The following is a 230686-nucleotide window of genomic DNA, read 5'->3' on the forward strand; positions in this document are numbered from 1 at the left end:
GCATGCGGCGCCACCCCATTCTCGGGATCCGCAAGATGCACAGCGGTGTTGACTGGTCTGCTCCGCGCGGAACACCAATTCTGGCGGCAGGCAATGGTACGATCACCCATGCCGGCTGGAAACGCGGTTATGGCAAGTTCACCACCATCCAGCATGCCAACGGATATGAAACCGCCTACGCTCACCAGACGGCTTTCGCAAAAGGGATCCGCCCCGGAACGCGCGTCCGGCAGGGTCAGGTTATTGGCTATGTGGGGTCAACCGGCCTCTCAACCGGACCTCATCTGCATTATGAAGTGCGAGTCAATGGCCGACGGGTAAACCCGATGCGCATCCGGCTACCACGGGGTCGTGTACTCGACGGGACCATGCTGACGGATTTCGAGCAGCAGCAGAAAAGCATTGATGAGCTGCTTTACGAGGATAGTTCCGGCAAACGAACACTGGCAGCGAACTGAAGAAACGCAAACGGGGCATGGAAATCCATGCCCCGTTTTTGATTCACCATCATATGGGTCAGGCTGCGATCACATCACCCGCCTGCGTCTCAAAGAACAGGTGATCTCCCTTGGCTGTCACAATCAGAGACTGGCCATCTGAAATATCACCAGACAACAGTTTTTCAGCCAACAGGTCCTGTACATAACGCTGGATAGCCCGTTTCAGCGGGCGCGCGCCGAAAGCCGGGTCATACCCCTTGTCTGCCAGCCAGCTTGTGGCCGATCCGTCAAGCTCCAGTTCAATCTGCCTGTCTTTCAACAAAGCCTGCAGCCGCCTGATCTGGATTTCGACAATCCGCCCCATCTGCTCTCGCTTGAGCTTGTGAAACAGCAGGGTCTCATCCACACGATTGAGAAATTCGGGGCGGAAATGCCCTTTCACCGCATCCATCACCGGCTCGCGGACCGTATCCACGTCAGCACCATCGGCCAGAGACGTCATGAATTCGGCACCAATATTGGATGTCATGATCAGAAGCGTATTGCGGAAATCAACGGTCCGACCCTGACCGTCTGTCAGGCGTCCATCATCAAGAACCTGCAACAGTACATTGAACACATCAGAATGCGCTTTTTCGATCTCGTCAAACAGGACAACCTGATAGGGACGACGGCGCACAGCTTCCGTCAGCGCACCGCCTTCCTCATACCCCACATAGCCGGGAGGCGCACCAATCAGACGAGAGACAGAATGCTTCTCCATATATTCTGACATATCCAGCCGAACCATGGCCGTTTCATCATCAAACAGGAAATCCGCCAGAGCCTTGGTGAGCTCGGTTTTCCCAACGCCTGTCGGTCCAAGGAACATGAAAGACCCGATCGGCCTGTTTGGATCCTGCAGTCCGGCCCGGGATCGGCGCACGGCCTTAGACACAGCCTGGACAGCATCCGACTGACCAACAACACGCCGGGAAAGGCCATCTTCCATGGACAGGAGCTTCTCACGCTCCCCGGACAGCATCTTGTCAACCGGCACACCGGTCCAGCGGGAAACGATATGCGCGATATGGTCCGGGTTGACGGTTTCATCCAGCATGGATCGACCGGTCTCTTCCCCGTCTTTTTCAGCGTCTGCCTCAGCCAGTTTCTGTTCGAGGTCAGGAACAATTCCGTAGGCAAGCTCACCGGCACGCGCCAGATCGCCCTGCCGCTGTGCCCGCTCCAACTCACTTCTGGCCTGATCCAATTGCTCTTTCAGATCCTGCGTATCTGAGAGTTTGGACTTTTCCGCCTGCCAGCGCTGAGCAATCGACTGGGACTGGTCTTCAAGATCAGCAAGCTCTTTCTCAAGGCGTTCGAGCCTGTCTTTCGATCCCTGATCAGTTTCAGCCTTCAGGGCTTCGCGCTCAATCTTCAACTGAATAATCCGGCGGTCCAGCTCATCAAGCTCCTCCGGCTTGGAATCGACCTGCATGCGCAGACGGGACGATGCCTCATCCACCAGATCGATCGCCTTGTCCGGCAGAAAACGGTCGGTAATATACCGATTGGACAAGGTTGCCGCTGCAACAAGGGCAGAATCAGCAATACGAACACCGTGATGCAGCTCGTATTTCTCTTTGATGCCACGAAGAATGGAGATCGTGTCCTCCACGTTGGGCTCACTGACAAAAACAGGCTGGAACCGCCGAGCAAGCGCTGCATCTTTCTCAACATGCTGGCGATACTCATCCAGCGTGGTCGCTCCAACACAATGGAGTTCACCACGAGCCAGGGCAGGTTTCAGCAGATTGGAAGCATCCATGGCCCCGTCTGCCTTCCCGGCTCCAACCAGTGTATGCATCTCATCAATAAACAGGATGATCGAACCATCCGCTGATTGAACTTCCGACAGAACAGCCTTCAGACGTTCCTCAAACTCTCCCCGATATTTCGCACCGGCAATCAGCGCGCCCATATCGAGAACCATCAGGGCTTTGTCGCGCAGTGATTCAGGGACGTCACCATTGAGGATCCGCAGGGCTAACCCTTCGGCAATTGCTGTCTTGCCAACCCCGGGCTCGCCAATCAGAACAGGATTGTTCTTTGTACGCCTGCTGAGCACTTGAATTGTTCTACGGATTTCCTCATCGCGACCAATAACCGGGTCCAGTTTGCCGTCGCGTGCATCCTGTGTCAGATCGCGCGCATATTTCTTCAGCGCATCATAGCCATTTTCGGCTGACGCCGTATCTGCAGTGCGGCCCTTGCGCAGTTCATTGATCTGGCGGTTCAGCGCATCGGCTGTCACGCCGCCATGTTTAAGCGCCTTCCCGGCTTCTGTGCCTGTCTCAAGACATAAAGCCAGCAGAAGCCGCTCAACGGTCACAAAGGAATCGCCCGCCTTGGTCGCAATTGATTGCGCCTTCTCAAACACCCGGGCCAACGGTGCTGCAAGATAGATCTGACCATTACCGCCCTCCACCTTGGGCAGTTTTGACAGGGCCTGGTCATTGGCCTTGATAATATCCGCAACCCGACCGCCTGATGCGTCGATCAATCCGGCGCAAAGGCCTTCGGAATCATCCAGCAGAACCTTGAGCACATGCTCAGGCGTGAATTGCTGATGTCCCTGGGCAAGGGCACTATTCTGCGCAGACTGAATGAACCCGCGCGAACGTTCAGTAAATTTTTCAAAAGACATCTGGTTACCCTCTTTAGCCCGCTGACCTCGCCCATAATGGCACGCGATCAACGACTCGAACCAATTTCAAGCACAGCTCCCAGACAGGCAAGCTGCATCATTAATATAGGGCCGACCAACCGTCACAAAAAGATGCAGCCGCACAAAATCAGAAGGGGCCAGGCCAAACAAAAAAGCCCGATCGCATGATCGGGCTTTCTCAAATCCGGATGAACCTTTCAGGGTTCTATTCTTCAGCAGGCGTCGCCTCAGCTTTCGGCGTACGCCGACGCGGCGCACGGCGCGGAGCCGGGGCAGCGCCCTCTTCATCACCTGCAGATGCTGTAACAGGCTTTCTCGGAGCACGAGGCTTGGAAACACGACGACGCGGTGCAGGCTTGTCTGCATCCCCATCGTCAGAAGCCTGCATCATCGACATGGCGGCCAGGCCATTTTCGCCTGCGTCTTCGCCCCTGTCTGCAGCGGGAGTATCAGAAGCAGCCTTCTCGCCATGTCCGGATCCGTTCACCTGCTCCGCAGCAACGCCGGTTTCCGCCAGAACTTCATCAGATCCCGGAACAGCAACATCGCGAGGCTGGCTCTGCTCAGCTTCGCGCGTCTGCTGAGCCTGTGACTGGGCAGCAGCGACAATACGAGAATAATGCTCAGCATGCTGAAGATAGTTTTCAGCGATTACGCGATCACCGGCCGCCTGAGCATCCCGGGAAAGAGCAAGATACTTGTCAGCAATATGAAGTGCAGTTCCTCTGATTTTCACATCAGGGCCATTGCTCTCATATGTACGGCTTAGTGGATTCGGGCCCTTACGATTACGGCCACGCATTCTTTTGTTAGACTGTCCTTGCCTCATCACGCCATTCTCTATTCAGCGTCTTGCCAGGTGATCCAGGATCACGGCAGGTGCTGTCGGCTACGTGTTACAGGGAGTTTACACTGAAGAGTGCTCGGCCTCACCCAATCCGTTTGCAATCGAACCATGCAGAAGCACCAGCTCGAAAGCCATCCACGCCAATCATGACACAGAAACTAAATCAACGGGTCCCAGACCCATCTCCCGGTTGCCTTGAAGGAAAGCCCGATGCGACAAGCAATCAGTCAAGCGCCTTTCGGTGAACGGACCCTAGCTGTTTCATCAGGATTTTCCAAGCCTTTTTTATAAAACAATCGGGACAAAACCGTCTTTTTATACCTCAAACCATATGACGCGATCCTGTTGCTCCAAATCACGCACCAGATGAGGTTCCCTACCGGAGGTTTCTCGCACAATTTCAGCCACCGCCCTGCCCTGGTCGTATCCGATTTCGAAAAACCCGGCGCGCAATCCCGAAGGCTTGTTATGGGCAACCATCAGCATCATCGTTTCATAGGCAATCAGGCCTGACAGGCCACCATCAAGAGCTCGCATCGGATCATGACACCGGACCTCCTCAGACAGGGTTTTAATAACCGGGGTGGCGATATAGGGAGGATTCGAGACCAGCAGGTCACAGGCGCCAATCACGTCCAGATATGATCCACAGACTGGGAAAAAGCGTGCACCGACACCAAGATTTTCAGCATTGCTGCGCGCGACCCTTAACGCATCAAGACTGATATCAAGAGCGACACATGTTGCATTCGGAAGTTCATGCAGAAGGGCAATAGCGATACAACCGGTTCCGGTTCCGACATCCACAAGGCGCAGAGCCTGGCTCCGCCCACCATTGTGATCAATCCAGTTCAGGACGGTTTCAACCAGAACCTCTGTATCCGGTCGCGGCTCAAGCGTCTCCGGCCCCAGCCTGAAGGAAAGACCCCAGAAGTCCCGGCGCCCCAGGATGCGGCCGACCGGCTCCTGCGCAACCCGGCGAACAAGCCACTCATTCAGTAGGGCGCATTCCTCACCGGACAGGGCAAGATGTCCGCTTGTAATCAGACCCGCACTCTCCGTCTGGAAGGCTGCAAGGCAGAGGTGGCGGGCATCCAGCGCTGGATTGTCCAGCCCTGCGGCCCTGAGATGATCGCGAAACAGCCTGACAGCCTGCTCTCGCGTTACATCTGGTGTAAAGACCTCATTCGGAATGACCGTCATGCATCCTCATTGTTCTCGGACAGCAGCAACTGCGTCTGATGATCGAGAATGAGCGCATCTACGAATTCCTCAAGACCTTCACCTTCGAGAACCTTGTCGAGCTTGTAGAGGGTCAGGTTGATGCGATGGTCAGACACCCGGCCCTGGGGAAAGTTATAAGTCCGGATCCGTTCCGAACGATCTCCTGAACCCACCTGGTCACGACGGTCTGCGGCGCGTTCTTCCTGCGCCCGGCGGCGCTCTTCATCAAACAGACGCGACCGAAGAACCTTCATCGCCTGAGCCCGGTTCTGATGCTGCGATTTCTCTGCTGAAATCACAACAATCCCTGTCGGGATATGGGTAATCCGAACAGCGGAATCAGTCGTGTTCACATGCTGACCGCCAGCCCCGGAAGCCCGCATCGTATCAATCCGGATATCCTGATCGAGAATCTCGATATCAATATCTTCCGCCTCCGGCAAAACCGCGACCGTTGCAGCAGATGTGTGAATGCGGCCACCGGATTCTGTTTCCGGCACCCGCTGCACACGATGCACTCCGGATTCAAATTTCAGCCGGGCAAAAACCCCGGCACCAGCAACAGAGGCGATAATCTCCTTGTAACCGCCCACATCACCCTCACTCACCGACATGACCTGGACACGCCAGCCGTGGAGTTCGGCATACCGCTGATACATGCGGAAGAGATCTCCGGCGAAAAGAGCCGCTTCGTCACCACCGGTACCAGCGCGGATTTCCAGAATGGCACTCTTCGTGTCAGCCGCGTCCTTGGGCAACAGCAGAACCTGCACCTCGCCCTCAAGCGCCTCAAGTCGCTCTTCAAGGTCCGGTTTTTCAAGTTCAGCCAGCTCCACCATCTCCGCATCACCGGATTGCAGCAGATCGTCAATGCCTTCCAGTTCCGTCCGGATGGACTTGAGTTCCAGAACCTTCTGCGCCACCGGCTCAAGATCCGCATATTCTCTCGAGAGCTTCACATAGACATCAGCCTCCGGCCCGGATGCCATCTCGGACTGGATAGCCTCAAAACGGGCAAGCAGGCTGTCAAGTTTGGATTCGGAGAGCTGAACCATTCAGAATGTCCATTTCAAAAGCAGGATAGAGACGACGAGATACGAGTCTGGCTAAATCGGAATACGATGAGCCTTTGCATAGGCTGCGAGCTCCGTCCGAACATCCGACAGATCATCGGAAACACCGATAAGTGGAGAAATCGTCTTCTTCAGATCTTCCAGATCCACAGCGCGCACCATGGATTTGATAGGACCGATAGACGCTGGCGTCATCGACAGCTTGGTATAGCCGATAGCCAGAAGCGCCAGCGCATCCAGAGGTCGCCCGGCAATCTCGCCACAGAGCGTAACCGGCACATTATACTCGTCCGCTTTCCTGGCAATCTGCCTCAACAGCCGCAGAAACGGAACACTCAGCGTATCATAACGATTGGCAACCCGCGTATTGCCCCGGTCAACGGCCATGAAGAACTGCATCAGATCATTCGACCCGATGGAGATGAAATCAACACGCTGCAGCAGCTCGTCAATCTGGAACACCAGAGACGGGACTTCCACCATGGCACCAAGCTTCAGGCTTTTCGGCACAACATGACCAAATTTGGTGAGATGCCTGATCTCGGCTTCCACCAGCTCCCGGGCCTGGTCGAACTCTTCAACCTCGGTCAGCATCGGGAACATCAAACGCAGGTCCCGGCGCGCGGCAGCATGCAAAAGCGCCCGGACCTGGGTTCTGAGCAGGCTCGGACGATCAAGGCTGATCCGGATAGCCCGCCAGCCCATGGCCGGGTTTTCTTCAGGAGACGTTCTGAGGAAAGGCAGAACCTTGTCCCCTCCCACGTCAATGGACCGGAAGGTCACCGGACGCGACCCCGCCGCATCCAGAACCTGAGCATAGAAATTTCTCTGTTCCGTCATCCGGGGAAAACGGGATGCCACCATGAACTGGAGTTCGGTCCGGAACAGACCGATACCAACCGCACCGGACGCTTCAACATTGGGGAGATCGACCAGCAGACCCGCATTCATCAGGAGATCAACAATCGCTCCGTCAAGTGTCTGTGCGGGCTGGCTGATAAGCTGCTGATATTCTTCCTGCCGCTTGGCACGGAACCGGACTTTCTCGGCATAGGCGGCTTCCACATCCGCAGCAGGGCGCAGATGCACGGTTCCTGCATCACCATCGACGATGATCGCATCACCATCTTCAACCAGAGCCGTCGCATTCTCTGCCTGGCCGACCGTTGGAATGCCAAGGGACCGCGCGACAATAGCCACATGGCTGGTCGGCGCACCTTCCTCAAGGATGAGGCCACGCACGGAACCATGCTGATAATCAAGAAGCTCAGCCGCACCCATATTACGTGCAACGATCACCGCATCCCGATGCATGTTACCAGCAGAATGCCCATGCGGACGGCCCACCAGCTCACGCAGGAGGCGGTTGGCAAGATCATCAAGATCATGAAGCCGCTCGCGAAGGTAGGGATCCATCGAACGCATCATGCGCGCGCGCGTATCATTCTGCACGCGTTCCACGGCCGCTTCCGCCGTCAGGCCTGCATCAAGCGCTTCCCTGATTCGCCGCACCCAGCCGCGGTCATGAGCAAACATCCGATAAGCTTCGAGAATGGCCCGGTGTTCCCCGGACCCGGCAATCTTGCTGTCATCCAGAAGGCGGTCCACAGACAGACGCAGATTATTGATCGCTTCATCAAGACGCGTGCGCTCATGCTCACTGTCTTCTGCAATAAGGTCGGTTACAACAACCCTCGGGTCGTGCAGAACCACATGCCCCAACCCGATACCTTCCGCAAAAGATGCCCCCTCAAGGGCAACGGGCCGCAGCAGGTCAAGATCAACACCGGTCTTGCCTATCTCTTCAAGCTCGCCAGCAGCGATCATCTCGGCAAGGACCATGGCTGTGGTCTGAAGGGCTTCGACCTCTTCCTCGTTATAGGATCTCTGGGTCTTATTCTGGACAACCAGAACCCCAAGGGTCCGTCCTGCCCTGAGAATAGGCACCCCAAGGAAAGAGTGGAACTGATCCTCACCGGTCTCCGGCCGGTAGGCAAAGGCCGGGTGCGACTGGGCTTCAGACAGGTTCAATGGATGCGCGTCAGCTGCAATCGTCCCGACCAGACCTTCACCGACGCACAGATTGGTCAGGTGAACAGCTTCGCGCTTCAGGCCTTCGGTCGCATAAAGTTCAAGCAGATTGTCGGAGCGCAGAACATAGATCGAGCAGACCTCGGTCACCATGTTGGATGCAATCAGCACAACAATCTTGTCGAGCCTGTCCTGCGGGCTGATCGGCTCAGCCATCACCTCCCGCAAACGGCGCAACAAAACGCGCGGTCCAATTAGACTTGCCCGCATCCAACACTTCTCCGTTGGCAACCACCATTCAAGCGGCTGCCAGGTTCAACGGCTTTGCCTGAGCAACCCCTGTCAGGCAGCCTGATCCAGACCGTAGATCGAATGCAGGGTCCGAACTGCAAGCTCAGTATAGGCTGAGTCGATCAATACGCTGATTTTGATTTCAGATGTGGTAATGGCCCGGATATTGATGCCCTTCTCAGCCAGCGCCTGGAAGCACTGGGAAGCAACACCCGCATGGCTGCGCATACCGATACCGATTACGGATACCTTCACCACATCGGTTGATCCCTGCAGAGCATCAAATTCGATTTCCGAACGTGAGCTCTCGATCACATCACGCGCGCGCTCATAGTCGCTCGTTGGCACGGTGAACGAAATATCGGCCTTCGATCCATCTTCCGAAATATTCTGGACGATCATGTCCACATTGATATTGGCATCGGACAAGGGCGCAAAAACGGCAGCGGCAATGCCCGGCTTGTCCGCGACATTGCGCAGCGACAGCTCAGCTTCGTCCTTGGAATAGGCGATGCCCGTTACAACCTGCTTTTCCACGATTTCATCCTCATCACAAATTAGAGTGCCCGGAGGGTTGCCATATTCATCAAGCTGGCTGTCTTCGGGATCACTGAAGCTCGAGCGAACAAAGGTTCGCACATTATGGACCATGGCCAGTTCAACCGAGCGCACCTGCAGAACCTTGGCACCAAGAGATGCCATTTCCAGCATTTCTTCAAAAGACACCCGGTCCAGCCTGCGCGCCATGGGAACGATGCGCGGGTCCGTGGTGTAGACGCCGTCCACATCTGTATAGATATCACAACGGTCAGCATTGATGGCAGACGCAATGGCAACAGCACTGGTATCAGAACCGCCGCGGCCAAGCGTGGCTATTCTATTATCAGGGGCAACGCCCTGGAACCCGGCAATCACTGCGACCTGACCACCGCTGATCCGCTCAATCAGAAGAGAGCCATCAATATCAGCAATACGGGCCGCCCCATGGGCTTCATTGGTCTTGAGCGGAATCTGCCACCCCTGCCAGGACCGGGCATTAACACCCATGGACTGCAGAACAATGGCAAGAAGGCCTGACGTCACCTGCTCCCCGGAGGATACGACAGCATCATATTCCCGGGCATCATGCAGTGGAGATGCTTCCTTGCACCAGCCAACCAGTTCATTGGTCTTGCCTGCCATGGCTGAGACAACAACAGCCACCTCGTTGTCCAGATCCACCTCACGTTTGACATGACGGGCCACATTCCGAATTCGATCCAAGTCCGCAACGGAAGTTCCGCCGAATTTCATGACCAAACGCGTCATCAGCTAAGCACTCATATTCTGAAGAAATAGGGTTCCGGATTCTCAATGTCTCGTGCGCAGAGCACCAGACGCGGCGTATTCATACAGCCCATGACCCAATGTCGCAAGTCAGTGTTTGATCCGTCTTTTGGCTTGACATTTAACCACTGACCGACGACCTCACTGATAAAGGCTCAATTGACGAGCAGACTTATGGTTTCCTGCAGGATTCGGAGATTACCACATGGCAGACGATCAGAACCCGCGCACCACGGTGGATGATGCCGAGGTAGAACGCTTTTCTGCAATGGCCGACCAGTGGTGGGATCCGACGGGAAAATTCCGTCCCCTGCACAAGTTCAACCCCGTTCGTCTTGGATATCTCAAGGAAACCGTCTGCCGGCATTTCAACCGTGACATCAACGACCCCGAGGCTTTCAAAGGTCTCAGACTGCTGGATATCGGCTGTGGAGGCGGTCTTCTCTCTGAACCCATGGCCCGGCTTGGTGCGAATGTGATTGGTGCAGATGCCTCAGAGACCAATATCCGCATCGCTCAACTCCACGCCGAGCGCAGTGAGCTGTCCATTGACTACAGAGCGACCACGGCAGAGGCTCTGGCTGATGCAGGCGAACAGTTCGACGTGGTTCTCAATATGGAAGTTGTCGAGCATGTGGCGGACGTCAAGCTGTTCATGACGGCAACAGCACGCATGGTCAAACCCGGCGGACTGATGTTTGTCGCGACCATCAACCGCACCTTGAAGGCCTATGCGCTGGCCATTGTGGGTGCGGAATACGTGCTGCAATGGCTGCCCAAAGGAACGCATCAGTACGAAAAGCTGGTCAAACCGTCAGAACTTGAAATCGCACTGGCGCCAACGGGCCTTGAAGTGATTGATCAGACAGGCGTCAGTTTCAATCCACTCACCGATCAGTGGATCAGAACATCCGACATGAATGTGAATTACATGATTGTCACGCACCGGCCCGAGTAACAAAGTCCGAGTAGCGCGGTCGGAATTGGCAGAACTGGTCAGTTTCTGTCTTCGGGAAGCTCCGGCAAGGGCATGAAATCGACACCTTCGTCGATCAGCTCTCTTGCTTCATCCGTTGTGGCCTCACCATAGATGCCGCGGTGCTCCACCTCTCCGTAGTGGATACGACGCGCTTCTTCTGCGAATTTGTCACCCACATAGTCAGCGCTCTCAGTCACTTTGTTGCGCAGCTCTTTCAGAGCCTCCACCATCTGCCGCTGTTGCTCTTCCTGCGCCACCATGGCGGTGACCGTCTTCTTGCGGCTGGTGGAAACAGCAGGGGCCATCAGGGTTTTTGTAACCGTACCGGACCCGCATGTGGGGCAGGACAGAACACCCAGGTCAGCCTGGCGCTCAAAGTCGTCAGCCGATCGGAACCAGCCCTCAAACTCATGCTTCATATCACATTGAAGACTGTATTTGATCATGATGCCGCCTCGGCATCGTCCGCAAGCCCGGCCATCTGGATAGAGAAATGCCGGTCATGAGAGAGAGCCGGTATCCGACTGCGGGCCTTTTCAGTCAACTGAGGATCAATCTCAGCCGTGATAAAACCAGGTCCATCTTCCGCCTCGGCCAGGATTGCGCCCCATGGATCGATAATCATCGAATGTCCATAGGTCCGCCTTCCGTCATCATGCGCTCCGCTCTGCGCAGCAGAAAAGACAAAACACCCGGTTTCAATTGCCCTGGCCCGGAGCAGTACATGCCAGTGCGCCCGACCGGTCTGTTCAGTAAAAGCGGCTGGAATCGCGACGAAATCGGACCCTGCCTTTGCGTAAGTCCGGTAAAGATGGGGAAAGCGCACATCATAACAGATAGAGAACCCGAGCCGCCCCCAGGGCAGGTCGGCCAGAACCGCATCCTGTCCGGCCTGATAGGACGCCGATTCCCGATAACTTTCTCCACCGGCCAGATCCACGTCAAACATATGCAGCTTGTCATAACTAGCCTGCAGACGGCCATCTGTACCGAACAGATAAGCCCGGTTGGCAAGATGGCCATCATCAAGGCGCACAGCAACGGACCCCACATGGAGGGCAATCTTCAGATCCCGCGCCAGACCGGAAAAAGTGGCAAGAACCTCGTGATCGGTTTCAGCGGTTACTTCATCTTGCATGGATGCACGATCAAGCTCCATGATCGTCGTCATTTCCGGCGTCAGCACATAATGAGCACCCTGCCCGGCCGCGGCTCTGACAAGAGCTTCAGCTTCCTTCAGATTATCGCTGACTTTCCGGCCTGAGCACATTTGCACACAGGCCGCTCGAAATGACGTCATGGGTATCCCGTTCTGAGGATCTGCATTCAACAATCACCGAACACAGAAACAAATCAATTTCATTCCTGCAGGTTGTTATCCGGTGATGAGTTTAGCCCGAGTTCAGGCCGCAAGCAATTTATCCAGCTTGCCGTCCCACTCAAGGTCAAACAACTCATCACAGCCACCAACGTGCTTGTCGCCGATAAAAATCTGCGGGAATGTTTTCTTGCCATTTGCCTTCTTGACCATTTCCGCCTTCAGAGCCGGAGAGTATGTGGCGTCGTGCTCCTTGTATTTGGCACCCTTCTTTTCCAGAAGTTTCTTCGCACGAGAGCAATAGCCGCAAAACTGGCGGGTATAGATTGTTACTTGCGCCATCTATGGTCTTCCTTTGTCTGTGTCAGAATAAACGGTCCAGAACGGGTTCCAGAACTCTGACAGAAAATATTTCCGGCCTTATATGGGAGATCCCCCCGGCGCTGCAACCCTTGCAAAGGTCACAACATCGACAGAACGGCATCCTCCCCGCAGAAGCGCACGTGTACAGGCATCCACCGTCGCTCCGGTTGTCAGGACATCATCGACCAGCAGAACCGACTTGCCAAAGAAACTGGCACGACCGTTATCGGTCACACGAAAGGCACCCTGAACATTACGCTTGCGATCCCGGGCAACCAGTCCCACTTGCCGGATTGTCGGCTTGATTCGTTCAAAGCCGTCAAAATCCACAGCAATTCCCGAGAGGCACCCAAGAGTTCTGGCAAGCTCCGCAGACTGATTGTAACGTCGCTGCCAAAGGCGTCTTCTATGCAATGGCACAGGCACAATAAGATCCGCATGCGCCAGAAGGTCTCCAGCAGCACGCAGAAGCATAGGACCGAGAAAATGGCTCAGTTCCGGCTGGTCCAGATATTTGAAACGGTGAATGACACGCTGGACACGCTCATCATAAAGAACCGCAGCCCGCGCCCGGCCGAAGGGCGGCGGGTTAGCAATAGCCTCCGCAGACAGAGCACCAGAACCGATATCATAGGCAAAGGGTATTCCAAGGCGTTCGCAATAGGGCCGCTCAATCCAGTTCAACCGGGACCAGCACTGCATGCAGAACCCGTCTCCGGATGCAACGAGTATACGGCAAGACGGACAGAATGACGGCAAAAGCCAGTTCAGCGCAGCTCGTCCAATCCCGGAAACAGTTGCTCGTTCAATCGGATTGCGCAACATAGATCACTCGTACCGTTTTCATATGTTGATCTTGCACCATGACAAGCAGACTCTTCAACCGACAGCAGCAATTTGCCATTCAGGCTCGCGCTCTGAGATATCATGGCAACAAGGCAACCTTTCTGTATGAAGCTGCTGTTGATGATATTCTCGACCGCCTCAGTGTCATCTCCCGTGACTTCGCGCAAACCGTGGCTCTGACAGACCCGACAGGCTATTTGTCAACCGGTCTCCGCGCGCTCCCGAACATTGGCCAGATCACAAGAACAGCATGGTCCCAGGATCAGGACCCGGACCTGGTCACAGATGAGGAAGTCCTGCCCTTTTCCCGGGAAACACTCAATCTGATTGTGAGCCCGATTGCACTGCAATGGGCCAATGACCTGCCGGGAATACTGATTCAGGCGAGGCGGGCACTGAAGCCAGACGGCCTGTTGATTGGTTCAATGCTGGGCGGCGAGACGCTTTACGAGCTGAGAGATGTGCTGACAACTGCAGAACTCGAGTTGAGAGATGGTGCAGCACTGCGCGTCATCCCGTCACTGGATATCCAGACAATGGGCGGTCTCCTGCAGCGGACCGGTTTCAGCCTTCCTGTCATTGATCAGGACGCAATCACAGTTCGCTACAGCACATTTATCGATCTGATTCGGGATATCCGAGCCATGGGCGGCACATCGGCTTTCGCTGACAAAAGAACCCCGGCCCTCAATCGATCAATCCTGCACCGGGCTGAAGCGCTCTATCAGGAAAAATATTCCGATTCCGACGGGCGTATCCGCGCCACATTCCAGATCATCTCATTTTCCGGCTGGGCACCGCATGAGAGCCAACAGCGCCCTCTTGAACCAGGCGGCGCAAAGCAGCGTCTGGAAGACGCTGTCCGAGCTTTTGACAAGGACAAATAGACCTTGCCTGGCAACCATAGGAAAGAATGGAAATGGGCAAAAAGATCAGAATCGCGAAAAAATAAGAGTCTTTGAAATAAGAGTCTTTATTGACCCGACGCACCTGACGCAGAAATCAGATTACCCAGACGTCCGAAAATATCATCAATTGGCGTATCATCCAGCGCAGCAAGACCAAGAATCGAAATCATAGCCAGAATCAGGCCATATTCTACGGCCGTGGCTCCTCGATCATCTTTCAGGAATTTGCGCAACATTGATATCAGATCCCCTGCAGTTGCCGCTATTATCTCCCCGATCCGTTGATGAAGAATGAAGAAGCAGCTCCACAGCTAAACTAATTTCTAAAGACCAGGCTCTGCTAAAGCGGCCAGAAAAAGAGAATGGACGGCACCGCGACGGCAATCACAATCAGCTCAAGCGGCAGGCCCATCCGCCAGTAATCGCCAAAAGCATATCCGCCGGGCCCCATGATCAGAGTATTGTTCTTGTGTCCGATCGGCGTCAGAAAAGCGCAGGATGCCGATATGGCAACTCCCATAAGAAAAGCGTCCGGATTAACCTGTAGCGTCTGGGCAATCTCGATAGCAATCGGGGCCGCAATCACGGTTGTCGCGGTATTGTTCAGAACATCCGACAGGGTCATGGTTACAACCATCAGGAGAGCCAGAACCACGGGCGCCGTATAACCATCTGTCAGCGTAATGATACCCGAAGCGATAAGCCCTGTCCCTCCGGCCTGTTCCAGAGCGGAACCAAGGGGAATCATCGACCCCAGCAGAACCACGACTGGCCATTCAATCTGATCATAGACCTCACGGAGCGGCACGATATTCAAAAGAACATAGAGTACCGCCGCACAGGCCAGAGCCACAGGCAGATAAACCAGCCCGAAGCTGGCCAGAGCAATGGCTGCGGCAAAAATCAGGGCAGCGGGAAGCGCCTTGCTTCTTTGCGTGACACTCAGTCCGCGCTCAGCCAACGGCAGACATCCAAGCCATTGCGTTACATCAGACAACCGTTCTGATGGTCCAAGAAGCAGAAGGACATCGCCCGCCTCAATCGGAAGCTTTCTCACACGGTTCCGGAATTTCCTGCCCTGCCGAGAAACGCCCAGAAGCGTCACACCCTGCCTGTAGAGCAAGCCAAGGGACAGGGCGCTCCGTCCGTCAATCCGTGCATCCCGTGGCACCACAACCTCGATAAGAGACATGCCGCCAGCAGCGGCTTTCGCATGATATTCTTCGCCCGCATATTCCAGCGTGAGCAATCCGCGCAGGCGATCAATCGCATCAGGCCTTGCCTCAACAACCAGAATGTCACCCGCAGCAATCTCCTCAAGTCGCGCCCTTCCGGGCTTGCGCTTTCCATTCCTGACCAACCCGATCAGCGCAGCGTCAGCCTCTTCAGCGGTGTCATCAAGATCTGCTATACGCTGGCCAACCGCACCGGATCCTTCCGGCACCAGAAGTTCAGCGATATAATTTTCGATCTCGAAGCCCGCTTTTTCTCCGTCACCGCCATTGCCGGCGCGTGGAATCAGACGCCAGCCCACAAGCGCGATAAAGGCAATCCCAACCACCGCACAGATCAGGCCAACCGGTGCAAAGTCGAACATGGCGAACGGTTGCCCCAAAGCCTGTTCCCGGAATGCTGCAATGATGATATTCGGCGGCGTGCCAATCAGCGTGAAAAGCCCGCCGAGAATAGTCGCAAATGCCAGCGGCATCAAAGTGAGGCCAACGGCCCTGCCAGCACGTTTGGACGCCTGTATCTCAACCGGCATCAGAAGCGCCAGAGCCGCCACATTGTTCATAAAGCCGGACAACAGACCGCCAAGACCACCAATCAGGCTTATATGACCAGGCAGACCACGAGCCGGGTCAATCAGATGGCGTGTCAGGACGTCGATGGCACCGGAATTAATCAACCCGCGGGACACAATCAGCACTAGGGCAACAATGACCGTTGCCGGATGGCCAAAGCCGCTAAAGGCGTCTTCCTTCGGAACGAGCCCAAGCAGAAGCGCTATCAGCAGCGCGCAGAATGCCACCAGATCGTACCGGAAGCGCCCCCATAAAAGGAAAACAAAAACCAGCCCGAACAGGGAAAAAAGCGCAATCTGATCAAATGACATGAAAAACCCGATCTCAAGCCCCATCAAAGAGACCCATTATCGGGCTGTCACAATCGGATAGCAATGGAGATTGGGGGTATGGTCCCGGTCAGCAGAAAATTGCCAGCCTTACTGAGCAACAATCGCTGTCTGAGATGCCGTCTCGGTATTGGCTGCGTTAGCCAGAACAAGGCCAGCTGCGCCATAAAGAGCGATACCAAATACAAACGCAATAATCTTTACTGAAAGACTCATCTGTCCCACGTCCCCTAGAAACTCAATTTTGCCATATTGATCATATGGTCTTGGTGTCGTTCACATGCCCTTCAGAATCTGGTGAGTCTGAAGTTGGGCATTCTTTCGCACGTGCATGTTGAAAACGGAACCCCTTCCCAGCGATTTCATCACAGAAATCCCCACAACCATGCCCGGCCAAGGTTAATGTTTTATGTCTGTTGCGATGCAGCAACAGTATTTTTGTACCAAAAAGTCAAAAAGCCCAGCCTGAGCTGGGCTTCAAGAGATCATAGCGATCAGTATTTGCCGTGGCAATGTTTGAACTTTTTGCCGGATCCACAAGGACAAGGCTCATTCCGTCCAACCTTGCCCCAGGCTTCCGGATTCTCTTCATCAGAGAGCGCGGCAAGCTCAACGTCATTTTCACCGGTCAGCGGATTGATATGTTCCGCGTGCATTTCAATCTCATCCGGCTGATCAAAGCTCGGGGCCTGCTGAAGTTCAAATTGCAGCAACTGCCCTGTCACCATGATACGCAGATTGCTCAGCATAGCCTCAAACAGGCCAAAGCTCTCGGTCTTGTATTCCTGAAGCGGGTCACGCTGGCCATAACCGCGCAGCCCGATCACAGCACGAAGCTGATCAAGAGTTGACAGATGCTCACGCCAGAGGTGGTCAAGCGTCTGCAACAGAACAGCCTTTTCCACCTGCTGCATGACGTCCGGACCAAAACGCTCGGACCGGGCGGTGGCCAGCTCGTTTGTCGTCCGCGTAATCCGCTCGCGGATTTCATCATCCGCAATGCCTTCTTCCTTGGCCCATTCATCAATCGGCAGATCAAGGCCGAGAACTTCCTGAACCTGTGCCTTCAGACCTTCCGTATCCCACTGCTCTGCATAGGCTTTCTCGGGGATATGCTTCTGCACCATATCCTCGATCACTTCCTCACGCATGTCAGCAATAGTCTCAGCGGTATTCTCGTCGCTCATCAGCTCAAGGCGCTGCTCGAAAATGACCTTACGCTGGTCATTCATCACATCGTCAAACTTGAGAACATTCTTACGAATGTCGAAGTTGCGCGCCTCAACCTTTTTCTGGGCACGCTCAAGCGCCTTGTTGACCCAGGGGTGAACAATCGCCTCACCCTCTTTCAGGCCGAGTTTCTGCAGCACGCCATCCATCCGGTCTGAGCCGAAGATACGCATCAGGTCATCCTGAAGCGACAGGAAAAACTTGGAACGCCCAGGGTCACCCTGACGACCGGAACGGCCACGCAACTGGTTGTCGATCCTGCGGCTCTCATGACGCTCGGTCGCCATCACATAGAGACCACCAGCGGCCAGAGCCTGTTCTTTCAGCGTAGCAATCTCATCGCGGATAGCCTGTTCTTTTGCATCCCGCTCAGAACCTTCTTCCATCTCGCCCAGCTCATGGGCAATCCGCATGTCCGCATTGCCGCCAAGCTGAATGTCCGTTCCGCGGCCCGCCATATTGGTGGCAATGGTGATTGCACCGGGCACACCGGCCTGCGACACGATAAAGGCTTCCTGCTCGTGATAGCGGGCATTCAGGACCTGAACATCCTTGACGCCTTCCTTGCGCAGCGCTTCCGCCAGAAACTCGGACTTCTCGATGGATGCCGTACCCACGAGAACCGGCTGCCCGCGCTCGCGGCAATCTTTCAGCAGCTCAATGATAGCGTTGTATTTCTCATCAACGGTCCTGTAGACCTCATCATCCTCATCAACACGCTGAACATCCACATTCGTCGGGATATCAATAACATCAAGGCCATAGATATCGAGGAATTCATCCGCTTCGGTCATGGCCGTACCGGTCATCCCGGCCAGCTTATCATACATGCGGAAATAATTCTGGAACGTGATGGACGCCAGTGTCTGGTTTTCCGGCTGGATGGTCACGCTTTCCTTGGCTTCAAGCGCCTGGTGCTGGCCTTCCGCGTAACGGCGTCCGGGCATCATGCGGCCGGTAAACTCGTCAATGATGACAACTTCATCATTGCGGACGATATAGTCGCGGTCCCGCTCAAACAGCTTGTGGGCCCGCAAGGCCATGTTCAGATGATGAACAACGGAAACGTTCTCCACATCATAAAGGGACTCGCCTTTCAGAAGGCCCGTTTCCATCAGCATGGTTTCGAGCTTTTCCGTACCGGCCTCGGTAAAGGATGCAGATTTCTGCTTTTCATCAAGCTCGTAGTCATCCTCTTCAAGACGCGGGATAACAGCATCAATCAGAGTATAAAGATCAGAGCGGTCTTCGATCGGGCCGGAGATAATCAGCGGCGTTCTGGCCTCATCGACGAGAATCGAGTCCACCTCATCGACAATGGCAAAGTAGTGCCCGCGCTGAACCATCTCCTCCTTGTCCATCTTCATGTTGTCACGAAGATAGTCAAAGCCGAACTCGTTGTTGGTGCCGTAGGTGATGTCAGCGGCATAAGCCTCTGCGCGCTCTTCCTCTTCCAGACCATGGACAATGATACCGGTCGTCAGACCGAGAAAACCGTAGATCTGCCCCATCCACTCCGCGTCACGACGGGCCAGATAGTCGTTGACCGTCACCACATGAACGCCTTTGCCGGTCAATGCATTCAGATAGGTCGGCAGAGTGGCAACCAGCGTCTTGCCCTCACCAGTCCGCATTTCCGCAATAGACCGATCATTCAGCACCATGCCGCCAATCATCTGCACATCATAGTGACGCTGACCCAGCACACGTTTTGCGGCCTCACGAACCGTCGCGAAGGCCGGCACCAGAAGGCTGTCCAATGTTGCCCCGTCGGCAAGCTGTTTCCTGAACTCATCCGTGCGAGCACGCAATTGCTCGTCAGATAGTTTTTCCAGTTCCGCTTCCAGCGCATTGATCTGGGCGATACGAGGGGAATACGACTTGACGCGGCGGTCATTCGCTGAGCCAAAAATCTTGCGCGCAAGCGCACCGAGGCCGATCATCAAGAAGTCCTTTCTGAGCCAGCAGCAGCCGATTGGCGCGCGGCATTCTGATCGTCAAAATAAGTCGCACGGATCAATATGATCCGCGGGCCCCGTTTTCGCGGTTTCTGCATCCTATTTCAACAAAAAACCGTGACACGATGGACGGAAGGCCGAACGAGAGATAAGAGTGGTCCGGAGTGTTGTCAACTGACCGGATCGATCCGCAATCAGGGCCCGTTTCCCGTGGTTTTGAACTTTCGGTCCTGAACAAGGAAGCCGTCTTATGATCTCTTCTCTTCGCCCGGTGGCTTTTGCAGCCGCGACTCTTCTGACTTCAACCCTTGCCATCGGCTCAATGACCGGGCTCGCATCGGCAGAAGACAGCAAGATTGTCGCCAAGGTAAACGGGCAGGTGATCACCGAGTCTGATATCGAATTCGCATCCATCGATTTCCAGGAGCAACTGGCCCGTGTCCCGGAAGCCAACCGGAGACAGACCATTATTGACCTCCTCGTTGACACATTTGTGTTTGCGGAAGCTGCAGAAGGCCAGAATCTCGACAAGAACGAGACATTCGAAAAACGGATGGCCTTTCTCCGTCGCCGTGCCCTGCGCAATGCCTATTTCTCCGAAGTGGTCGAAAAAGCTGTAACGGACGCGGATATCAAGGCCCGCTATGATCAGGAAATCGGTCAGATCACACCAGAGCAGGAAACCCGCGCCCGGCATATTCTGGTCAAGACGGAAGACGAAGCCAAAGCCATCATCAAGGAACTTGATGGCGGCGCTGATTTCGCAGAACTCGCAAAGACCAAATCAACCGGCCCCAGCGGCCCGGGTGGTGGTGATCTCGGCTATTTTGCCCATGGCCGCATGGTGAAACCCTTTGCCGACGCCGCATTCTCCATGGACATCGGCAGCCACAGCAAAGAACCGGTTCAGACACAGTTCGGCTGGCACGTCATCAAGGTGGAAGATCGTCGTTCCCAGGAACTGCCGAGCTTTGAGGCCGTCAAGGATCAGGTGCGCGATATCGTGATTGCCGACAAGCTTCAGTCTGTCCTGAAAGACCTGAAGGACAAGGCGAAGATCGAAATCATCAAGCCTGCTGAGTAAGATAAGTTTTTGGGGGTTATCATGGACGCAGTTTCACCATTTGCGCCCGCAGACTATCCGGATTTTCCGAGTGTTGAGGGCGTCCGCTTTGCAACTGAGGCTGCCGGAATCAAATATCAGGGCCGGACGGATGTCCTGCTCACCCTGTTTGATCCGGGTACGGAGGTGGCCGGCGTTTTCACAACATCCCGCTGCCCGTCAGCACCGGTTGAATGGTGCCGGGCGCATCTCGCTGGTGGCAAGGCCCGTGCTCTGGTGGTCAATTCCGGCAATGCCAATGCCTTTACCGGCATGAAAGGCCGAAACACCGTCAAGGCCACAGCCGATTTTGCGGCAGAAGCCGTCGGATGCGCGCCTGAAGAGGTTTTCCTGGCTTCAACCGGCGTCATCGGCGAGCCCATGGATCCCGCACCCTTTGGGCAGGTTCTCAAAGGCATGACCCAAGCTGCTTCAGATAATCGGCTGCTGGACGCGGCACGGGCCATCATGACCACGGACACGTTTCCGAAAGCCGCCAGTCGCACCGTCGGGATAGGCGGCGTGCCGGTGACCATCACCGGCATTGCCAAAGGTGCCGGGATGATCGCACCGGATATGGCGACCATGCTGTCCTTCATCTTCACCGATGCACCTGTTTCGGCAAAAGCCCTCCAGGCCATGCTGTCGAAAGGAGTCAAGGACACCTTCAACGCCATCACCGTCGACAGCGACACCTCCACCAGCGACACGGTCATGCTGTTCGCCACCGGCAAAGCAGCCGACAGGGGTGCACCACGCATTGAGGAAGCCGGAGATCGCAAGCTCTCCGGTTTCAAGAAAGCCCTGAATGATCTTCTCCGGGAGCTGTCCCATTCTGTGGTCAAGGACGGCGAAGGCCTGCGGAAATTCGTCGAGGTCCAGGTCACAGGCGCAACATCCAAAGCGTCAGCCCGCAAGATCGGCAAGTCAATTGCTGATTCGCCTCTGGTCAAAACCGCTGTTGCAGGAGAAGACGCCAACTGGGGTCGGGTGGTGATGGCCGTCGGCAAGGCCGGGGAATCTGCGGACCGGGACAAGTTGGCCATCTGGTTTGGCGATATCCGGGTAGCCGTTGGTGGGGAACGGGATCCGGATTATTCCGAGGATGCCGCCTCGGCCTATATGCAGAACGCGGAAATCGTCATCCGGGTTGACCTGGGACTGGGACGCGGCAGGGATACGGTCTGGACCTGTGATCTGACCAAGGAATATGTGGCCATCAACGGAGATTATCGGAGCTGATGACCCATGATCTGGCATTGGTCAGGAGATTGGAAGACGCCAATCTCTCGGCCTGGCCATCAGAAACCGTACTCAAGGACGGGGATTGGGTCATCCGCCTGACCCCCGGCCATCCATCACGCCGCATCAACTCCTTCTACGCGCTCAATCCCGAAGATGATGCGAATATCGAAGACCGATTCGCCAATGCGCGCGCTATTTTCCAGCGGAAGACCATTCCGGCTTTCTATCGGTCGACCCCGCTGACATCACCTGAAATCATCTCATTCCTGAACCGGACGGGATGGCGATGCCTTGATGTGACCCATGTGCTCACAACGACCCTCGAGCAGCCTGTTCATCCAGAGAGGAACACGTGTGAGTTTGAGGTCAGCTCTCATCTGACAGACCCTTGGCTGTCCAGCTATGTGAATTGTTCCGGCCTCACCGAAAGTGCACGGCCTGCTCTCGAACGCATTCTTCAACGTGTGCACCATCCGGTTCGGTTTATCCGGATTCTGGAAGACGGGTCCTGCATTGGGACAGCCGCCATAATCCTTGATAATGAATGGGCCGGACTGTTCGAGATTGCGGTCCATCCATCAGCGAGAGGCAAAGGGGTCGGCAAGCAGATCATTGCCGCCTCCCTGGTGGAAGCCAAAGCCGCCGGGAGCAGTAAGGCGTGGCTCCAGGTCGTTGAAGACAATCATCCGGCCTATGCCATCTACAAGGCGTTTGGCTTTCGCTATCAATATGATTATGCCTATTGGCAACCGGCGGATTCCGTCAAAGACGAAGCGTAGAAATCACATGAAGAAAATGGTTCTGGTATCAGCCTGCGCGCTGATCGATACAGATGGACGGATCCTGATCGCTCAGCGTCCGGAAGGTAAATCTCTGGCCGGACTATGGGAATTTCCAGGCGGTAAAGTTGAAGCCGGAGAAACACCGGAAGAGACACTGATTCGCGAGCTGGAAGAGGAATTGGGGGTCAGCACCCATGAATCATGTCTGGCGCCGCTCAGCTTTGCCAGCCATACCTATGACGACTTTCATCTGCTGATGCCACTCTATGTCTGCCGGAAATGGAACGGTGTTCCACAGCCTCTAGAAGGGCAGGCCATCAAATGGGTTCGCCCGGGTGTCCTGCGTGACTACCCTATGCCGCCAGCGGACGACCCGCTCATCGCACCACTGATAGACCTGCTCGGACCCTAATCCGTAAACCAGGAGAAGCTGGGCAACAGGCCGCCTGCCTCACCATCCGCTTTGCGCTTTGGATTGGGCGCAGGCTTGGGCGGTTCAGATGACTTGACGGCCGTACTGGTGTCAGCGTCTGCCGACCCGGGCACATCAACGGCATCAGGTCCTTTGGCACCCAGCAGCGCCGCCAGTTTCTTTTCCCGCTCTTTCCAGCGCTTGTCACGCTCTGCCGCGTCAGCGATGGACTGAACCGCCAGTTCAAACGCGCGATCATCCGCAGCGGTTTTCTGCTCCACGGCAAAAGCCAGCCGTTCCGGCACAGAATAGGCCGGGCATTTGCCGCTGGCCGAGAAATTATTGCCGCCGTCAGCTTCCGCATTGAAGATATAACGGCGATCGCAGACATCCACTTTCGGAACCTGCTTCGTCAGCTCGAAATGATCATGCCCGCGCTTAAGCATCCGCCAGAAATCAAGATGCTCATTATCCGCGTAGCGCGCCAGGTTTTCCGGAGTCATGCGGAACGGATAGGCCTGGATCTGAAAGCCTTTTTGCCCGCCCTTGAAAGCTTCACGCGCCAGCGCATAGATCTCACCTATCTGCTCATCCGTCATGGCATAGCACCCACGCGATGAACAGGCACCATGAACCATCAGATGACTTCCTGTCCGCCCGTGTGACCGGTCAAACTTGTTGGGGAAGCCCATATTGAAGGACAGGTAATAGCTTGAGTTGGGATTCATCTGGGCCGGGGTGACGGTGTAAAACCCTTCCGGAGCCTGACGATCACCTTCCTTGAATTTCGGCCCGACCTTGCCGGACCATTTGCAGATGTCATAGGTCTTCATCAGACCATATGTGCCGTCATCCTTTTCTTTCCAGACCTCAAGCTGGCTTTCTTCCTTGAAAATGCGCAGCAGAATAGGATCTTCCGGGGCCATGCCTCGGGATTTCATGTCGGCAAGGGTTGCATAGGGAATAGGCTCAAGATGCTTGGCATCAAGCAACTCGTCCGTGTTACAGGCCGCAAGAGCGGAAAGCCCAACCACTACGAAGCCGGTCTTCAGAATCTGTCGAAGGCGCATCCGTTACCCCATACTCGTGCAACCACGGCCAAAACACACCGTAATTGTTGAGACTACATGGTACCTGTTGACATCTCGTTACGGCAAGGAAAACCCTGCCGATAACACATTTGTCAATCAGCTGCCGCGCACCTTATGAACGGATTGGTACGAAAAGAAGGCCAGTCGTTTATCCGAGCGAGCGCCCGATTTCGAGGAACTTCCGACGACGGTGAGCCCGGATCTCGTCACCAGAGAGGCCCTCAAAGCGCTGGAACCCATCGGCAATCGCATCGCCTGCGCTCTGCAGTACAGCGCCCGCGTCACGATGCGCACCACCCATCGGTTCAGGAACGATACCGTCAATGACACCAAGCTGCTGAAGATCCTGCGCCGTGATCTTCATATTGGTCGCCGCGTCCTGTGCCCGGGTTGAATCCCGCCACAGGATTGAAGCTGCACCTTCCGGTGAGATCACGCTGTAGATGGAATGCTCCAGCATCAGCACATGGTTGGCTGTAGCGATCGCAATCGCACCACCGGATCCGCCTTCACCAATCACCAGGGTGACATTGGGCACTTTGAGAGACAGACAGGCATCCGTTGAACGGGCAATGGCTTCAGCCTGACCGCGCTCCTCAGCACCAATCCCCGGATAGGCTCCGGCCGTATCAACCAGCGACAACACAGGAACACCGAACCTGTTGGCCAGCTCCATGATACGGACAGCCTTGCGGTAGCCTTCAGGGCGGGCCATGCCGAAATTGTGCCGCAGCCGGGCTTCTGTATCAGAACCCTTTTCCTGACCAAGGATGGCCACGGACTGTCCGCGGAACCGCCCGAACCCGGCAACAACAGCCTCATCATCGGAAAACTTCCGGTCACCGGCCAGCGGCGTGAAATCCGTAATCAGCGATTTGACATAGTCCATGCAGTGCGGGCGCGCCGGATGACGGGCAACCTGCGTCTTCTGCCATGGTGTCAGCTTGGAATAGATATCCTGCAGCGCCTGCTCAGCCTTGGCTTCCAGTCGCTGAATATCTTCTTCAATCTTGACCGAGTCACCCTCGGTCGCCAGCGCCCTCAGCTCCTGTACCTTGCCTTCAAGATCAGCAACCGGTTTTTCAAACTCAAGAAATGTCCGCATGAAAGTATCGCGCCCGACGTGTCACACTGGGAGGAATTTGCGCCTGTCTGGCAAGCGAGTATGGCCCAAACAAGGCAAACTCACTGACCGCAGCCCCCCGCTTCATTGCGGCGCACACTGGCCGCAATGACCGCCTATGTCAAGACAAGCTTACAGGCATCGTAAATTTCCGGAAGGCCAGACAGGACCTCTTATGCCAGCGGGTGATGATCTTCAACCAGCCGCCGCAGACGCTCTTCAAGAATATGCGTATAAATCTGCGTGGTTGAAATGTCCGCATGACCCAGCATCTGCTGAACAGATCTCAGATCCGCACCATTTTCGAGCAAATGACTGGCAAAAGCATGCCGCAGCACATGCGGAGAGACCTTGTCCCGCGCCAGACCAATCTGGACTGCAAGAGTTTTCAGGTCTCGGGCAAAGGCCTGTCGCGTGAAATGGCCACTTTCTCCAAAGCTTGGAAACAGCCACGGGCTGTCCGTGTAGGATTCATTGGCTTCTCTCAGGCTGACATAGTCTGACATGGCATCCTTGGCGCGGCTGTTGAGCGGGACCAGCCGTTCACGCCCGCCTTTGCCGCGCACCATCAGGAATCTGTCCTTCTGACGGGTCGCTGCAACCGGCAGACTGACCAGTTCGGAAACACGCAAGCCCGTCGCATAGAGAACTTCAAGCAATGTATAAAGGCGCATGGCCCGCAAACGCCTGACGGGTGCCGGATCATCGGTCAGTGCTGCAAACCGGGCTGCTTCAAGCAACCGGTCCACTTCTGCATGGCTGAGGGTCTTGGGCAGGGAACGCCCCTGTTTCGGACCAGACGCATTCACTGTGGGATCATCCAGCCTGAGCCCTTCCGCGTAGAGAAATTTGTGGAACTGGCGCACAGACGACAGCTTCCTTGCTGTTGAGCTCGCAGCATAACCCCGACTGTCCAGATCCCCCAGATAGGCGCTGACATCAGCCTTGTCGCACCGAAGAACGGAGGAGCGGCGCCCGGCCAGAAAGCCGTAATAATCTTCGAGGTCACGGCTATAGGACTGCAGCGTGTTGTCCGCCGCACCACGCTCCGCGCTCAAAAATTCCAGGAAGGATTCCAGATGATGATCCGAACCAGCCACAAAAGCCCCCCTACTTCGGAAGCTTCTTTGCCGGAATGCGGATGGTCATCTCCCGCGGATTTGGCTCGACAAAGTTCGCAAGCCAGAACATAGCCCCATAACCAAGACCACCCAGAACGCCGCAAATGACAAGAAATCTAATCAGGGAAGGCATTGTTTTCCGATTTCTATTGGTTTCGCCTCTGCCGCTTAGTCAATCAGTTGCGGCTGCCTCTTGCAAGTCTCTCCTTGACAGTTCATAGCTCTATCGGCTCAAAGCCTGTATATGTCTCTTTTCCGACCCGCCGGAGCCGCTGGTGACCGAGTTTGAATCTTTGAAATCCATCCCTGTTCCTGATGATCTTCTGGATCTGCTGGGCCATCGCCCTATCGTTCTGATCGGTATGATGGGTGCGGGCAAAACCACCATCGGACGACGATTGGCCGCTCTCCTGGACATTCCGTTCGTTGATGCAGATGCCGAAATCGAAAAGGCCGCCAACCAGACAATTCCAGAGATCTTCGAACAGTATGGCGAAGATCACTTCCGGGACGGAGAGAAACGGGTCATTGCCCGCCTGCTTGAAGGTGGGCAGCAGGTATTGGCGACCGGCGGTGGCGCTTTCATGAATGATGAGACCCGCGCAGCTATTCAGGCCGGTTCTCTCTCCGTCTGGCTCCGCGCCGATTTCGACATCCTGATGGAACGGGTCAGACGGCGGTCCAACAGACCACTGCTGCAGACAGCCGATCCTGAAGGCACATTGCGCGCGCTCATTGACGCACGATATCCGACATATTCGGAAGCGCATCTGACTGTTGAATCCAGGAACGCCCCGCATGAAGCCATCGTTGCTGATCTGGTCAAGGCACTGGCCGACCATCTCGGGTCGCAAAACGTCGCTGACAGGCACTCCGAACAATAACCAATCTGGACCCAAAGAATGACCGAAGAAACCGGGATGCACCTTGAAACCGTTCGAGTGGAACTCGGAGACCGTTCCTATGACATCATTGTCGGCCCGACCAGCCTCAAGAGCATTGGTACCCGCATCCGGGATCTGTTTGGCGATGTACGGACGGCCATTATCACAGACAGGAATGTTGCAGACCTGCATCTCGGAACTGTGGAGCAGGCCCTAACTGACGCTGGCATCGGTCACACAGCAATCATCATGGAGCCGGGGGAGCCGACAAAACGCTATGACGGGATGATGGCTGCCTGTGATGCCATTCTCGATTCAAAGCTTGAGCGCGGTGATCTGATCATTGCTCTTGGTGGCGGCGTCATTGGTGACCTGGCCGGATTTGCAGCCGGTATCGTCCGGCGCGGCATGCGGTTTATCCAGGTTCCCACAAGCCTGCTGGCTCAGGTCGATTCATCCGTTGGCGGCAAGACCGGTATCAACACACGGCATGGCAAGAATCTCATCGGGCTGTTTCATCAGCCAGGCCTTGTCATTGCGGATACGGCAATCCTCGATACCCTGTCCGAACGGGAATTCCGTGCCGGATATGCGGAAGTGGCCAAATACGGCCTGATCAATGACGAGGCTTTCTTCAGCTGGCTTGAAAACAACTGGCAGGCTGTCTTCAAGGGCGGCCAGGAACGGGTTCATGCAGTGGCGACATCCTGTCGGGCCAAGGCAGCTGTGGTTGCCGCTGATGAACGGGAATCCGGTCAACGTGCCCTGCTTAATCTGGGCCATACATTCGGCCACGCACTTGAAGGCATGGCAGCCTATGACCCGGTCAGGCTGGTCCATGGTGAAGGCGTTGCCATCGGCATGGTTCTCGCCCATGAATTTTCGGCCCGGCAAGGTCTCTGCTCACCAGAGGATGCAGCGCGCGCCCGCCATCACCTTGATGCGGTCGGCCTTCCGACTACTCTGCAACAGATCCCGGGACAATTGCCTCCCGCTGAGACCCTGATGAACTTTATCGCCCAGGACAAGAAGGTCTCACGTGGCTCCCTCACCTTCATCCTGACCCGTGGCATTGGGCAGTCCTTTGTGGAGAAAGATGTGGCGCCTGATCTTGTAAAAGACTTTCTCGAAGATAAATTGAGTGCATGACCACGATGCTCTGGCTGACCATTCTCGCAATTCTGGTGCTTTTGGCCCTGTCCGGCTTCTTTTCCGGATCTGAGACAGCGCTGACCGCCGCGTCCCGCGCCCGGATGCATCAGCTTGAAAAAAGTGGTGATCAGAAAGCCTCTATCGTCTCCCGGCTGATTCAGGTGCGGGAACGCCTGATTGGCGCGCTGCTTCTCGGCAATAATCTGGTCAACATTCTGGCCTCGGCCCTGGCCACAAGCCTGTTTATCCAGCTCTTTGGTGAAGCGGGTGTGGTTTATGCCACTCTGGTCATGACCGCACTGGTTCTGATTTTTGCGGAAGTTCTGCCCAAGACCTGGGCCATTAGTGCACCGGATGAGTTTGCCCGCGCTGTAGCCCCCTTTGTCCGCGTCGTCGTTGCCGTGTTTGCACCGATTACGGCAGGCGTCACCCTGCTTGTGAACCTGCTGCTGAAACTGTTCGGCATTGATACCAGTCGGTCCGGCCTGACCCCGCATGAAGAGCTGCGCGGTGCTGTTGATCTTCACCACAAGGAAGGCAGCCTGGTCAAAGCTGACAGGGATCGTCTCGGCGGTCTGCTGGACCTGCACGAACTGGAAGTATCCGACGTGATGGTCCATCGCACCAAGATGATGGCACTCAATCTTGATGACGGGAATGAGGAACTGGTTCGCGAGGTTATCGCCAGCCCCTTTACCCGCCTGCCACTCTGGCAGGACAATCAGGACAATATTGTCGGCATCCTGCATGCAAAAGATCTTCTTCGGGCTCTGGACGCCCATGAAGGAGATGCTGACAGCCTCGATCTGAAGACAATCACAACAGAGCCGTGGTTTGTGCCGGACACAACGCCCCTGCAAAGCCAGCTCAATGCCTTTCTGAAGCGGAAGTCACATTTCGCGCTGGTCGTTGATGAATATGGCGAGGTGCAGGGTCTCGTCACGCTCGAGGATATTCTGGAAGAGATTGTCGGCGAGATCGCAGACGAGCACGACGTCGATGTGAAGGGTGTCCAGATCCTCACCGATGGTTCGATCAATGTGGATGGTTCGGTTCCGATTCGCGATCTCAACCGCGCCATGGACTGGGACCTGCCGGATGAGGAAGCCACCACCATTGCCGGACTGGTTATCCACGATGCCCGCATGATCCCGGATGAAGGCCAGGCCTTCAACTTTCACGGTTTCCGTTTTCTCGTGGTCCGGAAGGATCGCAACCGAATCATTCAGCTGCGCATCCTGCCGCTTGTTCAGGCCTGAACCGAAAACAGGAGCACCATCAGGGCGCTGATGTCTGAATGGCCAGGGCATGAACCCTGTCATTGAGTTCCGCCTCAAGAACCGCATTAACCTGACGATGACAGGCAATACGTGTCTCGCCGCGGAATTTTTCCGATACGATTCTCACACGAAAATGAGTCTCACCACCTTCACGCCATCCGCCATGTCCTTTATGACGGTCAGATTCGTCGATCACGTCCAGTTCGACCGGCGCAAAAGCGTCTGTCAGTTTTTTGATAATGCTGTCCTTGACGCTCATCGGCTTCGATGGTCCTCTATTTGTTTGTTTGCAGATGGATGTATCATTGACTTGGGTTATGGACCAAATCCAGCACGTTGTTGAGAGGCAATGAAACTGAATTCACGATATTTCGACAGCATTCGGGTCAAGCCGAAGGCCGAGGAAAAGAAGGAGCCGGAGGGCCAGCCCTGCGAATGGGAAGGGTGTACCCGGACCGGATCTCATCGCGCGCCCAAAGGACGTGACAAGGAAGGTGAATTCTTCCATTTCTGCATTGATCATGTGCGGGAATACAACAAATCTTATAATTATTTCAATGGCCTGTCGGATGATGACATCCACAGCTACCAGAAGAACAACGCGACCGGACAACGCCCTACCTGGTCCATGTCAGCCAATTCATCTGCCCAGCGCACAAGCGCCCATCACCGCTTTAGGCAGGCTGGCTGGCAGGGTAAGGTCAATGATCCGTTCAACCTGTTTCGCGAGAGCCACAAGGAAACCAAGCCTGAACCCCGTCAGCGCAAGCTGAAGCGTATGGAAGAGAAGGCTTTCACCACCCTTGATATCCCCCATTCAGCCGGGGAAAAGGAGATCAAGGCGAAGTACAAATTACTGGTCAAGCAGCACCATCCGGATGCCAATGGCGGCGACCGGAGTTCAGAAGATCGATTGAGAGAAATTATCCAGGCATATAACTATTTAAAAAAAGCCGGTTTCTGCTAAACCATCGTATAACAGGTTCGATTTCCAGCCTATCATAACAGGCTGGCCCCAATGGAGGTTTCATGAGCGATGCAATTGAGCAGGCAACCGGCCTGCCTGATACAACGGTGTCTGTCCGGGACATATTCGGCATCGACAGCGATCTGGTCGTTCCCGCCTATTCGGAAGCATCCGAGCACGTGCCGGATCTGGACCCGGATTATCTGTTTGACCGCCAGACAACCCTGGCCATTCTGGCTGGTTTCGCCCGTAATCGCCGTGTGATGGTGACCGGCTATCACGGGACCGGGAAATCCACCCATATCGAGCAGGTTGCGGCACGGCTGAACTGGCCCTGTGTCCGGATCAATCTCGACAGCCATATCAGCCGTATCGATCTCATCGGCAAGGATGCGATCGTCCTGAGAGATGGTGCCCAGATCACCGAGTTCCGGGATGGCATTCTGCCCTGGGCCCTGCAGAACAACGTCGCCTTGGTGTTCGACGAATATGATGCTGGCCGTCCGGATGTGATGTTCGTCATTCAGCGTGTTCTGGAAGTTTCCGGCAAACTGACACTGCTCGATCAGAACAGGGTTATCCGGCCTCATCCGGCCTTCCGCCTGTTCGCGACAACCAACACCATTGGCCTTGGCGATACATCCGGCCTCTATCATGGCACTCAGCAGATCAACCAGGGCCAGATGGACCGCTGGTCAATTGTCACCACCCTGAACTATCTGCCCCATGACAATGAGGTCGATATCGTTCTGTCAAAGATCAAGTCTTTCCAGAACGACAATGGCAAGGATACGGTTTCCAAGATGGTTCGCGTCGCCGACATGACCCGCAGCGCGTTCATGAATGGCGATCTGTCTACCGTGATGAGCCCGAGAACTGTGCTCACATGGGCAGAGAATGCAGAAATCTTCGGCGATATAGGTTTTGCCTTCCGGGTCACCTTCCTCAACAAGTGTGATGAGCTGGAGCGCGCGCTCGTGGCTGAATTCTATCAGCGCTGCTTCGGGCAGGAGCTGCCTGAATCATCTGCCAATATCGCGATGAGCTGATCATGTCGGCGGGCGACAAGGACACACGGAACCGCGCACCGGATACTGATCCGTTCAAGCGCGCGGTTGCCAACACGCTGCGGACGATTGCCGGGGACCCGACAATCGAGGTGGCCTATGGCACCGACAGGCCGATCGTGTCCGGCAATCGCATTCGCCTACCGGAACCACCCCGGACACCAGAGGGACAGGATATCGCGGCCACCCGTGGTTATGGCGATGCTGTTGCCCTGAAACTCGCATGCCACGACCAGGCCATTCACAAACGGTATCTGCCTGAAGGCAGAAACGCGCAGGCGCTGTTCAATGCAGTGGAACAGGCCCGCGTCGAGGCGATTGGCTGCGAAGCCATGCAGGGCATCGCGGGCAATATCTCGGCGATGCTGGACCACAAATATTCAAAGCCGCAATATCAGGAAGTGCGGGACAAGTCGGATGCTCCGATGGCCGATGCCGTCGCCCTGATGGTCCGTGAGCATATTGCAGGCATTGCGCCACCCCCTGGAGCCAAGAAGATCCTCGACATCTGGGGTCAGTGGATCAGTGAACGCGCCGGCGACAATTTCGCCTCCCTTAAAGACGCACTGGATGATCAGGGCGAGTTTGCCCATGCGATCCGCGATCTCATAACAGCGCTCGAGATGGGGGATGAACTCGGGGACGAACCGGAAGAAGACGAAGAGTCCGAAGAGGACAGCGACGAGAATACCGGCGACGACAACCAGACCCAGGACGAGCAGCAGCAGGATGATGGTGACGGGCAGAGCGACCCGGAAACCAGCGAACAGAGTGACGAATCCCAGTCCGGCGATGGCGAAGCCGAGGAAACCCAGACTGATGTTGTCATGGATGATGACAACGACCAGCAGGCACAGGAACCGGGTGAAACCTGGCTTCCGAATTTCCCCGACAGCAACGAGCCTCCGGTGGATTACCGGATCTTCACGTCCCGCTTTGATGAGATGATCAAGGCCGAAGAGTTGTGCGATCCGGCAGAGCTTGAACGCCTCAGAAATTATCTCGACAAGCAACTGCAGAGCCTGCAGGGCGTTGTCTCCCGCCTGGCTAATCGCCTGCAGCGGCGCCTGATGGCCCAGCAGAACCGTTCATGGCAGTTTGATCTGGATGAAGGCCTGCTGGACACCGCCCGCCTCACCCGCGTGGTCACCGATCCAATGCAGCCTCTGTCTTTCAAGCTTGAGAATGACATCGAGTTCAAGGATACGGTCGTCACGCTTCTCTTGGACAATTCAGGCTCCATGCGCGGTCGCCCGATCACCGTTGCGGCCACCTGTGCGGATATTCTGGGCCGGACGCTCGAACGCTGTGGCGTCAAGGTGGAGATTCTCGGCTTCACTACACGCGCCTGGAAAGGCGGCCAGTCTCGTGAAGCCTGGCTGCAGGCCAACAAACCGGCTAATGCCGGGCGTCTGAATGACCTCAGACACATCATCTACAAGTCAGCTGACGCACCGTGGCGACGGTCCCGCCGCAATCTCGGCCTGATGATGCGGGAAGGCCTTCTGAAAGAGAATATCGACGGTGAAGCTCTGGATTGGGCTCATAAGCGACTTCTGGGGCGTCCGGAACAACGCAAGATCCTGATGATGATTTCCGACGGGGCTCCGGTGGATGACTCAACCCTATCGGTGAACCCGGGTTCCTATCTGGAAAAGCACCTCCGTTACGTGATCGAGGAGATCGAAACCCGGTCTCCGGTCGAGCTTCTCGCCATCGGCATCGGTCATGATGTGACCCGATACTACCGTCGCGCGGTCACCATCGTCGACGCAGAAGAACTGGCAGGCGCCATGACTGAACAGCTCGCCTCCCTGTTCGATGAGGAAGGCGCGCGCGGCAAACGCAAACGTGCGGTTCGGCGGGCGGGGTAGCCGGATGCCGGGGCCACATCTCAGTCAATGGGTAACGGTCCTAAAACAGGCGGCTTTTGGCCTGACAGCAATGCTCGCAGCCTCAGTCAGTGTACCGTCTGCCCATGCGGATGGCGCTTTCCCCATCAAAACCTCGACCATTGACCGATTCAGAATTGGGCGAAGCCAGTCTGTATTCGGTCCACTAACCTTTCTGGGTGGTCTGGAGCTGTCGTCCCGGACAAAATCCTTTGGCGGTCTATCAGGCATCCGAACCCTGGACAATGGCACGACTTTCCTGACAGTGAGCGATACCGGTCGCTGGTTCGAAATGGAACTGAGCCATCAGGATTTCAAACCGGTCAGCGCAACACTCAAGCGGTCTGGTGTACTGCTCGATCGCTCAGGACGCCCACCACGCAGAAAATGGCAATCCGATGCAGAAGCCCTGGAGGTGATCGGAAAGGACCGGGCCCTGGTGAGTTATGAGGGCCGCAGCCGGATATGGTCATATAGCCTCAAGGGTGGAGCAATCGAAGGCCGTCCGACGCAGATAGCTTTGCCGAAAGCCATATCCTCAGTCCGTGGCAATAAGGGACTTGAAGCACTTGCAGTTTTTGAAGGTCGCCAGGAGAAGGTTGTGGCCCTGTTCGAGCGGCAGCTTGACCAGGCCGGTCACCATACGGGCTGGCTCCGCGACAATGGCAGGTGGCACAGGATCTCCATTCCGCGGAAGGTTGCCTTTGACATCACCGATGCGGCATTCCTCGACACTGGCGGACTGTTGATTCTGGAGCGGTCATTTTCCTACAGCGATGGCGTTCGCATGCATATACGGCACTTTCCGCCGCACAGAATAAAGCCCGGCTTCTTCGGGTCCGGGCAGTCCCTAATCGAAGCGGATCTTTCCGACCAGATCGATAATATGGAAGGCTTGTCAGTTCATACAGGACGAGACGGGCAAATCGTCCTGACGCTGATTTCAGACGATAATTTCAACCTGCTCCAGCGCACTATCCTGCTTCAGTTCGCACTGGATACAGCCCAGCTTCACAGCGGCATCCCTACCCCTGAAAAACGCCCGGCAACTGATCCGTAAATTATCCGGGAATGAAACAGGCACAAAAAAAATCGGCGGGAAAACCCGCCGATCCAAACTGTGCTTTCGATATGTCGAAAACTTAAGCCTGAGCTTCTGTAAGCTTCTTCTTGACCTGACGCTTGACCGTCAGGGCACGGGAAGAGAGCTCACCGTCTCTTGCTTTCATCAGGAACTTGTCCAAACCACCGCGATGTTCAACGCTACGAAGAGCGTGAGCACTGACGCGCAGCTTGATGCTTGATCCCAGCGCATCGCTCAGAAGCGTAACATTGCAGAGATTCGGCAAAAACCGCCGACGCGTCTTGTTGTTCGCGTGGCTGACATTATTACCGGACTGGACGGCCTTGCCCGTCAGTTCACAGCGTCTAGCCATAGCAAAATCCTCTCTAGCTGCCGAAACCCATGTTTCGACCTTGTCCTACACCAATAAAGGCGGAAAGTCGCTTTCCTATAGAGAGTGCAAACCAAGACGTCAAGCGCAGAAACGGCCCGCAAGCCAAACTATCTGTGCCTTCTCCCCTCCATAGCATTTTTTTACCCATATCGGCGAATAATGTTACCCGCCATTAACCGGATTTTATGGTTAACGATGTTTTTCTGTCTGAGTTTTCATCAATTGACCGAATTGCCTTTTGAATAAGAAAAGCACTGTGGGAGTTGCGTCTATGAGTTCGCAGTCAGTCGTAAAGCCTGTTTCATGGCTACTGGTGTCAACTGGCCTGTTGCTTGCCGGAATTGGCTCTGCCTCCGCGGAAAGCGAGAAGAAAAACGTCCTCTCGGCCAAGTTCCAGATCACAATTGCCGGTTTCCAGATCGGTAAGGCGCAGATGACTGCAGACTATAGTGACACGACCTATCGCATCGACGCGCAGGGCAAAACCACAGGCCTGTCCCGGATTGTTTCAAAGGGTCGCGCCCGCATTATTTCAAATGGCCTTTTTGATCGGGATCTGCCTGTCCCGGCCGCCTATGCGCTCAACAGCAAAGATTCAAAGCAGAATATTGTCCAGATGGCTCTGACCAAGGGCAATGTTGCAAAACTTGCTGTCCAGCCGCCACTCAAGAAGATGAAGGACCGTGTTCCGGTCAAACCGGCTCACCGACACAATGTCGTGGATCCGCTGAGCGCGCTGCTGTTTCCGGCAAAGACTGCAAGCCGCCTGGAACCCCGGGAATGCGAACGCCTGCTCCCCATTTTCGATGGGCGCTTGCGGTACAACATCCGCCTTTCCTATAAGCGCAGCGCTGAAGTGGATACCGGGGATGACAGCTCATACAAGGGCAAGGCTCTGGTCTGTCAGGTCCGCTTCGAGCCGATCGCAGGACATCGATCAAACAAGCAGCATGTGGAACGGCTGAAGGCGAATACAGGTATAGAAGTCTGGCTCGCACCACTGGGTGATACCGCAATGCTCGGCGGCTATAAGGTGGTTATCGCCACCAAATATGGCGAACTGGCGGTTTCCCCGACAAGCTATCGCGTCGGGGCTGACACGTTGCAGACCGCCTTAAATGACTAGGTTCAATCGACATTCAGTCTTCCCAAGTTGGGTACAGATGTGATTCATAGGTTTCCAGATTCGATGAACTGGAGATGCTTTGATGCCCAAGCGCTATGAATTGACGGTTTCGCAATGGCGTAAGATTGAAGGGGTTTTGCCGGGCAAGCCTGGAGATCCAGGACGTAGCGGCAGAGATAACCAGCTGTTCGTAAACGGTGTTTTGTGGGTTCTACGATCCGGGGCGCACTGGCATGATCTTCCTGAACGCTACGGCAAATGGAAGACAGTGCATAAACGCTTCACTCGCTGGGCCGAGGCGGGCGTGTGGGAACGGGTGTTCGAGCATCTGATCAAGGACCCTGATAACAGCTACGTCTCGCTCGACAGCAGCCTTGTGCGCGCGCATCAACAGGCGGCGACAGGCAAGGGCTCAAAAGGGGGGACCAGGCTTTGGGGCATTCCCGAGGTGGTCTGACGACAAAGATCCACCTCGCGACGGATGCTCTTGGCCGTCCTCTGCGTATCATCCTGACGCCAGGCCAGCGTGGAGATGCACCGATTGCACCTGATCTTCTGGACGGCCTGACACCGAAGCGTGTGCTGGCGGACAAAGCCTATGATTCCAATGCGATCCGTGCTTTGATCCGCGCAATGCGGGCTGAGCCGGTGATCCCGTCTAACCCGACACGAAAACATCGCATCCCCTACGACTTCGAAGCTTATAAAGTCCGTAATACGGTGGAGCGATGCTTCAACAAGCTCAAGCACTTCCGACGTATCGCAACACGCTTCGACCGAAGGGCCATATACTTCCTCAGTTTCGTCCAAATCGCAGCTGCAATACTATGGATGAGATGAATGTCGATTCAGCCTAGGGGCGGCCCAAGGCCGCCTTTACAGGTCTGAGCACTTGAACATCCGATCTTCATCCCGTTGATTGACGGAGATGTCCCAGCTCACCGCATAAGATCGAAGAGTACGCCGCCGCAATCTGGCTGGTCAAACCAACTCCTTGATCGTGACAGTAGGTCACAATACACCGTCTGGGGTTGAATACCTTCCTGAAATTGGCAGAAAGACACTTTCTGCCAATCCCATATCGCGTGAAAGCATCTGATCCACTCCGTCAGTCATTTTTGCGGCTGAGCTCGATTAATCTTGCCTATATTCTCGAAAGCACAGGATATCGAAGGCAGTTCTCTTCCAGAAAGTGTCCCGGAATAGAACACCTTCGTTACTCAGTTGAAAACCCCCATACTCATAGAGCCTGGCTAACTACTAGCGCCTCTCAATATGTTGATTATTTTTCTCCAGAGACACCAGATGCAGAGAGAACAAAAAAAGAACGAGGCAATGTCAGTGATTCGGACATGCTCTGTTCCTGCTCTGAACGCTTGGTAAACTCCTAGATTGCTGATTTAATTATATTATTAGCACTTATTTTACATTTTATACGCGGGAAGGCGCAACGCACGCGAAGAGTGTCTATAAAAGAAAAATCAACCGGAAAACAACATATCGTCGCAACAGGCTCCGACACATCCAGATATAGCCGTGAACAAAACTCGAAACTTCAAAAGTTATCGATTCGGACTAGATTCGTTCTTTTTTTGTACCAAATACTCAAAAAAGAGCACCAAAACACGGCCAGAAGAGGCAGAAAGCAAAGGACAAACGCGCCTGATCCGTGCTAGGAGCACGTGGTCAAATTCGTCAAGATATCCAGCAATGACTTCTCCCCCTCACATCACCATTAATCAAACAGCACCCGTCAAGGCTGTTCTGGGACCGACCAATACGGGAAAAACCCATTTTGCCATTGAACGCATGCTGGCTAACCGGACCGGGATGATCGGCTTGCCACTGCGCCTTCTGGCACGGGAAGTATACGCGCGGGTCACAGACAGGGTCGGGCTTGCCGCTGTCGCTCTGATAACGGGTGAGGAACGGATTATCCCGAAGTCTCCCCGCTACTGGATCTCCACCGTGGAGGCCATGCCCAAGGATATCATCACAGATTTTGTTGCCATTGATGAAATTCAGCTGGCCGGTGATTTCGAACGTGGACACATCTTCACCGATCGCATGCTGACGGTGAGAGGGCAGTACGAAACCCTCCTGCTCGGCTCAGACACTATGCGGCCGCTGATCCAACATCTGCTTCCTAATGCGGAAATCATCACCCGTCCCCGCATGTCTGTCCTCTCCTATGCAGCCTCAAAGAAGATCAGCCGCCTGCCGCGACGGTCTGCTATCGTCGCCTTCTCTGCCAATGATGTTTATGCCATTGCAGAACTCGTCAGACGTCAGAGAGGCGGTGCAGCGGTTGTGATGGGCTCTCTCAGCCCCCGCACCCGCAACGCCCAGGTGGAGCTGTTCCAGTCCGGCGATGTTGATTTCCTTGTTGCGACCGATGCCATCGGCATGGGCCTTAATCTAGATGTCCATCACGTCGCTTTTGCCTCTGATTACAAGTTTGACGGATTTCAGTACCGGCCGCTTTCGGCAGCGGAACTTGGACAGATAGCAGGGCGCGCCGGACGCCATACACGCGACGGCTCCTTTGGCGTCACCGGCAGAACGGCTCCGTTTGACGACGGCCTGGTTGAGCGGCTCGAAACACACGAATTCGAGCCGTTGAAGGTGCTGCAATGGAGAAACAACCGGCTCGATTTCAGCTCAATTGATGCTCTCAGACTGAGCCTTGAGACACCACCCGACAGAACCGGACTGACCAAGGCGCCACCTGCTGACGACATCAGAGCCCTCGAATATGCCCTTCGGTTACCGGAAATTGCTGAAAAAGCGACGGAAAGGGACCGGATTTCACTTCTCTGGGACTTGTGTCAGATCCCCGATTATCGGAAGATCGCGCCAGCCAGCCACGCAGAGCTGCTTGCGACCCTGTTCGAGTTTCTCGAAAATGGTCGTCGCATTCCATCTGGATGGTTTGCCAGCCAGACAGCCTATGCGGACCGGCTGGATGGTGATATCGACACCCTCGCGAACAGGATCGCCCACATAAGAACTTGGACATTTGTCTCGAATCGAAAAGATTGGCTTGACGATCCGGCCTATTGGCGAGAAGAAACACGGGCAATTGAAGACAGATTATCAGACGCGCTGCATGAAAAGCTGACACAGCGCTTTGTTGATCGACGAACCAGCGTATTGATGAAACGCCTGAGAGAGAATGTAATGCTTGAAGCCGAGATCACGGCCGGTGGTGAAATTGTTGTGGAAGGCCAGCACGTCGGACACATTACCGGATTCCGGTTCACCCCTGACGCAACAGCCGATGGCCCTGAAGCCAAGGCACTCCGCGCAGCCGCCAACAAGGTGTTGTCCGCTGAAGTCGAGAGACGTGCCGTGCGTCTGGCCGATGCAGCAAATCAGTCTTTCATTCTGTCCAGCGACGGATCCCTCCGCTGGCAGGGCGAAGTTATTGCCAAACTGTCCTCAGGTGATGATGCTCTGAGCCCGCGCTTTGTACTGCTGGCGGATGAGCATTTGTCCGGGCCATCTCAGGAAAAGGTCCAGCAGCGCATTGATCTCTGGCTCGCCAATCATGTGGAAACTCTGCTGAAGCCCCTTATCGACCTGAAGAATGCGGAAGGTCTTGAAGGCATTGCCCGGGGCATTGCATTCCAGCTGGTCGAAGGCCTTGGCATTCTTGAACGCTCAAAAGTGGCTGAGGAAATCCGTCAGCTTGATCAGGATGCCCGTGGATCCCTGCGCAAGTATGGCGTCCGCTTTGGTGCCTATCACATCTACATCCCGGCATTGCTGAAGCCGGCACCGGCAAATCTCCTGACCATTTTCTGGGCTCTCAGCCAGGACTGCCTGGATGCCAAGGGCGTGGTTGAAGTGCCGCAACTGTCCATCGCCGGACGAACCTCTGTTGAAGCAGACCCGGAGATCTCACAGCAGATTTATCTGACATCCGGCTTCAAGGTTTATGGCCAGCGGGCTGTGCGCATCGATATTCTGGAACGGCTGGCCGATCTCATCCGCCCGATCCTTGCATGGCGGCCGGGAACAGACAGCGAAATGCCGGAAGGTGCCCTTGAGACCGGTCGCGGCTTTACAGTCACTGTAGCGATGACCTCCCTTCTCGGCTGCGCCGGAGAAGACTTCTCATCCATTCTCAAGTCTCTCGGCTACCGGGTGGAGCGCCGTCTGATTGAACCATCAGAAGAAGCCGCCGAGACCTCAGCTGAGACGATCTCAGATACAGCTGCCGCCGAAGAGGCCCCTAAGCAGGAAGATAGCGCTCAGGCCGCAACTCATGAAGATGCGCCTGCCGCAGAAGCTGTCGAGGACGAGCCGAAATATCTCGAAATCTGGCGCCCTCAGCGTCAGGACCGGCAGCCACGCCACAGCAACAAGCAGCGGGCGGACAACAACCGGAATCGCAAAGGTGCTGCCAAACAGGGCAAGCCATCCCAGCAGTCTTCAAACAAGAAGCAGGGTGGATCCCGTTCGGATAAAGGCCGCGCCGACAAGCCGCTGGATCCGAATTCTCCATTTGCGGCATTGGCGGCTCTCAAGGATACAATGTCCAAGCACGGCTAACCGGATGACATCAGACCGGCAGCGTATCGATAAATGGCTCTGGTACGCCAGGGTGGTGAAAAGCCGCACCCTGGCACAAAAGCTGGCCGCTGCCGGTCATGTCCGGATCAACAAGGAGAAAACCTCCGCCCCAAGCCAGGCTGTGAAGCCTGGTGATGTGCTGACGATTACACTGCCGCGACGTATTCTGATCTACCGTATCCTCGACCTTGGAACACGGCGCGGACCGGCAGTGGAAGCCCAGACGCTCTATGAGGATCTGTCACCTCCCCCGGAGCCGAAGAGCGAACCGAAGCCAGAGAGCGGCCCGCGACGGGAGCCCGGCTCAGGCCGACCGACAAAACGTGAGCGACGCAAACTGGATCAGCTTAAGGGCGGTTGAAAATCGCACAGGCGCTTTCACAAGTCCGGGAACACGTGATCAACGCTTGCATCGACTTTGTAAAACCGCTAGAGCCTTTCCGGGTTTATCAGAATGCCGGTCGACCAGCTCACTCGCATGGCCCGTGCATTGTATACGGAATGATTGAAACGGGCTCCCCGTTCAACAGGAGGCATGGATGACATACGTCGTCATCGATAATTGCATTCGTTGCAAATATACAGACTGCGTGGATGTTTGCCCTGTAGACTGCTTCTACGAAGGTGAAAACATGCTCGTCATCCATCCGGACGAGTGCATTGACTGCGGCGTGTGCGAGCCGGAATGCCCGGCGGAAGCCATCAAACCGGATACCGAACCGGACCTGGACAAATGGCTGACCATCAACGCGGAATATGCGGAGAAGTGGCCAAACCTGACGGCCCGTCGCGACCCGATGCCTGAAGCCGAGAAACATGACGGCGAGGCAGGCAAGCTGGAGAAATACTTCTCCGAGAAGCCTGGTGAAGGCGACTGATTTCGCATATCGGCACCTTGGTACCGTCATTAACGAAAATGTAAGATTTTTCGGAATCCTGATGTTATTGCATAGCAGCAATGCGTCGTTGGGGTTCCGAAAAGTGTTATTTTATGATAGGATACGTGTTCAGTCGGCAATATCTGTCAATGTCGAACTCCCTCCGGGAGTTTTTTTATGTCCGCCAGCCTGAGTACAGAGACTGTATTACACGGGCGTGACATTCGACGCAAAATCCTGACATCGGCTGAAAGACACGACGGGAATACGGCAGGAAGTCCCTTATTTCTGCTGAGCGTTTATCTCGTCCAACAAAAGGGACGCGGGCGGTGACATCAACCTGACTGTCCGTCCAGATGCGCGGGAGTTATAAAGCGTATGGCAATTACGAAGAAATCATCTCAGCGGCAGGGATTCAAAACGGGCGAGTACATTGTGTACCCCGCGCATGGCGTGGGTCAGATTACGGAAATAGAAGAGCAGGAAATCGCTGGAATGGCGCTTGAGCTGTTCGTCATCTATTTCGACAAGGACAAGATGACACTGCGGGTTCCGACAGCGAAAATTGAGTCCGTCGGAATGCGGAAGCTGTCAGACGCAGCTGTTGTCAAGAAAGCACTGGAAACGGTTCGTGGGCGCGCGCGTGTCAAGCGCACCATGTGGAGCCGCCGTGCTCAGGAATATGAAGCCAAGATCAATTCCGGTGATCTGATTTCTATTTCTGAAGTGGTTCGCGACCTGTACCGTTCCGACAGCCAGCCGGAGCAGTCCTACAGCGAACGCCAGCTCTATGAAGCAGCGATTGATCGCATGGCACGCGAACTGGCAGCCGTGAACAAGGTTTCCGAAACTGAAGCCATTCAGCTTGTGGAGAAAAACCTTCAGTCCAACGCCAGCCGCAGACCTAAGGCCAGCGACGAGAATCAGGAAGAGGAAGCAGCTGCTTAGAGCGCGCTTCTGAAAAGTTGACAGACTTTTCAGATAAGAGCTTGCGGATAGTTACTGCTTCGCTTTCACTTAGAGCGTGTTGCGCCAAAGTGGGAACCGGTTTGGCGACAAACAACTCACGTCATCAAAAACATAGAGCATGCGCATGAATCTCGTTCATCGCAAAATGCTCTAAGACAAAGCCCGGCTTTCTGCCGGGCTTTTTCATATCCGGACGGCAAACCAGTTCCTTATTCGGAGACAATCTTGACCAGTTGACCGGGCTTAACCGGGTTACTGGCGCTGATGCCGTTCAGAATACGGAAGAGACGCGCGGGCTGAGCAACACCACGCATGCGACGGACAAGCGGTCGCACATTCCCGTTCCGCGGAACCTCAACCACCCGGATACGCAGAGGCTTCAGCGAGGCGGCCTCTTCCAGCGACAGGCGTCTGAAGCTCTGAACAACACTGTCCGCCGCGTTGAAAAAGCCTGCATCCGGTGTCTTGGTCGCAAAGAGGAACCGGTATGTGGCAGTCCCGATACGGATCAGAGCGATCCGGAATGCCCACTTGCCACGACGCGCATCTGCAGTAGCAACAGGCAGGCCCTCGACCTTCCGGGTTCTGATACTGGAGCGGTCCAGACCCTTGATCCAGCCTGACTGGATATAATCAGCCAATGTCTGCCTGATCGGCACATCCACACCGTCAAACCGGATGGCAGTGCCCTGCTCTGTGGTCGCAAAAACCGCACGCGGCGTGTTCTCAATCCGGCTGCCTGCGGGCAGGTCAAAACGGATCCTCAGATCCGCATGAAAGAATGTGCTGCCGCGCACATAGCCTTCCTCGGAATCATCCCCGAACAGAACGCCATCGAGAGACTTCAGGAACCGGTCATCATCACTACGGCGGGCTGCTTCAGGTCCGGAAAATGAGCGGGCGAAATTGATGGTCTCCCGAATCCGGTTTGGTGTCGACGGATGGGTCATCAGAAAGTCATCGCCATCATCCGAACGAACAGACCCTGCCCGAAAGGACGAATACCGATCCAGCGACATCAGGAAACGCGAGGCTCCGTACGGGTCAAGCCCGGCACGCGCAAGGGTTCTGATTCCGGCCTTGTCGGCTGCCAGTTCCTGTGCCTGGCTGAACCGGGCAATCTCGTTTTTGCTATTCTTGAGAATGCGCTCGCGGGTCTTGCTGTCAATCGAGACTGTTGAGAGAATTTTACTGGCCAGAAGCGTGTTTCGAACCTTGTCTTCCCGCGCGATACCATGTCGCTCTGTCACATGTGCCATTTCATGCGCGATAACGGCTCCGATCTCGGAGAGGTCATTGGAAAGAGCAAGCAGGCCACGCGTCACATAGACATAACCACCCGGCAGGGCAAAGGCATTGACGACCGGTGAATTCAGCAGGGTGATCTGATAATTCTGGGCCGGATTATCAGAGGCAGCAACCAGACGGCCTATCAGGGCCCCAAGGCTGCGCTCTACCTGGGCATTCTCATAAATTCCGCCATAGGCCGCAACAATCTTGGGGTGTTCCTGTCGCCCGATCCGGGCATCACGGCTCTGCGTCCTGTCACCCAGCGTAACCGGTCCAAAGCCACCGCTAAGCGTCTGGCATCCAGACAGAAGCGCAACAGCCAGCAGGGACAGCATGAGGCCACGCCAAAGCCGCGCAGATACGAATGCGAACTGTACAAGGCTCATTCGTCAGCGATCCTCACCCAGAAACCGAAGTTGTGCCGGGTGGGTAACATGAATAACCGTACCGTTCCAGCGACGAACCCATCCCGTAACCTTAATATAGTCACCTTCTCCGAGAAGCGAAATCTCAGCCCGTTTCAAAAATTCGGCATAGGCTCCCGGTTCAACCGTCACCGAGAAATCACGCGACCAGTCCCGGCTCGAGTTGATATATACCCTGTTGCTGCGGATGTGGGCCGAATTCACTTTCACGATAAAACTGTCAAAACGCTCGGTTTTAAGGACCTTGCGCGCATTTCGCGTGGTAATCACCATAAGCCCTGTCCGGTTATTATCTGACAAACGCGCCAGAACCTCAGCACAGGCCGAACCGGAATCAGGCATGACAAGATACGCTCCCATACGCACCAGAAGAGCCTGTAACCAGTCAGAAGAGTCCGGCAAGAATATGTCCTGTTCCTGGCGACCCGTCAGGGCAATATGGGCAATCAGGCGGCCATATCGATCCTTACCAAAGGTACGAAAGCGGATAGCTTGCCCAGGTTTCAGCAGCCCCTCAAGGCGCATATCCGCATTAACGCCCGGGCGCGGCACAACATCAGCCAGGCTCAGCACACGCCCGTCAGACAGGGTCAGCAGCCCGGCACCATCAACCGATTCCACAATCCCGTCCCCAAACGGTTCCAACCATGGCCCGCAGCGCTCAGAAGCATTGACCGAGCCTGCCGTCAAAAGTCCTATAACCAGGACAAAGCAACAACGACAAAACACAGCAGACACACACACCACCCCGACTGACAATCAATCCGAATTGCATTGAAGTAGCAGAAGAGGTGTTAACACAACTGACAATGACAAAAAAATCTGAACGCTTCCTGCTGCATCAGCTGATATTCTATGCTATGCGACGCACAGTCGGCCCCGTAGCTCAGCAGGATAGAGCAACTGCCTCCTAAGCAGTAGGTCACACGTTCGAATCGTGTCGGGGTCGCCACTCAGCCCACAACATTCCACAGTGTCGTCCCCAGCAGATTCAGAGCCAGTATGGTCAGGAGAGCCTTGAAAACTCTTTGGAAAAGCTCCGGGCTCAGGCCTTTCAGAATATGCGTACCCAGACGCGTGCCGAGATAACCGGAACCGATCATCAGAACAATCAGACCCAGCCAGTCGGCGAAGGCAAAGCCAAGAAAACCGAAGACCAGAATCTTGATCAGGTGCTGGATGCTCATGCAGGCAGCATGGTTGGCGACAATTTCAAAGCGTTCTGAGAACCGTGACGACAGGCTGGCCGCAACAAAGGGCCCCGTCACTCCTACAAACATGGTGAGGATGGTCGACAGAGCCGCCATCATGGAGACAGACAGGGTCGAATCCGCATCCATCCGAAGTTTTGGCCCCCAGGTCACTAAAAGGATGAATATCCCGACGAGTCCCTTCAGGAGAGTTGCTGGCAGCTCCACTGCAATCTGCCCCCCGATGAGGCCACCCACAACACTTCCAACAAGAAACCAGACAATGGTGGCCCGGTGAAGAAAGGCCCGCTGGATGATCATCCGGGACAGATTGGACCCAAGCTGGACAACACCATGCACCGGTATCAGGGCCGGACCAGGCATAGTGCTGGCCATCACGGCCAGAAGCACCATCCCGCCACCGATGCCAAGAGCCGCCGTCAATGCTGAGGTCATAAAGCTGACACCGATCAGCAGCAGGCTGAGCCAGAGGCCAAGATCATCAGGCAGAACAGTGAACAGAAATGCTGCCGGTTCCATCAGGATGATACAGGCATCGCAGTCTCAGCCAGGCGCGCCCAATAGGAAGAGCCAAACGGGATCGCTTCATCATTGAAATCATATTCCGGATGGTGAAGCCCTTCACTGTCGCCATTGCCCACAAAGATGAACGCTCCCGGGCGCGCTTCCAGCATATAGGAGAAATCCTCCGCTCCCATCACCGGATCAATGTCAGTGGAGACATTCGGCACACCTGCAACAGAACGGGCAACAGAGGCTGCAAAATCAGTCTGTTTGTCATGGTTGCGGGTCACTGGATAACCCTTCTCGTAGATCAGTTTCGGCTTTGCTCCATGCGCTGCACAGATACCATCGATCACAGTCCTGATCCGTTGTTCGAGGTCAATGCGGACCTCAGGTGTCAGGGACCGAACAGACCCCACCAGCTCAACCGTATGAGGGATAACATTGTCTGCATCCCCACCATGGAACTGGGTAATGGAGATAACGGCTGAATCGAGCGGGTCAGTTGTCCGGCTGACAATGGTTTGCAGGGCTGTTACGACCTGACTGCCAACCACAATCGGGTCAAGACAATCCTGCGGTCGTGCCGCATGACCACCCACACCTTCAATCGTGAGGTAGAATGTATCGACCGCCGCCATAATCGGCCCCGGCCGCAGAACAAACTCCCCAACCGGAAGGCCGGGCATATTGTGCATGCCATAGACTTCCTGAATACCGAAGCGGTCCATCATGCCATCATCCACCATGGCCTTGCCGCCAGCACCACCCTCTTCCGCCGGCTGGAAAATCACCACGGCGGTTCCGTCAAAATTGCGCGTCTCAGCCAGATAACGCGCCGCACCAAGCAGCATGGCCGTATGCCCGTCATGGCCACAGGCATGCATCTTGCCCGGGACTGTTGACTTGTAGGGATGGTCAATAACCTCTTCTATCGGCAGGGCATCCATATCCGCCCGCATGCCAACAACACGGCCTGATTCCGAAGAGCGCCCGCGGATCACACCGACAACACCCGTTCGGCCAACCCCGGTCACCACCTCATCAACACCGAATGACTGGAGCAGGCTCGCCACTTTCCCGGCTGTCCGATGCACATCGAACTGCAATTCCGGATTGGCATGAATATCATGGCGCCAGGCTTTGATATCGGCATGAAAATCGGCAAGGCGGTTGATAACAGGCATAGCTGAACTCCAACGGTGCCTCCGCCCTATGGACGAGGCTATTGCAATCTATGCGCACAAGCTAGGGTCAGACAGTCCGCTTCTCAAGACAAATCTCACAATATCCAGTCACCGGTCACCAGGCACTCGTTACCATTTCAACAACGTGATGCCATTCCCTTTGCGTTCACCCGCCGACTTCTCTAATACTGCAGAAGATCTTTGGTTAAGAGGGCGTCTGCCGTCCAAAAGGCATGTGAGGCAACAGAAATGACAGGTCGGTCTGTGCGGTCCATCTGGCTTGGCGCAACTCTGGCGCTTGCAGCACTGGTTACCCAGTCCGTTTCGGCTCTGGCTGGCCCCTATGTTGTGGTGAACACCAGAACCGGCGCGGTGATTGATTCATCTGACGCGAACAAGCCCTGGTTTCCCGCCTCTCTGACCAAGCTGATGACCGCTTACGTCACATTTGAGGCGATCAAGTCAGGCAAGCTGACCCTCAATTCCCCGGTCCGCGTCTCAAAACGCGCGCTGGCAGAACCTCCCAGCAAGATGGGCTTCAAGGTCGGCACCGTGATGACGGTCGACAATGCACTGAAAATGGTCATCGTCAAATCTGCCAATGACATTGCGGTGGCTCTCGGAGAAACCGTCTCAGGCAGCCATGACGCCTTTGTCCGGGACATGAACCGCGCCGCAAAGGCTCTGGGGATGACCCGCACCCGGTTTGCCAACCCGAACGGCCTGCCGGACCAGCGCATGCGCACAACCGCCCGGGACATGGCGCTTCTGGGTGTTGCTATCCGTCGCAACTACCCGAACCACGCACATTACTTTCGCATTCCAGCCATCCGGGCCGGAAAGCGCGTTCTCAGGTCACACAACAAGCTTCTTGAGCATTTCCGCGGCACCAATGGCATGAAGACCGGCTTCATTTGCGCATCAGGTTTTAACATTGTTGCAAGCGCAAGACGCGGCAACACGGAACTGATGGCCGTAGTGCTCGGCTCTCTTACGGCAAAAGACCGGGCCGAGATGACAGCCAACCTGCTCTATCATGGATTCAAGGGGCGCGGTCTCGATAACAAGCGAACAGCAACCTCGTCGCTGGCGCGTCTCAGCCCGGGTTTTAGTGCAGGCCCGGCACCTGTGAACATGCGGCAGGAAGTCTGCAACAGAAAACGCAAACCCAAGCCGAGCGCAAAGAAACAGGGTAATGGGGATTCTGTCGCCGGAACCACTCTGGTTGCCACCCAGGTCAGCTATCTGGGCCCAAGGGTCCGCATCATGAAGCCGGTAAGGGTTCGTACCGGCCTGCCCGCCGGACAGACAACAACCCGCAAGGCACCACGCCGCGTGCCTGTGCCACTGCCAAGACCTCATGGTGCAATCCCGGCCGCGGCCAAATCACCGGCACCCCAGGCGAGCAGTCAGACAAGCAGTCAGGCAAGCGGACAGGTCACGCCGCGCGTCCCTCTTCCCAAACGACGCCCGGCTGCAGGATAATCAGCGACCAAATCAGCGCTTGTACAGCCTCAATGGATGACACAGGACCATGACGCGTATCGTTCCAATCAGTATTCTGACCGGTTTTCTCGGCGCGGGAAAAACCAGCCTGCTGAACCGCCTTCTGGCTGACCCGGCCCTGTCTGACGCCGCCGTCATCATCAATGAGTTTGGCGATGTGGGTCTGGACCACCTGCTTGTGGAAGCAACAACAGACGGCATCATTGAACTGTCGTCAGGCTGCCTGTGCTGTACCGTGCGCGGCGATTTGATTGACACGCTTGAGAATTTTCTCGACAGGCTGTCCACAGGCCAGCTCAAGAGCCTGAGCCGGATTGTCATTGAGACAACAGGTCTGGCAGATCCCGTACCTGTCCTGCAGGCGGTTCTGGCCCATCCCCTGTTTCAGGGACGTTACCGCGTCGATCAGGTCATCACACTTGTGGATGCCATTAACGGCGAACAGACCCTGGCCCAGCACGAGGAAGCCAGGAGGCAGGCTTCCGTTGCCGATACACTTGTTCTGACAAAGACTGACCTGCCGGATGCTATTGAAAAAGTGGGAAAACTGTTCTCGAACCTGAAAGCACTCAACCCGTCAGCCCGCATTCTGGACAATCAGAAAGACCAGCCGGATGCATCCGTTCTGTTTTCGGGCGATCCGTTTGACCCAGACACCAAGGCACCGAATGTCAGGCAATGGCTCAACACTGACGGCTTCCATGAGCACGATCACAGCCATCATGATCATGGTCATGATCATGATCATGGGCACTCTCACCACCACCATCATCACGACACCAATCGACACGGGGACAGCATTCGCTCTTTCGCAATTGAGAAAGATGTCACAATGTCCGGCGCAGCCCTGGAGATGGCTGTTAATCTGCTGGCCTCGGCCCATGGCCCCAAACTGCTGCGGATGAAGGGCATCGTGCCTGTTTCAGACCATCCGGATAAGCCTGTCGTCCTGCATGGGGTCCAGAACGTCTTCCACCCGCCGCGCATTCTGGATAAATGGCCCGACGATGACCGGCGGCTAAAGCTTGTCTTCATTGTTGACGGGCTTGACGAGGCTTTTGTCCGGGAATTGTTTGACGCGTTCAGCGATACTGTTCAGATAGACAGACCAGATGCCCAGGCTCTGACAGACAACCCTCTTGCGGTGCCCGGGAAGACCTTCTGAACCGGGCCGCAGGTTCAGCCTTTGGCCAGGCGATAGTCTGTTACCGTGTCATCCACACAAATCTGACCCAGAAAATCATGCCCGGCTTCATTACAGAAATGCGGGATGTCGATGGCCGCCATCGGGTCTGTTGCGAGCACTGACAGCACCTGGCCGGCCTCAATTTCTTTCAAGGCTTTCCGTGCTTTAAGCACAGGCAGGGGACACTGGACACCACGCGTATCCAGGACCCTGGCAACTGGTCTTTCCGCAAAGTCATCTGTCTCTTTGCTCATAAGGCTCTTACTTTCGGTAAACTCACTGCTCTGTTGGCGCTGACTTGCCTAAGTGCTACTCTTTCACCAAGTAACAAAGGTCAGGCCCTTGAACAAGGTCGACCAGAAGATGGATCGGGGAGGATCTATGGGTTTGCTTGCACGATTGAAGAGCGAATATGCTTATCTCAGTGGCGCTATTCGGACACTCCGGCGGGTTACACCGATAGCGAAGGCAAGAAACCGGACACTTCCTGATGTGATGGATGAACTGGCGGAACGGTTTGGAGATCGCACGGCCCTTATCTCCGATCTGGAGACGTTCAGCTTCAAAGACTACAATGGCCGCGCCAACCAATATGCCAGATGGGCCCGCATCAACGGTATCGAGAAAGGCGATGTTGTCGCCCTGATGATGCCAAACAGGCCGGAATATCTGGCCTGCTGGCTCGGTATTGCCCGGGTTGGCGGCGTCATTGCGCTGTTGAACACCAATCTGACAGACCGGTCTCTTGCCCACTGCATCAATGTGGTGAGCCCGAAGCATGTGATTGTTGATGACCGCCTGGGAGATCAGTTCCTGACATCGGAAGACTATCTGAATGCCGGGCCCACAATCTGGTTCCATGGCGCGGATCGCCCGCACCGCATGCGGATCGACAAGGATCTTGATCTGCTGCCAACAGATAATATTCCGCGCAACGAACGACCGCAGCTCACCATCAATGACAAGTGCCTCTATATCTATACAAGTGGCACGACCGGCCTGCCCAAAGCCGCCAACATCAATCATTACCGGGTTCAGTCGATCATGGCGGGCTTCTCGGCAGCAACCGCCGCGTCCGAGACAGATCGGATTTATGTCTGTCTGCCCCTTTATCATTCTGCAGGCGGCGTGCTTGCGGTGGGAACCGCACTGACTGTCGGTGGCTCGGTGGTGATCGCGGAGAAATTCTCCGCCAGCACATTCTGGGATGATGTGGTCGATAACCAGTGCACCATGTTCCAGTATATTGGCGAGCTGTGTCGTTATCTGCTCAACAGCCCACCGCATCCGAAGGAAACCGCACACAATCTCAGGATCATCAGCGGCAACGGATTACGGCCTGACATCTGGGACAGCTTCCTCACCCGTTTCAAAATCCCCAAACTGCTTGAATGGTATGCGGCAACGGAAGGCAACGCAGTTCTGTTCAACTTCGATGGCAAACCCGGAGCGATTGGCCGGGTACCAAAATGGATGGAACGCCGCTTTGTCATCAAACCCGTCCGATTTGACTATGACGAACAACAGCCTATGCGCGGCGCAGACGGCTATTGCATTGAGGTGGATCCGAACGAACCCGGAGAATTGATCGCCCAGATCCTGAATGATCCGTCCAAGCCAAGCCAGCGTTTTGAGGGTTATTCCAATCAGGAAGAAAGCGAACGCAAAGTTCTCACCGATGTGTTTGAAAAAGGTGACCGCTGGTTCAGAACAGGCGACCTCGTCAGACGCGACGCACTTGGCTATTACTATTTTGTCGACCGGATCGGCGATACGTTCCGCTGGAAGGGCGAAAACGTCGCCACCTCGGAAGTCAGTGAGGTCATGGCAATCGTACCCGGTGTTCAGGAAGCCAACATCTATGGTGTTGCCGTTCCGGGCCATGACGGCAAGGCAGGCATGGCCGCGCTCGTGGCAGATGATGACCTGTCTCTGGCTGATTTGAAAATCGCGGTAGACGCAGCACTCCCCGCCTATGCACGGCCACTCTTCCTCAGGTTCCTGGAGCAGATGGATATGACCGGCACATTCAAGGTGCGAAAGGTCGACCTCGCCAAGGATGGCTTTGATCCGTCCACAGTTTCAGATCGCATGTTCGTAGCCCATCCGGAGACAGGGCAGTATGAGCCTCTGGACAGCGAAACCTATCAGGCGATCCTGTCAGGGCAAATCCGCGTCTGAACCGGGAACAGAATGAGGACAGGACATGTCTCCTTTTGATGTGATCGAGTTCTGGTGGGGTCTGGGAGAAGATGGCTGGTTCCGCAAGGATGAGCAACTCGATCAGGAGATGCGGGACCGTTTCTCCGACCTGCACCATCAGGCATTAAACGGGTCATACAGAGAGTGGGAGAGCGGGTTCGCCGGTCGGCTGGCCCTGGTCCTGCTTCTCGACCAGTTTTCCCGAAACATGTTCAGAGGCACTTCCGATGCCTATTCAGGCGACCAGGATGCGCTCCGCATTGCGAGGCTGGCTCTGGAAGCAGAGGACGACCGCGCACTTCCCATGCCCCATCGGCGATCCTACTATATGCCGTTCATGCATTCCGAAGATCTGGAAGATCACACCGTCTGTATTGACTGCCATGAACGCCTGGGTGATGCCAATGGCCTGAAATGGGCCAAACACCATGCGGATATTGTGCGCACATTTGGCCGGTTCCCGCATCGCAATGCCATACTGGGACGCACATCAAGTCCAGACGAGGAAGCTTTCATCAAAAAAGGCGGCTTTGCCGGATAGCAGAGCCGCCTCTTTTACAATCTTGAAATGCCCTTACGCGGCTTTCACCCCTTCAAGGAAGCGTGCAACAGTCTGCCTGAGGCTGGTGGCCTGCCCTGCAACCGCCTGGGAAGCACTCAGAACCTGCCCCGCAGACTGACTGGTCTCCGCAACAGACGTGGTCACACCCGCCATGTTCTGCGCAACATCCTGCGTGCCCGCTGCGGCCTGCTGAACGTTCTGGCTGATCTCTGCCGTCGCAGCACCCTGCTGCTCAACAGCAACCGCAATCGAGTTGGTGTACTCGTTCACATCCGTCATTGTCTTGGCAATCGCTTCAATCGCCTCAACCGCTTCCTTGGTGGAGCCCTGGATGCCGGAAATCTGCGAAGAAATCTCTTCTGTCGCCTTGGAGGTCTGGTTCGCCAGTTCCTTTACCTCGGAGGCAACCACCGCAAAGCCCTTGCCCATTTCACCGGCGCGGGCCGCCTCAATGGTGGCGTTCAGCGCCAGTAGGTTGGTCTGTTCGGCAATGTCCTGAATAAGGTTGACCACTTCACCGATTTTCTGGGCGGCCGTATCAAGGCTGGCCACTTTCTGGTTGGTCGCGCCTGCAGCTTCAGCTGCCTCACCGACAATCCGCTTGGTCTGGCCGACCTGACGGCCAATCTCTTCGATGGACGCTGCCAGTTCTTCCGCAGCCGATGCTACAGTCTGCACATTGGTTGAGGCTTCTTCAGAAGCAGCCGCTGCCGATGTGGCCTGACCGGACGTGTCATCTGCAATACTGGTGAGGGTCTGGGCGGTCTCTTCCATAGAACGGGAATGATCATCCACCTCACCCAGCATGGTCCCGACCTCACTGTCGAACGTCTGCACCAGCTCATAAATCATCGACTGACGCTTATCGCGGGCCACATGACTCAACCGCCGCTCTTCGGCCAGCTTCTCATTTTCGAGCGCATTGTCCCGGAAGACAGCAACGGCCTTGGTCATATCACCGATCTCGTCCCCTCGCTTCATACCAACAAGGGCAACATCCGTCTTACCATCTGCCAACGAGGCCATGTCGGAGACAAGCGCACTGATCGGACCAGTGATCGAGCGGGACACAGCCAGACCGATCAAACCGACAACAATCAGCAACACGCCACCGGCAATCAGCATGCCGTTACGGATGGAGTTGATCGACTGGTCGAGCTCTGCTGTTTCCTGAGCAGCGGCAATAATCCATGTCTGCCCCTGATAGGCCAGAGGAATTGCGAAAGTCATCAAGGCTGCATTCCGGTAGGACGTGATCTCAGTCGGAGCCCATTCCCCTTTGAGGGCTGCAGTGATAGCCGGGCTGTCAATGCGGGTTACCAGCATATCAGGACCATCAGTCTTATCCGTCTCGTTCAGCATGAGACCATCCTGGCGGAGAATAAAATACTCACCGGTTTCGCCAACACCAGCACGGTTCTGCAGAACCTTGTCGGCAATATTGGGCAGCTGATAGGACAGAACCCCGATCGTTTTACCTGAATTGTCAACAATGGGGGTCGACAGGAAACTCGCAGGCGCATCACCGCTCGGGCCGTAGGGCCGGAAGTCAAAGAAGGAGATCTCCCCGGCACCGGTCTTCAGTGCAGCCCGAAAGGCATTACCAAGATCAGTGTCTTTCCAGCGACCCGTCTGCAGATTGGTTGCGTAGTCACTTTCCTTGAACACGGAATAGATGAGGTTGCCTTCCGTATCGAACAGGAAAACATCATAATATCCCCGCTCCTGCAGCAGACTGCGGAACCAGGGGTGATATTTCTTGTGCACACCATCATAGAACTGGCCCGTATTGGCGCTGTCGAGTTTTTCTTTCTCGCCAACACCATATTTGCTGTTCTTGATATACGCGTCCGTCAGGAAGGTTGTCGGGTCTCCCGGCAAGGCTTTCCAGGAAGACGTAAACGCTCCAACCGCGGTTTTTACCATGGGGTTGGCAGCCACAAGCTTCAGGTCGGTCTCGATATTGGTGAGGGAATTCACAATCTCGGCCCGCCGCGATTCAAGCAGGGCCTTGACCGAATCAGCCTCAATTTTATGGACATTCTGTCGCGCGGTCATGTAACTTGCAACACCAACGGCAAGAACACAGAGCAGCGCGCTTCCAACGACAAGCAGCGGCAGCTTTCTGGAAAGCCGGAAAGAATGAAGTCCGATGGACATGTTACAAGGCCCCTTCTTGTATCATTTGTGTATTACATACATAGATACCGACAAAGGGCAGACTAAATAGTTAACTGGTTAAGCAATACGATCTACTAATGCTTTAGAGAAAAAATAATAGTAAAAAATACCTATAAGCAGATTTCACCCAAAAATGGAGCGATAAAATACAACGCAATCAATGACAGGAAATAGAGAAATGCCGTAGAAATTTAAATCTCAAAATGGATTACACCACAGATAAAGTACTGGAGCTGCAGGCATAAATAATGAATTTTAAAAAGCAAGAAAACCAGCAATCATCAACCATGATCTTGCATCGGAAGAATGCTTTTTCCTCGCCAGAATTTTTAGCCGCCTTACTTTATGGTGCACCATCGCTCACTATTGGCCTCAGAGAGATTTTCGAACAAAATCCTGACGGGCAGGCCATGCTGCGTGCCCATATAAGGGCGATACTCCCTGCACCTCTTCGAATCCATAGCCTTTTGTTCCATCCTTTTCTGCCATATACCAACCCCGTTTCGAACCACGACAGCGAGATAGACACCTGGTTTTCGCTTATTGATCTGGCCTCGGATACAGGCAGCCTGCTTCTTCCATCCATATCCATCACGCACAGTCTTGTTCCGCGCCTGCGAGAGAGTCTACGCAAGGATGGTGGGGCACTGGAGACAATCCGCCTCTGGGAACGGGCGGCTCTTGATGCAACCGGAGATCCGGATACGTATCTGCAGCAGTCACTGGGGAAAAAAAAGCTGAAGGAGCTGCGCCGCCAGCGCCGTCGGCTGGAGGATGAAGCGCCGGTACAGTTCATTCGACACAGGGACCCCAAGGATGTGCCAGAGGCCGTTGAGCGTTTCCTGACGCTCGAAGCGGACGGCTGGAAAGGAAAAGCCAGAAGTGCCCTTCTGTCCAATCCCGGATCCACGGCAATGGCACGATCTCTGGCAACAGAATTGCCCAAACGACAGGCTGTTCTGGTGGATGAACTTGTCTGGGGTGAGCGCACCATAGCCAGCATGATCAGCCTGAAGAAGAGCTCATCTGTCTGGACCTGGAAAATCGCCTATGACGAGGAGCTGTCACGGTCGTCCCCGGGGGTTCTGTTGATGATAGAAGCCACACGGGCCTTTATGAATGATCCCGATATCACTTATGTGGATTCCTGCGCGGTGCCGGATCATCCGATGATCAATCATATCTGGCAGGAACGACAACCGATGGCCGACCTGCTGGTTGCGACCAGACCATCAGCCCGTCTCAAGACCAGGGCAATTGCGTTTGCTCTCCGGACGGCTCATCGGCTGAAAGCACGAATCAATCGCGTAAAAGACGGCGGATGATCTTTCCTGTCGTTGTCATTGGCAGGTTTTGCAGAAAAACAATCTCTCTCGGATATTCATAGGCTGCCAGGCGTCGTTTGACGTGCTCCTGTATATCCTCAACAAGCGCCGTGCTTTCTTCAACGCCAGGCTTCAGAACGATGCAGGCCTTGACGATTTCCGTTCGCACAGGGTCCGGTTTGCCAACGACCGCCGCAAGTGCCACTGCCGGATGCGCAATCAGGCAATCCTCGACTTCACCCGGGCCGATTCTATATCCGGCAGAGGTGATGACATCATCATCACGGCCGACGAAGTGGATATAGCCATCCTCATCCTCAAAACCCTGATCACCTGTCTGCATCCAGTCATCAACGAACTTGTCTTCTGTCGCATCAGGCCTGTTCCAGTATTCAAGGAACATCACAGGATCAGGACGGGCAACGGCGATCTGCCCCACCTCACCAGGCGAGCATCGCTGACCATCATCATCGATAATCGCCACCTGATGACCCGGGACAGCCTTGCCAATCGCCCCTGACCGGCTGATCCCAAGCCCTGCCATTGACCCCAGAACAAGGTTGCACTCCGTCTGCCCATAAGCCTCATTAATCCGCAATCCGAGACCATTTTCAGACCAGTCATAGGTTTCCCGCCCGAGAGACTCCCCCGCTGACATCACACTGCGCAGACGAAGATCAAAATCGGCCCGCGGGTCAGGTATTGTCTTCAGGAGCTTCAGAGCGGTTGGCGGGATAAAGGCATTGCGCACGTTCTGTCTGGCCATCAGATCAAGAGCCGCCTCAGGGTCGAACTTCTCAAACTTGCGAGCCAGGACCGGCACACCAAAATAAAGCGACGGCAGAAGGGCATTCAGCAATCCCCCGGCCCAGGCCCAGTCAGCCGGTGTCCAGAACAAATCACCGTCATGGGGGAAGAATTCATGCGCCATCTGAACACCGGGAAGATGGCCCCACAAAACACGGTGACCATGCAAAGCCCCTTTGGCAAGGCCAGTGGTACCGGACGTGTAGATCATCAGCGCCGGGCTGTCCGGCCCTGTGGCAACAGCTGTGAAATCATCCCGAGCCCTGGCACAGGCATCCTCGAAGGACACCGCTTCATCGTCCTGATCTCCCGTGAGCAGAACACAATCCAGATCAGGCAGCTCTGACCGGATCTCAGACAGTTTCTCAAGCCCTTCCCGATTGGTAATTACAAAGCGGGTACCAGAGTTCTGCAAGCGGTATGACAGAGCGTCCGGCCCAAACAGCAGCGCCAGGGGTACGGCCACACCGCCAGCCTTGTAGATGGCAATATGAGATGTGATGGTCTCAACACTCTGGGGCAGGATAATCGCAGCCCGGTCTCCCGGCCGAAGGCCCAAACCTGTCAGCACATTGGCCAATCGGTTGGAGAGCCTCTTCAAGGTACCAAAAGATGTGGTCGATGTGACGTTCGCATCATCACAGGAGATAATTGCCGGTCGATCCGGCTCTACATTCGCCCAGATATCGCAGACGGCCACCCCCATATTGCAACGCTCAGGGATCAACCATGAGAACCCTGACACCAGAGAGTCATACGAAGACGCGCGGTCAAGCATTGGTCACCGCCCATCAGCATCCGGGCCTGTGGCGTCAGGCATATCACGCTGAGCTCTTTGCGGGCGCTTCGCGATTGAGGCTGCAGACTTGTCCGACTTTTTCCCGTCCGCAGGGTCAGCCTCTCCCTTGATCAGGGCTGCCAGCCGATCCACATCACGCAAGTGAATGTCACGCTGCGGGAATGGCATTTCGATGCCCTCTTCCCGGAACCGGTGCATGATATCAAAGCGCAGATCACTGCTCACCACCATCACATAGCCGATATCTTCCAGGAAACACCGCAATTCGAAATCGAGAGAACTGACTCCGAACCCGATGAAATAGACCTGCGGCTCGGGGTAAGACAGGACCATGTCATGGGCTCTGGCACACTCAAACAGAATCTCGCGAACCTGATCCGGATCCGAGTCATAACTGACACCAACAGGCACGGTAATCCGGCCCATCGTATTGCCATGAACATAATTGGTAACCGTGCCTGAAATCAGATCAGAATTCGGCACAATCATCGACGCGCGGTCAAAGGTCTCAATCTCGGTTGCCCGAACGTTGATCCGCTTCACCGTCCCATGGGTGCCACCGACAACGATCCAGTCGCCCACCTTGATCGGACGCTCGGCCAGCAGAATAAGCCCGGACACGAAATTGTTGACGATACTCTGCAGACCGAAACCGATACCAACGGACAGGGCACCGGCAACAAGCGCGATATTGGAAAGATCAAGCCCCGCATGGGAAAAACCCACCATGACCGCGACAATGACACCGATATAGCCAAGCCCGGTCGTAATGGAATGCTGCAGTCCCACATCCATACGCGTTTTCGGCAGGAACCGGTTCTGTAGCCAGCGCTGAATGCTCTTGGTTGCTACGAGAACAACAAGGAACAAGGCCACCGCTGTTGCAATAAGAGCAGGAGACAGGCGGATATTGCCGACCTCAAAGCCGCTGAGAACAGAGGTGAGAGACGCAAAGATCTCGTCTGATTCAAACCCCCAGGGAGCCGCCACCAGCATAAAGGCCAGCAACAGCAGAAGAAGCTTTGTAAAGCCACTCAGAACAACGGCGAGAAGCGCGGCGCGACTTTCCGACAGTCCTATGGTCCGGGTCAGAATCCGCCCGACCGGGGCATCAGACTGGAAACCGGTGCTGAACAGCTCTTCAGCCGCGCTGAGAAGCAGAACCAGAATGGACAGAATGATGCCGATACCAAAGATCTGTGTTGCAATGAACGAACCAAGCGGCACGTAACCGATAATCGTTGCTGCAATTGCGATAACAGACGCCATCCAGCCCAGCGGCAGCATCCAGCGCCACAAGACCGGCCCTCTGGTTTCACCGCCTGCATCCTTACCCTGAACCGCATCCTGCCTGCGCAGGTTGGCGATCATGGTCCGCGCCAGAAGGAAGGCAAGCGTAGGCATCAGAACCCCGTGCAGGGCAGACAGGGCGATCGTGAAGCGGAGCGGCAGGATCAGAACATCCCGCACTTCGGAAAGAACGATGAAAACACCCTGAACAATTGCCATCGAGACGATGAGCCAGAACGCCTTGTGCGCATTCAGGCTGTCAATATCGACCAGCCGCCAGGCTGGCCGCAATGGAGCCAGAAAGGCACGCGCCAGTCCTTGGGTCATCGTAATCAGGACAATGGCCCCGGTCAGTGACTTCATCAGCCGTTCGATATGCCGTGGCATCAACTCCATGGAATTGAGTGTGAAAATGATCAGCCCGAGGCCAATCACAGGCACAATGGTGTTGATGAAGACTGTTCCGGCAGCTGCCATCCGCTTCTCGAACAGACTCCCGGGTTCCGCCCGGCTGCTTCTGCTGGCAAGCCGTACCAGAAAACGTCTGCCGAATGACGCGATAAGCAGTCCGGCAACAAGCACCAGGCCAATCAGCTGCGGCGCTGATTTCTGGGCATTCTCGATCAGCGTGACCAGCCAGCCGGCCAGTGTATTGAACAGGCTGCCGATGGCATCCGGTGTCCGTTCAAGAACAAACCACCAAAGCTCGGGGTTGAGAGCACTTGTCTCACGGGTAAACAGGGCACGGGTGAACAGGTCCGTCCGCTTCTCGCTGACAATTGCCAGAAGCTGCTCGGTCCGCACTTCAATCACACTGGCCTGCTTACTGACCCCGTCAAAAACAGCCAGCTGTTCCTGCAGATCCTTGCGCTGGGCAATCACCGCATCCGATTCAGCCTGTTCCACGCCTTCATTATCAGATGGCTTCTCAGGTTCCAGCTCGGCAATTCGCGCGCGCAATTGCTCCTGCTGCGGAATCTGGGCTTCGCGAAGCGCCTTGGCATCAGAAGCAATCTTGAGAATCTGCTTCCGGGCAAGCTCAAGACCCGTGTCCCCAAGGTCCTCTGATGTGAGAGACATCTCGAACCGATCAAGCCGCCCCTGCCAGGCTTCCAGCGAAGAGAGATGCTCATCCGAGAACCCCGACAGACTGGTCAGAACCATACTTGCAAGGCCAATCAGAAGAGCCAGCAAACCGGCACGGTAGGAACGAACTGTCATGGTCAAAAGCGATCCCCAGACCTGGCGGGCACAAACATGGAAACCCCGATGCAAAACACCGCCCGGCACAATATTGAACTATCCTGTTTCATACAGAAAAGGCAGCGTGTTGAACACCCTGCCCTATGTTTGCTGTATGGAAAACCCGTCAAGAGGCCAAGCCGGGATCGAAACTCATTGTTCAAGTCCGTTTTCAAGCGACTGGCCGTAATAAAGACTGACCGTGTGCCTGGCTTCCGCAAAGAACAACCAGCGCTCCACGAATGTGCCTGCAAGATAGCTGAGAACCGCAAGTGTCAGGATCAAGGCAGCCGCAATCCCGCTCACTGCATAACTTGCCACCAGAAGAACCGCAGGCGCACCAAGACCGAGGATCCAGGTAATCCGCCGCAGGGCAAGCGCATGCTTTCTGGCAACAACATAACCCATTTCCCGATTGAGGTAGTTGTCCGTCATATGCGGTTTGTCGAGAAGACGGACAGGGCCGAAGCGGCCAAGCCCCGTTGCCGTTTCAATACTGGCCGGAGCCCGGTCCGTATCTGCCCGGCGCCACCAGAACCCTTTGATCACCCAGGTGAAAACGAGGATTGCCAGTGCAAGCCCGGCATCTCCCTTAACGGAATGCCCGGAAAAGGACCCTATCGCCACAGCACCCAGATACCCGCCCGTTAAGGAAAACAGCGCATAGGTTACACAGGTCAGAGGCGTTGCCCAGTGATGGACCGTCTTCAGCTGGGCATAGATCATCGACGTGCAATAGACAGTCGTAATAGACAGGAGCGACGCCACAACAGCGAGAATATGCCAGTTCTCTCCGAGAATAATCGCACCAAATGCCGCAAGCCCCATTGGAATGAAGCCGATAACGGCGGCAACACCTTCACGCGATAGCCAGCTTGACCGCCATTGCGAAAAGGCCAGAACAGCACGCTCCGGATGTCCCAGATGCAGGGTGGACGACAGAAGCCCGCCACCGATTGTCGCAAGAGCAATCACATAGCCGATTTTCCCGGCAAGAGTTGTCGGATCAATGAGGGCAAAGCCATACATGACAATCAGGCCGTAGCCGAACCCGGTCAGTGTGGTGAAGAAAATGACGGAATAAGCGGGATGCATGGTCTTACTTCATCGCCTCCAGCGCCTTGTCGATCCATTTCAGGAAACCGCCCAGCTGGGCATCCGGTTCCGCCTCATTGCCTTTAGAGGTTTCGCCCTCTCCACAGCCCGCATTGCGGACCCGAGGTGGCAGATATTTGTTGACCGGACGGGTGCCCATTTCAGGCATCAGGTCCATTCCACCACGTTCCTGGACCATGCGGCTCACATCAGACGTCGGGTCCCCCAGATCACCAAAGTGACGGGCATTCGCCGGGCAGGTCCGGACACAGGCTGGAGTCCGGTCTTCCTCCGGCAGATTTTCGTTATAAATCCGGTCAACACACAGCGTGCATTTCTTCATGACATTTTCTGCCGGATCCATCTCGCGTGCGCCATAAGGACAACTCCAGGCGCAGAGACCGCAGCCAATGCAACGGTCTTCATTGACCAGAACAATTCCATCTTCCGCTCGCTTGTAGGACGCCCCGGTCGGGCAAACCGGTACACAGGGCGCATCCTCACAATGCAGACAGGATTTTGGAAAATGGACAACCCGAGCATTCTGACCGGTCCCCGCCTCATAGGTATGAACCCGGTTCAAGAATGAGCCTGAGACATCCTTGCCATAGGCATTCTCATCAGCAAGCGAGGAGCCATAGCCACCTGTATTCCACTCCTTGCAGTTGATCACACAGGCGTGGCAGCCGACACAGACGTCCAGGTCAATCACGAGGCCCAGTTTTTTATCGGTTCTGTCTGGAAGCGATGTCATGACGCCCCCCCGCTTTTGCCATTCGACCATTGCTGTCCATATCGGACAGTTTCCGGCGCTGCAGGAATACCCGCCGGTGTCTGCTGCCCGCCAGCATGAGGCTGGCTCAGCTCATCCGGCGGCGGATCTGTTTTCTCAATCCGGACACGCAGGTCAAACCAGGCAGCCTGCCCCGTTATCGGATCTGAATTCGACCAGCGCAGACCGTCACCACGGGGCGGCAAAAGCTCATGGATCAGATGATTCAGTAGAAATCCGCGTGTGGCCTCAGGTGCATCCGGCGAGAGCGCCCAGGCACCGGAGCGCTTGCCAATGGCATTCCAGGTCCAGATTGTGGAACTGTTCAGCGCCTCCATACGGGCAATGGGAACCGTGATCTCACCGTGATGGGATGTCACCTTGGCCCAGTCGCCTGTCTCAAGCCCGTGCTCATCACATAAGGCTGCCGGCACATAAAGCGGGTTTGATGTGTGGATCTGCCTGAGCCAGGCATTCTGCGATCCCCAGGAATGATACATGGCCATGGGCCGCTGGGTAAGCGCATGGATGGGGAATGCGTCCTCATCAACCAGCGCTTCCTCAAATGGCTGATACCAGCATGGCAGCGGATTAAACGCCTGGTGAACCCTGTCTTTCAGATAATCCGGCGGCACCCGGTCGCCGTGCCCTTCGGCAGCCAGTCTGAATTTCTGCGCCACCTCCAGATAGAGATTGAACTGGTATGGCATGGGGTCATCATAGAAGCCCATCTCAACCGCCCAGTTCTGATACTCCATATTGAACGGCTTGAAATACTGCGCGTCTTCAGGAATGTGGTTGATCCAGAACCCGCCATTCTCGATATAGGCCTTGAGCTGGTCAGGATTGACAGCGCCACGCCCGGCCTTGTCGCCATCCTTGCCTCTGAAACCTGCGAGAGGTCCGACACCCGGCTTTCGCTCGTGATTGACCATGTAGTCAGCATAATCCTGATATTTCGCTGACCCATCCTCATGAACAAAGCCCGGAAGGCCGAGGCGATTGGCAAGCTGAACCAGAACAGTCTGGAAACCGCGCACATCACGATCCGGCTCAACAACCGGCCAGCGGATGGAGTCAGCTGCAGCATCCGGTTCGCAGATTGGCCGGTCCAGCAGCGAAATACAGTCATGACGCTCCAGATAGGTGGTGTCCGGAAGGACAAGATCCGCATAAGCCACCATCTCGGATGAATAAGCGTCCGAATAGATCAGCTTGGGGATCACATAGTCACCCGTCTCCGGGTCCTTGGCCTCCAGCATCTCCATCACACCACGGGAGTTCATCGACGAGTTCCACGACATGTTGGCCATGTACATGAACAGGACATCAATGCCATAGGGCTCACGCGCATAGGCGTTGGAAATCACCATATGCATCAGCCCGTGAACGGAAAGCGGGTTTTCCCAGCTGAACGCCTTGTCAATCCGTTGTGGTGAGCCATCCTCATTGACCGCCAGGTCTTCCGGGCCACGCGGGTACCCCAGATGTGGCCCAGCCAGCGGAGAACTGCAGTGGAATTCCGCATGCGGCCTGGGATGTGCTTCCCAGGGCTTGGGATAAGGCGGTTTAAAGCGGAATCCGCCCGGGCATTCCACAGATCCGAGAATGATCTGCAGCACATGCAGCGCGCGGCAGGTCTGGAAGCCATTTGAATGGGCTGAAATCCCGCGCATGGCATGGAAGGAGACAGGACGGCCAATCATCTGCTCATGCCGTTCGCCCTTCCAGTCGGTCCACGGCACATCAAGGCGGATTTCTTCCTGAAAGGCCGTATGCGCAAGCTCAGAGGCAAGACGGCGGATCTGATCAGCATCCAGACCGGTCTGTGCTGCTACGCGATCAGGCGCATAGTCAGGGGAGAGGAATTCAGCCGCCATCAGCTCGAAAGCGGGAACCGCTCTTCGGCCATCCGGCAAGACAAATGATCCGTGCAAGGCCGGTCTGGTCCCAGCATCACTGGCCGCCTTCAACATGCCCGAAACCGCGTCATGAATCAGTGGCTTGCCCGCATCGTCCCGGGCAATAAGGCCATGGTCCGCCTCACCCTCTGCCTGAATGACAAGATGCGCGGCATTGGTATAGCGAATGAGATAGTCGAGATCGATCTGCCTCGTGCGGAAAAGCTCATGAACAAGAGACAGGATAAACAGGCCGTCAGTCCCCGGTCTGATGCCAACCCATTCATCGGCAATGGCCGAATAGCCTGTTCTGATCGGATTGACCGAGACAATCTTGGCACCGTTCTGTTTGAGCTTGGACAGACCTATCTTGATCGGATTGGAATCATGATCCTCTGCTACACCGAAGACCATGAAATAACGGGTTCTGTCCCAGTCCGGCTGACCGAACTCCCAGAATGCTCCACCCATCGTGTAGATGCCGGCAGCGGCCATATTGACGGAACAGAAGCCGCCATGGGCGGCAAAATTCGGTGTTCCAAACTGCTGTGCCCAGAACCCGGTAAAGGACTGACTCTGATCTCGCCCGGTAAAGAAGGCCAGCTTGCACGGGTCTTTCTCCCGTACCGGCTTCAGCCAGGACACCGCCAGATCAAGCGCTTCCTCCCATTCAATCTCCTTGAATTCACCCTTGCCGCGCTCGCCCGTCCGCAGAAGTGGCTTCCGCAGACGTGCCGGAGAATAATGCTGCATGATCCCGGCTGAGCCTTTGGCACACAGAACACCCTTGTTCACAGGATGATCCCGGTTGCCCTCAATATACCGAACCTTGCCATCACGGAGATGCACATTGATGCCGCATCGACAGGCACACATATAACATGTGGTCTTGCGAATCTCGTCTGAAACCTTCGGGGAGCGCTCCACGCGAGGTTCTACGGATGATGATGTCATTGGTTTTTATTTCCCGACACGGCGCTGTCATTAGAATTATTTTTGTCATTCTGCCCATCAGACAGAATACTTGCAAGCGCTATTGAAGCCAGCCTTGCAGCCGGGGGATCTGCCCGGCTGGTCAACAGAACCGGCACCTTGCCGCCAAGGATGACACCGGCAGCACATGCGCCCTTGCAGTAGACCAGCGCCTTGAACAGCGTATTGCCGGAAACGATGTCCGGCACGACCACCGCATCAGCCTGACCGGCGACCGGATCATCTCCCAATCCCTTTATCCGCGCCGCCTCATGCGACAGGATAAGGTCCAGCGCCAACGGCCCCCGCACATCCATGTCGGGCACGGCATCTCGCGCCCATTCTTCCAGCTCCCGGCCTTCCAGGCTCGATGGCATGGACGCAATAGGGGTTTCTGTTGCTGACAGAACCGCAATCCGTGGCCGTTCGGCCCCAAGACGCTTCGACAATCCTCCCACAAGACGGATCGCATCCTTGCGTGTTTCAAGATCCGGGCTGACATTCATCGCGGCATCGGTGATCAGCAGAGGCTTGCCACCATCCGGCATGGTCATATGAAACACATGGATCAGACGATTACCGCTTCGCAGCCCTGTCTCACGCGCCAACAGGGCTTTCATGTACACATCACTGTGCAACTGCCCTTTGAGCACAGCCCCGACGTGATCTGACCTGATCAACTGACCAGCAGCGACAGCCGCAGCTGCCTCTCCTCTGGTCTCAATCAGCTCGTAGGGCGAGATGTCCCAGTCAAGTGCATCCGCTTCCCGGCGGATATCATCCTTTTCACCGATCAGAACAGGCACCATCAGCCCCGCCTCAACCGCTTCTTTGGCCGCGATCATCGGCAAGGGTGCTCCGGCACGCACAACAGCAATATGAACAGGAGGCCTTTGTCTCGCCAGGGCCAGAAGCTCAGGCGGGCAAGCAGCAGAATCAGAAGACAGAAACGGACTGGTGTCAGTCATGAGCTTTCCTCCCCACGGCAATCCGCACCGAGGAAACCTCAAGGGTCTGCTGCTCTCGTCCTGTCATTGATATACTCCCGGCAGCATTCGACCCTCTGTCTTATGCGTGCCAGCATCAAATCAAGGCTTTGACCCACCCCGTAGGACCAGATTTTCAGATTTCATTGGGCCACTGGGCCGCAAGAGAGCCACATCAGCCGGTTCGGCTGTGAATAAGCTCCGCAAGCTTCTTGATACCCGGCTCTATCATGGTCTGATCAATCGATGAGAAACCAAGCAGAAAACAGTTCTTCGGCTTGTTGGGGCCACTGAAATAAATCCCGCCAGGCGCGATAACAATACCATGGTTCAGGGCTTCCTGAGCCAGCTCGTCCGCATCAAGCCCTTCCGGCCCCTCCACCCAATAACTGGACCCGCCAAAGCTTGGTCGTTGCGACCATTCCGGCAGATGTCTGGACAACGCTTCGCCCATTTCCTGCCAGCGCCCGCGATAAACCCTGTGCAATCGCCGGACGAAGGCGTCGTAATAGCCCAGTGACAGGAAAAAGGCCGTCGAACGCTGGTTGTTGTTCGGCGGGTGCCGCATCATCAGCCGTCGCAAGGCGCGTGCTTCCTTGATAAAGGCCTTGGATCCCACGATAAACCCAAGACGCAGACCCGGAAAAAGGCTCTTGGAAAAACTGCCCACATAGATAACCCGACCATCCTGATCCAGCGATTTCAAGGCCGGGCATGGCGAACCCATATAATTTGTCTCGAATTCATAATCGTCTTCGACAATCAGAAAGTCATGCTGCCTGGCCGCTTTCAGCAGCTCAAGACGGCGCTCATGCGGCATGGTCACCGTTGTTGGAGACTGATGACTGGGCGTGACAAAACAGACATCACTCCCCGACAGCCTGTCATCAACCGGCAGGCCAAAATCATCCACGCCAAGAAACCGGATATTGTCTGTCCTCAGACGCACAATATTACGCACATCCGGATAGCTCGGGTCCTCGAGAGCCACATTGGTTTTCGAACTGATCAGCAGGCTGGATGTCAGATAGAGTGCATGCTGGGCACCGAGCGTAACCAGAATTTCGTCCTCATCAGCCAGAATGCCACGCCGCGGCAGAATACGCTGCCTGATCTGTTCGATCAGCATGCTGTCATCCGCATCCAGCGTATCCATTGTCCAGGCCTCAAGCCAGCGCTTGCCCAGGACACGGTAGACACATTCCCGCCAGTCCGTGATCGGAAACAGCTTGTGGTCCACCTGGCCATAGATGAATGGATAGGGGTATTCAGTCCAGTTATCCGGCTTCAGAATGTTGCGCTGATGCGATGGGGTAACCCGGAAGCGACCAGTCCAGTCAACTGGATCGGATTCGAACGCCTGATCAACCGGCAGGGGCTTCAGATTGCCTTCCAGCACCTGCTCACTGACAAAATATCCGCTACGCTCATGGGTAACGAGATATCCGTCATCAATCAGATACTGATAGGCAAGCATGACCGTGTTCCGCGACACCCCGAGCATTTCGGACAGCTTTCGCGAGGACGGCACGCGTTCATTGGGCTTCAGGTGGCCATTGAGGATGGCCGAAACCAGAAACTCCCGGATCTGGGATTGAAGTCCCTTCTTGGAGTCAGGATCGAGTGAGAAGATAAAGTCACGCATGAACTGGTCGGATGCTTTCAGAGAAACTGGCCCTACGACCTAACAGGCCAAAGCTAGCATCATCCAGCCAAGGGCTCAACAACATCAATCGGTCTGATCGATGCAATCATGATATGCTGCCTTTAACAGCAGAGCGGAAGGAGGAACCGGTCTCGCTGTTGCCTTTGTGTTTCGGATCAACTCCTGAAAGACAATTGAGAATTCTGAGGGGGCACATAACACCATTTGAAACACAACACTGCCGATGAAGATAAGAAAAATCAGTATCTTCATCAGTTGCATCCTTCCAAAACCGGTTTTGTTTGCTAGACTTCACGGGATCACCAACAAAATAAATAAAGGGAGAACACACATGCCGATCAAATCAAAGCTTATGAGTGCTATTGCGGGTGCTGCCATGCTGGCAGGTGCTGGCAATGCTTTTGCTGCGGATGAAATCACCGTTGCCTACTTCCTGGAGTGGCCGATGCCCTTCCAGTACGGCAAGGTCAAAGGCATTTATGAGAAGGAACTGGGCGTCAAAATCAACTGGGTATCCTTCGACACCGGCACAGCTATGTCTGCTGCAATGGCATCCGGCGATGTGCAGATCTCCGTAAGCCAAGGCGTGCCGCCATTCGTGGTCGCGGCATCTGCCGGTCAGGATCTTCAGATTGTCGATGTGGCTGTGAGCTATTCCGAGAACGATAACTGTGTTGTCGCATCATCGCTGGAAATCGACAAGGACAGCGCCAAGGAACTGAACGGCAAGAAGGTTGGTGTACCAATCGGCACCGCAGCGCATTATGGCTTCCTGTCCCAGATGTCCCATTTTGGCGTCGATGTAGGCTCCATGGAAATCGTTGACATGGCTCCGGCTGACGGCGCTGCAGCCTTCGCACAGGGCAACCTGGACATGGTATGCGGCTGGGGCGGCGCCTTGCGTCGCATGAAAGAGCACGGCAACATTCTTCTGACAGGTGCCGAGAAGGAAGAGCTGGGTATTCTCGTCTTTGACGTCACCAGCGTTCCGGCTGACTTTGCCGCGGAAGAAGGTGAGCTTCTTGCCAAGTTCCTGAAAGTTACGGCAGAAATGAATGCCAAGTGGAATTCGGGCAATTATGAAGCTGAAATGCTGCCGGTTATCGCCAAGGATGCCGGTATGGAAGTGGATGCCGCCAAGGCAACCATTGCAACCTTTGCCTTCCCATCTGTTGAAGAACAGCTGTCAGCAAAATGGCTCGGCGGTGGTGCACAGAGCTTCATGGGCGGTGTCGCCAATGTCTTCGTCAAGGCTGGCAGCATCGAAGCCGCCCGCGACAGCTATGACTCTGCCGTCAACTCAGGCCCTCTGGCTTCTGCTAACGGACAGTAAGTCAATCCCCTTCATGAAAAGGCAGCCCGGAATCCATCGGGCTGCCAATCTGACCAGTTGGGGAGAACTGCACTATGTCAGGTCTGAAGATTAATAATATTTCCATGCGGTTTGACCTGCCGAATGGAACATCTGTCCAGGCACTGAAAGATGTGTCTCTTGAGCTCGGAACGGGCGAGCTCATGTCGGTTCTTGGTCCATCCGGCTGCGGAAAAACCACACTTCTAAACATTCTGGCAGGCTTTCTGTCACCGACCGAAGGCGAGGTCGAGCTAAACGGACATCTGGTCAAAGGGCCGGATGCCGAGCGTGGCATGGTTTTCCAGAAAGGCGCGCTTTTTGAGTGGATGAGCGTCCGGGAAAATGTCGATTTCGGCCCCCGTATGAAAGGTATGCCCAAGGCCCAGCGTGACGAAATCTCCGATCATCTTCTGGAAGTGGTCGGCCTTCAGGATTTCAAGGAAAAGGCAGTCTATGAACTGTCAGGCGGTATGCAGCAGCGCGTCGCCCTGGCCCGTTGTCTGGCCAATGAGCCCGATGTCATCCTGATGGATGAGCCACTGGGTGCTCTTGATGCCCTGACACGTGAGAAGATGCAGGGTCTGGTGCTCAAGCTGTGGAAAGAAACCGGCAAGACGGTCATCCTGATCACACACTCCGTGGAGGAAGCTCTGCTTCTGGGAGAACGGCTGCTGGTCATGGCACCGCGACCGGGCCGCATTCATAAGGAATATCGCCTTCCCTTTGCCGAGCGCGGCGTCAATGCCGATTTGCGCGACGTGAAGAAGTCTGAAGGATTTGCAGAAACACGCGATGAGATCCTGTCCATGATCTGGGAAATGGAAGAGGAAATCATGGGACGCGTCGAGGGGGCCGCATGATTGTTCTGTTATTCTACTGCGCCCTTTTTATTGGCGCCTTTGCCATCGTTCATCTGATCCGGTCACGACTGCAATCCCATACCGGCTTCACAGATCTGAAGACCGTCACTTTTGGTGATGAAAGTGCTGTTTCTCCTGATCGGGCTGCATCCATTATTTCAATTTTGGTCATTTTCCTGATCTGGGGTGCGTTTACAGGCTCCAAGCTGGTGCCCATCCACATGCCTGGCCCGTTTGAAGGCTCGACCACCTTCACCTATACCGCCAAGAAAGCGGACGGGGGTACGGACGAGGCTACAGTTACCGTGCTCGTCCATGGCGTTGACAGCAAGGCAAAAGCCCCGGATGTGGACGCCGGTGACGGCTTTGCCAAGAATGACAGCGCCAAGGTGGCAGTCTGGCGCAGTGTTCTGATCAAGGCGGTTCGCAATGACGAGAACTACAGGGAAGATGACGTCAAGGTAACCGCCATTGATGGCCAGACCATTGCGCCCGGCCAGTCAGTCAGCGTTGCTGACGGCACCGTATCCATGACGCGGAAAGGGTCTCTGAACTTCGCACCCGACAAAGGCTGGCAGATGGAAGATATCTGGCTGCCTGCACCTGAAAATGTGGTGACCCGGTTCTTCGAGATCGCCAGTACGGGTTATCAGAACTTTACCCTCTGGGAACATCTGGGCTGGTCTCTCATCCGTGTCATCGTCGGCTTTGTGGCTGGTGCTGTTGTTGGCATTCCACTTGGATATGCCATGGGGCTGTCCGGCTGGTTCCGTGGGTGGTTTGATCCGATTGTGGAATTCATGCGCCCGGTACCACCATTGGCTCTCATTCCGCTGGTAATCATCTGGTTCGGCATCTGGGAAACAGGCAAGATCGTTCTCCTGTTCCTTGCAGCCTTGTGGATCATGACCATTGCGGCCCGCGCCGGTGTGTCAGGTGTCAACATTTCGAAGATCCACGCCGCCTATTCACTCGGCGCTTCCAAGTGGCAGATCATGCGCCATGTGATTGTGCCGAACTCCCTGCCGGAAATCTTCACCGGCGCACGGGTTGCCATGGGCGTCTGCTGGGGAACGGTCGTGGCCGCGGAACTCGTGGCCGCCCAGAAGGGAGCCGGAATGATGATCATCGCTGCTTCCAAGTTCCAGCTGACCGACATCGTCATCATGGGTATCGTACTGATCGGCGTCATCGGCTACGGCATCGATATTCTGATGCGGATGGCAGAAAACTGGCTGGTACCCTGGAAAGGTCAATCCTGATTGCGAGACATCATCAGCACAAGACAGAAAGGCCGGACACGCTCCGGCCTTTTCTATTCGCCGCATAAGAGCGGATAATATCATGGCGCGCGCAAGGGCATCCGCTTGCCGAGCCTGGCCAGTTCCATCAGAGACCTCAATAAAGCAAATATCGTGAGGGAAGAGATGGTGCCCCTGGCCCGACTCGAACGGGCACTCCGGTTAAGGAAACGGATTTTGAATCCGTCGCGTCTACCAGTTCCGCCACAGGGGCACGGAAGAAAGTGGGGCGATCATAGCGATGGCGGCGCTCCGGTCAACCAGTTTGAAAGGTCTGTTGAGAAAAACTGCATTTGCCCTCATAAGAGGATTTCAGATCAGCAACAGGACATCAAACATGCTCAGGCGACTCTATGACTGGACCATGGCTCTCGCGTCTGGAAAGCAGGCCCCCTGGGCACTTGGCGGGGTCTCTTTTGCGGAGAGTTCCGTCTTCCCGATTCCGCCCGACATCCTTCTGATTCCCATGGTTCTGGCAGAAAGGCGAAAGGCCGTTCAGTTTGCCGCACTCTGCACAATTACATCAGTTCTTGGCGGGATATTCGGCTATATCATCGGTGCCTTTCTCTATGAACAGGTTGCGGCTCCGATCCTCGGTTTTTACGGCTATCAGGACAAGTTCGCAGACTTCGCAGACTGGTTTGCAGAATGGGGCCCATGGATTGTTTTCACCGCTGGCATTACGCCCTTTCCCTATAAGGTGATCACCATTGCAAGCGGTGCCGTCGGGCTGGCCATGCCGGTGTTCATTCTGGCCAGTGTCTTGTCGCGCGGCATACGATTTTTCGCGGTCGCAGGCCTGCTTTATGTGTTCGGCCCGCCGATAAAGGATTTCATCGAAAAACGGCTTGGCCTCGTTTTTACCATTTTCGTAATTTGTCTTGTCGGCGGTTTCCTGGCGATCAAGCTGCTCTGACACCAAGGAACGGAATCCCCGGGGGATAGAAGATGATGAGATCACCATCACTGATGGATCACAAATGGCTGGGCCTCATATTCCTGCTGGGTGGCAGTGCCTCTATTGCCTCCGCCTGGGGCTTTGAACTGATAGGCGGTTACATCCCCTGCAAACTGTGCCTTGAGCAGCGTGAATCCTACTATCTCGCCCTGCCCATCGTTCTGATAGCCATGCTTGGTTTGTTCAAGCAGTGGCCGCAAGCCTGTCTGCGCCTGCTGTTTGGCATTGCGGGTCTTGCCATGCTGTTCGGCGCGCTGACCGGTGCCTACCAGGCAGGTGCTGAATGGGGATTCTGGCTTGGACCGAACGACTGCGGGGCTGGAACATCAGAAACCCTCGATGTGACCCAGCTCTTCAGTCAGCTGCAGACCTCGAAACTGGTTTCCTGCACGGAAGCAAGCTGGCGCATGTTCGGCCTGTCATTTGCCGGCTGGAACGCGGTGATTTCAGGTGGACTTGCCTTGCTTGCCCTCTTTGCGGCCCTGCGTCCGGTCAAGTCATAACACTCCAGAGTTCTAGTTCCAGAGCAGGTTGCGCTAAACCGGGGTCACGCGACACGCTTTATGGGTCTGAACTCTAAGGCTGCAGTTCCACATCCCAGTAGAGATAATCCAGCCAGCTGTCATGGAGATAGTTGGGGGGGAAAGAACGGCCATTTCTATGCAGATCATGAACCGTCGGCATGTAAGGCCATTGCCGCGGCACCATGCCAATCACATGCGGATCCTTGTTGCCCTTGCGCAGATTGCACGGCGAGCAGGCCGCAACAACATTGTCCCAGGTGGTCTGCCCGCCCTTGGAGCGCGGAATGACATGATCAAAGGTCAAATCATGTGGTGAACCGCAATACTGGCACTCAAACCGATCGCGCAGAAAAACATTGAAGCGTGTAAAGGCCGGGTGCAGCGATGGTTTCACATAGGATTTCAGGCAAACGACGCTTGGCAGCTTCATCTCGAAAGACGGGCTGTGTGCCACAACATCATATTCAGAGAGAATGGAGACCCGGTCCAGAAAGACGGCCTTGATGGCATCCTGCCACGACCATAAAGACAGAGGGTAATAACTCAACGGACGGAAGTCTGCGTTCAGCACAAGAGCCGGATGGGCATCAAGCGAGACGTGTACAGTCAATTCACGCTCCTTTACGCTTTGATTCGGAGGAATCCCGGAAAGCGCCCTTATATTTTACAAGGAACGTGACAGATCTGTGAAGTCTTTTTAAAGCTTTAGCGGTTTTTGCAGCCTCCTCTCACGGCTCAATATTGCCGTGGTAACCTCCTGTTAACGAAGTGTATTCTGATTTTTATCAGCAGTCTTTACCTCATCTTTCTGAGAAAGAGACGCTTTGTCGCGGCCGTCCAGAAGTGACATGCTCCGTTCCATGGCACCACCGATACCGGGGGCCGTATCACGGAAGAAATCAAGCCCCACACCGCGGTCAACAGCCGCAAGGCCAAACATATAGGTACTGAGGTCGATACCCTGCAGATTGACCACACGCTTGGACGGGTCAAGCGCTCCACAACGCCACAATACTTTCAGCCCCCGATGGTCATAAAGGCACTCATCGCGCCGATACATCTCCATCAGTTCAGAGACAATCTGTGACCCTTCCGGACGGTTTGGCACATATCGCTGCTCAATCGGAAGGAACCCACCCATAATGGATGGTGAAAATGTGTGGTTGGGATTATCGCCAAGACTGTTCGCGGCATAGCGCTCACCCGTGGGCTCGCCCGTCTCGTGATTCCACATCAGTTCGGCACCGGCACCCAGACCCCACCAGCGATCCGCATATTTGCCGCCACCGCGCCAGCGGAACCAGTCACGATCAGCCTCCATGGCTTCGGCAAGTTCCTTACCATAGGTCGGATTGGTAAGCAGATCACGACACATGTAGTAACCAAACTGCAGCGTGAAGTGAGAAACGAAGTTATTCCCGCCTGTGGCCAGAACCGTTTTACCGCTGAAGAACAGCTGCGGCAGATTCCGGACATCCGTCAGATACTTGTCCCAGAATCTGTGCGCCACATCAGGAGCGCGGCTCATTCCCTCAACGGACCGCCCGATACAGGGCAACAGCACATATTCATCGTAAAGGAGAGACCAGAACCGGTCTTCCAGCTTCTCATTCCGTCCATAGAAGACCTGATTGATGCTGGGGCGGAATGTCTCGCGAATGGCTGTGTTCCAGCGGACGGAAAAAACCAGTTTCCAGGCAAGGTCGACCACTTCCGGCATATCGGTCTGACCGGTATCCATTGCTTTTCCGGCAAAATGATTGCCGACCATGGCCGCACCGGCTGCCAGCAATGCCGTATCAATGGTGGAATAGGTATACTTGCTGACGAATTCAGCAGCCCCCGTATCCCCGTTGATAAAATGATGATACCAGCCGCTCTTTGAACGCTCTGTATAAAACCCGGCTGTGGGATCATCATTGAGAAGATTGCGCAGGGTAAATGCAGCCTTCTTCTCCGCGTCCGCAACCGTCCCGAGCTTATCGCCAATAGCCAGTGAAATCAGGCCGATACCTGTCGCAGCAATAGAGGATATCCGCCGCTCCTGATGCTCTGCATCAATGCGCAGAAGATCAAGATACTGCCCGGTTTCCGGAACCCTGAAATGCTCATCATAGAGCTTCAGCGTTGTTTCCAGCTGCTCTCGGACAAACCGTCGCTGATCCTCTGTGAGGTGAACCCCTTCCGGGATCCTGTCAAGTGATCTTGATATATCACCGGCTTCTTCCTCGGCCCAAACCGGTGAAGACAGAACAATACTGACTATTAAAAGTCCTGACCGGACCAACCGCGCCAACGGCATGAACTCAACCTTCTCCCAGGAACGTCCCACAGATGGGGTATCAACACCGTGATTTCAATTGAACAAAGCTCAAAACATCTGACAGAGCGGTGACATTATCACCATTCAGCCCGCAAGAACCCGACGCAGGAACCGCTCTCCCAGGGCGATACCATCATCATCAATATCATGCCCTGTCCCGCGCGCGATATGCCATTCACATTGAAGGCCTGCCGCCTGCAATGCATTGGATGTCTCAAACATGGCACCAAGAGGCACCACATCATCCTGGTCGCCATGCACAAGGGAAACCGGAATAGCGGTGTCAACGGCCTCAGGCAGCTTGCCCGCTCCGGCCAGGCGGCCTGAATACCCCAGAATTCCAGCCGGAGAGGCTGCCCGTCTCAAACCGTTATGCAGCGCCATCATGGTGCCCTGGCTGAAACCCACAAGCGCCATATTGGCATCCTCGACACCCTGCCGCTTCAAAAGGTCATCAAGATAGGAATCAAGACGATCCTGGGCATGGCAAACCCCGGCCCAAAGCTGCTCGGGACTGCGGTCGTGAAGCGGGAACCACTGATAGCCATAAGGGCCATCCTCGCAGGCTTCGGGCGCATTGGGCGCGACAAACATGGTATCGGGAAACTTCATGCACCAGTCCCGACCCAGAGAGATCAGGTCGTTACCATCCGCACCATATCCATGCAGCAGAACCACAAGAGACGCGGGCTCCCCACCGGAAACCGGCTCCAGTATCAATTCGTCAAGTTCAGACATTCATTCTCCAGCGTCCGCCTGACCCCAGGCCGCAGACTTACGTCAGTCTAGAGGGGAATCACATCCCGCCCCTGTTTGAGTGTTTGATAATAGGCCCAGAACAGCCGGGCGGCTACCGATCGATGCGGCGACCATCGCATGGCGATTTCTCTGAGCTCCCTGTCTGTTGGACGCTCTGGCAGCTGAAGAGCTGCCTCAACAGCAATACGCAGGGCCAGATCGCCTGCGGGAAAGATATCCGGATGCCCCTCACAGAACATCAGATAAACCTCCCCGGTCCAGGGACCTATGCCCTTGATACGCGTCAGCGCGGCCAAGGCCTCTTCTGCAGAAAACAGAGACAGCGTTTCCAGATTGAGGGTACCCTCATCAATTGCTGCTGCAAGCGCACGGATTGAACGGATTTTCGGCCCCGACAAGCCGCAAAGCCGATAGGTTTCATCGGTTGCCGCAGCCAGCTCTGAAGCAGACACAACCGGGAAATGCTCATAAAACCGCTTTGTCAGAGCTGACGCACTGGCTTTTGACACCATCTGGGCAATGATAATCTCGACAAGCCCCGAAAGACCGGGCTTTCGCAATCTCAGCGGAACCTCAGATACAGCATCCGCAACAGGCCCGAGTGCAGGATCCTGCGCCAGCAGAATTGCAAGGCCAGCCGCCACATCTGCCTCTGTTCTGATTGCATCCTGAGTTGCCAACGGAGTATCGTCCCTTTCGAAATCCAACAGGACAGTGACAAGAGTGCCGTGACAAGACAACCCGTTTTCCGTTTTGCCCCCAGCCCAAACGGCCTGCTGCATCTTGGACATGCCCTGTCAGCACTGATCAACTTCCATGCAGCCAAGCTGCTCGGCGGCCGTTTTCTGCTCCGCATTGAAGACATTGACGTGACCAGATCGCGGCCTGAATTCGAGGAAGCCATCTACGAGGATCTTCACTGGCTGGGCCTCGATTGGGAAACACCGGTCAGGCGGCAATCCGAGCACAGAACGACTTATGCTGCAGCCCTCGAAACGCTGAAACAGACAGTCCGACTCTACCCCGCTTTCCTCAGTCGCAAGGAAATCCGCGCGGCAATCGAGGGTCAGAACACCGAACAACCCTGGCCCAATGACCCGGACGGCGCGCCGCACTATCCGCCCATGGACCGCCTGAGATCGCAGGACGATATCAAGACCCGCCTGTCTGCTGGCGAAGCCTTCGCGCTGCGGCTCGATATGCAGGCCGCTCTTGCTTCATGCCCCTCTTCTCTTAACTGGAGGGAGCTTTCTGACACAGGGCAAGAGCAGTTCATCACCGCCAGTCCGGCAGATTGGGGAGACGTGCTTCTGGCTCGCAAGGATTTCCCTGCCAGCTATCACCTCAGTGTTGTTGTGGACGATGCCGAACAGGGCGTGACACATGTGGTCCGGGGGCATGACCTCTATCATGCCACCTCTGTTCATCGCCTGCTGCAGACAGTGCTCGGGTACGAACCACCTGTCTATCATCATCATCGTCTGGTTCTGGATGGAGATGGTCGCAAGCTCTCCAAATCTCTGGCCAGCACAAGCCTGGACAGTCTACGCAGAGATGGAAAAACACCTGACGACATCAGAAAGATGGTCGGGTTTTCAGAACCGGACCTCAGAGCATTTCAACAATATTGAACCAGAGCCCCATGCTGACCGCAGCAAGGCCGGTTGTCAGTGTCACCGCATTTGACGACAGAGCATGACCGGTCCGGAAATGGCTGGCCATCAGATAAGCATTCACGCCCGTGGGTGCAGCTGCCATCAGAACAATCACCTTGACCCAGAGCAGCGGCAGGTCAGACATCATGGTTGCGGTGAACAGAACCAGTGCGGGCATCAGCAGAAGTTTGATCGGCATCAGAGAGAGAGCCTGCGGCAGATTTTCAGATATTCCATAGGACTGGAGAACCAGACCGATCGCAAAAAGCGCCAGAGGCACAGCCGTCACACCTATGCGATCGAGAACACTCCCCATAAGATCCGGCATCGGCAATCCGAGAACAGCCCAGAAACCGCCAGCCATCAGACCAATGATAATTGGGTTGGTCAGCACGGATTTCAAAACCCTGAGAACAGTCTCTGTTGGTGCCCGAACCAGATCCCGCTCCCCGTCCGCCAAAGCCGCCCGTTCCATCAGAATGGCACTGACCAGCATCATCAGGGGCAGATGAACCGAAATCAGCAGCAGAGCAGGTACAGCCCCTTCATCCCCGTAGGCTGAGAGCACAAAGGGCATACCAATGAGAACCGGGTTGCCATAGCCGGAACAAATGCCTCCGATCACGGCCGCCCGTGCATTCCTGCCAAACAGACGTCCGATGACAAACTGCCCGACAATCCACGCAACAAGAACCGCAGAAAAATAGACAGCCCAGAGCGACCAGGGCCTGACAATGGAGAAATCAGCAACGGCCAGTTTGTGAAACAGAAAGAGCGGCATCGCGATCTTGAAAACGAAATCACTGAGCGCCTCTCCCGCATGATCAGGCAGGATTGAGAACAAGCCAATCAGGTATCCCAGTGCGATTAGGCCAAAAATCGGCAGAATCAATGAGAGAGTATCAACCATTTCCGGACTTTCCGCCTCATTACAGCTCTGTCTTAGTAAGCCGTTAAACCAAGCCTGTCATTGCTGAACTGAACAAATGCGTTGCGCGTGAAAGCAGGACAATGGAAACAGATCGCAATCCCGATGCCGACAAAGGCAGGCAGATCCTGCTGGCTTATGCCCGCTATGGCGCTGAAGCCCTTGCTGGCTCCTTGCCTGTCACACGACGCAAGCGGCTTGAGAAAGCTATGTCGTCAACACTTGCCCTGCTTGAAACGGAACTGATGCGCGATGCGGCACAATCCGTGGTCATGACAACCATCACACGACCACAGGATCTGATGACCGATATCGCAGCACTGGTGGAAACCCGGTCAGTGCAGACCGGTCATTCCACGGCCTGGCAGGTCGATAATGCCCTGCCATCAAAGCTGGCCGCTCCCACATCCTCACTTATACTGGCAACGCTGACCATTTCTGAATATGCCCTGTCACTCTGCGACAGCGGTGTTCTCATGCTGGACCTGTCCGGGTTTCAGCCACACAAAACCGCATCCCTTACCCTGACCATAACCTTGTCGGCCAGCGCAGATCTTTCAAAGTCAGATCAGGCTGTGTTGAACGGCATTCAGGCGGGCCTTGGCCAGGCAGGCGGCTCTCTTCTGGAACGTCGTATTTCAGACCAGGACCGCTGCTGGACCATTACGGTCCCGGCGCGACGGACAGAGACCAGAGGGCAAAAGCGGGGCGGCTCGATCCAGTCCCGATTTGATCTCACCGAGACCGGCTCCTGCCTTGTCATCTCACAGCAACCACTCAGTACAACGCTCTCTGCTCTTCTGCGTGGCTGCGGACTTGATTGTCTGGACTACCAGCCGGATATGCCGATCGTCAGCCCTGGCGAGATCAGCGCAATCATCATTGATCGGGATATGACAGACGATCTTCCAAACGACTGGCAGGCCCTGTTGAGAGCAACGGCCCGTACCCAGCCGGTTATCGCTCTGACCAGCAACCCGTCGGACGTGCGTGATCTTGGGTTCGAGCCCTCATCCGTCGCACCAAAACCGGCCTCCGTCTCCGAAATTATTGCGCTTCTGGACGCCGAAATCATGGCGCGGTCCGCAAGTCAGCACTCATCCGACCGTTAAACGGGGATACCGGTTTGATCAGGCAGCCCGATCAAACCGTCCATCAACGATCCGCACCACATCGGCCATGATGTCGTTGAGCTGGAAGTCTTTCGGCGTGTAAACGGCTGCAACACCCATAGCCAAAAGAGATTGTGCATCCTCCTGCGGAATAATCCCACCGACAAAGACCGGAATATCATCCTGTCCGTTGGCCCTCATCCGTTCCAGCACATCCCGCACGAGAGCCAGGTGGGACCCTGACAGAATGGAAAGCCCAACCGCGTGCACACCTTCTTCCAACGCCGCATTGGCGATTTCCGCGGGTGTCAGGCGGATGCCTTCATAAACAACTTCCATCCCCGCATCTCGCGCCCGGACGGCTATCTGCTCGGCACCATTTGAATGGCCATCAAGCCCCGGCTTGCCAACGAGAAACTTGAGCCGGCGACCAAGTTTATCTGAAACCGCATCCACGGAGCCACGGAGGTCATCCAGATCGCCGACATCCTGCTTAACCGCCCGCCCGACACCGGTGGGTGCCCGGTATTCTCCGAAAACATCCCTGAGGACAGCGCCCCATTCACCGGTGGTTACCCCGGCTTTGGCACAAGCAACGGATGGTTCCATGATATTGCGACCTTCCTGGGCAGCCTGTCGCAGATCTGCAAGCGATGCTTCCGCAGCCTGTCCGTCACGGTCAGACCGCCATTGCTGAAGACGTTCAATCGCGTCCTGTTCGACACCCTCGGGCACCACCATGATCGCGTCGCCATCACCGGATGAAAGCGGTGAATCTTCCGTGGTCTGATAGGCATTGACGCCAACGACCATCTGGTTTCCGGCCTCAATCTGCTCAAGCCGTCGCGTATTGGATTCAACCAGAGCCCGTTTCATATAGCTGGTCTCGACTGCAGCAACAGCCCCGCCCATATCATCAATCCGGCGCAACTCCGCACGGGCTTCGTCCTTCAGGGCTTCAACCTTGGCATCAACCTCGCGGGAGCCATCAAAAATATCTGCAAACTCAAGAAGATCTGTTTCATAAGCCAGAATCTGCTGCATCCGCAAAGACCATTGCTGATCCCATGGACGCGGCAAGCCAAGCGCCTCATTCCAGGCCGGAAGCTGAACCGCACGGGCACGTGCTTTTTTCGACAGCACCACAGCCAGCGTCTCTATCAGAATACGATAGACATTGTTTTCCGGCTGCTGCTCCGTCAGCCCCAGAGAGTTCACCTGCACCCCATAGCGGAACCGGCGCAGCTTTGGATCCTCAACGCCATAGCGGGTCTCACAGATCTCGTCCCACAGATCGACGAAGGCGCGCATCTTGCACATCTCGGTAACAAACCGCATGCCCGCATTGACAAAGAAGGAAATCCGGCTGACCGCCTTGGGAAAATCCTCTTCGGGAATAGCGCCCGAAGCCTTGACCGTATCAAGCACCGCCTGCGCTGTGGCAAGAGCATAAGCCAGTTCCTGTACCGGCGTCGCCCCCGCTTCCTGCAGATGATAGGAGCAGACATTCATCGGGTTCCATTTCGGCATATTGCTGTAGGTCCAGGCAATGATGTCCGTGGTCAGTTTCATCGATGGCTGCGGAGGAAATACATAGGTGCCGCGCGAAAGGTATTCCTTGATCAGATCATTCTGCGTCGTGCCGGTGAGCTTTGTCCTGTCAGCACCCTGAGCATCAGCCGCAGCCGCATAGAGCGCCAGAAGCCATGCGGCGGACGCATTGATCGTCATCGACGTATTCATCTGGTCGAGCGGAATATCCTGAAACAGGGTCTGCATGTCACCGAGATGAGCGATGGATACACCAACCTTGCCGACCTCGCCCCGCGACAGAGCATGATCCGGATCATACCCGGTCTGGGTTGGGAGATCGAAAGCAACTGACAATCCCGTCTGTCCCTTGGACAGGTTCTTTCGATAAAGCGCATTGGATTCCGCTGCGGTGGAGTGTCCCGCATAGGTCCGGAAAATCCAGGGCCTGTCACGATTGGGGCCGTCTGTCATGGTTTCTCTCCCAGCTCACATAGCACTTCGCACGCAAGCCAAAACCCGCGCGACCATTGACCCTATCAGTGCCCATCCTCTCAATCAGTCGAAATTCGTAATCTGTATAATAGCACTCCGGCAGATCTCGGCTGATAATCATTCCCAGACACAGATCGACTTTGACCTAAAAATGCTGCATCGCAGTATTTCTGACGAACCGGAGCTGCCATATGTCTGCCGCAAGCGCTGCCGAAATCGCCGAAGCCGCCCCTCAGGACGGTGAGAAAAAAGATCTCTACGAACTGGGAGAAATCCCGCCCCTCGGCCATGTGCCGAAAAACATGTATGCCTGGGCGATCCGCCGGGAGCGTGAGGGCGAACCTGAACAGGCCATGCAGGTAGAGGTTCTGCCCACATGGGAGCTGGACAGCAACGAAGTCCTCGTTCTGGTGATGGCTGCAGGCGTCAACTATAACGGTGTCTGGGCCTCTCTCGGCACCCCGATCTCCGTTTTCGATGTTCACGACAAGCCGTTTCACATTGCCGGTTCTGATGCGTCCGGCATCATCTGGGCTGTCGGGTCAAAGGTTACCCGCTGGAAAGTCGGCGATGAGGTGGTCATCCATTGTAACCAGGACGATGGCGACGACGAAGACTGTAACGGCGGTGACCCGATGTTCTCAAACTCCCAGCGCATCTGGGGTTACGAGACACCGGACGGGTCTTTCGCTCAATATGCCCGTGTTCAGGCTCAGCAGCTGATGCCGCGCCCGCGTCACCTGACATGGGAAGAATCAGCCTGTTACACCCTGACGCTCGCAACTGCATACCGCATGCTGTTCGGCCATCAGCCACATGACCTGAAGCCGGGCCAGAATGTTCTGGTCTGGGGTGCATCCGGCGGCCTTGGCGTCTTTGCCATTCAGCTTGTCGCAGCAGCCGGTGCAAACGCCATTGGCGTTATCTCGGATGAAGACAAACGCGATTACGTCATGAGCCTCGGTGCCAAGGGCGTCATCAACCGCAAGGACTTCAACTGCTGGGGCCAGCTCCCGACCGTCAACTCACCGGAATACAAGGAATGGTTCTCCGAAGTTCGCAAATTCGGCAAGGCCATCTGGGATATCACCGGCAAGGGCAACAATGTGGACATGGTGTTTGAGCACCCGGGCGAGGCAACAATGCCTGTGTCAACATTTGTTGTGAAACGCGGCGGTATGGTTGTCATCTGCGCCGGGACAACAGGCTACAATCTGACCATGGATGCCCGTTATCTCTGGATGCACCAGAAGCGGGTTCAGGGCTCTCATTTTGCTCACCTGAAACAGGCGTCCTCCGCCAACAAGTTTGTCATCGAGCGTCGCGTCGACCCCTGCATGTCAGAGGTCTTCCCCTGGTCGCAGATCCCGAAGTCTCACACGATGATGATGAACAACCAGCATGCTCCGGGCAATATGGCTGTTCTGGTCAATGCCACCAAGGCCGGGTTGCGCACCCTGGAAGACGTCATTGAGGCAGGTCCACTCAAGGCCAGCTAGAATTCCGATCCTGGAATTCAGATAAAAGAGTTCAGATAAAACTCGTGCAAAGGCCGACCCGCTCCGGGTTGGCCTTTGTCATGTCTGACACGCAACCCCGGAACAACGCCCGCCCGAGATGGCGCGTAATTGCGCAAATGTGAAGAGACGATATCCCCCTTTCCAAACTATCCTTGCACGGGGTTCAGGCTATAATTTGAGGGATTTCCAATGACCGGTCGTTTTCTTGCTCCCGTTTCACTCAGTACCGCCGCCGTTCTTGCGGCCCTGTTTATCGCTGGCCCGGTCATCAGCCAGGAAACAGCACCGGAAACACCCAAAATCACAGAACCAGAGGGATTGCCCGATGATGCGGCCGGGTCCGAGGCTCCCAAAGGCGCACCTGAAGCCCGGAAAGAACCCCAAAAGGCACCTCAGCAGCTGGCCGAAGGTGTAATGACCGAAAAACTCATGGGCTCCATCATCAAGAAGCTTGATGAGAAGGCCGAACGCGTCGGCCCATCCTGGCAGTTCCGTGTTGAAGATGTTCCACTGGTGATTATCGCCGATCCGAGAAACAACCGCATGCGGATCATGACACCGGTCGCCAACGCCTCCGAGCTGTCAGCAGAGGATATGACACGCGTTCTGCAGGCTAACTTCGATACTGCCCTTGATGCTCGCTATGCCATAGCCCGTGGCGTGCTTTGGGCCACGTTCCTCCATCCGTTCAAGGCCCTGCACCAGCGGCAGTTCATTGAGGGGATCGGTCAGACCGTCAACATTGCCAAGACCTATGGCACCACCTACTCATCCGGCCTGCTCTCTTATGGCGGGGGTGACAGCCGCGCCATCATTCAGCGCGATCTGATCGACAAGCTGCTGAAAAAAGGACAGGAAATCTGACGGGCAATCACACCCTCCCGTTCATCAGGCCGATCAGCGCAAACCATCACAAGTTTCCATTGGACGCTGGTTGCAAGACCGGATAAGTCCGGTTCATGACCGATCAAAAGTCCATATCAGCCTCATCGCTCGGCTTTCCGGCGCTCTTTGTCTTCCTCTGGTCGACCGGTTTTCTCGGAGCGAAATATGGTGCGCCGGATTCGGAACCCATGTCGTTCCTTACAGTCCGGTTTGCCATTCTGGTTGTCTTGCTGATTGGTCTGTCATTGCTCGGTAAACCGAAATGGCCGGATCGGATAACAGCCGCCCACAGCCTCGTGGTCGGCGCCCTTATCCACGGCATCTATCTGGGCGGTGTTTTCTGGGCCATTGATCGGGGCATGCCTGCGAATATTTCCGTGATGATCATCGGCCTTCAGCCCATTCTCACGGCCCTGTTTGCCTGGAAGCTGCTGGGAGAAGAACCGACCCGCTGGCACTGGGGCGGGCTGGCCCTTGGTCTGTTCGGTCTTTCACTGATTGTCTCAGGCAAGAAAGCGGGGATAGACGGCGGCGTTCTCACCGTTGAAACCATCGGCGCATGCGTCATCGGCGTTTTCGCCATTGCGCTGGGCACGGTCTATCAGAAACGCTTTGCAACAGGCGTTGATCTCAGAACAGGCGGCATCTTCCAGTATCTTGGAGCCCTGATCATCACAGCCCCTTACGGACTGTTCGGCGAACAGCTTGATATCACCTGGACGGCAGAGTTCATTTTCGCACTGGCCTGGCTGATTATCGTTCTGTCTATTGGTGCCATCTTCCTTCTGATGCGCCTTATCCAGACAGGCGCTGTCTCGAATATTGCGGCCCTGTTCTATCTGGTGCCCGTATCAACCGCTCTTCTGAGCTGGTTGATGTTCGATGAAGAACTGACTCTCATTCAGATGGTCGGAATGCTCCTGATATCGGCTGCTGTGGCCCTCGCGACCCGCAAACACGCCTGAACCGGACATAACACGGTACTCAGGCCTCTTTCTCGGTCAAAAGACGGATTGAGAACCACACCCCTTTTCCTCAATGATGCACCGCAAGTTTACTTGCTCGCGAACTGTAGCCCGAGGGAAAGCACAATGTCTGCCGCTGCCGAAAACCTATCCGCTCCCGCTCTTGCGGACCTGCTGGCTGAAACCGTTCAGGCGCTTGACGTGCTGCTCGGCACGGCAACCCAGCGCGTTCGCGCCAATGTTCTGGTTGATGGCCGGATCTCCGGTGCCCGTGTGGAGGAAGAGCAGAAGGCCACACACGGTCTTGCCTGGTTTGCCACCTATGTGGAAGCCATCCGGCAGCTTCAGGACTATACAACCCGGCTCTCCAGCGAAGACCGCTTCAGTGAATTCGAGGACTGCCTCGTCAAGATTGGCGCAGCAGAATACCTGCAGCAGATCTTCGGCGGCATCCCGATGAACCAGGGGGAATTTGTCCGCCCGGCAGACCTTGCTCTTGATGATACGGATCTTGCAGCAGCCCGGATTTCAGCCGTTAAAACCCTGATCGATGCAGGCTCGACACCTCAGATACGCGCCAGAACCGTTGAGCTGATTGCTGCAGCCGAAGGACAGGGCAGTTTTGGCGATGCAGGCCTTGATGAGACACTTGAAGCGTTCCGGGATGAGATGCGCCGCTTTGCAGACGCGGAAGTCACGCCTCATGCCCATGAATGGCATCTGAAAAACGACTACATCCCCATGGATGTGATCACCAAGATGGCTGAGCTTGGCGTTTTCGGCCTGACCATCCCTGAGGAACTCGGCGGCCTGGGCCTGGGCAAGGAATCCATGTGCGTGGTCTCCGAAGAGCTCTCCCGTGCCTATATCGGTGTCGGCTCTCTTGGAACACGGTCAGAAATTGCCGCAGAGCTGATCCTCTGTGGCGGAACCGAGGACCAGAAAGCCAAATGGCTTCCGATGCTGGCGTCTGGCGAAATCCTGCCAACCGCCGTGTTCACCGAGCCGAATACAGGTTCTGACCTGGCATCTCTGAAAACCCGGGCCAGCAAAGATGGCAACGTTTACAAGGTCAAGGGTAACAAGACCTGGATTACCCACCCCGTAAGGGCCGACCTGATGACGCTTCTGGTCCGCACCAACCCCGATGAGCCGGGCTATCGGGGCCTGTCCATGCTACTGGCCGAAAAGCCACGAGGCAGCGATGACAACCCGTTCCCTGCTGATGGCATGTCCGGCGGAGAGATCGAAGTGCTCGGCTATCGGGGCATGAAAGAATTCGAAATCGGTTTCGACGATTTTGAAGTGAAGGCCGATAACCTGCTTGGCGGCGTCGAAGGACAGGGCTTCAAGCAGCTCATGCAAACCTTTGAATCAGCCCGTATCCAGACCGCCGCCCGCGCCGTCGGTGTTGCACAGTCGGCTCTGGACCTGGGATTACGCTACGCCCAGGAACGCGTACAGTTCAAGAAACCCCTGATCAGTTTCCCACGCGTCTCTGACAAGCTGGCGATGATGGCAGCCGAAATCCTGATCACAAGGCAGCTCACATATTTCTCGGCCCGCCAGAAGGATCAGGACAAGCGCTGTGATGTTGAAGCAGGTATGGCCAAACTGCTGGCAGCCCGTGTAGCCTGGGCCGCCGCCGACAACGCCCTTCAGATCCACGGTGGCAACGGTTTCGCGATGGAATACCCGGTCAGCCGCGTTCTCTGCGACGCCCGTATTCTCAACATCTTTGAAGGCGCAGGAGAAATTCAGGCTCAGGTGATCGCCCGCCGCCTTCTGGATGAAAGCAACTGACATATCCGACAACAGAAATTCACAGGCCGGGCTTTTCAGTCCGGCTTTTTCTTTGGGCACGCTTCAGAAAACAATGTTCACTTGATCCAGATCAGGGAGACCACTCACATGAAGCATAGGATGAGATTCTAAGTGTTAGTCTCTATAGAAAGAGGTGTGAGATGAAATCCATTACGATCAAGCAGGATGCCTGGATTTTGGTTTGCGACGGTGAAAAGGCGCTCTTCTTGAAGAATGCAGGCGATGAGGTTTTTCCGAACTTTATCGTGCAACGCGTGATGGAACATGACGGGTCCGACGCCCCGTCTGACGGACATGAAACCGGCAAGGCTGAACTCTCCAACTGGTATCATATTGAAAAGCACCGGTTTGCAGTCGAGCTGTCCGACTTTCTTTATAAGGCTGCGCACAAGAACCGCTTCAAACACCTGGTACTCGTGGCTCCGCCGCGCGTTCTCGGTGACCTGAGAAAAGAGCTCCATAAGGAAGTCAGCGCCCGTCTTATCGGTGAGCTGTCAAAAGACCTGACCCACCACACGGTGGCGGATATTGAAGCCATTGTCTGTGGCAAGGAACTGGAAGCCGCATCCGCGTAAATGCAAGAGTCAACAAAAGAACGCGCCATGTCTGCCCGACCCTTATGGTCGGAACATTATCGGCAGATCCGATAGTGTCAGCACATGGCGCGTTTTCTGTTTCTGTCGCCCATAACCAATCTTACTGGCCGGACAGGATATAGCGACGGTTCAACTGCTGTACGGGCCGGAAGTTATCCGCATATCGCTCAGCCAGACCGGCTATCTGCTCTTTCGACAGGGTCATCGGCTCCTTGATCACATGCCAGGTCACAATCTCCGAACAGGGTGGCGTCGTCAGAGAACCCTGATATCGGAAAAATGTCCTGTTGCCTGGCAGCAGATCCGTTGCAGCGATCGGGTAAGAGATCTTTTTGCTCTGCCCCCGGTCAGGGAACTCGTTCCACAACATCTTGATCAGACCATTGGAGGGCCCTTCCTCAATCAGCAGGCCGACAACAAGAAGACCACCGGCTTCAGACTGATGCACGAAATGCAATTCGGCATCATATTGCCTGCCATCCAGCGTATGCTCGCTGCCATGGTGGAAGTGAAACTGCAGGAGGCGATATTTCTCATCCCCAAGCGTTGCATAACCGGCGCTCTTGCTGGCGTTCACCTTAATGGAATGGCCCGTGTCCTCAAGGGTTGGATGGAAGGGTTTCCAGCGAATTGAAAGCGATAGAGGTTCAGCCGTCACCGCTGTATTAGTCTCCAAGGCGACCGGAGACTGTTCCACACCGCCACAAGCCGCATAGTCAGGTGCCAGAACAGGCCATTGTGCTGGCCCTGCTGCCCCGGAATAAGACCAGCCCTCAGCAAAAACAGCAGCACCTGAAACACTCAGAAGCAGGGCAGCAGCAGTCAGACGAGTTGTCAGGCGAGTTGTCAGAAAACGAGAAACCATAATAATACTCCTTACGACCTCAAATAACTTTAAGAACGCATCGAGGTGACATCATAAAGCCACCTGATCCCTTCATTGCAAAATGACAGGCTCGCATAATGCCCCGCAGGCCTGTATCAGGTTATGATAGGGTCTCAACCTCTCAAACCTGTAACCAATCAGAGTTTCGATACTGGGCATTTTCATGGCAAAGACAATTTTGATTACCGGATGTTCAACCGGCATCGGTCGCTTCTGCGCACTTGAACTGAAAAAAGCAGGCTGGCGGGTCTTCGCCACAGCACGCACAGAAGCGGACCTGGCCAGCCTTGAAGCAGAAGGGCTTGAAAGCCTTTATCTGGACTACACGGATCAGGCCTCTATCGATGCCTGCGCCGATCATGTTCTGGCAGCCACCGATGGTAACATTGATGCTCTCTTCAACAATGGTGCCTATGGCCAGCCAGGGGCGGTTGAAGATCTGGAGACTGATATTCTTCGTGCTCAGTTTGAGGCCAACTTCTTTGGCTGGCACCATCTGACGTGCCGTCTGATCCCAGCCATGCGCAAGAAGGGGAGTGGCCGTATCATTCAGAACTCATCCGTCCTGGGTCTGGTCGCCCTGAAGTATCGCGGGGCCTATAACGCGACGAAGTTCGCACTCGAAGGCCTGTCTGACACCATGCGCCTTGAGCTGCGGGGAAGCGGGGTTCATCTCTCCCTGATCGAGCCGGGCCCCATCACAAGTGCTTTCGTAGAGAATGCTCTCAGGAAGTTTCAGGACAATATCGACATCGAAAACTCAGCGCATCATGCAATTTACAAGTCCCGCATGAGCAACATGAACCGCGGCGGCACCACACGCTTTAAATTGGGCCCGGAGGCCGTCCACAAAAAGCTGCTCCACGCTCTGGAGAGCCCAAGACCCAAACCGCACTATTACGTTACCTTTCCGACCTATTTTATGGCCGCGATGAGGCGTCTGCTCCCGGCACGGGCTTTCGACAATCTGTGTGATCGTGTATCAGATTGAACCAGATCGGCACTTTGTGCATAAAATCAGACAAGATCCGGTGACAGACCTTGCCCGGGACAGGACATGACTATGGCAGATATTCTGAATTCCCTGATACCATTCGCACTCGGAGCCGTGACGCTGGTGCTGCTGGCAGGGCTCTGGACCATGATGCGCGGCGGCAACGCCAATCTGTCTCAGAAACTAATGCGCTGGCGCGTGCTGCTCCAGTTCTTCGCCATCATCATCGTCATGGCAGCACTTTACGCAAAGGCTTGATCAGGCTTCCAATAGCGGGCTCGCACGCCTGTTTTCCTCCATCAGTTCAAAGAACCGGGAACCGGCCAGCAGGGATTTCTCATGGTAAAACTCAACAAGATCTACACGCGGACCGGTGACGATGGCACCACGGCACTGGGAGCCGGAGGCCGACGCACCAAATACGATGTGCGCGTGGATGCCTATGGTATCGTCGACGAGGCCAACGCCGCTGTCGGCCTGGCCCGCCTTCATACTGGCGACGCATTCCCTGAAATCGACGATATGCTGAAACGCATTCAGAATGATCTGTTTGACCTTGGCGCTGACCTCGCAACACCGGATACCGGTCAGGATCTTGGTTACGAACCTTTGCGGATTGTTGACGCTCAGGTCGAGCGGGTCGAGCAGGAAATCGACACCTTGAATGCCGATCTGGAACCGCTCCGGTCTTTTGTCCTCCCCGGCGGCCATCCGGCTGCAGCCTATCTTCATCTGGCTCGCACCATGATCCGGCGGGCAGAGCGACGTATGGTCGAACTCCGTCATCAGGATGGCGAGGAGGTCAGTGATGCAGCCTGCAAATATGCCAACCGCGTCTCGGATTTCCTGTTTGTCGCCAGCCGCTGGGTCAACAACAAGGGAACAGATGACGTACTCTGGGTCCCGGGGCAAAATCGCTGACAGGCATCACGGGATTGTGAGCACAATGTCGGTTGCTCTCATTCTTTGAAACCATGATGTGTTAGGCCGTAGACCTCGTTCGACGACAACAGTTTAGGAACATGCCAGTGGCGCAACCGCAAGCGAAAGAAAAACCCGGCAAGTTTGTTGATCCATTCATCACTGCCAAGGGTGAACAGCGCGCAAGCGTTCGTCTGAAGACTCTGGAAACCTTGTGGTTCAACACCGGCAGCCTGTGCAACATCACATGCGTCAATTGCTTCATGGAATCGAGCCCGAAAAACGATCGGCTTGTTTACCTGACCACTGACGAAGTGAAAACCTATCTGGATGAGATCGAACGGGATGAACTGCCCGTCCGCGAGCTTGGGTTTACCGGCGGCGAGCCTTTCATGAACAGGGACATGATCCCTATCCTGGAACTGGGTCTGTCCCGCGGCTTTGACGTCCTTGTGCTGACCAATGCCATGAAGCCGATGCATCTGAAACAGGACAAGCTGCTCGCACTGAAGAATGCCTATCCGGACAAGCTTTCCATCCGTGTATCCATGGATCACTATGATCCGGCCAATCATGAAAAGATGCGCGGCCCGAAATCCTGGCAGCCGATGATGGACGGGTTCAAATGGCTGTCCGACAATCAGTTCAAACTGGCTGTCGCCGGGCGTACCTGCTGGAACGAGACTGACGCCGATGCAAGACGCGGCTATAAAGCGCTCTTCGAACAGGAAGGCATCACACTTGATTGCGATGATCCCTGGCAGCTTGTTCTCTTCCCGGAAATGGACGAGACGGCTGATGTCCCGGAGATTACGACCGATTGCTGGGGTATTCTGAATGTATCTCCCGAGGCAATGATGTGCGCATCATCGCGCATGGTGGTCAAACGGCGCGGTGCTAACGCACCGACTGTTTTGCCCTGTACACTTCTGCCTTATGATCAGTCCTTTGATATGGGCCAGACCCTTGCTGAAGGATCGGAGCCGGTTCAGCTCAACCATCCACACTGCGCCCGTTTCTGCGTTCTTGGCGGCGGATCCTGTTCCGGATAAGCCCCCGCACCAATACGCACGGCAATAAGTGCGACTTATTGCACTGCACAAGCCAATTGACGAATAGAGAACAGCCCGATACGGTTCGGAAACAAAATCGGGGATAAGTCCATGTTTTATCCCTATGAAGAACTGTCCCGTACCGTACTGCCCGACTTGCTGGCAGGGAGGAACTCGGGATAACGTCGATACTGGTTTAGATCGGGGATCCCGAAAATGACATTGCCACTTAAAAAGGTCGGTGTGATCGGCGCAGGCCAGATGGGAAATGGCATTTCCCATGTTTGTTCTCTCGCAGGCTACAATGTTGTGGTCCATGATGCTGTTGAAGAACGCCTTGAAGCTGCCCTCGCAACGGTTACCGGCAATATGAACCGTCAGGTCGGCTCAGGTAAAATCACTGAAGCCGACAGGGATGCAGCCCTTGGTCGGATCGAAACCAGCGCAAAGATGGACGATCTGTCCGACTGTGATCTGGTTGTTGAATCCGCAACCGAAGATGAAGCCGTCAAGCGCAAGATCTTCTCAGCTCTGTGCCCTGTTCTGAAACCGGAAGCCATTATCGGGACCAACACGTCCTCGATTTCCATCACGCGACTGGCCTCGTCCACGGACCGGCCGGAACAGTTCATCGGCATTCACTTCATGAACCCTGTGCCGGTGATGGAACTGGTGGAACTCGTCCGCGGTATTGCCACCGAAGACAACACCTATGAACTGTCCAAGGCTTTTGCCGAATCTCTGGAAAAGAAGGTGGCTGTTGCCGAGGATTTCCCGGCTTTCATGGTCAACCGCATCCTGCTGCCAATGATCAACGAGGCTATCTACACACTGTATGAGGGTGTAGGCACCGTTGAAGCGATTGATACGGCCATGAAGCTCGGCGCCCATCATCCAATGGGTCCGTTGCAGCTGGCCGATTTCATTGGTCTTGATACCTGCCTGTCCATCATGCAGGTACTCTACGACGGTCTTGCAGATACCAAGTACCGCCCTTGCCCGCTTCTGGTGAAATATGTGGAAGCAGGTTGGCTTGGCAGAAAAACCAATCGCGGTTTCTATGACTATCGTGGTGAGATTCCCGTTCCGACCCGATGATATCCCAGCGGGACATCCGAGCCGGGGCTACCCCGGCTCCCTTTAACCTGATCGAATTCTGCCTGAGGAAGGGCCTGTCTGAAACTCCAGACAAACCGGCGCTGATTGTAACATCCGGCCCGGACAGCTTTTCACCGGAACTCTATACTTACAAAGCCCTGTCAGAACGTATTCTCGCAGCGCATCAGGTGCTCGCGGGCCACCTTGAGCGTGGCGACAGGGTTCTGGTGGATCTGGGCAATTGCAGCCTGTTCCCGATTGTTTTCTTCGGGGCCATCTCAGCCGGTCTCGTACCGGTTCCCCTGTCTGACCAGCTGAGCCCGCGCGAACGCGCCTTTATCCGGCAGAACAGCGGTGCAAGCCTGGGGGTCTGTCATGATCCAACCACCTATCATGACCTTGACCTCCCCTGCCTGACCCCCTCAGATTTCGAGACACATCATACTCCCGCCTCAGCACACACAGAGATGGGAGAAGATGACCCGGCATTTCTCATCTACACATCCGGAACCAGCGGTCATCCGAAGGGCGTGCTTCACGCACATCGAACCATTTTCGGCAGACGTCCGATGGCGGAGCATTGGTTCGGTCTCTCTCCGGACGACCAGCTCCTGCATGCTGGCGCTTTCAACTGGACCTATACCCTCGGCGTCGGGCTTATGGACCCCTGGGCCGGGGGTGCCACAAGCGTTGTGTTTACCGGAGAAAAGACACCTGAAATCTGGCCGCACCTGATCGAACATCACAAGATCAGCCTGTTTGCCGCTGTCCCTAGCCTCTATCGGCGTATTCTGAAGTACAACGCTCTCAGCCCTGACAGCATGCCCAGCCTCCGACATGCCCTTTGTGCCGGGGAATCCCTGGGCGCAAAACTTTATGAATCCTGGACCCGAACCACAGGTCGGGAAATCTATGAAGCGCTCGGTATGTCTGAATGCTCTACCTATATCTCTGCATCACCTCGCATGCCGGTCCGCCCCGGCAGCTCAGGTCATATCCAACCAGGACGCAAGGTCACAATTCTGGACGAAGACAATCCCGGAGCTGAAGCCAGAGCAGGAGACACCGGTCTTATCGCCATCCATAGATCCGAAGCTGGTCTGATGCTCGGTTACTGGGACGCGGATCAGAACGGTCCAAAGCCACTGGATGACTGGTTCCTGACCGGAGACCGCGCCTCAATGGATGAAGACGGTTATGTCTGGCATGCCGGCCGCGCTGATGACGTGATGAATGCATCAGGATATCGGGTTGCTGCCGAAGAGGTTGAACAGGCTCTTTCGGGTCATCCTGTCATTGAGGAAATTGCCGTAACCACCACAATCACGGAAAATGACGTGGAGTTGATTACCGCCTTTGTCATTGTGAAGAGGGATCAATGCTTCAACGAGCAGGCTCTCAACGCCTATGCTGCCGAACGTCTCGCAGACTACAAGCGCCCAAGGCTTTGGATTATCAGAGATAATTTTCCCAGAACAGCATCCGGCAAACTGATGCGGAAGCGTTTAAGACAGGAAAACAGCGGATAATTGCGGTTTTCCCTTTGTTAAAAACTCCAGCGCAGTTTGGAATGGCGAACAGAAAGGGAAAGTTATGAGTATCGGTTCTATCGAAGCAGGCGCTGCCGCAGCAGCCCAGATCCAGGCACAGTCCCGTCTTGCCGTTGAAACCAATAATGTCAGACAGGCAGGTCAGCAGGAACAGCAGGCCGAAGCGCAGCTTGCAGAAGCCTCCGGAGCAGGCCAGTCATCATCCCCCACCGCTCCGGGTGTCGGAAATGTGGTCGACATCTCCGCATAGAGCACCTTTGGACCGTTTTCAGACAAAAGCCCGGATTGCATCAGTAATCCGGGCTTTCTGATTATGACTTGCTGCCGGGAACATAGTTGATCCTTTCTTAAGATCTTTGCTGCAAATTGAAGCATCAAACGAAGGGAACAGGTCATGAGTGTCAGTTCTACAGCACAAAGCGCCGTTGCGCTTACCCAGGCACAGACACGCCTTGCGATCGAAAACACCATTCTGAAGCAAGCCGCCCAGCAGGACCAGCAGATCGTCGATCTGGTCAGCCAGGCCGTTCAGAGCGGCAAATCCAGCTCCCCCACCGCTCCGGGTGTCGGCGGCGTCGTGGACCGCTCCGCATAAAACACGCGGCACAGACATGACGCATGTTGCGTGACCCCGTTCATTGCACCATGCCTGAGATCATGCTCTCATAAATGCCTCATTGAGTTTCAGGCCCGGATTGCGTATACGCGACCCGGGCTTTATCCGTGTTTCACACATACGGATCTCTGAACAAACGAACACGAAAGAGGCGAGCATGAGCAACCAGATGTGGGGCGGACGGTTTTCTGAAGGCCCGGACGCGTTGATGGAAGAAATCAATGCATCCATCGAATTCGACAAGAAGCTCTATCGCCAGGATATCGAAGGCTCCAAGGCCCATGTGACCATGCTTGCAGAACAGGGCATTGTCACAGAGGCTGACGCGGCTGAAATCAAGAATGGCCTTGATAAGATCGCAAGCGAGATCGAAGACGGCAGCTTTACCTTTTCCCGCAGCCTTGAAGACATCCATATGAATGTGGAAGCCCGCCTCAGGGAGTTGATTGGCACACCTGCCGGTCGTCTTCACACGGCCCGGTCACGCAATGATCAGGTTGCCACGGATTTCCGCCTCTGGGTTCGCGATGCTGTTGATACGATTGAAGGCCAATTGCGTGAGCTGCAGACCATTCTGGTCGAAAAAGCGCTCGCCCATGCATCAGTGGTTATGCCCGGCTTCACCCATCTGCAGAGCGCTCAGCCTGTCACATTCGGCCATCACATGCTGGCCTATGTGGAAATGCTGGCCCGTGACCGCGGCCGCTTCCAGGACGCCCGCAAACGGATGAACGAATGCCCGCTCGGAGCCGCTGCCCTTGCCGGAACGTCTTTCCCGATTGACCGTCACCGGACTGCCGGTCTGCTCGGCTTTGATGGCCCGACCGCAAACTCGCTCGATTCTGTCGCTGATCGTGATTTTGCGCTGGAAGCACTGGCTGCGGCCTCCATTTCAGCGCTCCATATGTCCCGGTTTGCCGAAGAGATCGTGATCTGGTGTTCGGCCCAGTTCAACTTTGTCACCCTGAGTGATCGCTTCACCACTGGCTCCTCCATCATGCCGCAGAAGCGCAATCCGGATGCCGCAGAACTGGTTCGCGCCAAGATTGGCCGGATTCTGGGTGCCTTCAACGCCCTGTCTGTTGTCATGAAGGGTCTGCCGATGACCTATTCCAAGGACATGCAGGAAGACAAGGAACAGACCTTTGATGCGCTTGAGAACTTCATGGTCACTCTGGCCGTGATGACGGGGATGGTTGCCGATCTTGAGCCGAACGTGAAGGTGCTGAAGAAAGCTGCCGGATCCGGTTACTCAACCGCGACCGATCTGGCTGACTGGCTGGTCCGTGCTCTCAATATGCCGTTCCGCGATGCCCATCACGTAACAGGCCGTGCGGTTGCGCTTGCATCCGAAAGGTCCGTTGAACTGCACAAGCTCTCTCTTGAGGACCTTCAGTCCATTGATGACCGCATCACACAGGACGTATTTACCGTTCTGTCCGTCGACAAGTCCGTCCGCAGCCGCTTGAGCTATGGCGGCACCTCTCCGGTCAATGTGCGCAAACAGGCCAAGCGCTGGCAATCCCGCCTTGCCCGGGAAGCGAAGTAAGAGCCGTGAGCCAGCTTCCGTTTGCAAGACGTGCACGCTGGCCTTATAGCTTGAAGAGGAACAGATCCGCAGGACAGGATATACGGTCATGAAGTTCATGCTGACACTCGCAATTGCACTTGGATTAGCAGCAGGTCTGAGCGGATGCGGCAAACGAACACAGCTGAAATCACCTCAGGCCGTTACGGCTGAGACACCAGCAGCGGACCAGTCATCCGAGACAGGCTCCGAGGCAGACAGTTCAGACCGCCCGTTTATTCTCGACAGCCTGCTCTGACGGACAGACCCAATGCATCATTTTGACTTTGCCGATGGCGTCCTGCACGCCGAAAACCACTCGCTTGAAGATATAGCTGCAAGCGTCGGAACACCATTCTACTGCTATTCGGCGGCAACCCTGCGGCGGCATTATCATGTCTTTGCAGATGCCTTTGCCGATATCCCCTCCCTTGTCTGCTACGCAATGAAAGCCAATTCCAATCAGGCTGTGCTCACGCTTCTCGCCAAGGAAGGCGCAGGCGTTGATGTGGTTTCTGAAGGGGAGCTGCGTCGCGCTCTTGCCGCGGGCGTTCCGGCGGAGAAAATCATGTTCTCCGGTGTCGGCAAAAAAGCCGGAGAACTGGCCTTCGCACTTGAAGCGGGCATTCTGTGTTTCAATGTCGAATCCGAACCGGAACTTCAGGTCCTGTCATCTGTTGCAGAACAGATGGGTCGTGAGGCCCATGTCTCCTTCCGCATCAACCCCGATGTGGATGCCCGGACACATGCCAAAATCTCGACCGGAAAATCCGAGAACAAGTTCGGCATTCCCTGGAAATCCGCCCGTGATGTCTACGCTCGTGCTGACAAGATGCCCGGCATCAAGGTCACGGGCATTGACATGCATATCGGCAGCCAGATTACGGAGCTGGAACCGTTTGACGCTGCCTTCTCGCGACTGGGAAGCCTGATTGCGGATCTCCGTTCTGATGGTCATGTCATTGATCACGTAGACCTCGGCGGCGGCCTTGGCATTCCTTACCGCTCAGGTGAGGAAACCCCGCCTCTTCCGAAAGATTATGCGGAAATCGTCAAGCGGCATGTCCGGGCTCTCGATTGCAAGGTAATCTTTGAGCCGGGGCGCCTGATTGCCGGTAATGCCGGGCTTCTGGTGACCGAAGTGGTTTATGTGAAGGAAGGCGAAGGCAAGACATTTGTGATCGTCGATGCTGCCATGAACGATCTGATCCGGCCGACCCTTTATGAGGCCTGGCATGAAATTGGCCCGGTGAAAGAACCGGCCAAAGATGCAGATGAGATCACGGCTGATATTGTAGGCCCGGTCTGCGAAACCGGCGATTATCTGGGTCACGCCCGTTCTCTGCCTCCGGTCAAAGCCGGGGATCTGCTGGCCGTTTATTCAGCAGGAGCCTATGGCGCAGTTCAGGCCTCGACTTATAACAGCCGCCTGCTGGTGCCTGAAGTCCTGGTCGACGGGGACAAATACCATGTTATCCGCAAGCGCAAGAGCTACGATGAGCTGCTGGCGGATGACAGTGTTCCGGATTGGCTCTGACCGGCTCTGATCGCGCAGAGACTGAACCGGTCATCAAAGCCTCGTGTGCGCCTATCTCTTGCCATTCTCCGGTGATATAGTCCGGGAATGTTGAGAGAGCGCCGCCCATTGACGGAACCGCCCGACCCCCGCATCAGACGACGAATCTCGTTGTCCTGGCTCGCTTTGTTATGGGAAGAGTTCTGGCCGCGCCTGATCATCAGTCTTCTGATTCTGGGACTGTTTGTCTCTGTCAGCTGGCTTGGTCTTTGGCTCGTCGTGCCTCTTTGGGCCCGTGTGATCATCCTCGGCCTGTTTGGCACAGCGCTGGGAGCCAGTCTCATATGGACGGCCCGCTTGCCCATCCCCTCGCGACAGGCCGCCATCAGGCGGCTTGAGCAGGCCAACAGCCTTACCCATCGCCCGATTTCAAGCTTCAGGGACACACTGGCACTGGGAAGTCATGACACAGGCACACAAAAGGCCTGGTCAATGCATCAGGTCAACCTTCTGCAGCAGTTGACAGCACCTCTGAAGCTGGTCTGGCCGAGCAGCGGACGCAAGGCCAGAGATCCCTATATTCTCCGCGCCGCATTGCTGTTGCTGCTCTACGTGTCAGCAGGCATAGGTCAGGGCGAGTTGGGGCTCAGGCTCGGGGACGCCTTCAGAGTGGAACAGCGCTCAACAGCGGTGGAAAACATCCGGATAGACGCCTGGGTGACACCGCCCACCTATACCGGACTGGCTCCGGTCTTTCTCCCGGCAAAATCCGCTGAACCATCAGAATGGACAATCCCCGAAAACAGCCGGCTCACCATCCGCATTTCGGGTGGTGAGGATATCAGGCTGACGAGCAATACCGGCTCAGAACCATTGCCTCCCCGGAAGACCGGAGTAAGCGAGAACGCAGCAGGTTTTCAGAATTTCGAGGTGGAGCTGACCGAGGCACAGACTCTCTCTGTCTCATCCGGAAATGCAACCAGGGCAGAATGGCAGTTCAAACTTCTGCCAGACAATCCGCCGGAGATTATCTGGCGCAAGCCACCGGAAGAAACACCCGGCCGCGGCATCCTCTTTGCCTATACGGTTGAAGAAGATTATCCCGGCGCAACAGCCCGTGTCATTGTCAGACCTCTTGCCGATACGGCCCCTTCTGCAGGAGAGCCGCTTTATGATGCACCGGAAGGACGGCTTCAGGTTCCGGGCCTGCGCAACGACCAGGGAGATGGCGAAACACGGCTCAGTTTTATAGATCATCCCTGGGCTGGCAGCCGTGTTATCCTTCAGCTCGAGATCACGGATGCAATCGGCCAGAAAGCCGTTTCAGAAGAACAGGTCATGGTCCTGCCTGCGCGGCTTTTCAACAAGCCTGTTCCCCGTGCACTTGTCGAGCAAAGACGTATCCTTGCGAGAGACCGCAAAGCCACAGAACCTGTCCTGAGGGCTCTGGACGGCCTGACAATTGGTCCCGAGCTTTTTGTGCCCTCCGTCAAGGTCTATCTCGGCCTGAACTTCCTGCACCGGTCTCTCACAGATGCCAGAACAACGGAAGACTTGAGGGATGTTGCCGACGCCATGTGGACCATGGCGCTGACCATTGAGAATGGTGCACTTGGAGACGCTGAACGTGACCTCAATGCTGCGCGTGAAGCGCTTCAGGATGCCCTTGAGCGCGGCGCTTCAAATGAAGAGATTGCCGAATTGACCGAACGCCTTCGCGAGGCAATGAACAACTATCTCAACGAGCTGGCGCAGCAGCTGCAGAACCAGAATGCTGCTTCTCCCCAGGCACAGAATCAACAGACCCTCAATAGTGAGGACCTCAACCGCATTCTGGAACAGATCCAGCAACTGGCCCAGTCAGGCTCGAAAGAGGAAGCCCAGCAATTGCTGAGCCAGCTTCAGGATCTCCTGTCATCCCTTGACCGTATGGCCCAGCCGGGCGACCCGCGCACTAATGAAATGCTGCGTCAGCTTGAGGAGCTCACAGGCATTATTCGGGAGCAGCAATCCTTGCGGGACCGCACTTATCAGTCCGAGCGCCGTCTGGATGAGGCTGATCGCAATCAGGACAATCAGGATCTGAACGCTCTGAAGGATGAACTGCAGAGAGCACTGGAAGCGCTGGAAGCCCAGCAGCGCGACCTCAAGGAGGATCTCTCGGATCTTTCACGTCGCCTGACTGAAGAACATCAGCAACGCAGAGCTCAGGAGCAGGGTCGACAACAGGGTGACCAGAATGGCCAGCAGCCGGGCGGAGAGCAATTCGGCCAGCAGGGCCAGACGCCCGGTCAGGACCAGGGCCCCGGCCAAGGTCAGGGTCAGAGCGGCAACCAGTCACAGGGTTCAGGCAGCAATGGGGAGAATGGCATTCTGGGTTCGGCAGAACGAGCCATGAGAAACGCTGAGCGTGCCCTTGGTCGCGGCCGCACCGATGAAGCCCTGACAGAACAGGAACGCGCGTTGTCCGCTCTCCGGGAGCAGGCACAGCAAATGACTGACCAGCTTGCAGAAGCCGCAAGGCAGCGTGGCGGCGGGCTCCAGCCTGACCAGGCGGCGCGAGACCCGCTGGGTCGTGCACAACAGGACGGAGACGGCACCAATCCAGGTTTCAACGTCAAAGTGCCGAATGAAATTGATATCCAGCGCGCCAGAAGAATCCTGCGCGAACTGCGCAAGCGGTTTTCCGACCCTGACAGGCCGACAATCGAGCTGGATTATCTGGAACGCCTTTTGAAGCTTAACTAGGGTTCAGAAGCGGCCTAAGAGTTTGCTTTAGGTTCAATCGACATTCAGTCTTCCCAAGTTGGGTACAGATGTGATTCATAGGTTTCCAGATTCGATGAACTGGAGATGCTTTGATGCCCAAGCGCTATGAATTGACGGTTTCGCAATGGCGTAAGATTGAAGGGGTTTTGCCGGGCAAGCCTGGAGATCCAGGACGTAGCGGCAGAGATAACCAGCTGTTCGTAAACGGTGTTTTGTGGGTTCTACGATCCGGGGCGCACTGGCATGATCTTCCTGAACGCTACGGCAAATGGAAGACAGTGCATAAACGCTTCACTCGCTGGGCCGAGGCGGGCGTGTGGGAACGGGTGTTCGAGCATCTGATCAAGGACCCTGATAACAGCTACGTCTCGCTCGACAGCAGCCTTGTGCGCGCGCATCAACAGGCGGCGACAGGCAAGGGCTCAAAAGGGGGGACCAGGCTTTGGGGCATTCCCGAGGTGGTCTGACGACAAAGATCCACCTCGCGACGGATGCTCTTGGCCGTCCTCTGCGTATCATCCTGACGCCAGGCCAGCGTGGAGATGCACCGATTGCACCTGATCTTCTGGACGGCCTGACACCGAAGCGTGTGCTGGCGGACAAAGCCTATGATTCCAATGCGATCCGTGCTTTGATCCGCGCAATGCGGGCTGAGCCGGTGATCCCGTCTAACCCGACACGAAAACATCGCATCCCCTACGACTTCGAAGCTTATAAAGTCCGTAATACGGTGGAGCGATGCTTCAACAAGCTCAAGCACTTCCGACGTATCGCAACACGCTTCGACCGAAGGGCCATATACTTCCTCAGTTTCGTCCAAATCGCAGCTGCAATACTATGGATGAGATGAATGTCGATTCAGCCTAGCACGAGCTTTTATCTGAAAAGTCTGCCAACTTTTCAGAAGCACGCTGTAACCCGCATCAGAATGGCTGACCGCTCTGCGTCTCTCCTCAGGCAGGACGACCTGCAAAGGCAAGAGAAACCGTTTCAGGCTCATCACCAGCAAGTGCACTTGCAACAGCCTTGCGAATTTCCGCCAGAGAAAACGGCTTGTTGATCACATCATGAACAAGCGCATCAAGGCCATTGGCCCGCTCGCGCTGGTCCGCATAACCCGTCATCATGAGAATTGTCAGCTCAGGCCAGTCGCGCGCCACATTCAGTGAAAGCGCAATACCGTCCATGATCGGCATCTTGATATCGGTCAGCAGCAGGTCAAATGCGCCGTCACGTTCCGTCAGAAGATCAAGGGCCTCGCTGCCATCTTCCGCCCTGGTCACATCATGACCATCAAGTTCAAGCGCACGGGATACGAATGTGCGGACCGCTTCGTCATCTTCCGTTACCAGAATTCGCGCCATGTCACCCTCCCGTCAGGTTCAATTTCCGCCTGCAATTGTGGCCTTTATGAGTCCAGATATCCCACAAAGGGCAATTGCCGATAGGCATGAGCCTTGTCCATGCCATATCCGACCACGAACAGGTCGGGGCATGAGAAACCAACAAAATCGGCCTCAAGCGGCACAACCCGCTTTTCGGCCTTGTCCAGAAGCACTGCGATATCCGCCCGGCGTGCGCCACGTTTCAGCATCAAGTCCCTGGCAAAGCTGATTGTCCGGCCTGATTCGAGAATATCATCAATCAGCAGAACGTCCCGCCCTGCCACATCACTTTCGATATCCCGGACCACACGCACAGTGCCTGATGATGTCGTGCCAGCGCCGTAGCTCGAAAGGCTGATAAATTCGACCTCCGGAGCCAGACCCGCATAATGCAGTGCTCTTATGAGATCGGCTGCAAAGATGAAGCTTCCCTTAAGAACGGAAATTACCAACAGGTTTTCATACCCGGCTTCGGAAATCTTTCCAGCCAGCGTCTTCACACAACCCGCAAGCGTGTCTTCATCATACAGGACATGGAGATTGTCCTCCTGGATGGTCTTGTTCATTGGAGCCCGGACCCTGTCTGTAAGGATTGTTCATCTGAGAAGCGCACTTCGACGCTCTTGGCACCTGCTGGCGGCGTCGGAATACTGGTTTTGAAGCTCAGCCATTCCCCCGGCGGCAAGGTACGCGACTGCGGCGCAATGGACCAGGCATAGAGCTCGCCAGACTGCTCCCCCTGAAGAGCGATACGGATGTAGGGCACAGCCACAACGGCATCAGTAACATTCTTGATGTTGCCCTCCACATGCAGGGACACAATACCATCATTGATATCCCGCCGGGTCCGTACGCTTTCAATGCTCAGCCCGCGCAGGTTCACATCCAGCCCGATCGTCTCATAAAAGGACGCAAGATCCGGTGCTATCATCACCAGCGGCTTCCGCATCACCACGGTCAGAGCGATGAACAGGAGAACAAGAACGGCCGCACCGGAATTCCACAGCAGCTTCTTCCTGTCTTCACGGCTGAAGGATCGTTTTACCTTTTTATCGACCCGTACCCGTTTACGCTCAACAGGCTTTTGAACCTTCTGGCCTTCGACAACAGCTCCTTCGCCCGGATCTGCGTCAGTATCATCAGATGGAGTAGCGGACGCTTCTTCCATCGGCTGGTCAGAAAGTGCGGCTTTGAAGGCGTCGAATTCAGCCGAGAACCCGGCACCATCTTCGCTATCATCACCACTCTCTTCCGCAGTCACGTCAGGATCTTGCGGCGGCGCAGGTGCGGGAGCAGGACTTGAAGAACCACCACCACCCCCGGCAGCAGCAACAGAAGCTGCCGTCTCCTGAGCAAACAGTGCCTCAACATCATCCTGGTTCAGCTCTTCAGAAGAAAGCTTCACATGCCAGACATCCCCACAACGGGCGCATTTAACCTTGCGACCGTCGGGCCCGATCTTGTCATCCGAAATCGTGTAACTTGCGTCACAGGACGGACAATCGATCTTCATGCCTTCTGCTTTCCCGGATAACGATTAATCCGTCCGGTGATTAACCCCTTACGGCAGAGGTCGAATCACATAAAATTACGCCATGCTTAATGGCAGGTAATAAGTCTTAACGATTGATTAATATTAACCCGCCAAGCTGCGATTTGACAGGAAACAGGCTTGATTTCCTTCTATGAAGGAACAAAACCCTTGAGACTGCAATTAGCGACGAAAAGACAGGACAGCAACCTGGCAGACAGCAGGTTGGAAGATTGAAGTCTGGAGTGACCGGTGATTCATTTCGAAAATGTGGGCTTGCGCTACGGAATGGGACCCGAAGTTCTCCGGGATCTCAGTTTCAGGATAGAACCCCAGTCATTCCAGTTCCTGACCGGCCCATCAGGGGCTGGCAAGACATCCCTCCTCAAGCTGATGTTCATGGCTCACCAGCCAACCCGCGGAAGAATAACAATCTTCGGGCAGGACACCTTGACCATGACGTCAAATGACCTGCCGAAAGCGCGTCGTAATATCGGCATGATCTTTCAGGAATTCCGCCTCCTGGACCATCTGACCACGTTCGAGAATGTCGCCTTGCCCTTGAGAGTGCTCGACAAGGAGGAATCCACCTACAGAGCCGATGTCATCGAGCTGCTGAAATGGGTTGGCCTCGGTGACCGTATGCATGTCTATCCGCCGGTCCTGTCAGGCGGAGAAAAGCAGCGCGCGGCCATTGCCCGGGCCCTGATCTCGCAGCCCAAGGTGCTGCTGGCAGATGAACCAACCGGCAATGTCGACCCGCCTCTGGCGCGTAAACTGCTGAGGCTTTTTATTGAACTGAACAGCCTTGGCACCGCCGTTCTGATTGCTACTCACGATCTTGACTTAATGAAGCGCTATGATGCCGCAAAGCGCCTCGTTCTCCATGATGGGCGTATGCAAATCGATGAGTGAAACAGAGCACATGAGAATAGCTCCCGAATCTGATGATGCAGATCCGGACATGCTGATCAGCCGGTCCCAATCCGGCTCCATCGTACCATCTGCATCTATCTCCGGCAGCGCCCTGCTGGTGGTGATCGCGATCATGAGCTTTCTCGCAGCGCTCACGGTCGGAGCTGTTGCCATCGTCCAGACAGCCGTTCAGGACTGGCAGAATGATGTCGCACGCGAGATTACGGTGCAGCTCAAACCGGTCGTCGGCAGGGATATCGAGAAAGAGCTCACCAAGGCTATCGCCATTGCTTCCAGCACGAGAGGGGTGGGCGGCGTACGCGCCCTCTCGGAAGAGGAATCAAAGGCCTTGCTGTCCCCATGGCTCGGCAACAATGTCGACCTCGCAGATCTGCCTGTACCCCGCCTGATTGTTGTGGAGCTGTCCGACCCGCTTGGCGCAGATCTCGAAGGGCTGGGGAAACGCCTGTCGGAAGAAATCACGGGCGCCCAGATGGATGACCACAGGGTCTGGGCGGAGCGCCTGCAGGCCATGGCCGGGACAACGGCTGCAGGTGGTCTGGCTGTGCTCGCACTGGTTCTTGCCGCCACAATTCTCATTGTGATCTTTGCCACACGCGGTGCGATGACATCCAACCGGGAGACCATTGCAGTCTTGCACTTTGTTGGTGCTGCTAACGACTTCATTGCCCGCGAGTTCCAGCGACACTTTCTGATTCAGGGTCTGAAAGGCTCGTCCGTCGGTGGTCTGGCTGCAGCAGCCGTCTTCCTTTCCCTCAATCTCATCGAGCCATCAGCCAATACACCGTCAGGCATTCAGGAGCGCGCCTTTCTTGGTGATATCCAGCTCAGGCTCTGGGGATTTGCCGGTATTGCCTTCGTGGTCATTATTGTCGCCATTTTTACCAGTCTCACCACACGTCTTACTGTTAGGCGTACATTGAAGACCATCGACTGATATCAGGGTTCAGACCCATAAATGAAGTTGTTAACAGTCGAGAATTTTCCTGATGTCCTGATGAAACCATAATTTGCTAGAATAATATGGTTTAGAGAATCAGGGGGAACAGGCGCGTGGCGCAGGAATTCGACCATAGCGCTTCGGTCAATGATCCGATGGCGGCACGGACAATGGTCATGTCGGGATTTCCCAGGGCTTTTTTGAAGATATCGGCTGTTTTGTGCCTGATGGTCTGCGCCTTACTGGTTGCAGGGTTTCTTCGCTTTGCCAGTATCATCTCGACAACTGCATCACCCCAGATTGTTCAGGCTGATGGAATTGTTGCACTGACCGGCGGCGCAAAACGCCTGTCTGATGCTGTTCTGCTGTTGTCGGAAGGGCGTGGCAAACGTCTGCTGATTACCGGGGTTGATCTGGAGATCTCCGACAACAACCTGTTCAGCCTTCTGAGAACCGATGAAGGTCTGAGATCATGCTGCATCGATCTGGATCGTACGGCACTCGATACAGTCGGCAATGCAGCAGCCGCAAGTGACTGGGCCCGTCAGCACAATTTCAAGTCGCTGATTGTCGTGACAAGTGCCTATCATATTCCCCGAAGCCTGCTTGAAATCAACCGAACAGCTCCCGAGATGGAGCTGATTCCCTATCCGGTTGTCCATGATCAGCTCAATTTACAGCATTGGTACCTCGATATCGCCGCAATGCGTCTTCTCCTGACGGAATATCTGAAGTATATGCTTGTCCGTATCAGAGTTGTTTCCACAGGTCAGTGATCATCAATCACATCAAGGCCTCATCCGCGATAGTGCTGAACGCTTATGTTTCTAAGATCCCTCATATTCAACGTGGCCTTCTATGCCTGGATGATCCTTGTCATGCTGATGATCATCCCCGCATTCGTCCTGCCTGCGCGGCTGACATGGTTCCTGATCCGCTTGTGGGTCAAAGGCAATCTCTGGCTCCAGCAGATGATCATCGGCAACCGTATTGAGATCCGGGGTCTCGAGAATATTCCTGAAGGCGGCTTTATCGTTGCATCAAAGCACCAGTCCTTCTGGGAAGCCTTTGCTCTTGCCAACCTGTTTCCGGATCCTGCCTACATCTACAAGAAACAGTTGGGCTGGATTCCCATGTTCGGCTGGTATCTGGTCAAATTCAGAATGATCCCGGTTGATCGTGGACGCCGTGGCGCAGCACTCAAGGCTCTTCAGGAATATGTGGAAGTGGCAATTGCTGAAGGTCGCCAGGTTATCATCTTTCCTGAAGGAACGCGCCGCACACCGGGCGATGAACCAGCCTACAAGTACGGCGTCAGTCATCTCTATCACGAACTGGGCTGTGAATGTCTGCCGATCGGCGTCAATGCCGGGCTGTTCTGGCCGAGACGAACGTTCATGCGTCAGAAAGGCACCATCGTCATCGATATCAGACCGAGCATCAAAGCCGGGCTGGACAAGCGGACCTTCACCACAGAGCTCGCTGATACAATCGAGGCTTCATCCAATGCCCTGATCCTGGAAGCGCTGGAAGAAAACCCGGATCTGATCCTGCCCGAACTGACCCGGTCGCGCCTCGATCTTATCCGCCAAAGCGCCGAAACAGGGGCTCCGGCGTGATATTATCTGATGATCGGCACGCCAAATTGTTGAAGTTTTACAGTCCACATATTGCCATTTTGCACTCAAACGCATACATCATGTAGTGCAAATGAAATTCAGTTGATCTGATCTGGATTTTGTTCTAATTTTGTTCCTCAACAATGGTATAGACTATTGCAAGACTCAGGAACACCCAAAGCGGCAGAAGCAGCCGAGTTGAAGCGTCGCTTTCGCTACTGGACCGGATTCTCCGGTCGCCGCTACCTATTCAGCGTCATCCAGCCGGATGAATTGAGAGATTATGAGGACGGCGTGGTTCTTCTGACACAGAACCGCGGCGAAGAAGAGCGTCATGTTCTCTGGACCGGCACGATAGGCGATGAGACATTGTCATCTCTTATTGACCAGGCTGAAGAAGCGTTCATTCACTTGTTGGCCGCCAATGACGAAGAGCGGAATCGCATTGCGCAGGATCTGACACACAAACTGTCAGCTGTTTAATCCTGCAGCCCTGAAAGCTCTCACCCCTGCTGAAGACGACGTGCCAGCTCGAACAGCTTGGCGTCGTGAACATCGAGTTCACGCAGATGCTCTGCTGTGCTGATGACATAGTCACAATTGGGGCCGGATTTGCCATATCCCTGACGCACCAGGCGCTCCTGCTCATCCAGCGGCAGATGCCCGGCATATTGCTCGTTCTTCCGATCAGCCACATAGAACAGAGCATCCACCCGCTTGGGCGCATCAGCATAAACGGTAATCGGGCGGGTGACTTCCACATAGACGCTCGTCACCTGCTCCCGGTCTCTCAGATAGGCAACAACGTCATCCTTGTCCTTGTCGGCAACCCGAAACGCGATCCCCCGGCAGGCCCCACCCCGGTCGAGACCAAAAACCAGCCCCGGAACCTCAGGCGTCCCCCGGTAAACCCAGGAATAAATACACAAGCCCCGGTGCGCACCGCGGAGAAGAGCATGATGCCGCTCGAGATAAGGGAAATCCGGTCGCCACATCAGCGAACCATATCCGAAGACCCATAGATCAGACATGCGTGCGACAGAACCTCATGCGGGAAGAGAAACCGGAGTTGACAGACAGCCACTTTGGGCTATCAGTTTCTGAGGGTGAATTCAATCCGCAACAGTAATCAGGTATAAACCGGGGCTAAACTCGGTCGGCAACTTGTTTATTCTATCGGTTGGTTTTTGGGGAAACGTTTTGGGCATCAATACCAAGATCAAGTGGCTGATCGTCGTGGTCGCCATTCTTTTTGCAGGCTGGACAGGTATCTGGTTCTATGCCGCGTCGCTTTTGAAGTCCGAGATTGAAGCCCGGCTTGTATCGCACAATCCTGATCACCGCCAGATCACCTGTGTCAAACTCGACATTGGAGGGTTTCCGTTCCGCCTCTCCGCCCATTGCCAATCTGTCGACATGCAGTTCAGACAGGAACAGGTCAGCATTCAGGGCAAGGGACTGTTCGCAATTGCCCAGATCTATGCACCCCGACATATCCTGTTTGAGGCGGAAGGCCCGTTTCAGATCTCCAGTCCTGTAACACCCGGCAAGATCACAGCCAGCTGGTCAGGCCTTCAGGGGAGCCTGCGGTTCAGCGACCAGCGGATAGAGCGTCTTTCTGTCGTGGCAACAGAACCCAGGGTGGATTATTCCGCGCCTGACGGAACCGGCAGGCACACCGAGATAAAAGCGCTCGAATTTCATGCACGGCCAACGCCGGAACAGCCAGCCGGGTCGAACGACATCGACATTGCACTTTCAGCAGAAGCCATCCGGTCCACAGAGCCATTTGCCCCATTGCAGAATGCCCGCCTCAACATGCAGGCACAGATCAAGGCGGCCCCGCGCCTGCCAGCGGGATCTCTGCCGCAAATACTCCGGATCTGGCATGATGCAGGTGGTCAGCTTGAACTGTCCAAGGCAACCCTGTCTGATGACAGCGGCCTCGCAGACCTCTCCGGAACCTTCCTGCTGGACCCGGAACTGGCCCTGAACGGACGTGGAACTCTGTTCACAGCCATCACCGGTGCAGGAGCATCTGCCCTGACACAACTTTCAGCCCTGATGACATTTCTGGGTGATGGAGCCGAGCGCGATGGCCAGCCAGGCACAGAAGCCGAATTCCGCATTGAGAACGGTCGCATGACCCTGGAAACCCTGGATCTGGGTCCGGCTCCGCGTCTGGTTCGCTAAAGTACCACCACCAGTTCAGGTTAAAGGTCTGGTGCTTTAAAGCCCATCCTCGTCCGGCTTTGCCTCTGCTGCCAGCTGACGACCAAAATCCGGTTCTGCAGCATCCTGACCCGCTTCGATGATCCCCCGGCGGATTGCCCGGGTCCGTGTGAAGAGGTCGAACAACTGGTCACCATCTCCCCAGCGCACCGCCCGCTGAAGGGCAATCAGGTCTTCCGTAAATCGGCCCAGAATTTCCAGAACGCCTTCCTTGTTGTTGAGGAAGACATCGCGCCACATGGTCGGATCAGAGGCGGCAATACGGGTAAAGTCACGGAAACCACCGGCAGAATACTTCATCACCTCGCCACGGGTCACCTGCTCCAGATCAGCAGCGGTGCCCACGATGGAATAGGCAATCAGATGCGGCACATGACTTGTGATCGCCAGAACCAGGTCGTGGTGTTCAGGCGTCATCACATCCACATCAGAGCCGCAGGCTTCCCAGAACAGGCGCATTTTCTCAACCGCCTCATCCGGCGTATCCGGCACAGGTGTCAGAATACACCAACGTTGCCGGAACAAAGCCGCAAAGCCCGCGTCAGGGCCTGACTGTTCGGTACCGGCAACCGGGTGAGCGGGGATAAAAACAGCATGATCCGGCAGATGAGGCTTCATCTGGGCCACGATGGACGATTTCACAGACCCCACATCGGAAACATAGGCCCCGGGCTTGAGATGAGGACCAATCTCACGCGCCACAGCCTCACAGGCGCCGACGGGCGTGCAGACAATGATCAGGTCCGCGTCAGAAACTGCCTCAGCCGCTGACAAATGATAGGAATCACCAAGTTCCAGCTCTTCCGCCCGCGCCAGCGTCTCCTGTCGACGGGTGGAAATCGCAATATGATCGGTCAGCTTGTAGGCGCGCATTGCATGAGCCAGAGACGATCCGATCAGACCAATCCCGATCAATGCAACACGTTTGAAATGCTTGTCAGACATCGAACTATCGTTTCAGAAATTCACGAATGGCGGCAACGGCACCACGATTGGCCTCTTCGTCACCAATTGACATACGAAGGGCGTTCGGCAGGCCATAGGCACCGACCTGTCGCAACACATAGCCCCGTTCAATCAGATAGGCATCGGCATCAGACGCGCGCCGGCCATCCTCATCAGGAAAATGCACAAGCACGAAATTGCCGACACTGGGCGTCACACCAAGACCGAGGTCTGACAGTTCCGCAGAGACCCATTCAAGCCAGCGCTCATTATGGGTGATCGCCTCGTCCACAAAACCCTGATCCCGGATTGCCGCAGCACCAGCTGCAATCGCCGGGCCGTTCATATTAAAGGGACCACGAATACGATTGAGAACATCAACAACGTGATCCGGTGCGAACATCCAGCCAATCCGGAGATTAGCCAGACCATAGATCTTTGAGAACGTCCGGGTCATCACCACGTTCTGGGCTTTGGTGACGAGCTCAATCCCGCTCTCATAATCATTACGCCGGACATATTCCGCGTAAGCTGCATCAAGCACCAGAAGAACCGATTTCGGCAGCCCCTCATGCAAACGCCGCACCTCATCAAACGGCAGATAGGTTCCCGTCGGGTTATTCGGATTGGCCAGAAAGACAACTCTGGTCCGCTCTGTCACCGCGGCCAGCATGCCATCTACGTCAGCGACAAAATCCTTTTCCGGCACAACAACAGGGGTGCCGCCGCAGGCCTTGATCGCAATCGGATAGACAAGGAAGCCATGCTCGGAATAGATCGCTTCATCGCCTGGGCCAATATAGGCCTGGGCCAGAAGTGTCAGAAGTTCATCAGAGCCCGCACCACAGACAATACGATCCGCATTGAGACCATGAACATCTGCAATCGCCTGACGCAGGGCTGTCGCACTGCCATCGGGATAGAGTTCCAACCCTTCCGCAAGAGAAATCATAGCTTTGCGCGCTGCAGGGCTGCAGCCAAGCGGGGATTCATTGGAAGAGAGCTTATGCGTCTTCACACCATGCGAAGCCTTGGACTTGCCCGGGATATACGGCGCAATATCCAGAATACCAGCTTGCGGCAATGGCTTGATGGACTGCTCGGCACTCATTGGAGAACTCCAGATTCCAGAACTCCGCACCCGCCATCCGAAGCTGGACAAAGCGGCATACGGCACACGTTTGCGTGAAAATTTCTTACAGGCGCCCATACATAGGAGAGCCCGGAGCCAAAATCAAAAGAAAACATTGACAGACAGATGGGCTGGCTTCTAGCAAGTAGTCCCTTATAGGCGATCAGGAACCAACGGAGTTCTCAAGACCCATGTCCGAGAGCGAACGTGTACAGCCCAGTGATGTTGATGCTGCAGCCCGGCGGGAAATTGATACGCCCACCAGCGAGATAGCAACATTCGACAGATCAAACCCGTTGCACCTTGATGCAGGGGTTGAGCTTGCGCCTTTCCAGATTGCCTATCAGACCTATGGCACGCTGAACGAAGACAAGAGCAATGCGATCCTGATCTGCCATGCGCTCACCGGTGATCAGCATGTGGCCAACATCCATCCGGTCACCGGCAAACGGGGCTGGTGGGAGCTTGTTGTCGGCCCGGGTCGACCCATCGACACAGATCGCTTCTTTGTCATCTGCTCCAATGTGCTGGGCGGCTGCCTCGGCACAACCGGGCCCGGGTCGACGAACCCTGAAACCGGACAGGCCTATGGTCTCGATCTTCCGGTCATCACCATTCGCGACATGGTGCGGGCCCAGGCGATGCTTGTCGACAGCTTCGGCATTGACAAGCTGTTTGCAGTGATCGGCGGCTCCATGGGTGGAATGCAGGTGCTGCAATGGGCGGCAACCTATCCCGATCGGGTCCACAATGCCATTTCGATCGCTGCAGGCGCGCGTCATTCATCGCAGAACATTGCCTTTCATGAGGTTGGACGGCAGGCTGTCATGGCCGACCCCAACTGGTGCGCCGGCCGCTATGCGGAAGAAGGCCTGAGCCCCAAGAAAGGTCTGGCGGTTGCCAGGATGGCAGCCCATGTGACCTATATGTCCGAATCCTCCCTTCACAGGAAATTCGGACGCTCTCTGCAGGACAGGGAAGAACTGACATTCGGCTTTGATGCGGATTTTCAGATCGAATCCTACCTGCGCCATCAGGGCATGAGCTTCGTCGACCGGTTTGATGCCAATTCCTATCTCTATGTGACCCGCGCCATGGACTATTTCGACCTGGCTGCGGAGCATGACGGATTGCTGGCCAATGCATTCATGGGCACCAAGACGCGTTTCTGCCTGATTTCGTTCACCAGCGACTGGCTGTTCCCGACAGCAGAAAGCCGCTCGGTCGTCCATGCCCTGAATGCGGCCAATGCCAATGTGTCCTTCGTCGAGATCGAGACCGACCGGGGACATGACTCGTTCCTGCTCGACGAGCCTGAAATGTTTGACACGCTCAGCGGCTTTCTGTCCTCTGGAGCGAAGGATCTGGGGCTGCCCGCATGAACCTGCTGAACCAGAATGGTGGCCGGACCATGGCCGCAGATCCGAACCGTGTCGATCACCGGGTGATTGCCGATCTGATTGAACCGAATACCCGCCTGCTGGATGTGGGTTGCAGCAATGGCACATTGCTGTCTCTGCTCAAGACCACCAAAGGCGTTGACGGGCGCGGCATTGAACTGAGTCAGAAAGGCGTCAATGAATGCGTTGCGCGCGGACTTTCCGTTATTCAGGGCGATGCCGATATCGACCTCGTCTACTATCCGGACAAGTCCTTTGATTATGCAGTGCTGAGCCAGACCATCCAGGCAACACATGATCCGCGCGCTGTGCTGGAACATCTGCTCCGGATAGGTCAGAAGGCCATTGTCTCCTTCCCGAATTTCGGTCACTGGACACTCAGACTGCAGGTCCTCGCTCACGGCAGAATGCCGGTTAGCAAAAACCTGCCCTATACCTGGTATGACACGCCAAACATCCACTTCTGCACGATTGTCGATTTTCTCGACCTCTGCAAAGCCGTGGGCGTTAAAATCGAAAAGAGTGTTGTGCTGAGCCGTCGCGGCATGCAATTGCCCGAGACAATGCCCTGGAAACTGAGAAACCTTCTTGGTGAACAGGCCGTGCTGCTGCTGTCTGCAGACTGATCAGCCAGCCTGATCTTTTCGAGGGTCAAGACTCATTGCTGACGGTGCTGGGACGAGAACCGGTTTCAGGGCATTGGCCAGCCGTTTCCTGCGGCTTTCCGTAACCCCCTGATACATCTGCTTGGTTGCCTCCACATAGATGGCCCCAGCAAAGGCCGGAGACAGAAGCGCCCCAACCCGTGCCAGGCGGTGGGTCAGTTCAATCGACATGAACCGCGGGACAGGCGTCATATAAAGCGCCGGGCCCCAGCTTACCGGCGAAAACAGGGTTTCTCTCAGAAGTGACGTCAGCTGCCCCCGGGAAAACGGCCTGCCGAACCCGAATGGTGTCCTGTCAACCCGTGCCAGATATCCCCGCCTGTTTGGCACCACTATCAGGATCCGCCCACCCGGTGCGAGAACCCGCCAGAACTCGCGCAACAGCTCGCGGGGGCGATCGGAATGCTCCAGCGCGTGAACAACCAGAATACGATCCAGACAGGCATCCGGCAGCGGTAGCGCATCCTCATCCACCAGAGCGGTCGCGGATTCATCTGACGATGGCCAGTTCACCACCCCTTGCTGCGCCGGCATGAAGGCAAAGACCCGCTCTGCATCCGTCCGAAAAGGATCAAGAAACGGTGTTGCATAGCCAAAACCGAGAATGCGCTGATCGCCCACTGATGACCAGCGCCGGGCAATTGTTGTCCGGATCTCCCGCCTCACCGTCCGGCCAAGCTGTTCGGAATAAAAATTCCGGAAATCAATAACATCAAGATACATAAAGAGCTCTGGTGACGCTGGATAACGGGATTGGACGGTGCAGGGGAAAATGGTAGTTGTGAATGGACACAGGCGCAAGAAGTCCGCGCGGTTATCGTAAAGATCACAAAGGATATGGTGATGGCTGATCTGGAAATCTATCAATTCCCCTGTCTCTCAGATAACTACGGCGTGCTTATCCACGACCCTCAGAGCCTTGAGACAGCAGCTATCGACACACCAGACGCGGGCACCATCCAGGCCGCTCTGGAGGAAAAAGGCTGGCAGTTGACCCATATCCTCAACACACACCACCATGCTGATCATACCCAGGGTAATGCAGCGCTCAAAAAGGCGTTCAACTGTACGATTATCGCCCCTGAAGAAGAGCGATCGAAGATTGAAGTCATGGATGTGGGTGTCAACCATGGTGATACGGTCAATGTCTGCGGGCGAACCTTCCATGTCATCAAAACCGCCGGACATACACTGGGCCATATCACGTATCATGCACCGGCTGATGACCTCGCCTTTGCTGGTGATTCCCTCTTCCCGCTGGGCTGTGGCAGGATGTTTGAAGGTACACCCGACATGATGTGGGAAGGCCTTGACCGCCTGAGAAACCTGCCACCGGAAACCATCATCTATTGCGGCCATGAATACACTGAGGCCAATGCGCGTTTTGCGGTGACGGTGGACCCGGACAACAGCGCTCTTCAGGACCGCTATGAGCAAATCAAGGCCCAGCGGGCTGACGGTTTGCCAACGGTTCCCACCACATTGGCAATCGAGCTTGAAACCAATCCGTTCCTGAGGGTCGACAACCCGGCCATTCAGGCAAACCTGTCCATGGCCGGAGCTGAACATTCTGCCGTATTCGCCGAGATCCGGCGGCGCAAGGATAATTTCTAGGGTCAAGACTCATCGCTCACGCTCATTCTGTTCATCAGGGAGGGGCAGAATGTGCGCAAACAAGAGCGCAGGACAGGTGGATCCTATTCAAGCTTGTGTTTGTGGTCAGGCTGCGCTTCCCTGATGAACCCAACGGGCGGGGTCATTTTACCGCCCGGCTTTGTTGGAAGTCCTTGAAAACCGGAAGGTTTCCTGCGAACCTCCGCCGCGCCGGACGAAAAAATGACCATCGCAGAATGAACGTGAGCGATGAGTTTTGACCCTAGGATCAAAATGACTGCAGACGATATCATCATAGCCCTTGAACTCCAGCCTCATCCGGAAGGCGGCTATTTCAGGGAAACGTTTCGTGATGAGCAGACAACGGATAACCGCTCCTGCTCAACCGCCATCTATTACCTGCTGAAGCGAGGGGAGCAGTCTGCCTGGCATAAGGTCGATGCCGTCGAGATCTGGCATTATTATGCCGGAGCACCGCTCGCCCTGTCCCTGTCTGACGGAACAGAAGCCGCCATTCAGCATCTGCTTGGCCCGGATCTGCAGAGCGGTCAGCATCCTCAGGTCGTTGTCCCGCGCGATCACTGGCAATCTGCCCGCTCAACCGGTGACTGGACGCTGGTCGGCTGCACTGTTGCACCCGGTTTCGAGTTTTCAGGTTTCGAAATGGCACCTCCGGGCTGGGAACCCGGAGAGAATCAGAGCTGAGACCTTCACATCAGTCTTTACGGCCAATCATGTCCTTGGCAGCCAGAGCGGCTCCACCGGTAATCAGCAGGCAAGCCAGCACAAGCGATGTGGTGAGTGTGCCAAATCCCGCCATGAGCAGAACAAGCGTCGACAAAAGCGGTGCGGCATAGGACGCCGCGCCCAGAACCTGAATATCTCCCCGCTTAACACCGAGATCCCAGGCATAAAAAGCAGCCCCCACTGGCAACAGTCCAAGACCCAGAACCGCCAGCCACTCCGTCAGTGCATCAGGCCAGACTGTCTGCTCAAGCATCAGATGTGCGCAGAAGGACAGGAGTGCCGTCAGATAACAGAAGCCTGTGACCGCATCAGTCGGCACATGCGGCAGGCGACGCGACAGAACCGAATAGCCTGACCAGATCAGAGCACACAGCAGAGCAGCCGCATATCCGCCCACATAGTCACTGTTCAGGTCAAACCCCTTGCCCCCTGTCACGATAAGTGCCGAACCGGCCAGCCCCATCACAGCCCCTGCCAGGTGGAACCAGCGGAGCCGTTCACCGGGCAGGAGTGCCGAGAAAAGCACAATCAGCAACGGCCACAGATAGGCGATCAATCCCGCTTCCACCGGCGGTGCCGCACGAAGCGCTGTGAAATAGAAGAAATGATAGCCGAACAGTCCGACCGTCCCGAACAGGTAGACCTGCCAGGGCTGCCGGATTGCCGCCCAGGCCTCAGGACGCCATATCCAGGATACAAGCCCAAGTGACCCGCCGACAAAGAAGCTCATGGCGGTCAACTGGAACGGCGGCACTGATCCGCTGGCAGCCGTAAACAAGGCCAGAAGCGCCCACATGAGGACGGCGGAAAACCCGATGATCGTAGCCAGACTGCGTGACATGTCCCCTCCTAGGGTCAAGACTCATTCAGGGCTATCTCATCAGGCCATAAAAGAAAAGGCCGCAGGCTTGTGCCTGCGACCTGGACCTGCGGAGCGGGAGACCCGTGTCCGATCAACCGTTTGCCATATACTGACCACCGTTGATGCTCATAACAGCGCCTGTGACAAAGGCTGCTGAATCAGACGCGAGATATTCGACCAGAGCACCGATCTCATCCGCTTCACCCAGACGGCCAACCGGGATGGTGGAGATAATGCTCTCAAGCACCTTCTCCGGAACAGCTGCAACCATTTCCGTGTTGATATAACCCGGGCAGATGCAGTTGACCGTAATGCCCTTGCGTGCAGTTTCCTGAGCCAGAGCCTTGGTGAAACCGACCACACCGGCTTTCGCCGTGGAGTAGTTCACCTGGCCCATCTGACCTTTCTGGCCATTGACCGAGGAGATATTGATGATCCGGCCGAAACCTTCATTGCGCATGCTGTCAATCACCGGACGGGTCATGGTGAACATGGAATCGAGGTTGGTGCGGATCACGTCAGACCACTGCTGATAATCCATCTTGTGGAACATGCCGTCACGGGTGATACCCGCATTGTTGACCAGAACAGCCACCGGACCGAGATCACTCTCAATCTGGGCAATGGCAGCAGCACAGGCATCCGCATCTGCGACATCGGCCTTGTAGACTGCGATACCGGTTTCAGCCTTGAAAGCTTCAGCACGCTCAACATTCCCGCCATAGATAGCGGCGACGGTAAAACCGGCATTCTGCAAGCGGCGTGAAATCGCTTCACCAATACCCCGGGTTCCGCCTGTAACAACTGCAACTTTGCTCATACGAGCCTCCATTCGCTTCAATAGTCAAAAGGCCCGACATTGCAGCCGGGCCAAATTCTCAGGTTCAGGCGCGCTCAACACACATGGCAACGCCCATGCCACCGCCAATACACAGCGTGGCAAGGCCTTTCTTCGCATCACGACGTCCCATTTCGTGAAGCAGAGTCACCAGAACACGTGCGCCAGATGCACCAACCGGGTGGCCAATCGCAATTGCGCCGCCATTGACGTTGACGATGCTCTCATCCCAGCCGAGATCCTTGTTCACAGCACAGGCCTGTGCCGCAAAGGCTTCGTTGGCCTCAACAAGTTCAAGATCATCAATGCTCCAGCCGGCTTTCTCAAGCGCTTTGCGGGATGACGGAATAGGGCCGGTCCCCATGATGCTTGGATCAACACCGGCCGTCGCCCAGGACACGATCCTGGCAAGCGGTGTGATACCACGCTTTTCAGCTTCCTCAGCCGTCATCAGCACCACAGCAGCGGCACCGTCATTGATGCCTGATGCGTTCGCTGCTGTAACCGTTCCTTCCCGGTCAAACGCCGGACGCAGCTTCTGCATGCCTTCAAGCGTCGCACCGTGACGGATATATTCGTCATCCTCAACAATCCGGTCACCCTTGCGTTCCTTGACCGTGACAGGGACGATCTCATCCTTAAACTTGCCAGCCTTCTGCGCCGCCTCAGCCTTGTTCTGGGATTTCACCGCAAATTCATCCTGAGCTTCGCGGGTGATCTGCCACTGATTGGCAACATTCTCAGCTGTATTGCCCATATGATAGCCGTTAAAGGCATCCATCAGGCCGTCTTTCAGCATGGTATCGACCAGCTTGAAATCACCCATCTTATAGCCATTGCGCATATGCGCCACGTGCGGAGCCAGAGACATGTTCTCCTGACCACCGGCCACAACGATATCGGCATCACCGGACAGGATCTGCTGCATGCCGACGGCAACCGTTCTAAGACCTGAACCGCAAAGCTGGTTCAGCGCCCAGGCTGTTGATGTATCCGGTACACCCGCGGCCATGGCTGCCTGACGCGCGGCATTCTGACCGCAGCCTGCCGTCAGGATCTGACCAAAGATCACTTCATCAACATCTGCCGGATCAACAGAGGCACGCTCAAGAGCAGCCTTGATAGCAACCGCTCCGAGCTCATGGGCGGGGACGCTGGACAGAGCCCCGTTAAACGAACCGACCGGTGTGCGCGCTGCGCTTGCGATCACAATTTCCTTAGCATTACCCATATTGAACCTCCGGATAGAATTAAAATGGCGATTAAGACTCACGCGAGTCCCATAATCGGCCATGCATAGGATGTGAGTACAACAAACAGATGAACTGCCCCCACGTCAATTCACCTCTATGCGTAATTCCAACGGCTATAGCTAGGCAATTCGTTTAGGAAACCGGTTTACCGATGCGAAAATCTCTTTAATGTGTAAGCTGAGGTTCAGACTAAACCGACAAAGCAAGGCCCATGACTCAGACTGATCAGCCTACGATTGTAAAGAAATATGCCAATCGCCGCCTGTATAACACGGGCACCAGCACCTATGTGACGCTGGAAGATCTGGCAGAGATGGTCAAGCGGGAAGAAGACTTTGTCGTCGTCGATGCCAAATCCGGTGAAGACATCACGCATTCTGTTCTCACCCAGATTATCTTCGAGCAGGAGAACAAGGGTCAGAATCTTCTGCCCATCGCATTTCTGAGACAGCTCATCCGTTTCTACGGCGACAGCATGCAGAACATCGTGCCGAGCTATCTCGAATATTCGCTGAACGCCTTCACCCAGGATCAGGCAAAATTGCGCGAACAAATGGCACAGTCTTTCGGCGTCCCCGGTTTTGGTGCGATGGAAGAACAGGTTCGCCGGAATACGGAGATGTTCCAGCACGCCATGCAGATGTTTGTCCCCTTTGCCAACACAACAGCTCCCGAACAGGATTCGGACGGCAAGGACAGTGATGCCGAGAAGTCGGAACTGGACATTCTGAAGACCCAGCTCGCAGAAATGCAGAAGCGTATCGAGTCCCTGTCAGACAAGTCCAAGTAATCACCAATCTCAAGCTCTGAACGATGAATACGGTCAGCACTGCGCTGGCCGTTTTTGTTTGTCCTTGTCCAATCAGGGTTCAGATTCGCATCAGATGAATCACTCGCACCGACGAAATCGTTAACAAATCGTTACCGAATGGCACGGCATTTGCGATATAATCCTCAGAAGCGCGGCTCACACAGAAAACGTTTCAAAATGAAACAGAGTCCGCGTCAGGTGAGGCATTATGGTTCAGTCTGTGCACGGTGTGCGGTTGGTACAGCCAGCACTCCCGTCTCAAAGAGATAATGACAACCGACAGGATCCCGGTCGTGACCACGCGTCTGCATCACGCCAGAAGCGCGCTATTCCTGTATCAGAAATGAGAATCGCGACGGCTTCAACCGTTACAGCGGCCTACACAGCTCAGCTGATTGCATCCAACATGCGCCTGATGCATACCCCCGCATCCACACGCAATACCGATGCCCTGAGAGCCTATCACGCAATGCGCCGCTATGGCTCTGCGGAAGCTGGCTCTGTGATGAGCTCGGCAATTGCGGAACTTTAGACCACGCAGGAAGTTTTATCTGACTGGATGCTCTGTCTATTTGTAAGCATATTCTTGTCCGAAAACCACATACACTTTTCGGGAATATGCTCTAGTACCCGATAGCGCATCCGTCCTTGCGTGGGTCCGAGCCACCAATCAGCACATCATTGTCGTGATCCAGTGCGATGATCTGACCGCCACCATGCGGCATTGTGGTGCGGGTTATCCTGTGTCCGCACTGCTGCAGGCCAATATCGGTCAGAAGCGGCATACTTTCCTCAACTTCCAGCGTTCCGTCATCGCTCCAGAAGATTCTCGGAGAATCGAGCGCTTCCTGCGGATCACGCCCAAAGTCGAGCATATCCACCAGTACATGCGCATGACCCACAGCCTGATAGGCACCCCCCATCACACCAAATGAATAGAGCGTCTTGCCATCCTTGCGGGCCATTGCCGGAACAATCGTGTGGAGCGGTCGTTTGCCACCATCAACACAATTGGGGTGCCCCTCGATCATGTTGAAACACGCTCCCCTGTTCTGCAGGGCAACACCCGTTTTCTCGGTCACGATTGCCGAGCCAAACCCGCGATAGACGGAGTTGATAAACGATACGCAGCGGCGTTCCTCATCCACAACGGACAGATAGACCGTATCGGACTGCTTTGGCACATGATCTGCAATCACATCATTCCGCTGATCCGGTCTGATGTCTTTGGCAAACCTGAGCGCAAAGTCCTTGCTGATCAGATCGGAGACAGATTCCGTCATGAAATCCGGATCGGCGATATGCCGATCACGCAAAGCATAGGCCACACGAGACGCTTCAATCTCTAGATGGTGACGTTCCCATCCCTCAGGATCGAGATTGCCGAGATCAAACTGCTCAAGAATATTCAGCAGGATAAGCGCGGTAATGCCCTGGCCATTGGGCGGCAGCTCAGCAATTTCAACACCACGATAGGTGCTGTAGACCGGATCAACGGAAAGGCAGTCAACAGCGGCCAGATCATCCAGGCTGAGCAAACCGCCAGCCGCACGCACTGTTGCCACGATGTCTTCTGCCACCTCGCCAGTGTAGAACCCTTCCATGGCTCCCTTTTCAGCAAAGCGGCGGAATGTCTTGCCAAGTGCAGGCACAGCATGACGAGCACCACAGGCTGGCGCTGATCCGTTATTGAGATAGTGTTTCGCTGCCCCAGGGTGGCGGGAAAGCCGCTCTTCAAGGCCGCGCCAGTCTTCTGCCACACGCGGCGCAACCACATATCCGCCTTCGGCAAGATCGATCGCACGCGCCATGACACGATCAAGACCAAACCGGCCGTGCTTTTCCACCAGTGTCTGCCACGCGAGAGCCGATCCGGGAACAGTGATCGCATGCACACTGTCTTCACCCATATCGGAGACACTCAGAGCGCGGAGCTTTTCAAGCGTCCCGGCCTGGGCCGAGCGGCCAGATCCGTTCAGACCATGAATGGTCCCGTCCGGTTCTGTCACAATAGCAAAGCAATCACCGGCAATGCCGGTCATGTGCGGCTCAACAACTGCCAGAACCGCCGAGGCAGCAACAGCAGCATCAACCGCATTGCCCCCGGCCTTGAGAATATCAATCGCAGTACGACTGGCTTCGGGATGAGATGTGGCAGCCATGCCGTTCAATGCATAAACGGGCGACCTGCCGGGGCCGTGAAAGTCACGCAATCAACCAGCCTCCTCCTTGCAAACCTTTCTTCGCTCCCCCAACAGAGCAGAAGAAAGCCGTCCTCAATGCGGAGACGTTAGGGGGCTAAGGCTGAGAATGCAAGCCAGCGCGCAGAGCAGAACACCACATCGCTAAGAGAGGGTAACTATCAGACCGTCAATTTTAGGATCACAGGTCCCCGCCCGGGCCGACAGAAAAATCGCGTCTGGCGGAGCGAATCGTAACGGAATACCCGGCCACAACATCGATCAGGGCAATGATCATCAGGATGAAAAAGACCGAATTGGCCGCTTCTCCAACCAGCAGAAACTCAACCAGAAAGGCAATAAAGACCAGCGTCGACAGCATGTGATCAAGAATGCTGCCTGCCCCTGTTCTGGTGGCTTTCAGGATTTCAATGAACAACAGGACAAGCGCGCCAACAATCAGAATATCCCCGACGGTCAGGGTCCAGCGCGCTTCTGAAACCATGGTCACCGTAAAGACGGGCAAAAGCCAGGGGTCACCAAACGGCTCACCCAGAAACCCGAAAGCAAACAGATTGAAGACAATCAACGGCGCGATCATCAAAGGAATATTGATCATAACTGGCCTCCTAGGGTCAAAACCCGCGCCTCCGGAGTGTATAGACCATGAAAAAGGCCGGTCAATGACCGGCCTTTTTACATAAACGCTTTTGGAAACCTTAGTTTTCTTTCGGCTCCAGGATCTGACGACCACGATACATGCCGGTCTTCAGGTCGATGTGATGCGGGCGACGCAGTTCGCCGGAATCCTTGTCTTCGACATAAGCCGGCTGCTTCAGGGCGTCAGCGGAACGACGGAAACCGCGCTTCATCCGCGAAACTTTACGCTTAGGTACAGCCATAGTGATCACTCCACGATCAAAACCCGCGCCTCCGGACAAATCCACCGTCGCGGGCTCGAAACTCTCATAATGGCGGGTCTTATACAGGCACAAACCGGGTTTGACCAGCGGCAATCGCAACTTTTTTGCATTCAAGCCAAACGGCCTGTCAAAGACAGTCCAGCAACCCGCCGGATTGCGCCGCACGTTTCTGAATAATACGGCCCAACCTCTTGTGTTTTCTACCGGGTCGGGCGGGGTTTCGCAAGGCAGGGTTCGGCAGACTGGTCGCCAGCAAAGCACTCTGCTCACGTCCGAGCTTTGCAGCGGAGCGCTTAAAACGATACCGCGCGGCAGCTTCTGCGCCAAAAATACCTGGCCCCCATTCCGCAATGTTCAGATAGATCTCCAGCAACCGCCGTTTTGACAGGACCTGATTGGCCCAGAGCGCCAATGGGACTTCAAGCGCCTTTCGCAGATAGCTTCGGCCATGCCAGAGAAAGAGGTTCTTCACCGTCTGCATCGTGATCGTACTGGCACCCCGCAGAGGTTTTCCTTCCTCAGCCTGTTCAAGCACCAGCTCAATGGCCTGCCAGTCAATTCCGCCATGGCTGCAGTAACGCGAATCTTCTGAGACGATCACCGATGCGATCAACCTTGGCGACATCTGCTCGAGAGGCACCCAGTCATGCGTAACGGGCTCGCCGGTTAGAACCCGCGCCATCATCAGAGTTGAACCGGGCGGGTCGACATACCGGTAAAGAACCGTCAGGCCAAACGGCAGGAGTGCAATCAGCAGAACGGCCACCAAACCCAGGCGGACACAGCGCCAGAACAGGCGTCGATACATCGGCCTCTCATCGGTCATGTGCGAATCTGCCACTCTGTCAAACCTTCAGCCAGCAGTTTGTAGTCCTCCGATCGATGTGATCGCTTGCGCCATACAAGCCTGATATCACGAAATGCAGCCGGGCCGTCAACAGGTGTCACATCCAGCCCCGTCCCTTTGAGCACACCGCTATCCACAGCAATCTGCGGCAGAACAGTGGTCCCAAGCCCGCCATCCACCATCTGAACGACCATCAGGAGACTGGAAGCCCGGATATCAGACAAGACATTGGCGTGATCCCGCCCTACAGCATCCAGAACATGGTCTCTGAGGCAATGCCCGTCCTCAAGCAGCAGAAGAGGTTCATCTGCCAGATCCCGTGGGGAGACTGATCCATTGGTCAGAAGCCGGTGGCCTGATGGTGCGGCAAAATAAAACCGGTCCCGCAAAACCTGGTAGTCATCCAGCCCGTCAATCGAGTGGGGAAATGCAAGCAAAGCCGCATCAAGCTGCCCTCCACGCAGATCCCGGAGCAGGTTTCGGGTCAGATCCTCCTGCAACACCAGCTGAAGCCTGGGATATCTGGCTCTAAGCGCGGGTAGGGCCCGCGGCAGAAGAAAGGGCGCAATGGATGGAATCACCCCGAGCTTGAGCGGCCCCGTTAAGGGCCCCTCATTCAGCATTGTCAGGCGGGTCAGGGCTTCTGCATCCACAAGAATAGACCGGATGCGACCAAGTGCCGCCTCTCCAAGGCGGGTCAGGGGCAGGTCACGATGGGAGCGGTCAACGACCGAACCACCCAGAACCTGTTCCAACTGGCGGATTCCTGCGCTGAGTGTCGATTGGGTCACACCGCATTTTTCCGCCGCAACACTGAATGAACGGGTCTCCGACAACACGGAGAAATACTGCAATTGCCGCAAACTCGGGAGAACAACCATCAGAATACCGCAGAACCTACGTAGCTTACCGGATAGAGATAAAATCGATAGAGTCGTTCGAAATTATCGGTTGGACCACTGAAACTCAATATGGTTCTTCATATTCATCCAGATGGATATGAGACATTAGCGAGAGTCAGGAGACACACCATGCTCGGTATCGGTGAAACCCTTCCGGAATTCGAAGTTGTCGGCGTCAAGCCGGGCTTCAACAACATCAACGAAAACGGCGAATCCGCTTTCGAAACACTGACAGAGCAGAGCTTTGAAGGCCAGTGGAAGGTCATCTTCTTCTACCCGAAAGACTTCACCTTTGTCTGCCCGACCGAGATTGCAGAATTTGCGCGCCTCAGCGGCGAGTTTGAAGAACGCAATGCGGTTGTTCTCGGCGGTTCCACCGACAATGAATTCGTCAAGCTGGCCTGGCGTCGTGATCATGCCGACCTTGACCGTCTGCCGATCTGGCAGTTTGCCGATACCAACGGCTCTCTCATTGACGGTCTGGGCGTTCGTTCTCCGGACGGTGTCGCATATCGCTATACCTTCATTGTTGATCCGCAGAATGTGATTCAGCACGTCTACGCCAACAACCTGAATGTCGGTCGTTCCCCGAAAGACACCCTGCGTGTCCTTGACGCTCTGCAGACCGAAGAACTCTGCCCGTGCAGCCGTGAAGTTGGCGGCGACGTTCTGCAGGTTGCATAAAGACCATTGTCAGGATGCGGGTGATTCCGCTTGACCTGATAGTGCCTAAACGATTACCGACTGTCTGAAGTCGGGCGCGGTTCGGGGAGACCCGGACCGCGTTTTGTATTCAGGGTCGGAAACAGATGTCGAAAACATTCGAAGCACGTTTGATCGAGATCGCAGACAATGTCGAGCACCGGTTACAGGATCTGCTGTCGGATAGCGTTCGTAGCGGTGAAATGGCTCGGCCCGAACGGCTGATGGCAGCGCTTCGGCATGGCGCTCTTGATGGCGGCAAGCGTGTCAGGCCTTTCCTGCTGATGGAGACGGCCCACCTGTTTGGTGCGGAAGACACGCAAAGCCTCAATACAGCCTGCGCTCTTGAATGCATCCATTGCTACAGCCTGATCCATGATGACCTGCCTTCCATGGACAATGATGGCCTGCGGCGCGGCAAGCCGACCGTTCATCGCGCCTTTGATGAAGCCACGGCGATACTTGCAGGTGACAGTCTGCTGACACTGGCATTCGAGATCATGGCATCTGACGAGCAGCTGACAGACCCGCAGCTCCGGATCACCCTGGTCCGATTGCTGGCCCAGGCAGCCGGTATAGGCGGGATGATCGGCGGCCAGATGAAAGATCTGGCTGCAGAAGGGCGGTTCGAAAAGACCCCTGTCCCACAGCTGACCGAGCCGGATATCCGCCAGCTTCAGGCAATGAAGACAGGCGCGCTGCTGCGTTTCGCCTGTGAGGCCGGAGCACGCATCGGGCAGGCTTCATCCGCACACATTGCGCAGATGACACGGTTCGGCGATATCGTCGGCCTTGCCTTCCAGCTCGCTGATGATCTTCTGGATGAAACCGCGACAGAGGCAACCGTAGGAAAAGCCACAGGGAAAGACCGGGCCGCAGGCAAGGCCACGTTCGTCACCCTCTATGGTATTGACGGCACAAAGACGCGGCTCCAGAAGCTGGTGGAAGAAGCCCGTGACCTGCTCACCCCGTTCGGTGACAAGGGACAATGCCTTCTGGAGGCGGCACGTTTCATCGCCGCCCGAACGCACTGAGACAGAAACTTATTGAGCCTTACTGGCCAAAGCGGCGCTCGATATAGTCCTGCACCATAGCCTGAAACTCTTCTGCGATGGCATCGCCTCGGAGCGTGGTCGCCTTCTTGCCGTCAATGAAAACAGGCGCGGCCGGGGTCTCGCCGGTTCCCGGCAGGGAAATGCCAATATCCGCGTGCTTTGATTCACCCGGGCCATTCACCACGCAGCCCATCACAGCCACATTGAGGCTCTCGACACCGGGATATTTCTCCCGCCAGACAGGCATATTCTTGCGAATGTCAGCCTGGATGTTCTGCGCCAGTTCCTGAAAGACAGTGGACGTGGTCCGGCCACATCCCGGGCAGGCCGCCACAATGGGAATAAAAGTCCGGAACCCCATGGTCTGCAGCAATTCCTGAGAAACCTGGACTTCACGGGTTCTGTCACCACCCGGCTCCGGCGTCAGGGAAATCCGGATTGTATCGCCAATGCCCTGCTGCAGCAGAATGCCCATGGCCGCAGAGGACGCAACAATACCCTTGGTGCCCATACCCGCTTCCGTCAACCCCAGATGCAAGGCGTGATCCGATCGGGTTGCCAGCTCTGCATAAACCGCAATCAGATCCTGAACCTGACTGACCTTGGCAGACAGGATGATCTTGTCACGCCCCAGGCCCATGGCTTCTGCGTGATCCGCTGACAAAAGCGCCGACTGGATAATGGCTTCATGCATCACCTTTTCGGCAGGCTTCGGACTGGCAGCCTCGGCATTCTCATCCATCAGCTTTGTGAGCAGAGCCTGATCGAGAGACCCCCAGTTCACTCCGATGCGAACCGGTTTGTCATAGCGCATGGCCATTTCGATAATGGATGAGAACTGCACGTCCTTCTTCTTGCCAAAACCCACATTGCCCGGATTGATCCGATATTTGGCCAGAGCTTCAGCACAAGCCGGATGATCCGCCAGAAGCTTGTGGCCGATATAGTGGAAATCACCCACCAGCGGCACATGAACGCCAAGCCGGTCGAGGCGATCCTTGATTTTTGGCACGGCAGCCGCCGATTCATCCCGGTCAACCGTAATCCGGACCAGTTCGGAACCCGCCTTGTGCAAGGCCGCAACCTGAGCCACGGTCGAATCCACATCAGCGGTATCCGTGTTCGTCATCGATTGCACGACGATGGGATGACCGCTACCAACGACAACATCGCCAACCTTGACAGCAACCGAAACCCGACGGGGAAATGGCTCGCTTTGATACATCATGGAACAACCAGTGCTGAGCAGTAAACTTTGCCCCTAGATGGCGCGTTTCGTCGTCCGGCGCAAGCAATCAGGGACAAGAAACTCCGCCAAAGGGAAATATTGTGCATTGCAGCATGATTGTGGCATAGTCAGTCCGACTTTCTGCCATGACAGACACATCCCATCAGAGGTGAGACATATGCTGAACGGTAAAACCGCAGTTATTACAGGCTCCACATCAGGCATTGGCCTCGGTGTCGCTGAAGAGCTTGCAAAGCAGGGCTGCAACATCGTCCTCAACTCCTTTACCGATACGGATGCAGACCATGCTCTTGCAGCACGCATAGCGTCTGATCATGGCATCCAGGCTGCCTATATTTCCGCCGACATGTCGGATGGTGAGGCCTGTGCGGCTCTGATTGAGAAAGCGGCAGACCGGTTTGATCGAGCCGTTGATATTCTTGTCAATAATGCGGGCATCCAGTTTGTCGCACCGGTGGATGAGTTCCCCGTTGAGAAATGGGACGCGATCATCGCCATCAACATGACCTCGAACTTTCACACCATTCGTGCCGCAGTCCCGGGCATGAAGGCTGCCGGGTGGGGCCGTATCGTCAACATCGCATCAGCTCACGGCCTGACGGCTTCTCCTTACAAATCAGCTTACGTAACAGCCAAACACGGGGTTCTCGGCCTCACCAAGACCGTGGCCCTGGAACTGGCCGAGCAGGGCGTAACCTGTAACGCCGTCTGTCCGGGTTATGTGCTGACGCCACTTGTTGAGAAGCAGATCCCCGAACAGATGGCAGCCCATAAGATGTCTCGGGATGATGTGGTGCGGAATGTCATGCTGCAGCGGCAGCCGACCCGTGATTTCGTCTCCATTGAGCAGGTCGGTCAAACCACAGCGTTCCTCTGTTCTGATGCGGCCAGCCAGATCACCGGTACATCCATCTCGGTTGATGGTGGTTGGACGGCACTCTGATGGCTGCTGGCACAAAACGCGTCAACCTGGCCCTTCAGGGTGGCGGCGCTCACGGAGCATTCACCTGGGGCACCCTCGAAGCGCTGCTACAGGACGGGCGAGTGGAGATTGACGGTATTACCGGCACAAGCGCTGGCGCAATGAACGCGGTGGTGTTGGCAGAAGGTTATCGCCTCGGCGGGCGCGATGGAGCATGTGCCCATCTGGAAGCCTTCTGGAAGGGCATTTCAGATGCAAGCCGCTACAGTCCCATGCAACGGACTGTCTTTGATGTGCTGTCCGGCAACTGGAGCCTGGACCAGTCACCATCCTACCTGTTCTTCGACCTGGTCAGTCGGCTGGCCTCACCTTACGATCTCAATCCGCTCAACCTCAATCCTCTGATCCAGCAGCTGGACGAGCTGGTGGATTTCAAGGCTCTGAGAGCAGACAGCCCCATCCGGCTGTTCATTGCAGCAACCAATGTGCAGAAGGGCAAAATCCGGATTTTTGAGCAGGAAGAACTGACTGCCAAAGCAATTATGGCATCTGCCTGCCTGCCCTTTATCTTTCAGGCCATCGAGATTGATGGCGAAGCCTACTGGGATGGCGGCTATATGGGCAACCCTCCCCTCTACCCCCTGTTCTACAAGACAGAAACCCGGGATACGATCATTGTTCAGATCAATCCGCTCGAGCGGCAGGAAACACCGCGCAGCGCCCGGGATATCCTCAACAGGGTCAATGAGATCACGTTCAATGCAACGCTCACCCGGGAACTGCGCGCTATCGATTTCGTCACCCGCCTGATCGACGAAGGCCGTCTGGACAGCACGGATTACATGCGTGTGAATCTGCATCGCATTGAATCCAACGATGAGATCACACCTCTTTCTGCGTCCAGCAAGTTGAATGCTGAATGGGCCTTCCTGTCTCATCTCAGAGATCTTGGTTACAGAGCCGGTCAAAACTGGCTTGAACTGAATTTCGATCAGATCGGCAAGAACTCTACGCTTAAGTTGAAAGAAGAATTTTTATAAAACTGAGAAATACAACTTTATCTGAAATAATTATAATATTAACGTCACATTTTGAGGTATTGCCTATTTTTTGTGCAATTTCTCATTCAATAAAAAACCAAATCAGGCGTATTTGTTAATATTCGCATTTCAAAATAGAAGCTTCATACTTGGATATCAGTGTTCGAGGCTTCAGGATGCAGAATATTCGCCTACAGATTACCGCATTGGCACTGTTGCCGATGGTTGCTGTCCTCTTCTTCTCCGGCCTGTCTGTTTATGAGAAGGTCGTTGAGTATGGTCACTATGAACATATGCGCCCTCTGACGCGGATTGCCGAGGATTCCGGCAATGCTGTTCATGTGATGCAAAAGGAACGCGGCCTCAGCGTCAGCTATATCAAATCTGGCTATGATGCCGGTATTCTGCAGAAGCTACAGGCCCACCGTAAAGTCGCAGACAAAGAGATCGCAATTTTCAGAGAGCATGTCTCATCCCTGTCTCTGGACAATGAGGTCATCATGGCTGACCTCAACAGCATCCTGAAATCCCTCAGCAATATTGCTGGCTACAGAAGTTCCGTCGACAGCAAAAGCTTCTCTGTAAAGGATGTGGTGAAAAACTATACTGGCACGATCGAGAAGTTCATCCACATCATCGCAATCACCACAGAGGAGAGCCCGTCCCACGCAATAGGGTCCGAACTTCTGCCATATCTCACAGTGGTGGAAGCCATGGAGTCCGGCGGGCTTGAACGCGCCAATGGTGCCGCTCTGCTGAATGAGTACGCTCTGACCGGACAGGTCAATTTCGATATCTATCGGAACTATATGTCATTCTATGGCGGCGAACTGGCCTTCCTGAAAGAGCTCCAGGTCGTTATGACCCCGGTACAGAAAGACATGTACAAAAAGGTCAAGCAGGAACCAGCCTTTACACGTGCCATTGAAACACGCGAGAAGCTTCTCAACCTGCCGAAGGATCAGTCTATTGGTTCTCTTACCGGGCAGGAATGGTTTGCAATGGCCACAGAACGCCTGAACCTGCTGAAAGCATTCTCTGATGATCTGATTCATCGGGCCGAAGCAGCAGCAGATGCAGACACGGCTCGCCTGAGCAATGAAATTCAGCTGCTGACCATTCTGGCTGTTGTGACGCTGATTGGCTCAGGGATTTTCGTTTTCGTTCAGATGCGCTGGATCACAAAAGCCCTTGGCACCCAGAAGGATGGCATCGAAAAACTTGCCCGGGGTGAGCTCGACATCGAAATCTACGGCACTGAGAGAAAAGATGATATCGGCGCTATTGCAAGAGCCGCCCTCATTTTCAGAGACAATGCCATCGCCCGCCGGTCCCTGGAAGAGAACGTGCAGCGCGAACGGGATCTGGACCAGCTGCGTCAGAAACGCATGAGCAGTCTCATTGCTAACTTCCGCTCGGAAGTCTCAACAATACAGGACAGTCTGGAGGCTGAAACCGGCCTGATGACCGAAACATCAGAAGGCCTGGTTCGCCTGGCTGATGAAGCCTCTTCAGCAGCTGATACAGCCTATGGCGCATCAGGCGAAGCCTCCGAGAATGTCCAGACTGTTGCCACAGCCGCCACAGATCTGACAGAAGCAATCCGCGAGATCAGCAACCAGTCGGCCCGGGCGACACAGATCACCAACGACGCCACGACAACAGCAGCCAAGACGAATGAAGATGTTCTGAAGCTGGCTGAGACAGCAGACAAGATTGGTGCTGTTGTTGAAATGATCCGGGCGATTGCCGAGCAGACCAATCTGCTGGCCCTGAATGCCACAATCGAAGCCGCCCGTGCTGGTGAGGCTGGCAAGGGGTTCGCTGTTGTCGCCGCAGAGGTAAAGGAACTCTCCACCCAGACGGCAAAGGCAACCGATGAAATCGCCGATCAGATCGGTGATATTCAGGCCTCCACCCAGTCAACCGTCGCCGCCATTCAGGACATCGGAAAACATATCGACAATGTGACGGAAGTTACCAATGCCATCGCAGCCGCGGTTGAGGAACAATCGGCAACAACAGCTGAAATCTCCTCCAGTATCGGACGTGCTGCAGACGGCAGCACAGAAGCCTCGCAGAATGTCAGTGTTGTCTCAAACGCCATCGGCAGCACACGGGATCAGTCCGCCAATGTGGGGCACGCGGCAACCCAATTGATGTCCGTCACATCAAGCTTCACGGAATCAGTCAATCAGTTCCTTGAAGAAGTTGTCCGGGACGTGGAAGACCGTCGCGAAAACACCCGCGAATTCGCTCACCAGCCTGTGCGCGTCATTGCCAATGGCCACAGTACAGATGCCAATATGAGTGATATCAGCGAAGCGGGCATGAAACTCACAGGCATTTCCAGCCTGAAGGCCGGGCAGTCCGTCTCCATTGAGACTAAAAACATGCTGTATGACGTTACGATTGTCTGGGCAAAGGATGATGCGGCTGGGGCTCAGATTACCAGGAGCCAGGAACAGGCACCTGAATCTGAAGCCGCATAGGCCTGTCCAGGCGGACAAATCCTGCTCGATTTCACATCTGACTTCTTATGGCCCCTGATGAGTATTACTCATCGGGGGTTAGAGTTTATCCAGTCTTTGTTGACTCACTTGATGGATTCCAAGGTCCCACCGAAGGCCCCTTTTCTACGCCCACCGAGCCGCGTTGAGCGTCCTTTATGATCAACCAGATCATTGCAGACTTCTCGCCTTGACAGCAGACGCAGAAAACGGCTCAAGTGAACCAACAAAGACTGGATATACTCTAAATGCCGAACAGATCATCAGATATTGTCGGAGCGGAGCTGGTTGTCCCTTGCTCCGATCTCGGCAAGACACTCGGATTTTTCACCAAAACGCTCGGGTTCCGGCTGGATATGATTTTCCCGGCCGATGATCCTCGCATCGCGGTCATTTCAGGCCACGGAACATGCCTGAGGCTGGAACGTGACGGAACAGGGCCCACCGGAACACTGCGACTTCTGGTCAGCGATCCGGATAATTTTGCAGAAGGCCAGACAGTCCTTCATGCGCCCAACGGCATGCGGATCGAGCTAGTTGACGCCAACCCACCCCTGATCATGCCCGAGACCCGCCATGGATTTCACGTCCGACATATCAAGGACAGCGCGCCCTGGGTCATCGGGCGTGCTGGCATGCATTATCGCGACCTGGTGCCCGACAGACTGGGCGGAAGCCTGATTGCATCCCATATCCGCATTCCGGATGGCGGCCCTGTACCGGACATGGTGCATTATCACACCGTCGGGTTTCAGGTGATCTACTGCTATCGGGGATGGGTCCGGCTGGTCTATGAGGATCAGGGCGAGCCTTTCATTCTGAAGGCGGGAGACTGTGTGCTGCAGCCACCGGAAATCCGTCACCGAGTGCTGGAAGCCTCTGACGAGCTGCAGGTTGTCGAACTTGGCTGCCCGGCGGAACACATCACGACGATTGATCATGACATGGAGCTCCCCACCGGACGGCTTGATCCGGAGAAGGATTTCAGCGGCCAGATCTTCTGCCGACATCAGGCTGAAACTGCTGAATGGGCTCCCTGGCGGATACCCGGCTTTGAAACGCGGGACACAGGCATAGGTCGGGCAACCAGAGGCACGGCCTCCGTTCAGGTCATCCGCCCCAGCGCTGGTGTTGCGGAAAGCCCGGTCACGAGCCACAACACGGATATCCTGTTTGCCTTCATACTCGAAGGTCAGATGACCTTGAGAGGAGAAGGACAGACACCTCAGACCCTTGAGCCAGGTGATGCTTTCGTGATTCCACCCGACACCAAAACCCGACTTTGCGCCTGTTCAGATGATCTGCAGTTTCTCGAAGCCAGTCTTCCCGCCAATTTTGAGACCAGCCTTTATGAGGAGCAGGAGCTCTAAAAGTAAGGCGCCCCCAAAAATTTCGGGAGCGCCTCACATTCAAGCGTCTCTGCAACCTCAGCCTTCTGTTGGCTCAAAAACCACCAGCAGATCCTTGGCATCAATCTGATCACCGGCCTTCACCAGCACCTCAGCGATCACACCGCCACGTTCAGCGTGAATAGCGGTTTCCATCTTCATCGCCTCAATCGAGACAAGCACGTCACCTGCAGCGATCTCCTGCCCGGACTTAACAGCCAGCGTGGAGATGACACCAGGCATCGGTGCCGCCACATGGTCTCCATTTCCGTCCTCAGCCTTGCGCCGAACAAGGGCATCGCTTGCACCATGAGCCCGATCCGGCACCTTGATGATACGCGGCTGGCCATTCAGCTCGAAGAAGACCTTGACCTGCCCCTCATGATCCGGTTCACCGCGCCCAAGGCATCGGATTACCAGTGTCTTGCCTTTCTCCAGATCCACCAGAATCTCATCACCGGCCTTCAGACCATAGAAATAGACCGGGGTCGGCAGAACGGAGGTCGGGCCATAGGTATTTTCGGTTTTCGCAAACTCGGTGAAGACCTTGGGATACATCAGGTAGGACGCGAGCTGACGGTCATCAACATCACGGCCAATGGCATTTCTGGCCACATCCCGCTCTGCTTCCAGATCGGCTTCATCCAGCAGAGAGCCAGGCCGCACCGTATGTGCTTCAGCGCCCTTCAGGATCTTGGCCTGAAGTTTTTTCGGCCATCCGGACGGCGGCTGTCCCAGATCACCACGGAACAATGTCACCACGGATTCAGGGAAAGCCACATCCTTGTTCGGGTCTTCCACATCAGCAACCGTCAGATCGGACGACACCATCATCAGGGCCATGTCGCCGACCACTTTTGAGGATGGCGTCACCTTGACGATGTCTCCGAACATCTGGTTCACATCAGCATAGGTCTGGGCCACCTCGTGCCAACGGCTTTCCAGCCCGAGAGACCGGGCCTGCTCTTTCAGATTGGTGAACTGACCGCCCGGCATTTCATGCAGATAGACTTCTGATGCGCCAGCACGGAGATCGCTTTCAAAGGCCCGATACTGATTACGCACCGCTTCCCAGTAGAACGAGATCTGGCGAATGGTGCCGGAATCAAGCCCCGTATCATGAGACCCGCCGCGAAGAGCCTCCGCGATAGAACCAAGACAAGGCTGAGAGGTAAGACCGGAGAAGGAATCCATCGCCGTGTCCACAGCATCTGCACCTGCATCAATCGCAGCAAGAACCGTCGCAGCCGAAATGCCGGATGTGTCATGGGTATGGAAGTGGATCGGCTTGTCCGTTGCTTCTCTCAGAGCCTTCATCAGAACACGGGCAGCACCCGGTTTCATCAGACCGGCCATATCCTTGACGCCGATAATATGCGCTCCGGCCCGGTCCAGTTCCTGAGCCAGGTCAACATAATATTTCAGATCATATTTTGACCGGTTCGGATCAAGCAGATCGCCGGTATAACAGATCGCCCCTTCACAGAGCTTGTTCTCTTCACAGATCGCATCAATGGAGATGCGCATGTTTTCCACCCAGTTCAGGCAGTCAAACACGCGGAACAGATCCATACCGTTACGCGCAGCCTGCCGGACAAAATACTTCACCACATTGTCCGGATAGTTGATGTAGCCAACGCCATTGGAACCACGCAACAGCATCTGCAGCAGGATGTTCGGAACGCGCTCACGCACTTCCGCCAGCCGCTCCCAGGGGTCTTCCGTCAGGAAACGCATAGCCACGTCGAAAGTCGCACCGCCCCAGCATTCCAGTGAGAACAGATCCGGCAACCCGCGAGCATAGGCATCAGCGATAGTGATGATGTCATGACTGCGCATGCGCGTCGCCAGCAGGGACTGGTGCGCATCCCGCATGGTCGTATCGGTGATCAGAGCCCGCTTTTCCTTGCGCATCCACTGCGCAACTGCATCCGGCCCATCGCCATCGAGAAGTTGCTTGGTCCCCGCTCTCGGTTCTCCGTCAAAAACCGGCACAACAGGCAGGGCAGCCTGCGGGTCCGGCTTCGGACGGCTTTTCGTCTCCGGATGTCCGTTGACGGAAACATCCGCAATATAGGTCAGCAGCTTGGTCGCACGATCCTGACGCTTGACGGATTCAAACAACTCCGGCGTGGTATCGATAAACCGCGTTGTATAGCTGCAGTCCCGGAACTTCGGGTGATCAATAATGTTCTCGAGAAACGTCAGGTTGGTCGCAACGCCGCGGATCCGAAACTCGCGCAAGGCACGGTCCATCCGGTGGGCTGCTTCTTCTGCTGTCGGTGCCCAGGCTGTCACCTTTTCCAGCAGCGGATCATAGAAGCGGGTGATGACCGCTCCAGAATAGGCCGTTCCTCCATCCAGGCGGATACCGAAACCGGTGGCGCCGCGATAGGCCGTGATGCGGCCATAGTCGGGAATAAAGTTCTGCTGCGGATCTTCTGTTGTGATCCGGCACTGCAAAGCATGCCCATTGAGGCGGATGTCATCCTGTGCGGGAACACCTGATTCCGCAGTCCCGATTGCAGCGCCATCCAGAATGTGGATCTGGGCCTTGACGATATCAATCCCGGTCACCTGTTCGGTGACCGTATGCTCCACCTGGATACGCGGGTTCACCTCAATGAAGTAGAATTTGCCGGTATCCGCGTCCATCAGGAACTCGACGGTACCAGCTCCCACATAGTCAACGGCTTCTGCAATCTTCTTGGCATAATCACAAAGCTCGGACCGCTGGGCACCATCCAGATATGGCGCAGGTGCACGTTCCACCACTTTCTGGTTTCGGCGCTGAATGGAACAATCACGCTCGAACAGGTGGACGATATTGCCGTGAGTATCACCAAGAATCTGCGCTTCAACATGGCGGGCTCGTTCCACCAGTTTTTCCAGATAAACCTCATCCTTGCCAAAGGCAGCCTTGGCTTCACGCTTGGCCTCGGTGACTTCCCGCAAAAGGGTTTCTTCATCATGGATGGCCCGCATTCCGCGACCGCCGCCACCCCATGAGGCTTTCAGCATAACCGGATAGCCAATATCCGCCGCGAGGGTCTTGACCGCATCTATATCATCCGGCAGCGGATCGGTCGCCGGCATCACAGGCACACCAACGGAGATAGCAAGATTGCGGGCTGAAACCTTGTTCCCCAGCGCCCGCATGGTATCGCCTGACGGACCAATGAAGACCAGACCGGCTTCAGCACAGGCATCAACAAATTCCGGGCTTTCAGACAGAAGACCATATCCTGGATGGATAGCATCCGCACCTGACTCCCGGGCAACCCGAATAATTTCAGGAATAGAAAGATAAGCCTCGATCGGCCCCATTCCCCTGCCAATCTGATAGGCCTCATCGGCTTTGAACCGGTGCAGCGCCAGCTTGTCCTCCTCGGCAAACACGGCGACAGTTGCAATATCCAGCTCATTGGCTGCTCTGAAAACGCGAATAGCGATTTCGGAGCGGTTGGCGACAAGGATCTTTCTGATAGGCAAGGCGACCTCCCGATAAGATGCGGCAAGGCCGCAGGTAACGTGACTGACTTATACAAAAGGCGCAGTATCAAGAGAAGCAGTTTATGCGGCGCATAATGGCATGTCACCGACATGATTTTACTTGCTTATCAGGCCAAAGCAGGTAATGCGGAATTGTTGGAGGGGCCAGCTTTGCCCAAGACCTGCCGCATGGGAATTGAAGCGGTGAAGGAGGAAAAATGCCAGGACACGTCATCCTCGTCATCATGGACGGGATCGGATACGAAACCGCCATTCGTGAATGTGGCTTTCTTGAAGGCGCGGTAGAACTGGGCTGGGCCAAACGCTGGAAGATGCGGGCAGCGCTCCCGACAATTTCAGCGCCCCTTTATGAGACATTGCACACCGGGCTATCCCCGCTTGAACATGGTGTTGTTGGCAACGAAGCCCTGAGACCCAGCATCAAGCCAAATGTGTTCCACAGCCTGCATGATCAGGGTTTCAGAACGGCAGCTGTGGCGCATTCCTATTTCTTTACGCTCTACAACAGGCGCTTCTACGACCCGATTTCAGATATCGAGGTGGAAGACGAGAGCCTGCCTATCCAGTATGCCCGCTTCTATTCCATGGAAGGGTACGGCAAAACCAACCCGTGCTCTCCGGCCGAAATCGACATGTGCGCTCAGGTGACCATGCTGGTCAAAAAGCACCAGCCCAACTATCTGCTCTATCACACATGTGCAGGCGATACGCTCGGACATATCTACACATCCGATTCAGCCGAGTACCGGAAACAGGCCTGGCATATCGACAATGCCCTGTCCCGCACCCTGCCACTCTGGCTGGAAGCAGGATACGAGGTCCTTGTTACAGCCGACCATGGCATGAACACAGATGGCCATCACGGCGGCACCGGTTCGCTTGAGCGTGACGTGCCCTTCTACTATTTCGGCCAGGGTAATACTCAGCCAGAGGGCGACGTGCTCGATCAGCTCGGCGTCGCACCAACGATCCTTTCGCGGGTTGGCGCAGAAATTCCTGAGACTATGAAAGCAGACCTGCTCATAAACTAGACAGCAAAAGGCCGCCCTTACGTCTCAGGGCGGCCTTCAAGTCGTGGACATTTTCGGGATAAGTGTCAGTTTCTCAGCAGACCACCATACACATCGGCATCATCCACCTTGCCGGTTATCACATCACCATCCCGGATCAGGACCGGCAAACCGGTTGCCAGTCGTGCCTTCATCAGATCAGTGACAGGCGTTTGCGCAGTCCCGCAGGCAACACGACCCTGGCCGTCAACATCATCACCAATTCCATCGTTCAGGTTCCACAGAGAGGCATCCGCTCCATCCAGCAGGATCCGATTGTCTGCGGCCACGACAAGACGACCGGCTGCATCAATTCTGATGCCGTCCACACCAGCTGAGGCAGGAGAAATCGGGGACGTCAGCTCACTGGCCCTCAGCACGTTGAGCGGATTCATATGAGCGACGAAATCCGACACATATTCATTGACCGGATTGAGAACGATATCCTGCGGAGTGCCGAACTGGACGATCCGCCCTCCTTCCATGATCGCAATCTTCGAGCCGATTTTCAGAGCTTCATCCAGATCATGGCTGACAAAGACAATCGTCCGTTTCAGTTTCTGCTGGAATTCAAGCAGCTCATCCTGCAGGCGATTGCGAATAAGCGGATCAAGGGCCGAAAACGGCTCATCCATCAGCAGGATCGGCGCATTGGTGGCAAACGCCCGTGCAAGACCCACCCTCTGCTGCATACCGCCAGACAACTCATGAACATATTTGTTTGCCCATTGGTCCAGATGCACCAGCTTGAGCTGTTCCATGACCTGGTCACGACGCTTGGCCGCAGACAGCCCGGCAAGCTCCAGACCGAGACCCACATTCTGCTCAACAGTCCGCCAGGGCAGTAGCCCGAACTGCTGAAACACCATGCCGATGCGGGACAGACGCAACTGACGCAACTGGTCTGATGTGCAGGCGGACGGGTTGATCATGCCATTGCCGCTGTCAACCAGAACCTCACCACGGACAATTCTGTTGAGGCCGTTGACGGCCCGCAGGAGCGTCGACTTGCCGGACCCCGACAGCCCCATCAGAACAACAATCTCACCTTCATGCACATCAAGCGAACAGCGATGCACACCGAGGATCTGGCCCGTTTGTTCCTGGATTTCCTCCCGCGAGAGGCCCTGATCCATCAAAGGCAGAGCATCTTTGGGATGGTCGCCAAAAACAATATCCACATCCTTGAACTGAACGACAGGTTTAGCCATCTCAGCGTCCTCCCGTCTTGTCATTGCTGTTAAAGAACCGGTCCAGCATGATCGCGATCAGAACAATCGCAAAGCCGACCTCAAAGCCCTTGGCGATATTCACCTGATTGAGCGCCCGCAAGGTGGGCACACCAAGCCCGGGAGCACCGACAAGTGCAGCGATCACGACCATGGACAGGGACAGCATGATGGTCTGGGTCAGGCCTGCCATGATCTGTGGCAGTGCATATGGCAGCTCGACCTTCCAGAGCAACTGACTTTTGGTGGCCCCAAAAGCTTCACCCGCTTCAATCAACTGCGTCGGCGTCGAGCTGACACCGAGATAGGTCAGGCGAATGGGCGCGGGAACCGCAAAGATGACAGTCGCAATCAGACCCGGAACCATACCGAGGCCGAACAGAATCAGCGCCGGGATCAGGTAAACAAAGGTCGGCACTGTCTGCATCAGATCAAGAACCGGCCGCAAGGCGTTGTAGAGCCAGGGCCGATGGGCAGACATGACCCCGAGCGGCACACCGATCAGCATACAGACAAACGTGGCCGACAGGACCAGAGACAGGGTCTCAGTTGTCTCTTTCCAGTATCCCTGATTGATAATCAGCAACAGACCCGCACCAACAAAGACGGGAAACCACAAGGTCCGCTTCACGTAATAGGCAAGACCGGCAGCCACTGCGACAACCGCCAGAGGATGCGGGGCCTGAAGAATGTACAGAACCGCATCAATCATTTGTTCCAGAATGAGCGCAATTGCATCAAACAGCCAGGCTGCGTTCTCCGTCAGCCAGTCAACGCCCCATTTCGCCCATTTCCCAATCGGGATCTTGGTCTCAGTCAGCCATTCCATTGCTCACCCCTGACAAGCTTACCAGCATGCGCCCCACCCTCGGACAGCACATGGTCATACGATTCTGATTGTTCCTGAAGAAAAGGCCGGATGATTGTCATCCGGCCTCAATTCAACACCGTCTGCATCCGGATCAGCATCCGGGCATCGGGCTGGAGGCTTCAAAGCCCCTTAAAGACCCAGGGAGCCCTTGACAGCAGCAAGACCTTCTTTGCCGTCCTGGGTCTTGACACCAGCCAGCCATGCATCCAGCTCACCCGGATTCTTCTTGATCCAGGCTTTCGCAGCATCGCCTGCGTCTTCACCATCATTCAGGATAGCGCCCATGATCTCGTTTTCGAGCTTGAGGCTGAATTTCAGGTTTTTCAGAAGCTGTCCAACATTCGAACACTCATCCGCATAGCCCTGGCGCACATTGGTGAAGACATTCGCACCACCGAAATTCGGGCCGAAGATGTCATCACCATCGTTCAGGTATTCGAGCTCGAAATTGGCATTCATCGGATGCGGTGCCCAGCCGAGGAAAACCACATGCTCATCACGCTTGGTCGCACGGGCCACCTGCGCCAGCATGCCCTGCTCGGATGATTCAACCACATCAAAACCCTTCAGGCCGAACGTATCAGCGGCGATCATGTCGAGGATCAGGCGGTTGCCGTCATTGCCCGGCTCGATACCATAGATCTTGCCGTCGAGCTTATCCTTGAACTTGGCAATATCCTTGAAGCTCTTGAGACCGGCATCATAGGTGTATTTCGGCACAGCCAGAGTATATTTCGCGCCTTCAAGATTAAGCGTCAGGGTCTCAACGGAACCGTCTTCACGATAAGGTTTGATATCCGCTTCCATGGTCGGCATCCAGTTGCCGAGGAAAACGTCAATATCCTTGTTCTTAAGAGACGTGTAGGTCACCGGTACGGACAGGACTTTCACATCAGCAGTATAGCCAAGGCCTTCAAGCAGCGTCGAGGCAACAGCCGTTGTCGCTGTGATATCCGTCCAGCCTACATCAGAGAACCGAACTGTCTTGCAGGACTCAGGCTCTGCAGCGGCAGCGCCTGTTGCAGTCATCGCAACAAGGGCAACACCGGCGAGAAGAGATTTGAATGTCATGGAATGTCCTCCCAGAAAAGTTTGATTGTTGACCATCAGATATTCCGCGATCCATGTCCACCCGCATCTCCCGAACAATCGCTGATCTGAATTAATTCAATCGGACCATGTCTTGAACGAGAGGTCAAGTTTTTATTGATTGACTAGTCAATTAAAAATAAGATGCAAGGAAGGGAGGGCAATCATGCCAAAGGTCGGAATGGAAGAAATGCGCAGAAAAGCGCTGATTGGCGCAGCTGTAGACGCTATTCATGTGCATGGATTCTGCGATGTAACCGTCAGCAAGATTGCCAAGCGCGCAGGGGTATCGTCCGGACTTGCCCACCATTATTTTGGCTCCAAAGCCGACTTGCTGGCAGCGACAATGCGCAGCCTGCTGACTGATCTCGGAGAGGGCATTCGCCAGCGGGTCCGCCTTGCGGGTTCCCCGCGCGCCCGCGTATCTGCCATTGTCGACGGCAACTTTGCACCAGACCAGTTTCAGCCCGCCGTTATCGCAGCCTGGCTTGCCTTTTATGTTCAGGCTCAGACAAGCGAAAACAGCAGACGCCTGCTGAAAATCTATTCCAAACGCCTGATCAGCAATCTGACCTTTCACCTGAAAGAACTGACAGATCACGATCACGCCTTTCGCATCGCCGAAGGCATTGCCGCCCTGATTGACGGCTTCTACATCCGGCGCGGCCTGAAAGACGGCCCGCCTGATCCGCATTCAGCCATTCGCATCATTGAAGATTACATCGAGATACAGTTGAGAGCCCGCCCATGACAGAGGTGATGAAGAATGCCGACTATATCATTGTCGGCGCCGGTTCCGCAGGCTGCGCCCTTGCCTATCGCCTGAGCGAAAATCCGTCCAACCGCGTTCTTGTGGTGGAATTTGGCGGCACTGATGCCGGTCCGTTCATCCAGATGCCTGCCGCGCTGTCCTACCCCATGAACATGTCCGTCTATGACTGGGGATATGAAAGCGAACCGGAACCGCATCTTGGCGGCCGACGCCTTGCCACACCGCGCGGCAAGGTCATCGGTGGCTCCTCATCCATCAACGGCATGGTTTATGTCCGCGGCCATGCCTGCGATTATGAAACCTGGAGCGAGATGGGCGCTCATGGCTGGTCCTACGCGGATGTGCTGCCCTATTTCAAACGGATGGAAACCAGCCATGGCGGGCAGGCCGACTGGCGCGGCACATCCGGGCCTCTTCATATCACCCGGGGCAAGCGGACAAACCCACTCTACAAGGCCTTCGTGGAAGCCGGACAGCAGGCTGGATATGAGGCCACAAACGACTATAACGGCGAAAAGCAGGAAGGCTTCGGCGCCATGGAAATGACCGTCTGGCAGGGTCGCCGATGGTCAGCAGCCAATGCCTATCTGAAAGATGCCCTCAAGCGCCCCAATGTGCAGCTTCTGTCCCGCGCCCTGGTGCATCGCATGGTGATGGAAGGCCGGAAAGCCACCGGCATTGAAGTCGAGACCAAAGGCACCGTTCAGACAATCAAGGCAAGCCGTGCGGTCATTCTGGCGGCATCCTCCATCAACTCCCCCAAAATCCTGCAACTGTCCGGTATCGGAAATGGCGAACATCTGAATGCGGTTGGCATTGACACGGTCCACCACCTGCCGGGTGTCGGTGAGAATCTTCAGGACCACCTTGAGCTCTATATCCAGCAGGCCTGCAGCCAGCCAATCACGCTGTTCAAGCACTGGAATCTGATCAGCAAGGGGCTTATTGGAGCTCAATGGCTGTTCACCAAGACCGGTCTCGGGTCATCCAACCATTTCGAGAGCTGCGCCTTCATCCGCTCAAAGGCTGGCATTCGCTACCCTGACATCCAGTATCACTTCCTGCCCATGGCCGTGCGCTACGATGGTCAGGCTGCAGCAGAGGGACATGGCTTCCAGGCCCATGTGGGCCCGATGCGGTCCAAGTCCCGCGGGCACGTGAAGGTTAAATCGGCGAACGCAAAAGAAAAGCCGTCCATTCTCTTTAACTACATGTCCGAGCCGGAAGACTGGGAGGATTTCCGCACCTGCATCCGCCTTACCCGGGAAATCTTCAGCCAGGATGCATTCGCGCCATTCCGTGGCAAGGAGATCCAGCCGGGATCAGATGTACAGAGTGATGATGAGCTCGATGCCTTTATCATGGAACACGTGGAAAGTGCCTACCACCCGTCCGGCACCTGCAGGATGGGCGATGCAAATGATCCAATGGCTGTGGTCGACCCGGAAACAAAGGTTATTGGCATCGAGAATCTGCATGTGGCCGATTCCTCCATCTTCCCGCAAATCACCAATGGAAATCTCAACGGGCCATCCATTATGGTAGGGGAAAAGGCAGCGGATCACATTCTGGGCCAACAGCCGATTGCGCCATCCAATCAGCAGGCATGGATCCATCCGCAGTGGGAAGAACTGCAACGATAAACCAGCAGGTGCGGGCTCTCCTGTCTGGAACGGGAGGGCCCGCATGGCCAGGAAACTTGATATCAAATCTGCAGGACCGCAGACCCTTGCCGTCCATGGGGGAGAAAAGCCCGACACGACGACGGGTGCATCAAGTCCGTCCATTGTCATGTCCTCAACCTTTCTGACAGACGGGCCGGAAGAATTCTCAGCCTACGGCATGACCGAGGACACACCCTATCTCTACACCCGCTGGGCCAACCCGACCGTCAATGCACTGGAAGCCAAGATAGCGGCCTTCGAAGGCGCCGAAGCCTGTCAGTGTTTCGCATCCGGCATGGCTGCAGCAAGCGCCATCTTCCTGTCCCTGCTCAAGGCCGGAGACCACGTGATTGTTGCCGATGTCTGTTATGCAGCCATTGCGGAATTGTCCCGGGATATTCTTCCGCGCTTCGGCATTGAAGTCAGCTATGTGAACCTGTCAGATGAAGACGCCTTCCGCTCGGCCCTGCGCGACACCACGCGCCTGGTCTTCATTGACACGCCTTCCAACCCGATTATCCGCCTGACTGATATTCGGGCAATCTCGCGGCTGGCCCATGAAGCCGGTGCACTGGTCGCTGTCGACAACACCTTCGCAACACCGGTCGGCACAAGACCGCTGGAGCTTGGTGCTGATCTGGTCATGCATTCGGCAACCAAATATCTCTGTGGTCATGGTGACGCCATGGGAGGTGCGGTAGCCGGGTCAAAAAAACTCATCCAGATTCTGCAGGGAGACGCTGCAATTCATTATGGCGGCGTTATGAGCCCGTTCAATGCCTGGCTGATTGCCCGTGGCGCAGCAACACTGCCTATCCGCATGCGCGCTCATCAGGAAACAGCGCTTGCTGTGGCAAAGTTCCTCGAAAACCATCCAAAGATCGAACGCGTCTTCTATCCAGGCCTGCCGTCCCATCCGCAATACGAACTGGCCAGACAGCAGATGGCAAACTTCTCGGCCATGATGAGTTTCCGTATCCGGGGAAACGCGAAAGACGGGCGCGCGCTCGCCCATCGTCTGGCCGAAAAGCTCGACATCATTCATTATGCGGTTTCCCTCGGCCATCACCGCTCCCTGCTCTGCTGGATGCAAACCGACGAACTGCTGGCATCCTCGTTCAGGGTGGACGGCAAGGCTGAGGATTCTTATCGCCACTTTGCCGGAGATGGCATCTTTCGCTTCTCTGTTGGCCTCGAAGATGCCGATGATCTCTGCAAAGACCTCGATCGGGCACTTTAATTCACGATAAGAAACAAAGCCTTTTCAAGGATACACCGCTAATTTCCCGTTTTTTCTAATTCCGACACATAAAGACAACAAGCGTTCGCCTTTCGAATGGTCAAGCTGGATGGCAGCGACTAAAACCAACCGGCATTCAGCGAAGGTCCATCGTTTGCGACATGACGTCGCAACGACAGGCTCTGGATCTGAACCAGTCATTGAACAACTGCGCGAAGCCCGCGCCGGGAGAATTAGGCCATGGCCTCTGATATCGAAATCGCACGCAAAGCGAATAAAAAGCCGATCCAGGAAATCGGCGCAAAGATCGGCATCTCCAGTGACGATCTTCTGCCTTACGGTCATGACAAAGCAAAAGTCAGCCAGGACTTCATCAACTCCGTTCAGGACCGCCAGGACGGCAAGCTGATTCTCGTTACCGCCATCAACCCGACCCCGGCAGGCGAAGGCAAAACCACCACGACCGTTGGTCTCGGTGACGGCCTGAACCGCATTGGCAAAAACGCGATGATCTGTATCCGTGAAGCGTCTCTTGGTCCGAACTTCGGCATGAAGGGCGGTGCTGCAGGTGGCGGTTACGCACAGATCGTACCGATGGAAGAAATGAACCTGCACTTCACAGGCGACTTCCACGCAATCACCTCCGCTCACTCCCTGCTGTCGGCCATGATCGACAACCACATCTACTGGGGCAATGAGCAGGACATCGACACCCGCCGTGTTGCATGGCGTCGCGTTGTCGACATGAACGATCGCGCCCTGCGTCAGATCACAGCATCTCTCGGCGGTGTATCCAACGGCTTCCCGCGTGAGGCTGGCTTCGACATCACCGTTGCTTCCGAAGTTATGGCTATCCTCTGCCTGGCAACGGACCTGAAGGATCTGGAAAAGCGCCTCGGCGACATCATCGTTGCCTACCGTCGTGACAAGAGCCCTGTTTACTGCCGTGACATCAAGGCAGAAGGCGCAATGACCGTTCTTCTGAAAGACGCGATGCAGCCGAACCTGGTTCAGACACTGGAAAACAACCCGGCCTTTGTCCATGGCGGCCCGTTCGCCAACATCGCGCACGGCTGTAACTCCGTTATCGCAACCAAAACCGCTCTGAAAGTTTCTGACTATGTCGTAACAGAAGCTGGTTTCGGTGCTGATCTCGGCGCTGAGAAATTCATGAACATCAAGTGCCGCAAGGCCGGTATCGCACCGTCAGCTGTTGTTCTGGTTGCCACCGTCCGCGCCATGAAAATGAACGGCGGCGTTGCAAAAGCCGATCTCGGTGCTGAGAATGTTGATGCCGTCAAGAACGGTTGCGCCAACCTCGGCCGTCACATCGAGAACGTCAAATCCTTCGGTGTTCCTGTTGTTGTTGCCATCAACCACTTCATCACCGACACCGATGCAGAAGTACAGGCTGTCAAGGACTACTGCTCAGAGCATGGTGTGGAAGCTGTTCTGTCCCGCCACTGGGAACTCGGTTCTGAAGGCTCTGAGCCTCTGGCCAGGAAAGTGGTTGAGATCGTTGATTCCAACGTAGCCAACTTCGCTCCGATCTACCCGGACGAAATGGGTCTCTTCGAGAAAATCGAAACCATTGCAAAACGCATCTACCGCGCTGACGAAGTTCTGGCTGACGCCAAGATCCGCAACCAGCTTAAAGAGTGGGAAGATGCTGGTTACGGCAACCTGCCGGTCTGCATGGCGAAGACTCAGTACAGCTTCTCAACAGACCCGTCCCTCCGTGGCGCCCCAACAGGCCACTCCGTTCCGGTCCGTGAAGTTCGCCTCTCCGCAGGTGCTGGCTTCATCGTCGTTGTCTGCGGTGAGATCATGACAATGCCTGGCCTGCCGCGCACACCGGCTGCGGAAACCATCCGCCTCAACGAAGACGGCCAGATCGAAGGTCTGTTCTAAGCAATTCAGAACACTTTCGTCAGAAAATTCGAACGGCGGCTGCAAAGCCGCCGTTTTCTATTCAAATGGGCTGTTGATACGTAAAAATTCTTAGTTGCAGTGAGGTATATTTACGCTTCAGAAACAAAAGGCGATGCAATGTGGTACCGCTCACAGAAGGTGACGGCGCAACATGTCAGAAACGACAGAACTGATAGCAGACCAATTGTCCTTGGGGAATTCCGGTTACTGGGTCGGATGTTTCAAGGACTATAAACTGGAAAGTCATTTCCAGCCTATCGCGCGCTTTGACAACGGCAAAGCGGCCGTTGAGGGCTACGAAGCCCTTATTCGCCCCTTCAAAAACAACACGCCGGTCTCGCCTTTTGCTTTCTTTAATGATGTGACAGACGGTGATCGTTTCTTTGTAGACTGGCTTTGTCGGGCTCTCCACCTGCGCAATTTCGCAAAGCTCAATCGTCTGGACAAAAAGCTGTATCTCAATCTGGATCCGGCAGCATATGCCAATCCGGAACAGTCCCGCAGCCAGATCTCTATCATGAAGGAACGGGCTGAAAAGATAGGGCTTAACCCGGAAATGCTGGTCTGCGAGATTGTTGAGAGCACCAGTCTGAAGGATCAGACGCTCTATACGGTGATTGACGAGTTCCGGGCTATAGGCAGCCGCATTGCCATTGATGACTTTGGCGCTGAAAGCTCAAATTTTGACCGCCTTCTGCGCATGCAGCCTCATATCGTCAAGATTGACCGCTCCCTTCTGGCACGCAGCAGGCACGCTCCACAATTGCGGAGTCTTTACGCCAATATCGCTGCATTACTGCATGACCTCGGCATCCCGTTTGCCTCTGAAGGCATTGAAGATGCGGATGACCTGCGGTTTATCCATGATCTCGGAGCAACGTATGGGCAGGGTTTCTTCCTTGCCAGACCAACAACGACGCCAGCCGATGACCCGACCTATCTGAATGTCTGGCAGGAAGCTCTCATCTCCCGACCAGAAGAAACAGCCATAAGCGCGTAGAGCACAAGGGTCTTGTATCTGAGGTAAACTATGCTCTTAACTGACGCTCCAGTCGGATTGGTTCGGGAGCATGTCAAATGGCAGATAAAGACAAATCGCGTTCTCATCTGGAAAGAGCCTACACCCTGTCTTCAACAGAGGAAGCCCGGGCGCTCTATCAGGACTGGGCCCTGACCTATGATGAGGATCTTGTCGCACCTCTTGGATATGTGGGACCAGTTGCCCTTGCAGACCTGGTTGGGCGTTTGGCCACAACGAGAACAAGACCTGTTCTGGATGCGGGTTGCGGCACGGGGCTGGTTGGCAGGCGGCTGAAAGAGCTCGGTTTTACCAGTGTGGACGGGCTTGACTATTCATCTGCAATGCTTGCCGTTGCCCGAGGCCATGGATTGTATCGGACACTCATCGAAGCCGATCTCAACACAACGCTCGCGCTGGAAGACGGGCTCTATGATATGGTCGTTTCATGCGGCACCTTCACACATGGTCATGTGGGCGCCGGTGCACTGAACGAACTTATCCGGATAACTGCCCCGGACGGCCATATCTATCTCTCAATCAATGAAGCCATCTATGAATCCGACGGCTTTGCGGACACACTTTCAGGTCTGCAGGACAGGGGATTGATCACGGTCAATGGCAGGGAGCGTATTCCGCTTCTTACTGAGGAAGGCATTTACGGTACTGTTCCAGTGATCTGCCGCACCGCCAAAGGCTTTGACAGTCTCTGAAATCAACCGCATAAGCCTCTTCAATCAGGACCCTGTCAAGCACACCTCTATGAGAGACTGACCCGGATGCATGATCCAGCATATCAGACCGACATTGGCATTGTCGGCGGTGGGCCTGCCGGTTTGATGGCTGCAGAGCATGTGCTCGCCAGCGGGCTGAGCGCTACGCTGTATGATTCCATGCCAAGTCTGGCCCGAAAACTGCTGATGGCAGGAAAAAGCGGCCTGAACATCACCCATTCCGAGCCGCTCGATCTGTTTCTGACGCGTTACAGGGACAATAACGACGTCCTGAAACCGCACATCAGGGCCTTTCCTCCGTCAGAACTGTTGAGCTGGCTGGAAACACTTGGCATTGAGACCTTTACCGGCAGCTCCGGCCGGATATTTCCGGACAGCATGAAAGCGTCACCATTCCTGCGCGCATGGCTGCAGCGCCTGATGAGGCAAGGCCTGACCTATCACACCCGGCATCGTTTCTCAGGCTGGTCTGCAACAGAGCCGGGACGTATCCTCATCAAGACACAGGATGCCTCCGTTGAAACCCGACACAAGGCACTGGTTCTCGCACTTGGAGGAACAAGCTGGCCGCGCCTCGGTTCAACAGGCCAGTGGCAGGCTTTTCTCGAAGAGAAATCCATCCGTGTCACACCTTTTCGGGCATCCAATTGTGGCCTGAACTGTCAATGGAACACTCATCTTCAGGATAAGTTTGCCGGCACACCCGTCAAATCAGTCAGGCTCTCTTTTGGAAACCAGAGTATCAAGGGTGACTGTATTCTCAGCACCTACGGGCTTGAGGGCAGTGCAGTCTATCCCCTGTCAAACCGCATTGTCCGGCAGATAGAGAAGACCGGAAGCCCAGCAATTCTGGAGATTGACCTCCTGCCTGATCTGGATGAGCAGATGCTCATCAAGCGCCTGTCAAAACCGCGCGGCAAACAGTCTATGGCGAATTTTCTTCGCAAGGCGGTCAAACTGACCAGTGTCAAAACCGCCCTGCTGCATGAACTGGGTGACCGCTCACGCCTTGCCAAACCTGAAGAACTGGCAAGACAGATCAAGGCTCTGCCTGTTCACATCCAGTCACCCCGCGTGATTGAAGAAGCCATATCCGTTTCCGGAGGGATATCCTTTGACGAGTTGACGCCAGACCTGATGCTGAAGAAGCTGCCCGGCGTTTTCTGCGCCGGGGAAATGCTCGACTGGGACGCACCGACCGGCGGCTATCTTCTCACGGCCTGTTTTGCCACCGGACGATCAGCCGGGCGCGGAGCCGCCGACTGGGTCAGACAGAACCGCTGATCACCACATCAAGACCCGGCAGGCCATCAATTCGGGCCTCCAGGCGGTCTCCCTCCGCCAGGGCTGCAACACCTTCCGGTGTCCCAGTATAGAGGAGATCGCCCGGCTTCAGTGTCAGATAGGTGGAGAGCTCGGCAATCGTCTCGGCCACAGACCAGATCATCATGGCGAGATCCCCCTTTTGCCGGGCCGTTCCGTTCACCAACAGGCTGATTGTGCCGGAGGTCAGCGAGACGCCATCCGAAACCCGCTGGATAGGACCTGAGAGCGCCGAACCGTCAAAGCCTTTGCCGAGGTCCCATGGGCGTCCGGCTTTTTTAGCAATGCCCTGCAGGTCGCGACGGGTCAGATCCAGCCCGACCGCAGCCCCAAAAACATGGGACAACGCATCAACAACCGGAATATCGCGGCCGCCCGATTGCAGTGCCACCACAAGCTCCACCTCGTGATGAAGGTCTGCTGTCCGTGGCGGATAAGCCATCATACAGGATGAGCCGGACAGAAGAGTATCAGCCGGTTTCAGGAAGAAAAACGGTGGCTCACGATCCGGATCATGCCCCATTTCACGTGCATGGGCCGCGTAGTTGCGACCCACACAGAAGATACGATTCACCGGGAACAGATCATCCGATCCGGCAATTGGAATAGTTGGCCTATCGGGGCATTCAAGTGCAAATGTCAAAGCATTCCCTGCTCTTCCAGAACCTTGCGGGCGACGCGGAAGCATTCCAGAGATTGCGGCACTCCGCAATAGATTCCAATCACATGAATGATGGCCCGGATTTCCTCCTTGGTTACGCCATTGTTCAGCGCCCCTCGGCAGTGGATTTCCCATTCGTGCATCTTGCCAAGGGCCCCGATCATGGAGAGGTTCATCATAGAGCGCGTCTTGGCATCAATTGTATCATCACCCCAGCCAAAGCCCCAGCACCAGGCGGTCATGGCTTCCTGAAACGGACGGGTAAACTCGTCAGCTGCCGCCAGGTTCTTCTCTACATATTCAGCACCAAGTGTACCCTTGCGCTGCTCAAGTCCTTTTTCAAAAAGATCGTTATCCATGATCACCTTCTCTTAATCCAGGATTCAGGCCTGTGCCCCAGGTCAAAACTCATTGCTCAACACCATCACGCATCCAGGATTGAAGCGCGAGGATGGAATGCTCGGAATGCACGCCGCATTTCGGATCAAGAACCAGAGGGCCGGGCACATAGCCTCGGCTCTTCAGGCCCTTTTGCACGGATTCAACAAGATGAATATCCTCTTCCACCGTTGTTGCCCTGTCCTGCAGTGCCAGTTTGCGAATAACCTCGGAATCGACACCGTCAACCGTATACCAGCCGCGCCAGACAACCACATGGTCCGCATCAATTGCACGCCAGTGATAGGTATTCAGCACATTGCCGGGATAGACCTGAAACGAGAACATCGGCCAGAGGAACCAGGAGGAATAATCTCCCGCATGCTCATTGGCGTCGACATCAATCGGATAGGTCATCTGGTCCAGATTGGCACATTCCGTCGTGTGCCTCAGACAATGACCCTGGGGCTGAATATCATAGGTTTCCGGCTTGATAACACCGGTCGCAAAGGTCGGGTGGTTGATTGGGCAATGATAACACTCTGAATAATTCTCAATCGAAACCTTCCAGTTACAATTCTCCGGAATTTCCACCCATTCAACCGGCTTCAACTGGTCAATATGCGGCACGAATGCCTTGAGTTCATCCCGAACGCCTGGGAACCAGACATCCATGGGCGCGGCATCAGGATCAAGATTGACGAAGACAAAACCGTGGAAAATCTCGGTCCGCACACTGGTCAGGCAGATATCCTTTCGGTCAAATCCCGGTACAGAGCGGATATTCGGCCCGCTGCGGAGCTGTCCGGTCAACTCGTATGTCCAGGAATGATACGGGCAGACAATCAGCTTGCAGTTCCCCGTATCTGACAGCAACTGATGTGCCCGATGCTGACAGACATTGTAATATGTCCGCACCTCTCCATCCCTATCCCGGATACAGAACAGGTCTTCCCCGGCGATAGAGAGCGTGAAGTAGTCACCAGGCTTTTCAAGGTTCGACACATGTCCGGCAAACTGCCAGGTGCTCGCCAGTGTTGTCTGCTTTTCGCGCTCAAAGATTGCCGGGTCCGTATAATAACGCGCATCAAGCGACCGGATTGGCTCTCCAACCTCTTCGTGTTTGCTCATTGGCCTGCTCCCGTTCCGAATAGGCGTATTCGGTCAATCATCATTCCAGCAATAAATTCCAAGCTCGTGCCGGCGTTTGTGGAACCGCTCGATATTGGCCACCACATCATCACCTGCTGCGGCGATCACGAAACCCATCAGCGTCTCCAGCATGGCCGTCAGCGCGACCGTTGATGTGAAGAATTGCGGCGAGTCGGTTTCAAGGATGAATTGATGAGCAGCCCCATGCAGAATGGGCGATGCCGGACTGTCGGAAAAACCGATCACAGCAACCCCCTGCTCATGAGCCAGCTTCACCGCCTCAACCACTTCCCAGCGATAGGGCTTGAAAGTCATGGCAAGAAGCACATCCCCCTGCCCTGCCCGTGCCAGATCATCTGTAGGCAACGATCCGGACCTGGGTATGGATTGAACCGTGTCCACCGCCATCGATGCCAGATAGGCAAAATTCTCAGCCGGGGCGTGGGCAACTCCGACACCCAGCACATAGGTTGACCGGGCTTTCAGAACAGCATCGGCAGCAGCCTGGAGGCTTGCCGCATCATTCTGGGTGTAGAGATGCTCGATCCCTGAGATCGCGGCACGGGCTGTTTCCGCATAGAGCCCGGCCATCTTGCCGCCACGCCCTAGGGACTGCAGCCAGCGTGCCCGATCCTGAAAATTCTCCCGACCACCGGAGCGCACATCCTGACGGAATGGCTCCCGAAAGGCCTCATAGGAGTCAAACCCCACGGCACGGGCCATCCGCACCAGAGTATTCGGCTTGACCCCTGCATTCGTTGCCAGCTCACGCATGGATGTAACCCCGATAGTGTTGGGGTTTTCCACCAGATAGGCCGCGGCCTTTTTCAACTCCGGCGTCAGAGCGGGAAGCTCTGCCACAAGACGCTTGAGAACCTCTTCAGAGACCGGTTCAGCAGATGATGGTACAATTGTTTTATTCATAGTTGACTATCGTACATTCATGCGATTACGTTGTCTATGGAAAATGATGCGCCAACCCGGAAAGATTGCCTGCCGGGAAACACAGGATGACGACGATGGTTCCTTCACATGCACGCGTGGTGATTGTCGGCGGTGGGGTCATGGGCTGCGGTCTGGCCTATCATCTGGCCCATGAGGGCTGGACCGATATTGTGCTTCTCGAAAAAGCAGAGCTCACATCGGGTTCGACCTGGCATGCGGCAGGCCAGATCACACATTCCACATCCAGTTTCGGCCTCGGTAAATGTGTTGATTACAATATCGGCCTTTACGCAGGCAAACTGGAAGAGGAAACGGGGCAATCGGTGACCTGGCACGGCTGCGGCTCGTTCCGGCTGGCCTATACGGATGATGAAATGGACTGGCTGCGTCACACGCTCAGTGTTGGCCGGTCTCTGGGATTCAATATCGAGCTGGTCGGACCGGAGCGCATCCGTGAACTACACCCGTTTTATAATCTCGATGGCGTACAGGGCGCACTTCACACACCCGATGACGGCCATGTGGATCCCTCAGGTGTTACCCAGGCCATGGCTATCGGGGCCCGGAAACTGGGCGCCAGGATTATCCGTCGCTGTCGCGCCACTGACATCAAGCAGCTACCGTCTGGTGAGTGGAAAGTCTCCACCGAACAGGGCGACATCATCTGCGAACATGTGGTGAATGCAGGCGGCACCTATGCCCGCCAGATGGGAGAATGGTCCGGCCTTCAACTGCCGATGACCTCCATGACCCACCATTATTTTGTCACCGATACGGTGCCCGAGTTTCAGGATCTGGATTACGAGCTGCCCGTCATCAGGGATGACAAGCTTGTCTCCGGCTATATCCGCATGGAGCAGAAATCCGGTCTTATCGGCATTTACGAGAAAGAAAATCCCAACACGGTCTGGGAAGATCACTGCCCATGGGAAGCGGAAAACGAGCTGTTTGAAGCAGACTATGATCGCATCATGCCATGGCTTGAAAACTCCATGGATCGCATGCCGATCTTCGCCAACCTCGGGATCAAGCGCGAAGTCCACGGCGCGATTTCCCATCCACCCGACGGCAACCCTCTGATTGGTCCTGCTCCTGGTGTCAAAAACTACTGGTGCTGCTGCGGAACACAGATTGGCATCGGCTGGGGGCCAGGTCTCACCCGTGAGCTTGCCCAGTGGATGGTCCACGGCTCAGCCAATATCTCAATGCGTGAATTTGATCCGCGTCGCTTCGGTGATTACGCCACCAAAGACTGGCAGGTCATCAAAGCGAAGGAAGATTATTGTCTCCGCCACGAAATCCCCTTCCCGCATTTCAACCGCCTGGCCGGGCGACCTATCAAACCAAGCCCGCTTTATGAGCGCCTGAAGGACAAGGGTGCCGTTTACGAGGAGGTCTACGGCCACGAACGCCCGCGCTGGTTCGCAAAAGACGGCGTTACACAGGAAGACCACTATTCCTTCCGCCGCAATGTGGTCCACGACATGGTGGCAGCAGAGGTGAAAGCGGTGCGCGAAGCCGTCGGCATCATGGATATCTCCGCCTTCACCAAGGTTGAAGTTACGGGCCCCGATGCAGAGGCGTTTCTGGACCGCCTTGTGGCCAACAAGCTGCCGAAGAAGACCGGCGGCATTGTACTCACCCATCTGCTGAACCGCCGGGGCCGGATCGAAATTGAACTGACCATCGTCAAACTGGGCGATGACCGCTTCTATCTGGTCTGCGCCGCCTTCTTCGAGCAGCGCCTTCTGGATCACCTCACCTTCAACCGCGAGCGTGAGGATATTCAGGTGATCAAGCGCTCCGATGATTGGTCAGCGCTGGCGCTGCAGGGGCCACAATCCCGTGCTGTTCTCGCCGCCAATACGGATGCCAGTCTGGACAATGCAAGCTTCCGCTGGCTGACGGCACAGGAAATTGCCATTGCCGGGCATAAGGTCTGGGCCTTCCGCATGTCCTATGCCGGGGAACTGGGATGGGAGATCCACGGTCCCCGCGACGTTGTGCTGGACATCTATGATGCCCTTTGGGCTTCTGGAGAAGGCCATGGCATCGCCGATTACGGCTCCTTTGCCATGAACGCTATGCGCATGGAGAAAATGTTCAAAGGCGCGGGCGAGCTGACAAACGAGGTAACCCTGCCGGAAGCCGATGTGATGCGCTTCGTGAAAATGGACAAGGGAGACTTCCTCGGCAAGGCGGAAACGCAGGCCTCGCTGGATGAGGACCTGCCCTGGGTCTGCGCCTATCTCTCAATTGAGGCTGATGGCGAGGAAGACGGTCACGGTGGTGAAGCTGTTCTGAAAGACGGCAAGGTCGTCGGCACAACGGCCTCCGTCGCCTATGGGCATACCGTCGGATCAATCCTCGCTTTCGCCTATATGAAACCAGAAACAGCGACACCGGGCACAGAGCTGGCAGTCGTTATCATGGGTCAGGAGCGCAGAGCTCGTGTTCTAGGAGAACCAGCCTACGATCCGGAAAGCCTGAAACCCAGGGCAGATGGTTGATCGAGGCGAAACAATGAAGATCAAGCGCATCACTGTCTGGCAAAAAACCCTGCCCCTCTCAAAGCCCTATTGGCTGTCAGGTGGCCGCCTGAAATTTGAGGCGCTTGATTCAACAATTCTGCGGATTGAGACAGACACCGGGCTCTCTGGCTGGGGAGAGGGATGCCCCTGGGGTCACACCTATCTTCCCGCATTTGGCGGTGGCATCCGCGCAGGCCTTGAGCTCCTGGCACCTCAGCTTCTCGGCCAGCAGGCCACCGCAATAGACCGCCTCAACCAGATGATGGATGTTGTTCTCCCCGGACACCCTTACATCAAATCACCCATCGACATTGCCCTTTGGGATCTTCTCGGAAAGCACGCAGAACTGCCTGTCTACACGCTTCTCGGCGGGGCTGATGGCGACCATATCGATGTCAACAGCTCCATCTCCACCGGCACTCCGGATGAAATGGTCAGCCTGATTGAAGAGGCCCGCGCCAAAGGTTATCGCACTCATTCGGCAAAACTGGGCGGAGGCCACCCGCAAACCGATATCGACCGGATTGAAGCCATCGAGGCCGCTCTGCAGCCGGACGAGTTCGTCACCTATGATATCAACCGGGCCTGGACCCCGGCGGTCGCCATCGAAGTCATGAACAGCGCATCCGCTCGTGGCTGGTTTGAACAACCCTGCGAAACCTTCGACCAGTGTCGCCACGTTCGTCAGCACACCACGCAGCCGATCATGCTGGATGAATGCATGCACTCCCTGCAGGACCATCTGGACGGGTGGCGATATGGGGCCTGCGAAGGAGTCAAGGTCAAGCCCAACCGCCTGGGGGGATTGACGAAATCCCGACAGGTTCGCGATTTCTGCACCTCTGTCGGATGGCGGATGCATATTGAAGATGTTGGCGGCACAGTGCTGGCTGATACTGCTGCCATGCATCTCGCCCTTTCAACGAAGGCCGAAAATCGCCTCGCATCCTGGCTTGCCCATGCTCATCTGATAGACGATCCTGCACCAGATCAGGGCGCAAGAAACAGAGACGGCAAAGTCGTTCTGCCTGACAAGCCAGGCCTTGACGTCGAGCCTGATCTCGACTGGCTCGGGGAACCTGTCGCCGTTTATGGAGCTGTGTGATGCATCTGACCGCAATTGATCTCTATTCAGTTCCACTCACCAGCCTTGAAACCTACTATATGGCGGATGGCAAGACCTGTGATACGGTTGAAAGCATCGTCATACGGCTGACAACCGATACCGGTCTTGAAGGCTGGGGCGAGGTCTGCCCGATCCCCCATTACTTACCTGCCTATGCAAAAGGTGTTGCACCAGCCATCCAGGAGCTTGCTCCGATATTGATCGGATCAGATCCCGTAGGCCCGGATGCTCTGATGGCTCGTTGTGATGCCCATCTGCAAGGACATGTCTATGCCAAGTCGGCGCTCGACATGGCTTTGTGGGATCTCACCGCAAAAGCTGCAGGGTTGCCGCTTTACCGGTTACTCGGCGGACGGCGGGCGGAAGCCGCACCGCTTTATCATTCCATTACCTGCATTGCACCGGACCACATGGCAGCGATTGCCCGCACCGCTTACCAGCAGGGTATCCGCCAGTTTCAGGTCAAACTCGGCGCGTCTGGCGGCTGGAGTACAGATGTTGAACGTCTGAAAGCTGTGAGAGAAGCAGTCGGCCCAGGCCCCATTGTTTATGGAGACTGGAACTGCGGCTCCACAACATTCAACGCAATCCGGGTCGGACAGGCCGTCCGGGATGATGATATCATGCTGGAACAGCCGTGCAGGACCCTTGAAGAATGTGCAGAAGTCCGCAAAGTCACCGGCCTTGCCATGAAAATTGATGAATCCGGCCACGATACCAGCTCTCTTCTGAAAGCCCGATCACTTGGCTGCATGGATGTGGTCGCACTGAAACTATCCAAGTTCGGCGGCATCAGCGCTCTGCGCAGGGCTCGCGACCTCTGTACCGATTTTGGCGTTATGATGGTCATCGAAGACACCTGGGGGTCTGACATCACCACCGCAGCAATCGCCCATATGGCGGTGTCCACCGCCCCTCATCTGGTTCTCAACACATGCGATCTGTCCGGTTATGTCACCCCGCATATCGCATCAGATGGTCCACAGCGCGACAACGCCATGCTGAAACCGTCCGAGCGCCCCGGTCTTGGCATCACACCGGATACCGATGTACTGGGCACCCCAATCCTGTCCCTGTCCTGACGCTGACTGAAGGAGGTCCGCAATGGAACCCGCCAGCATCCACCCCCTCACCCACAATCAGGATCCCGCCTGGATTCAGGATATGCACGTGGACCACTACATCCAGAGTTGGTCTGTCCAGGGCAAGAAGCCCCGGGTCATTGCAGGCGCTGAAGGCAGTTGGTTCTGGGATACGGATGGCAAGCGCTTTCTCGATTTCCAGTCACAGCTGGTCAATATGAATCTCGGCCATCAGCATCCGGCCATCATTCAGGCAATCAAGGATCAGGCTGACAGGCTCTGTTATATCGGCCCGGCCATGGGCAATGACGCCCGCTCCGAGCTGGCGCATCTGATGGCAGAGGTAACACCGGGCAACCTGACCTCCACCTTCTTCACCACCGGAGGGGCCGCTGCCAACGAAAACGCCATGCGGCTGGCCAAACACTATACGGGCCGTCAGAAGATTGTCGCCCGCTATCGCTCCTATCATGGCGCGACCTCCGGCGCACTGAATGCGACAGGCGACCCCCGCCATCATCTGGGTGACAGCCTGCCGGGCATCATCCGCATGCTGGATGCTTATCCTTACAGACGCGAAAGTGACGGCAGCGGCTCGGACGCGCTCTATGCCGGGGGGCCGCATCTGGAAGAGCTTCTCATGTATGAGAACCCTAACACGGTCGCCGCTGTCATTCTTGAGACAATTGTCGGCACCAATGGCATTCTTGTGCCGCCGGATGGCTATCTCCGGTCTATTCGCGAGGTTTGCGACAAACACGGCATCCTGCTCATCCTCGATGAAGTGATGGCCGGGTTCGGACGCACCGGGAAATGGTTTGCCTGCGATCACTGGGATGTGGTGCCTGACATTCTGGTCACCGCCAAGGGCCTCAATTCCGGCTATGTACCGCTCGGGGCCATGACTGTTTCAGAACCGATTGCGAACTGGCTGAAATCTCATCAGTTCCCCGGTGGGCTGACCTATGCGGGTCACCCGCTGGCCTGTGCCACAGGTATTGCCTCTATCAAGGCCTATCGGGACGAGAATATTGTGGAACGAGCTTCAGAAAGCGGTGCTTATCTGTCCCAGAAACTCGCAACACTGGCCGAAAAACACCCCAGCATCGGTGAAATCCGTGGCAAGGGTCTGTTCCTTGGGCTTGAGTTGGTGAAAGACCGCAAGACGCGGGAACCCTATGTGCCATTCGCCGCCAAGGGCGACGCTGCAGCACCCATGACCGAATTGATGGGTTTTGCCATGAAAGAAGGTCTTTATCTCTCAAGCTTCTCCAATGTCATTCGCCTCACGCCACCTCTGAACATTTCCAGAGAGGATCTCGACTTTGCCGTCGACGTGCTGGACCGGATGCTGGATCTGGCGGACGCATATTATACGGGCTGACATCGGCTAACGCGTCATAGATAATGATCCCATGACTATCGGGCACTTTCTCTGGACGGACCTGTCCACCTATGACTTAGAGGCTGCGCAGGCTGATTATGCGCAGCTGTTCTCCTGGACCTTCCAACGCGATGGCGACTATGCCTTTGCGACCTTGAGGGGACAGGAGGTGGCCGCCCTCTTTCCCATGCCGCCACAGCTGGCAAAGATCAATATGCCATCCTTCTGGATGTCCTATGTTCACGTGGACGACCTGGAAGCGACAGTGGCAAAAGCCCGCCTGCATGATGGTGTCATCATTGAAGTGGAGCCCCAGGCCTTCAGCTCTGACGCGCGTATCGCTTTGGTGCGCGACCCGTCAGGAGCCGGTTTCACACTCTATGAGGGGCCGGATATCACACCACAGCTCCACGGCCCCGGCTCAGTGGAAGGCCGCTATCATCACGTCCCGAGCCTTGATCTTATCGAGCCGTTCTACAATGACCTGTTTGGCTGGACGTTCACCCGAAGCGCCGAACAGCCCTGGACAGTCCACGACATCAGACACCCGGATGGCTCTGTGATTGCACAGGTGGAGGAAGTACCGGAGACGATCAGAGGCAAATATCGCTATTGGATGCCATGCTTCACGGTACGCTCCACCGAGGAAACACTAACCCGACTCCGCGCACGTGATGGTGAGCTCTCAGTAGATCTGACAGACGGGCGCCTGCTCGTTACCGATCGCCAGGGAGCCCATTTTATGGTGCGACCAACAGGTCAATCGACACCAGACAAGGAAGAGAATGTCCGCCAGGCTGAGCCCGGGAAAACGGGTGACATAGCCTGGAAAGCCCTTATAGGCCTTGCCATTATCTGGCTCGCTGCACTCTTTGATCTGCAGTTCATCTGGGGGATTCTCTTTATTCTCTGGGCAAGACCGGCGCTTACATCCGGTTATATCGACCTTTTCGAACCGGTGGACAGGCAGGCCAGGCCCGTTCTCTATTGGGCGATTATGGGAACCTGGCTTTTCTTCGGCGTCTGGCTGATGCTCTCACCGCTGCTTGACACAATGATCAGCTCATCATCCTGATGAGAGACGCAAAGCCCTGGCAACACCGCATAACAAAACAGGCGGCCTCAAAAGGCCGCCTGTCTGCATTCATCATTCTTTGGCAGGCAATCCGCCCTTACAGGTCTTTTGGTGCCTTGTTCTTGATGCCAGGCCATTTGCTATCAGCCTTTGCACCATTACCGGCAACATCAGCGCTAAAGCCTTTCAGGGCAGCCGGATAGGAGTAAACAGACAGTCTGCCGTTGTCGACGCGGAACAGGCTTGGGTCGCCGTCAAGCTTCAGGCCGAGTGCGGCACCCATGCGGCAGAAACCGCCGTGCTGAGGCGCATATTTAGCCGGATCAGCTTTGAACTTTGCCAGGTTGTCTGCAGATGAGAAACGGTAGATCGCACCTTCATGCTCAGCAGAATATTTCTCGGAACCCAGAACCGGCTTGCCCACAGTGAAATAGGCGACAGGGTCATGGCTCTGAAGAGCAATCTTGGCTGCAGTGACATTCACCGGCGCAGTTGAGGTGATGTCATAAGCCAGAGCAGGAGCAGATGCGGTAAAGGCAACGGCGAGGCCCAGTGCAACAAGTGTCTTTTTCATGCTGTTATCTCCGTTTCAAGATCGTGGTTTCTTCGTTGGTTAAAAATCTGCGGTGAACATCTCAGCCCGGGCAGGCTATTTATCGTGCCTCGTAGTGAGATGTCCCGAATGACAAAGCCAAGGTAGGCATTGATGACCAATCGGTCAATAACTGCATGAACACGCTTTCGTGAATTGTTGATCGATTGGTCATAATCGGGTAAAAACAGCGATGAACGCGCGATGCCTCATCGTCTTGCGTTCATCCGGCAAACGTCGACTTCAAACAGAAAGCAACCATGGCACGCCCGTATTCATTTGATCCAGAAGCTGCACTCGATGCTGCCATGCATGTATTCTGGCGGGACGGCTATGACCTGGCGAGCCTGTCTGACCTGCAGAAGGCCATGGGTATTCAGCGCGGGTCTTTATATCAGGAGTTCGGCTCGAAAAAGCTGCTCTTTCTCAAAGCGTTTGAGCGATATGTCACACTGTTTGTCGACCCGGGTATCGCCATACTGTCCCAGTCGGACTGTTCCGGACAAGAACGCATCAGACGGTTTTTTGACATGGCACCTGCAGATGAGACACGCGGCTGCTTGCTCTGTTGTTCAGCAGCCGGTGCGGCCGGAACTGATAAGGATATACGTCAGGCCGTATCAGTTCAGCTGGACCGTTTAAGATCCGCCTTCGAGAAAGCACTGATCGAAGAAAACACGGATCCCGATGACCGTCGAGCCGAAGCCGCACGTCTCACACAATTATATATCGGCAAGCGCGTTGAAGCCCGGGCAATATAGTTTCAGGCCTGGCTCAAACACTCAATCAAAGAGTCTGGCTGGCACTATCCAAAGACTGGATAACCCTCCGAAAAGACACGGAACGACGCCATCATCAGAAGCAGGAAACCAACAAGCAGCATTGCGAGTGCCGAGAAAGCTTCAACGATAAGAAAACGGCGCATCTCCGGGCCACCCGGATGCCCGCAAAGCAGGTTTTCGACAACCCGTACGCGCCAGGCAAGAAAAGCAGAACAACCTGCAAAAACAATCGCCATGGCAATGTTTACAAGAACCAGGCCCGCCGCATTAAGAGCAAGACCAACAATCACAATGGCTGAAAGGGCCAACCACATCCCAGAGGCCCCATATCCAAGCATCTTCACCAAGCCCGCCAAAACTCCACCTGCACATCACGCGGTCTCCACATCACCCTTCAAAACGGCAGATTTTTGTCGCCAACGCCTCAACAGCAGAGCATTCTCGCGGAAGCACTCGGTGAAGACATAACGGCCAATCAGGTCCCAACTCCGAACCCCACGGGTTTGGAAGCTCGAACGAACGCCGCGCGGTCAGCGCGCCCCATCGGAGGCATGAGCGAAGCGAATTGTCGTGAGATTAGGCAAACAATGGCGGACCTCCCAGGAGATAATCCGAACCTTTTCGACAATTGCTTCAAGAAGCTTGAGAATTGGGAGGCGATTTTGAATACGCTGGATAAGTTTTCCGTGGAAGTGGAAGAAGAGTCACCCAGACCATTTCTTTGGCCTCACGGCAACTCCATCAAATCCACTAGATACCACGGCAAGAATTGCGTTGGCCTTGAATTCTGTTTGAATTCTATCGCCATTTGGATCTTGCCGGAGGACACATATATGCAGATGCTGCAACAAGCAGATTTAGATAAGACATATACATGAATAATTGCAGTAAATCGGGCATAGAAAGAGACGAGGTAACCGGTCATCTGTACATGGCAGCCGCGGCCTGTTTGTTGTTGATATTGATTTTAGTTGGTTGGTTGTTCACTGCCTTTAACGCCAAATACCGCAAATGCGTGACACTGGAAAATGGTTTGAACCTAGGATATGAGGCTGTTTTTGATCTGAGCCGATCTTATTTCAAACCGATAGCTGTTCCCAAATTTGTTGATGGGACTCCGCTTATAAGGGATGAAATGTGGGCAATATATATAACCAGTTCAACGGTCTATGGATGGGCTCTAGGACCGACAAGTCAGCAGGATTACTGGTATGCTTGGCGCGCAGACGTTGGACTAACACGAAAGAAGGATGATCCGTATCTCTATCAAAGGCTCGTTTCAGAATCAGGATCTGCCAACTGGGACATTGATGTTAGTAGTATCGGCACCGGTGCATTACTGAATGAACTGTTTGAACGGCCTGATTTCTCCAGTCATAAGTGTCAGACAAACTTGATTACATGGTAATCGACCATACATCTCTTGCCACGAGAGCTCTCACGTCATTCCATGATGGAGCTATTTTCCTATTCCAACATGAAGTGCTTATAATCTACCCAAATCGACAGTCATGAATGCTTAATATGAGCGATAAAGTGCGTGTTTAAAGGCTCCGAGCTCCGTACTCGCTTGGTGCGTCATAGCTCTAGAAAATGGCGGAGCATCACGGAGACATTTCGAACCCTGATGGTTCGCAAGGCCGACTGGCCGCCGACCGGTCAGGTCGCCCCCGCGGAGGCGTTGAGCAAAGCGAAACTGCCGTGAGCGAAACAATGGCGGAGAGACAGGGATTCGAACCCTGGGTACCCGTAAAGGCACAACGGTTTTCGAGACCGCCCCGTTCGACCACTCCGGCACCTCTCCACGGGTTGAATCGCGCGCGATCCAATGCTGGCGGGACATAACACAGGACTTTCCGAGTAGACAAGACGTTTCAGATGCGGCATGGGTGTTCGTCAGGTATTTTACTGACCATTCTGTGGAGCGTTTGAGAGTTGGATACACACAGCAATCTGCCCCTGTTCTTCTTTGGCACCATGAAAGACCCCGACATCTTCGAGATTGTTGTCGGTCAACCGCTGGACAGTTTCGCCAGGACAGAAGCCGTCTATCCAGGCCATGCGGTGTTGCGGGAGAAGCAGGAGGCATATCCTGTTCTCGCAGAACGGGATGGTGCCAACGCACCCGGGCTGCTGGTTTCAGGCCTCAATGAAACAGAAGTGGACCGCATCCAGTTCTTCGAGAGCATTGAGTATGACCTGCTGCCCATCTGTGTTGACTGCAATGGTGCGGAACAGGGCGCACGCTGCTTTATCGCCACCGAACTTCTGGCTTGCGAGGAACGGGCCTGGCAGATCGAAAACTGGCACACCACAGACAAGGACAGAGCTCTGATTGAAGCGGTTCTTTTGATGGATCTTTATGGTCGCATCCCCCGCGAGGAGGTTGAAGATCATTGGCCTGCTATTGTTGAAGAAGCAAATCGGCAAATAAACGCCAGAAAGAGCGCATCTTTCGCTTGACTTGGTAAGGTCTCAAACTATAGTGCACACGACTTGGCGTAGGTGGAATCCCTGCGCCTTATTGTGTTGGCCTCTCTGTTGGGGACGAGGTCATGTTCCACAAACAAACCGACTGAAAGAAGTTTGGCTCATTGAAGCCAGGCCAGAACACGGAAGGATAAAACGATGTTCGCAGTCATCAAAACCGGCGGCAAGCAGTACAATGTCGCTGAGAATGATGAATTGAAGATCGAGAAGATCGAAGGCAATGTCGGCGATACCGTCACATTCGACCAGGTTCTTCTCGTTGGTGGTGAAGGTGCTCCGGTTATCGGCGCTCCGGTTGTTGAAGGCGCAAGCGTTGCTGCCGAAATCGTCAACCAGGGTCGCGGCCGCAAGATCATCATCTTCAAAAAGCGCCGTCGGCAGAATTCACGTCGCCGCAACGGCCACCGCCAGTACCTGACCACAGTCAAGATCACCGAGATCCTGACCGATGGTAAGAAAACGAGCGCCAAGAAAGCCGCTCCGAAGAAAGAAGCAAAAGCAGAAGCTCCGGCCGACGCTGCCGCTCCGCTCTTCACCGCTCCGGAAGGTGACAAGGATGATCTGAAAAAGATCTCTGGCGTCGGCCCGGTTCTGGAAGGCAAACTGAACGCTCTCGGCATCACGAAGTTCGAACAGATCGTCAACTTCTCTGCCGATGATATCGCTAAGGTCGATGAAGTTCTGAACTTCAAAGGTCGTATTGAACGTGATGACTGGATCGCCCAGGCCAAAGAACTGGCCGGCAAGTAAGATCAAGAGACGAGGAGACTAAGTCATGGCTCATAAAAAGGCAGGCGGCTCATCCCGTAACGGTCGCGATTCAGCAGGCCGCCGTCTCGGCGTGAAAAAGTTCGGCGGCGAGCAGGTCGTAGCCGGCAACATCATCGTGCGCCAGCGCGGCACGAAGTGGCACCCAGGCTCCAATGTAGGCCTTGGTAAGGATCACACCATTTTTGCTACCACAAATGGCTCCGTGAAATTCCAGACCAAAGCCAACGGCCGCACCTATGTGTCCGTAATGCCAGTAGCGGAAGCCGCAGAATAAACGCCGGATAAATAAGTTTCACCGGCGTCTCATCGACCCGGGGAAATAAGGTGAAAACCGATTAGGGGAGATGGGACACCATCTCCCCTTTTTCGTGCCCGGGCGGGAGGAGGACGGATCAGACGGGCACGTACGAGGAGAAGACCCATGTGTGGATTGGATTGTGAAGATTTGCGGACCTCTGTGCTTGATCGCAACACCGACATTCTCGTGACCGCCCGTCTCGTGCTGGCACGCCCGACCCTTGAGGACGTGGCCGCCATTGCACAACTGGCCAACAATCCGCGCATTTCCAAGAACCTCTCCCGTATGCCCTATCCTTATCGCCAGGAGGATGCGGAGCGATGGATAAAACATCATCAGGATAATCCCGGTGAGGCCGCGTTCTGTATCAGACTGAAGGAAGACCAGACAGTCATTGGTGCAATCAGCGTCATACGCAGTGAGGATGGCGGCACGCCGGAGCTGGGTTACTGGCTTGGCGAGCCCTACTGGGATCAGGGTTTTGGTACAGAAGCGGCACATGCCATCATCGACCATGCCTTCGAAACAACAGAAATGGAGGCCCTCACCATCTGCTGCCGTGTCTCGAATGTGGCCTCACGCCGGGTCGTGGAGAAATGCGGTTTCCAGTATGCGGGGACGGGCATGATCAAGTCGCGGTTTTATACCGGCATGATTCCGGTCGACCGGTTCCGCCTCGACAGGAAGATCTGGCAGTCCCTAAAGGCCTGGGGCGCGCAGGGTGCCGCGTGATGAGAGAATTGAGGCGGAAGGGACTCCTTCCGCCTGCTTTTTGAGTTAAAACTTGCAAGACCGTGCTGCATCTCGCATATCAGGGTGCACCATTCGGGAAAACTCCCATAAGACCGGACAAAACAAATGAAATTTCTGGATCAGGCCAAGGTCTATATTCGCTCAGGTGATGGCGGTGGCGGCAGTGTCTCCTTCCGCCGTGAGAAATATATCGAGTATGGTGGTCCGGATGGCGGCGATGGCGGCCGCGGCGGCGATGTCTGGGTCGAATGCGTCCAGGGACTGAATACCCTTATCGATTATCGCTACAAGCAGCATTTCAAGGCCAAGACAGGCATGCACGGCATGGGCCGGAACCGCAATGGTGCCAAAGGCGATGATGTGGTGTTGAAAGTGCCCGTGGGCACCCAGATTCTCACAGAGAATGAGGACGTCGAAATCGCGGACATGACCGAAGTCGGACAGCGTGTCTGTCTCGCCAAGGGTGGCAATGGCGGCTTTGGCAATGCCCATTTCAAATCCTCGGTCAACCAGGCCCCGCGCCGTGCCAATCCCGGCCTCCAGGGCCAGGATATGTGGATCTGGCTGCGCCTGAAACTGATCGCGGATGCCGGTCTTGTTGGTCTCCCGAACGCGGGCAAATCCACCTTCCTCGCAGCAACGACCGCTGCCAAACCGAAGATCGCCGATTATCCCTTCACCACACTCCACCCTAATCTCGGTGTTGTCCGCGTGGATGCACGGGAATTCGTGCTGGCTGATATTCCCGGTCTCATCGAAGGAGCCCATGAAGGGGTTGGCATCGGCGACCGTTTCCTCGGCCATGTGGAGCGCTGCCGGGTCCTTTTGCATCTGGTTGATGCAACAGAAGCCGATGTGGCCGAAGCCTATCGCGTGGTTCGTCACGAGTTGCTGGAATATGGTGGAGGCCTTGAAGACAAGGACGAAATCATCGCCCTGACAAAGACGGATGCCGTTGAAGACGAAGACCTCCAGGAGAAGCGCAAGGCTATTCTGGACTCCACTGGCAGAATGCCGCTTCTTCTGTCATCCGCCACAGGGTCCGGCGTCACAGAAGCACTCCGGGCCATCATGTCAGCAATCGAGACTGACCGTCAGGCAGAGATTGAGGACAATCTCCCTGCATCAGATGACGGTGAATGGTCCCCCCTATGAAAACGCTGTCCGACTACCGCCGTATTGTCATCAAGATCGGCTCGGCACTGCTGGTGGACCGCGACAGCGGGCGTTTGCGTGACGCATGGCTGGCCGCTCTGGCAGATGACATTGAAGGGCTTGTCAGACAGGGCGCCCAGGTTCTGATTGTTTCATCCGGAGCTATCGCCCTTGGTCGCACAGTCATGCAGATGCCGAACCGCGCCTTGCGGCTGGATGAAAGCCAGGCTGCGGCAGCAATTGGCCAGATTGAGCTTGGACGGGCTTACTCGGAAATTCTCGGACGCCGCGACATAAAAGTTGGTCAGGTGCTCCTGACCCTTGGCGACACAGAGGAACGCCGCCGTTACCTCAACGCCCGCTCGACCATCAAGACCATGCTCGAACTGGGCGCAGTGCCGATTGTCAACGAGAATGACACGGTTGCCACCTCCGAAATCCGTTATGGAGACAATGATCGCCTGGCGGCCCGTGTTGCCACCATGATGGAAGCGGATTGCCTCATTCTGCTGTCAGATATTGATGGCATGTACACCGCTCCGCCAAACGACAATCCGGATGCGGAGTTCATTCCGGTTATCGACCGGATCACCCCCGAGATTGAAGCCATGGCTGGAGCAGCCGGATCGGAACTGTCACGCGGTGGTATGAAAACCAAGGTGGATGCGGGCAAGATTGCCACCAGCGCAGGCACCAGCATGGTCATTGCGTCGGGCAAGAGATACCATCCGGTAAAGGCCATTCAGGAGGGTGCGCGCTGCACCTGGTTTATCGCTCATGAGACCCCAGTCAATGCCCGCAAGGCATGGATTTCCGGCCATATCGAGAAACACGGAACCATCACAATTGACGATGGTGCCAGCCGCGCGCTCAAATCGGGCAAAAGTCTTCTTCCCGCCGGAATCCGAAAGGTGGAAGGGGCGTTTTCTCGGGGCGATGCCATTGGTATCAACGATCTGAACGGGCAGGAAATCGGGCTGGGCCTTGCCGCTTATGATCATGATGACGCCCGCCGGATTGCCGGTCGCAACAGCCGCGAGATAGAGGAAATTCTGGGATATGCAGGGCGCGCGGAGATGATTCATCGCGACGACCTCGTTCTCAGGGAAATGTAAGAACTGGATCTGGAGTAAAACGATGGCAGATGCTGCAGCACTGGAGCGTGACAACACGACCGACCTCATGCTGGATCTGGGCAAGCGCGCGCGCGCTGCAGCCCGGGTTCTCGCCATCGCGCCAACCGAACAGAAAAACCGGGCGCTGAAGGCAATGGCCGCGGCCATTCGCAATCAGGCCAGTGACATTCTGACAGCCAATGCCCGCGATGTGGACAGCATGACGGACAATGGTGTGTCCGCAGCCTTTATTGATCGCGGCACATTGAGCGACGAGCGTATCGAGGCGATGGCAAAGGGCCTTGACGATATTGCCGCACTGAATGATCCCGTAGGCGCGGTAACAGACGAATGGCAGCGCCCCAACGGCCTCAACATCCGCCGCGTCCGTACGCCTTTGGGCGTCATCGGCGTTATCTATGAGAGCCGCCCCAATGTAACGGCCGATGCTGGTGCACTCTGCCTTAAGGCAGGTAATGCGGTTATCCTGCGCGGTGGTTCGGATTCCTTTCATTCCTCAACCGCAATTCGTAACGCTCTGGCAGACGGCCTGAAGGATGCAGACCTGCCCGAAGACGCCATTCAGATGATCCCGACAACAGACCGTGCTGCTGTTGGCCTGATGCTTGGCGGCCTCAATGGCAATGTGGATGTAATCGTTCCCCGTGGCGGGCGCGGCCTGGTGGAGCGTGTCCAGACCGAGGCACGCGTGCCCGTTTTTGCTCATCTGGACGGCATCTGCCATGTCTACATTCACAAGGATGCGGACCTGGACATGGCACGGGACGTTCTGGTCAATGCCAAAATGCGCCGGACCGGCATCTGCGGTGCAGCCGAGACCCTTCTTGTGGACCGGGAGTGCGCAGAAACCCACCTCGAACCGCTCCTTTCAGCCCTGCAGCAGGCCGGGTGCACGATCAGGGGCGATCAGGATATCCAGTCCGCCGGAGAGAATATCGAAGCGGCCACGGAAGAGGACTGGGGCACGGAATATCTGGATTCCATCATCTCCGCCAAACTGGTGGATAATCTCGATGACGCCATCGATCATATTGGGCGTTATGGTTCAAGCCATACTGAATCGATCATCACCGGCAATCAGGCGGCAGCAGATGCCTTCCAGGCGCAGGTCGATTCAGCCATCGTCATGCACAATGCCTCAACCCAGTTTGCCGATGGCGGCGAATTCGGTATGGGTGCGGAAATCGGCATCGCCACCGGTCGCATGCATGCGCGCGGCCCGGTCGGTGTCGAGCAGCTGACGAGCTTCAAATATTGCGTGGATGGCTCCGGTCAGACAAGGCCATAGAAGCCTCGTCGGCCCATGAGCAACCCCTACCAGATCCCGCCCGCCCATGATGGGATGACCATCGGCCTGTATGGCGGCACCTTTGATCCGCCCCATGATGGACATCGTCATGTGGCTGAGACTGCACTCAGGCGGCTGGCCCTGGACAGCCTCTGGTGGATGGTGACACCGGGCAATCCTCTGAAAACACTGGATGGTCTCTGCCCACTGACGGAGCGGATCAGATCCGCCCGTCATCTGGCCGGGCAGAATCCAAAACTGATTGTCACCGCTCTTGAAGCCGGGTTTACAAGCCGCTTTACCGCTGAAACCATCGCAACACTGATCAAGAAATGCCCCCGTGCCCGATTTGTCTGGGTTATGGGCGCGGACAATCTGGCAACATTTCACAAATGGCAAGACTGGCAATCCATTGCCCGCCAGGTACCGATTGCCATTATTGATCGACCGGGCTCGACATTCTCTGCATTGTCCAGTAGAACAGCGCAAGCTCTTCGGGCGTATCGAAAGGCGGAAACCTCAGCGGCAAGACTGGCTGCTCAGCAAACTCCGGCCTGGACATTCCTCCATGATCGCAAGATTCCGATTTCTTCAACTGATATCAGAGACTTGCGAGGTGGTCGTAATACGTCTTGAAACAGTCATCATACTAGGCTTATCTTTAACCTGTTCTTTTGAACAACTGGGAATCGATTGATTTCCATGAACCATGGGGCCATGCCCCGCTTTGTGAAAGGCAAAAAACCTGACTATGGCAATGCCGAGTGAGGGTGCCGCGACAGACGGTGCTCCAGTGGAGATGCTCCGCACAGAAATCGATCCTGCGGACTGCCTCCGGATCGTCCTGGAAAGCCTGGAAGATTCCAAGGCCGAGGACACAGTTTCAATCGACATCCAGGGCAAATCAGCTCTTGGCGATTACATGATTGTCACATCGGGACGATCACATCGCCATGTGGGCGCGATTGCCGATCGTCTGCTGCGCGACCTGAAAGACAAGGGCCTTGGCTCCTGCAAGGTCGAGGGTCTGCAAAGCTGCGACTGGGTTCTGATCGATACAGGCGACCTGATCATTCACATTTTCAGACCGGAAGTCCGCGGATTTTACGGCATCGAGAAGATGTGGCAGATCGACGACAATTCTGACGCCTGACGGACAGGTCCGTGCGGATATCGATTTATGCCGTGGGTCGGTTGAAGACCGGCCCCGAGAGGGATCTTTTGGAGCGCTATCTGGATCGCGCTCGAAAGACCGGCAAGCCTCTGGCTTTGACAGATTTTGACTGTCGTGAAATCCCTGAATCAAGAGCCCAGACTTCCGAGCAACGCAAGGCCGATGAAGCCAACCAGCTTATCGGAATGCTGCCCGATGGCGCACGTCTTGTCGTTCTTGATGAGACCGGCAAACAGGAAAATAGCCAGGCTTTCGCCACCCGCCTGTCAGACTGGCGAGATGATGGTTGCTCATCGGTTGTTTTTGCCATTGGCGGGGCCGATGGTCACGGCAGGGAACTTCGCAAGCGGGCTCACGCGACACTTGCCTTCGGGCAACTGACCTGGCCGCATCAGCTGGTGCGCATGCTGCTGGCTGAACAGCTCTACAGGGCAACAACCATCCTGTCTGGCCACCCCTATCATCGCCAATAGACACCCCGCTCACTGCTTGCTGTTCACCGCTTTGGTGCCCTGGCTGTCCTGAAACACGACATCAGTGGAAAGATTTTGATTGGACAGGGTTCGGGCCAGTTATGGTAAACGAACCCTTAACGGTCAGCACCTACACTGGGCCGGATTATTCTGGTCAACCCTGATTCGAGTACCATGCAGCAAGAGCGGACAGGCCAAACATCATGCCTCCCAGGAGCCCCGTGGCGAACAATCGCCGCTACGCTCAGCCTTGCTCTTGTCTTGTCTACGACATCCCCGCAACACGCCATCAGCGAGGCTGTTCTCGCAGGGTCTGAGTCAGAAACGATCGAAAGTCGCCTGAAGCAACGCCAGAATGACCTGAAAACACTCATCACCTCCATCAGCCTCACCAATGATGAGCAATCGAGACTCAAGCGTGAAATAGCTCGCATAGAAGAGAATCGGGCCTCCCTGAACAAGGAACTGATCAAGGCTGGCGAGCGGACCAAGGCCCTTGAGGGGCGACTGACCGAGACCGAAGAGCGGCTGGCAATCCTGTCCGGTGAAGAGGGCGCTATTCGACGGTCGCTGGCAGCCCGTCAGGATGTGCTGGCGGATATTCTCGCTGCCATTCAGCGCATGGGCCGTAATCCACCACCGGCCCTGGCCGTTCATCCCGATGACGCTCTGAGCGCCGTGCGATCGGCAATTGTTCTTGGCACGTTGATTCCTGGCCTTCAGGTGGAAGCCCAGGCCCTTGTCGCTGACCTGGATCGCCTGAAGCAGGTTCGCACCGGCCTTGAGCAGGAAACCGCCAGCCTGAAAGCCGACGCAACACAACTGGCCTCCGAACAGGAGCGGATCAGGCTTCTGATTGAAAAACGTGACCAGAGCCGGTCCCGCTTTGCCGCTGACCTGCAGAAAGAACAGGAAAGAGCAAGTGAGCTCGCCGCTGAAGCGGATACTCTGAAAGACCTGATCACAGCGCTTGAAAAAGAACTGAAGTCGGTAGCCGATGCCCGTAAGGCCGCAGAGATTGCCGCATTGAAACGTCAGGCCGACGAGATCAGGCAGAGTCTTGAAGAGAAGGCCGATGCCCTTGCAGATACGGCTCGTATCGCGCCGGCTATTTCTTTCCCCAATGCCAAGGGCCTGCTTCCTCTGCCCGTTCAGGGCGTACGCCTCAGAGCCTTTGGTGAACATGACGGCTTCGGAACCCGATCCCAGGGTCTGGCTCTCGCCACTCGCGCAGCCGCCCAGGTCACGGCCCCCGCCGACGGCTGGGTGCTCTATGCAGCCCCCTATCGAAGCTATGGACAGCTTCTTATCCTTAATCCTGGTGACGGGTACCATATCCTGATTTCGGGCATGCAGACTCTGAACGTCGAACCCGGGCAATTTGTGCTCGCCGGAGAGCCTGTCGGCACAATGGGAACACAAAGAATTGCTAGTGCTGCTGCCTTGGATTTGAAAGCAAACCGTCCTATTCTCTATGTTGAATTTCGAAAAGACGGAAAACCGATTGATCCTTCACCTTGGTGGATCCGTCAGATTGATAAAAAGGTAAGTGGATGATTCGCAAGGCCTCGCTTTTCCTCGCAGGAACCGTGCTCGGTGCTGTTGCTGTTATTGGCGCATCGCAGGTGCACCTGTCATTGTCCGGTCAGGCCCATGCCACCGATTCGGACATTTATCGTCAGCTCAATCTGTTCGGTGATGTTTTTGACCGCATCCGATCCGATTATGTCGAGAAACCGGAAGAGAAGAAGCTGATCGAATCTGCCATTAACGGCATGCTGACATCTCTGGACCCGCATTCCTCTTTCCTGAATGCGGACAGCTTCCAGGACATGCAGACCCAGACGCGCGGTGAATTTGGCGGCCTTGGTATTGAGGTCACCATGGAAAACGGCCTCGTCAAGGTGGTAGCACCCATTGATGACACGCCAGCTCACAAGGCCGGAGTTCTGGCCGGGGACCTGATTTCCCATCTCGATGGCGAGGAAGTCCGGGGCCTGACCCTTGAGCAGGCTGTCGATCGAATGCGCGGCCCTGTCAAGAAGCCGATCCTGCTGACCATTATCCGTCAGGATGCAGCAGAACCGCTTGAGATCGAAATTATCCGTGATGTTATCCGCATCCGCTCCGTCCGCTTCCGTGAAGAGGGCGATATCGGATATGTGCGCGTCACCCAGTTCAATGAGCAGTCCCAGACAGGTCTTGAAGACGCGATCAAGAAGCTCAGCGAAAAAATCCCGGCTGAAAAGCTCAAGGGCTTCATCATTGATCTTCGCAACAATCCGGGCGGTCTGCTCGATCAGGCCATTTCGATTTCCGACAGTTTCCTCGACAAGGGGGAGATTGTCTCGACCCGTGGCCGTGACGGCCAGTCGGCACAGAGATTCGCGGCCCGTGCCGGTGATCTGACCAAAGGCAAGCCGATCGTTGTTCTGATGAACGGCGGCTCGGCCTCAGCATCTGAGATCGTTGCTGGCGCCTTGCAGGATCACAAGCGGGCAACAATTGTCGGCACCCGTTCATTCGGCAAAGGCTCGGTGCAGACCATTTTCCCGCTTGGAGCAAATGGTGCCATGCGCCTGACCACAGCGCGGTATTACACACCGTCCGGTCGCTCCATTCAGGCCAAGGGTATTGATCCAGATGTGCAAATTCTCCAGGACATCCCCGACGACCTGAAGGGTCGCGTTCAGGCGCGCGGTGAAGCCGGTCTTCGCGGTCATCTTGAAAATGACAATCAGTCAGAAGGTGAGACCAAGAAGCAGCCGGAAGCAACCGAGCAGGAAGACAAGACCAAGAAGAAGGAAGAATCCGGATCGTCGGTCTATGTTCCTGCAGACCCGAAAGACGACAAGCAGCTCAACTACGCATTGGATCTTCTGCGCGGCATTGAAAAGCACGCAGCCTTTCCGCCGGATCCCAATGCCGGTATCCCGAACTGATTGACACTATCAGCCTGCCGGATCATGATTCGGCAGGCGTCCCCGTCTCTCAACCGGAGAATGGACGCGCTCTAGCGCGGGAATGAACAACAGATGACAGACGACTTGTCCGCCCCGATCCAAGGGAAAAGCCGAAACGCGCTGTTTGGCATACCAACACCATTTGTCGTTCTGAGTTTTCTGATTGTGTTTTCCGCCACCCTCGCCGGGTGGATCTTTCTGGTCGATGACCCGCTTGGGGGCGAGCCCCGCAAAGTGGTGGAACTGGCCGACACTGAAACTGCCCTGTCCAGCTCTGATATCGGCGTCATAGGCCTTCGCACAAATCTGGATGAAGAACCTGGCGGACGATCGAATAAAGACCAAACAGAGAAGACGACAACTGACGACGATCCAGGCCCTCCGCCTGTTGATGTGGTCACCGTGAGGGATCCCACCGACCCCACAATTGACGCAATCGCCATTACTCCGCGGGAGCAATTGCTTGAGAAGACTGCAGCCGGTTTCCTACCAAAGGTTGCCTCAGATGGCACAAGCCCGGCACAGGCCTATGCCCGACCAGTAGATGCGGCAACTCTTAATGCAAACCTGCCACGCGTCGCCATTGTTGTCGGCGGGATAGGCCTCAGCGCTGGCACATCCGATCAGGCTCTGGAAGCTCTGCCCGTCGATGTCACACTGGCCTTCGCACCATATGGTCAGCGTCTGGACAATCTGGTCCGGAAGGCGCGGCAGAAAGGCCACGAGCTTGTTCTGCAGGTGCCGATGGAGCCGTACGACTTCCCGAACAACGACCCCGGCCCCCATACGCTATTGACGTCACTGAAGCCAACCGAAAACCTTGATCGCCTTCACTGGGTGCTCGCTCAGATGACCACCTATGCAGGCGTGGTCAACTACATGGGCGCTCGCTATTCGTCAGACGATTCCGCCTTTGGAGCCACCCTCAAGGAACTCCAGAAACGCGGCCTGTATTACGTCGATGATGGCAGCTCGCCACGTAGTCAGGCCCTTAATCTGACGCAGGAAATCGACATGCCCAGCCTAAGAGCCGATCTCATCGTCGATGGCCTTCCGGACGGGCCATCCATTGAAGGACGGCTTCTGCAGCTCGAAGCTATTGCGCGGGAACGAGGTCTGGCCGTTGGCGTTGCCTCCGCATATCCGATTTCCATTGATGTTATCAATCGTTGGGCTCGGGAGGCAGAAGATCGCGGTATTGTTCTGGTACCGATCAGCGCCGCAATCCAGTCACGGGCAGATGCAGGCTGATCTCACGAGATACGAATTCAGGATTATCTGAGTTACTTTCAGGGACACATTCTTCATGACGTCACAGCCGAAACCGGGATATCGCCCGTGCGTGGGTATTCTCCTGTTCAACAAGAACGGCCAGGTCTGGATTGGCAAACGCCTGCAGAAGACCGGCAAGCCTGCTCTGGATTTTGCCTGGCAAATGCCGCAGGGCGGTATAGACCCCGGGGAGGAACCCTATAATGCCGCTGTCCGTGAGCTTTATGAAGAAACCAATATCCGCTCAATCAGCCTCCTGGCTGAAACCGACGACTGGAAAAGCTACGATATTCCCGAAGATGTGAGAAAGAAGAGCTGGAAAGGCCAGTTCAAGGGTCAGACCCAGAAGTGGTTTGCCTTTCGCTTTGACGGGGACGAAAACGAGATCAACATCGAAACTCCGGCAGAGGGCGCCCATAAGCCGGAATTCGAAGACTGGCGCTGGGAAGATCTCGCCAAGGTTCCAGCACTCATCGTCCCCTTCAAGCGGGCACTCTATCAGGAACTGGTCACGGAGTTCTCCAGGCTTTCAAAGCCGTGAGATATCCGCTCCAGCAGCACGCATAAAAAAACACCCGCCAAATCGGCGGGTGTTTTAATTTCCAAAATGATGCCTCTGATCAGGCAGCTGCCTGAAGGTCCTTCAAGCGCTCCAAACGCAAAGCTGCTTCAGAGCGCGCATCATCGGTCTGTGCATCAGCCAAATCTTCTTCAGCATTCTTGATGCGGGAGGCAATTGCCTCTGCATCGAGTTCATCAACCGAAATCGCCTCTTCAGCCAGAACCGTCAGACCATTGCTGCCGATTTCCGCGAAACCGCCACGCACAAAGATCTTCTTTTCCTCTCCGCTTTCTGTCTTGGCCAGGAGAACACCTGGAGACAGTGTGGAGACGAATGGCGCATGATCTTTCATGACACCGAAAAAGCCTTCGGAACCCGGAACAACGACTTCGCTCACCTCGGCCGAGAGCACCAGCCGTTCCGGAGACACCAGCTCAAACTTGAACACATTGGCCATAATCGTTCCCTGTCCGATTAGTTCTTACCCGCAGGAGCGCAGCCTTAGGCTGCATCCGCTGCAAGTTTTTGAGCTTTCTCAATGGCTTCATCGATACCACCGCACATATAAAATGCAGCTTCCGGAAGGTGGTCATACTCACCGGAACAGAGGGCTTTAAAGCTCTTGATCGTGTCTTCGAGAGCAACCAGTTTACCAGGCGCGCCGGTGAAGACCTCAGCAACGTGGAACGGCTGAGACAGGAAGCGTTCGATCTTACGAGCACGGGAAACGGCGAGCTTATCTTCTTCAGACAGTTCGTCCATACCCAGGATCGCGATGATATCCTGCAGGGCCTTGTAGCGCTGAAGAATAGCCTGAACCTGACGAGCCACGTCGTAATGCTCTTCACCGATGATACGCGGGTCAAGCATACGGGAGGTGGAGTCAAGCGGATCCACAGCCGGATAAATACCCTTTTCAGCAATCGAACGGTTCAGAACCGTCGTCGCATCCAAGTGGGCGAAGGATGTTGCAGGAGCAGGGTCGGTCAAGTCATCGGCCGGCACGTAAATGGCCTGAACCGATGTAATGGAACCCTTAGTCGTCGTGGTAATACGCTCCTGCAGGGCACCCATGTCAGTGGCCAGTGTCGGCTGATAACCCACAGCGGACGGAATACGTCCGAGCAGAGCAGACACCTCGGAACCAGCCTGGGTGAAGCGGAAGATGTTGTCCACGAAGAACAGAACGTCCTGGCCTTCATCACGGAAGTGCTCAGCAACCGTCAGACCGGTCAGAGCAACACGGGCACGGGCTCCGGGAGGTTCGTTCATCTGACCGTAAACCAAGGCACATTTTGAACCCTCGCCACCGCCTTCTTTGTTCACGCCGGATTCGATCATTTCCCAGTACAGGTCGTTACCCTCACGGGTACGCTCACCAACACCGGCGAAAACAGAATAACCACCGTGGGCTTTAGCAACGTTGTTGATCAGTTCCATGATCAGAACGGTCTTGCCAACACCGGCACCGCCGAACAGACCAATCTTACCACCCTTTGCGTAAGGAGCGAGAAGGTCAACAACCTTGATGCCTGTTACCAGAATTTCGGCTTCTGTTGACTGCTCAACATATTCCGGAGCTGGCTGGTGAATGGTGCGGGTCGCAGATGTCTTGACTTCACCGGCTTCGTCAACCGGCTCGCCAACCACGTTCATGATACGACCAAGCGTCTCGCTACCAACAGGCACAGCGATCGGCTCACCCGTGTCGACCACATCCTGGCCGCGAACCAGGCCTTCAGATGTGTCCATAGCGATTGTGCGAACGGTGTTCTCGCCAAGATGCTGAGCAACTTCCAGAACAAGGCGGTTGCCCTGGTTCTGAGTTTCAAGAGCATTGAGGATCGGAGGCAGTTCGCCGTCGAATTGAACGTCGACAACGGCGCCGATCACCTGCGAAATACGTCCGGTAGCCTTGTTTTTTGCCATCGGTCTTTCCTCGTAATTCGTTAGGCTCAGAGCGCTTCCGCGCCCGAAATAATTTCAATCAGTTCCTTGGTGATCTGCGCCTGACGCTGCCTGTTATAGCTAAGCGTCAATCCGTCGATCATCTCGCCCGCATTGCGTGTCGCATTATCCATAGCGGACATACGCGCACCCTGCTCGGACGCGGAGTTTTCAAGCAGCGCCCGGAAGATCTGGACACTGACATTGCGCGGAAGCAGATCTTCAAGGATCTCTTCTTCACCCGGCTCATATTCGTAAACAGCGGCATCATCCTGAGCGCTGTCATTGTCGAAACGGGCTGGAACAATCTGATGCGCTGTCGGGATCTGGCTGATCACTGACTGGAACTCGGAGTAGAACATCGTGCAGACATCATACTCACCAGCATCAAACATCTGAAGAACACGGCGACCGATTGCATCTGCATCTGCATAAGCCAGACGCTTGACCGCACGCAGGTCGATCGTGTCAAGAATGTCAGATGCGAATTCCCGTTTCATCGCATCAAAACCCTTCTTGCCAACGCAGAGGATCTTGACGGTCTTGCCCTGGCCTTTCAAAGACCGGGCTTTTTCACGGGCCAGCCGCGCGATGGACGAATTGAAGCCACCGCACAGACCGCGTTCTGCAGTGCAGACCAGAAGCAGATGCACCTGATCAGAACCGGTTCCGGCGATCAGACGTGGTGCACCTTCCTGGGCAGTGTTGGAAGCAATATTCGCAAGAACAGTGCTCATCCGCTCGGCATAGGGGCGCGCAGATTCAGCCGCTGCCTGGGCGCGACGCAGTTTTGCAGCCGCGACCATCTGCATGGCCTTTGTAATCTTCTGCGTCGCCTTGACCGAGGCGATACGATTTCGGAGGTCTTTAAGGCTCGGCATGACCGCCCCTATTCCTCACCTTGCTGTAACGTCCGCTGTTAAGCGAACGTCTTGGCAAAGGCGTCGATAGCTGATTTGAGCTTGTCACGAAGCTCGTCGGTAAGCTGCTTCTGATCGCGAATGCCATCAAGAACAGCTCCGTGCTCTGCACGAATGAAGGATAGAAGACCTTCTTCGAACGCACCAACCTGTTTCAGCTCCAGATTATCGAGATAACCGTTCACACCGGCAAAGATAACAGCAACCTGCTCTTCCGTCTTGAGCGGAGAGAACTGCGGCTGTTTCAGAAGCTCGGTCAGACGGGCACCGCGGTTCAGAAGCTTCTGCGTTGCCGCATCAAGGTCAGAACCGAACTGGGCGAACGCTGCCATCTCACGATACTGGGCAAGCTCACCCTTAATCGTACCGGCAACCTGCTTCATGGCCTTGATCTGAGCGGAAGAACCCACTCGAGACACGGACAGACCAACGTTCACGGCCGGACGGATACCCTGGTAGAACAGATCTGTCTCAAGGAAGATCTGACCATCGGTAATGGAAATCACGTTTGTCGGAATAAAGGCCGACACGTCGTTACCCTGGGTCTCAATAACCGGCAGAGCGGTCAGAGAACCGGCACCATGATCTTCATTGAGCTTCGCAGAGCGCTCAAGCAGACGGGAGTGCAGGTAGAAAACGTCACCCGGGAAAGCTTCACGCCCCGGAGGACGACGGAGCAGCAGGGACATCTGACGGTAGGAAACAGCCTGTTTGGACAGATCGTCATAACCGATCACGGCATGCATGCCATTGTCACGGAAGAACTCGCCAATCGCACAGCCGGTGAACGGTGCAAGGAACTGCATCGGAGCCGGATCGGAAGCGGTCGCCGCAATCACAACGGAATATTCAAGAGCGCCACGCTCTTCGAGAACCTTCACGAACTGGGCAACAGTCGAACGCTTCTGACCAACAGCCACATAGATGCAGTACAGCTTGTCTGCGTCCGGACCATTGTCATGGATCGGCTTCTGGTTCAGGAAGGTATCCAGAATGATGGCGGTCTTACCGGTCTGACGGTCACCAATGATCAGCTCACGCTGGCCACGACCAACCGGGATAAGAGCATCAACAGCCTTGAGACCGGTTGACATCGGCTCATGCACGGATTTACGCGGCAGAATGCCTGGCGCCTTCACGTCCACACGAGCGCGGGTATCGGACTCGATCGGGCCTTTGCCATCGATCGGGTTACCCAGAGCGTCAACAACGCGACCCAGAAGACCCTTGCCAACCGGCACGTCCACAATGGAACCTGTCCGCTTAACAGTGTCACCTTCTTTAATGGCGCGGTCATCACCGAACAGAACCACACCGACATTGTCGGTTTCGAGGTTCAGGGCCATGCCTTTAATGCCACCTGGGAATTCAACCAGTTCACCAGCCTGTACATTGTCCAGACCATAAACACGGGCGATACCGTCGCCGACGGAGAGCACCTGACCAACTTCAGAAACTTCAGCTTCAGCGCCGAAGCCTTTGATCTGCTCTTTGAGGATTGCGGAAATTTCCGCGGCCCGAATATCCATCAGCCGACCTCTTTCAGTGCAATCTTAAGGGAATTGAGCTTCGTCCTGACGGACGTGTCGATTTGGCGAGAACCGACGCGAACAACCAACCCGCCAATCAGGGACGGATCAACTGAAGCGTCGATGGAAACGTCTTTGCCAATTGCTTCTTTCAGAGCTTTCGCCAGAGCTTTTTCCTGCCCTGCCGTCAGTTTACTGGCTGAAACAACCTGCGCAGACTGCTCACCGCGCTGACGCGCAGCGATCATCTTGAAGGCGCGGATCATGCCGGGCAGCGCGAACAGACGGCGATTGCCAGCTGTCACACGCACAAAATTACCGACGATACCGCTAACACCTGCCTTGTCCAGCACGGCGCCGATAGCAGCCTGCTGATCCTGGGCAGAAAAGACCGGGCTCTCGATCAGTCTCCGCAGATCTTCACTCTCATCAATAAGAGCTCCGATAGCGGCGAGAGCCTTTTCGACATCCGCAACAGCACCCTGCTCATCCGCCAATTCGTAAAGTGCGGTGGCATATCGCTCTGCGACGCCGGATATGTTCGAATTCTTGTCCGTCACGTGGGCCCTAACTCTCTGGCATATGCCGTGTTCTGGTAAACTGCTGGGTTTGCCAGGCCTTGGCAAGTTTGCTTGGAAGTTCCGGGTCTTGAAGGTCCCACGAATGCAGGTCCCCCGAAAGCCGCGCTCCGTCTAACACACCAATTTGACGGGCGCAATACAGCGTAACAGACTCTTTTCCAACGTTTTTGCCAAACCATGCACCCAAACCGGCACCCCCTGGGCAGAGTTCCGGAAAATAATGGTCAGAAATCAAGGTGTTCCCTCCTTTCCGCCACAGTAAATTCACGTAACCCACCGGAATTCGGCTAAATTCAGTTTTCACCATCTGCTACGAAAAACTAATAGGCATATCGACGCGGAAAAGCCGGACGCTTTTTCAGAGAAAGCTCTGTGGATCAACATCCACCATCAGACGGACACCGCCACGCGGCTTGGGTCCACTCTCAAGCCATTGCCTGAGATAACCGGACAGGTCCAGTTTGCGTGGTGACTGCACGAGAACCCGAAAACGGTATTGCCCGCGCAGCACAGCCAGGGGTGCCTCTGCCGGACCCAGCAATCTCACATCTCCATGTCGGGGCGCTGACAGAACCAGCTGACGCGCAAAGGCCTGGGCGCGATCCTTGTGCTCTGCTGAAATGACCAGGGCCGCCAACCTGCCAAAGGGCGGCATGACGGCCTGCTGGCGCTCGGTTATCTCACGCTCATAGAAGGCTTCTCTGTCGCCCGCGAGAATGGCTGACAGGACGGGATGCTCGGGAATATAACTTTGCAGCAGACCACGACCCCCGCCTTTTACGCGACCGGCACGACCGGTAACCTGAGACAAAAGCTGAAATGTTCTTTCGGCAGCCCGCGGGTCTCCCTGCGCCAGCCCCAGGTCTGCATCCACCACGCCCACAAGGGTCAAGGCTGGAAAAGTATGGCCTTTGGCCACGAGCTGTGTCCCGATAATGATATCGGTTTCACCGCGTGCAATTGCCGCAAAGTCATCCCGCAGACGCTGAACACCTCCGGCCTGGTCGCTGGACAGAACCGTGATTCGCGCGTCCGGAAACTTCTGCTCCACCTCTTCGGCGATTCGCTCGACCCCCGGGCCACAGGCCACAAGCGTATCTTCTCCCTGGCAGGACGGACAGGCGGGTGGCTTGGGCTCGAAATGTCCGCAATGATGGCAAGCCAGCCGCCCGAGGAATCTGTGTTCCACCAGCCAGGCCGAACAGCTCGGGCACTGGAAGCGATGGCCGCATTGCCTGCAGAGAGTAAGTGGTGCGTAGCCTCTTCGATTGAGAAACAGGAGGCTTTGATCACCCCGCGCCATGGTCTCGATAATCGCCTGACAAAGAGATGGGGCCAGCCAGTCACCACGGTCCGGTCCATCCCGCCGCATATCGATAACGGACAGGTCCGGCAGCGCCCGACCTGAATAGCGCCCTTTCAACAGGACCCGGTCATACCGCTTTGTCTCAGCGTTCACATGAGTTTCAACCGATGGGGTCGCAGACGACAGAATAACGGGAAAGCCAGAGAGATGGCCGCGCACGACAGCCATATCCCGCGCGTTGTAAACAGCCCGGTCCTCCTGTTTGTAAGCCGTATCATGCTCCTCATCCACCACGATCAGCCCGAGCGCCTTATAGGGCAGGAAAAGAGCCGACCGGGCGCCGATAACGATACCGGCCTCACCATTGGCGACAGCACGCCAGATCCGACCCTTTTTCTTTGCCGATATATCGGAATGCCACTCCACCGGCTGCGCACCGAAGCGAGCGGCAAAACGCTCAACAAAGGTCGATGTAAGTGCGATCTCGGGCAGCAGAACAAGGGCCTGTCGCCCCTGTCGGATCGTCTCTGCAATCGCCTCGAAGTAAACCTCCGTCTTGCCTGCCCCTGTCACCCCATCCAGAAGCACGGGGCGTGATTGGCCTGAGCGAATGGCCTCGCAACACACATCAGCTGCAACCTGTTGCTCTTCGTTTAGCCTAGCGGGGGCAAAATCCGGATCCACGGGCCCTGCCACCGGTGGAGGCGGCAGGCTGATTCGTTCAAGTGTGCCGAGCGAAACCAGCCCCTCAATCACACTGGCGCTGACCCCTGAAGCGTCCACCAGCGCTGATTTCGACCAGGACAGCCCATCCGAAACCCGATCGAGCACACGTCGCCGCGCATCTGTCATCCGGTCAGGCTTATTGCCGGTAAAGCGGATGCCGGCAATCGGCTTGCCTTTGTCCAGCGTTTCAGGCTGGCGCAGAACCATACGCAGCACCATTCCACGCTGGGACAAGGTGTAATCGGCAATCCAGTCAACAAACCGGCGCAGGTCCGCATCTATTGGCGGGATATCATACCGGTCGAGCACCGGCTTCAGCCGAGCGGTCTCAACCGCTTCCGGCCCATCATCCCAGACAACACCCATCACCTCACGCGGGCCAAGCGGCACGCGTACGATATCTCCGGCTGCAAGCGGCAGGCCTTCGGGAACCCGATAGGAATAGGGTTTATCAACCCCCACAGGCAGCAGAACGGAAACAAGTCTGGTCACCACGTGCCCCCGGGACGACATTCATTAGACAGGATCATACGTACAATCATGATATGATTCGAAGACGCCAGACTATATCGGAGCTTTGACCGTCAGCGAAACAATCCACTGACAGGCTTTCATCAACCATTTTCCGGCAGGCTTACAGGGAATGGTAATCCGATTCAGAATCCGGACGGGATTATATGAACACCGCCCCGCTCATCAATTCAGCTCCCAGACTGCGCGCAGCAGTGGACAGGTGGCAGACCTGGCTTGGCTCAGAGCGACGGCTCGCCATGAAAACGCTGGAAGCCTATGAGCGGGACATGGACCAGTTCCTGTCTTTTCTGACCCTGCATCTCGGTCACCCACCGGCCATTAGCGATATAGGCACCCTGCGACCCTCCGATATCAGAAGTTTCATGGCCTGGCGACGCACAGACCGGATCGGCTCGCGCAGCCTGGCCCGTGGCCTGTCCGGCATTCGCTCCTTCATGCGCTTTATGGAACGGGAAGGTCTCGTCAACAGCGCGGCTTTTTCTGCGGTCAGAGCCCCCAAGCAGGGCCGCACATTGCCGAAACCTTTGACGGAAACAAACGCCACAGCCGTGGTCTCTCTGGATAACAGCCTCAGCGAAGAACCCTGGATCGCGGCGCGTGACACTGCCGTCCTGACGCTCCTCTATGGCGCAGGCCTTCGTATATCGGAAGCTCTGTCTCTCACCCGGTCGCAGGCCCCTACAGGCAAGACCGACATTCTGAGGATTATTGGAAAGGGCGGCAAGGAACGTCTTGTTCCCATTCTTCCGGTTATCCGCGAGGCTGTTGAGGATTATCTCCACCTTTGTCCCTACAGCCCCGGCCCCGACGATGCCCTGTTCCGGGGTGCCCGCGGCGGACCGCTGAACCCTCGCCTGATCCAGAAAGCGGTGGAACGCCTGCGATCAGCACTCGGTCTACCGGATACAGCCACCCCCCATGCCCTCAGGCATTCCTTTGCCTCACATCTGCTTGGCAAAGGCGGTGATCTCAGAACCATCCAGGAACTTCTGGGCCATGCGTCTCTATCCTCAACCCAGATCTATACGGAAGTGGATACAAGGAGCCTGTTGGCCCTCTACGACAAAGCTCATCCGAGAAGCGAGTGACAACAGTCAAGGATATGTTTGAGAACAAAGAGATAGAGCATTTGAGGTGACTCCGTTTTCACACAAAATGCCCTAGTATCAAACCTTAACACATTCCTAACGGGCCAGCGCTATGATGCGGCCTAATTTCGTCATCGGAGCTTGTCCGGGGAGAAACCAATGCGCTGGCTTCTGATATTCGGCTGGTCTGCCCTCATCACACTTTTTGCCGCCCTGTCCGGGCCATCGGCCATGGCCTGCTCCTTCACACCTGAAGCAGGAACCTGGGTCAATGCGTCGGCAAAAAAGAAAGAACTGGCCGCTGTCGAGATCAAGACACACTGCATTCAGGGCCAGAAGGTTATCTACATTCGCAGTTTTGTGAAATGCGCGCCCCGTAACTGCAAATGGGCTCGTACACCGGCTTTGCGGCTCGATAGCGGCGAGCTCTACGCCATCCACAAGATGTTCAGTGCTGACCGACATGTGAAAGTGGAGAAAGCGACCCAGGACCAACTGATTGTCCATCTCTGGTCCATCTATCGTGACAACCGGGGAGACGACGAGGGCTGGAAAATCTACCGACTAAAACGCGAGCAATAAAAAGGCCCCCGAAACGGGAGCCTTTCCAAAGTGGTTATTCACCATTCCCTTACATGTGGATGGCCCGCTTCTCAACTGCCATCGCCGCTTCCTTGACGGCTTCAGACATGGTCGGATGGGCGTGACAGGTCCGCGCCAGATCTTCTGATGAACCGCCGAATTCCATCAGGACCGCCGCTTCATGGATCATCTCGCCAGCTCCGGCTGCCACGATGTGAACACCCAGAACCCTATCGGTCTTGGCACAGGCCAGCACTTTCACAAACCCTTCCGTATGACGCTGGGCTCGTGCCCGGCCATTAGCGGTAAACGGGAACGTCCCGCTGGTATAGGCGGTGCCCGCCTCTTTCAGCTCATCTTCGGTTTTCCCGACACTGGCCACTTCCGGCATGGTGTAAACAACACCAGGAATGACGTCATAATTGACGTGTCCGACCTGCCCGGCGAGCATTTCAGCACAGGCGACGCCTTCATCCTCGGCCTTGTGCGCCAGCATGGGCCCGGCAATCACATCACCAATGGCATAGATGCCATCCACACTGGTCTTGAAATGGGCATCCGTCTTGACCCGACCGCGGTCGTCCAGTTCAACACCAACCTTGTCCAGACCAAGGCCATCCGTATAGGGACGGCGACCGATAGCGACAAGCACCACATCAGCCTCGAGCTCATCTGTCTTGCCGTTCTTCACTGACTCGATGGAAACCTTTGCGCCGCCACCACTTGTATCAATGCCTGTGACCTTGCTGGACAGCTTGAAGTCGATCTTCTGCTTTTTCAGCATCCGCTGGAAATTCTTGGCCACCTCGGAATCCATACCCGGCAGAATCCGGTCCAGGAACTCAACGACGGTCACCTGCGAACCAAGACGACGCCAGACGGAGCCAAGCTCCAGCCCGATTACACCGGCACCAACGACAACCAGTTTCTTTGGCGGTTCCTTCAGCTCAAGCGCGCCTGTTGAGGAAACAACGACCTTCTCATCAATCTCCATGCCCGGCAGGGTGGCAACATCCGAACCGGTAGCAATCAGGATATTCCTGGTCTCAACGGTCTGCGCCTCTCCCTCATCCGGCGTCACCTGCACCTTGCCCGGTGCCGTGATCGTGCCAAGACCATGGAAGGTATCAACCTTGTTCTTCTTCAGGAGAAATTCGACGCCCTTCACATTGGCATCAACCGTTTCGTCCTTGTGGCCCATCATGGCCTTCATATCGAGCTTCGGGCTGTCAATCTTGATGCCCATTGCTCCGAATTCATGCTCGGCTTCCTCAAAAAGCTCAGATGCATGCAAGAGAGCCTTGGACGGGATGCAGCCCACATTGAGGCAGGTGCCGCCATGGGTGGCGCGTTTCTCGACCACCGCCACTTTCATACCCAGTTGCGCCGCACGAATCGCAGCCACATAGCCACCCGGCCCGGTGCCGATGACAGTCAGATCATAGGTCGTCATAACAAATCCCTCGAAGTCGTCAGGGAAGAGGGCAAAGCCCCCAACAGAAAGGAAAAAGCGCAGAAATCCTCCGGAAATCTGCGCTTCTCAAACTTACAGGTCCAGTACGAGGCGCTGCGGGTCCTCAATGGCTTCCTTAATCCGCACCAGGAAGGTTACGGCTTCCTTGCCGTCAACAATCCGGTGGTCATAGGACAGAGCCAGATACATCATCGGGCGAACAACCACCTGGCCATTGCGAACCACCGGACGCTCTTCAATACGGTGCAGACCGAGAATACCGGACTGCGGCGCATTGAGAATCGGGGTGGACATCAACGAGCCATAGACGCCACCATTGGTAATGGTGAAGGTGCCGCCCTGCATTTCATCAATGCCCAGCTTGCCATCACGCGCGCGTCTGCCGAAATCGGTAATCGTCTTCTCAACATCGGCAATAGACATCTGGTCGGCATCACGGATGACAGGCACCACAAGGCCCTTGTCGGTACCGACGGCCATACCAACATGGCAGTAGTTTTTGTAGATGAGGTCCGTGCCATCAATCTCGGCATTCACAGCCGGGATATCCTTCAGCGCCGCGACTACCGCTTTGGTGAAGAAGCCCATAAAGCCGAGACGCACACCGTGCTTCTTCTCGAACAGCTCCTTGTACTGCTTGCGCAGTTCCATCACTGCACCCATGTCCACATCGTTGAATGTGGTCAGCATAGCCGCGGTATTCTGGGCATCTTTCAGACGACGGGCGATGGTCTGGCGGAGGCGGGTCATTTTCACCCGCTCTTCACGGCTTTCATCCGCAGGTGCGGAAGGAGCACGGGCGGCTACAGGAGCCTGTGCGGGAGCAGAAGTGGTCTTCTCCATCGCTGCAAGCACATCACCCTTGAGGATCTGGCCGCGCTTACCAGAGCCATCCACGCTTTCAGCTGCAACACCCTGTTCTGCCATCATCTTCTGAGCAGATGGAGCCGGAGCCATTTCAGGACCCTTGGCTTCCGGTACCGGTTCAGCGGCAGCAGGCGTTGCTTCTGGCGCAGGAGCGGCTTCCTGTTTGGCCGGTGCAGCAGGTGCTGCCGCCGCACCATCACCAGCGGCAAGGTGGCCAAGCAGGGCACCGACTTCAACAGTCGCCCCCTCTTCCGCCTCAATGGCCTGAAGCACGCCGGCTGAAGCTGCCGGAACTTCGATGGTTACCTTATCTGTTTCCAGTTCAACAAGCGGCTCATCAGCATTAACTGCATCGCCAGGCTGTTTAAACCATTGGCCAACAATCGCTTCTGTGACCGATTCGCCAAGGGTTGGAACACGGATTTCCGTTGTCATAGCGTTATCCTGTTTATCTCGTCTCTTGCCGGATCAGTCGCCAAGCGCTTCTTCAAGGAAGGCTCGCAGCTGTTCCAAATGTTTACTCATCAGACCCGTCGCCGTGGACGCGGAAGCCACCCGTCCGGCATAGCGGGGTCGGCTGTAGTCTGCACCAATCTGCTCAAGCACCCATTCGATATAGGGCTGGACAAAGAACCAGGATCCCTGGTTTTTCGGTTCCTCCTGACACCAGACAATCTCAGCCTGCTTGAACCGTGACAGCTCTGTAATCAGTGCTTTGGCCGGGAACGGGTAAATCTGCTCAAGCCGAAGAAGATAGATATCATCGACGCCCCGCTTCTCACGATCTTCAAGCAGATCGTAATAGACCTTACCGGTACACAGAACCACACGACGGATCTCATTGTCCGGTTTCAGCTTGATCGGAGAATCCTTCTCAACTTCCGCATCATCCCAGAGCAGGCGATGGAAGGTTGAATCCGGTCCCAGTTCATCCAGACGCGATGTGCAGCGCTTGTGACGGAGCAGGGATTTCGGCGTCATCAGAATCAGCGGCTTACGGAAATTCCGTTTCAGCTGGCGGCGCAGGATATGGAAGTAGTTGGCAGGCGTCGTACAGTTGGCAACCTGCATATTGTCTTCCGCACAAAGCTGCAGATAACGCTCAAGTCTTGCAGAAGAGTGCTCCGGCCCCTGCCCCTCATAGCCATGCGGCAGCAGCAGCACCAGACCTGACATCCTGAGCCATTTGCGCTCACCGGAAGAAATGAACTGGTCAATCACCACCTGTGCGCCATTGGCAAAGTCGCCGAACTGCGCTTCCCAAAGAGTCAGCGCATTCGGTTCCGCCAGGGAGAACCCGTATTCAAAGCCAAGAACCGCTTCCTCGGACAGCATGGAGTTGATCACTTCATACCGGGATTGAACATCCGACAGATTGTTGAGCGGAATATAACGGCTTTCGTCCTCCTGATCATAAAGGACCGTATGACGCTGGGAGAAGGTTCCACGCTCACAGTCCTGGCCTGACAGACGGATCGGATGCCCATCAAGGCACAGGGATGCAAAAGCCACGGATTCAGCCGTCGCCCAGTCAATTCCTTCGCCGGTCTCGAACATCTTCCGCCGGTTTGCCATGAAGCGCTGGATCGTCCGGTGCACATTGAAACCATCAGGAATATCCGTCAGTCTTGCACCAATCTGCTGCAACCGTTCCATCGGCAGACCGGTCTTGCCGCGGCGCGGGTCATCAAGACTTTCTGCCGTTCTCAGACCGGACCATTTGCCATCAAGCCAGTCAGCCTTGTTTGGACGATAGGCCTGACCGGTCTCGAATTCACCTTCAAGGTGCTCACGAAACTCGGCTTTGACCGCCTCAGCCTCTTCGCTGGTCAGCGTCCCGTCCTTGACAAGCCGCTCGGAATAAAGCTGCAGCGTTGTCGGATGGCGGCGGATCTTCTTGTACATCAACGGCTGGGTAAACGCAGGTTCATCCCCTTCGTTGTGACCAAACCGTCTGTAACAGAACAGATCAATCACCACCGGCTTATGGAATTTCTGCCGGAATTCGATGGCAATCTTGGCCGCAAACACAACCGCTTCCGGATCATCACCGTTCACGTGGAAGATCGGCGCCTCGATCATTTTCGCCATATCCGATGGATAAGGCGAGGAGCGCGAGAACCGCGGATTGGTGGTGAAACCGATCTGGTTGTTGACGATAAAGTGGATCGAACCGCCGGTCTTGTGCCCTTTCAGCGCGGAAAGGCCAAAGCATTCCGGCACGACACCCTGTCCTGCAAAGGCAGCATCACCATGGATGAGCAACGGCAGAACCTGGGTCCGCTCCACATCAGACAACTGATCCTGCTTCGCGCGCGCCTTGCCCAGAACGACCGGATCAACGATCTCGAGATGAGACGGGTTGGCCGTCAGAGACAGGTGCACCTTGTTGCCATCGAATTCACGATCAGATGACGCGCCAAGGTGATATTTCACATCACCAGACCCTTCCACCTCATCCGGATGGTAGGAGCCGCCTTTGAACTCGTGGAAAATCGCTCGATGCGGTTTTGCCATCACCTGGGACAGCACATTGAGACGGCCACGATGAGCCATGCCGAAAACGATTTCCTTCAGGCCGAGTTGACCGCCCCGCTTGATCACCTGCTCAAGAGCCGGAATCAGAGCTTCACCACCATCAAGGCCAAAACGCTTCGTGCCGGTATATTTGACATCAAGAAACTTCTCGAAGCCCTCCGCCTCGACCAGCTTGCGCAGAATAGCTTTCTTACCATTATCAGTGAAGGAGATGAATTTGTCCGCTCCTTCAATGCGCTCCTGGATCCAGGCTTTTTCCGCCGGGTCGGAAATATGCATGAATTCAACACCAAGTGTTGAACAATAGGTCCGCCGCAGGATCGACACCATTTCAGGGATTGTCGCAAACTCAAGACCAAGCACATGGTCAATGAAGATCTTGCGATCATAATCCGCTTCGGTGAAACCATAAGTGGACGGATGCAGTTCCACATGGTCTTTCGGTTCTGCAAGCTGCAGCGGATCCAGTGTCGCATGAAGATGGCCGCGCATGCGATAAGCCCGGATCATCATGAGCGCGCGAACAGAATCGCGGGTTGCCTGCTGAACCCCTGAATCGGACAGCTCAACACCCTTGGCCTGAGCCTTGCCCTTGATCTTGTCCCCAAGCGCCTTTTCGGTTGGCGCCCAGTCACCATCAAAGGCGGACACCAGTTCACCATTGGCATGAATGGGCCAGTCCGCACGCTTCCAGGGCGCGCCCTGGGCACCTTTGATCACATCTTCCCGCTCATCCTTCAGCTCACCAAAGAAGGCGTGCCATTCTTCATCAACAGATGCGGGGTTGTCCTGATAGCGGGCGTAGAGTTCTTCAATATAAGCGGCGTTGCCGCCATAGAGAAACGAGGTTTGGGCGAATACGTCGTTCTCGTCCTGACGTGGCATAATCCCTCCGTGGAGGATGTCCTCCAGAAAATGAACCGTCTTTGCAACGGTGACAGACCACGCTCACCCGTCGGCACGCGTGGCCGAATCATCAAGAGGGGCGGAACCGCCCCTCTCTATGGTCGCCTTAGCCTTTAAGAAGGTCAACCAGGGTTTGTCCGAGACCGGCAGGAGATGGCGAGACGCGAATGCCCGCCGCTTCCATGGCCTCGATCTTGTCTTCTGCACCGCCTTTACCGCCGGAGATCACAGCGCCTGCATGGCCCATGGTCCGACCCGGAGGTGCCGTACGACCAGCAATGAAACCAACTGTCGGCTTCTTGCGGCCCTTCTTGGCTTCATCAGCAAGGAACTGGGCTGCGTCCTCTTCAGCAGAACCGCCGATTTCACCAATCATGATGATGGATTCCGTTGCCTCATCAGCAAGGAACATTTCCAGCATATCGATGAATTCCGTACCCTTGACCGGGTCACCGCCAATGCCAACAGCCGTTGTCTGGCCGAGACCCTGCTGTGACGTCTGGAACACGGCTTCATAAGTGAGCGTGCCGGAACGGGACACGATGCCCACATTACCCTTCTTGAAGATATTGCCTGGCATAATGCCGATGCGGCATTCATCCGGCGTCAGAACACCCGGACAGTTCGGGCCGAGCAGGCGGCTGGATGATCGATCAAGCTTGGCCTTCACCTTGACCATATCCATGACCGGAACACCTTCCGTGATCGTGACGATCAGCGGCATCTCTGCTTCAATGGCTTCTTCAATAGCAGCACCGCAGAATTTCGGCGGAACATAGATTGCTGTCGCATCAGCACCGGTTGCGGCGCGCGCTTCAGCAACAGAATTGAAAATAGGCAGGGAAACCTGTTCACCATTGACATTACCGGTCCAGGTCTGACCGCCCTTGCCTGGTGTGACGCCGCCAACCATCTGCGTGCCATAGGCAAGCGAGGCTTCGGTATGAAAGGTTCCGGTTTTACCGGTCAGGCCCTGAACAATGACCTTGGTATCTTTATTGACCAGAATGGACATTATTGAGCTCCCTTCACCGCTGCGACAACTTTCTGGGCCGCATCATCCAGATCATCAGCGGCAATTACATTGAGGCCGCTTTCGTTGATGATGGTCTTGCCCTGCTCCACATTGGTGCCCTCAAGACGAACCACCAACGGCACCTGCAAGCCCATTTCCTTCACAGCGGCAACCACACCCTCTGCAATCACATCACATTGCATGATGCCGCCGAAGATGTTGACAAGAATACCTTTTACATTCGGATCAGCTGTGATGATCTTGAACGCAGCCGTCACTTTCTCCTTGGAAGCACCGCCTCCAACATCAAGGAAGTTAGCCGGCTCAGCACCATAAAGCTTGATGATATCCATGGTGGACATGGCCAGGCCAGCACCATTCACCATGCAGCCGATATCACCATCAAGCGCCACATAGGCCAGATCGTGCTTGGACGCTTCGATTTCCTTAGCATCTTCCTCGGTAAGGTCGCGCAGTTCCGCCACATCCGGATGCCGGAAAACCGAGTTGCCATCGAAAGAAACTTTGGCATCAAGAACCTGAACACGACCATCTTTCTTGACGATCAGCGGGTTGATCTCCAGAAGGCTCATGTCCTTTTCGGTGAACGCCTTATAGAGAATCTTAGCCAGCTCAGCACCATCAGTATGGGCATCTCCGGTCAGGCCAAGAGCATCAGCAACGGCTTTTGCATTGTCATCCGTTACACCAACCATCGGATCAATCGGCAGGGTCAGGATTTTTTCAGGCTGGCTGGCCGCCACTTCTTCAATATCCATGCCGCCTTCAGTAGACGCAACAAAAGCGACCTGACCAACAGTGCGGTCCACCAGCAGAGACAGGTAAAGCTCTGTTGCAATATCAGCACCGTCTTCGATGTAGAGCCGATTGACAACTTTGCCTAATGGTCCGGTCTGTTTGGTAACCAGCGTTGAGCCGAGCATCTGCTGGGCATTGGCAATCGCATCTGCTGCATCGAAAGAAACGCGAACACCGCCCTTCTCACCAGCTGAGGCTTCCTGGAACGTGCCCTTGCCACGTCCACCGGCATGGATCTGGGACTTGACCACCCAAACCGGGCCGCCCAGTTTCTCAACGGCTGCAGCAGCTTCATCGGCGGAGAAAATAGCGACGCCATCTGCAACCGGCGCACCATATTCTTTCAACAGCGCTTTCGCCTGATATTCATGGATATTCATGGGTACCGTGCCCCTTTCTGTTGTGAAATCCGGATCAGATTAGTCGGCAAGCGATGGAGCAATACCCTTACAGGCCTCCACCAGTCCCCGAACAGAATCCACCGAATTATCGAACTCGGCCTTTTCATCCTTGTCGAGCTTGATCTCAACCACGCGTTCAACGCCACCTTCCCCGATCACCGTCGGAACGCCGACATACAGTCCATCGACACCATATTCGCCCTTCAGATTGGCGGCACATGGCAGCACACGCTTCTTGTCTTTCAGATAGGATTCAGCCATGGCGATCGCCGATGCGGCAGGCGCATAGAAGGCGGAACCAGTCTTGAGGAGGCCAACGATTTCAGCACCGCCATCACGGGTCCGCTGGATGATTTCATCAAGGCGTGACTGCTTCATCCAGCCCATCTTCACCAGATCCGTCAGCGGGATGCCGGCAACAGTGGAATAACGGGCAAGCGGCACCATGGTGTCACCGTGACCGCCAAGAACGAAGGCCGACACGTCTTCAACCGAGACATTCAGCTCTTCTGCGAGGAAATAACGGAAGCGGGCCGAGTCAAGAACACCGGCCATACCGACAACCTTGTTTTTCGGAAGACCCGAAAACTTCTGCAAGGCCCAGACCATGGCATCCAGCGGGTTTGTGATGCAGATGACAAAGGCATCCGGCGCATATTTGGCAATACCGCTGCCAACCTGCTCCATGACCTTCAGGTTGATGCCGAGAAGGTCATCCCGGCTCATACCAGGCTTACGGGCAACACCGGCTGTGACGATACACACATCGGCGCCGACAATGTCCTCGTAGGAAGACGTACCGGATAGCGCTGAGTCAAATCCGTCAACCGGGGATGATTCGGCAATATCAAGAGCCTTGCCGGACGGGACACCATCAACAATGTCAAACAGAACAACATCGCCGAGTTCTTTCAAGCCAGCCAGATGAGCAAGGGTTCCGCCAATCTGTCCTGCACCTATAAGAGCAATCTTTTTACGGGCCATGGTGATTACGACCTTCCGTTTACGTAAGCGTAAGTTTAAGTTAACCAGGTGAGTTTGTCACTAACCCGATTAGTTCTGTCATTCAAGCGACATTCCAACCGTCATTCGTCGCATATTCCGCACAACACTCCCCTGAATCACACGCTGGTAACCTCACCACCCCCATGCGGTGCTGCAAGGTAATCTTCTGACTGCATTTCGATCAGGCGTGAGACTGTGCGCTGAAATTCAAAGGCCTCCGTTCCACTTTCCGCTTCATAGAGATGAGCTGGATCCGCTGCCGCAGAGGCGATCAGCTTCACTGAATTATCGTAGAGCGCATCAATCAGATTGATAAAGCGCTTGGCTTCATTTCGATTCTGTTTTGACAGGGTCGGAATGTCATCGAGAATAAGTGTGTGATAGCGATGCGCAATCTTGAGATAATCCTGAGCACCAAGCGGCTTTTCGCACAAATCCGAAAACGAGAACCGGGCCACACCACTGCGCGCGGCAGGCACCCTTATCTCACGTCCCTTGTTATGGAGAACATCGCTGTCACCGCTCTGGTGACCCGTCAGGCGCTGCCAGATATCGTTCAGGGCACCTGTACTCTCATCTCCGAGCGGTGCCATGAAAACCGGGCTGCCATTGATCTTCTCAAGCCGGAAGTCGGTCCGGGCATCAAGCCGGACCACGTGAACATGATCCTTGAGCAACTGAACAAATGGAAGAAAATGCCCTCGATTGAGCCCGTCCTTATAAAGCAGGTCAGGGGTAACATTTGAGGTTGCCACCAGAGAGACGCCTCGGTTGAAAAGCTCTGTAAAGAGCCGTCCGAGAATCATCGCATCCGTAATATCTGTGACACTGAATTCGTCAAAGCAGATCAGCTTGGCTTCCGCAGCAATCTCGGTCGCGACAGGCGGAATAGGATCATCGCCCTTCACGGTGCCTGCCTTCAGGCCTTGCCTGTGCGCATGAACCCGCTCGTGCACGTCAGCCATGAACTCATGGAAATGAGCACGCTTTTTGGCTTCCATAGGAACCAGGTCGTGAAACAGATCCATCAGCATGGTCTTGCCGCGACCAACATCTCCCCAGACATAAAGCCCTTTGACGGGGGTCACTTTCTGGCGTTTGGCAAAAAGCCAGCCAAGCGTGCTGCTCTTGGAAGCAAGTTTGAGATTGGCAAGTTCAAGAAGAAAACGGTCAAAGTGCTTCGCGAGAACAACCTGCGCCGGATCACTTTCTATGTCGCCATCAGCAACCATCGACTGATAACAGCCGAGCACCGTATCTCTCATCGCGTCGCGAAGCCCCCAATCAAAGCAGGATATTCTGTTTTGCTTCTCACACGTCGTCTTTCATCATACAGGGCAAGGACGGCAGCCGCCAAGAGGAAGGTTAATCAGTATGGCCGACCAGGCTATCTGACGCAAGGTAACGGTCAGGTTAAGATCAAAACCTCAACGCCAGCCATGCGCAGTCCTGTCTGAACGAACAGTTCCACCAGATCAAGATCATCGGGATTTTGGAAATCAGCCATCCGATCAGTCGTGTGAGACCGGAAAACCACATGAGAATCATGAACATATTTGCAGCTGGTTGCCATGCTCCCGACAGCTTCCAGCTTGAGTGCCCCAATAAAGCCTTTCAGATCCTCAACCTGGCCAACCACCAGACTCTGCTCATCGTCGGATCTTTTGATTTGTAAAATTGCCGGCTTCGATAGGAGATTTTTTTTGGCTTTCCGGTCAGCCAGATCCACGATTTGCCAATCCAGCGTCAAAGCAAGCTGCTGCAGCGAATCACTCCGTCGCAGACGCATACCGCGCGCAGACGAGCGCTTGCGTGTAATCTCGGCTGCTGCTGAAGATCGTTTCCGCGCATCGCCCGACTGGATATCCGCGCGATGAAACCGCACAAGCCGGGTAACCGGATCCACATCAGCAACCCGCCATCCGACGCTCAGCCAGGCATTCTGATGAACCTGGGTTCCGCCTGAATTCGCCCACCACGTTCTGTGCTGAACAGCGCTTCTGGGCAAACTGAACCCCAGCAAAGCCTCTATATCGTCAAACGATGCGGACCATTCACCATCGCCATGTTTGGCGAGGTGGTCTGTCAGCGTCTGGTATTTCCCCATGCCGACTCACTCTGTTGCAACCCCAATAGCAACGGTTAATCTGCAACAGCATAGCATGCAAGATGTGGTAGTAAAATTAAACCAGCATACGAATAGCGCTTACTTTTCCACTGAAAGGTGCGCATAGACCCGTCAGACAGACTCAAACCAACCTGGAACGAGCCGGTCAGGCTGCTGGTTCTTTGAAAGCAAGCTGCAGTTCTTCCCAGTTTTTACCGGCTGCGATAATGCAGGTCTTGCCTTTGGCTGATGTCATCAGGATGGACCAGGTCCCCTCCTGGGACACATAGACTTCCATAACCCCGCGAGACGAGATCAGTCCAACAGCGCGCGGCGCTTCCTTGTACCGGTCTTTCAACAGGCCAATCATATCCGCACGAGCGGCACACGGCATGCCACGCTGCGCCTGGGCTTCAGAGTTCATCAGCCCGGTTGAAAGACATGCAGCCAAGGCAAACGCGCTGCAAATCAGTGCTTTAGAGAGTTTCATACTAACCTCCGTTGGTGTGTGGTGACACCCCTGTCGGAGGGAGATCCGGATCCCGCTCACTGCGGTTTCTAAGTTATAAGGGTCTATGTTCCGCCCGCAAGGTTAACAGGTCCTTAAACGGGCTGGAAAAGTCCGGAAAAGTTCAGATCTTCTGCAAATCCGGCTTAACGGAAAAAGCTGACGGGCCGCTTGTTGGCAACAAGTTCACCGGTAAACCGGGTCTTGGTTTCCGGGTAGAGCTGACCGACCACCTTGCCATCCTGACCAATGAGCGTCAGCAGTTTGTCATCAAGACGCCAGGCACTCACAGATGTCAGTTGATCATTCTGGCAGCGCCGCGTGGTTGCCCTGAAGCCACCGGACCACGTGGTCAGCGTCATGAACAGCTGACAGGTATCGCCATCAGATGCCAGGGTCCAGGCACCAAGCAGATCCGTGCGGGATAAAGCAACAGCGGCAGCTGAAGCCGGGGCACTGAACGCCGAACCGGCAACTTGAGCATTGGCATTGTCCGCTACCAGCGGATCAGTATCAGCATCGGGAAGCGTTTCGCCGGCAACCACATCCGATCCGGCAGGTTCCGGTGCAGGCGTCACGTCAAGGGGCGGCAGCTCCGTGCTTTGCACAGGCGTTGACGGTGCTGGAGGCAGCGCAGCAGGGCCGCCCGCACATCCGGCCAGAAACAGCCCCAATGCAACACCACAGAAAGCCTTGCTTTTCACCGTCATGATTCGCTCCAATGCCAAAACGCGCCCTGCGTATCACGCCCTTTGTGGCATTGGAAGGGCTACAGCGCGCTTCTGAAGCAATAACGCCGCCCGGAGGGCGGCGCATCATTCTTAGGGTCAGCGAGGTTACTTCATGGTCGGGATGGAGAATTCCGCCCCTTCCTTGATACCCGATGGCCAGCGAGCCGTGATCGTCTTCGTACGGGTCCAGAACTTGATTGAGTCAGTTCCATGCTGGTTCAGATCACCAAAGGACGAGCTCTTCCAGCCGCCAAAGGAATGATAGGCCAGCGGCACGGGGATCGGCACATTGATACCAACCATGCCGATATTGATCCGGCTGGCAAAATCACGCGCCGTATCACCATCGCGCGTGTAGATCGCAGTGCCATTGCCGTAAGAATGCTTCATTGGCAGGTCAATGGCTTCTTCGTAGGTTTTGGCACGGACAACCGAGAGAACCGGACCAAAGATCTCGGTCTTGTAGATATCCATGTCAGGCGTCACCTTATCGAACAGGCAGCCTCCCATGAAGTTCCCGTTCTCATAGCCCTGCATGGTAAAGCCGCGACCATCCACCACAAGCTCGGCGCCTTCCTCGACACCACGGTCCACCAGACCCTTGATCCGGGTCAGGGCTTCCTTGGTCACTACGGGCCCCATATCCGCTTTCTCGTCGGTGTAAGGTCCGACGCGAAGGCTTTCGACACGTGGTGTCAGCATATCCACAAGGCGATTGGCGGTTTCTTCACCCACAGGAACAGCCACGGAAATCGCCATGCAGCGTTCACCGGCAGATCCATAGCCCGCACCGATCAAGGCATCTGCTGCCTGTTCAAGATCCGCGTCCGGCATGATGATCATATGGTTTTTCGCGCCACCAAAGGTCTGGGCACGCTTGCCGTGAGCCGTTGCCTGCGCATAGACATATTGCGCGATAGGCGTGGACCCAACAAAGGATACGGCACCGATATCCGGATCGTCACAAAGGGCATCCACAGCCACCTTGTCACCATTGACCACATTAAGAACACCCGCAGGCAGTCCCGCCTCAATCATCAGCTCGGCCAGGCGCATCGGAACAGACGGATCACGCTCGGACGGTTTCAGGATAAAGGCATTGCCACAGGCAATGGCAGGCGCGAACATCCACATCGGGATCATGGCCGGGAAGTTGAACGGCGTGATACCGGCACCAATGCCAACCGGCTGGCGCATGGAGAACATGTCGATGCCCGGACCAGCCCCTTCGGTGAACTCGCCCTTCTGAAGATGCGGAATCCCGCAGACAAATTCACAGACTTCCAGACCGCGAATAACATCGCCCTTGGCATCATCCAGGGTTTTGCCATGCTCCCGAGACAGGAGCTCTGCCAGCTCATCCATATTCTGATTGAGCAGATCCACAAACTTGAAGAAAACACGCGCCCGACGCTGCGGATTGGTCGCGCCCCAGGCAGCCTGCGCCTCTTTGGCATTGGCAACGGCAGCCCTGATCTCTTCAACGGAAGCCAGAGCCACCGTCTTCTCCACTTCACCCGTTGCCGGGTTATAGACATCTGCACTGCGTCCAGACGTTCCCGCGACGTGCTGTCCACCGATAAAATGACCAATCTCTGCCATGAGAGGCTCCTCCATAAACAATCTGCCCTGTTGTCGCACTCCATAATTTAATGTGCAATAGTCACGAAAGCGCATCTGTTGTGCATTTTTGCACATTACTCACTTGGAGAGCAGAATGAACTGGGACGATGTCCGCATCTTTCTCGCCATCGCAAGAGCCGGCCAGCTGCTCGCCGCAGCCAAACGGCTCGGCATCAATCATGCCACGGTCGGCAGACGCCTGACCGCACTCGAACAGGACCTGAAGGCCAAGCTCATTGACCGGCGCCCGAATGGCTGCGCCCTGACGGAACAGGGAGAACAGTTTCTCACTCTCGCCGAGCGCATGGAAGCCGATATGCTCACAGCCCGCAGCACGATAGGCGGCACGGATGTGGATCTGTCCGGTACCGTCCGCATCGGTGCATCAGATGGCTTCGGCGCAATCTTTCTCGCGCCGCGCCTTGGACCGCTTCTTGAGCGCTATCCTGACCTGAAGATCGAGCTGGTACCGGTTCCTCAGAGCTTTTCCCTATCACGGCGTGAGGCTGACATCGCGATTACCATAGGCAGGCCGGATCATGGGCGCGTGATTGCCCGAAAGCTCGTCGATTACAGTCTGTCCCTGTTTGCAAGCCAGACCTATCTCGAGCAACACGGGACACCGGCATCCATCGAAGACCTGCAGAGCCATCGTCTCGTGAGCTATGTGGATGACCTGGTGTTCAACCCGAACCTTCACTACACGTCAGAATTCAGCAGAAACTGGGCCGCACAGTTTGAATGCGCCACGACTCACGGACAGATGGAGGCGGTCAATGCCGGTCTCGGTATTGGTATATTGCATGATTATCTGGTGAAGGATCATCACAGACTGAAGCGCATTCTCCACCAGCATTCCATCACCCGCTCCTACTGGCTGGTTTTTCACGAGACAATCCGGGATCTGCAGCGCATCAAGACTGTTGCCGAGTTCATCTATGATCTCGTCGGCAGGGAAAAGTCCGTTTTCAACAGTCCTGCATGATCAGATCTGTCATTTGCAGCAGACCGGACAGTGCCGCAACCGACCTGTCATCAGAAGGGGAAGACTGGGCCAGGGACGACAGATAGGCTTTGTAGCTGCGCACCACCCGGCCGGGAAACGCTGCTTCCATAGCAACGCCGGTCGGTTTATCGAAGCAGATGACCTGATCCAGATCAGGCGCAAAAGGCTGAGCAAAGATCTGCCAGGATTTTGGGTGCAGCCCCTCGGCAGACAGACCTGTTTTGTCCAGCATCCGCTTCAGTTTTGGGCTGACCCGCTCTCCCGGCTCGAGCCCGGCACTAAAGGCACGAAGATCTGTTGCCGAACGTCCATTGATGTAGGCTTCTGCAAACTGGCTGAGAAACGCGTTATCCCGGCAGACAAGCAGAACACTCTTCTGACGCATCGAATCACCCCTTCCATCCGTCTGGAAAATTCGATTGCGGACATACGCGCACTTCATGACAGAAATGCCACGAAAGAAAGACATTCTGTCGAAAAAGAAATAACGGCCTTGTGGTTAAATTTTCTTTCAACATTTTCCGGCTAACTGGTGGCGGGAACGGAGCAAAAAGCATTTCACATGATTGCTGGAAAACACATCCGATCAACCGCACTACTGGTCAGCTTCTGGCTTTTCATGACCAGCGGATTATTTGGCCTGATGGCCATGCCAAAAGCTGGTTCAGATCGTCTTGCGATTTTTTTTTACCTCCCTGGTCTGAGGCTGGCTCTGTCATGCACGTCATTGCCAATGCTGATGGGCGCCTGCTGTCACCGGGGCGCTGGCCCTGGGTTGCTGTTGCACAATCAGATGACCCGGAATTTGTCGCACGGCTCTATGCAGCTGGTGCTGTTTTTGTCGGGAACGCGGATGCGTTCTCCCTCTGTTTTACGGATCAAGGAACGCAGATATAGGCCTCAAACGCCTCTGCAGAAATGAGTATAAACGATGATCAAACTGTCAGAAATCCGCCAGCAATTCGCGCGTTTTCTCTGCGCGCTGCTCTGGGTCAATGTTGCAATTCTTACTGGGTTGGCTCTGACAGGATCAGGTCTTGGCGGCTGGATTGCTACTGCTATGGGACTGACCGGAGCAGGCCTCACCACAGCACTCTATAAGAGTTCCGGTACGGGTACCCTGACCCGGGATGTCAGCGCTGTCAGCATATCATCTCAGGTTGCCCTGATCGTCTTTCTGTTCTCCGGTCACAGTTACCAGGTTGACTGGCACATGTATTTCTTCGCGGCTCTGGCCGTGCTCGCTGGCTGGTGCTGCTGGCGCACAATCGTTGTCGGTGCCGGAACCATCGCGGTTCACCATCTGGCACTGAACTTCGCTTACCCGATGGCTGTCTTTCCGGAAGGTGGAGATCTGGTCCGCGTGCTACTCCATGCTGGCATTCTCATCCTCCAGGCCAGTGCGCTGATCTGGGTAACAGCCAAACTGGCTGGCACATTGAATCTTGCAGCAACCGCTGTCGAGGAAGCCGAGGATGCAAAAGCTGAAGCAGAAACCCTTCTCGCTCAACAGGCTGGTTCCCAGGAACGGGATCAGGAGCGCAATCAGACGATCAATCAGCTGATTGAACAGTTCCAGTCAAAAGCGGAAAATGCACTCCATGCTGTATCTGAAACCAATCAGACCATGGAAGAAACCGCCCAGACGCTGACATCGGTAGCGAACAACACGCTTGCCCAGTCCAGCAATGCCTCGGATGCGTCAAATACAGCCAATGGCAGCGTGGAAACCGTTGCAGCCGCCGCCGAAGAACTGTCCGCTTCAATTGAGGAAATTCGACGACAGGTCTCTCACACGAAACGTATCGTGTCTGAAACCTCCACGGCTGCCCAGTCCACCAACGAGAAGGTATCGAGCCTCGATACGGCAGCACAGAAAATTGGCGAAGTCGTCACGCTCATTCAGGACATTGCCGAGCAGACCAACCTTCTGGCCCTGAACGCCACAATCGAGGCTGCACGCGCCGGCGAAATGGGCAAGGGTTTTGCCGTAGTCGCCTCTGAAGTGAAGGAACTGGCGAACCAGACGTCCAAGGCAACCGAGGAAATCTCCCAGCAGATTTCCGGTATCCAGTCTTCCACCAAGGATGCTGTGGACGCCATTGATTCCATTGCTAAGACAATGAATGACGTCAACGACTACACATCATCAATTGCCGTTGCCGTTGAAGAACAGGGTGCGGCCACAGGCGAAATCAGCTCCAGTGTCCAGTCTGCAGCGGAGGGCACCCGCATGGTGTCTCAGAATATCGGCAACGTCTCGGAATCGGTCTCAACGACGAGTGATGCAGCGAATCGAGTTCTTGATGCGGGCAACGAGCTCTCCCGCCAGACAAATGTCCTGCGCGAGGAAATCAACAGCTTCCTTTCAAGCGTCAAGGCCGCGTAAGGCTTCCTGACCCTTTAAAGCAAAAAGCCCGCAGATCCCAGGATCCGCGGGCTTTTCTTATATCGAAACAGTCTGCTCTCTAAATCCGTCGCTCGACCATCATCTTTTTGATCTCGGCAATGGCTTTTGCCGGATTGAGGCCTTTCGGGCAGGTCTGCGAACAGTTCATGATTGTGTGGCAGCGATAGAGACGGAACGGGTCTTCCAGATTATCCAGACGTTCACCTGTCGCTTCATCACGGCTGTCAATGAGCCAGCGATAGGCCTGCAGCAGCACTGCAGGGCCGAGATACCGGTCACCATTCCACCAGTAGCTCGGGCAGGATGTGGAACAGCAGGCACACAGGATACATTCGTAGAGACCGTCGAGTTTCTCGCGGTCCTCACGGCTCTGCAGCCATTCCTTCTGCGGTTCTGGCGTTGTCGTCTGCAGCCACGGCTCAATGGACCGGTGCTGGGCATAGAAATTATTGAGGTCCGGAACCAGATCCTTGACCACCGGCATATGCGGCAGCGGATAGATCTTCACCGCACCATTCACCTCATCCATACCCTTGGTACAGGCCAGTGTGTTGGTTCCATCGATATTCATCGCGCAGGATCCGCAAATGCCCTCGCGACAGGACCGACGGAATGTCAGGGTCGGGTCCACCTTGTTCTTGATGTAGATAAGGCCATCGAGAACCATTGGCCCACAATCATCCAGGTCCACATAATAGGTGTCGACGCTCGGATTGGCATCGTCATCCGGACTCCAGCGATAAATCCGGTATTCCCGGACATTCGCTGCGCCATCCGGTTTCGGCCAGACCTTACCTTCGGTTACCTGCGAATTCTTGGGGAGTGCTAGTTCAACCATGTCGCCTGTCCTCGCCCTTAATACACACGCGCTTTTGGCGCAATTTTCTTGAGATCAATGCCGCCATCCTCAAACTTGGTCAGCGGTTCAAGAACCACAGGACGATAGTCAAGTTTGACCTCTCCCTCGTCGTTGACCCACGACAGGGTGTGCTTGCGCCACTCTTCGTCGTTACGGCCAGCCAATGGGCCATCCTTGTAGTCCTCACGGGCATGAGCCCCGCGGCTTTCCTTACGCGCTTCAGCGCCATAAACCGTGGTGATGGCATTGGCCATCAGGTTCTCAAGCTCAAGACTCTCCACGAGATCCGAGTTCCAGACCATCGACCGGTCAGTGACCTTGATGTCCTTCATTTCTCCCCAGATCGCCGAGATGCGCTTGCAACCCTGTTCAAGACTTTCCTGGGTGCGGAATACGGCTGCATCGTCCTGCATGGCCCGCTGCATCTTCTCACGCAGATCAGCAGTCGGAATGGCACCATCCGCATAACGAACCCGGTCGAAGCGATCCATGATCTTCTCGCAGGACGCCGCATTGGGGGTCGGGATGGCCTCTTCGCGATTGATCACCTGACCCGCACGAATAGCTGCAGCGCGCCCAAACACCACAAGGTCGATCAGGGAGTTTGATCCAAGACGGTTTGCCCCATGAACCGATGCACAGCCAGCTTCACCAACAGCCATCAGACCAGGCTGGATGCGGTTCGGATTATCACCATCCGCATTCAGCGCTTCGCCCCAGTAATTGGTTGGAATACCGCCCATATTGTAGTGAACCGTCGGCAGAACCGGGATCGGTTCTCTGGTGACATCAACACCGGCAAAGATCTTGGCGGATTCAGAAATACCCGGCAGGCGTTCTGCCAGCAGCGCCGGATCAAGATGATCCAGGTGCAGGTAGATATGGTCTGTTGCCTTACCAACACCGCGCCCTTCACGGATTTCCATGGTCATGCAGCGGGAAACCACATCGCGGGATGCAAGATCCTTGGCACTCGGTGCATAACGCTCCATGAAGCGCTCGCCTTCCGAGTTCACCAGATAGCCGCCTTCACCGCGCGCACCCTCTGTAATCAAACAGCCTGAGCCATAGATTCCCGTCGGGTGGAACTGTACGAACTCCATATCCTGCATTGGCAGCCCGGCACGCGCCACCATACCACCACCATCACCTGTACAGGTATGAGCGGACGTGGCAGAGAAATAGGCTCGACCATAACCACCTGTCGCCAGAACCACCATTTTCGCCGCAAAGCGGTGGATGGTACCGTCATCAAGGTTCCAGGCAATCACGCCCTGGCAGACCCCGTCGTCAGACATGATCAGATCAAGCGCAAAATACTCGATGAAGAACTGCGCATTGTTCCGAAGCGACTGGCCATACAATGTGTGCAGAATGGCATGACCGGTCCGGTCTGCCGCCGCGCAGGTCCGTTGCACGGGCGGGCCATCGCCATAATTCTGCATATGCCCGCCAAACGGACGCTGATAGATCCGGCCGTCTTCGGTCCGCGAGAACGGCACACCGTAATGCTCAAGTTCATAGACTGCAGCTGGAGCCTCTTTCGCCAGATATTCCATGGCGTCTGTATCACCCAGCCAGTCCGATCCCTTGACCGTATCGTACATGTGCCATTCCCAGCAGTCTGGCGTCATGTTGGTAAGGGAGGCAGCAATACCGCCCTGCGCCGCAACCGTGTGCGAGCGGGTCGGGAAAACCTTGGTAATACAGGCTGTCTTCAGCCCCTGCTCGGCCATGCCAAGCGTCGCACGGAGCCCGGCACCACCGGCACCGACAACGATCACATCAAACTGGTGATCGACAAACTGATAGGCAGATGCCATCCCATCAACCTCCGAAACTGATTTTGGCAATGGCGTAGAGAGCGGAGAAACCGATCAACACGCTGAAGAATGTATTGGCGAGCAGAGAGAGCACTTTCAGTCCTTCAGTGTGAATGTAGTCCTCAATCACGATCTGCATGCCAAGTTTCATGTGAATGACGCCGGAAATGACCATAAGGCTGGTCAGAATAGCGATCACCGGATGCGCCATGGTTTCCCGTGCCGTGACGAAATCCATGCTCGACATGGAAATCACCAGAATGACGAAAAACAGCATCAGCGGCACATTGGCCACAGCTGTCAGACGCTGATGCCAGAAATGTTCTGTGCCTTCCTTGGCAGACCCCAGGCCCCGTACTTTTCCAAGTGGCGTTCTCATATCCATTGTTCTGCCTCCCCTAAAGGCCGCGCACGGCATAAGCGATTACCCAAACCACAATGGTCAGCGCAATCGAGCCGACAAGTGTCGCTTTTGCCAGCCAGTCACGGCTGCCTTTTTCAAGGCCATGGCCAAAGTCCCAGATGAAGTGACGCAACCCGCCCAGCATGTGATGCAGCAGCGCCCATGTATATCCAAGCAGGATGATCCGGCCGATCCAGGATCCGAAGAACCATTGCACAGCATCATAGGACTTCGGATTGCCCGCCAGCGCCAGAAGCCACAGAACCACCAGAACCGTGCCGAGATAAAGTGCAACGCCGGTAATCCGGTGCACAATCGACATCATCATGGTGAAAATAGGCTTGTAGATCTGCAAATGCGGGGAGAGAGGGCGTTTCGCCTTCAGATCAATGTTTGACATAATTGGTTCCCGACTCCATCTTACGTAAACGTAAAGATGTTTATTTGGAGGCTATGTCCTTTTCTAGCGGCTATACTGGCAGGCGTCAAAGCCACCATGTCGAAAATGGCATATTTTCATGCGAAAACAGAATGCGTCTGTCTGATTACGCATAGGCTTTTCGACTAATAGGGCAAAGAAAGGATCGATTGTGCAGCTCCCCCAACCAACAGCACACGAACAGATGTAACTTCAAATGGCAGCAACACCCTGCCCGCCATTACGCATAAGACTGGAAAAAACTGGTTTACAATCTATTAAGATACCAGGCTTTCAGATTGCAATCATCGCGGCATCAGCAACCAGAGATCCAGATCCAGGACAACACCGTCTTCATACCCCTTGCCCTGATCTCTATATGGATGATCCGAACATGGCCGGTCCTTGCTGGCAACCAGCCTCACGCGGAGCCCACCCACATCATCACGACCGGGCAAATCGGCCTTATCGAGGATTTCCGACCAAGCAAAGACCGTGTCTCCGGCAAAGAGCGGCGCCACATGGGTACCGCCATTGATCGCTGCTATGTGAAAGGCATTGCCCAGACCGTTGAAACTCAGCGCCCGGGCCAGTGAAATCACGTGGCCACCATAGATCAGCCGCCGGCCAAAACGCCCCTGCCCTTCCGTGAACTGGTTGAAATGGACCTTGGCCGTGTTCTGATAAAGCCGTGTAGCCAGTTGATGCTCGGCTTCTTCCACCGTCATCCCGTCCACATGATCTATCTTTTCCCCGACCGCATAATCATCGAACCGGAAGTGAGCTCCGGCAAGTGTTCCGTCATAGGCATCCCGATCGATAATCGGGCAGGCATTGCCAAGAGCATCAGGACTGACGAAATCCGGCAGGTCCGGGATAACAGGATCAGGAGCCGGGCTGGTCGGGTCCTTCTTGCGCACCATCACCCAACGCACATAATCCAGAACTTCAGTACCATCCGCCTTGTAGCCCGTTGAACGGACATAAACGACCCCGGTCTTGCCATTGGAGTTTTCTTTCACGCCGATTACTTCAGACACCGAGGAAAGTGTCTCACCCGGATAGACCGGAGCCAGAAAACGGCACCCCGCATATCCCAGATTGGCAACGGCATTGAGCGAGATATCCGGCACAGTCTTGCCGAACACCACATGGAAAACCAGCATGTCATCGAGCGGGCTTCGGGGATAACCGATCGTTTCGGCAAAGGCAGAGGAAGACTGCACCGCGAACCGGCTGCCATAGAGGGCCGTATAGAGAGCGGCATCCCCTTCAGTCACCGTGCGCGGCGTGGCATGACGCATGATCATGCCCACATAGAAATCCTCAAAGAAATTGCCCGGATTGGTCTTGCTCATCAAACGGTCCTCATTCCCATAATGGGCCCATAGTGGACCCATAGTGGGACTCTGCTAGCGAACCCGGGGCCAGCTGTCACCTCTCAATTTGCCTAAGTCGCGACAGGTAAGGCCCTATTTCAGGCGCTCAACAGTGAAGCCCCGCGCCCGCAACAGTGCGACAAGCCCTTTCTCACCCGGCAGATGCAACGCACCAACAGCAACAAGAATACGCCCCTTTTCAAGATAGGGCTGCGCCCGCTCTGCCATCCGGTGGTTTCGTCCGTCCAGGAGAGAGTTGTAGAATGCTTTTGATGCTTCCAGCGCGCCACTTTCTTCCGCCAGCATCAGGTTCCAGGACCAGAACAACGCGGTTTCTTCCGACCTGTAGATATCAGTCATCGTGATCGAGATATCATCAAGCTTGTCAACCAGAGCCAGCGTGGACCGCAACAGGACAAGCTGATCGTCAAGAGGCAGATTGACGAGACTCTGAAACTGCTCTGCAGGCGTCTCAAGACCATAAACGTCTCGTCCGGCTTCTGTAATCCTGGCAGCAATCCGCGCATCAACCGTAGACGACAGGCTGGATTTCACCTGATCCGGTGTCAGCGCCCGACCGCATGAGGGTAAGGACAGGGACGTCGCCACATAGACAGGCTGGAACCGGTGCATATAGTCAAGCGCCTGCCCCTTGTCCTTCAGCACCTGTTCAAGCACCAGTATTTCACCGGCTGTGAGATGATTCCGCAGGGAATCACCTTCCGGCAGAAGCAGTTTGCCAAGATTAGCGAATGACGCCGCCAGCATAGCCGCCGGGTCGGCGACTTCTTTCAGTTCAAACGCAGCTCCATCCACCTCGCTCCAGACCCTCGCAAGCCCCTCCGGAAGATCAGGAACAAGCTTCGGGCCCACATGAATTGTGCCAACAAGATAGGAGATGGCACCCGACGGAGATGTAACCTGCCACACAAGCCCCTTGCCATTGGGGATGGCATCCGCTGATGCTCTGAGTACGCGGTATTTATCCGGCTCATCAGTCTTGAGCGCATCAATCAGATTGTCTCCGGGGCAACTCGGAGCACTTTGCGCCTGCCCCTCCACGGGTGCCAGACCAAGAAAAGCAACAAGGCCGATCGCAAGACCGATTAAGCGCATCAGATCACTCTCTTCACTGCTCGGACAGTTTTATGCCCGGCTCATAATCCTTGCCATCAACAGTCTTGATGACAGCCTGTCCACACACCATGCTCTGGCTGTCACCATTGAAAGCATAGTTTGGCGAGCCATACAGCTCCCAGCCATCAGCCAGAGCTTGTGAGACTTTATGACAAAAGCTCGCATCGTCCGGTCCGGTCAGGTAGCGGTACAGTTTCATTGTGGTCTCTCCGTGTCAGGCTTGTTCAATCAGGCTGTTTCGGGATAGGGAGGTGATGAAACGCATATGACGGTGTTACCGCGAGGGCGTCAAGTTCAGTTTGAAAAGGGGAAACCATGGCTGCCGAACCATATGATGTTGTCATCATCGGCGGAGCCATTATGGGGGCGTCAATCGGCTGGTTCCTGACCCAAAATCCTGATTTTGACGGCACAATCGCTATTGTAGAGCGCGATTCCACATTTCAGTATGCCTCAACAACCCTGTCCGCAGCCTCTATCCGACAGCAATTCTCAACCCCGGAAAACATCGCCCTTTCCCGATTCGGCCTGTCATTCCTGAAAGGCATGCCCGACCATTTTGGACCGGATGCCGATATCGGCCTTGTGGCAGGTGGCTATCTGATCCTGGCCAGTGAGGACGGAGAGAATACCCTCCGCAGCAATTATGCTGTCCAGCAGCAGAATGGCGCTGACATTCTCTGGCTTTCCGCAAATGAACTGGGTCAGAAATTTCCCTGGCTCAATCTTGATGATTTATGCGCTGGCACCCTCGGGCAAACCGGAGAGGGCTGGTTTGATGCCCACCTTCTTCTATCCACTCTGCGCAAGGCGCTGAAATCTCAGCCGTCCGTGACCCTTATAGACGGCGAGGTAGACGGCTTCAAACAAGCAAATAACAGGGTAACCGACGTCACCCTGACAGACGGACAGACGCTCTCGGCTGGCCATATCGTCAATGCTGCAGGCCCTCAGGCGGGCAGACTCTGTCAAACATTGGGCATAGATCTGCCTGTCGAACCCCGGAAGCGCTGCGTCTTTTACCAGGAATGCCCGGATACCGTGCCCGGCCTGCCACTTCTCTGCGATCCGTCCGGCTTTTATGTTCGTCCGGAAGGAAAGGGGTTCATCTGCGGGATGCCACCTGCACACGACCCGGCCGCAGATCACGACTTCACCGTCGACTACCCCCTGTTTGAAACAGAACTCTGGCCCCGACTGGCCCATCGAATCCCCACTTTTGAACGCTTGCGCCAGACCGGGGCCTGGGCCGGGCATTATGATTACAACGCCTTTGACCAGAACGCCGTTCTGGGATCCCATCCAGAGCTGCAGAACTTCATGTTCGCAAACGGGTTTTCAGGTCATGGCCTGCAGCATGGCCCCGGTGTTGGCCGGGCGCTGGCGGAACTGATTGTCTATGGCCACTATCAGAGCATAGACTTGTCCCTCTTCGCCTTTGACCGATTGCTTGAAAACCGACCCGTTATCGAGCAAAACGTTATTTGATACCCAAACCACCAGATGGATGCTGACCATGCCCGGCCCGATCGTTGTTCTTTCAAGCCATGTGGCCCGGGGCTCTGTTGGCGGACGCGGCGCAGGGTTCGCCCTAATGCGACGAGGTCATGACGTCTGGTCGGTTCCAACCATCATGCTGCCTTATCATCCGGGCCATGGGCGCGGAACACGCCTCGTTCCGGATCTGACTGAATTCAAATCCCTTCTGCAGGATCTGGCCGAGAGCCGCTGGGCCACAGAAGTTTCCGCCATCATGACCGGATATCTGGGGCATGCGGAGCAGGCCCCGATGATTGCGGATTTCATCCGTGACATGCGCATAAGAAATCCGGATCTGCCGGTTCTGTGCGATCCTGTCATCGGTGATGAGCGCGGGCTCTATGTCCCGCGCAACATCGCCGAGGCCATTCGCGATCACCTTTTACCTCTGTCAGATATCGCCACACCAAACCGTCATGAGCTGATGTGGCTCGCCGACAACATGAGTGTCGATGACAATGAAACCCTGGCCGGGCTTGCAAAAAAGATTGGTCCAAAGATCGTTCTTGCCACCTCGGCTTTTGCGATGATGAACAATCGTTCCGCCACGCTGCTGGTGGAAGATGGCCCGGTTCTGCTGGCGGAACACCCCACTATTCCGGCAGCACCCAACGGGCCGGGCGATATGATCGCTGCCCTGTTCCTCAGCGAATGGCTTGCCCATCGGGATACGAGACGCGCTCTGGAGGTCGCATCAGCGGGAATTTTCGAACTTCTGGCGCGTTCGGTTAAACAGGGCGCAGATGAACTGGCGATCGCCACCAATCAGGACAGCCTCGTCCGCCCTGTGGCCACCATAGCCGTGCGTCGCATTCTCTCGGCCAAACCAAAACCATGACCGATTCCCCTTCTGTTGCCGGGCTGGATGGCTGCAAAACAGGCTGGTGCATGGTAACCCTGTTGAATGGTAACCCGTCAAAGCCACAGTTTGAAGTGATCCCTCATATCAGTGAGGCAATCCACCATCCGCTCAAGCCAGCCATCCTTGCCATCGATATGCCGATTGGCCTGCCCGAACAGGCAATCAGAGGTGGGAGGGATGTTGAAAACAGTGTCAGGCCTCACCTTGGAAACAGGCAGTCCAGCGTTTTCTCAGTACCCGCCCGCTCCGCTGTCATGGAAGAGGACTACATCAAGGCCTGCGAAGCGGCACTGGCGCATTCGGACCCGCCTCGTAAAGTCTCCAAACAGTGCTTTAATCTCTTCCCGAAAATCCGGGAGATCGATGCCATCATGACACCGGATCTGGAACATCTCATCTATGAGGTTCACCCGGAGTTCGCCTTCTGGCGGCTGAATGACGGGCAGGCCATGCAGAGCCCCAAAAAGATCAAGAGCCGGGCCCATCCGGCAGGGATAGAAGATCGACAGGTACTTCTGGCAAAGCACGGAATCCCCCCAGGTTTCTTTAGCGAACCGCGCCCGAAAGGTGTCGGGGCCGACGACCGCGTAGATGCCACTGTCTGTGCCCTGATTGCCCTGCGTATCCTCAAAGGCGAGGCAGATGCATTTCCACCGGACTACAAACGGGACGGGCGCGGTTTGCGCATGGCCATCTGGGCCTGAACAAAGGAATACTCAGTCATGATTTCCCCTGAAATTTCCCATGAAATCACTCCTAAGATCGCGCCTGAAGCCATTCGCCAGACCTACAGTCTGATACAGCCCCATATCCGGCAGACACCGGTCATCAACATGGATGGGGCTGAATTCGGCCTCACCAATCCAGTCTCGCTCAAGCTTGAGCTCTTTCAGCATTCCGGCTCCTTCAAGGCACGGGGTGCCTTTACAAACCTGCTGACCCGCTCATTTCCCGAGGCAGGGGTCGCTGCCGCATCGGGCGGCAATCATGGTGCTGCAGTCGCCTTCGCCGCACGCAAGCTCAATGTGCCAGCCAATATCTTTGTGCCATCTATTTCAAGCCCCGCAAAAATCGAGCTGATCAGACAGGCCGGAGCCAATGTTCATGTTGAGGGCGACAGATATGCAGACGCTCTGGCGTTTTGCGAAGCATTTCAGGCCCAAACCGGCGCTGACGGCATCCATGCCTATGATGCACCTGAAACACTTCTGGGGCAGGCAACCACCGGCCTTGAATGGCAAAACCAGACCGACACTCTCGACACTGTGCTGGTGGCTGTTGGCGGCGGCGGCCTGATTGGAGGGCTTGCGAACTGGTTTCAGGGGCGGGTGAATGTAATCGGTGTCGAGCCGGAAGGCGCATCTGCGCTGCATCAGGCTCTCGATGCTGGCGCTCCAACAGATGTGGACGTCAATTCCCTTGCGGCAGACTCCCTTGGGGCCAGACGGATCGGACAGCTCGGGTTCGATGCCATGAAGGCCTATGGCTCCGGCACGGTGCTGGTGTCCGATAACGCCATTCGGCAGGCGCAGACACGACTATGGCAAACCATGCGCATTGCTGCGGAGCCCGGTGGCGCAGCAGCCCTCGCCGCACTGTTGAGTGGCGCATATACTCCGGCACCCCAGGAGAGACTGGGAATCCTTGTCTGTGGTGGAAACCTGGATCCCGCCACGCTGACTGGGTAAATAGCGAAAAACCCCATCAAACGACCTATGATGCGGAAAGGGATATTGTGTTTTCCGGCAAAATGGCTAGACACGCCGGAACGCAACAATCATTGGAGGGATGACAAGATGACAGACAAAGCACCGTTTCCTCACAAACTTCTCGTCGGCTACGACATGTTCCGCGAAGGTCGCCTGGCGCAGGAGAGATCCCGCTATGAAGCTCTGGCACGCCGGGGGCAGAAGCCGGAGGTCATGATCATTTCCTGCTGTGACAGTCGCGCGGCACCGGAAACAATTTTTGACTGCGGGCCCGGTGAGCTGTTCGTGGTCCGCAATGTGGCCAACCTCGTGCCCCCCTATGCCCCGGATGGCGATTATCACGGCACAAGCGCCGCGCTGGAATTCGCCGTCCAGGCTCTCAAGGTTCAGCATATTGTCGTCATGGGTCACGGCAGCTGCGGCGGCGTCAAGGCAAGCCTTGATGACAGCTTCCAAGCTCTGTCAGAAGGTGACTTCATCGGCAAGTGGATCAGCATGCTGAAACCGGCTATCGAAACTCTCGCCTGCCTTGAACTTGAGGACGGTGACGACCGCCAGCGCGCCCTTGAATATGCAGGCATCCGTCAATCCATCAGCCATCTTCGGTCCTTCCCCTATGTTGCAGAACAGGAAAAGGCAGGGCAGCTCAGTCTTCATGGTGCCTGGTTCGATATTTCAAGTGGCGAGCTGAGAACGATGAACCCTGAGACCGGATCGTTTGACAACGTATAAGATCAGGCCGTTCGGCCTAAAGCACCAGACCTTTAACTTGAATTGGTAGCGGTGCTTTAAGGATTTGTTTTTGCTCGAGCTTTTATCTGAAAAGTCTATCAACTTTTCAGAAGCACGCTGTAAAACACAAAAACGCCCGGCATAACTGCCGGGCGTTTAAGTCTGTAGAATGCAAATTTAACTTAGGCCGCAGCCTGCTTTGGTGAGATCAGGCCTTTGTTGACCAGAAGCTCTGCAATCTGAACCGCATTCAGAGCAGCACCCTTGCGCAGGTTATCGGAAACAACCCAGATATTGAGACCGAAATCAACTGTCGGATCCTCACGGATACGGCTGATATAGGTGGCATCTTCACCAGCACATTCATGCGGGGTGACATAGCCACCATCTTCGCGCTTGTCGACCACCAGACAGCCAGGAGCCTCACGCAGGATCTCACGCGCTTCATCGGCAGACAGCTCTTCATGGAATTCGAGGTTGATCGATTCCGCATGGCCGATAAACACGGGAACGCGCACTGCTGTTGCCGTGACCTTGATCGACTTGTCGAGCATCTTCTTGGTTTCGGCGACCATCTTCCACTCTTCCTTGGTGGAACCGTCATCCATAAACACATCGATATGCGGGATGCAGTTGAAGGCAATCCGCTTGGTGAATTTCTGAGCTTCAATCGGGTCGGAAACAAAGACGGCGCGGCTCTGGTTGAAAAGCTCATCCATACCTTCTTTGCCGGCACCGGATACGGACTGGTAGGTCGAGACGACAACACGCTTGATTTTGGCCCGCTCATGCAGAGGCTTCAGCGCCACAAGCATCTGGGCCGTTGAACAGTTCGGGTTGGCAATGATGTTCTTTTTGCCAAACGCGTCAACGGCGTCTGCGTTCACTTCCGGAACGATCAGCGGCACATCCGGATCGTAACGGAAGGCTGAGGAGTTATCGATAACAACGCAGCCCTGCGCGCCGATTTTCGGAGACCAGTCCTTGGAGATTGACCCACCAGCAGACATCAGAGCGATATCCGTGTCGGAGAAGTCATAGGTATCCAGCGCCTTCACCTTCAGGGTCGTGTCTCCGTAGGAAACTTCCGTACCCTGACTGCGACGGGAGGCGAGCGCCACCACTTCATCTGCCGGAAAGCCCCGCTCCTGCAGGATGTCCAGCATTTCCCGGCCCACATTCCCCGTGGCGCCGATAACTGCAACTTTGTAACCCATGGATTCCTAACTCCGATGCTCTCCCATCAATTCCGCGACCCGCGCCGCGTCTCACTCTCCGCCTGGTCCCGGGAGAGCATGTGGGAGACAAGCGAGGAGTCAGACCGTGGTGGTCTTGGTGGTTTTGATGGTGGTCGTCTTGGTGATCAGGGCACAGGCCATCGTGGCAGCAAAAGCCGCAGCACGTTTAGACCGAATGTGAGGCACAAAGCCGCTCATAGGATTACCCTGTTAAAAACCGACGCCTGTTCTAAACGCTTTTCCGGCCCTGTCAATGGGGCAAACCATCAGAACAGTCTTTGTTATTCCATCAAAATTTCATGATCAGTGGTCTGATGGCGAGGGCGGTCCACCATTTGACTCGGCATTGCCGCGTGCGGACCCTGCAGCATTGGGGTTTGAATTGGCAGCCTGCCCCAGAATATAACCCGCAATTGCACTGATCAAAGCCACCAGCCCGCGATCCACATCCTTGATCATCGCAAGAACAGCGATGGTCGGCAAAAGCATGGCAATTGTCAAAAGACGGAGATTATTGTCGGCCAGGCTGACATTGTGCGTCGTCATGAACTTGAAAAAGCCCTGAATAACAAGAACACTCAGCAGCAACAGTACAAGAACGATGAGAAAAACGATAATCGTACCCTGAGTGGGGCCTTGCAGGATCAAGGACTGGAAGACCCCATCGGCCTGCGAAACAGCATCGCCCGAATTGAGAGCCGGTTCCGTTTTTACATCATTTTCCGCCATCATTCCCCCCAATGATTGTACTCTATCTTACTGCAATCATTAAAGAGAGGCGGCAGACCGGAGTCAATTTCTATCGACTCCGGCCGTCTTTTCGATTTCTAACCGGCGATCTTCTGAATCTGGCTCAGAATGGCTGAACCCATCTCGTCTGTGCTGACCGCATTGCCGCCAGCACCGGCAATATCTCCGGTGCGCAAACCATCGGCCAGAACATTGGCAATCGCCGTCTCAACCATGGTGGCTTCTTCCACCATGCCAAGCGAATAGCGCATGGTCATGGCAAGAGAGGCGATCATTGCAATCGGGTTGGCAAGGCCCTGACCGGCAATATCCGGAGCAGATCCGTGCACAGGCTCATACATCGCCTTGCGCTTGCCAGTTGCCGGGTCCGGCTCGCCAAGGGATGCGGACGGCAGCATGCCAAGGGATCCGGTCAACATGGCAGCCACATCCGACAGCATGTCACCAAACAGGTTGTCACAGACAATCACATCAAACTGCTTCGGACGACGCACCAGCTGCATGCCGCAATTGTCTGCCAGAATGTGATCCAGTTCCACATCGGAATATTCCGCCTGGTGCACATCGGAAACCACCTGTTTCCAGAGCACGCCAGACTTCATCACATTGTTTTTCTCTGACGACGACACCTTGTTGGACCGGGTCCGCGCCATATCGAAAGCCACCCGCGCGATGCGCTCGATTTCACCCGTTGTGTAAAGCTGGGTATCGACAGCGCGCTTCTCGCCATTCTCAAGCGTCACGATTTCCTTTGGCTCGCCAAAATAGACGCCACCGGTCAGCTCGCGCACGATCAGGATATCCAGCCCTTCCACAATATCCCGCTTCAGGGATGAGGCATCAGCCAGCGCCGGATAGCAGATAGCCGGACGCAGGTTGGCAAACAGACCGAGATCCTTACGCAAGCGCAGAAGACCGGCTTCCGGACGCTTATCGTAGGGGACTGTATCCCATTTCGGGCCGCCAACGGCACCGAACACAATGGCATCAGCCGCCTGTGCCAGATCCATAGCGGCATCAGTGATTGCCTCGCCATGCGCATCATAGGCGGCACCACCCACCAGATCATTTTCAAGCTCGAAGGAATGGCTGGACTGACTGTTGAACCAGTCAATGACCTTTTTCACTTCGACCATGATTTCCGTGCCGATGCCGTCACCCGGCAGGAGCAGAAGTTTATGCGTAGCCATAGAAATTCACTCTCATTCCTCAAGCACATCCAGCAAAAGCCGGGTGCTCGGTCCGTTTAACAATTGCAGGGAAGCCCTAGGGGGAACCCCTAGACCCAGGGGCGGCTTGCCAGTTCCTTGTCCTCGAAAGACTGAATGCTGTCGCTTTTCTCAAGCGTCAGGCCAATATCATCCAGACCGTTGAGCAGGCAGTGCTTCTTGAAGGCATCGACGTCGAATGCAATGGCACCACCATCCGGGCCCTTGATTTCCTGGGCTTCAAGATCAACCGTCAGCGTCGCGTTGGAGCCGCGCGAGGCATCATCCATCAGTTTGTCCAGATCATCCTGACTGACGACAATTGGCAGAATGCCGTTCTTGAAGCAGTTATTGTAGAAGATATCCGCAAAGCTGGTGGAGATAACGCAACGGATACCGAAGTCGAGCAGAGCCCAGGGCGCATGCTCACGACTGGAGCCGCAACCGAAATTATCAGCCGCCACAAGAATTTCCGCATTGCGATAGGCAGACTGGTTCAGAACGAAATCCGGGTTCTCCGCACCATCCTCATTAAACCGCATTTCATAGAACAGGGATTTACCAAGGCCAGTCCGCTGAATGGTTTTGAGGAACTGTTTCGGAATAATCATGTCGGTGTCGACATTGATCATCGGCAACGGGGCGGCAACGCCGGTCAGCGTCGTGAACTTCTCCATCAGGGATCTCCAAACGTCTGCGGGCAGCGGTTCGGCACGCGCCCGAAAATACATCCCCGGTTCATGCGCTGGGAACAGCGTCTGGTCAAGCCCTTCGTACGAATCATTACACGAATTGACGGCGAAATCGGAAAATGAACACCAGATGAACCGCTATCTCAGATTTGGTTCAGTTGTCCTTGGGTAACGTTTGATCATTGAGAGGTTGGAGGAAGTCATGTCGAGATTGCCATTTGGACTGATTGTCGTTGCCACCACTGCCCTCGGTGTTGGTGCAGCAACATCACTTGGCAAGGCTTCCTCCTATCACAACGATTGTTCCAATATTTGTCCTGTTTGCCAGGATTCACAGTCGGCCCATTTGCCGTCTGCTTTTACCAATATTCACTGCATTTCGCAGGCTTTCTCTTTCAGCACGTAACCCTTTAGATCCGTTGGCAACAGCGGGTTCCCTAATTTGCCCAACGACTGGACCGTGCCTTCGGGCACGGTCTTTTTTGGTTCAGGTGATGTCATGAAATCCATGAGAGCAGATGCCATACACCAAATAGAACTGTCAAAAAGGCTGGCCAGAACAGGATCCGTTTCCAACGCGTCCATCGAGTTCTTTCGTGAAAACGGGTGAGTTCACCTTCAACCAGCGGATCCGGCTTGATAATGACGGGACGCCGCCCCCGCTTTCGGTGCCCAAACCAGCCCGGAACTGGCATTTTCGGGAGGGATTTATGCAGCCGATAACCACTCTTGGTCAGGTCAGCACCTCCAACGGGACAAAAGCCCTTGTCAGCCTTGTCCCTATCCCATTTCGAGCGTTTCCGCATCCTGCCCTCATCAAAAAAGCCGGCCCGGTTATCCCGGGTCGGCTCAGAATAAAGCGCAAAGATTGCAATGTCTCTACTGACTTCAACCGTAGTTGCGGATATCCACGAAATGACCTTCGATCGCAGCAGCCGCAGCCATGGCCGGAGAGACCAGATGGGTGCGGCCCTTGAAGCCCTGACGGCCCTCAAAGTTACGGTTGGAGGTTGACGCACAACGCTCGCCCGGCTTCAGCTTGTCGGCATTCATGGCCAGACACATGGAACAGCCCGGCTCACGCCAGTCAAAACCGGCGGCCGTGAAGATCTTGTCGAGGCCTTCCTGCTCTGCCTGTTCCTTCACAAGACCGGATCCCGGCACGATCATGGCGTTCACACGGTCACTGACGGTCTTGCCTTCAACAACCCGGGCGACAGCGCGCAGGTCTTCAATACGGCCATTGGTGCAAGAGCCGATAAAGACGCGATCAATAGCGATATCCGTCATCTTCGTGTTGGCTGCAAGGCCCATATAATCCAGTGCACGCTCAACAGCCGCGCGGCGGGTCACGTCTTCAATCGTGGACGGATCCGGAACCGTACCGGTTACAGTGGTCACATTCTCCGGGCTGGTGCCCCAGGTGACAATCGGCGGCAGGCTTGCAGCGTCCAGCTTGATAATCGTATCAAACTCTGCACCTTCATCGGTATAAAGCGTTTTCCAATAGGCAAGAGCCTGCTCGAACGCGGCGTCCTTCGGAGCCTTCGGGCGACCCTTGATATAGTCGAATGTGGCCTGGTCCGGCGCGATCAGACCGGCGCGAGCACCGCCCTCAATCGACATATTGCAGACAGTCATCCGGCCTTCCATGGACAGCGAACGAATAGCTTCACCGGCGTATTCTATCACGTGTCCGGTGCCGCCAGCTGTGCCGATCTCGCCAATCACCGCCAGAATGATATCTTTTGCCGTCACGCCATCAGGCAGGGTCCCGTCAACCTGCACCAGCATGTTTTTGGCTTTTTTCTGAACCAGGGTCTGGGTTGCAAGGACGTGCTCAACTTCAGACGTGCCAATGCCGTGTGCCAGCGAACCGAATGCACCATGGGTGGAGGTGTGGCTGTCACCACAGACAATGGTCATGCCCGGCAGCGTGAAGCCCTGCTCCGGTCCGACGATGTGAACAACACCCTGACGCTTGTCGAGTTCATTATAATACTCGACGCCGAATTCAGCCGCATTCTTGGCAAGTGTTTCCACCTGCAGGGCAGAATCCGGATCATCGATGCCCATGCTGCGGTCTGTTGTCGGAACGTTATGGTCAACCACCGCCAGCGTCCGCTCAGGTGCACGCACCTTGCGGCCCGTCATACGCAGACCTTCAAAGGCCTGCGGAGACGTCACTTCATGAACAAGATGGCGATCAATATAGAGAAGGCAGGTGCCATCATCCTGCTGATCAACCAGATGGTCATCCCAAATCTTGTCATAAAGCGTGCGTGGTGCAGACATACTATTTTCCTCGAGTCCCGGCGCAGATTATCTTCCGGCTTGAAGAGTCTTTCCGCTATGGACTTTGCATAAATTCCAGACTGAACCGTTCATTTGCGAAAGTCTGGCCTGTCCGTCAAGCCCTAACGCCAATGATTAGCCGAAATCATGCCATTTTGATGGCTTTGAGCGAGTAGGACAGCGGCAGGCGAGGCTGACCCTCAGGCAGCCCGAACTGGTCTTCACCAACTTCTACCATCATGGGAACATGCTTCCAGGTCAGCGTATCATGCTCGTGCAGCCATTGCAGACCAAGACCATGGCGGCTCAATGCTGCCAGGACATCAGAGAGCGGATGATTCCACTCATAACAGCGCCTGTGCGTCAACGGCTGGCCATCCCCTGCATAAGAATAGTCTTCATCCCACTCAAGCGGTCCGTCTACGGATGTTCTCCAGTCATATTTGGCAACCAGCCTGCCATTTTCCTCATCCAGAACCATGAAAGACGGATGCGCTTCTGCAAGATACACTATGCCACCCGGCTTCAGAACAGCAGAGACCACACGGGCCCAGCCGTCTATATCCGGCAACCAGTTCAAGGCCCCCCAGCTGACGTAGACCATATCGAATGTCTGCCCGCCAAGGGCCGTGTCAGCATTATAGACATCTGATTGCACAAACCTCGCTTCCGTCCCCGCCTCTGCGGCAAAATCCCGGGCAGCCTTGATCGACTCCGAAGAGAAGTCCACACCCGTCACAGTCGCGCCAAGATGAGCAAGGCTCAAGGTATCAAGCCCGATATGGCATTGAAGATGGACAACTGATTTCCCGGCTATATCCCCGATTTCATCGGCTTCCAGAGCATGAAGGCATGAACCGCCGGCCATCACTTTGTCGATCCGATACAGGCCGGTCGTATCCTTTTTGTGGATCAGAGCCCGGTTATCCCAGTTCTTCAGATTGGCATCACTGAAAATCGTCATTCTTCAGCCCTCGAGAGTTGCGCTGAATGGGATCCACGCAACGTGCTTATACATTCACTGAAGCGAGTTGTTACTCGCCAAACCGGTTCCCACTTTGGCGCAACGCGCTTTAGGCAACAAAAAAGGCGGGCCAGATGGCCCGCCTTTGAATTCCATCTGAATAAGAACCTTATTCAGCAGCAGATGCTTTTTCTGCAGCTTTTGCAGCTTTTGCTGCAGCAACCCGGGCGCGGTCAGCATCGTTGAGACGCTTGGTGCGAACGCTGGTGGATTCTGCGATACGTGCAGACTTACCGCGACGGCTGCGGAGATAGTAAAGCTTGGCGCGACGGACCTTACCGCGGCGAACGACATCAATGGAGTCGATCATCGGGGAATAGATCGGGAATACACGCTCAACGCCTTCACCATAGGAGATCTTGCGAACCGTGAAGCTCTCGTTCAGGCCACCGCCCTTACGCGCAATGCAAACGCCTTCATAGGCCTGCACACGCTCACGGTTACCTTCCGTCACGCGTACGTTGACGCGGAGGGTGTCACCAGGAGAGAATTCCGGAACGGAACGCTTTGCAGCAACTTCCGCGATTTGCTCTTTTTCGAGCTCAGCAATGATGTTCATTAGTCCGTCCTTATTCTGAGGCGCGGCCAGAGCGTCCAATGCGCTCGACAACAACAAGAGCTGCTGCGTCGCAAGGGACGAATTCGTCGTGCCGGACTATTCGGATAAAACGTTGGGCGCACCTATAAGCGATCAGATAGGCTTTGTCATGTCTTTTTTGATACTATCATGACGATGATTTATCCGTTAACGCCATCCCCAATGCCGCTGTCGTTACAAGTAAAATTGAAAAGACACCATTGATGCCAACCCACTCGCCCAGAAGAATTGCGCCAACAATCATTGCAACAACAGGCTCGATGGAAATCAATACACCATAGTTCAGTGCTTTCATGCGTTTCAGCGCCTCGAACTCAAGAAAGAACGGCAGGGCTGTTGACAGGATGGCCACAACGCCAACGCCTGTCAGAAACAACGGATTATCGAATGCAAGTCCAAGTGCATCGAACCCTGATAGCGGGAACAGCACAAGAGCCGCAATTGTCAGGCCAAGCGCAAGACCGGACCCACCTTTGAGGCGGCCGCCAACATATTGACTGGTCAGGATAAAGCTGGCCCATCCGAGCGCCGCAGCAAAGGCATATGCGATGCCTGCCGGATCAATATCACCGCCAATTTCAGGGGTCAGCAAAAACAGGCCAAATCCCGCCAGCCCAACCCAGAGAGCATCCAGAAGGCGTTTTGAGGTGACAAGGGCAACGCCGAGCGGCCCCATAAATTCAATAGAGACCGCAATGCCAAGAGGGATACGGGCAATTGCCTCGTAAAAACACCAGTTAAACACAGCAATCGATGCGCCATAGAACAGCAACATCCCATACAAGCGAGGGGGATGCCCCCTGAGCGACGGGCGGCAGAAAAGGCAGAGCACACTGCCCGCAAGCAGAAGGCGCAGGAAAACAAGCTGAACGGGGCTGAAAACGGCAAACAGATAAACAGCAAGGGCGGCGCCCAGCTGGATGCACAGAATAGCGACAATCAGGAGGCCCGATGGCGGAACAGCATTCAGGCCAGATATCGTCCAGCGCTGTTTGGCCTTATTTTCCGCTGAAACCGTCTCTGAAAAACCGGTATGTGTCATAAGCTCTCGTCCGGAACAATCAGGCCGATCTTGTCTAATCCTGTTCTTCCGCGCAATAGGCATTCCAGAGATCAGGGCGTCGCTCTGCGGTCAACGTACGGGCTTCACTCTTGCGCCATTCAGCAATCTTACCATGATGCCCGGATGTCAGGATGTCAGGAATGGCCTTCCCTTCCCAGACGGCCGGACGGGTATAATGGGGATATTCAAGAAGGCCGGATTCAAAGCTCTCATCTTCGCCTGAGGCTTGCGCGCCCATGACACCTGGCAACAGGCGGATACAGGCATCCAGCAGCACCAGAGACGCCATTTCGCCACCTGACAGAATATAATCGCCGATGGAGACTTCTTCGAGCTGGCGTCCGTCAATCACTCGCTGGTCAACCCCTTCGAACCGTCCACAGACGAGGACAACGCCATCCCCTGAAGCCAGCTCCCGAACGCGAGCCTGATCCAGCGGTCGGCCCCTCGGGCTCAGCAGCAATCGCGGGCGGTTGTCTGTTCCAACCGAGTCAATAGCATCAGCCAGAACATCCGGCTTCAGCACCATGCCAGGACCACCACCTGCCGGGGTATCATCAACCGTATGATGCCTGTCATGAGCGAAGGAACGAATATTGACCGTGTCCAGCGCCCAGCGCCCTTGCTCAAAAGCCCGACCGCTGAGACTCTGGCCAAGAGGCCCTGGAAACATATCCGGATAGAGAGTCAGAATGGTCGCGCGCCAGCTCATGCGCCGGTCTCACGATCATCGGCACCCGGCTGGGCAATGATCTCATCAGGAAGGTCGATTGTGACAACGCCTTCATCCAGCGAAATCGCCGGGACCACGGCCATGGTGAAAGGCAACAGGGTGGTCTTGCCTGATCCGGATGTAATCTCAACAAGATCTCCGGCACCAAAGTCAAAAAGGCCAGAGACTGTCCCAAGCGCCTGGCCGTCAACAGATACAGCAGACAATCCGATCAGATCAGCATGGTAGAATTCGTCATCATCCTCTGCCTCGGGCAAGGCAGACCGATCCACAAACAACTGAAGCCTGTTCAGTGCTTCCGCTGCATTTCTATCGCGGATTCCTTTGAAACGGACGACGACAACACCCTTGGACGGGCGAATGGTCTCCACCTCCAGAACGGCTGGTTTCCCATCCGTTGAAAGCGGGCCATAAGAACCAAGTTCAAGGGGATCCGAGGTGAAGGATTTGACCCTCACCTCACCCTTGATGCCATGAGCGGCACCGATCACACCAAGACATAACAGGTTCTGATCAGCGCCCATGGCACACCTCGCTTGAAATCAAAGAGGCTTATTCTGCAGCCGCTTCTTCAGAAGCTTCGGCAGCAGCAGCGGCAGCTTCTTCTTCCTTCATGCGCTTCTCTTCAGCACGCTCAACAGCCTTTTTGCCCGGCTTGGCTTTATTCGGGTTGCTGCGAGCCGGACGGGTTGCGATGCCAGCGGCGTCCAGAAAACGGAGGACACGGTCGGTCGGCTTGGCGCCATTGGCAATCCAGTGCTGGACACGCTCGATGTCGAGCTCAACGCGCTGCTCGGAATCACGCGGCAGAAGCGGGTTGTAGGTGCCGACTTTCTCGACGAAACGGCCGTCACGCGGAGAGCGGACATCAGCAACAACGATGCGGTAGAACGGGCGTTTTTTAGAGCCACCACGGGCCAGACGAATTTTAAGAGCCATAACAGGATCCTTTGTTTGATATCTCAGTGTTCGTTAATCCGGCAAAGCCGGAGTGATTTACTTTTTCTTGCCCTTGCCGAGGCCGGGCAGTCCCGGAAAGCCGCCCATTCCAGGCAAGCCACCGGGCAGACCGGGCGGAAGACCACCCGGCAATCCCTTTGAAAGATCGGGCATCTGCGGCATGTCACCGGACTTTGCCATAGCTTCCAGTTCAGCCGGATCGATATTCGGCATACCTCCACCAAACAGGCCGCCCAGCATGCCGCCGCCTTTGCCCTTGCCAAGCTTCTTCATCATGTCGGACATCTGCCGATGCATTTTCAGAAGCTTATTGATGTCCTGCACCGAAGTGCCGGACCCTGCAGCCACACGCTTCTTGCGATTGGCATTCAGGATTTTCGGATTGCTGCGTTCCTTTTTGGTCATCGACTGGATAATCGCCACCTGGCGCTTGATAATCCCGTCATCCATATTGGCCGCAGCCAGTTGTTTCTTCATCTTGCCAATGCCGGGCATCATGCTCAGCATGCCGGACATACCACCGATCTTCTCCATCTGCTGGAGCTGGTCCGCCAGATCCTGCAGATCAAAATTGCCCTTGCGAAGTTTCTCAGCCGCTTTCTGGGCCTGCTCGGCATCAATCGCCTCAGCTGCCTTTTCAACCAGCGAGACAATATCGCCCATGCCGAGAATGCGGTCGGCAATCCGGGACGGGTGGAAATCCTCAAGAGCATCGGCCTTCTCGCCGGTACCGATCAACTTGATCGGCTTGCCGGTTACAGCCCGCATGGACAAGGCCGCACCACCGCGACCGTCGCCATCAACACGGGTCAGAACGATGCCTGAAATGCCAACCCGATCATCGAAGGACTTGGCCACATTAACCGCATCCTGACCGGTCAGAGAATCGGCAACCAGCAGAATTTCGTGAGGCTGAGCCTTTGCCTTGATCTCGGCCATCTCGACCATCAGGGGCTCGTCCACATGGGTCCGGCCGGCGGTATCCAGAATGACCACATCGTAACCGCCGAGACGGGCCGCATTCATCGCCCGGTCCGCAATCTGCGGAGGCGTCTGGCCAACCACAATCGGCAAGGTCTCAATAGCGTTCTGCTCACCCAGAACCTTCAGCTGCTCCATCGCAGCCGGGCGACGCGTATCGAGCGACGCCATCAGAACCTTCTTGCGGCTTCGCTCTGTCAGACGACGGGCGATCTTGGCAGTCGTGGTTGTTTTACCGGATCCTTGCAGGCCAACCATCATGATGGGCACTGGAGCCGATGCATTCAGATCGATTGTCTCGGCGTCCGACCCGAGCATGTCCACAAGCTGGTCGTGAACAATCTTCACCACCATCTGGCCCGGGGTCACCGATTTGACGACTTCCTGCCCGACAGCACGGCTGCGCACCTTGTCAGTGAAGGAACGGACCACATCCAGCGCCACATCCGCCTCAATCAGCGCACGACGCACCTCTCGCAAGGCAGCGTTCACATCCGCATCGGATAACGCGCCGCGCTTGGTCAGCTTGTCAAAAATACCGCTCAGTCGATCGGACAGGCTTTCAAACATGAATCCATCTCTTTACTTGCCGCACTCCCGGAGCAAACGACAATCCATACCAAAACGACACCCGCGGGCGCACAGCGCTGGCGGATGGTGACCTCCGGGATCTCTTTATACCTTGCGGGTCCCGGTCGGCGGCTCAATTGTCATCATCTCACAGGAGATTGGCGGTTTTTATGCGGAACAGCACAAAAGGTCAAGACCTTCCGTATCCAATGCCACTCTGATACGCGAAACAGACGCCGGCCTATCTCGCATAATGCTTAATGGCCTCCTCAAGATCATCAATGATGATCGCTTCACCATCTTCAACAAGGATCGCACCATCGCAATACTCTCGGAGGGTACGCATACTGTGAGAAACCATTATGATGTTTGAACTGGCGAGCTTGGTTCGGAAAACCCGACGGCACTTCTTCTTGAAGTGAGCATCACCGACTGCGGTCACCTCATCAATAAGATAAGTGTCAAACTGGATACCCATGCTGATACCGAAGGCGACCTTGGATTTCATACCGGAGCTGTATGTGGAGACCGGACTGTAGAAATAAGCCCCTATATCAGCAAAATCCCGCACATAATCGACAAGCTCATCTGTATCAACGCCGTAGATCCTGGCAACGAACCGTGTGTTTTCCAGACCGCTCATCGTGGCAGCCAGACCACCGGAAAACCCGATTGGCCAGGACACGTTGGCATCCCGATAGATGTGGCCTCTATCCGGCTGTTCTGCACCGGCAATAAGACGCATGATCGTGGATTTTCCAGCACCATTCCGCCCGATAAGAGCCATATTCCGGTCTCGTGGCAGAACCAGATTAAAATCCTTCAGAATAACCTTCCGGCTGTTCTTTATCCGATAGGATTTGGATACATTTTCAAAACGGATCATGGGTTTCGTCTCTAACTCACATACCGTCTGGTAAAGCGTTCAGCGATCAGACCCAGCACCGTCAGGGTCAAACCGAATGTCAAAAGATACCATTTCTCCAGAGTAAACGCATGATAGGTCGGATAAAAGGCCGTTCGAAACCAGTCAATCAGATGCACCACCGGATTCCAGGACAAAAAATACCGGATATTCGGGGGCATACTGTCCGGAATAAAGAAGATCCCGGATATGAAGAACATCGGCCGCGATATAATCGTTTCAACCCGGCTCCAGACAGCAAACAATCTGAAAAGGACCAGATTACATACGCCAACACCCACACCGAGCAAAACGCCTGAAAAGAATGCCATCAAAAGAGTAGCTATATCCTTCGGGTAATGGCCATATCCGGTCACATTCAGGACCGAGAAGAACACCAGCATAATTGCAATATTGGTGACAACGATAACGACAATTCGGGCTATCAGAATATCGAGCTCATTAATCACCGGATAGGACAAAAGAGACTGGTTCTGCTGCAGAGCTTTCATGAGCTTTGAGGATAGATGCTTGTAGAGCGTAAAAGCCAGAATGCCTGTCGCAAAAAACATAGCAAAATGCTGGCCAAGCGCTGGGTGCCGGCCAACTGCAGAAAAAATTGTAACCAGCAAGGCTATGCCGGCAGCAGGCTCAGCAATGGCCCACAGAAGACCGAATTTCGTATCACCATAAGTCGCACGTGCTTCCCGCAGAACAAGCGCCCCGAGCACACGCATCTGGACGATCATCGCCTGATTAAATGCACTCATAAAATCTGAATTTCCTTCTCACAGGACCTTCGGTCAGGCGAGATGATCCCTGATCGAATAGAAGATCACAACACCAACGCCCCAGAACACAATGGAAAGGATAGAAATAATGGCCACCGACAGCAGACGTCTTGGATAAGCAGCCAGTTCCGCAACAGATGGATTAACGAAGACCGCCAGATACCGTTGATTGCGATCCGCATCCGCACGCGCACGCTCAAGCGACGCCAAAGTCGCAGCATACATCTTCTCGGCAAATTCACGATCCAGCAGCAGCTCTTCATAATTCGACAGGAGAGATGTCAGGGCCTGAAAACGCTTCTCATCACCAGTAGTCTCTGTCTGGTTCGTCTGTACACTGCGCGGCAGGCTCAGTTGCTCTTTCTGCCGGGCAAGCTGGTTCTCAAGCGCAAGCTCTTCACGCCGAAGATTCTTGATCGTTGGTGAATCATCCGAAACCTCGTTGCGCAATGCCGCGATCTGAATCCGAATCGTCGCAAGCTGAGCTTCCAGACCACTGATGATGGTCAACTGGCCTTCAGCATTCTTGGTAGGGTCAATCTCGTTATTGTCTTCGCGAAACTTCAGGGTGCTCTGCCGCAAGGCTCTGACCCGAAGTTCAGCACGCGTAACCTCTTCCCGAGCATATTTCACCGTATCTTGCCGCGCCTGCTCCGACAGTCGGTTAACCAGCTGGCCTGTCTTCAGGACAACTTCATCAGCAATGCGCTTGGCATCCTCTGCCCGAAAAGCATCCACTTCGAAGGTGATGATATTGGTCGCCGCATCAAAGGACGTATCAATGCGACCAAGCCAGTAATCTATCAGGTCTTCAATCGGCACTTCAGGATCAAGACGCGTCAGAAAATCAGCCTCAGGTCGACTGAACAAAGCCCTGATATCAAGGCTTTCCTGCAGGGCCTCAACAAGCTCCCGGCTCTCAAGATAATCAAGGATGATATAGGAGTCCGTCGTAGTGGAGCCGGAATCAGCAACACCTGTGATGCTTGTCAAAAGATCCGTAGAAGGAACACTGGACTGACTGCGCACAGTGAAATGAGCTGTTGCATTATACCGATCACTGGCAATCAGGCCAAAATACAAAACAGACAATATAATCGGCAAAACGACGAACAGGAGCGCTGATACTCCCATACCGAACCGACGTAACTGGCCCGGCTTTACGCCGCCAATACTGCCAAGTTTCAGAAGCGCAACCTGACGATCGATCTGAGGTCTGGTTTCGGACTTAAGCCTAGGCAGAGCATCAGGGTTTTTCTTGGTCTGTAAGGCAGTAACCGTCGCAGACGCCGGTTCCACTCTCCGCTTGGCCTTCTTCCGGGGAGCAGCTGGTCGCTTATTCGGTACTTCTGACAAGAGTGATACTCCATATCCGCCAGTAAAATGACACGTCAAAACCTGATGCGGTCTGTCTTTTATTACTGGCCAGAGCTTCGTTGTAGTGCATGACTCGCTTCTACGGCAAGCCATTAATTGATAGCGCCCGAAAGGCCGAGGCCACGTAAAAACCGATTTGGGCTTTTTGATGTTTCCTGAAGATGATCCTATCTGCGTCAGGTTTACATCGTGTTAAGCATGTTGACCGTCTGCCCCGGCACCGCCCATTTCAACAGCAGGTTCTACACGGTTTGTCGCGGGGAGAAAGTCTGACTTATCCCCGTCCTTTCCTGCCGATTTATAGTCATCTCACAACCCGTGAGGAGACTTTCATGTCCGACAAGACCGCCCGCCACAGCCTTCCTTATATCATGCCTTCTCAGGCTCAGAAACACGTCACTCACAACGAGGCCCTGCGCCAGCTTGATGTCTTTGCCAATCTGCAGCTGGTTGCCCGGGATCAGAACACACCACCGCAGGCCCCTGCTGACGGGGAATGCTACAGCCTCGGCACCAGCCCTGACGGATCGTGGGCAAACCGCGCCGGGCAGATTGCAGCCTATCTGACGGATGCATGGTACTTTGCCCGACCATTTGACGGTTTGCGGGCCTATGATCTGGGATCCGGGGAACTCCTGCGTCATGACGGCACGCAATGGCATCTGATCACAACGCAGAACACCTCACCTGAACAATTCGGTATCAATACCAGCGCTGATGATACAAATCGTCTTGCGGTCAAATCAGACGCCATTCTCATGAGCCATGATGATGTTACCCCTGGAAGCGGAGATGTGCGTCTCAATCTCAACAAGGCGACGGACAGTCAGACAGCCAGCCTCATCTTTCAGACCGGCTTCTCCGCCAGAGCCGAGTTCGGGCTGACAGGTGACGATAACTGGCGGGTCAAGGTCACTTCAGACGGCAGCAGCTGGAACGATGCGCTGATTGCAGACGCAGATACAGGTCAGATGACCTTTCCCGCGGGCCTTCTTCATCCGGCCAGTGGTACCCGCCCGCAAGGATTTGTCGGCATTGACGGTGCATCCACAATCTATCGCGTTCATGCGCCTCACAAACAGAACCCGAGGCTGATGCAGATCGCGTCCATATCAGGAAACCGCATCACCCTGACAACAGCGGATGCTGAACTCGTCATAAACGCGTTCTCTGCCAGCTCCGCCATGATCCGCATATGGAATACAAGCAGGACACCCATGGAAAGCACATGGGTGACCGGCAGCCCGACAACCACATCACTTGACGTGCATTCATCAGCATCAATTGCCAGCTGGTCTTCTGGCGACACAATTCAGGTAGGCGAACCGCTCTCGGAGATCTCGACCCGTGTCATGGCACTCGATGTCAGTCCTATGCTGATCAGCAAATTCGGACAATCCTTTCGTCAGTCGGGCGTCCTAGCAAAATACCTGCTGATTGGTGACACAAATCAGCTTACCCCTCTGCAAACAATCGATATCGGCCTCACGCCAACGGGCGCAGGAGGGTCTTTCAACAACGCCACATCAAACAATCAGGGCGTGGCTGGCCAGGGGATTCTCTATATTCCGTGCAGCGAAAAATCACCGGTATCAGAATCAAACCTGATTTTCATACGAGAAACCGCGCCATCCAATGCGCCTGTTATCACCATGGCCTTTGTTGCAATTCTGGGGGTTCTGGTCGACCTGTAAACGATGGGTTTTGACTCAGGGTCAAGACTCGTTGCTCACGCCCATTCTGCGATAGTCCTTTTTCGTCCGGCGCGACGGAGGTCCGCAGGAAACCTTCTGGTTTTCAAGGATCTCCAACAAAGCCGGCGGTAAAATGACCCTAGAACCCGGTTGCTGCTGTTGCAGTCTGATAGGCCTGAATAGCCTGTTGGATCTGGGACGCGGCAAAACGATCACGCTCTTCGGTCTCTTCCTGCAAGGACAACGGTCCAGGCAAGGCTGTCTGCGATGGCTCTGACGAATCTTCATCTCCACCATTGATCCGTCTCTCCTGCAGCTCAGCCCGCGCCTGTGCCAGACCCTGCTGGGCCTGTCTGGCAACAGCCAAATCCTGAGAAGATGGTTCTGCCGGCGCAAGTGCCGCACGAATGACCACATCCAGTTTGCGGATAGTCTCTTCCGGATCCCCGGCAACCGGAGCCGCATCAATGGAAACCTCACCACCAATCGCATATCGCTTGCCGTCGGGGCCCGTCACTTCTGTATAGGTCGGAGGTCCGGCAAACTCACCGCCGACAGTCGCATGGGCCTGTTCATGAGCACGGACTTCAGCATCCCGATCCTTGAGTTTCCGAACCTGCTGCTCCTCTTCCTCAGACAGATCATTAGGTCCAGACTCGTTTTTGGATTTTTTCGGAGAATCCGTAGCCGACCCGTTGGCAGCAGATTGGGATGGTGATCGCAATGCATTGGCTGTCAGGCTGGCCGTCGC

General features: G+C 55.4%; 212 protein-coding genes, 3 tRNA genes and 3 pseudogenes (2 of these 218 cut by a window edge). 109 read left to right on the forward strand and 109 right to left on the reverse strand.

Translation table 11 applies throughout. The annotated features are described in order from the left end of the window. Window positions 1–458, forward strand: the end of a protein-coding gene (locus RA157_RS05200; RefSeq protein WP_350335409.1) for a peptidoglycan DD-metalloendopeptidase family protein. The gene continues 1507 nt to the left of window position 1, outside the view; only the last 458 of its 1965 coding nucleotides appear in the window; its start codon lies beyond the left edge, outside the window; its stop codon occupies window positions 456–458. 58 nt (window positions 459–516) lie between these two features. Here RA157_RS05200 and clpB read toward each other — a convergent pair whose 3' ends face one another. The 6 genes from clpB to RA157_RS05230 form a co-directional block, all read right to left on the reverse strand. Continuing rightward, entirely contained in the window at window positions 517–3126 is a 2610-nt protein-coding gene (clpB, locus tag RA157_RS05205; RefSeq protein WP_350335410.1) for an ATP-dependent chaperone ClpB, read from the reverse strand. 226 nt (window positions 3127–3352) lie between these two features. Next, the gene (locus RA157_RS05210; protein ID WP_350335411.1) at window positions 3353–3949 is read right to left on the reverse strand and encodes a DUF4167 domain-containing protein; all 597 of its coding nucleotides are present in this window, start codon (window positions 3947–3949) and stop codon (window positions 3353–3355) included. A gap of 360 nt (window positions 3950–4309) precedes the next feature. Then, a complete protein-coding gene (gene prmC, locus RA157_RS05215) occupies window positions 4310–5197 on the reverse strand; it encodes a peptide chain release factor N(5)-glutamine methyltransferase (RefSeq protein ID WP_350335412.1) in 888 nt (295 codons plus the stop codon). Next, window positions 5194–6273, reverse strand: a complete 1080-nt coding sequence (gene prfA / locus RA157_RS05220) for a peptide chain release factor 1 (protein WP_350335413.1) — start codon at window positions 6271–6273, stop codon at window positions 5194–5196. Before prfA ends, prmC begins: the two co-directional genes overlap by 4 nt. A 51-nt stretch (window positions 6274–6324) precedes the next feature. Further along, window positions 6325–8592: a phosphoenolpyruvate--protein phosphotransferase gene (ptsP, locus tag RA157_RS05225; RefSeq protein ID WP_350335414.1), complete on the reverse strand. Its 2268-nt coding sequence runs from the start codon at window positions 8590–8592 to the stop codon at window positions 6325–6327. A 72-nt stretch (window positions 8593–8664) separates the two neighbouring features. Next, a complete protein-coding gene (locus RA157_RS05230) occupies window positions 8665–9921 on the reverse strand; it encodes an aspartate kinase (RefSeq protein ID WP_350335415.1) in 1257 nt (418 codons plus the stop codon). Window positions 9922–10144: 223 nt separating this feature from the next. Between RA157_RS05230 and ubiG the strand changes: the two genes are divergently transcribed. Then, a complete protein-coding gene (ubiG, locus tag RA157_RS05235; protein ID WP_350335416.1) occupies window positions 10145–10897 on the forward strand; it encodes a bifunctional 2-polyprenyl-6-hydroxyphenol methylase/3-demethylubiquinol 3-O-methyltransferase UbiG in 753 nt (250 codons plus the stop codon). Between the two features lie 38 nt (window positions 10898–10935). Here ubiG and RA157_RS05240 read toward each other — a convergent pair whose 3' ends face one another. The 4 genes from RA157_RS05240 to RA157_RS05255 all read right to left on the reverse strand — a co-directional run bounded on the left by RA157_RS05240 (window position 10936) and on the right by RA157_RS05255 (window position 13424). After that, entirely contained in the window at window positions 10936–11364 is a 429-nt protein-coding gene (locus RA157_RS05240) for a DUF1178 family protein (protein WP_350335417.1), read from the reverse strand. Beyond that, entirely contained in the window at window positions 11361–12218 is an 858-nt protein-coding gene (locus tag RA157_RS05245) for a carbon-nitrogen hydrolase family protein (protein ID WP_350335418.1), read from the reverse strand. Before RA157_RS05245 ends, RA157_RS05240 begins: the two co-directional genes overlap by 4 nt. 102 nt (window positions 12219–12320) lie before the next feature. Beyond that, window positions 12321–12578, reverse strand: a complete 258-nt coding sequence (gene grxC / locus RA157_RS05250) for a glutaredoxin 3 (RefSeq protein WP_350335419.1) — start codon at window positions 12576–12578, stop codon at window positions 12321–12323. A gap of 78 nt (window positions 12579–12656) precedes the next feature. Then, window positions 12657–13424 carry a ComF family protein gene (locus RA157_RS05255; RefSeq protein ID WP_350335420.1) on the reverse strand — a complete coding sequence of 256 codons (768 nt, stop codon included), beginning with the start codon at window positions 13422–13424 and terminating at the stop codon, window positions 12657–12659. A 38-nt stretch (window positions 13425–13462) separates the two neighbouring features. On the opposite strand from RA157_RS05255, the gene RA157_RS05260 reads away from it, so the two are divergent. Further along, entirely contained in the window at window positions 13463–14332 is an 870-nt protein-coding gene (locus RA157_RS05260) for a methyltransferase domain-containing protein (protein WP_350335421.1), read from the forward strand. A gap of 86 nt (window positions 14333–14418) precedes the next feature. Here the strand turns inward: RA157_RS05260 and RA157_RS05265 are convergent, their stop codons facing one another. The 4 genes from RA157_RS05265 to secA all read right to left on the reverse strand — a co-directional run bounded on the left by RA157_RS05265 (window position 14419) and on the right by secA (window position 19660). Then, window positions 14419–14589: a Flp family type IVb pilin gene (locus RA157_RS05265; protein ID WP_350335422.1), complete on the reverse strand. Its 171-nt coding sequence runs from the start codon at window positions 14587–14589 to the stop codon at window positions 14419–14421. 104 nt (window positions 14590–14693) lie between these two features. Continuing rightward, the gene (locus tag RA157_RS05270) at window positions 14694–16493 is read right to left on the reverse strand and encodes an SLC13 family permease (protein ID WP_350335423.1); all 1800 of its coding nucleotides are present in this window, start codon (window positions 16491–16493) and stop codon (window positions 14694–14696) included. Between the two features lie 84 nt (window positions 16494–16577). Then, window positions 16578–16703 (reverse strand): hypothetical protein, encoded by a 126-nt coding sequence (locus RA157_RS05275; protein WP_350335424.1) that lies wholly within the window; start codon window positions 16701–16703, stop codon window positions 16578–16580. 278 nt (window positions 16704–16981) lie between these two features. Further along, the gene (secA, locus tag RA157_RS05280; RefSeq protein WP_350335425.1) at window positions 16982–19660 is read right to left on the reverse strand and encodes a preprotein translocase subunit SecA; all 2679 of its coding nucleotides are present in this window, start codon (window positions 19658–19660) and stop codon (window positions 16982–16984) included. 265 nt (window positions 19661–19925) lie between these two features. Here secA and RA157_RS05285 point away from each other — a divergent pair, with 265 nt between their 5' ends. From RA157_RS05285 to mutT, 4 genes are read left to right on the forward strand one after another with little or no spacing between them, the layout of a single operon-like run. Next, window positions 19926–20759 carry a peptidylprolyl isomerase gene (locus tag RA157_RS05285; protein ID WP_350335426.1) on the forward strand — a complete coding sequence of 278 codons (834 nt, stop codon included), beginning with the start codon at window positions 19926–19928 and terminating at the stop codon, window positions 20757–20759. Window positions 20760–20777: 18 nt separating this feature from the next. Continuing rightward, window positions 20778–22019: a bifunctional glutamate N-acetyltransferase/amino-acid acetyltransferase ArgJ gene (gene argJ, locus RA157_RS05290; protein ID WP_350336157.1), complete on the forward strand. Its 1242-nt coding sequence runs from the start codon at window positions 20778–20780 to the stop codon at window positions 22017–22019. Further along, complete coding sequence (locus RA157_RS05295; RefSeq protein WP_350335427.1) at window positions 22019–22801, forward strand: GNAT family N-acetyltransferase; 783 nt, start codon at window positions 22019–22021, stop codon at window positions 22799–22801. The genes argJ and RA157_RS05295 overlap by 1 nt, the downstream gene beginning before the upstream one ends. Before the next feature lie 7 nt (window positions 22802–22808). Continuing rightward, on the forward strand, window positions 22809–23216 hold the full coding sequence (gene mutT, locus RA157_RS05300) for an 8-oxo-dGTP diphosphatase MutT (RefSeq protein WP_350335428.1): 408 nt from the start codon (window positions 22809–22811) through the stop codon (window positions 23214–23216). On the opposite strand, the gene RA157_RS05305 is transcribed toward mutT, so the two are convergent. From RA157_RS05305 to xerD, 3 genes are all read right to left on the reverse strand, one after another. Further along, window positions 23213–24286 (reverse strand): L,D-transpeptidase family protein, encoded by a 1074-nt coding sequence (locus tag RA157_RS05305; RefSeq protein ID WP_350335429.1) that lies wholly within the window; start codon window positions 24284–24286, stop codon window positions 23213–23215. The two genes, mutT and RA157_RS05305, sit on opposite strands and share 4 nt — an antisense overlap. A 169-nt stretch (window positions 24287–24455) precedes the next feature. After that, on the reverse strand, window positions 24456–25412 hold the full coding sequence (locus tag RA157_RS05310; protein ID WP_350335430.1) for an acetyl-CoA carboxylase carboxyltransferase subunit alpha: 957 nt from the start codon (window positions 25410–25412) through the stop codon (window positions 24456–24458). A 191-nt stretch (window positions 25413–25603) separates the two neighbouring features. Then, on the reverse strand, window positions 25604–26530 hold the full coding sequence (gene xerD / locus RA157_RS05315) for a site-specific tyrosine recombinase XerD (RefSeq protein ID WP_350335431.1): 927 nt from the start codon (window positions 26528–26530) through the stop codon (window positions 25604–25606). Between the two features lie 296 nt (window positions 26531–26826). On the opposite strand from xerD, the gene RA157_RS05325 reads away from it, so the two are divergent. From RA157_RS05325 to RA157_RS05335, 3 genes are read left to right on the forward strand one after another with little or no spacing between them, the layout of a single operon-like run. Next, on the forward strand, window positions 26827–27435 hold the full coding sequence (locus tag RA157_RS05325; protein WP_350335433.1) for a shikimate kinase: 609 nt from the start codon (window positions 26827–26829) through the stop codon (window positions 27433–27435). Between the two features lie 18 nt (window positions 27436–27453). Beyond that, a complete protein-coding gene (gene aroB / locus RA157_RS05330) occupies window positions 27454–28584 on the forward strand; it encodes a 3-dehydroquinate synthase (protein WP_350335434.1) in 1131 nt (376 codons plus the stop codon). Further along, complete coding sequence (locus tag RA157_RS05335) at window positions 28581–29846, forward strand: HlyC/CorC family transporter (protein ID WP_350335435.1); 1266 nt, start codon at window positions 28581–28583, stop codon at window positions 29844–29846. Before aroB ends, RA157_RS05335 begins: the two co-directional genes overlap by 4 nt. Before the next feature lie 19 nt (window positions 29847–29865). Here RA157_RS05335 and RA157_RS05340 read toward each other — a convergent pair whose 3' ends face one another. Continuing rightward, on the reverse strand, window positions 29866–30126 hold the full coding sequence (locus RA157_RS05340; protein WP_350335436.1) for a BolA family protein: 261 nt from the start codon (window positions 30124–30126) through the stop codon (window positions 29866–29868). A gap of 90 nt (window positions 30127–30216) precedes the next feature. On the opposite strand from RA157_RS05340, the gene RA157_RS05345 reads away from it, so the two are divergent. The 4 genes from RA157_RS05345 to RA157_RS05360 all read left to right on the forward strand — a co-directional run bounded on the left by RA157_RS05345 (window position 30217) and on the right by RA157_RS05360 (window position 34853). After that, complete coding sequence (locus RA157_RS05345; RefSeq protein ID WP_350335437.1) at window positions 30217–30834, forward strand: J domain-containing protein; 618 nt, start codon at window positions 30217–30219, stop codon at window positions 30832–30834. 62 nt (window positions 30835–30896) lie between these two features. After that, entirely contained in the window at window positions 30897–31883 is a 987-nt protein-coding gene (cobS, locus tag RA157_RS05350; RefSeq protein ID WP_350335438.1) for a cobaltochelatase subunit CobS, read from the forward strand. A gap of 2 nt (window positions 31884–31885) precedes the next feature. Further along, complete coding sequence (gene cobT / locus RA157_RS05355) at window positions 31886–33775, forward strand: cobaltochelatase subunit CobT (protein ID WP_350335439.1); 1890 nt, start codon at window positions 31886–31888, stop codon at window positions 33773–33775. A 4-nt stretch (window positions 33776–33779) separates the two neighbouring features. Further along, window positions 33780–34853 (forward strand): esterase-like activity of phytase family protein, encoded by a 1074-nt coding sequence (locus tag RA157_RS05360; protein ID WP_350335440.1) that lies wholly within the window; start codon window positions 33780–33782, stop codon window positions 34851–34853. Between the two features lie 82 nt (window positions 34854–34935). On the opposite strand, the gene rpmB is transcribed toward RA157_RS05360, so the two are convergent. Beyond that, window positions 34936–35229, reverse strand: coding sequence for a 50S ribosomal protein L28 (gene rpmB / locus RA157_RS05365; protein ID WP_350335441.1), 294 nt, complete (start codon window positions 35227–35229; stop codon window positions 34936–34938). A gap of 292 nt (window positions 35230–35521) precedes the next feature. Between rpmB and RA157_RS05370 the strand changes: the two genes are divergently transcribed. The 6 genes and pseudogenes from RA157_RS05370 to RA157_RS05395 all read left to right on the forward strand — a co-directional run bounded on the left by RA157_RS05370 (window position 35522) and on the right by RA157_RS05395 (window position 42780). After that, window positions 35522–36376, forward strand: coding sequence for a DUF3108 domain-containing protein (locus tag RA157_RS05370; protein ID WP_350335442.1), 855 nt, complete (start codon window positions 35522–35524; stop codon window positions 36374–36376). A gap of 82 nt (window positions 36377–36458) precedes the next feature. Continuing rightward, window positions 36459–37216 (forward strand): annotated as a pseudogene (locus RA157_RS05375) (IS5 family transposase). Window positions 37217–38086: 870 nt separating this feature from the next. Next, window positions 38087–40933: a helicase-related protein gene (locus RA157_RS05380; protein WP_350335443.1), complete on the forward strand. Its 2847-nt coding sequence runs from the start codon at window positions 38087–38089 to the stop codon at window positions 40931–40933. 4 nt (window positions 40934–40937) lie between these two features. Then, entirely contained in the window at window positions 40938–41315 is a 378-nt protein-coding gene (locus RA157_RS05385; RefSeq protein WP_350335444.1) for an RNA-binding S4 domain-containing protein, read from the forward strand. A 178-nt stretch (window positions 41316–41493) separates the two neighbouring features. Beyond that, the gene (gene fdxA / locus RA157_RS05390; RefSeq protein WP_350335445.1) at window positions 41494–41832 is read left to right on the forward strand and encodes a ferredoxin FdxA; all 339 of its coding nucleotides are present in this window, start codon (window positions 41494–41496) and stop codon (window positions 41830–41832) included. Window positions 41833–42210: 378 nt separating this feature from the next. Further along, window positions 42211–42780 carry a CarD family transcriptional regulator gene (locus RA157_RS05395; protein WP_350335446.1) on the forward strand — a complete coding sequence of 190 codons (570 nt, stop codon included), beginning with the start codon at window positions 42211–42213 and terminating at the stop codon, window positions 42778–42780. A 230-nt stretch (window positions 42781–43010) separates the two neighbouring features. On the opposite strand, the gene RA157_RS05400 is transcribed toward RA157_RS05395, so the two are convergent. Continuing rightward, window positions 43011–44477, reverse strand: a complete 1467-nt coding sequence (locus RA157_RS05400; RefSeq protein WP_350335447.1) for a M48 family metalloprotease — start codon at window positions 44475–44477, stop codon at window positions 43011–43013. Window positions 44478–44480: 3 nt separating this feature from the next. Beyond that, entirely contained in the window at window positions 44481–45137 is a 657-nt protein-coding gene (locus RA157_RS05405; protein WP_350335448.1) for a hypothetical protein, read from the reverse strand. Between the two features lie 254 nt (window positions 45138–45391). Between RA157_RS05405 and RA157_RS05410 the strand changes: the two genes are divergently transcribed. After that, window positions 45392–45468 (forward strand) — tRNA-Arg (locus RA157_RS05410). A 1-nt stretch (window position 45469) separates the two neighbouring features. Here the strand turns inward: RA157_RS05410 and RA157_RS05415 are convergent. Next, complete coding sequence (locus RA157_RS05415; RefSeq protein WP_350335449.1) at window positions 45470–46246, reverse strand: sulfite exporter TauE/SafE family protein; 777 nt, start codon at window positions 46244–46246, stop codon at window positions 45470–45472. Further along, entirely contained in the window at window positions 46246–47418 is a 1173-nt protein-coding gene (locus RA157_RS05420) for a M20 aminoacylase family protein (RefSeq protein WP_350335450.1), read from the reverse strand. The genes RA157_RS05415 and RA157_RS05420 overlap by 1 nt, the downstream gene beginning before the upstream one ends. Before the next feature lie 249 nt (window positions 47419–47667). On the opposite strand from RA157_RS05420, the gene RA157_RS05425 reads away from it, so the two are divergent. Together RA157_RS05425 and RA157_RS05430 are read left to right on the forward strand one after the other, a co-directional pair. Then, window positions 47668–48903 carry a D-alanyl-D-alanine carboxypeptidase family protein gene (locus RA157_RS05425; protein WP_350335451.1) on the forward strand — a complete coding sequence of 412 codons (1236 nt, stop codon included), beginning with the start codon at window positions 47668–47670 and terminating at the stop codon, window positions 48901–48903. 49 nt (window positions 48904–48952) lie between these two features. Further along, the gene (locus RA157_RS05430) at window positions 48953–50089 is read left to right on the forward strand and encodes a CobW family GTP-binding protein (RefSeq protein WP_350335452.1); all 1137 of its coding nucleotides are present in this window, start codon (window positions 48953–48955) and stop codon (window positions 50087–50089) included. 14 nt (window positions 50090–50103) lie between these two features. On the opposite strand, the gene RA157_RS05435 is transcribed toward RA157_RS05430, so the two are convergent. Then, window positions 50104–50364 carry a sulfurtransferase TusA family protein gene (locus tag RA157_RS05435; protein WP_350335453.1) on the reverse strand — a complete coding sequence of 87 codons (261 nt, stop codon included), beginning with the start codon at window positions 50362–50364 and terminating at the stop codon, window positions 50104–50106. Window positions 50365–50473: 109 nt separating this feature from the next. Here RA157_RS05435 and RA157_RS05440 point away from each other — a divergent pair, with 109 nt between their 5' ends. Further along, entirely contained in the window at window positions 50474–52291 is a 1818-nt protein-coding gene (locus RA157_RS05440) for a long-chain-acyl-CoA synthetase (protein ID WP_350336158.1), read from the forward strand. Between the two features lie 25 nt (window positions 52292–52316). Next, window positions 52317–52853: a DUF924 family protein gene (locus RA157_RS05445; RefSeq protein ID WP_350335454.1), complete on the forward strand. Its 537-nt coding sequence runs from the start codon at window positions 52317–52319 to the stop codon at window positions 52851–52853. A 33-nt stretch (window positions 52854–52886) separates the two neighbouring features. Here RA157_RS05445 and RA157_RS05450 read toward each other — a convergent pair whose 3' ends face one another. Then, on the reverse strand, window positions 52887–55034 hold the full coding sequence (locus tag RA157_RS05450) for a methyl-accepting chemotaxis protein (RefSeq protein WP_350335455.1): 2148 nt from the start codon (window positions 55032–55034) through the stop codon (window positions 52887–52889). Window positions 55035–55522: 488 nt separating this feature from the next. On the opposite strand from RA157_RS05450, the gene RA157_RS05455 reads away from it, so the two are divergent. Continuing rightward, window positions 55523–56380: a GNAT family N-acetyltransferase gene (locus RA157_RS05455; RefSeq protein ID WP_350335456.1), complete on the forward strand. Its 858-nt coding sequence runs from the start codon at window positions 55523–55525 to the stop codon at window positions 56378–56380. Here the strand turns inward: RA157_RS05455 and RA157_RS05460 are convergent. The 7 genes from RA157_RS05460 to pdxR all read right to left on the reverse strand — a co-directional run bounded on the left by RA157_RS05460 (window position 56355) and on the right by pdxR (window position 67889). Next, on the reverse strand, window positions 56355–57965 hold the full coding sequence (locus RA157_RS05460) for an acyl-CoA synthetase (RefSeq protein ID WP_350335457.1): 1611 nt from the start codon (window positions 57963–57965) through the stop codon (window positions 56355–56357). The two genes, RA157_RS05455 and RA157_RS05460, sit on opposite strands and share 26 nt — an antisense overlap. A gap of 3 nt (window positions 57966–57968) precedes the next feature. Then, the gene (locus RA157_RS05465) at window positions 57969–60497 is read right to left on the reverse strand and encodes a DUF3772 domain-containing protein (RefSeq protein ID WP_350335458.1); all 2529 of its coding nucleotides are present in this window, start codon (window positions 60495–60497) and stop codon (window positions 57969–57971) included. A gap of 174 nt (window positions 60498–60671) precedes the next feature. After that, complete coding sequence (locus RA157_RS05470) at window positions 60672–61613, reverse strand: dimethyl sulfoxide reductase anchor subunit family protein (RefSeq protein WP_350335459.1); 942 nt, start codon at window positions 61611–61613, stop codon at window positions 60672–60674. Between the two features lie 4 nt (window positions 61614–61617). Next, a complete protein-coding gene (locus RA157_RS05475) occupies window positions 61618–62367 on the reverse strand; it encodes a 4Fe-4S dicluster domain-containing protein (protein WP_350335460.1) in 750 nt (249 codons plus the stop codon). Next, a complete protein-coding gene (locus tag RA157_RS05480) occupies window positions 62364–65240 on the reverse strand; it encodes a molybdopterin oxidoreductase family protein (protein WP_350335461.1) in 2877 nt (958 codons plus the stop codon). The genes RA157_RS05475 and RA157_RS05480 overlap by 4 nt, the downstream gene beginning before the upstream one ends. Beyond that, entirely contained in the window at window positions 65237–66226 is a 990-nt protein-coding gene (locus RA157_RS05485; protein ID WP_350335462.1) for a phosphate acyltransferase, read from the reverse strand. Before RA157_RS05485 ends, RA157_RS05480 begins: the two co-directional genes overlap by 4 nt. A 193-nt stretch (window positions 66227–66419) precedes the next feature. After that, the gene (gene pdxR, locus RA157_RS05490) at window positions 66420–67889 is read right to left on the reverse strand and encodes a MocR-like pyridoxine biosynthesis transcription factor PdxR (RefSeq protein WP_350335463.1); all 1470 of its coding nucleotides are present in this window, start codon (window positions 67887–67889) and stop codon (window positions 66420–66422) included. Between the two features lie 352 nt (window positions 67890–68241). Between pdxR and RA157_RS05495 the strand changes: the two genes are divergently transcribed. The 3 genes from RA157_RS05495 (at window position 68242) to RA157_RS05505 (ending at window position 71386) form a co-directional block, all read left to right on the forward strand. Then, window positions 68242–69243 (forward strand): taurine ABC transporter substrate-binding protein, encoded by a 1002-nt coding sequence (locus tag RA157_RS05495; RefSeq protein ID WP_350335464.1) that lies wholly within the window; start codon window positions 68242–68244, stop codon window positions 69241–69243. Window positions 69244–69317: 74 nt separating this feature from the next. Further along, a complete protein-coding gene (locus tag RA157_RS05500) occupies window positions 69318–70124 on the forward strand; it encodes a taurine ABC transporter ATP-binding protein (RefSeq protein ID WP_350335465.1) in 807 nt (268 codons plus the stop codon). Next, on the forward strand, window positions 70121–71386 hold the full coding sequence (locus RA157_RS05505) for an ABC transporter permease (RefSeq protein ID WP_350335466.1): 1266 nt from the start codon (window positions 70121–70123) through the stop codon (window positions 71384–71386). Before RA157_RS05500 ends, RA157_RS05505 begins: the two co-directional genes overlap by 4 nt. Before the next feature lie 166 nt (window positions 71387–71552). Here RA157_RS05505 and RA157_RS05510 read toward each other — a convergent pair. Then, window positions 71553–71639, reverse strand: a tRNA-Leu gene (locus RA157_RS05510). Window positions 71640–71762: 123 nt separating this feature from the next. Here RA157_RS05510 and RA157_RS05515 point away from each other — a divergent pair. Together RA157_RS05515 and RA157_RS05520 are read left to right on the forward strand one after the other, a co-directional pair. Then, complete coding sequence (locus RA157_RS05515) at window positions 71763–72341, forward strand: YqaA family protein (RefSeq protein WP_350335467.1); 579 nt, start codon at window positions 71763–71765, stop codon at window positions 72339–72341. A 32-nt stretch (window positions 72342–72373) separates the two neighbouring features. Further along, the gene (locus RA157_RS05520) at window positions 72374–72886 is read left to right on the forward strand and encodes a disulfide bond formation protein B (RefSeq protein WP_350335468.1); all 513 of its coding nucleotides are present in this window, start codon (window positions 72374–72376) and stop codon (window positions 72884–72886) included. A 73-nt stretch (window positions 72887–72959) separates the two neighbouring features. Here the strand turns inward: RA157_RS05520 and RA157_RS05525 are convergent, their stop codons facing one another. From RA157_RS05525 to RA157_RS05540, 4 genes are all read right to left on the reverse strand, one after another. Next, window positions 72960–73517, reverse strand: coding sequence for an HNH endonuclease (locus RA157_RS05525; protein WP_350335469.1), 558 nt, complete (start codon window positions 73515–73517; stop codon window positions 72960–72962). A gap of 150 nt (window positions 73518–73667) precedes the next feature. Then, window positions 73668–75239, reverse strand: a complete 1572-nt coding sequence (locus RA157_RS05530) for a hypothetical protein (protein WP_350335470.1) — start codon at window positions 75237–75239, stop codon at window positions 73668–73670. 75 nt (window positions 75240–75314) lie between these two features. Then, on the reverse strand, window positions 75315–75968 hold the full coding sequence (locus RA157_RS05535) for an alpha/beta hydrolase (RefSeq protein WP_350335471.1): 654 nt from the start codon (window positions 75966–75968) through the stop codon (window positions 75315–75317). Between the two features lie 47 nt (window positions 75969–76015). After that, on the reverse strand, window positions 76016–76669 hold the full coding sequence (locus RA157_RS05540; protein WP_350335472.1) for a DNA-3-methyladenine glycosylase family protein: 654 nt from the start codon (window positions 76667–76669) through the stop codon (window positions 76016–76018). Window positions 76670–76717: 48 nt separating this feature from the next. Here RA157_RS05540 and gluQRS point away from each other — a divergent pair, with 48 nt between their 5' ends. Further along, window positions 76718–77620: a tRNA glutamyl-Q(34) synthetase GluQRS gene (gluQRS, locus tag RA157_RS05545; RefSeq protein WP_350335473.1), complete on the forward strand. Its 903-nt coding sequence runs from the start codon at window positions 76718–76720 to the stop codon at window positions 77618–77620. On the opposite strand, the gene RA157_RS05550 is transcribed toward gluQRS, so the two are convergent. Next, window positions 77598–78554 (reverse strand): AEC family transporter, encoded by a 957-nt coding sequence (locus tag RA157_RS05550; RefSeq protein ID WP_350335474.1) that lies wholly within the window; start codon window positions 78552–78554, stop codon window positions 77598–77600. The genes gluQRS and RA157_RS05550 overlap by 23 nt on opposite strands. A gap of 101 nt (window positions 78555–78655) precedes the next feature. On the opposite strand from RA157_RS05550, the gene RA157_RS05555 reads away from it, so the two are divergent. Continuing rightward, window positions 78656–79684 carry a hypothetical protein gene (locus RA157_RS05555; protein WP_350335475.1) on the forward strand — a complete coding sequence of 343 codons (1029 nt, stop codon included), beginning with the start codon at window positions 78656–78658 and terminating at the stop codon, window positions 79682–79684. Between the two features lie 18 nt (window positions 79685–79702). Here the strand turns inward: RA157_RS05555 and RA157_RS05560 are convergent, their stop codons facing one another. Further along, window positions 79703–81688: a methylmalonyl-CoA mutase family protein gene (locus RA157_RS05560; RefSeq protein ID WP_350335476.1), complete on the reverse strand. Its 1986-nt coding sequence runs from the start codon at window positions 81686–81688 to the stop codon at window positions 79703–79705. A gap of 212 nt (window positions 81689–81900) precedes the next feature. On the opposite strand from RA157_RS05560, the gene ccrA reads away from it, so the two are divergent. The 5 genes from ccrA (at window position 81901) to RA157_RS05585 (ending at window position 87478) form a co-directional block, all read left to right on the forward strand. Beyond that, a complete protein-coding gene (ccrA, locus tag RA157_RS05565) occupies window positions 81901–83208 on the forward strand; it encodes a crotonyl-CoA carboxylase/reductase (protein WP_350335477.1) in 1308 nt (435 codons plus the stop codon). A gap of 210 nt (window positions 83209–83418) precedes the next feature. After that, a complete protein-coding gene (locus RA157_RS05570; RefSeq protein WP_350335478.1) occupies window positions 83419–84093 on the forward strand; it encodes a hypothetical protein in 675 nt (224 codons plus the stop codon). Between the two features lie 95 nt (window positions 84094–84188). After that, entirely contained in the window at window positions 84189–85079 is an 891-nt protein-coding gene (locus tag RA157_RS05575) for a DMT family transporter (RefSeq protein ID WP_350335479.1), read from the forward strand. A 126-nt stretch (window positions 85080–85205) separates the two neighbouring features. Then, window positions 85206–86882: an acyl-CoA dehydrogenase family protein gene (locus RA157_RS05580; RefSeq protein WP_350335480.1), complete on the forward strand. Its 1677-nt coding sequence runs from the start codon at window positions 85206–85208 to the stop codon at window positions 86880–86882. A 161-nt stretch (window positions 86883–87043) separates the two neighbouring features. Next, window positions 87044–87478 (forward strand): host attachment family protein, encoded by a 435-nt coding sequence (locus RA157_RS05585; RefSeq protein ID WP_350335481.1) that lies wholly within the window; start codon window positions 87044–87046, stop codon window positions 87476–87478. Window positions 87479–87599: 121 nt separating this feature from the next. Here RA157_RS05585 and RA157_RS05590 read toward each other — a convergent pair whose 3' ends face one another. After that, the gene (locus RA157_RS05590; protein WP_350335482.1) at window positions 87600–88364 is read right to left on the reverse strand and encodes a carbonic anhydrase; all 765 of its coding nucleotides are present in this window, start codon (window positions 88362–88364) and stop codon (window positions 87600–87602) included. 184 nt (window positions 88365–88548) lie between these two features. On the opposite strand from RA157_RS05590, the gene RA157_RS05595 reads away from it, so the two are divergent. The 13 genes and pseudogenes from RA157_RS05595 to RA157_RS05655 all read left to right on the forward strand — a co-directional run bounded on the left by RA157_RS05595 (window position 88549) and on the right by RA157_RS05655 (window position 101318). After that, window positions 88549–89376 carry an SDR family oxidoreductase gene (locus RA157_RS05595; RefSeq protein WP_350335483.1) on the forward strand — a complete coding sequence of 276 codons (828 nt, stop codon included), beginning with the start codon at window positions 88549–88551 and terminating at the stop codon, window positions 89374–89376. Window positions 89377–89448: 72 nt separating this feature from the next. Further along, window positions 89449–89637, forward strand: a complete 189-nt coding sequence (locus RA157_RS05600) for a twin transmembrane helix small protein (protein ID WP_350335484.1) — start codon at window positions 89449–89451, stop codon at window positions 89635–89637. 81 nt (window positions 89638–89718) lie between these two features. Then, window positions 89719–90300, forward strand: coding sequence for a cob(I)yrinic acid a,c-diamide adenosyltransferase (locus RA157_RS05605; protein ID WP_350335485.1), 582 nt, complete (start codon window positions 89719–89721; stop codon window positions 90298–90300). Between the two features lie 107 nt (window positions 90301–90407). Next, the gene (locus tag RA157_RS05610) at window positions 90408–91352 is read left to right on the forward strand and encodes a radical SAM protein (protein ID WP_350335486.1); all 945 of its coding nucleotides are present in this window, start codon (window positions 90408–90410) and stop codon (window positions 91350–91352) included. 222 nt (window positions 91353–91574) lie between these two features. Further along, the gene (locus tag RA157_RS05615) at window positions 91575–92450 is read left to right on the forward strand and encodes a 3-hydroxybutyryl-CoA dehydrogenase (protein ID WP_350336159.1); all 876 of its coding nucleotides are present in this window, start codon (window positions 91575–91577) and stop codon (window positions 92448–92450) included. Beyond that, window positions 92447–93979 carry a class I adenylate-forming enzyme family protein gene (locus RA157_RS05620; protein WP_350335487.1) on the forward strand — a complete coding sequence of 511 codons (1533 nt, stop codon included), beginning with the start codon at window positions 92447–92449 and terminating at the stop codon, window positions 93977–93979. The genes RA157_RS05615 and RA157_RS05620 overlap by 4 nt, the downstream gene beginning before the upstream one ends. Before the next feature lie 64 nt (window positions 93980–94043). Next, the gene (locus RA157_RS05625; RefSeq protein WP_350335488.1) at window positions 94044–94250 is read left to right on the forward strand and encodes a hypothetical protein; all 207 of its coding nucleotides are present in this window, start codon (window positions 94044–94046) and stop codon (window positions 94248–94250) included. A gap of 144 nt (window positions 94251–94394) precedes the next feature. Next, the gene (locus tag RA157_RS05630) at window positions 94395–94595 is read left to right on the forward strand and encodes a hypothetical protein (protein WP_350335489.1); all 201 of its coding nucleotides are present in this window, start codon (window positions 94395–94397) and stop codon (window positions 94593–94595) included. A gap of 178 nt (window positions 94596–94773) precedes the next feature. Further along, window positions 94774–96165 carry an argininosuccinate lyase gene (gene argH / locus RA157_RS05635; RefSeq protein WP_350335490.1) on the forward strand — a complete coding sequence of 464 codons (1392 nt, stop codon included), beginning with the start codon at window positions 94774–94776 and terminating at the stop codon, window positions 96163–96165. Between the two features lie 88 nt (window positions 96166–96253). Next, the gene (locus tag RA157_RS05640) at window positions 96254–96442 is read left to right on the forward strand and encodes a hypothetical protein (protein ID WP_350335491.1); all 189 of its coding nucleotides are present in this window, start codon (window positions 96254–96256) and stop codon (window positions 96440–96442) included. A gap of 12 nt (window positions 96443–96454) precedes the next feature. Then, window positions 96455–97720 carry a diaminopimelate decarboxylase gene (gene lysA, locus RA157_RS05645; protein WP_350335492.1) on the forward strand — a complete coding sequence of 422 codons (1266 nt, stop codon included), beginning with the start codon at window positions 96455–96457 and terminating at the stop codon, window positions 97718–97720. 108 nt (window positions 97721–97828) lie between these two features. After that, the gene (locus RA157_RS05650) at window positions 97829–100447 is read left to right on the forward strand and encodes a TIGR02302 family protein (protein ID WP_350335493.1); all 2619 of its coding nucleotides are present in this window, start codon (window positions 97829–97831) and stop codon (window positions 100445–100447) included. Window positions 100448–100560: 113 nt separating this feature from the next. After that, window positions 100561–101318 (forward strand): annotated as a pseudogene (locus RA157_RS05655) (IS5 family transposase). Window positions 101319–101421: 103 nt separating this feature from the next. Here the strand turns inward: RA157_RS05655 and RA157_RS05660 are convergent. From RA157_RS05660 to RA157_RS05670, 3 genes are read right to left on the reverse strand one after another with little or no spacing between them, the layout of a single operon-like run. Beyond that, a complete protein-coding gene (locus RA157_RS05660; protein ID WP_350335494.1) occupies window positions 101422–101832 on the reverse strand; it encodes a response regulator in 411 nt (136 codons plus the stop codon). A gap of 44 nt (window positions 101833–101876) precedes the next feature. Next, window positions 101877–102419, reverse strand: coding sequence for a hypoxanthine phosphoribosyltransferase (hpt, locus tag RA157_RS05665; protein WP_350335495.1), 543 nt, complete (start codon window positions 102417–102419; stop codon window positions 101877–101879). After that, window positions 102416–103366 carry an MJ0042-type zinc finger domain-containing protein gene (locus RA157_RS05670; RefSeq protein ID WP_350335496.1) on the reverse strand — a complete coding sequence of 317 codons (951 nt, stop codon included), beginning with the start codon at window positions 103364–103366 and terminating at the stop codon, window positions 102416–102418. Before RA157_RS05670 ends, hpt begins: the two co-directional genes overlap by 4 nt. Before the next feature lie 270 nt (window positions 103367–103636). On the opposite strand from RA157_RS05670, the gene ftsE reads away from it, so the two are divergent. The 5 genes from ftsE to RA157_RS05695 all read left to right on the forward strand — a co-directional run bounded on the left by ftsE (window position 103637) and on the right by RA157_RS05695 (window position 107362). Beyond that, window positions 103637–104299 carry a cell division ATP-binding protein FtsE gene (ftsE, locus tag RA157_RS05675; RefSeq protein ID WP_350335497.1) on the forward strand — a complete coding sequence of 221 codons (663 nt, stop codon included), beginning with the start codon at window positions 103637–103639 and terminating at the stop codon, window positions 104297–104299. Between the two features lie 10 nt (window positions 104300–104309). Beyond that, window positions 104310–105257 carry a cell division protein FtsX gene (locus RA157_RS05680; RefSeq protein ID WP_350335498.1) on the forward strand — a complete coding sequence of 316 codons (948 nt, stop codon included), beginning with the start codon at window positions 104310–104312 and terminating at the stop codon, window positions 105255–105257. Between the two features lie 116 nt (window positions 105258–105373). Continuing rightward, the gene (locus RA157_RS05685; RefSeq protein WP_350335499.1) at window positions 105374–106036 is read left to right on the forward strand and encodes a YdcF family protein; all 663 of its coding nucleotides are present in this window, start codon (window positions 105374–105376) and stop codon (window positions 106034–106036) included. Window positions 106037–106081: 45 nt separating this feature from the next. Continuing rightward, window positions 106082–106879: a lysophospholipid acyltransferase family protein gene (locus RA157_RS05690; RefSeq protein ID WP_350335500.1), complete on the forward strand. Its 798-nt coding sequence runs from the start codon at window positions 106082–106084 to the stop codon at window positions 106877–106879. A 198-nt stretch (window positions 106880–107077) separates the two neighbouring features. Next, entirely contained in the window at window positions 107078–107362 is a 285-nt protein-coding gene (locus RA157_RS05695; protein WP_350335501.1) for a hypothetical protein, read from the forward strand. A 20-nt stretch (window positions 107363–107382) separates the two neighbouring features. Here the strand turns inward: RA157_RS05695 and RA157_RS05700 are convergent, their stop codons facing one another. After that, window positions 107383–107910: a gamma-glutamylcyclotransferase gene (locus tag RA157_RS05700; protein WP_350335502.1), complete on the reverse strand. Its 528-nt coding sequence runs from the start codon at window positions 107908–107910 to the stop codon at window positions 107383–107385. 169 nt (window positions 107911–108079) lie between these two features. Here RA157_RS05700 and RA157_RS05705 point away from each other — a divergent pair, with 169 nt between their 5' ends. After that, complete coding sequence (locus RA157_RS05705) at window positions 108080–109072, forward strand: DUF2125 domain-containing protein (protein ID WP_350335503.1); 993 nt, start codon at window positions 108080–108082, stop codon at window positions 109070–109072. Between the two features lie 36 nt (window positions 109073–109108). Here RA157_RS05705 and RA157_RS05710 read toward each other — a convergent pair whose 3' ends face one another. Both RA157_RS05710 and hisC read right to left on the reverse strand, forming a co-directional pair. Further along, window positions 109109–110056 (reverse strand): prephenate/arogenate dehydrogenase family protein, encoded by a 948-nt coding sequence (locus RA157_RS05710; protein WP_350335504.1) that lies wholly within the window; start codon window positions 110054–110056, stop codon window positions 109109–109111. Between the two features lie 4 nt (window positions 110057–110060). After that, entirely contained in the window at window positions 110061–111167 is a 1107-nt protein-coding gene (gene hisC, locus RA157_RS05715) for a histidinol-phosphate transaminase (RefSeq protein ID WP_350335505.1), read from the reverse strand. A 212-nt stretch (window positions 111168–111379) separates the two neighbouring features. On the opposite strand from hisC, the gene metX reads away from it, so the two are divergent. Together metX and metW are read left to right on the forward strand one after the other, a co-directional pair. Then, window positions 111380–112570 carry a homoserine O-acetyltransferase MetX gene (metX, locus tag RA157_RS05720; protein ID WP_350335506.1) on the forward strand — a complete coding sequence of 397 codons (1191 nt, stop codon included), beginning with the start codon at window positions 111380–111382 and terminating at the stop codon, window positions 112568–112570. Continuing rightward, window positions 112567–113214 carry a methionine biosynthesis protein MetW gene (gene metW, locus RA157_RS05725; protein WP_350335507.1) on the forward strand — a complete coding sequence of 216 codons (648 nt, stop codon included), beginning with the start codon at window positions 112567–112569 and terminating at the stop codon, window positions 113212–113214. Before metX ends, metW begins: the two co-directional genes overlap by 4 nt. On the opposite strand, the gene RA157_RS05730 is transcribed toward metW, so the two are convergent. After that, window positions 113215–113976, reverse strand: coding sequence for a methyltransferase domain-containing protein (locus RA157_RS05730; RefSeq protein ID WP_350335508.1), 762 nt, complete (start codon window positions 113974–113976; stop codon window positions 113215–113217). Between the two features lie 120 nt (window positions 113977–114096). Here RA157_RS05730 and gloB point away from each other — a divergent pair, with 120 nt between their 5' ends. Together gloB and RA157_RS05740 are read left to right on the forward strand one after the other, a co-directional pair. Continuing rightward, window positions 114097–114867, forward strand: a complete 771-nt coding sequence (gloB, locus tag RA157_RS05735) for a hydroxyacylglutathione hydrolase (RefSeq protein WP_350335509.1) — start codon at window positions 114097–114099, stop codon at window positions 114865–114867. Window positions 114868–115140: 273 nt separating this feature from the next. Then, window positions 115141–115572: a cupin domain-containing protein gene (locus RA157_RS05740; RefSeq protein ID WP_350335510.1), complete on the forward strand. Its 432-nt coding sequence runs from the start codon at window positions 115141–115143 to the stop codon at window positions 115570–115572. Window positions 115573–115582: 10 nt separating this feature from the next. On the opposite strand, the gene yddG is transcribed toward RA157_RS05740, so the two are convergent. From yddG to RA157_RS05755, 3 genes are all read right to left on the reverse strand, one after another. Then, on the reverse strand, window positions 115583–116455 hold the full coding sequence (yddG, locus tag RA157_RS05745; RefSeq protein WP_350335511.1) for an aromatic amino acid exporter YddG: 873 nt from the start codon (window positions 116453–116455) through the stop codon (window positions 115583–115585). A 112-nt stretch (window positions 116456–116567) separates the two neighbouring features. Next, window positions 116568–117296, reverse strand: coding sequence for an acetoacetyl-CoA reductase (gene phbB / locus RA157_RS05750; protein ID WP_350335512.1), 729 nt, complete (start codon window positions 117294–117296; stop codon window positions 116568–116570). A gap of 64 nt (window positions 117297–117360) precedes the next feature. After that, window positions 117361–118545: an acetyl-CoA C-acetyltransferase gene (locus RA157_RS05755; protein ID WP_350335513.1), complete on the reverse strand. Its 1185-nt coding sequence runs from the start codon at window positions 118543–118545 to the stop codon at window positions 117361–117363. A gap of 233 nt (window positions 118546–118778) precedes the next feature. Between RA157_RS05755 and phaR the strand changes: the two genes are divergently transcribed. Next, on the forward strand, window positions 118779–119357 hold the full coding sequence (gene phaR, locus RA157_RS05760) for a polyhydroxyalkanoate synthesis repressor PhaR (protein WP_350335514.1): 579 nt from the start codon (window positions 118779–118781) through the stop codon (window positions 119355–119357). Window positions 119358–119586: 229 nt separating this feature from the next. Beyond that, window positions 119587–119910 (forward strand): hypothetical protein, encoded by a 324-nt coding sequence (locus RA157_RS05765; RefSeq protein ID WP_350335515.1) that lies wholly within the window; start codon window positions 119587–119589, stop codon window positions 119908–119910. A gap of 91 nt (window positions 119911–120001) precedes the next feature. Here RA157_RS05765 and RA157_RS05770 read toward each other — a convergent pair whose 3' ends face one another. From RA157_RS05770 to RA157_RS05790, 5 genes are all read right to left on the reverse strand, one after another. After that, entirely contained in the window at window positions 120002–121591 is a 1590-nt protein-coding gene (locus tag RA157_RS05770; RefSeq protein ID WP_350335516.1) for a gamma-glutamyltransferase family protein, read from the reverse strand. Between the two features lie 169 nt (window positions 121592–121760). Next, entirely contained in the window at window positions 121761–122177 is a 417-nt protein-coding gene (locus RA157_RS05775; protein ID WP_350335517.1) for a hypothetical protein, read from the reverse strand. Window positions 122178–122277: 100 nt separating this feature from the next. Further along, window positions 122278–122460 (reverse strand): 50S ribosomal protein L32, encoded by a 183-nt coding sequence (rpmF, locus tag RA157_RS05780; RefSeq protein ID WP_350335518.1) that lies wholly within the window; start codon window positions 122458–122460, stop codon window positions 122278–122280. A 148-nt stretch (window positions 122461–122608) separates the two neighbouring features. After that, on the reverse strand, window positions 122609–123307 hold the full coding sequence (gene mtgA / locus RA157_RS05785) for a monofunctional biosynthetic peptidoglycan transglycosylase (RefSeq protein WP_350335519.1): 699 nt from the start codon (window positions 123305–123307) through the stop codon (window positions 122609–122611). Continuing rightward, window positions 123304–124209 carry a hydrogen peroxide-inducible genes activator gene (locus tag RA157_RS05790; protein WP_350335520.1) on the reverse strand — a complete coding sequence of 302 codons (906 nt, stop codon included), beginning with the start codon at window positions 124207–124209 and terminating at the stop codon, window positions 123304–123306. Before RA157_RS05790 ends, mtgA begins: the two co-directional genes overlap by 4 nt. Window positions 124210–124359: 150 nt before the next feature. Here RA157_RS05790 and RA157_RS05795 point away from each other — a divergent pair, with 150 nt between their 5' ends. Next, window positions 124360–124914 carry a peroxiredoxin gene (locus RA157_RS05795; protein WP_350335521.1) on the forward strand — a complete coding sequence of 185 codons (555 nt, stop codon included), beginning with the start codon at window positions 124360–124362 and terminating at the stop codon, window positions 124912–124914. A 125-nt stretch (window positions 124915–125039) separates the two neighbouring features. Further along, complete coding sequence (locus RA157_RS05800; protein ID WP_350335522.1) at window positions 125040–125966, forward strand: polyprenyl synthetase family protein; 927 nt, start codon at window positions 125040–125042, stop codon at window positions 125964–125966. 19 nt (window positions 125967–125985) lie between these two features. Here RA157_RS05800 and ispG read toward each other — a convergent pair whose 3' ends face one another. Next, complete coding sequence (gene ispG / locus RA157_RS05805; RefSeq protein ID WP_350335523.1) at window positions 125986–127215, reverse strand: flavodoxin-dependent (E)-4-hydroxy-3-methylbut-2-enyl-diphosphate synthase; 1230 nt, start codon at window positions 127213–127215, stop codon at window positions 125986–125988. Between the two features lie 178 nt (window positions 127216–127393). On the opposite strand from ispG, the gene RA157_RS05810 reads away from it, so the two are divergent. The 4 genes from RA157_RS05810 to RA157_RS05825 all read left to right on the forward strand — a co-directional run bounded on the left by RA157_RS05810 (window position 127394) and on the right by RA157_RS05825 (window position 133078). Next, window positions 127394–128179: a 3-hydroxybutyrate dehydrogenase gene (locus RA157_RS05810; RefSeq protein ID WP_350335524.1), complete on the forward strand. Its 786-nt coding sequence runs from the start codon at window positions 127394–127396 to the stop codon at window positions 128177–128179. Further along, window positions 128179–129198: a patatin-like phospholipase family protein gene (locus RA157_RS05815; RefSeq protein WP_350335525.1), complete on the forward strand. Its 1020-nt coding sequence runs from the start codon at window positions 128179–128181 to the stop codon at window positions 129196–129198. Before RA157_RS05810 ends, RA157_RS05815 begins: the two co-directional genes overlap by 1 nt. Before the next feature lie 176 nt (window positions 129199–129374). Further along, window positions 129375–131690, forward strand: a complete 2316-nt coding sequence (locus RA157_RS05820; protein ID WP_350335526.1) for a methyl-accepting chemotaxis protein — start codon at window positions 129375–129377, stop codon at window positions 131688–131690. Between the two features lie 266 nt (window positions 131691–131956). Next, window positions 131957–133078, forward strand: coding sequence for a cupin domain-containing protein (locus RA157_RS05825; protein ID WP_350335527.1), 1122 nt, complete (start codon window positions 131957–131959; stop codon window positions 133076–133078). A 57-nt stretch (window positions 133079–133135) separates the two neighbouring features. On the opposite strand, the gene pyc is transcribed toward RA157_RS05825, so the two are convergent. Then, complete coding sequence (gene pyc, locus RA157_RS05830) at window positions 133136–136588, reverse strand: pyruvate carboxylase (RefSeq protein WP_350335528.1); 3453 nt, start codon at window positions 136586–136588, stop codon at window positions 133136–133138. 218 nt (window positions 136589–136806) lie between these two features. Here pyc and RA157_RS05835 point away from each other — a divergent pair, with 218 nt between their 5' ends. Beyond that, the gene (locus RA157_RS05835; protein ID WP_350335529.1) at window positions 136807–137640 is read left to right on the forward strand and encodes an alkaline phosphatase family protein; all 834 of its coding nucleotides are present in this window, start codon (window positions 136807–136809) and stop codon (window positions 137638–137640) included. Window positions 137641–137705: 65 nt separating this feature from the next. On the opposite strand, the gene choV is transcribed toward RA157_RS05835, so the two are convergent. The 3 genes from choV to RA157_RS05850 all read right to left on the reverse strand — a co-directional run bounded on the left by choV (window position 137706) and on the right by RA157_RS05850 (window position 140829). Beyond that, window positions 137706–138869: a choline ABC transporter ATP-binding protein gene (gene choV, locus RA157_RS05840; protein ID WP_350335530.1), complete on the reverse strand. Its 1164-nt coding sequence runs from the start codon at window positions 138867–138869 to the stop codon at window positions 137706–137708. 1 nt (window position 138870) lies between these two features. Next, window positions 138871–139716 carry a choline ABC transporter permease subunit gene (choW, locus tag RA157_RS05845; RefSeq protein ID WP_350335531.1) on the reverse strand — a complete coding sequence of 282 codons (846 nt, stop codon included), beginning with the start codon at window positions 139714–139716 and terminating at the stop codon, window positions 138871–138873. Between the two features lie 171 nt (window positions 139717–139887). Continuing rightward, entirely contained in the window at window positions 139888–140829 is a 942-nt protein-coding gene (locus RA157_RS05850; RefSeq protein WP_350335532.1) for a choline ABC transporter substrate-binding protein, read from the reverse strand. A 184-nt stretch (window positions 140830–141013) separates the two neighbouring features. Here RA157_RS05850 and betI point away from each other — a divergent pair, with 184 nt between their 5' ends. From betI to RA157_RS05885, 7 genes are all read left to right on the forward strand, one after another. Next, a complete protein-coding gene (gene betI / locus RA157_RS05855; RefSeq protein ID WP_350335533.1) occupies window positions 141014–141598 on the forward strand; it encodes a transcriptional regulator BetI in 585 nt (194 codons plus the stop codon). 8 nt (window positions 141599–141606) lie between these two features. Next, a complete protein-coding gene (gene betA, locus RA157_RS05860; protein ID WP_434058489.1) occupies window positions 141607–143262 on the forward strand; it encodes a choline dehydrogenase in 1656 nt (551 codons plus the stop codon). Between the two features lie 43 nt (window positions 143263–143305). Beyond that, window positions 143306–144523, forward strand: a complete 1218-nt coding sequence (locus RA157_RS05865; protein ID WP_350335535.1) for a trans-sulfuration enzyme family protein — start codon at window positions 143306–143308, stop codon at window positions 144521–144523. Window positions 144524–144763: 240 nt separating this feature from the next. Next, window positions 144764–146434, forward strand: coding sequence for a formate--tetrahydrofolate ligase (locus tag RA157_RS05870; protein WP_350335536.1), 1671 nt, complete (start codon window positions 144764–144766; stop codon window positions 146432–146434). Between the two features lie 172 nt (window positions 146435–146606). Beyond that, complete coding sequence (locus tag RA157_RS05875) at window positions 146607–147455, forward strand: EAL domain-containing protein (RefSeq protein ID WP_350335537.1); 849 nt, start codon at window positions 146607–146609, stop codon at window positions 147453–147455. Window positions 147456–147532: 77 nt separating this feature from the next. Then, the gene (locus RA157_RS05880) at window positions 147533–148186 is read left to right on the forward strand and encodes a class I SAM-dependent DNA methyltransferase (RefSeq protein ID WP_350335538.1); all 654 of its coding nucleotides are present in this window, start codon (window positions 147533–147535) and stop codon (window positions 148184–148186) included. 66 nt (window positions 148187–148252) lie between these two features. Further along, window positions 148253–149491 (forward strand): TIGR03862 family flavoprotein, encoded by a 1239-nt coding sequence (locus RA157_RS05885; protein ID WP_350335539.1) that lies wholly within the window; start codon window positions 148253–148255, stop codon window positions 149489–149491. On the opposite strand, the gene RA157_RS05890 is transcribed toward RA157_RS05885, so the two are convergent. Genes RA157_RS05890 through RA157_RS05905 form a run of 4 tightly spaced genes read right to left on the reverse strand, consistent with a single transcriptional unit; the run spans window position 149475 to window position 152645 of the window. Next, window positions 149475–150173 (reverse strand): fumarylacetoacetate hydrolase family protein, encoded by a 699-nt coding sequence (locus tag RA157_RS05890; protein ID WP_350335540.1) that lies wholly within the window; start codon window positions 150171–150173, stop codon window positions 149475–149477. The genes RA157_RS05885 and RA157_RS05890 overlap by 17 nt on opposite strands. Further along, window positions 150170–150550: a carboxymuconolactone decarboxylase family protein gene (locus tag RA157_RS05895; protein ID WP_350335541.1), complete on the reverse strand. Its 381-nt coding sequence runs from the start codon at window positions 150548–150550 to the stop codon at window positions 150170–150172. The genes RA157_RS05890 and RA157_RS05895 overlap by 4 nt, the downstream gene beginning before the upstream one ends. 49 nt (window positions 150551–150599) lie before the next feature. Continuing rightward, the gene (locus tag RA157_RS05900) at window positions 150600–151700 is read right to left on the reverse strand and encodes an aromatic ring-hydroxylating oxygenase subunit alpha (RefSeq protein ID WP_350335542.1); all 1101 of its coding nucleotides are present in this window, start codon (window positions 151698–151700) and stop codon (window positions 150600–150602) included. A 33-nt stretch (window positions 151701–151733) separates the two neighbouring features. Further along, window positions 151734–152645: a MurR/RpiR family transcriptional regulator gene (locus tag RA157_RS05905; RefSeq protein ID WP_350335543.1), complete on the reverse strand. Its 912-nt coding sequence runs from the start codon at window positions 152643–152645 to the stop codon at window positions 151734–151736. Window positions 152646–152740: 95 nt separating this feature from the next. Between RA157_RS05905 and RA157_RS05910 the strand changes: the two genes are divergently transcribed. From RA157_RS05910 to RA157_RS05930, 5 genes are read left to right on the forward strand one after another with little or no spacing between them, the layout of a single operon-like run. Then, window positions 152741–155176, forward strand: a complete 2436-nt coding sequence (locus RA157_RS05910; protein ID WP_350335544.1) for an FAD-dependent oxidoreductase — start codon at window positions 152741–152743, stop codon at window positions 155174–155176. Window positions 155177–155189: 13 nt separating this feature from the next. After that, window positions 155190–156302, forward strand: a complete 1113-nt coding sequence (locus RA157_RS05915) for a mandelate racemase/muconate lactonizing enzyme family protein (protein ID WP_350335545.1) — start codon at window positions 155190–155192, stop codon at window positions 156300–156302. After that, the gene (locus RA157_RS05920; protein WP_350335546.1) at window positions 156302–157405 is read left to right on the forward strand and encodes a mandelate racemase/muconate lactonizing enzyme family protein; all 1104 of its coding nucleotides are present in this window, start codon (window positions 156302–156304) and stop codon (window positions 157403–157405) included. The genes RA157_RS05915 and RA157_RS05920 overlap by 1 nt, the downstream gene beginning before the upstream one ends. Window positions 157406–157427: 22 nt before the next feature. Beyond that, the gene (locus RA157_RS05925) at window positions 157428–158789 is read left to right on the forward strand and encodes an aminotransferase class III-fold pyridoxal phosphate-dependent enzyme (RefSeq protein ID WP_350335547.1); all 1362 of its coding nucleotides are present in this window, start codon (window positions 157428–157430) and stop codon (window positions 158787–158789) included. A gap of 31 nt (window positions 158790–158820) precedes the next feature. Further along, window positions 158821–159864 (forward strand): VOC family protein, encoded by a 1044-nt coding sequence (locus RA157_RS05930; RefSeq protein WP_350335548.1) that lies wholly within the window; start codon window positions 158821–158823, stop codon window positions 159862–159864. A 97-nt stretch (window positions 159865–159961) separates the two neighbouring features. On the opposite strand, the gene RA157_RS05935 is transcribed toward RA157_RS05930, so the two are convergent. Then, window positions 159962–160438, reverse strand: a complete 477-nt coding sequence (locus RA157_RS05935) for a YHS domain-containing (seleno)protein (RefSeq protein WP_350335549.1) — start codon at window positions 160436–160438, stop codon at window positions 159962–159964. Window positions 160439–160716: 278 nt separating this feature from the next. Here RA157_RS05935 and RA157_RS05940 point away from each other — a divergent pair, with 278 nt between their 5' ends. Beyond that, window positions 160717–161217 (forward strand): TetR/AcrR family transcriptional regulator, encoded by a 501-nt coding sequence (locus tag RA157_RS05940; protein ID WP_350335550.1) that lies wholly within the window; start codon window positions 160717–160719, stop codon window positions 161215–161217. 44 nt (window positions 161218–161261) lie between these two features. On the opposite strand, the gene RA157_RS05945 is transcribed toward RA157_RS05940, so the two are convergent. Continuing rightward, the gene (locus tag RA157_RS05945) at window positions 161262–161552 is read right to left on the reverse strand and encodes a hypothetical protein (RefSeq protein ID WP_350335551.1); all 291 of its coding nucleotides are present in this window, start codon (window positions 161550–161552) and stop codon (window positions 161262–161264) included. 617 nt (window positions 161553–162169) lie between these two features. On the opposite strand from RA157_RS05945, the gene RA157_RS05950 reads away from it, so the two are divergent. Further along, a complete protein-coding gene (locus RA157_RS05950; RefSeq protein WP_350335552.1) occupies window positions 162170–162646 on the forward strand; it encodes a hypothetical protein in 477 nt (158 codons plus the stop codon). 306 nt (window positions 162647–162952) lie between these two features. On the opposite strand, the gene RA157_RS05955 is transcribed toward RA157_RS05950, so the two are convergent. After that, window positions 162953–163042: transfer RNA gene (locus tag RA157_RS05955), tRNA-Ser, on the reverse strand. A 131-nt stretch (window positions 163043–163173) separates the two neighbouring features. Here RA157_RS05955 and RA157_RS05960 point away from each other — a divergent pair. From RA157_RS05960 to RA157_RS06025, 14 genes are all read left to right on the forward strand, one after another. After that, window positions 163174–163701, forward strand: a complete 528-nt coding sequence (locus RA157_RS05960; RefSeq protein ID WP_350335553.1) for a gamma-glutamylcyclotransferase — start codon at window positions 163174–163176, stop codon at window positions 163699–163701. Between the two features lie 165 nt (window positions 163702–163866). Then, window positions 163867–164478: a 50S ribosomal protein L21 gene (locus tag RA157_RS05965; protein ID WP_350335554.1), complete on the forward strand. Its 612-nt coding sequence runs from the start codon at window positions 163867–163869 to the stop codon at window positions 164476–164478. A gap of 25 nt (window positions 164479–164503) precedes the next feature. Next, a complete protein-coding gene (gene rpmA / locus RA157_RS05970; RefSeq protein WP_350335555.1) occupies window positions 164504–164773 on the forward strand; it encodes a 50S ribosomal protein L27 in 270 nt (89 codons plus the stop codon). Between the two features lie 147 nt (window positions 164774–164920). Next, a complete protein-coding gene (locus RA157_RS05975) occupies window positions 164921–165529 on the forward strand; it encodes a GNAT family N-acetyltransferase (protein WP_350335556.1) in 609 nt (202 codons plus the stop codon). Window positions 165530–165655: 126 nt separating this feature from the next. Continuing rightward, the gene (gene obgE, locus RA157_RS05980; RefSeq protein ID WP_350335557.1) at window positions 165656–166705 is read left to right on the forward strand and encodes a GTPase ObgE; all 1050 of its coding nucleotides are present in this window, start codon (window positions 165656–165658) and stop codon (window positions 166703–166705) included. Further along, window positions 166702–167820 carry a glutamate 5-kinase gene (proB, locus tag RA157_RS05985; RefSeq protein ID WP_350335558.1) on the forward strand — a complete coding sequence of 373 codons (1119 nt, stop codon included), beginning with the start codon at window positions 166702–166704 and terminating at the stop codon, window positions 167818–167820. The genes obgE and proB overlap by 4 nt, the downstream gene beginning before the upstream one ends. A 22-nt stretch (window positions 167821–167842) precedes the next feature. Beyond that, entirely contained in the window at window positions 167843–169129 is a 1287-nt protein-coding gene (locus RA157_RS05990) for a glutamate-5-semialdehyde dehydrogenase (protein ID WP_350335559.1), read from the forward strand. Window positions 169130–169144: 15 nt separating this feature from the next. After that, window positions 169145–169765 carry a nicotinate-nucleotide adenylyltransferase gene (locus tag RA157_RS05995; protein ID WP_350335560.1) on the forward strand — a complete coding sequence of 207 codons (621 nt, stop codon included), beginning with the start codon at window positions 169145–169147 and terminating at the stop codon, window positions 169763–169765. 163 nt (window positions 169766–169928) lie between these two features. Continuing rightward, window positions 169929–170282, forward strand: a complete 354-nt coding sequence (gene rsfS / locus RA157_RS06000) for a ribosome silencing factor (RefSeq protein ID WP_434058490.1) — start codon at window positions 169929–169931, stop codon at window positions 170280–170282. A gap of 11 nt (window positions 170283–170293) precedes the next feature. Continuing rightward, entirely contained in the window at window positions 170294–170776 is a 483-nt protein-coding gene (gene rlmH, locus RA157_RS06005; protein ID WP_350335562.1) for a 23S rRNA (pseudouridine(1915)-N(3))-methyltransferase RlmH, read from the forward strand. A gap of 261 nt (window positions 170777–171037) precedes the next feature. Continuing rightward, a complete protein-coding gene (locus RA157_RS06010; protein WP_350335563.1) occupies window positions 171038–172333 on the forward strand; it encodes a murein hydrolase activator EnvC family protein in 1296 nt (431 codons plus the stop codon). Then, a complete protein-coding gene (locus RA157_RS06015) occupies window positions 172330–173718 on the forward strand; it encodes a S41 family peptidase (protein WP_350335564.1) in 1389 nt (462 codons plus the stop codon). Before RA157_RS06010 ends, RA157_RS06015 begins: the two co-directional genes overlap by 4 nt. A 93-nt stretch (window positions 173719–173811) precedes the next feature. Beyond that, window positions 173812–174990 carry a divergent polysaccharide deacetylase family protein gene (locus RA157_RS06020; protein WP_350335565.1) on the forward strand — a complete coding sequence of 393 codons (1179 nt, stop codon included), beginning with the start codon at window positions 173812–173814 and terminating at the stop codon, window positions 174988–174990. Window positions 174991–175045: 55 nt separating this feature from the next. Further along, on the forward strand, window positions 175046–175552 hold the full coding sequence (locus tag RA157_RS06025) for an RNA pyrophosphohydrolase (protein WP_350335566.1): 507 nt from the start codon (window positions 175046–175048) through the stop codon (window positions 175550–175552). Window positions 175553–175631: 79 nt separating this feature from the next. Here the strand turns inward: RA157_RS06025 and RA157_RS06030 are convergent, their stop codons facing one another. From RA157_RS06030 to RA157_RS06055, 6 genes are all read right to left on the reverse strand, one after another. Continuing rightward, on the reverse strand, window positions 175632–176030 hold the full coding sequence (locus tag RA157_RS06030) for a F0F1 ATP synthase subunit epsilon (protein WP_350335567.1): 399 nt from the start codon (window positions 176028–176030) through the stop codon (window positions 175632–175634). Window positions 176031–176074: 44 nt separating this feature from the next. Next, window positions 176075–177502, reverse strand: a complete 1428-nt coding sequence (gene atpD / locus RA157_RS06035) for a F0F1 ATP synthase subunit beta (RefSeq protein WP_350335568.1) — start codon at window positions 177500–177502, stop codon at window positions 176075–176077. Window positions 177503–177528: 26 nt separating this feature from the next. After that, entirely contained in the window at window positions 177529–178401 is an 873-nt protein-coding gene (locus RA157_RS06040) for a F0F1 ATP synthase subunit gamma (RefSeq protein WP_350335569.1), read from the reverse strand. A gap of 38 nt (window positions 178402–178439) precedes the next feature. Continuing rightward, complete coding sequence (gene atpA / locus RA157_RS06045; RefSeq protein ID WP_350335570.1) at window positions 178440–179969, reverse strand: F0F1 ATP synthase subunit alpha; 1530 nt, start codon at window positions 179967–179969, stop codon at window positions 178440–178442. After that, window positions 179969–180529 carry a F0F1 ATP synthase subunit delta gene (locus tag RA157_RS06050; RefSeq protein ID WP_350335571.1) on the reverse strand — a complete coding sequence of 187 codons (561 nt, stop codon included), beginning with the start codon at window positions 180527–180529 and terminating at the stop codon, window positions 179969–179971. The genes atpA and RA157_RS06050 overlap by 1 nt, the downstream gene beginning before the upstream one ends. 379 nt (window positions 180530–180908) lie before the next feature. Then, window positions 180909–183095 (reverse strand): primosomal protein N', encoded by a 2187-nt coding sequence (locus RA157_RS06055; protein ID WP_350335572.1) that lies wholly within the window; start codon window positions 183093–183095, stop codon window positions 180909–180911. A 164-nt stretch (window positions 183096–183259) separates the two neighbouring features. Between RA157_RS06055 and RA157_RS06060 the strand changes: the two genes are divergently transcribed. Both RA157_RS06060 and RA157_RS06065 read left to right on the forward strand, forming a co-directional pair. Continuing rightward, entirely contained in the window at window positions 183260–184204 is a 945-nt protein-coding gene (locus RA157_RS06060; protein ID WP_350335573.1) for a tyrosine recombinase XerC, read from the forward strand. Window positions 184205–184363: 159 nt separating this feature from the next. Then, on the forward strand, window positions 184364–184786 hold the full coding sequence (locus RA157_RS06065; protein ID WP_350335574.1) for a hypothetical protein: 423 nt from the start codon (window positions 184364–184366) through the stop codon (window positions 184784–184786). A gap of 49 nt (window positions 184787–184835) precedes the next feature. Here RA157_RS06065 and lpdA read toward each other — a convergent pair whose 3' ends face one another. The 11 genes from lpdA to RA157_RS06120 all read right to left on the reverse strand — a co-directional run bounded on the left by lpdA (window position 184836) and on the right by RA157_RS06120 (window position 198759). Then, on the reverse strand, window positions 184836–186239 hold the full coding sequence (gene lpdA / locus RA157_RS06070; protein WP_350335575.1) for a dihydrolipoyl dehydrogenase: 1404 nt from the start codon (window positions 186237–186239) through the stop codon (window positions 184836–184838). A 93-nt stretch (window positions 186240–186332) separates the two neighbouring features. Then, window positions 186333–187562, reverse strand: a complete 1230-nt coding sequence (gene odhB, locus RA157_RS06075; RefSeq protein ID WP_350335576.1) for a 2-oxoglutarate dehydrogenase complex dihydrolipoyllysine-residue succinyltransferase — start codon at window positions 187560–187562, stop codon at window positions 186333–186335. A 33-nt stretch (window positions 187563–187595) separates the two neighbouring features. After that, on the reverse strand, window positions 187596–190550 hold the full coding sequence (locus RA157_RS06080) for a 2-oxoglutarate dehydrogenase E1 component (protein WP_350335577.1): 2955 nt from the start codon (window positions 190548–190550) through the stop codon (window positions 187596–187598). A gap of 127 nt (window positions 190551–190677) precedes the next feature. Continuing rightward, window positions 190678–191586 (reverse strand): succinate--CoA ligase subunit alpha, encoded by a 909-nt coding sequence (gene sucD, locus RA157_RS06085; RefSeq protein ID WP_350335578.1) that lies wholly within the window; start codon window positions 191584–191586, stop codon window positions 190678–190680. After that, window positions 191586–192785, reverse strand: a complete 1200-nt coding sequence (sucC, locus tag RA157_RS06090; RefSeq protein WP_350335579.1) for an ADP-forming succinate--CoA ligase subunit beta — start codon at window positions 192783–192785, stop codon at window positions 191586–191588. The genes sucD and sucC overlap by 1 nt, the downstream gene beginning before the upstream one ends. Before the next feature lie 39 nt (window positions 192786–192824). Continuing rightward, window positions 192825–193790, reverse strand: a complete 966-nt coding sequence (mdh, locus tag RA157_RS06095) for a malate dehydrogenase (RefSeq protein WP_350335580.1) — start codon at window positions 193788–193790, stop codon at window positions 192825–192827. Window positions 193791–193927: 137 nt separating this feature from the next. Further along, entirely contained in the window at window positions 193928–195076 is a 1149-nt protein-coding gene (gene zapE / locus RA157_RS06100) for a cell division protein ZapE (RefSeq protein WP_350335581.1), read from the reverse strand. 143 nt (window positions 195077–195219) lie between these two features. After that, on the reverse strand, window positions 195220–195918 hold the full coding sequence (locus RA157_RS06105; RefSeq protein WP_350335582.1) for a DUF7662 domain-containing protein: 699 nt from the start codon (window positions 195916–195918) through the stop codon (window positions 195220–195222). 166 nt (window positions 195919–196084) lie between these two features. Then, a complete protein-coding gene (locus tag RA157_RS06110; RefSeq protein WP_350335583.1) occupies window positions 196085–196408 on the reverse strand; it encodes a hypothetical protein in 324 nt (107 codons plus the stop codon). Between the two features lie 164 nt (window positions 196409–196572). Beyond that, window positions 196573–197136, reverse strand: coding sequence for an AprI/Inh family metalloprotease inhibitor (locus RA157_RS06115; protein WP_350335584.1), 564 nt, complete (start codon window positions 197134–197136; stop codon window positions 196573–196575). A 126-nt stretch (window positions 197137–197262) separates the two neighbouring features. Next, on the reverse strand, window positions 197263–198759 hold the full coding sequence (locus tag RA157_RS06120) for a CoA-acylating methylmalonate-semialdehyde dehydrogenase (protein ID WP_350335585.1): 1497 nt from the start codon (window positions 198757–198759) through the stop codon (window positions 197263–197265). 115 nt (window positions 198760–198874) lie between these two features. On the opposite strand from RA157_RS06120, the gene RA157_RS06125 reads away from it, so the two are divergent. Next, a complete protein-coding gene (locus tag RA157_RS06125) occupies window positions 198875–199765 on the forward strand; it encodes a LysR family transcriptional regulator (protein ID WP_350335586.1) in 891 nt (296 codons plus the stop codon). Here RA157_RS06125 and RA157_RS06130 read toward each other — a convergent pair. Continuing rightward, on the reverse strand, window positions 199749–200171 hold the full coding sequence (locus tag RA157_RS06130) for an arsenate-mycothiol transferase ArsC (RefSeq protein ID WP_350335587.1): 423 nt from the start codon (window positions 200169–200171) through the stop codon (window positions 199749–199751). The two genes, RA157_RS06125 and RA157_RS06130, sit on opposite strands and share 17 nt — an antisense overlap. 332 nt (window positions 200172–200503) lie before the next feature. Here RA157_RS06130 and RA157_RS06135 point away from each other — a divergent pair, with 332 nt between their 5' ends. Together RA157_RS06135 and RA157_RS06140 are read left to right on the forward strand one after the other, a co-directional pair. Continuing rightward, a complete protein-coding gene (locus RA157_RS06135) occupies window positions 200504–200683 on the forward strand; it encodes a hypothetical protein (protein WP_350335588.1) in 180 nt (59 codons plus the stop codon). A 34-nt stretch (window positions 200684–200717) separates the two neighbouring features. Continuing rightward, complete coding sequence (locus RA157_RS06140; protein ID WP_350335589.1) at window positions 200718–202175, forward strand: methyl-accepting chemotaxis protein; 1458 nt, start codon at window positions 200718–200720, stop codon at window positions 202173–202175. A gap of 79 nt (window positions 202176–202254) precedes the next feature. Here RA157_RS06140 and RA157_RS06145 read toward each other — a convergent pair whose 3' ends face one another. The 7 genes from RA157_RS06145 to RA157_RS06175 form a co-directional block, all read right to left on the reverse strand. Further along, window positions 202255–203034 carry a succinate dehydrogenase iron-sulfur subunit gene (locus tag RA157_RS06145; RefSeq protein ID WP_350335590.1) on the reverse strand — a complete coding sequence of 260 codons (780 nt, stop codon included), beginning with the start codon at window positions 203032–203034 and terminating at the stop codon, window positions 202255–202257. Window positions 203035–203051: 17 nt separating this feature from the next. Then, entirely contained in the window at window positions 203052–204878 is a 1827-nt protein-coding gene (sdhA, locus tag RA157_RS06150) for a succinate dehydrogenase flavoprotein subunit (protein WP_350335591.1), read from the reverse strand. Between the two features lie 4 nt (window positions 204879–204882). Continuing rightward, window positions 204883–205263 (reverse strand): succinate dehydrogenase, hydrophobic membrane anchor protein, encoded by a 381-nt coding sequence (sdhD, locus tag RA157_RS06155; RefSeq protein ID WP_350335592.1) that lies wholly within the window; start codon window positions 205261–205263, stop codon window positions 204883–204885. Window positions 205264–205276: 13 nt separating this feature from the next. Further along, a complete protein-coding gene (gene sdhC / locus RA157_RS06160) occupies window positions 205277–205681 on the reverse strand; it encodes a succinate dehydrogenase, cytochrome b556 subunit (protein WP_350335593.1) in 405 nt (134 codons plus the stop codon). 323 nt (window positions 205682–206004) lie between these two features. Further along, entirely contained in the window at window positions 206005–207057 is a 1053-nt protein-coding gene (locus tag RA157_RS06165) for a MaoC family dehydratase (protein ID WP_350335594.1), read from the reverse strand. A 114-nt stretch (window positions 207058–207171) separates the two neighbouring features. Further along, window positions 207172–208194, reverse strand: coding sequence for a TraB/GumN family protein (locus RA157_RS06170; protein ID WP_350335595.1), 1023 nt, complete (start codon window positions 208192–208194; stop codon window positions 207172–207174). A 13-nt stretch (window positions 208195–208207) separates the two neighbouring features. Then, a complete protein-coding gene (locus tag RA157_RS06175; RefSeq protein ID WP_350335596.1) occupies window positions 208208–208414 on the reverse strand; it encodes a DUF1737 domain-containing protein in 207 nt (68 codons plus the stop codon). Between the two features lie 116 nt (window positions 208415–208530). On the opposite strand from RA157_RS06175, the gene RA157_RS06180 reads away from it, so the two are divergent. The 5 genes from RA157_RS06180 (at window position 208531) to RA157_RS06200 (ending at window position 213057) form a co-directional block, all read left to right on the forward strand. Beyond that, window positions 208531–209703 carry an NAD(P)/FAD-dependent oxidoreductase gene (locus RA157_RS06180; protein ID WP_350335597.1) on the forward strand — a complete coding sequence of 391 codons (1173 nt, stop codon included), beginning with the start codon at window positions 208531–208533 and terminating at the stop codon, window positions 209701–209703. 28 nt (window positions 209704–209731) lie between these two features. Continuing rightward, window positions 209732–210592: a pyridoxal kinase gene (pdxY, locus tag RA157_RS06185; RefSeq protein WP_350335598.1), complete on the forward strand. Its 861-nt coding sequence runs from the start codon at window positions 209732–209734 to the stop codon at window positions 210590–210592. Continuing rightward, the gene (locus RA157_RS06190; RefSeq protein WP_350335599.1) at window positions 210589–211320 is read left to right on the forward strand and encodes a DUF429 domain-containing protein; all 732 of its coding nucleotides are present in this window, start codon (window positions 210589–210591) and stop codon (window positions 211318–211320) included. The genes pdxY and RA157_RS06190 overlap by 4 nt, the downstream gene beginning before the upstream one ends. Before the next feature lie 18 nt (window positions 211321–211338). Next, the gene (locus RA157_RS06195) at window positions 211339–212304 is read left to right on the forward strand and encodes a threonine/serine dehydratase (RefSeq protein WP_350335600.1); all 966 of its coding nucleotides are present in this window, start codon (window positions 211339–211341) and stop codon (window positions 212302–212304) included. Window positions 212305–212412: 108 nt separating this feature from the next. Next, window positions 212413–213057: a carbonic anhydrase gene (locus tag RA157_RS06200; RefSeq protein WP_434058472.1), complete on the forward strand. Its 645-nt coding sequence runs from the start codon at window positions 212413–212415 to the stop codon at window positions 213055–213057. Between the two features lie 182 nt (window positions 213058–213239). Here RA157_RS06200 and RA157_RS06205 read toward each other — a convergent pair whose 3' ends face one another. From RA157_RS06205 to RA157_RS06280, 16 genes and pseudogenes are all read right to left on the reverse strand, one after another. Beyond that, complete coding sequence (locus RA157_RS06205) at window positions 213240–214274, reverse strand: aspartate-semialdehyde dehydrogenase (RefSeq protein ID WP_350335601.1); 1035 nt, start codon at window positions 214272–214274, stop codon at window positions 213240–213242. Between the two features lie 324 nt (window positions 214275–214598). Then, window positions 214599–215027: a hypothetical protein gene (locus RA157_RS06210; RefSeq protein WP_350335602.1), complete on the reverse strand. Its 429-nt coding sequence runs from the start codon at window positions 215025–215027 to the stop codon at window positions 214599–214601. Window positions 215028–215122: 95 nt separating this feature from the next. After that, window positions 215123–216235, reverse strand: a complete 1113-nt coding sequence (leuB, locus tag RA157_RS06215) for a 3-isopropylmalate dehydrogenase (RefSeq protein ID WP_350335603.1) — start codon at window positions 216233–216235, stop codon at window positions 215123–215125. An 89-nt stretch (window positions 216236–216324) separates the two neighbouring features. After that, a complete protein-coding gene (gene leuD, locus RA157_RS06220) occupies window positions 216325–216930 on the reverse strand; it encodes a 3-isopropylmalate dehydratase small subunit (protein ID WP_350335604.1) in 606 nt (201 codons plus the stop codon). A 384-nt stretch (window positions 216931–217314) separates the two neighbouring features. After that, a complete protein-coding gene (locus tag RA157_RS06225) occupies window positions 217315–217530 on the reverse strand; it encodes a hypothetical protein (RefSeq protein WP_350335605.1) in 216 nt (71 codons plus the stop codon). A gap of 303 nt (window positions 217531–217833) precedes the next feature. Continuing rightward, the gene (leuC, locus tag RA157_RS06230; protein ID WP_350335606.1) at window positions 217834–219240 is read right to left on the reverse strand and encodes a 3-isopropylmalate dehydratase large subunit; all 1407 of its coding nucleotides are present in this window, start codon (window positions 219238–219240) and stop codon (window positions 217834–217836) included. 145 nt (window positions 219241–219385) lie between these two features. Beyond that, window positions 219386–220204 (reverse strand): class I SAM-dependent methyltransferase, encoded by an 819-nt coding sequence (locus tag RA157_RS06235; protein ID WP_350335607.1) that lies wholly within the window; start codon window positions 220202–220204, stop codon window positions 219386–219388. Between the two features lie 172 nt (window positions 220205–220376). Then, window positions 220377–220823: pseudogene (gene rplS, locus RA157_RS06240) on the reverse strand (50S ribosomal protein L19); the annotation flags it as partial. 166 nt (window positions 220824–220989) lie between these two features. Next, entirely contained in the window at window positions 220990–221904 is a 915-nt protein-coding gene (locus tag RA157_RS06245) for an EamA family transporter (protein ID WP_350335608.1), read from the reverse strand. Window positions 221905–221938: 34 nt separating this feature from the next. Then, a complete protein-coding gene (gene trmD, locus RA157_RS06250) occupies window positions 221939–222637 on the reverse strand; it encodes a tRNA (guanosine(37)-N1)-methyltransferase TrmD (RefSeq protein ID WP_350335609.1) in 699 nt (232 codons plus the stop codon). Then, entirely contained in the window at window positions 222634–223182 is a 549-nt protein-coding gene (rimM, locus tag RA157_RS06255) for a ribosome maturation factor RimM (RefSeq protein WP_350335610.1), read from the reverse strand. The genes trmD and rimM overlap by 4 nt, the downstream gene beginning before the upstream one ends. 28 nt (window positions 223183–223210) lie before the next feature. Then, window positions 223211–223597 carry a 30S ribosomal protein S16 gene (rpsP, locus tag RA157_RS06260; protein WP_350335611.1) on the reverse strand — a complete coding sequence of 129 codons (387 nt, stop codon included), beginning with the start codon at window positions 223595–223597 and terminating at the stop codon, window positions 223211–223213. 57 nt (window positions 223598–223654) lie between these two features. Next, entirely contained in the window at window positions 223655–225169 is a 1515-nt protein-coding gene (ffh, locus tag RA157_RS06265) for a signal recognition particle protein (RefSeq protein ID WP_350335612.1), read from the reverse strand. 241 nt (window positions 225170–225410) lie between these two features. Next, complete coding sequence (locus RA157_RS06270) at window positions 225411–226055, reverse strand: ABC transporter ATP-binding protein (protein ID WP_350335613.1); 645 nt, start codon at window positions 226053–226055, stop codon at window positions 225411–225413. Window positions 226056–226066: 11 nt separating this feature from the next. After that, window positions 226067–226843: an ABC transporter permease gene (locus tag RA157_RS06275; protein WP_350335614.1), complete on the reverse strand. Its 777-nt coding sequence runs from the start codon at window positions 226841–226843 to the stop codon at window positions 226067–226069. Window positions 226844–226876: 33 nt separating this feature from the next. Further along, on the reverse strand, window positions 226877–228220 hold the full coding sequence (locus RA157_RS06280) for a KpsE/RkpR family capsule polysaccharide export protein (protein WP_350335615.1): 1344 nt from the start codon (window positions 228218–228220) through the stop codon (window positions 226877–226879). Between the two features lie 353 nt (window positions 228221–228573). Between RA157_RS06280 and RA157_RS06285 the strand changes: the two genes are divergently transcribed. Next, window positions 228574–229935 carry a DUF2793 domain-containing protein gene (locus tag RA157_RS06285; protein WP_350335616.1) on the forward strand — a complete coding sequence of 454 codons (1362 nt, stop codon included), beginning with the start codon at window positions 228574–228576 and terminating at the stop codon, window positions 229933–229935. A 139-nt stretch (window positions 229936–230074) separates the two neighbouring features. Here RA157_RS06285 and RA157_RS06290 read toward each other — a convergent pair whose 3' ends face one another. Continuing rightward, window positions 230075–230686, reverse strand: the 3' portion of a protein-coding gene (locus RA157_RS06290) for a putative metalloprotease CJM1_0395 family protein (protein ID WP_350335617.1). The gene runs 138 nt beyond the window's last position; only the last 612 of its 750 coding nucleotides appear in the window; its start codon lies off the right edge, out of view — the gene reads right to left on this strand; its stop codon occupies window positions 230075–230077.

The sequence above is a fragment of the Coralliovum pocilloporae genome, from assembly GCF_030845175.1.
GTDB classification, from domain to species: Bacteria; Pseudomonadota; Alphaproteobacteria; order Rhizobiales; family Cohaesibacteraceae; genus Coralliovum; species Coralliovum pocilloporae.

Bases quoted from the DNA above. Each gene is read 5' to 3' on its own strand.
- clpB (WP_350335410.1), bottom strand. From the start codon at position 3,126: ATGTCTTTTGAAAAATTTACTGAACGTTCGCGCGGGTTCATTCAGTCT.
- RA157_RS05210 (WP_350335411.1), bottom strand. From the start codon at position 3,949: ATGCGTGGCCGTAATCGTAAGGGCCCGAATCCACTAAGCCGTACATAT.
- prmC (WP_350335412.1), bottom strand. From the start codon at position 5,197: ATGACGGTCATTCCGAATGAGGTCTTTACACCAGATGTAACGCGAGAG.
- prfA (WP_350335413.1), bottom strand. From the start codon at position 6,273: ATGGTTCAGCTCTCCGAATCCAAACTTGACAGCCTGCTTGCCCGTTTT.
- ptsP (WP_350335414.1), bottom strand. From the start codon at position 8,592: ATGCGGGCAAGTCTAATTGGACCGCGCGTTTTGTTGCGCCGTTTGCGG.
- RA157_RS05230 (WP_350335415.1), bottom strand. From the start codon at position 9,921: ATGACGCGTTTGGTCATGAAATTCGGCGGAACTTCCGTTGCGGACTTG.
- ubiG (WP_350335416.1), top strand. From the start codon at position 10,145: ATGGCAGACGATCAGAACCCGCGCACCACGGTGGATGATGCCGAGGTA.
- RA157_RS05240 (WP_350335417.1), bottom strand. From the start codon at position 11,364: ATGATCAAATACAGTCTTCAATGTGATATGAAGCATGAGTTTGAGGGC.
- RA157_RS05245 (WP_350335418.1), bottom strand. From the start codon at position 12,218: ATGACGTCATTTCGAGCGGCCTGTGTGCAAATGTGCTCAGGCCGGAAA.
- grxC (WP_350335419.1), bottom strand. From the start codon at position 12,578: ATGGCGCAAGTAACAATCTATACCCGCCAGTTTTGCGGCTATTGCTCT.
- RA157_RS05255 (WP_350335420.1), bottom strand. From the start codon at position 13,424: ATGTTGCGCAATCCGATTGAACGAGCAACTGTTTCCGGGATTGGACGA.
- RA157_RS05260 (WP_350335421.1), top strand. From the start codon at position 13,463: ATGACAAGCAGACTCTTCAACCGACAGCAGCAATTTGCCATTCAGGCT.
- RA157_RS05265 (WP_350335422.1), bottom strand. From the start codon at position 14,589: ATGTTGCGCAAATTCCTGAAAGATGATCGAGGAGCCACGGCCGTAGAA.
- RA157_RS05270 (WP_350335423.1), bottom strand. From the start codon at position 16,493: ATGGGGCTTGAGATCGGGTTTTTCATGTCATTTGATCAGATTGCGCTT.
- RA157_RS05275 (WP_350335424.1), bottom strand. From the start codon at position 16,703: ATGAGTCTTTCAGTAAAGATTATTGCGTTTGTATTTGGTATCGCTCTT.
- secA (WP_350335425.1), bottom strand. From the start codon at position 19,660: ATGATCGGCCTCGGTGCGCTTGCGCGCAAGATTTTTGGCTCAGCGAAT.
- RA157_RS05285 (WP_350335426.1), top strand. From the start codon at position 19,926: ATGATCTCTTCTCTTCGCCCGGTGGCTTTTGCAGCCGCGACTCTTCTG.
- RA157_RS05295 (WP_350335427.1), top strand. From the start codon at position 22,019: ATGACCCATGATCTGGCATTGGTCAGGAGATTGGAAGACGCCAATCTC.
- mutT (WP_350335428.1), top strand. From the start codon at position 22,809: ATGAAGAAAATGGTTCTGGTATCAGCCTGCGCGCTGATCGATACAGAT.
- RA157_RS05305 (WP_350335429.1), bottom strand. From the start codon at position 24,286: ATGCGCCTTCGACAGATTCTGAAGACCGGCTTCGTAGTGGTTGGGCTT.
- RA157_RS05310 (WP_350335430.1), bottom strand. From the start codon at position 25,412: ATGCGGACATTTCTTGAGTTTGAAAAACCGGTTGCTGATCTTGAAGGC.
- aroB (WP_350335434.1), top strand. From the start codon at position 27,454: ATGACCGAAGAAACCGGGATGCACCTTGAAACCGTTCGAGTGGAACTC.
- RA157_RS05335 (WP_350335435.1), top strand. From the start codon at position 28,581: ATGACCACGATGCTCTGGCTGACCATTCTCGCAATTCTGGTGCTTTTG.
- RA157_RS05340 (WP_350335436.1), bottom strand. From the start codon at position 30,126: ATGAGCGTCAAGGACAGCATTATCAAAAAACTGACAGACGCTTTTGCG.
- RA157_RS05345 (WP_350335437.1), top strand. From the start codon at position 30,217: ATGAAACTGAATTCACGATATTTCGACAGCATTCGGGTCAAGCCGAAG.
- cobS (WP_350335438.1), top strand. From the start codon at position 30,897: ATGAGCGATGCAATTGAGCAGGCAACCGGCCTGCCTGATACAACGGTG.
- cobT (WP_350335439.1), top strand. From the start codon at position 31,886: ATGTCGGCGGGCGACAAGGACACACGGAACCGCGCACCGGATACTGAT.
- RA157_RS05360 (WP_350335440.1), top strand. From the start codon at position 33,780: ATGCCGGGGCCACATCTCAGTCAATGGGTAACGGTCCTAAAACAGGCG.
- rpmB (WP_350335441.1), bottom strand. From the start codon at position 35,229: ATGGCTAGACGCTGTGAACTGACGGGCAAGGCCGTCCAGTCCGGTAAT.
- RA157_RS05370 (WP_350335442.1), top strand. From the start codon at position 35,522: ATGAGTTCGCAGTCAGTCGTAAAGCCTGTTTCATGGCTACTGGTGTCA.
- RA157_RS05380 (WP_350335443.1), top strand. From the start codon at position 38,087: ATGACTTCTCCCCCTCACATCACCATTAATCAAACAGCACCCGTCAAG.
- RA157_RS05385 (WP_350335444.1), top strand. From the start codon at position 40,938: ATGACATCAGACCGGCAGCGTATCGATAAATGGCTCTGGTACGCCAGG.
- fdxA (WP_350335445.1), top strand. From the start codon at position 41,494: ATGACATACGTCGTCATCGATAATTGCATTCGTTGCAAATATACAGAC.
- RA157_RS05395 (WP_350335446.1), top strand. From the start codon at position 42,211: ATGGCAATTACGAAGAAATCATCTCAGCGGCAGGGATTCAAAACGGGC.
- RA157_RS05400 (WP_350335447.1), bottom strand. From the start codon at position 44,477: ATGAGCCTTGTACAGTTCGCATTCGTATCTGCGCGGCTTTGGCGTGGC.
- RA157_RS05415 (WP_350335449.1), bottom strand. From the start codon at position 46,246: ATGGAACCGGCAGCATTTCTGTTCACTGTTCTGCCTGATGATCTTGGC.
- RA157_RS05420 (WP_350335450.1), bottom strand. From the start codon at position 47,418: ATGCCTGTTATCAACCGCCTTGCCGATTTTCATGCCGATATCAAAGCC.
- RA157_RS05425 (WP_350335451.1), top strand. From the start codon at position 47,668: ATGACAGGTCGGTCTGTGCGGTCCATCTGGCTTGGCGCAACTCTGGCG.
- RA157_RS05430 (WP_350335452.1), top strand. From the start codon at position 48,953: ATGACGCGTATCGTTCCAATCAGTATTCTGACCGGTTTTCTCGGCGCG.
- RA157_RS05435 (WP_350335453.1), bottom strand. From the start codon at position 50,364: ATGAGCAAAGAGACAGATGACTTTGCGGAAAGACCAGTTGCCAGGGTC.
- RA157_RS05440 (WP_350336158.1), top strand. From the start codon at position 50,474: ATGGATCGGGGAGGATCTATGGGTTTGCTTGCACGATTGAAGAGCGAA.
- RA157_RS05445 (WP_350335454.1), top strand. From the start codon at position 52,317: ATGTCTCCTTTTGATGTGATCGAGTTCTGGTGGGGTCTGGGAGAAGAT.
- RA157_RS05450 (WP_350335455.1), bottom strand. From the start codon at position 55,034: ATGTCCATCGGACTTCATTCTTTCCGGCTTTCCAGAAAGCTGCCGCTG.
- RA157_RS05460 (WP_350335457.1), bottom strand. From the start codon at position 57,965: ATGCTTGACCGCGCGTCTTCGTATGACTCTCTGGTGTCAGGGTTCTCA.
- RA157_RS05465 (WP_350335458.1), bottom strand. From the start codon at position 60,497: ATGACAGTTCGTTCCTACCGTGCCGGTTTGCTGGCTCTTCTGATTGGC.
- RA157_RS05470 (WP_350335459.1), bottom strand. From the start codon at position 61,613: ATGCATCCCGCTTATTCCGTCATTTTCTTCACCACACTGACCGGGTTC.
- RA157_RS05475 (WP_350335460.1), bottom strand. From the start codon at position 62,367: ATGACATCGCTTCCAGACAGAACCGATAAAAAACTGGGCCTCGTGATT.
- RA157_RS05480 (WP_350335461.1), bottom strand. From the start codon at position 65,240: ATGACATCATCATCCGTAGAACCTCGCGTGGAGCGCTCCCCGAAGGTT.
- RA157_RS05485 (WP_350335462.1), bottom strand. From the start codon at position 66,226: ATGACTGACACCAGTCCGTTTCTGTCTTCTGATTCTGCTGCTTGCCCG.
- pdxR (WP_350335463.1), bottom strand. From the start codon at position 67,889: ATGCGTGACTTTATCTTCTCACTCGATCCTGACTCCAAGAAGGGACTT.
- RA157_RS05495 (WP_350335464.1), top strand. From the start codon at position 68,242: ATGCCGATCAAATCAAAGCTTATGAGTGCTATTGCGGGTGCTGCCATG.
- RA157_RS05500 (WP_350335465.1), top strand. From the start codon at position 69,318: ATGTCAGGTCTGAAGATTAATAATATTTCCATGCGGTTTGACCTGCCG.
- RA157_RS05505 (WP_350335466.1), top strand. From the start codon at position 70,121: ATGATTGTTCTGTTATTCTACTGCGCCCTTTTTATTGGCGCCTTTGCC.
- RA157_RS05515 (WP_350335467.1), top strand. From the start codon at position 71,763: ATGCTCAGGCGACTCTATGACTGGACCATGGCTCTCGCGTCTGGAAAG.
- RA157_RS05520 (WP_350335468.1), top strand. From the start codon at position 72,374: ATGATGAGATCACCATCACTGATGGATCACAAATGGCTGGGCCTCATA.
- RA157_RS05535 (WP_350335471.1), bottom strand. From the start codon at position 75,968: ATGTCTGAACTTGACGAATTGATACTGGAGCCGGTTTCCGGTGGGGAG.
- RA157_RS05550 (WP_350335474.1), bottom strand. From the start codon at position 78,554: ATGGTTGATACTCTCTCATTGATTCTGCCGATTTTTGGCCTAATCGCA.
- RA157_RS05555 (WP_350335475.1), top strand. From the start codon at position 78,656: ATGGAAACAGATCGCAATCCCGATGCCGACAAAGGCAGGCAGATCCTG.
- RA157_RS05560 (WP_350335476.1), bottom strand. From the start codon at position 81,688: ATGACAGACGGCCCCAATCGTGACAGGCCCTGGATTTTCCGGACCTAT.
- ccrA (WP_350335477.1), top strand. From the start codon at position 81,901: ATGTCTGCCGCAAGCGCTGCCGAAATCGCCGAAGCCGCCCCTCAGGAC.
- RA157_RS05570 (WP_350335478.1), top strand. From the start codon at position 83,419: ATGACCGGTCGTTTTCTTGCTCCCGTTTCACTCAGTACCGCCGCCGTT.
- RA157_RS05575 (WP_350335479.1), top strand. From the start codon at position 84,189: ATGACCGATCAAAAGTCCATATCAGCCTCATCGCTCGGCTTTCCGGCG.
- RA157_RS05580 (WP_350335480.1), top strand. From the start codon at position 85,206: ATGTCTGCCGCTGCCGAAAACCTATCCGCTCCCGCTCTTGCGGACCTG.
- RA157_RS05585 (WP_350335481.1), top strand. From the start codon at position 87,044: ATGAAATCCATTACGATCAAGCAGGATGCCTGGATTTTGGTTTGCGAC.
- RA157_RS05590 (WP_350335482.1), bottom strand. From the start codon at position 88,364: ATGGTTTCTCGTTTTCTGACAACTCGCCTGACAACTCGTCTGACTGCT.
- RA157_RS05595 (WP_350335483.1), top strand. From the start codon at position 88,549: ATGGCAAAGACAATTTTGATTACCGGATGTTCAACCGGCATCGGTCGC.
- RA157_RS05600 (WP_350335484.1), top strand. From the start codon at position 89,449: ATGGCAGATATTCTGAATTCCCTGATACCATTCGCACTCGGAGCCGTG.
- RA157_RS05605 (WP_350335485.1), top strand. From the start codon at position 89,719: ATGGTAAAACTCAACAAGATCTACACGCGGACCGGTGACGATGGCACC.
- RA157_RS05620 (WP_350335487.1), top strand. From the start codon at position 92,447: ATGATATCCCAGCGGGACATCCGAGCCGGGGCTACCCCGGCTCCCTTT.
- RA157_RS05625 (WP_350335488.1), top strand. From the start codon at position 94,044: ATGAGTATCGGTTCTATCGAAGCAGGCGCTGCCGCAGCAGCCCAGATC.
- RA157_RS05630 (WP_350335489.1), top strand. From the start codon at position 94,395: ATGAGTGTCAGTTCTACAGCACAAAGCGCCGTTGCGCTTACCCAGGCA.
- argH (WP_350335490.1), top strand. From the start codon at position 94,774: ATGAGCAACCAGATGTGGGGCGGACGGTTTTCTGAAGGCCCGGACGCG.
- RA157_RS05640 (WP_350335491.1), top strand. From the start codon at position 96,254: ATGAAGTTCATGCTGACACTCGCAATTGCACTTGGATTAGCAGCAGGT.
- lysA (WP_350335492.1), top strand. From the start codon at position 96,455: ATGCATCATTTTGACTTTGCCGATGGCGTCCTGCACGCCGAAAACCAC.
- RA157_RS05660 (WP_350335494.1), bottom strand. From the start codon at position 101,832: ATGGCGCGAATTCTGGTAACGGAAGATGACGAAGCGGTCCGCACATTC.
- hpt (WP_350335495.1), bottom strand. From the start codon at position 102,419: ATGAACAAGACCATCCAGGAGGACAATCTCCATGTCCTGTATGATGAA.
- RA157_RS05670 (WP_350335496.1), bottom strand. From the start codon at position 103,366: ATGAAGATCGATTGTCCGTCCTGTGACGCAAGTTACACGATTTCGGAT.
- RA157_RS05680 (WP_350335498.1), top strand. From the start codon at position 104,310: ATGAGAATAGCTCCCGAATCTGATGATGCAGATCCGGACATGCTGATC.
- RA157_RS05690 (WP_350335500.1), top strand. From the start codon at position 106,082: ATGTTTCTAAGATCCCTCATATTCAACGTGGCCTTCTATGCCTGGATG.
- RA157_RS05700 (WP_350335502.1), bottom strand. From the start codon at position 107,910: ATGTCTGATCTATGGGTCTTCGGATATGGTTCGCTGATGTGGCGACCG.
- RA157_RS05710 (WP_350335504.1), bottom strand. From the start codon at position 110,056: ATGTCTGACAAGCATTTCAAACGTGTTGCATTGATCGGGATTGGTCTG.
- hisC (WP_350335505.1), bottom strand. From the start codon at position 111,167: ATGAGTGCCGAGCAGTCCATCAAGCCATTGCCGCAAGCTGGTATTCTG.
- metX (WP_350335506.1), top strand. From the start codon at position 111,380: ATGTCCGAGAGCGAACGTGTACAGCCCAGTGATGTTGATGCTGCAGCC.
- metW (WP_350335507.1), top strand. From the start codon at position 112,567: ATGAACCTGCTGAACCAGAATGGTGGCCGGACCATGGCCGCAGATCCG.
- RA157_RS05730 (WP_350335508.1), bottom strand. From the start codon at position 113,976: ATGTATCTTGATGTTATTGATTTCCGGAATTTTTATTCCGAACAGCTT.
- gloB (WP_350335509.1), top strand. From the start codon at position 114,097: ATGGCTGATCTGGAAATCTATCAATTCCCCTGTCTCTCAGATAACTAC.
- RA157_RS05740 (WP_350335510.1), top strand. From the start codon at position 115,141: ATGACTGCAGACGATATCATCATAGCCCTTGAACTCCAGCCTCATCCG.
- yddG (WP_350335511.1), bottom strand. From the start codon at position 116,455: ATGTCACGCAGTCTGGCTACGATCATCGGGTTTTCCGCCGTCCTCATG.
- phbB (WP_350335512.1), bottom strand. From the start codon at position 117,296: ATGAGCAAAGTTGCAGTTGTTACAGGCGGAACCCGGGGTATTGGTGAA.
- RA157_RS05755 (WP_350335513.1), bottom strand. From the start codon at position 118,545: ATGGGTAATGCTAAGGAAATTGTGATCGCAAGCGCAGCGCGCACACCG.
- phaR (WP_350335514.1), top strand. From the start codon at position 118,779: ATGACTCAGACTGATCAGCCTACGATTGTAAAGAAATATGCCAATCGC.
- RA157_RS05765 (WP_350335515.1), top strand. From the start codon at position 119,587: ATGGTTCAGTCTGTGCACGGTGTGCGGTTGGTACAGCCAGCACTCCCG.
- RA157_RS05775 (WP_350335517.1), bottom strand. From the start codon at position 122,177: ATGATCAATATTCCTTTGATGATCGCGCCGTTGATTGTCTTCAATCTG.
- rpmF (WP_350335518.1), bottom strand. From the start codon at position 122,460: ATGGCTGTACCTAAGCGTAAAGTTTCGCGGATGAAGCGCGGTTTCCGT.
- mtgA (WP_350335519.1), bottom strand. From the start codon at position 123,307: ATGACCGATGAGAGGCCGATGTATCGACGCCTGTTCTGGCGCTGTGTC.
- RA157_RS05790 (WP_350335520.1), bottom strand. From the start codon at position 124,209: ATGGTTGTTCTCCCGAGTTTGCGGCAATTGCAGTATTTCTCCGTGTTG.
- RA157_RS05795 (WP_350335521.1), top strand. From the start codon at position 124,360: ATGCTCGGTATCGGTGAAACCCTTCCGGAATTCGAAGTTGTCGGCGTC.
- RA157_RS05800 (WP_350335522.1), top strand. From the start codon at position 125,040: ATGTCGAAAACATTCGAAGCACGTTTGATCGAGATCGCAGACAATGTC.
- ispG (WP_350335523.1), bottom strand. From the start codon at position 127,215: ATGATGTATCAAAGCGAGCCATTTCCCCGTCGGGTTTCGGTTGCTGTC.
- RA157_RS05810 (WP_350335524.1), top strand. From the start codon at position 127,394: ATGCTGAACGGTAAAACCGCAGTTATTACAGGCTCCACATCAGGCATT.
- RA157_RS05815 (WP_350335525.1), top strand. From the start codon at position 128,179: ATGGCTGCTGGCACAAAACGCGTCAACCTGGCCCTTCAGGGTGGCGGC.
- RA157_RS05820 (WP_350335526.1), top strand. From the start codon at position 129,375: ATGCAGAATATTCGCCTACAGATTACCGCATTGGCACTGTTGCCGATG.
- RA157_RS05825 (WP_350335527.1), top strand. From the start codon at position 131,957: ATGCCGAACAGATCATCAGATATTGTCGGAGCGGAGCTGGTTGTCCCT.
- RA157_RS05835 (WP_350335529.1), top strand. From the start codon at position 136,807: ATGCCAGGACACGTCATCCTCGTCATCATGGACGGGATCGGATACGAA.
- choV (WP_350335530.1), bottom strand. From the start codon at position 138,869: ATGGCTAAACCTGTCGTTCAGTTCAAGGATGTGGATATTGTTTTTGGC.
- choW (WP_350335531.1), bottom strand. From the start codon at position 139,716: ATGGAATGGCTGACTGAGACCAAGATCCCGATTGGGAAATGGGCGAAA.
- RA157_RS05850 (WP_350335532.1), bottom strand. From the start codon at position 140,829: ATGACATTCAAATCTCTTCTCGCCGGTGTTGCCCTTGTTGCGATGACT.
- betI (WP_350335533.1), top strand. From the start codon at position 141,014: ATGCCAAAGGTCGGAATGGAAGAAATGCGCAGAAAAGCGCTGATTGGC.
- betA (WP_434058489.1), top strand. From the start codon at position 141,607: ATGAAGAATGCCGACTATATCATTGTCGGCGCCGGTTCCGCAGGCTGC.
- RA157_RS05865 (WP_350335535.1), top strand. From the start codon at position 143,306: ATGGCCAGGAAACTTGATATCAAATCTGCAGGACCGCAGACCCTTGCC.
- RA157_RS05870 (WP_350335536.1), top strand. From the start codon at position 144,764: ATGGCCTCTGATATCGAAATCGCACGCAAAGCGAATAAAAAGCCGATC.
- RA157_RS05875 (WP_350335537.1), top strand. From the start codon at position 146,607: ATGTCAGAAACGACAGAACTGATAGCAGACCAATTGTCCTTGGGGAAT.
- RA157_RS05880 (WP_350335538.1), top strand. From the start codon at position 147,533: ATGGCAGATAAAGACAAATCGCGTTCTCATCTGGAAAGAGCCTACACC.
- RA157_RS05885 (WP_350335539.1), top strand. From the start codon at position 148,253: ATGCATGATCCAGCATATCAGACCGACATTGGCATTGTCGGCGGTGGG.
- RA157_RS05895 (WP_350335541.1), bottom strand. From the start codon at position 150,550: ATGGATAACGATCTTTTTGAAAAAGGACTTGAGCAGCGCAAGGGTACA.
- RA157_RS05900 (WP_350335542.1), bottom strand. From the start codon at position 151,700: ATGAGCAAACACGAAGAGGTTGGAGAGCCAATCCGGTCGCTTGATGCG.
- RA157_RS05905 (WP_350335543.1), bottom strand. From the start codon at position 152,645: ATGAATAAAACAATTGTACCATCATCTGCTGAACCGGTCTCTGAAGAG.
- RA157_RS05910 (WP_350335544.1), top strand. From the start codon at position 152,741: ATGGTTCCTTCACATGCACGCGTGGTGATTGTCGGCGGTGGGGTCATG.
- RA157_RS05915 (WP_350335545.1), top strand. From the start codon at position 155,190: ATGAAGATCAAGCGCATCACTGTCTGGCAAAAAACCCTGCCCCTCTCA.
- RA157_RS05920 (WP_350335546.1), top strand. From the start codon at position 156,302: ATGCATCTGACCGCAATTGATCTCTATTCAGTTCCACTCACCAGCCTT.
- RA157_RS05925 (WP_350335547.1), top strand. From the start codon at position 157,428: ATGGAACCCGCCAGCATCCACCCCCTCACCCACAATCAGGATCCCGCC.
- RA157_RS05930 (WP_350335548.1), top strand. From the start codon at position 158,821: ATGACTATCGGGCACTTTCTCTGGACGGACCTGTCCACCTATGACTTA.
- RA157_RS05935 (WP_350335549.1), bottom strand. From the start codon at position 160,438: ATGAAAAAGACACTTGTTGCACTGGGCCTCGCCGTTGCCTTTACCGCA.
- RA157_RS05940 (WP_350335550.1), top strand. From the start codon at position 160,717: ATGGCACGCCCGTATTCATTTGATCCAGAAGCTGCACTCGATGCTGCC.
- RA157_RS05945 (WP_350335551.1), bottom strand. From the start codon at position 161,552: ATGTGGTTGGCCCTTTCAGCCATTGTGATTGTTGGTCTTGCTCTTAAT.
- RA157_RS05950 (WP_350335552.1), top strand. From the start codon at position 162,170: ATGGCAGCCGCGGCCTGTTTGTTGTTGATATTGATTTTAGTTGGTTGG.
- RA157_RS05965 (WP_350335554.1), top strand. From the start codon at position 163,867: ATGTTCGCAGTCATCAAAACCGGCGGCAAGCAGTACAATGTCGCTGAG.
- rpmA (WP_350335555.1), top strand. From the start codon at position 164,504: ATGGCTCATAAAAAGGCAGGCGGCTCATCCCGTAACGGTCGCGATTCA.
- RA157_RS05975 (WP_350335556.1), top strand. From the start codon at position 164,921: ATGTGTGGATTGGATTGTGAAGATTTGCGGACCTCTGTGCTTGATCGC.
- obgE (WP_350335557.1), top strand. From the start codon at position 165,656: ATGAAATTTCTGGATCAGGCCAAGGTCTATATTCGCTCAGGTGATGGC.
- proB (WP_350335558.1), top strand. From the start codon at position 166,702: ATGAAAACGCTGTCCGACTACCGCCGTATTGTCATCAAGATCGGCTCG.
- RA157_RS05990 (WP_350335559.1), top strand. From the start codon at position 167,843: ATGGCAGATGCTGCAGCACTGGAGCGTGACAACACGACCGACCTCATG.
- RA157_RS05995 (WP_350335560.1), top strand. From the start codon at position 169,145: ATGAGCAACCCCTACCAGATCCCGCCCGCCCATGATGGGATGACCATC.
- rsfS (WP_434058490.1), top strand. From the start codon at position 169,929: ATGCTCCGCACAGAAATCGATCCTGCGGACTGCCTCCGGATCGTCCTG.
- RA157_RS06015 (WP_350335564.1), top strand. From the start codon at position 172,330: ATGATTCGCAAGGCCTCGCTTTTCCTCGCAGGAACCGTGCTCGGTGCT.
- RA157_RS06020 (WP_350335565.1), top strand. From the start codon at position 173,812: ATGACAGACGACTTGTCCGCCCCGATCCAAGGGAAAAGCCGAAACGCG.
- RA157_RS06025 (WP_350335566.1), top strand. From the start codon at position 175,046: ATGACGTCACAGCCGAAACCGGGATATCGCCCGTGCGTGGGTATTCTC.
- RA157_RS06030 (WP_350335567.1), bottom strand. From the start codon at position 176,030: ATGGCCAATGTGTTCAAGTTTGAGCTGGTGTCTCCGGAACGGCTGGTG.
- atpD (WP_350335568.1), bottom strand. From the start codon at position 177,502: ATGGCAAAAAACAAGGCTACCGGACGTATTTCGCAGGTGATCGGCGCC.
- RA157_RS06040 (WP_350335569.1), bottom strand. From the start codon at position 178,401: ATGCCGAGCCTTAAAGACCTCCGAAATCGTATCGCCTCGGTCAAGGCG.
- atpA (WP_350335570.1), bottom strand. From the start codon at position 179,969: ATGGATATTCGGGCCGCGGAAATTTCCGCAATCCTCAAAGAGCAGATC.
- RA157_RS06055 (WP_350335572.1), bottom strand. From the start codon at position 183,095: ATGTCGTCCCGGGGGCACGTGGTGACCAGACTTGTTTCCGTTCTGCTG.
- RA157_RS06060 (WP_350335573.1), top strand. From the start codon at position 183,260: ATGAACACCGCCCCGCTCATCAATTCAGCTCCCAGACTGCGCGCAGCA.
- RA157_RS06065 (WP_350335574.1), top strand. From the start codon at position 184,364: ATGCGCTGGCTTCTGATATTCGGCTGGTCTGCCCTCATCACACTTTTT.
- lpdA (WP_350335575.1), bottom strand. From the start codon at position 186,239: ATGACGACCTATGATCTGACTGTCATCGGCACCGGGCCGGGTGGCTAT.
- odhB (WP_350335576.1), bottom strand. From the start codon at position 187,562: ATGACAACGGAAATCCGTGTTCCAACCCTTGGCGAATCGGTCACAGAA.
- RA157_RS06080 (WP_350335577.1), bottom strand. From the start codon at position 190,550: ATGCCACGTCAGGACGAGAACGACGTATTCGCCCAAACCTCGTTTCTC.
- sucD (WP_350335578.1), bottom strand. From the start codon at position 191,586: ATGTCCATTCTGGTCAATAAAGATACCAAGGTCATTGTTCAGGGCCTG.
- sucC (WP_350335579.1), bottom strand. From the start codon at position 192,785: ATGAATATCCATGAATATCAGGCGAAAGCGCTGTTGAAAGAATATGGT.
- mdh (WP_350335580.1), bottom strand. From the start codon at position 193,790: ATGGCCCGTAAAAAGATTGCTCTTATAGGTGCAGGACAGATTGGCGGA.
- zapE (WP_350335581.1), bottom strand. From the start codon at position 195,076: ATGAGAGATACGGTGCTCGGCTGTTATCAGTCGATGGTTGCTGATGGC.
- RA157_RS06105 (WP_350335582.1), bottom strand. From the start codon at position 195,918: ATGGGGAAATACCAGACGCTGACAGACCACCTCGCCAAACATGGCGAT.
- RA157_RS06110 (WP_350335583.1), bottom strand. From the start codon at position 196,408: ATGAAACTCTCTAAAGCACTGATTTGCAGCGCGTTTGCCTTGGCTGCA.
- RA157_RS06115 (WP_350335584.1), bottom strand. From the start codon at position 197,136: ATGACGGTGAAAAGCAAGGCTTTCTGTGGTGTTGCATTGGGGCTGTTT.
- RA157_RS06120 (WP_350335585.1), bottom strand. From the start codon at position 198,759: ATGGCAGAGATTGGTCATTTTATCGGTGGACAGCACGTCGCGGGAACG.
- RA157_RS06125 (WP_350335586.1), top strand. From the start codon at position 198,875: ATGAACTGGGACGATGTCCGCATCTTTCTCGCCATCGCAAGAGCCGGC.
- RA157_RS06130 (WP_350335587.1), bottom strand. From the start codon at position 200,171: ATGCGTCAGAAGAGTGTTCTGCTTGTCTGCCGGGATAACGCGTTTCTC.
- RA157_RS06135 (WP_350335588.1), top strand. From the start codon at position 200,504: ATGCACGTCATTGCCAATGCTGATGGGCGCCTGCTGTCACCGGGGCGC.
- RA157_RS06140 (WP_350335589.1), top strand. From the start codon at position 200,718: ATGATCAAACTGTCAGAAATCCGCCAGCAATTCGCGCGTTTTCTCTGC.
- RA157_RS06145 (WP_350335590.1), bottom strand. From the start codon at position 203,034: ATGGTTGAACTAGCACTCCCCAAGAATTCGCAGGTAACCGAAGGTAAG.
- sdhA (WP_350335591.1), bottom strand. From the start codon at position 204,878: ATGGCATCTGCCTATCAGTTTGTCGATCACCAGTTTGATGTGATCGTT.
- sdhD (WP_350335592.1), bottom strand. From the start codon at position 205,263: ATGGATATGAGAACGCCACTTGGAAAAGTACGGGGCCTGGGGTCTGCC.
- sdhC (WP_350335593.1), bottom strand. From the start codon at position 205,681: ATGTCAAACATTGATCTGAAGGCGAAACGCCCTCTCTCCCCGCATTTG.
- RA157_RS06165 (WP_350335594.1), bottom strand. From the start codon at position 207,057: ATGAGCAAGACCAATCCGGGCAATTTCTTTGAGGATTTCTATGTGGGC.
- RA157_RS06170 (WP_350335595.1), bottom strand. From the start codon at position 208,194: ATGCGCTTAATCGGTCTTGCGATCGGCCTTGTTGCTTTTCTTGGTCTG.
- RA157_RS06175 (WP_350335596.1), bottom strand. From the start codon at position 208,414: ATGAAACTGTACCGCTACCTGACCGGACCGGACGATGCGAGCTTTTGT.
- RA157_RS06180 (WP_350335597.1), top strand. From the start codon at position 208,531: ATGGCTGCCGAACCATATGATGTTGTCATCATCGGCGGAGCCATTATG.
- pdxY (WP_350335598.1), top strand. From the start codon at position 209,732: ATGCCCGGCCCGATCGTTGTTCTTTCAAGCCATGTGGCCCGGGGCTCT.
- RA157_RS06190 (WP_350335599.1), top strand. From the start codon at position 210,589: ATGACCGATTCCCCTTCTGTTGCCGGGCTGGATGGCTGCAAAACAGGC.
- RA157_RS06195 (WP_350335600.1), top strand. From the start codon at position 211,339: ATGATTTCCCCTGAAATTTCCCATGAAATCACTCCTAAGATCGCGCCT.
- RA157_RS06200 (WP_434058472.1), top strand. From the start codon at position 212,413: ATGACAGACAAAGCACCGTTTCCTCACAAACTTCTCGTCGGCTACGAC.
- RA157_RS06205 (WP_350335601.1), bottom strand. From the start codon at position 214,274: ATGGGTTACAAAGTTGCAGTTATCGGCGCCACGGGGAATGTGGGCCGG.
- RA157_RS06210 (WP_350335602.1), bottom strand. From the start codon at position 215,027: ATGATGGCGGAAAATGATGTAAAAACGGAACCGGCTCTCAATTCGGGC.
- leuB (WP_350335603.1), bottom strand. From the start codon at position 216,235: ATGGCTACGCATAAACTTCTGCTCCTGCCGGGTGACGGCATCGGCACG.
- leuD (WP_350335604.1), bottom strand. From the start codon at position 216,930: ATGGAGAAGTTCACGACGCTGACCGGCGTTGCCGCCCCGTTGCCGATG.
- RA157_RS06225 (WP_350335605.1), bottom strand. From the start codon at position 217,530: ATGGACGCGTTGGAAACGGATCCTGTTCTGGCCAGCCTTTTTGACAGT.
- leuC (WP_350335606.1), bottom strand. From the start codon at position 219,240: ATGTCTGCACCACGCACGCTTTATGACAAGATTTGGGATGACCATCTG.
- RA157_RS06235 (WP_350335607.1), bottom strand. From the start codon at position 220,204: ATGACGATTTTCAGTGATGCCAATCTGAAGAACTGGGATAACCGGGCT.
- RA157_RS06245 (WP_350335608.1), bottom strand. From the start codon at position 221,904: ATGACACATACCGGTTTTTCAGAGACGGTTTCAGCGGAAAATAAGGCC.
- trmD (WP_350335609.1), bottom strand. From the start codon at position 222,637: ATGAGCTGGCGCGCGACCATTCTGACTCTCTATCCGGATATGTTTCCA.
- rimM (WP_350335610.1), bottom strand. From the start codon at position 223,182: ATGGGCGCTGATCAGAACCTGTTATGTCTTGGTGTGATCGGTGCCGCT.
- rpsP (WP_350335611.1), bottom strand. From the start codon at position 223,597: ATGGCTCTTAAAATTCGTCTGGCCCGTGGTGGCTCTAAAAAACGCCCG.
- ffh (WP_350335612.1), bottom strand. From the start codon at position 225,169: ATGTTTGAAAGCCTGTCCGATCGACTGAGCGGTATTTTTGACAAGCTG.
- RA157_RS06270 (WP_350335613.1), bottom strand. From the start codon at position 226,055: ATGATCCGTTTTGAAAATGTATCCAAATCCTATCGGATAAAGAACAGC.
- RA157_RS06275 (WP_350335614.1), bottom strand. From the start codon at position 226,843: ATGAGTGCATTTAATCAGGCGATGATCGTCCAGATGCGTGTGCTCGGG.
- RA157_RS06285 (WP_350335616.1), top strand. From the start codon at position 228,574: ATGTCCGACAAGACCGCCCGCCACAGCCTTCCTTATATCATGCCTTCT.